Below are 230,686 nucleotides of genomic sequence, written 5' to 3'. Positions count from 1 at the left end.
GCCTACTGTTATGGAGATTCTCCCTCCATACATCAAACGTGTTAAAATATCACGTCCGCTACTGTCAGTACCCAACAAATGCCCAGGTCCCGGTTTAAGCTTTGCCATAATTATGTCTGTTTTCAGTAAAGGATATTTAGAAAATACCGGCCCGTAAAAACATATGATAATTAGAAAAGATATAAGAAACAATCCAACTATTGCCAGTTTATTTCTTTTAAATTGCTTAATAGCCATAGTCCAAGGTGTCTGAATATTATCACCTTTGTTTCTTTCTCGAGTATCCATTATTTTAAGTACAGCCACAAAAATCAACGAAACAAAAGAAACAATAACCAGAAGCTTTGCACCCAGACCGGTCTGAGATGTAATATCACTTGTTTTAAATATTGTATTCCCATCACCTGTTTTTAATTCAAGTAGTATGGTACCAAAAAAATCAGTTATTGAAGTCTGACTGTTGGATAGCTGAATTCCATAAGATATTACAGCACATATAACCGCCCCCAAAGCACCTGAAAGTGCTTTACTGCTTTTACCGAAGTGATAATACACTACTAAAGCAATAGCAGTAATAAACAATAAAAATGTTACCAGCAGTGGAACAGAAGTACTTGTAAATACATAAGTCTGTATATTTTCAGTAAGCTTGTGAAGCTCTTTTCTTTTGAACAGTGACGTTATAAGATAAAACCCGTTTATTGATTTATAATCCTTAAATGTGAGAAATGGGAATATATAACACAAAACTGCTGCAATCAATGATATAATCGTAAAAATTTTTATCTTCATTTTTCTTTCCACCTCACTTTAACTTAACTCTGGGATCAACAATTGCATATAAAATATCCGAAAGCAGATTTCCCAGTAGAGTAAGTACGGCAACAAATAAAGAAAATCCCATCAAAAGAGGATAATCCCTTTTTGTCACCGCTTCCAGTGCAATTTTCCCTATACCTGGAATACCAAATATACTCTCTGTAATAATTGCACCTGAAAATAATCCAGGAAGTGAAAGACCAATGAGAGTAACAATAGGAATCAGTGCATTTCTTAGTGCATGTTTATATATAACAACCTTTTCACTGAGGCCTTTTGCTCTGGCAGTCCTTATATAATCCTGTTTTACTATTTCAAGGACAGCAGTTCTTGTGTATCTCATCATAGAGCCGGCACTTATTAATGCAAGCACTATAACCGGCAATACCATATGTTTTAGCCGGTCAACAATAAACGCAAATCCTACATAGCTGGAACCCGGAGTATTTAAACCCGCCAGCGGCAGAATATGGAGGTCTACGGCAAATATTTTTATTAATATATATCCAAGGAAAAAAGAAGGGAAAGAAATCCCTATTAATGCTAAAAATGTAAAAATCATATCTGTTTTTGAGTATTGCCTTGTGGCAGAAATAATTCCTATTGGAATGGCAATAAGCAGCTCCAAAATAAAGGCCACAAGTGCTATACTGAATGAATTCCATACGTATGTATTGATTACAGTAGAAACAGGCTTCTGGTATGTAAATGAATCACCGAAGTCAAAATGAACAGCACCCTTAATCCATTTTAAATACTTGAGATAAATGGGGTCATTAATCCCGTAAATATCTTTAAGATGTTGAATCTGTTGGGGTGTCATATGAGTAGATGAAACTTTTGAATCAATAAAATTTCCCGGAACAAGATTTATTATTAAGAACAATATTATGGAAACTCCAATTATAATCGGTATCATCTGAAGGATTCTTCTAGCTAAGTAATTCCACATGTTATAACTCTCCTGTCGTTTGTTTATTTTCGTTAAAGAGAATGTCCGTGCATTTTAATGATGACGGACATTCTCAAAAACAAAATGTGAAAATTTCTTAATTTGCAATTTCCGCTTTATATAAGTTAAAGAAAAAATCCCTGAAAGATGATAGTTCATAGTTCTTTATTCTGGAGTTTGCTACCCACATGTCACTTCTCTGATAAACAAAAAGTACAGGTAAATCATTATTCAAGATTTTATATAGTTGCTTATAAATAGGCTTTCTCTTTTCTGTACTTATTTCATTCAGACCTTCTTCGCACAGCCTATCAACTTCCTCATTTTTGTAATTGTAATAATTTTGAGTTGCATTTGATTTATATGCATTTGCTAAGGAATTATCAGGATCCGGAGTGAGTCCACTAGCCATAAAATATGCTTCCAGCTGCTTTTTAGTTGCTTTTTGCTGAAGAGTAGGCCAGTCAGCATTCTCAACTGTAACGTCTATTCCAAGCTTTGCATAATCGTCCTTCATAACCGGAACCATAATGTCTGTTACAGGATGAGGACTCATGCAAGTAAACTTGATTTTAAACTCTTTGCCATCCTTTTCACGTTTTCCGTTACTATTTAACTTCCATCCTGCTTCATCCAACAGCTGTCCTGCTTTATCCAAATTAAATTCATATGTATTGCAGCCTTCATCATCGTATGCCCAGGATACATTTGACTCAGGTATATTCACTACTCTTGCATATTCGCCATATACCTTTTCAACAACAGCAGCTCTGTTCAATGCATACATTAAAGCCTGACGTACTTTCACATCACTGAATTTAGGGTCGGCATCATTTAGTCCTACATATCCGTAGCCGTTGGTAGGGAATCTGTAAATGTCAATGAATTCTGCATCTTTTGCTGCTTTCATATTGTCAGGTGAAACATCAGCCATATCTATATCCGTCTCTCCTGCCATAACCCTCTGGAGTTCCTGTCCTGTAGGTGTTACTGAAAATATTAGATTTTTGATTTTTGGAGCTCCTTTAAAATAGTCTTCATTAGCTACAAGTTTCAGCTCCTGACCAGCTTTATATTCAACAAATTTGTATTGGCCTGTACCCATTGGTGCTCCATTTTTTTCCTTGACCTTTGCAGTATCACCCTTTTTGAAATCAGCACCATAATACTTCTTTTCAAGTAGCGGAACCTGTAATCCATAAATTGCAGGACCGCTTACTTTGTCAACGGTAATTTCCAGTGTCTTGTCATCAATTACCTTTATTCCTTCGATTTTATCAGCGTTTCCATTTTTATATGCATCAAGGCCTTTTATGAAGGTTTTTGCTATATCTGCCGGTCCGTCATATTTAGGGTCGGCTTCCAGATAGTACGCAAATTCTAAATCATAAGCTGTAGCAGGATTTCCATCCCAGAACTTGACTCCGTCTTTAATTGTAAAAGTATATGTGAGTCCATCATCGGAAACTTTATAATCCGTTGCACCCGGTATTGGCTTTCCATCGAAATCAACTTCTATATTGAAATCAAACATGGTATATATAGCATACCAATCATATGCATTATCACCGTACAGATAATTAAAAATACCTGTTGTATCCGGTAAACCAATAACTAATGTATCCTTTCTGTCAAGGGCAATCTTGGGACTTTTTCCCACGTCAGTAGCGGCAGTATATTCAACACCGTACTTCTTGTAATCAAAACCTGTTTGACTTGCTTTTGTTCCTGCTGATGAGCTGTTTAATGACGAGTTCCCGGATGTATTTCCGCTTTCAGATTTACTGGTGCATGCAGGTATTGTCAATATAATTGACAATACAATTGATAATATTGCTAATTTCTTTCTCATTGTAATCCCCCTTTTAATGATAATATCAATTTGCTTACAAAAAAACACAGATATTTCTACACCATGGAGCCCCCTTGCTTCCATTTAGAATTAATCCATGTTAATTTCAACATGCATGTTTTAAATCTAGATTGTGGTTTGTAATTATTTGTTATTCTACCATATATTTCTTATGTTAGCAATTTATAACTTCAATTTATATTATGATATTATTTTATAAATAAAGTATTCTTATATAATTAAATAAAATTATCAAAAGTTGTTGACAAGATGTAGTATTTAGTGCATAATCTTATATGTTGCTGAAAACAACATGTTGATTTTGGAGGGGTTCCCGAGTGGCCAAAGGGGGCAGACTGTAAATCTGTTGTCTCTGACTTCGATGGTTCGAATCCATCTCCCTCCACCACCAAAGCTCTGTACATTCGCGTTTACGCTGTGTGCGGAGTTTTTTCTTTGTCCCAATTTACTAGGGAACATAGTGCTTTTACTTTTTTATTTTACAAATATATTACAGCTATTGACAGGACTTACCGTGCTGTAATAACATATGTTGGTAATGTACTTTTGTATATTATAAATACGGTGAAAGGAGTGTAAAAAAATATGTACAATAAAATTAGCGGGGTATTTCATCCATAATTTAATATTAGACCTTATGTAAAGCATTTGTTATTTTGTTTTACTTTTTTAAGGTCAGCACTTAAGTAACCGTCATACAGTTGAATATGTTAACTAATATATTGAACACGATGCTGCGTTATCGTGTTTTTTTATTCCTCATTTTTCGAAATTTTCTCATATTACACCCTGTTTTTATGTGACTGTTACTTAAAAAACATTATATTAATATAAGGAGAATTTATATGCAATCCAAAAACAAAGGTCGATTTAAAATGCTCTATTCATTTATGGAAGGATTTAAATGGCTATTTGCTCTTGCTGTGTTGTTTACAATGCTGGCTATAGTATTTAATTACCTGATGCCGCAAATAACTAAGATTATTGTTGATTCTGTTATTGGAAACGAAGAGCTGAAACTGCCTAAATTTATTATGAATTATATCAATAGCCATGGAGGCAGGGATATGCTGAGGGACAATCTGCTTGCCTGCGCCCTTATGGTTCTTGTACTTGCCGCTTTGTCAGGTTTGTTTACATTACTTTTCAGAATATGTATTGCAAAGGCTTCGGAAGGTACAATCCGTAAAATGAGAAACTACCTGTTTAGTCATATTCAAAAGCTTCCCTACAGCTGGCATGTCAAAAACCAGACAGGTGACATAATACAAAGATGTACTTCTGATGTTGAGGTTATAAGAAATTTCATATCTCAACAGCTTATAGAAATGATAAGAACGGTTTTTCTAGTAGGTTTCTCCCTTACTATTATGTTTACGATGAACATAAGGCTGTCTCTTATTGCATTAGCCTTCTTCCCTATCGTTGTAGCATACTCAGCAATTTTTTATAATAAAATTGCTGCCAAATTCAAGTTTGCTGATGAAGCAGAAGGTGCATTGTCTGCCATGGTACAGGAAAACCTCACGGGAGTCCGTGTAGTGCGTGCCTTCGGAAGACAGAACTATGAAATCGAAAACTTTGACAGTAAAAATGATCACTTCGCCAACTATTGGATTAAGTTGGGCTTTCTTCTAAGTAAATATTGGGGTATCGGAGATTTTGTTTCCGGGCTTCAAGTTACGCTTATAGTAATTATGGGTTCAATTGACGCAGCAAATGGAGTTATTACCCTTGGAGAATTTCTTGTATTTGTTTTCTATAATTCCATGTTGATTTGGCCGGTAAGAAACTTCGGACGTATTCTTTCAGAACTTAGTAAAACCAGCGTTTCTCTAAACCGTATACTTGAAATAGTTGCAGAGGAAGAAGAAAAAGATTGTGAAGATGCTCTGACACCTGACATGACAGGTGATATTGAGTTTAAGAATGTCAATTTTGATTACGAAGGTGTTAAGCCGGTACTAAAAGATATTTCTTTTAGAATTAAGGCAGGAACCACTTTTGGCATACTAGGAGGTACAGGTTCAGGTAAGTCCACAATAACATACCTTCTGGATAGATTATATACTCTGCCTGAAGGCCAGGGTTCAATTGAAATTGGCGGAGTGGATATCAGAAAAATACAGCTTGAACATCTCCGCAAGAATATTGGTTTTGTTCTTCAGGAACCGTTTTTATTTTCAAAAACCATAAAGGAAAATATAGATATTTTTGGTAATACTGGGGATTTGGAGCAAATCCGTCATTGTGCGGATATTGCTGCAGTAGATGATGCCATTATGAATTTTTCAAAAGGTTATGACACTATTGTAGGTGAACGTGGAGTTACCCTTTCGGGAGGTCAAAAGCAAAGAGTCGCTATTGCAAGAATGCTCATGCAGAAACCACCTATAATGATATTTGACGACTCCCTTTCTGCTGTAGACTCTGAAACTGATGCAAAAATACGAAATGCTTTAAAAAATAGTACTGGGCAAAGTACAGTGCTCCTGATTTCCCACAGAATTACTACATTAATGCAGGCAGATGTTATCATGGTTCTGGATGACGGAAAAATTGTGGAAATCGGTTCACATTCCGAATTACTTGCCAATGAAAAAGGTATCTACAAAAAAATATACGATATACAAAGCAGTCTTGAAACTGAGCTTTCAGATTTAGCTGCTGAAACAGGAGGTGGTAATTAATGGCATATTATGAAGAAGAAGATTACAAAAAACCCTTTTCCATAAAGGTCTGGAAAAATGTTATTCCCTTTGTAAAGCTTTATAAAAAAGCCTTTGCAATAGCAATGTCATTTTTAATACTTGTTTCTTTGATTGACATTATATATCCGTTTTTTCAAAGGTATGCAATAAACAATTTTATAACACCAAAGTCAACTGACGGAATTGGAAAATTTGCATTAGTAAACTGCTCTGTATTACTTATTCAGGCCATATCCGTAATTATTTTTATACGAAATGCAATGGCTGTTGAGCTTAATGTGTCAAAGTCCATCAGGAAGTCTCTTTTTGTACACTTGCAGAAGCTTTCCTTCACTTATTACAATAAGACCCCTGTTGGCTACATGATGGCCAGGGTTATGAGTGATACCGGAAGGATAGGTCAGATGGTTTCCTGGGGTCTTATTGATTTGCTGTGGGCTGTTATTTATGTAATCGGCGTTTTCATAGCAATGCTGTTCCTTAATGTTAAACTGGCTTTGTTGATAATGACTATTATTCCGTTTATTTCTGTAATAACTATGTACTTTCAAAAAAAGATTCTAAACGTTAACAGAAAAATCAGGAAAATCAACTCAACCATGACAGGTGCATTCAATGAAGGAATAACCGGGGCGAGGACCTCAAAAACTCTGGTAATTGAGGACAACAACCTAAAGGATTTTTCAGTTGTTACAGATAAGTTTTACTCCTCCACTATGCGAGCAACTGTATTGAATGCCGTTTTTATACCAATCATTCTATGTTTCAGTGCAACGTCTCTAACAATGGTATTGACCTATGGCGGCTACATAGTAATGAAAAACCCCAGCGAATTAGGTACTCTTTCTGTATTTATTACCTATGCTGTCAGCATTTTTGAGCCAATACAGCAAATTGCCCGTGTATTTGCAGACTTTGTATCTACCCAGGCCAATATAGAACGTGTTACGGGTTTGCTGGAAACCGAGCCTGATATTACAGATACTCCGGAGGTTATTGAAAAATACGGAGATAATTTCAACCCCAAAAAAGAAAATTGGGAGCCAATAGTAGGTGATATTGAGTTTAAAAATGTTACCTTCAAATATCCTGATGGTGATGAATATATATTGACGGATTTCAATCTAAAAATACCCGCAGGAACAACTGTTGCAATTGTTGGTGAAACGGGAGCTGGTAAAAGTACTCTTGTAAATTTGGCATGTAGATTTTTTGAGCCAACATCAGGTCAAATACTCATTGACGGAAGAGATTACAGAGAGCGTTCACAATTGTGGCTGCACAGCAACATAGGTTATGTGCTTCAAAGCCCTCACCTGTTTTCGGGAACAGTCCGGGAAAATATTCGCTACGGTAAGTTTGACGCCACTGACGAGGAGATAGAAGCCGCCATAAAAATAGTGGCTGCAGACAGTGTTATAAACAGTCTGGAAAACGGTCTTGATACCAACATTGGTGAAGGCGGCGACCGACTGTCAACAGGGGAAAAACAGCTAATATCATTTGCCCGTGCGGTTATTTCAGACCCAAGGATTTTTGTCCTTGACGAAGCAACCTCCTCTATTGACACACAGACTGAGCAAATGATTCAAGAAGCAATAATGCATATTCTTGAAAACAGAACGTCGTTTCTAATTGCTCACAGGCTTTCTACTATTAAGAAAGCAGATATTATTCTAGTGGTGAAAAATGGCAAAATTATTGAGCACGGAAATCACAGTGAACTGCTTAAGCAAAAAGGGTACTATTATTCCCTGTACAAAAAGCAGTTTGAGGAAGAAACTGGTGCAGCAGTTCTGAATAATGGATAATTTAACTTACGTCTTTTTCATTTTCGTCCACAGTTACAATAGTTTTTTTGTAACTGTGGCTTTTTTATATTTATCCCCATTGATACATTTTATTAATTATTGATATAATACCCATATTAAATTACATGGAGAGAATAAATGAAGGTACTTGGAATTGTTGCTGAATACAACCCTTTTCATAACGGGCATATGTATCATATAGAAGAATCAAAAAAACTCACCGGCTGCGATACAGTTGTTTGCGTAATGAGCGGTAACTTTATACAAAGAGGAGAACCGGCTATAATTAATAAATTCGCCCGAACTGAAATTGCTCTTGGTAATGGTGTGGATTTAGTCATAGAACTGCCCGTCCCCTTTGCAGTTTCCAGTGCAGAATTTTTTGCATACGGCGCAGTAAGCATATTGAACAGTATAGGTATAGTTGATTGTATCTCTTTTGGAAGCGAATCAGGGGACATTCATTCTCTTACCAAATTAGCTGAAATCCTTGTTTCTGAGCCAGAAAGCTATAAGGATGAATTGAAAAAGCAGTTGTCGAAAGGGCTCTCCTTCCCTGTTTGCAGGCAAAGAGCTTTAGAAAAATACCTTAAGCTCCAGAATGATTCAAATGAGGCTCTCTCCTTTTTGCTTGAAACTTCTAATAATATACTGGCTTTAGAGTATTTAAAGGCCCTTATAAAACTTAATAGCGCCATACAGCCCTTTACAGTAAAAAGAATCTCTAACAGCTATAATACATCAGAGCTTACCGGCAATATTTCCAGTGCAACTGCTATCAGAAACAGTATTTACGAGAGTGAATTTGCTGCCAGTAGGCAGGCTCTGCCGCAGCTTGCGCAACAGATTTTGGAAAGGGAAATTTCTGCAGGCAGAGGCCCAAACAGCCTGTATTCCTTTGAAAATATAATACTGGCCTTTCTTCGTCACTCAACAGCACAAGAGTTGGAAAATATTCAGGACGTTTCAGAAGGCCTTGAGTATAGAATTAAAAATGCCGCAGAAAATTCCGGCTCCTTTGACCAACTGCTTGCCAATATATGCACTAAGCGATATCCTAAAACACGTATACAAAGAATACTCATTTCTCTTCTTGCCGGAATTACAAGGATAGATATGGAAAGATTCATGAGGCATGGTGGTCCCCAATACGCAAGAATTTTAGGATTTAACGAAAAAGGCCGTGAGCTGCTGTCCCTTATGAAAAAGAAATCAGCAATTCCAGTTGTAACCAAGGCATCCAACTACAAATCCTTCTCAGACAATTTGATTTCAAAAATGTTTGAGATTGAGGCACATGCAACAGATACTTATGTTCTAGCATATAAAAACCCGGCTTTTAAAAAAGCCGGGCAAGAATTTACTCAAAATATTGTTATTTGCAGGTAAATAAACTTATATTTCCATTATTATAGGCAATATCATTGGTTTACGCTTTGTACGTTCATAAATACAGTCCTTTAAAGCTTCTCTAATAGCCGACTTTCTTATGGACCAATCGCCCTGATTTTTAGAAGAACTTTTGAATATTGCCTGTTTTGCTATTTCTTTAAGCTGTTCCATTAAATCTTCAGATTCACGGACATATACAAAACCTCTTGAAATTATATCAGGACCTGCTACTACATTTCCTGTATCTCCCTCTATAGTGATTACCACTACTATTAAACCATCCTGTGAAAGATGCTTTCTGTCCCTTAAAACAACATTCCCTACATCTCCTACACCTAATCCGTCAACAAGAACCTTTCCCGCTGTAACTGAGCCGTTTACTTTAGCAGTGTCATTGGTAAGCTCAAGAACTTTTCCAATTTCCATTATGAATATTTTCTCTCTTGGCATACCCATTTTTACGGCAAGTTCAGCGTGCTGTCTAAGATGTCTATGTTCTCCATGTACCGGCATAAAGAACTTTGGTTTGACCAAGTTATGAATTAACTTTATTTCTTCCTGACAAGCATGTCCTGATACATGGACATCTGCAAGTGCTTCATATATTACCTTTGCACCTTTCTTGAAAAGTTCATTTATTACCTTAGAGATTAATTTCTCGTTACCAGGTATCGGAGATGCTGATATAATAACTAAATCATCAGGAACTATTTCAACTTTTTTATGCTCATTGAATGTAATCCTTGTAAGAGCTGACATAGGCTCTCCCTGACTGCCTGTAGTTATTATTACAAGCTTATCTCTTGGTACCTTGTCCATGTTGTCTAAATCAATGAGAACTCCATCTGGCACATTAAGATAACCCAACTCCATTGCAACATTTACAACATTAATCATGCTTCTTCCAAGAACTGTAACCTTACGTCCGAATTTAACAGCAGCATTAAATATCTGCTGAACTCTGTGGACATTTGAAGCAAAAGTTGCAACCAGAATCCTGCTTTTACAGTCCATAAATATCTCGTCAAAGGTCTCTCCTACAGTACGCTCAGAAAGTGTATACCCTTCGTTTTCTACATTTGTACTATCACACATAAGCAGAAGTACACCCTTCTTGCCTATTTCAGCAAGTCTTGCCAAATCCATTGGCTGCCCCTCAATAGGAGTATAGTCAATTTTAAAATCCCCGGTATGAACTATAGTGCCTACAGGCGTAAAAATAGCCAAAGCTACGGCATCAGCAATACTGTGAGTAGATCTTATAAATTCTACCTTGAAAGCTCCCAAATCCAGTGTTTGTCCCTGATGAACCGTTTCCATCTGAACAGTGTCAAGAAGCCCATGTTCTTCAAGCTTACACTTTATTAATCCAAGAGTAAGCTTTGTTCCATATATAGGCACATTTAATTCCCTCAACACGTACGGCAATGCACCTATATGGTCCTCATGACCGTGTGTCAGAACAATTCCTCTTACCTTTTCTTTATTTTTAACCAGATACGTAACATCAGGTATTACTAAATCTATACCAAGCATTTCATCTTCAGGAAATGAAAGGCCGCAATCAACAACCAGAATGTCCTCCCCATATTCAAAAGCCGTTATATTTTTCCCTATTTCTTGTAATCCACCAAGTGGTATTACTTTTAATTTCTTTTTACTTTTTGACACAATTAAACCTCCAATTTTAACTAAATAATAAAATCAATCCCTATTTAAGCTGTTGTATTGAGAAATAACATAGTTATATTCATGTAAAATTTGCTCCGTTATTCTATTCCAATTATAAAGCCTATGTACATTTTCCAACGCATTAGTACTAATCTGTTTCGCTAAATTATCATTACAAAGCAGTTCTAGGATACAGTCTGCCAGTGAATTAGAATTTCCGTTGTAAAATTTCATTCCGTTCACTCTGTGCTCCACTATTTCCCCTAAACCTCCAGTATCTGATACCACTACTGGAATGCCTGCAACCATTCCTTCAAGTGCTACAATTCCAAAAGGTTCATAGGTACTTGGAAAAACTGCAATATCCGAACATTTGTATAGCTTAAGTAAAACCTCCTCACCTACAAAGCCGGTAAAATAAACCCTGTTTTGAATTTTAAGATTACGGCTCTGTTCAATTAAACTATTTAAACACGGTCCTTTGCCCGCAATTACAAACTTAACATCATTATAACTTCCTATAATTTTAGGTATTGCATTTAATAATACATGAACTCCCTTTTCATTTACAAGTCTTCCCACAAAAAAAACTATTTTTTCATTAGGAGCAGCATAATTATTTCTGAAGTCACTATCATATTTTATATTATCGAACTTGTCTAGCTCTATTCCATTACTTATTACACATATTTTATCCCCAGTTACATTAAATATAGATTTAATTTCATCTTTCATATATTTGCTATTTACTATTAATTTACTTGATTCTTTTGAAAGCATTACTTCAACATCGTTAATTGCTTTTTGCATATCAGAGTAAATTCCGTTATTTCTACCAAATTCAGTTGCATGAATGGTTGAAATCAACGGAATCGAAAACGAGTTTTTTAAAACTTTTGCTGCATTAGCAACAAGCCAGTCATGTGCATGAATAATATCAAATTTGCTTTCTTGTAAAAGTCTGATTGATGTTTCCAGCATTGCAAAGTTCAATCGTAAAACCCATTCTATAAAGTTTGTTGTAGAAACCTCACTGACATGGACTCTATGTACAATTACATTACCTTCAATTTCAAAATCTAGGGTACCTTCTTCCCAGCATGTAACAACGTGAACTTGATTACCACAATGACCCAACTTATGTGCCAAATCATGCACTACTCTTGAAATACCTCCAATTATTCTTGGAGGATACTCCCACGAAAGCATTAATATTTTCATAAATATTCCTCATTTTCAATGAAGATATATAATGTATATACATAAAATTACAAATAGCCTATATCATTTTATCATAATGGTATGCCTTTTTCAAAATAAACATTTTATGCTAATTTATTCACAAAAAGTAATTGACACCATTATAGAATAAAACTATAATATTATTACCAATATACACAGTCTCTTTTGTTTTCCCCGGACGGTTAACAAAGAAGATTATTAAAAAACAGAAGTTTTATGGCTTCTGTTTTTTATTTATACAGAATAAAATTATTGGCACACATGAAAAAAGTATTTCAATTTGATTAAAACCAAACTGAAATACTTTTGGCTGCGGGTCAAGGGCTCGAACCCTGACAAACTGATCCAGAGTCAGTTGTGCTACCATTACACAAACCCGCATCGCTCATCAACAAGAGGTATTGTAGCACAGCCTGAATATTTATGTCAATACATTTTTCAGTATTTTTTTTATTTTTTTAACTACTAATTTAATACAATAATTCGGGTAAAATATTACTAAAACTTTTTTTACATTTTTACTATGTCCCCTGTTGAAAATAAATAAATGTATCTTTCTTTAACTTGCTTTGAAGTCAACATTTCTAACGCCCTTGAATAATAAGAAATCTGCAGTTTGTACTTTTCCTTCATAACCTCAATATCACCGTTAGGCACATAGTCGGTTTTATAGTCAATAAGAACGAGATTATCATCCTCTTCAAAATAGCAGTCAATAACACCCTGAAGCAGTATTTTATCTTGATAGCCGGTCACATCAGTCAGCTGAGGATAGATTTCCTTGTAATCCAATTCAATGTTAAATGGAACCTCTCTGTGCATTTTACTAGACTTTAGCATCCTTTTTCCTATGGATGAATTAATAAAAACAGATATTTTCCTTATATCTATACTTTTTGCCTGAATTTCAGTTAATAGTTCTTTCTTTACCATTATTTCAATCTGTCCGGAAATATCTTCATTGTGAAAATCCAGATGCTGCATTGCAAAATGCATGGCAGTTCCCTTTTCTGCAGGAGTTAGCCCTTTCTTTTCTTCCATAAATGCTGGCTTTTTTATGATAATGTTTCTGTATTCCGGCTGACTGTTTTCTTCATCATTATTAAGATTAAAATATCTTTTTAACTCTGTTACGGTTATTTTAGAAGGTATTTGTGCAAAATCCCTGTAAACATATTTCCAGTCTAAGCGACGGTGAATTTCACCGGCATATTCATTGTCACAAGTATCCTTTTGCTGAAGCCACTTTAATATGTCTTCACTGCCCTTGCTATCTAACTCCAGCTTCTTTGTCACAGCAATATCCTTATGATTGGCAAGAATTATCTTCCAAAACGATTCATCTGAAATAACTGGCCCGCTATAGTCTACACCAACCCCTGCCGCTTTTCTTAAAATTTCGGAATCCTTGTGTCTCATTATTGAAGGGCATATCCAATCCAAATAATTCTGGGCTTTAAGCATGTTATTGGCCGGGAATTTATCACCGTTACTCTGTGCTGTATTCAACCATTTTAACGCCGATTTTTCAATATTATTAACCGCCCCGGTTATTATCAGCTTCTCTCTGGCCCTTGTCATTGCTACATAGAGTATTCTCATTTCCTCTGACAAGGTTTCAACTCTTATTTTCTGAGCAATTGCCTGCTTTGGAATAGAAGGATACTTTATTCTCTTTCTATAATCAACAAAGTCAGGCCCAAAACCCAATTCCTGATGCAGTAAAACACTTTTATACATATCCTGCATATTGAACTTTTTCCCGCAGCCGCACAAAAATACAACAGGAAATTCCAATCCCTTACTCTTGTGAATACTCATTAGCCTGACAACGTTGTCGTTTTCTCCAAGAACCTTTGCACTGCCCATATCGCCTTTGTTTGTTTTTAGCTTGTCTATGAAACTTATAAAGTTAAAAAGCCCACTGTAACTTGTATTTTCAAACTGTAAAGCACGTTCAAAAAGTATTTTCAAGTTAGCCTGTTTTCTTTCACCGTCTTGCATTGCTCCTACTATGCTAAAATATCCTGTCTCATCATATAGCTGCCATATGAGCTTGTGAGTGGACATATAGAGTGACATTTCTCTCCACTTTGCAAGCTTTTGCAAAAAATCAGAAGACTTCTTTGATACCTCTGTGTCCTGCGCTGCCACTTCTTTAAGGGCTTCGTATATGGAAGCATTACGATTCACAAGGCGTACTTCTGCCAAATCATCCGTGCTAAAATTGAATATTGGTGATCTTAGCACTGACAGCAAAGGAATATCTTGATAAGGATTATCAATTATTTGCAGCAACGACAATACTACCTGTACTTCTGGTGTTTTAAAAAATCCGCTTCCTGTATCTGCAAAAACAGGTATCTCCGACTTGGCAAGTTCTTCTGAAAATACCTCAGTCCAGTTCCTGGTAGTTCTTAGCAGTATTACTATATCATTAAACCTAATATCCCTGTAAGCCCCAAGTTTTTTATCATATACAACAAATTTCTTTCCGTCTGCGTCTGGTTGAAACAGCTCAATTATTCTGTTTGCAACCATTCTAGCTTCCTTCTGTATATTATCAAGTATTTCTTCTTCCTCTGAATCTTGTTCATCCATGGGTTCACTACTTTCTGGTTGCACACTGTTATCTCCGGCTGAGGTTTCTATCAAATGCAACTCGATAGCTCCTCCTGCTGCTGTTTTTTCATTTTGGCATGAAGGAAAGTCAGCTCCGGGATTCAGTTCTTCTATTTCATTGTAATCAAGCTCTCCAACTTTTTGGGACATTATCTGCTTGAATATATAGTTGATTCCGTCAACAACGTCCTTTCTGCTTCGGAAATTCTTAAACAACAGTATTTTTCTGTAACTGCTGCCCTCATCAATTGAGTAATTATCATATTTTTCAAGAAAAAGCTCTGGTTTTGCCTGTCTGAACCTGTATATACTCTGTTTTACATCTCCTACCATAAATACGTTAGGGCTGCCTTTATCCTCTTTTGAAATCATATTGATTATAATTTCCTGAACCAAATTGCTATCCTGATACTCATCCACTAATATTTCAGAAAACTTATCCTTGTAATACTGGGCAATTTTTGTTGGACGTATGTTCCCGTCATTATCTGTTTCTGCCAATATATTAAGGCAAAAATGCTCAAGGTCATTGAAATCAACAGAAGCCCTCTGACTCTTTTTCTGTGAATATCGTCTGCCAAAATCCATAACCAATTTTGAAACACATATCAGTATAGGAAACATTTCTTTTAGGTCAGAAGCTATTTCATCCGACTTCATGAAAAAAACTTCATTTCTAAGGCCGGTAATTACTGACTTTAATTCATCCCTTGTTTTCTTTACACTTTCCTGTACTGATTTATCAGCATCCTTTCCGCACCTAGGCAGGGTTGGAAATTCAAAGCTATTGATGTAATTATACATTTCATCCCATTTTATACTTTTTTTACATGCTTCTATAAGCCTATTCAGATTATCCTTATCTTCAACAAAAACAGGCAGATATTTTTCTAATCCCACTGCGTATTTAATTTTTTCACATGCTTCATTCATAATATCTCTGAGACCTTCAAGCTTCATAAGACTGGTTTCTAGAAGGATTTTGCCCCAGTGTGTTTCTCCAAAGTCATTGGTACCGTCGAAATTATAACTTTCCACTTGTTGTTCAAGCCATTTTTCCGGCCATGGATAACTCTGGACAAAGCTGTAAATACTCAGAACCATGTCTTGAATCTTCTCATCATCTTTGTTACCTCCATAGGATTCCAACAAATCAAGAAAATCTTGGTTTTCCTCAACATTTTCATAAATTTCTTCAAACAGCTCACTCAAGGTTTCAGATTTTAATAGAGAAGCTTCTGTCTCGTCAAGAATCTTGAAAGCAGGGTCTATTTCAATACTCTGAAAGTTGCTTCTTATAACCTCCAGACAAAAGGAATGAATTGTAGTAATAGAAGCTTTATTAAGAAGTACAAGTTGTCTTGAAATATTTTTTGATTCTGGATTCTTTTCTATTGCATCGGATATGGCTGCCCCTATTCTTTCCCTCATTTCTGTAGCAGCAGCATTTGTAAATGTTACTACCAGCAACGTATCTATATCCACCGGATTTTCTTCATCTGTAATTTTTCTTATTATCCTTTCAACAAGCACGGCGGTTTTACCTGCACCTGCTGCTGCAGCCACAAGCAAGTTGCAGTCTTTTTGAGTTATAGCGGCATATTGTTCTTTTGTCCATTTGGTTTCAGACATCTATTGTTCCCCTTTACGTACATTCATTAATTGTCTTTTTCACTAATTTCATCCATAAGTTTCCAAATATCATCATCTTCTCTATCATGGAGCATTCTAAAACTGTTCTCTTTTTGGCTCTGATCAAACTGGCATACTGATGAATAATTACAGTAGCTACAAGAAGTTATTTTCTTTTTTTTGTATGGACTTATAGGAACATTCCCCTTCATAAGTTCACTGCACATGTCTTTCAAAATCTGCTTTACGAAACCTCTTAATACTGTAAATTGTTCTATAGTAGCAGCAGAGGATCTTCCCAAAACATCTCCTTTATTTATCCTTGCAGGAATAATGATAGAGTTCCCTTCAATTGCATTGTCCATATATTTAATAAGCTGGACATCGGCAAGGAGCAACCCCTTCATTTTTAGCTTTTTCATTATGGCTGTTTCTATTTCTTCCGGTGAACTGCTACCTGTACCTTTTATCATTGGGTCGTCAACTCTGAAATACAGAATTCCTCCCGGCAAGGCCTTTTGGCCACTCTTTTCAGAATATTCCCATAAAGCATCTAAGTAGGTAATAAGCTGCATTTGAAGACCATAATAAACATCACTGAGTTTAAAATCCTTTTCACCGGATTTATAGTCTACTATTCTCAAATATTTTCCGTTATCAGTACTTAAAGTATCGATTCTGTCAATTCTGCCAACAAGCTTAATCTTTTCACCTGAATCTAATTCAATGACTATGGGAGGATATTCTCCACCCTCTCCGAATTCAACCTCGTAGCCCATGGGTTCAAAACTACTTCGGCGTATATGCTCCGCAATAAGCCACACAGCCCTTGTAACAACTCGTTTTAGTCTTACAGCCAGGGCCTTAAACCTTTTTGAGCTTCCAAGTATGGTGTTTTTCATATTACCTAAAAGCTCATCTACTATTTTTGAAACTTCATCACTGCACCATTGTTTGTCAAATTCTCTCCATGAATAGTTGTTTTCATCCACCATTTTTGAAAATCTTTCTATGACAGCATGCATAAATGTTCCAACATCCGGTGGACTCAACCGATATATCTTTCTTTCCCTTGCTCCCAGACCATACTGTACATAAAATGCAAAGGGACAGGAAGTGTACTTTTCCAGTCTTGAAACTGTAAAGTAAGGGTTATTCCCGTACAGCTCACGTATTTTTGACTTATCCACTGGAACAGCTACATTTCTATATTTCAATGCCCTTATCATTGCATCACACTTTTGCTTCCATTCTTCTTGACTTGAAAACCATGCAAATAATTCCTTCCACATATATCCCGGTTCTATTCCCTCATTTTTCTGTCTTAGCACAGAAACCAACTGATTAAATGCTGGTATAGGTGATACTATTAATTCAATATTCTCCTTGTCCTCAGAAGGTTTTAATATATTATTTTTTTCAGTTATATTGGGAAATATCTTCCGCATTCTTGATATTATTATGGAAGGACGCATTGTTCTTCCCTCATGGTCGGCAATTGGCCAGCTTATTCTCAAGAAGTTTTTTGGTGTAGTCAATGTTCTATATATAAGGTACTGCTCATCAAAAGCTCTGGATTTTGTATCGCTGGCAAGTTCAATGCCACTTTTATTAAGTACTTCCCTATCAGCATCCGACAAAACGCCCTCTGTTATCCCTGAGGAAGGAAATACTCCGTCATTGGTTCCCAGAATGTATAGAGCTTTTATTTCGTGGCTTCTTAAGTGCTCAATACTTCCTACTAAAACCTGGTCTAGTGATGCTGGAATAGATGAAATCTTGTATTCTGCCAGTCCTATTTTGAATACATTGGCAAACTTTTCAATCCCAAAGGTTTCATCTCCCATTACTTCTACAACCTGATCAAAAACATCCATGAGTATGTTCCAGACCTGCTGATATTCCCCTGCAAGCCTTAACTGGCCACTTTTTGAAAAACTGTCTATATAGTTACGTATTCTTTCTTCTACACCGATTTCAACTAGATACTCATAAATTCCGGTACAAAAATCCCCTGCAGTTCTTCTACCCTTTGTTCTGTTTCGAAAACGCAAAAGAGGTTCCCTTATTTCGTTTCTAGTCATATTTACCTGCAGCAGCATTTCATCATTTTCAGGATTCTGTTTATCATCAGGTTTGAATTCAATACTTGTATTCCAATCCTCCTCTTGAGTCCAACGACTGCCCCTAATCCCGCAGGCCAGAACATAGTTTTCCAATAAGTCTATCTTTGTATCATCTATTCCAGTAAGTCCTGACTTAAGATATCTGAAAACCGCTTCATAGGACCAATTTTCAGTAAATATCTCCAGCATTGAAAGCACCATCCTTACCAAAGGATGATTTGATATTTCAGTTTTGGAATCTATAAAGCATGGTATGTTGTACTGTTCAAAAATTACTTCTATAAGATTTTCGTATCCTGCAAGATTTCTTGTAGCAACGGTTATGTCCTTAAACTGCATACCATTGTCACGGCATTGCCTTATTATATCCCTTGCACACTCTTCAATTTCAGCATAAATATTTACTGATTCAAAAAGCTCTATATCTGTTGTTGGCTGCTGATAAGCCCTATACGGAAAGGAAAAGTAATTTGCTTCAAGGCTTTGTAGTTCTCTGCTGTCTTTAAACCTGGGCAGAATTGCCTTGTTCAGGCCCACAGGCGGAAGTATTTTAACCCCACATGCTTCCGCTATACTTACAAATTTCTTAATAGATCTCTTTACTGATGCAAAAACATCCGTAGAATCTGACTTTACCTCGTCAAAAAGTACATCGGTACATATAGTTATATAAACATTCTCTGCTTGTTGCATTAGCTTGGATATTACATCAATCTCCTGAGGAGTAAATCCTGCAAAACCATCAATCCAAATTTCCGATTTACTGTACATTTCTGTACAGTAAAGTTTAGATGATAGTAATGTCAATTCATCATCGGTATCTCTGTAGCGATTCTCAAGCATATTGTCAAACTCACCGTAAATGAGCTTTATTTCCTTTAGCTTGTGTGCAAGATAATTGTCCTCAGTAAGTTCTTCTAAAACTCCATCGAAGCTTTCCGCCTTTACGTTATACCTTTTAAGCTCGGTTATCAGTGTAGACAAAGTATTTACAAACCCTTTACAATTGGCAGATTTGTAAAATATAGTAAATTCTTCCTTTAATCTATCCAGAATCCTATATATAATCATGTTTTTTCCGGCAGGATGTATATGCGGATATGTAATTCCGCCAACATCATTCAGAACCCTATAGGCCATTCTCCTGAAACTCAACACTTCAGTATTTAAAATTCCTCCTGTTCCGAGAACCTTTATTAAGTCACGTTCTGCCTGCAATGTATACTGCTCCGGTACAAGGAGGACAAGTTTTTTACTGCTGTCCATATTCTGTTTAATTTTTATTGAATTCAAGCAATGGAAAGATTTCCCCGAACCTGACCTTCCATAAATAAATTGAAGACTCATAACTTCATCCTTTTCCTATGTATTATTAACAAGTAATTTTGAAGTCTTCTTCGGTCTGTACTGGCTCTTTTATTAAAAATCCTGTAATAAAGTAAAACAAAAAACCTGTAATTATTACCGATATAAGACTTCCTGTCGGGTTAAAAGTGGATGTGTAAAATACTGTATTTGTTGAAAGTGCATTATCAGGATACCCCAAAAGCAAAAATGCTATAAGATTGTTTACCGCATGAGCTCCTATTGCTGCCTCTAAAGAATTTGTTTTTATTGTAACCATAGCAAAAATCATTCCAACAACAAAATAATTCAAAACCATGCAAACAGTATCTATAACACCTGTTGTGCTTGAGGCGGTTACTTCAGGGTTCATAAGATGCGGAAGCGTAAACATAAAACCCGATATAGCCGCAAGCAGTATACCGTTTTTTATTTTAAGTCCGAAGCTTTGGATTACGTATCCCCTGAAAACAAATTCTTCTGTAGCTGCCTGTAAGGGTGTCATAATAAGAATAAAAGGCAAAGCAATCCAGAATTTTGACGCATCAAAACTGATTGAATAAGTTTCAGGCGATAAGAAATAATCTATTACAGCCCCGACAGCAGAAAGCCCGCCGTAAACTAAAAAACCTATCCAGAATCTGCTCCACTGGATTTTTCTTTTCGTTGTTATAAGTGAAGTAAAGGTCCTATAATGTATAAACTTTATTGCTATAAATAAACCCGCTAACATAAAGTAAATTGTAAAATTGGTAAATATGTAGTTTGTAAAAGGGTTTACATATTCGTCCATAAATGCATAAACATCTGTTGAATAAGTTAAATCCACAATAGCATCTCTATTTTTGATTAAAGCGTATACTATTGGTATTGAGCCTATAAAACTTCCGATTAAAAAATAAAAGTATAGTATAACTGAAACAGATGCTACAAATCTCGATAGTTTAGTATTACCAGTTCTTGCCATATCCTGATATTTTATTGACATGTAAGCCCTCCAATATTTTATAATAAAGCTGCTATAGTCTTAATTATACTATTTTTTCATTTTCATTGAAATGCTTTATGTAAAAGGGAGTTGTTGTAAAACAGAAAGTTTTTTCTTACCACCTGTACTTACGTATAAAATTATATCAATGATTGCTTCCATTGATATAATTTATACTCCTTAAGTACGGTTAAGAAATATAAAACTTAATTTACAACAACTCCCTTTATTTATTTTCTATCTCAAAGCTACAAGTACACAAGCCATAACTGTATCAAGTTCAAGCTCGTTAATTCTTTTTAACAATTCATCATTATATGTTCCGGGCTGAAGCCATATGTTTTTGATACCTAATTTTGCGGCTTCTTCTATGACACTCTTCCCTATTTTAGGTGAAACAACCATATCAATTACTTCTGGTTTTTTGGGAAGGGAAGATAAGTCCTTATAACATTTGTCCCCTTCTACAGTCTCATATCCTGGGTTGACAGGATAAACCTCATATCCGCTATTTTTCAACTTCTTATATATTTTATTTCCATACTTTTCAGGATCCTGATTTGCACCTACTACAGCCCATACCTTTTTTTCAAGCATTTGTTCTTCAGTCATACAATTTATTCCTTTCTATCCTATATTGTTTAAAATCTATCTATTATTTAGTATACCACCTAATTAAATTATAAAACGGTAATTGTGATTAGCGTGTATACAGATTTGTACGTGCTATAGCGTTTGCAGCTTCCATACCGCTTTTGAGCGCCCCTTGCTGCCATCTGTGTATTGCAGATACATGTTCACCTGCAAAGTAGACTCTATCCCCATATTCTGGCAAAGTCATTGCCCATGAAAATAATTTTTTCTGCTGTGGTGTAAAATAGCAGAATGCTCCTCTAAAAAGAGGATCATTATCCCAAACCTGTGTTTTAAAGTCTGTAGCAATATCATTGAGATATCCCTTAGAAAATCCGTGGACTTCTTCAACATTTCTTTTTATTTTTTCAAATCTGTCCTCGTCAGTCATATTACCTAACCTTACAGCATCCAGGTTAAAATTATAGGAGCCAACAATTACACCGGGTACATCTTCCGTACTTTTTTGTCCTCGACCAGAAGTATACCATATACCAGTTACAGGCAGATCTGTATATGAACCGCCTCCAAATATCCCTTGCTCTTCCCAGAATCTCTTGTTGCAGTTAAGGAGAGTCTTTTGGGCGTTAGTATAGGTTACTTCCTTTATTGCCTGCATTTTTAAACTGCTGAACATTGGGGCTATTTCAAAGGTTCTTAAAACAGAGAATGGAACTGTACATACAATATAATCAAAATTCTCATACCCTGTTTCCATGAGTTTTTTGCTGTCATATGCTAGGGTTACTTTGCCGTTTTCAAGGCATTTATATATTCCTTTTACCTTTATTCCCTGCTTCCATGTAACTTTACCAAGAAGTTCAGCCGGTATATCCGGATAATACTCCCAAGGGGAATTAGTTGTAAATGATCTATGAAATGCTAAAGGTAGATTTACCATTCCTCCTGTTATTTCATACAGAAACCAGAAGTTCACAGGGAAGTATTCCTGTACTAAATCCACATAATTGTGATACAGTAACTCTCCTGCTACCGGAAATAGGTTTGAGAGAAGGTTAATGGCACCCTGACTGAGGTTTTTATATTCAAACATCTGTCTAGTACTAAGGCTGTCCCAGAAAAGCAACTGCCTGCTGTATCGTGGTTTTACCTGAATTACTTCAATTCTTGCAGCCGGAGGTGCTTCAAGTACAGGCGCTTCTATACCGTAATAACCTAATTCCTGCCACGGTGTTTTTGCTTCCCATGAGGTAAGGTCGTAAGTAGGATAAATGTACTTCATAACATTTTTTCCGTAAGGATCATTTCTTGCTCTTCTTTGATGAAGATATATGAAGGTACCCGGGTCACTTTGTATAAATGGTCTTGTATTCAACTTGAATAAATTGATATAATGCCAAACAGTCTCATGGTTGACAGGTATTCTCATAGGCCCCAGTTCGCCATAAAGTTTTTTTTCTCTATCAAAATAATATGTATAAACTCTACCACCTATCCGCTCCTCTGATGCCTCTAATACTGTAATATCAAATCCAAGCTTTCGAAGTTCAAAGGCTGCAGCCATTCCTGCAAGGCCTCCGCCTATAATGCCCACACTTTTTCCTTTGAAGTGACCAGGCTTGGCTATGGATGTAATATTCTCAGATGGTGAAAATGCATTCAAAATATTGCCATAGTCTTCCAGATGGCAAGTTCTGTATAATGCATATTTTGCCATAGTCTGACGTTCTTCAAATGATGGATTATCAGGTTGTGGAGGTCTTGGTTCTTTAGAATAAAGAAAATTTGGACAAAACATATGCACTCTCTATCTATGTAATAGTACTTCTAATTATTTATATGAAAAGTAGTATTTTTTTGTGTTTTATTTTATTTTAGTTTGGGAATTCATATAATATAACATTTATTCTTGGAGGCATAGTTATGAATGACGTTATAATAATAGGCGGAGGTCCGGCAGGTTATACAGCTGCTCTCTATAGTTCCAGGGCACAACTTGACACCCTGGTTATTGAAAAAATGTTTTCAGGCGGACAAATGGCTACAGCTGATGTAATGGAAAACTACCCCGGCTTTGAAGAACCTATAGGAGGCTCCGACCTTGCATTGAGAATGGAAAAACAGGCAAGAAAATTCGGTACGGTAGTATTAAATGATGAAGTACTTGAGCTTGATCTGGATTCACATATTAAAAAAGTAAAAACTAAAAACAATACTTTTGAAAGTAAAACAATAATTCTTTGTATGGGAGCATCGCCCAAAATGCTTGGCTTGCCAAATGAAGAGAAATTAAGAGGTTCTGGCGTCTCCTACTGTGCTGTTTGTGACGGTGCTTTTTTCCGCGGAAAAACAGTTGCAGTTGTTGGAGGCGGTGATACAGCTGCCGAGGATGCTCTTTATTTGGCAAGATTCTGTCCCAAAATTTATATAATTCACAGAAGGGATGCAATGAGAGCCACAAAGCTCCTTCAAAACGAGCTATGTTGCAACAAAAAAATTGAGTTTTTATGGGACTCTGTAGTAGAAGAAATTGAAGGTAAATTTGGTGTTGAAGGCTTGAAAATTAAGAATGTTAAAACAGGAAAACTAAATTCCATAAGTGTAGATGGCTTGTTTGTAGCAATTGGTTTAAATCCCAATACCTCACTTGTAAAGAATAAGGTAGAACTTAACAAGGATGGTTATGTTATAACAGATGATAGAATGAGAACCAATATTCCAGGTGTTTTCGCAGCCGGAGATTTGCGTGAAAAGTACCTGAGACAGATTATTACGGCTGCTGCTGACGGAGCTTCCGCAGCCTACACTGCCGAACAGTATATAAATGAAAATATGAAATATTTTAAATAAAAAAATTTCCACGACTTTAATCATTCCTTTCGGAAACAATAATTTTGAAATCATTATGAAAGGATGATTACGATGAAAGTAAAAGATATAATGACTACAAATGTAACCTATGTTGAACCAAATGCTTCTATTGTTGACACTGCAAAATTAATGCAGCAGCATAATGTAGGATCAATCCCTGTTTGTGACAAGGGAAGTGTTGTAGGTATAGTAACTGACAGAGATATCGTTGTTAGAAACATTGCTGTAGGTAAAAATCCACAGCAAACACCTGTAAGAGAAATTATGACAACCGGTATAACTTCTGTCAGCCCTGACATGGAAATGTCACAAGTTACCAAAATGATGGCTGACAGCCAGATAAGAAGAGTACCCGTTGTTGATCATAACAACCTTGTAGGTATTGTAGCACTAGGTGATGTGGCAACCGATGCTAAATATGACACTGAAGTTGCCGACACTCTCACTGAAATATCAAGGCCTTCAAAACCTCAATAAAGCATTGAGGTAGTTTAAACGGGGCTGTTGCAAAACTATTTCTTATATTCTTAACCTGTACGCAAGTACAGGTATTAAACTTTCTGTTTTGCAGCACCCCCGTTTATTTATTATTTGTCTGTTTTCCCGGTGTAGATAAGAATTGCATCTCTCAAGAATTCTGCCATACCCGGTTGTTCCTTATCGTAATATGCTCTGAATCTTTCGTCATCTACATACATTTGCGCAAGCCCAGCATGGGCTTCACCGCTGTAACTAGGCCAGGAAAAGCTAAGCCATTGACGATGCAGGTCAGCGGCTTTCTGTGCAAGCTCCCCTGCCGGATTTTCCGTTTTATAGGCTTGCTTTAATGTATCTAAGACAAGTTCTGTAAGTTTTTCAAATTCCTTATATCGTTCCTCTGACATCCCCATTAATTTATCGTATGATTGATTCACAGTGTCTTCCCCGTACTTTTCACGAATTTCCTCTCCATATTTTTTGTCATTTTCATCCAAAATCTTTTGCTTGAAGCCCTCAAACTTTTCTCTATCTGTCATTTTAATTCTCCCTTCATTAGCAGCTATTGTTTTATCAATAGTATTAATTAACTGCTCTAGCTGCTTTTTCTTTTCTAAAAGCTTTTCTCGGTGGTTTTGTAAAGCAGAAATACAGTCGTAAGCAGGATTATTCACAAATTCTCCTATTTTATCCAGTTCCACACCCAGTTCCCGATAAAACAAAATGTGCTGAAGTCTGTCTACTTCCTTCCGACCATAAATACGGTATCCTGATGAATTTATTCTCGCCGGCTTGAGAATGCCTATCTCATCATAGTACCTAAGTGTCCTTGTGCTTACACCGGCTAATTGAGCCAGTTTTTTTATTGTGTATTCCATAGCTTTAAACCTCCTGACAGGATAAATATACACCTTTACGCTACGTAAATGTCAAGATTGATTTGAAAAATTTTTCACCAAATACAAATGAAAAACATAGAATATAAACAGTATTCCCTTTTACATATTTATGGAGGTAATAATGAGTTATACATATCCATCTGGTCAGCCTCAAGGTACTGCACGTAAAGTTACCAACCGACTGAGAGAAATAATGATTGCAGAATTAATAGCAATAAACGGATACCAAAACCACATTGCTAATTCCAACATGATAAATGTAAATGAAGTCTGGTATCATATAATGCAGGATGAAAAAAGACACTATGAAACTGTTCTCAACCTTCTGAGAAAGTATGACCCTGTCCAATATAAAGCTTCTTTAGAACAACACGAAGATTATCATAAACCCAAATCCACCATGCAATTATATAATCCATCTTATGACAAGCAGATAATCCTTAATAATATTAGAGAAGATATTAAGGGAGAATTGGAAGCCGTAATCCTTTATGAGGAAGAAATTGAGGCCTATTCTTCCTACAAAGATATAAAAACAGCAATACAGTCCATAATTGATGATGAAAAAGAGCATTCCGAACACTTAACCCAAGTTCTTAAAAAATATGAAAATGAGCAATTTATCCAAGTAAGAGAAAAAGGAAAAAATGAGTCTCAAAAACGTAGAAAACCATAAATTTTCCCACGTTTAAAGTTACATAGAATAACGAATAAAACCAAATAATAATTTAATAATAATAATTTTTATTGGGAAGGTAAATGCTTTGATTAATAAACTATCTAAATTTATAAAATTTGTTAAAGATGTGAAAAGCAAGCAAAAAGATTATAACACACCTTCACCTGATAAAGTATCTTATGTGGGCGGTCAGCAAGACTTTGATTATTCTTTGGATAAAAATGCCCAGAGGTTAAAAAATATCTTAGGCAAAAGTGATGATATTATTTTTAGAGAATTTCATTTTGGTGTAAAGCATCAGACTAAAGCTCTAATCGGTTTTATTGACGGATTGGGAGATAAAAAGCTGATACTTGAGTATGTTGTTAAATCTCTTATGGTTAACATCCATATTACAGACCCCCACGGTAAACTTGTGGACAAAGAGAACCTATTTGATGATATACAAAAAAACATACTAAATATAGTGGAAGCAACAGAAGTAAAAAACATGGATGAGGCCATAGACACAATTTTATCAGGTAATACACTTCTGCTTATAGACGGATGTAAAAAAGGATTTGCCGTAAGTGCAAAAGGTGGAGAAAGCAGAAGTATTCAACAGCCAGAAACTGAGGTTGTTATACGTGGCTCACGAGAGTCTTTTGTAGAGACAATCAGGGTTAATACTTCTCTAATACGTAAAACAATTAAAAACCCTAACCTAATTTTTGAAACTCTTGTAGTAGGAAAGCAAACAAGAACTGACGTTTGTATTGCATACATTCAGGGTATTGCCAACGACAAGGTTATTCAAGAAGTACGTGACAGAATAAACCGTATAGATACCGATGTCATACTGGAATCCGGTTATATTGAGCAGTTTATTGAAGATAATCCCTTATCCCCTTTTGCAACAATAGGAAACAGTGAAAGGCCAGACAAGGTTTGTGCAAAACTCCTTGAAGGAAGAGTTGCAATTTTGTGCGGAGGAACACCTATTGTATTGACAGTACCCTATACTTTTGTTGAGTCGCTCCAGGTACCTGAAGATTATTTTTCCCGACCGTACCTGACTAACTTGGTGAGGATACTAAGGGTTCTTGCATTATTTGTAACCCTTACCCTTCCTGCTGTGTATATTTCCCTTACCACATTCCATCAGGAAATGGTCCCTACTGTCCTTCTTGTAACTTTTGCTGCTGCCAGAGAAGGAATTCCTTTTCCTGTTCTAATTGAGACACTTATAAGCGAAATTATATTTCAACTACTGCGTGAATCCGGAATAAGGATGCCTAAAGCTGTTGGTACTGCAGTAAGTATTGTTGGAACTCTTGTTATAGGACAAGCCGCTGTTGAAGCAGGAATAATCGGTGCCCCCATGGTTATTATCACAGCTTTGTCTGCTATTACAAGCTTTATACTCCCTTCAATTTATGATGCAATAATAATTCTAAAATTTGCTATGATTTTTATTAGCAGTGCTTTTGGACTTTTTGGCGTAATTGTAGGTATGTTCTGTATATTGGCACATATGTGTTCTCTTAGAACCTTCGGAACTCCATTTATGTCACCTCTAGCTCCCATAAATTGGAGCGATATGAAAGACAGCATTATCAGATTTCCTCTCTGGATTATGAGAAATCGACCTAAAGTTATTACCTGGAAAAAGTCTGGCAGGCAAGCATCAAAACAGATGCCTAATAAACCTAATGAGCCTAATAAGAAGAAAGGAGGAAAAAACTATTGAATAAAAAAACTGTTGTGGTAATATTTATCATTACTTTTTTTTCAATGCTCCTGACAGGCTGCTGGGATCGCAAAGAGCTGAATCAATTGGGTATTGCAATGGCTATAGGGTTTGATAAAGGAGCAGACGGCAGAGTTCAATTAACAAGTCAAATAGTACGTCCTGCAGCCATGGAAAAGCAAGGCGGTGGAAACGAACCTCCTTACGAGTTGGTCATTTCGTCAGGTGACTCAATATTTGAAGCAATCAGACGAACAATAAAAGAATTTGACAGAAGAAGCTTTTTCTCTCATATTAAAGTAATAGTCGTTGGTGAGGATTATGCACGAGAAGGTCTTGGAGACACTATTGATTTTATAACCCGCAGTCATGAATTAAGAAAAACAACATGGCTTGTTGTTACTTCTGACTGTAAAGCCGCCGAAGTACTTGGTGTTAAGCATGGCCTTGAAAAAATACAGGCAAACTACATGGAAGGCATACTCAAATCTCAAAAGATAGATTCAAGTTCTGCAGTCTCAAAAGTAATTGATTTTATTAAGACAATGCCCGGTGAAGGAAAAAACCCTATTACCGGTGTTTTTAAGTTAATTAATGTTAAAAGTGTTCCTATAGAAGGAACAGAGCCGGAAGAGCGCAAAGGTTTAGAACTTAACGGAGCAGCATTATTTAAGAAAGATAAACTAGTAGGCTTTCTGGATTACAAAGAAACTCTTGGTCTGAATATTTTGATTGGTAAATGCAGCAAGACATCCATCAATGTAGAAGCACTTAAGGATAATTCCAGCAGTAAAGTTACAATTGAACTGATAAAAATTAAATGTTCTATCAAACCTTCCATAAATGATAAAGGTAATATATTATTCAATATTTCAATAAAAGCAGAAGGAAATATGACCGAAGTCGATCAAGATCTAGATGTGACTAACCTACAGCTATTTGAGCAAATTAACAACAAATTTTCAAATTATATAAAACTTTTAACTGATAAAACAATAAAGAATATACAGGAAAATATGAAAACAGATGTATTAGGTTTTGGAAGAGCTTTTGAAATAAAGTACCCTAAAACCTGGAGTAAAATAAAAAATAAATGGAATGATGAAATATTCCCAAATGTATCATATACACTTAAAGTAGATACTTGTCTCAACAGAACCGGACTAACTTTAAAACCACTCAATGCTAAAAAGATTGATAAGTAAAGAAGCCTTTAGTTTTTCTTACCAAAAATCAACTTTATCAGGGATAGTACCGCATAGTACAAAGCTACCGCTACTAAAAGAAAAGCATATCCCCATGCCGAAAATGCTATTATACTTTGTCCTATCCCTGTCTCTATTGTGTCATTTATTATTTTAGTGATAAACTTTATCATATTTCTCTTCTTCTTTCCTAACTTTTATTGTTTTGAATATTTAGATTCTTATTGCAGTATTTTTTAAGATGAAATATTAATAAAAGCATAGCGGGAATTACATTGCTAACTGGTACCCATTGCTGCCAGTACTGGGGTACTAGGTATTTTACATGAAACGGATAATTTGGCTCATATACTTTTGAATACCACATAATGAAAACAGCCAATGGAATTAGCACCCATCTGTAATCTTTTATATTAAATAATTCTGAAAAGATTAAAACTGCCGAATAGTAAAAAAATATGGTTAAATAGAATCCACCCATAAATACCAGAATAACTCCTATTGCGTCAAGGTTAGTAATTATATCGCCGACACTAATAAGTTTGATTACCTCTAGAAATGGTATTGTAGCATTGGAAGTATAATTAGTACCCAATGTTGTAACCATTATTATTAAAGAAACTGTCAGATTAATCCCTGTCACTATAAGTGCCCAGTAAGTTGTTTTTTTTACTTCCTGTACCGAGCCATTATACTTCCAGAACTGAAAAAAAACATAAACCAAACCGAAAGGAAAGTTAATTCCTATTGGATAAAAAGCCTTTAATATAGGTTTGTACCCATCTTGAAATACAGGCAGCAGCTCTTTCATATCTATCTGTTTTGATGCAATTATCATAATATAAATAGATATTATTAAGAACATAACTATTGGAAATATTATTTCAGCAATACGCCCCAAAGTCTCTATTCCTAAAAAAAGAACGTAAATAATTGCTATATAAAAGATAATCTGTATTACAAAATTGGGTGTATCTTGTAAAAATGTAACATTTATTAAATCAGCAAATTCACTTGTTGTTCGGGTAGCATTAAAAGTATATATCATAAAATAAACAAATCCCAATGGCCATCCCAAGACCTTACCAAGAATAGATTGGGTTATTCCCACAATGTTTTTTTCAGGATACTTACTATATATTGATGTATACAACCAGACCAAGCCCATTCCGGCAATTGTTGAAATTATATCAACAATCCAGGCATCTCTTTTAGCTTCAATGCCTAAGGCCCATAGATTGGTGCTTCCAATTTGTCCCATCATTATCAAACAGAATAGCTGGTTCTTACTTATTTTTTCCATTATAAACCACTCATTCGTATGTTTTATTTCAATATTATGTGCATTTGTATTAATGTGTATGCAGTGGTGGTTATTACTAATATTTCAGACTCCCATTCTTACATTAAACATTTCAGCATATATTTCTTTAGAGGGAGGTTAATCATGTTTATCTTGATAAAAAGGAACAAAATATTCTATATCATTGCAATTTTTATACTATCCATTGCTCTCTTTTTTGCAGCTAATACTTGTGTTTTTAAAGGGAATTTCACAAGGCATGCAGCAAATAACCAACAGCAATTTCTGATATTGATACATATAGATGAAAAAACACTTTATTTATTTGAAAGCGATAAATGTATAAAAAAATATCCTATTTCATCAGGAAAACCAGGATGGCCCTCTCCAATAGGAGAATGGAAAATAGTTGAAAAGAGCCAATGGGGAAAGGGATTCGGTGGAAGATGGTTGGGCTTAAATGTCAGATGGGGTAATTATGGTATTCATGGTACAACAAATGAAGCATCAATTGGAAGGTCTGCAAGTCATGGATGCATACGTATGTATAATAGGGACATAAAAGAGCTATATAATCTAGTGCCATTGGGGACAGCTGTTGTTATTCGCAACGGTCCATTCGGGCCCTTTGGAATGGGATTCAGAAACTTGAAACCTGGAGACAGAGGGGCAGATGTTCTGGCAGTTCAAGAAAGGCTAAAACAATTGGGATATTTTAATGGTTATGAATCAGGTATATATGAGGACGATTTGAAAGAGGCTCTCATTCAATTTCAAAAAGACCATAATCTTAAAATAAAAGTTACCATTTCAACCCCAGACTATAATGCAATGGGTTATTCGGAATTTGAATGACCTTAGACATATCCCAAAAAGAGACCCCCTTATTCAATAAGGGGGTTATCTTTCAATATTTTAAAATATTTCCAAACATGTAACTTAATACCAAAATCAACGTAAATGTAAACGGCCTAAATCATTATTCTACTATCTGGCCATGCTTTTCATAATTTGTTTTACATGTTATACGATTATTATCATCAACAAATACTACATTAGGTTTATGATTCTGAGCCTCTTCCCTGGTCATTTGTGCATAAGCCATGATAATAACTTTATCATTTATTTGCGCGTATCTGGCAGCTGCACCATTTAGACAAATCACACCTGAACCCTTCTCTCCTGCAATCGTATATGTTTCCAGTCTTTTGCCATTATTAATATTTACTACGCAAACTTTCTCATATTCCATAATACCCGCCGCTTCCAAGAGTTCTTCATCTATGGTAATACTTCCTACATAGTTTAACTCCGCCTGTGTAACTGTAGCTCTATGGATTTTTCCACTTAATAATGTAATATTCATTCATGCACCTCTTATAATATCAATTAATATCAATGAAATTATTTATTCGGGTATAAAAGAAAAATTGTCGATTAGTCTTACATTTCCTAAATAAACCGCCATTGCTACCAAAACAGGTCTGTCTATGGTATTAACCTGCTGCATTGTCATTGCGTCTACAACTTTTAAATAATCTATCCTTGCTAATGGCTCCCGTTCTATGATATCTTTCATTTTCTTTAAAAGAACATCTACTTCCCTACAACCTTCTTCAACCATTTTTTTACCTGCAAAAATTGATTTACTTAATACTAATGCAGCTCTTCTTTCTTCACTGTTTAAGTAAGTATTTCGAGAGCTTTTTGCAAGACCGTCTTCTTCTCGGATAATGGGGCAACCAACAATTTCAACATCCATATTTAAGTCCTTTACCATTCTCCTTATTATAGCTAACTGCTGTGCATCCTTCTCTCCAAAATAAGCCTTGTCAGGATTAACAATATTGAGCAGCTTATTTACAACAGTACATACTCCCGTAAAATGCACTGGACGGCTAAGCCCGCATAATTCCTCGCTAAGAACTGACATATTCACAGAAGTACAGAAGCCCTCAGGATACATTTCTTCCGGTTCAGGGTTGAATATTAAATCTACGCCTAACTCCTCACAATATTTTGAATCCTTTTCCAAGTCTCTGGGATACTTGTCCAAATCTTCTGCAGGTCCAAACTGCATGGGATTAACAAAAATACTTACAACTACTTTTGAATTTTCACGAGCTTTTATAATAAGGCTTCCATGGCCTTCATGCAAATATCCCATAGTAGGAATAAAGCCGATTGATAAACCTTGTTTTTTCCAATCATTTACTATATTTTTTACTTCATTTATCGTCTTAACTACTTTCATACCTTATCCTCCGAAATCAACTTTTCAATAACCGCTGCATCTATGCTATAAGAATGTTCTTGTTCTGGAAAAGTTGAATCCTTTATTTCACTAATATATCTTCTAAATGCCGCTTTCATATCCGAACCTATATTAGCGTACTTTTTCACAAATTTGGGAGTAAAATCCGAATATATACCCAACATATCTTGATAAACAAGAACCTGCCCGTCGCAGTATTTTCCTGCACCTATTCCGATTGTTGGTATAGAAAGCTTATTTGTAATAATTTTTGAAAGCTCTGCTGGAACACATTCAAGCACAACAGCAGTTGCACCGGCAGCTTCAACAGCTTTGGCATCATCAATTAATTTCATGGCTGCTGCCTCATCTTTTCCCTGTACTTTAAAACCACCGAAAGAATTTATTGACTGGGGTGTCATACCTAAATGTGCTACTAAAGGTATTTTTGCATCTACAATTGCTTTTATCTGTGGACATACTTCCTTACCACCTTCCAGTTTTACTGCATGAGCATTTCCTTCTTTTATTAATCTTCCTGCATTTACAACAGCATCATAAACAGAAGTATGATAAGACATAAACGGCATATCTGCAACAATAAATGCATATTTACTTCCTCTTGCTACTGCCGCTGTATGGTGTATCATGTCCTCCATAGTAACTGATAAAGTATTTTCATATCCAAGCATAACCATTCCCAAGGAGTCCCCAACAAGAATGCAATTAACTCCTGCTTCATCCATCAATTTTGCTGTAGAATAATCATATGCTGTTAGCATACTAATTTTATCGCCTATTCTTTTCTGATTTTGAATAGACGCAGCCGTATTTTTTACTCTATTTTCTTCTATCGTCATTCCATTAACGCCCCCGTTATTTACTCAAATTCCCCTTAAAAGGTTTTCTAATTCAATATAATCTTTTTCAGGGTTCTTTATTTTAGCTATTTTTACTAATTTACTGGATAACGAAATATATATATTTTTTTCTTCTTCTGATAAAGCCTGAAGGTGCTTTCGTACAGTCATTATATCATTGCGCTCCACAGGCCCTGTTAACGCTTCTTCCAATCCCTGTTTTTTTATATTTTCAATTGCATTACCCATTAGAAAAAGAATGGACTTTATAGCTTCATCCCGGGTAAAACCACATTTCTTCAGAAGGTCTATTCCCTGCCCGGCAAGAGCAATGGCCTGATTACTGGCAAAAACAGCAGCAGCATGATATATAATTTTTTGTGATGAATCAATTATTCTGGTACTGTTGCCAAGACTTTTGAATAATTCTTCAACTTCCTGTAGTCGAGCTCGGCTTCCTTCAATTGTTATCAATGCATCATATAGCTTTTTATATGAGGAAGTTTTACTGCTGCAGGAAAAAAGAGGATGAACAGAATAACCAAATGCTCCTTTTTTGCCAATTCCCTTAAATATATCCGAAGACAAGGCTCCTGAGCAATGACAGATTATTTTGCCTTCAATAGCTAGTTCTTTTATGTCTTCCCATACATATTGTATAGCGTTATCAGTGGTTGTAATAAAAATAATATCACTTAATTTAACAAGCTCCTCTAATGATGTATATACCACCGACATTGTAAAATCCGAAGCTTCCTTTGCGGCGGATATATCAGTATCAAAATACCCCGTCAGTTCAATATTGTTTTGCTCAAAGTACTTTCCAAGAGTATTGCCGACTTTTCCTGCTCCAATAAATCCTACTTTCATTGTAAGTAACCTCGATAAGTATATTTGAATAAACACCCGACTTTACTACATGTATAAATATACTTTTTCGATGTGTGCTTGTCAACCTCTTACAAATATCATAAATACAGTTTATTTTATAAAAATTACCATATGTAAAATATTTATTACCCATAATAAGTCTTCCAACATTTGGGGATAATTTAGAGTCATAAAAAACAGGCATTGTAAAATGCCTGTTTTTTTGCACATTTCAGTTATTAAAATTCAAATTTATTTTCAAAATATGCTGGAAGATCTTCAATTTTAATTCTAACCTGCTGCATTGTATCTCTGTCTCTTATAGTAACACTCTTGTCTTCAAGTGAATCAAAGTCAAATGTGATACAATATGGTGTTCCTATTTCATCCTGTCTTCTGTATCTCTTACCTATGCTTCCTGTTTCATCATATTCACAATTATATGTCTTAGTTAACATATGGTAAATCTTCTCTGCTTCTTCGCCTAATTTCTTTGAGAGCGGAAGAACAGCTATCTTTACAGGTGCTAGAGCTGGATGGAACTTCAAAACAGTTCTTACGTCACCCTCTGCAACTTCTTCTTCGGTATAAGCATCACAAAGGAAAGCCAAAGTAACTCTATCAGCACCCAAAGATGGCTCTATACAATATGGAACATACTTCTCATTTGTAGTAGGATCAAAGTATGACAAGTCATCTTTTGCATGAATCATGTGCTGTTTTAAGTCAAAATCAGTTCTGTCCGCAATTCCCCAAAGTTCTCCCCAACCAAATGGGAAAAGGAACTCAATATCAGTAGTTGCATTACTGTAGTGTGAAAGTTCTTCCTTTTCGTGGTCACGAAGCTTTAGGTTTTCCTTTGTCATATTCAAGCTTAAAAGCCAGTTATAACAAAAATCCTTCCAGTATTTAAACCATTCAAGGTCTTTTCCAGGTTCACAGAAGAATTCAAGTTCCATCTGTTCAAATTCTCTGGTTCTGAATGTAAAATTACCAGGTGTTATTTCATTTCTAAAGGATTTACCTATCTGTCCTATACCAAAAGGTATTTTCTTTCTGGTTGTACGCTGTACATTCTTGAAATTAACAAAAATACCTTGTGCAGTTTCTGGTCTCAAATATATTTCAGCTTTTGAGTCTTCAGTAACACCTTGGAAAGTCTTAAACATAAGGTTAAACTTTCTGATTTCAGTGAAGTTTGTAGAACCACATTCAGGACATTTTACACCTTTATCCTTTATGTATTGCATTAACTCTTCATTTTTAAGACCATCAACTTTGAATTCAATATTATTTTCTGCATTCCAGTCTTCAATAAGCTTATCTGCTCTATGACGTGTTTTACAATCCTTACAGTCAATCAAAGGATCGCTGAAACCACCTACATGACCTGAAGCCACCCATACTTGAGGATTCATAAGTATCGCACAGTCAACTCCTACATTGTACGGACTTTCCTGTATAAATTTACGCCACCAAGCTTTTTTTACGTTATTTTTAAGCTCTACTCCAAGAGGACCGTAGTCCCATGCATTTGCCAGTCCTCCGTATATATCGGAACCAGGGTAAACAAAACCTCTGTTTTTAGCTAATGCAACTATTTTTTCCATTGTCTTTTCAGTTGCCACTTTACAACCCCCCCTATTTTATCCCGCTCTTTGTTCTAACATATGTTATCTTATCCTCTGCTATTTCATGTATAGCAATTGTAACTTCTTTATCGGAGTTAAACTTAGTCATTTTAGTTGCTCCGTCTACTAATTGTCTTGCTCTTTTTGCAGCTTCAACTGCTAAAGTGTACCTGCTGTCTACTTTTTTCATCAATTCATTGATTGAAGGATAAATCATACTATATAGTACCTCCCGTATTACTTGAATAAATTCTCTATCAATTCAGTATTTCTGAACGGCTTTAACCGCTCGCTATCTAGAACCTTTTCTATATTTAAAACAGCTTCATCAACACTGTCATTTAAAATTAAATAATCATATTTTGATACATATTTAATTTCACTGACAGCCTTTTGCAATCTTTTTTCTATAACATCAGTACACTCTGTAGCTCTGCACTCTATTCTCCTTCTTAATTCTTCAAAGGATGGCGGCAGAATAAATATAAGTACGGAATCAGGGTACTTTTGCTTTATTTCAAGAGCCCCTTCCACGGTTATTTCCAATATTATGTCCATACCGTTTTCCACACAAGAATCAACATATGACTTTGGTGTACCATAGTAATTGTCGCAGTACTTATCCCACTCAATGAGAGCATCATTCTTTATCATATCCAAAAATTTGCTTTCTGAAACAAAGAAATAGCTCTGACCCTCAATTTCACCTTCACGTGGCTTTCTTGTAGTAGCTGATACAGAATATCTTACATTATTCCTTTGGGACAACAACTTTTTGCATACCGTACCCTTTCCTGTTCCTGAAGGTCCGGACACTACAACTAATAGGCCTTTTTGTTGCATGATTTCCTCCTATTCAGTAACTGAATCTTCATCAGCTTCACTGTCATCGTTGTCCTTGGTATTTAATCTGTGGGCTACTGTTTCTGGCTGTACAGCTGATAAAATTATATGGTCGCTGTCAGTAATTATTACTGCTCTTGTTCTTCTTCCGTATGTTGCATCAATCAACATACCTCTGTCCCTTGCTTCCTGAATAATTCTTTTAATCGGTGCTGATTCCGGACTTACAATTGCCACGAGTCTGTTAGCGGAAACAATATTCCCAAAGCCAATATTTATAAGCTTCATACACTCCTCCTGATATCTATTCCATATTCTGAATTTGTTCTCTTATTTTTTCTGCTTCACTTTTTAGTTCCAGAACATTTTTTGTAATAATTATGTCATTTGATTTTGAGCCGATTGTATTTATTTCCCTGTTTATTTCCTGAACCAAAAAATCAAGTTTTCTTCCAATAGGCTGTTTCTTTATGTTTAATATATCTCTTAACTGTGTTAAATGACTTCCCAGTCTTACCAATTCCTCATCTATGCCGCACCTGTCAGCAAATATTGCTACTTCCATTGCAATCCTGTTTTCATCAATAGTTTGCTGATTTAATAATTCTTTTATCCTATATTCAAGCTTTTGCTTATATTCAGTGACAACCTGGGGACTTCTTTGAGAAATATCTGATATAATGGTTTCCATATAATCGGCTTTCTGAAGCAGGCTGTTTCTTAATTCATTTCCCTCTTTTTCTCTCATTTGGAGAAGCGAATCTATTGCCAAGTCCAATGCTCTTTTAAGAACAGACCACAAATGTTCTTCATCATCTTCATTTTTCTCTATTCTTAAAACATCCGGGAAACGTGAAATAAGCGATACACTCAAGTCATCCTTCAAGCTATATTTTTCTTTGAGCTTTTCAACTGCCTGTATGTAAGCACTTGCTAATGGCTCATCAAGTGTCACACTTCTGGAATTGTCGGAACGATCTTCAAATGATATAAATATATCAACTTTACCGCGAAAAAGACTTTTAGAAGCTACTTCTCTGACTCTTTCCTCAAGATAACCAATCTGTCTCGGTATTTTTATATAAAAATCTATATAGCGGTGATTTACAGTTTTTATTTCTACCGTAAATTCTTTGCCATTATCACTAAAGGTTCCTCTACCGAAACCTGTCATACTTCTAACCATATATGCCTCCGGTTACTGGGATAAAATTTAACCCAAAATATACTATTAATCCCGCTTAGTATTATAACACATATTTGCAGAATTTAAAGGATAAATTACTACTTTTCATATATTTTTATCAATTTTCTTCAATTTACTAATGTTTTTAATTTGTTGCACTATTCCCTATAAAAAATAAAATGGAGGAATTATCCCCCATTTATATAATAGACATATTATCAGAGATTTAAAACATTTTCTATTGCCTGTTGAACCCTGGTTTTATCAAAGGGTTTAACAATAAAATCTTTAGCTCCCATTTTAATTGCATCTATTACCATAGCCTGCTGTCCCATTGCAGAAACCATTATTATCTTGGTAGCTGGGCTTACTTCCAATATTCCCTTTATTGCCATAATTCCATCCATCTCTGGCATTGTAATATCAAGAGTCATTATATCAGGTTGATTACGCTTTGCTTGTTCAATAGCTTCACGGCCATTTGCTCCTTCACCTACAACGTGATAGTTTGAATTTTCTTCAATCATTCTCTTAATTAATGTTCTCATAAACACTGCATCATCAACAACAACAAATTTAAGTTCTCCCATTAGACACATCTCCTAATTCATACATCAAAAGTGATAAAGCTACCATTCCGGCAGTTTCCGTGCGTAGGATTCTTGGCCCCAGAGATATCTTCTTAACCCCTCTGTCTTCTGCCATTTGGACTTCTTTTTCTTCAAACCCTCCTTCAGGACCAATGATAATACTTCCACTGGTAATTCCTTGATACCGGGATACAATATTTTTAAGTCCAACTGCACTTTCCTTCTCATAAGGAATAACTGCCAGTTCAGCTTTAGATGCCATTTCAACGGCTTCTTTAAAAGATACAGGGTACAGAATATTGGGAATTATTCCCCTATTGCACTGTTTTGATGCCTCTCTTGCTATCTTTTGCCATCTCGCAAGCTTATTTTTTGCATCTTTATCAGTATTTATCCTCGAAACACAACGTTCTGTGATTACCGGAACTATTTCCCAAACTCCAAGTTCTACACATTTCTGTATAATTAACTCCATCTTGTCCGACTTCGGTAATCCCTGGTACAAAGTAACTTTTAAAGGTGATTCAGTAAAATTTTTATTTATATCCGTTATTACACATATAATTGAACTATCATTTATTTTTTCTATTTCAGCTGTGTAGTCAAATCCTCCACAGCATACAATTACTTCATCCTTTATCTGGGCCCTTAACACTTTTTTTAAATGCTGAAAGTCTTCACCTATTATGTTAATTCTTCCGTTAGCTATTTGTGCTTCTTCTACAAAGTATCTTGACATTTAAACACCATTGCCACCCATTCTCCCATTTCAAGAGTTTCTATTAGTGACATCCCGTTTTTTTCGCATGCGTCTATTACTTCCTGTTTCCTTTCTTTAATAATACCCGAAGTAATAATCAAAGATTCCTTTTTTAAATAATAAGGTATAAGCGAAGACAAGTCAATAATTACATTAGCTATTATATTAGCTACAATTATATCGTATTTATGTTCTTCCTGCTTTAAATCAGACAATATAGCCTTATGTGCAGATACTTTTGATATTTCCCGATTTAGCTCGATATTTTCCTTTGCAACTTTCACTGCAACTTCATCTATATCAATAGCTTCAACTTTTTTTGCACCCAGCTTCGCTGCTATTATTGAAAGAATACCTGTTCCACAACCAATATCAAGAACCTCTGTATCATCTCTCATATACTTATCAAGCAACACAGAGCACATTTGTGTGGTTTCGTGAGTACCTGTTCCAAAGGCCATTCCTGGGTCCATTTGTATTATTATTTCATCACCTTTGGGACTGTAATCCTCCCATGTTGGCTTTATTACTATTCTTTCTGTAAGCTGAAGGGGCTTATAATACTTTTTCCAAGCTGTAGACCAATCCTCATCATCTACTTCGCCGTATCCCTCTATACCTTTTCCAATACTTAAAAATTGGGATATATTTCCCAAGCCGTCATTTATTTCCTTCAATAGCTCGTCTATATTATTTCCGCTCTGGAAATATGCTTGTATAATAACATCCTCTCCTAATGATTCAAGAAAATCATCATCAGCATAGTCCAGAGTATTTGGCTTTAATATCTCTTTTTTTATGTCAAAAGGGTCTTTGATAGCTACGCCACCAGCTCCCATTGTCGTAAGCATTTCGGAAACCGCATCACTTGCTTCATCAGTAGTACTTATCCGTATTTCATACCATTTCATATATTTACTTTTGCCTCCATGAGCAGTAAAATTCTTAATTATTTAAATGCATCCTTCATTTTGTCAAAAAAGCCTTTTCTCTGCTCGTGGGATTCATCGCCGCTGATTTCAGCAAATTCCCTCAGCAATGCTTTTTGTTTGTCATTGAGTTTTTTCGGAACTTCAATATTTACCTTAACATACTGGTCTCCACGACCATTTCCTCTCAAATAAGGGATTCCTTTGCCCTTTAATCTGAAAACAGCACCGGTTTGAGTTCCTTCAGGTACAGTATATTTTACTTTTCCGTCAAGAGTAGGTACTTCTAATTCAGCACCTAATGCTGCTTGTGTAAATGTAATAGGTACATCACATATAACATTATTTCCCTGTCTGGAAAATAGCGGGTGAGGTTTTACATGGATATTTACATACAAATCTCCGTTTGGACCTCCTTTTACTCCCGGATCCCCACCACCTCTTAATGAAATGGTCTGACCGTCATCTATTCCCGCAGGAATATCTATTTTTATTTTTTTTGTACTTCTGAGTCTACCTTTTCCGTTACATGCAGGACAAGGCTCTGTAATAATCTTTCCTTCACCTTTACATGCATCACATGTTTTGGTGTTTATAAATTGTCCGAATGGGGTGCTTTGCTTTATTTGAATCTGTCCTGTTCCGTTACAGCGGCTGCAGGTTGTTACATTACTTCCTGGTTTGGCCCCTGAACCGGAACATTTGGAGCATACTTCCATTTTGCTAACATTTATTTCTCGTTCAATACCAAATGCAGCTTCTTCAAAGCTGATTTCCATAGAATATTTAATGTCTGCACCCTTCTGAGGGCCTCTTCTTGTTCTACTTCTTCCTCCAAAGCCTGAGCCTCCAAAGAAAGTTTCAAATATATCTCCTATTCCACCAAAGTCAAAATCTGAAGAGAAGCCTCCTGCACCACCAAATCCGTTAGGGTCTGTTCCCGCATGACCGAACTGGTCATACCTGCTCCTTTTCTGAGAATCACTAAGAACCTCATAGGCCTCATTTACCTCTTTGAACTTCGCTTCTGCAGCCTTATCTCCTGGATTGACGTCCGGATGGTACTTTTTCGCAAGATTTCTATATGCTTTTTTTAGTTCAGCATCACTAGCGTTCCTATCAACGCCTAATACCTCGTAATAATCTCTCTTTTCTGCCATCGAATTCAACTCCTGTCTCATTACACAGCAAACCAGCAACCTAAAATAAGCCAGAGCTGTATTATGTAAGCTTTGGCGTTTTTAATAAAAACCTTATGCTGTTAATGCTATAGGGGCTTTTAAGCCCCTATACATTATTATATATTTATTTATCCTCGTCAACTACTTTATAGTCTGCATCAACAACATTGTCATCCTGTCCAGCTGCTCCCTGTTGTCCTCCAAAGCCGGCTGCTCCAGGGTCTGCCTGTGCTCCTTGTGTCTGTTGATATATTTTTGATGATATTTCATAGAATGACTGCTGCAATTCTTCGGTAGCTTTCTTTATTGCTTCGACATCAGTACCTTTAAGGGCATCCTTTACCTTGTTTACTCCGCTTTCAATCTTTGACTTGTCATCAGCAGATACTTTATCTCCAAGATCTTTTAATGACTTCTCTGACTGATAAACCAAGGAATCTGCATTATTTCTAATATCGATTTCTTCTTTACGCTTTTTGTCTTCAGCCGCATATTTTTCTGCTTCTTTTACAGCCTTATCTATATCTTCATCAGACAGATTAGTTGACGCAGTTATTGTTATATTCTGCTCATTACCTGTTCCAAGGTCTTTTGCGGATACATGAACTATACCATTTGCATCTATATCAAAAGTAACTTCTATTTGTGGTACACCTCTTGGTGCTGATGGAATACCTGTAAGTTGGAATCTTCCAAGAGACTTGTTGTATTGAGCCATTTCTCTTTCGCCCTGCAATACATGTATCTCAACACTTGTCTGTCCGTCTGCTGCTGTGGAGAATACCTGACTCTTCTTGGTAGGAATAGTTGTATTTCTTTCAATAAGTTTTGTGAATACTCCGCCAAGTGTTTCAAGTCCCAGTGATAACGGTGTAACGTCAAGAAGAAGAAGTCCAGTTACATCACCTGTCAATACACCCGCCTGAATTGCTGCACCAACAGCAACACATTCATCTGGATTAATTCCCTTGAAAGGCTCTTTTCCTAAGTATTTTTTAACTGCTTCCTGAACTGCAGGAATTCTTGTGGAACCACCAACTAACAGAATTTTGTCTATCTTGTCTGGTGTAAGCCCTGCATCCTGCATAGCCTGTCTTGTTGGTCCCATTGTATTTTCAACTAAATCAGCTGTTATTTCATCAAATTTTGCTCTTGTAAGTGTTACATCAAGGTGTTTTGGTCCAGATGCATCAGCAGTAATAAATGGTAGGTTTATATTTGATGAAGTCACACCGGAAAGTTCTATTTTTGCCTTTTCAGCCGCTTCCTTCAATCTCTGCATTGCCATCTTGTCGTTTTTAAGATCTATTCCGCTTTCTTTTTTAAATGTATCAACAAGGAAATCAATTATTCTTTGGTCAAAGTCATCTCCGCCAAGTTTGTTGTTACCGTTTGTTGCAAGAACTTCAAATACACCGTCACCGATTTCAAGTATGGATACGTCGAATGTTCCTCCACCTAAGTCATAAACCATTATTTTCTGGTCATGCTCTTTGTCAAGGCCGTATGCCAATGCTGCTGCCGTAGGCTCGTTTATAATTCTGAGAACTTCCAATCCAGCAATTTTACCGGCATCCTTTGTTGCTTGTCTCTGAGCATCACTAAAGTAAGCAGGAACGGTAATTACCGCCTGAGTTACTGTTTCACCAAGATATGCTTCTGCATCAGACTTAAGCTTTTGAAGAATCATTGAAGATATTTCCTGTGGTGAATATTTCTTATCATCTATATTAACCTTACGGTCGGTTCCCATATCTCTCTTTATTGAAATAATTGTTCTTTCCGGATTAGTGATAGCTTGTCTTTTTGCAACCTGTCCTATCATACGTTCACCGGTTTTTGAAAATGCAACAACAGAAGGGGTAGTTCTATTTCCTTCCGGATTTGCAATAACGACAGGCTCACCGCCTTCCATAACTGCTACACATGAATTTGTGGTACCTAAATCTATACCAATTACTTTCGACATAAATAATATCCTCCTTAATATATTTGATAATCTTTTTTATTTTAAACTACTGTGTTAGTTTACTACCTTTACCATACTATGTCTGATTACTTTTCCCTTCATTGTATAACCTTTTTGAAATTCTTCTACCACAATGTTCTCACCAATTTCGTCATTGGTTTCATGCATAACGGCATTGTGTAATTCAGGGTCAAAAGGATTATTAACTGCTTCTATTGCTTCTACACCTAATTTGTCGAGACAATCCTTCAACTGTCTCATAACCATTTCAACGCCTTCCTTCAATGGATTGCTTTCAGTGTTTTCTGCGGCTTTTAAAGCTCTTTCCAAGTTATCTACTACCGGAAGGAAGGTATTTACAGTGTCTATTGCTATATCAAGGCTAAGAGCTTCCTTTTCCTTGATTGTTCTTTTTTTATAGTTGTCAAACTCTGCTGCTGTACGCTGAACCATATTTTTTAAATCTTCACATTGCTTCGCCTTTTCTTCCAACTTTGCTTTTAAATCCTGAATTTCCGCATTTACTGCTTCATCACCATTCACATCAGAAGTCTTCGATGCTTCCTGATTTTCTTCTCCTTTGTTGATTTCTTCAGAATTCATTTCCTTAGTGTTTTCATTTTCATCCTTAGGATGTTTTTCTTTTTTCATTATCTGAATACTACCTCCTTATTTATACTATCCATTATCCAAGAGTTTAAGAATCTCCTGATTGATTTTATTCCTTATATAATTCATTGATGCCACAACCTTTGAATACTCCATTCTGGTTGGTCCAATAATGCCTATGGTTCCTATTACACGATTACCTACACTATAGGATGCAGTAACCAAACTACAATCCTTTATACCTTCTACAGCATTCTCATTTCCTATGTGAATAATTATCTCATTATTTTTATTTGAATTACTTGTAAGAAGGTCAGATACAAAATTCTTTTCATCCAGTATATTCAAAAACTCCTTGGCCTTATCAACTTCCTTAAACTCGGGAAAATTCAGAATATTTGTTGCTCCTTCTAAATATACTTCCGGCTTATCAATTGTTCTAATTAAATCCTCAATTCCGTCGAGAATAGGCTTAATTAATCCATAAGGCAGCGCACTCAGTTTCTCGAACTTCTCATTTAATATGTCCGATTTTAGCATTTCCAAAGTAAAGCCTCTTAACTGGTCGTTAAGCATATTTGAAATCTGAATCAAGAAATCAGGTGTAACGCTTTCTGGTATCCTGATGAGATTATTTCTCACAATATTAGAATCTGTTACAATAATCACCAATGCTTTTCCAGGCTCTATAGGTACTACCTGAACAGCTTTTAAAACGCTCTGTTTCATATGAGGGGTTATCGCCATAGAAGTATATTTTGTAAACTTGGACATAACCGCCGATGCAGTCCTAATAAGCTGGCTAAGTTCATTTATCCGAATATTCATTTCATTCCGTATTTTCTCTATTTCACTTTCGGATAATTCATTTATCTTCATCAACTGATCTACGTAAAGCCTGTACCCTTTGTCGGAAGGAACTCTTCCTGCTGATGTATACGGCTGTTCCAAAAGTCCCATTTCTTCCAGATCAGCCATCTCATTTCTAATTGTAGCTGAACTTAAACCAAGTTCATGCTTCTTGGCAATAGTTCTAGAACCTACAGGTTCAGCAGAGTATATATAATCATCTATGATTGCTTGCAGTATTTTCAATTTTCTATCGTCAAGTAGCATTATAATCACCCCTCTTGTTAGCACTCTTTAATGTTGAGTGCTAATTATATACTAAAAATAACATTAGCATATTTGTTTGTCAAGTATTTTTCTTGTAATATACGGTAATAAATTATTAAAAACTAAAAGACCCTGCACAGAAATATAATAAATTCCGATACAAGGTCTTTCTTAGTATTTCAAATAGTAGTTATTTTAAACTCCGCCGTTCATTTCCTTGTAATATTCTACACAAGCATACTTTCCTGATTTTTCACGGTATATTTCAAATAAAAATACAATTGTAATAAATTCGGCAAGATATGATATTATGGAGGATACAGCTCCTCCAATAATAGGAATCCATCCTACTACCAATCCTACTATTGACCCGGCTATTATTCCAAATATAGATATAAGAATACTGATACCTAATATTGTCCAAAAATTGCCTGATACATAACGGAATGAATTTTTCAGCCCTGTCAATACATCAGTATCCTCCACACAAACTGATGTAAACCATAGTGAAGTATATACTGTCAACGCTATACAAGCAACTATGAAAGCCAAAGTAAACAGTACTATCAATAATATACCTGCAACATTTGAAACCGCTGCTATTACTGCCACACCGATTGCAATAAGTATTATATAAGCAATTACCAATCCTATCCAGATGGCAATTTTTAATAATCCGTAGAGCACAAATCTTCCTATATACCTTGTCATGGAAGATGTCATATCACTAAGAGTTGACGTACCTGTCTCATACTTTTTATTTATCATTCCGTATGTTGCTGGATAAACCAGAATAGATAAAATCAGAGTCAAAACCGATGATATTATCATACTAATAATCATTGTAGGCCCATACAAGCTAAGGATAATATCATAGGTTGGTATAAATGACCCGCTACTGTCCATCATCTGTTCAATTATCCGCTCAAAATTCTTAAAATTAAATAAAAATCCTAAGGAACCCACGCCCATTATCATACTCGGTATTGCCATAGCTATTAGCAGTGGAATCGTAATTATAAAGTTCTTAAATGTAAACTTAAATGCATTTTCAAGGTATCTCATAGTTAACCTCCCAAATTAGTATATATATTTGCTCATTCTCTATTTCTTATTGCTATTGCCTTCAATATATGCCGCTACAAGACTGTTATATCCTTTCATAACCTTTTGGGTTACAATATTCTCAGATGAATTTAATGTATACTGGTCTATTATTTTTATCGGCATTGCGTTAATGGATGTACCGGTTATAAAAGCAGCATCGAAATTACTTATCTGATCAACACTAATTAATGTTTCTATAACTTCGTATCCCAGTTTTACGCAAACATCAATTATATATTGTCTCGTAATACCTTTCAAAACATATTCTTCGGGAGATGTATATATTTTTTCGCCTTTTACAAAAAAAACATTAGATTTTCCACCTTCTGTTATTTTATTGTTGTCATCTACCAAAAGCACTTCAAATGCACCATTTTCTGCTGTAACTCGCTTAATTTCTGCTTTGTATGAAATATTTATCATTTTGATATTTGGATTGCTTCTACTTAGCTTGATGGTACAACACTTTACACCACTGTCATACTCCTTTTGTGATGGGTAGTAAAACTTGTTTATGTGTAGTAGCGTAATCTGCTCTTTTTCGTAAAGAAGCACCAATACTTTCACATTACAGTTAACTAAATTATTCACCTCACATATTTTTGTAATTTGATTCCTTAAATCTTTATTTGATATTTCCAATTCATTTTGAATCTTTTGCACCGAACTTTTAAGACGTGTAAAGTGATCATCATAAAACAGCGGAATTCCATCTATAATACGTATAACTTCATAGCAAGCCGTATACTTTTCATCTGAATATTTATTCAGCATTTCAGCCGGCAAGATTTCCCCATTTATAATACACTTTGTACCTATGTTATCTTCGAATGTCATTTTTTGTCCCCTTTTGATAATGAATTAAAAAATATATTAAATTAATTTTTCCAATATAACTTTAATTATATAACAGTCTCATCAAATTAATCAATCTCATCAAGGGATAAGTTAAAGCTTGGTATAAATTTTTCCATAAAATACTTTACCTCTGGCAAATCAATTTCGGTTATTGTTTGCAGAATGGTTTCCCTAGCCTTTTTAAATTCGTTATTCCCTGCCTTTAATTCTTCAATACATTTTATATAGGCCGAAATCCTGTCAGCAGCCTTTACAAGTTTCCAGCAATTCATATCATCCGGATTTTTGAAAAATAAAGAATAATATTCATCTGCCATTTCCTCAGGCAGCATAGATATGATTTTCTCCTTTGATATGTCTTCGATATCCTTGTAAATTTTACTTATCTGAGGGTTATAATATTTTATAGGAGTAGGCATATCACCTGTTATTATTTCATTACAGTCATGAAACATCGCCAGTATCGCCACTCTTTCAGGATTTACTTCACCGTTAAAATATGTGTTCCTGATTACTGCCAATCCGTGTGCAATTATGGCAACCTGCAAACTGTGCTCCTGTATATTTTCAGTATACGTGTTACGCATAAGCCCCCATCTATTTATATACTTCATCCTTGAAAGAAAAGCAAAGAAATGAAAACTTTTATCATCCATATTCCCACCTACATCCAGTATATTTCTTCAAAGCAGCTTTGTGCAAACTGGTCTGTCATGCCTGCTATAAAGTCAATTACTTTCTGTGCATCACTTTCAGACTTATCATATGCCTTGTCTGCAATAAAGTTATAAAACATTCTGTAAACTTTATTTTCACTTGTCTGAAGCTTTTCAAAATCTGACATGCTGCTGAGAAGGCTATCAAACAAACCTTCAAGAGTATTTTCAGCAATTTTTTCATAACGGGTTATCTTATCGGCCTTGTAAATCAACCTTACATTCTCATTTATAAGCTTTTCAAGTGCCTGGCCCTTTTCCTTACTAAGCTGAATACAATCTCTACCATAGCTATTCTCAATCATATCACAAACCAGAGTATTTATTATCTCACCATTTGTGTTGCCCAACTCATTTCTTATATCCATAGGTATATCATGCATATTCATAAGGTTGACACGCACAGCATCCTCAATATCCCTTCCAACATATGCTATTTTGTCCACTAATCTTACAATACAGGCTTCAAGCGTATAGGGAAGATGCCCTCTATCTTTCAAATTAAGCAATGATTGCGGAGTTTTACTTAAATCTCTTCTCAAAGAGTATTCGTTATAGTTTTCACCACAATGTGAGACTATTCCGTCCTTTACTTCAAAAGTAAGATTAAGCCCGCATTTTTCATGTATTTTTTCTTTTGAGATACGTGTAGCAAGTTTTTCTACAACCCGAAGGCTGTGAAGTTCATGCTTAAATCCGCCTTCTTTATTTACTTTCTTCATACATTTATCTAATACACGCTCTCCACTATGACCGAATGGTGCATGCCCCAAGTCATGTCCCAAAGCTATTGCATACGTAAGATCCTGATTCAGATTTAATGTCCTGGCTATAGTGACAGCAATTGATCCTACGTTTAGTACATGCTCCATTCTTGTACATATGTGGTCGTTCTTAGCATTAAAAAATACCTGAGTTTTGTGTCTTAGTCTTCGAAACTCCATAGAGTATAGAATTCTGTTCCCATCCCGTTCAAAATCTGTCCTGATAGGACATTTTTCTTCATTAATTAACCTGCCAAAAGAATTAACACTTCTTGCGGCATAAGGACTCAGCAAATTCTCTTGCTGCTCTCTTAACTGTCTCCACACCATAAAAACACACCTCCGGCCTTTAACTCTAATATACCATATTCTTGCAGGAAAGTATGCATTACAATTTATAATCTAGTTTACCATTGTCCCTTTGTTTTCTTACCACTGGCAGCTATGGCAATACCTGCTGCTATGAGTGCTACCGGAATGAAAAGACTAGGTCTTATAAATGTCAATATTGTATTAAGGAACATGCATGCAAAGAAGAATGCTGAAATTCCTGCAATTATTAAACTTGATATCAACAAACCCTTTTCTCTGTTTGAAAATAGATACATCTGAAATAGTCCAACAGCTACAGATAATATATACACAGGCCATGTATACTCAGCAAAATACCAATTTGTTGCAACCTCGAACATAAATAACATTCCGATAGTTGTAATAATTCCTCCAGGTATTAGTAATCCGGGCTTTCTTCCTGTTATGAAAAAGCTGAACTCAAAACTCAATCCGACTAAAAGTACTATAAACACCCAAAAGTCTCCTGCGTTTAAATCCAGAAAACTTATACCAAACAACATTTTTAAAACCAGCAGCAATGCACCTGCACCTATGAGTAACATGCCTACCAAAGAATAATTTTTTCTCATAATATCCCTCTCTTTTTAATTTCTATTAAGCTTATTTTTAATTACATTGATTATACATAATTTTGTTATTTTTTGTCTGACTTTTCTAGAAACGAATTTTTATTTTTTAACTGGAAATAATATGCTTAATTATTAAAAACAGGAGTTGAGAACCATAAAAAAGAGAGGCAGGTTAGTAGTACTTATTTTAAGTGTCGTTATTAGTTTATACTGCATTTTTATTTGGAAAAATGTTTTTGAAGCAAGTTATACTCCAAAGTGCCCACAAGTAGATATTTCATGTATTCTAAATAAAAATAAACTAAGCAAGGAAGATTATTCTCTTTTATTTAAGCAAACAGGCCTTTCGAAAACAGCTATTGATGAGTTTCGTCTATCCTCTGACGGTAATAAAAAAATACTTTCAATTCAAAATAACTATTTTAAAAGAAACAAGATTTTCAGAGAAAAGTTAAACCCTTTCACAGTTCAGGAATCAATCCTTGTCAACGGTTCTATAAGCAGATTTGTTCAAATGGCACCTGTTAAAAATGGTGATATTCTTTTGACGAAATCTTGTTATACCTTTTACTGGAGGCATGGCCACTGCGGTATTGTTATTGATGCTAAAAAGGGAATAACTCTGGAAGCTCTCACACCGGGTAGTCACAGCATAACACAGGATATATCAAAATGGCAGTGTTTCCCAACTCTTAAAATTTTAAGACTTAAAAATGCTGACCAAACAAAACTTGATGCTATCGCTTCCTTTGCGGCTAAAAATCTTGCAGGAATAAAATACGGCATCTTCTCCCCTAAATGCTATGATGATACCAAACCAAAGGTAGAAAACTGCTCACAAATGATATGGCAGGCATTTTACCAATTTGGCTATGATATAGACGCAAATAAAGGCTTAATAGTGACACCTTCTGATATAGCCGAGAGTGAACTTTTTGAAGTTGTTCAAACTTTTGGATTCCCCCCGGATAAGTCTTGGTGATTTCTAAAAAAAGATAATACATGTAAGTAATATCAATATTGATAACAGTATTGCAAAATAATCCAATACAACAAAACCATATGTTTTATACCCGCTGTCCTTACGTCTTAAATTAAATCCCCTTAATTCAGCAGATATTGCACTGCCCTCAATCCGTTTTACAGAGGAAATAAGAAGTGGAACACAAAGTGGAAGCAACAATTTCAACTTCTTTACAGGGTTTTTTGTGTCAAATTCAACTCCTCTTGCGGTCTGAGCTTCAATTATACCTGTCATTTCATTTTCAAAAATAGGTATAAATCTTAGGGCTGTTATAAATGCAAAGGTATACTTATAAGGTATATGAAGTTTCTGTACCATAACATTAGTAATATCGCTCATTCTGGTAACTGTCAGAATTATAACCAAAGGCATAGTAGCTCCTACAAGTCTCAAGACTAGCATTATACTGAATTTCAAGCCTATATCTGTAATATATAAATTGAATGGAAGATTTAAAAGGATATTCCCAGATCTAATGAAAAATACTTGCAATAAAAAAAGTACAATTCCTATTTTAAGTAGCGTAGCCAGCAAAGAAAATGCCCTGCCAATAATTCCAGCAAGATAGGCTATAAAAAGGTTTACAGCAATAATTCCAATTGTACAAAAAATGTTACTGCTGGCAAAGCAGCTCAAGCATAGTAAAAAAGCAATTAACATTTTTGATAAAGGGTTTAACTTGTGTATATAGGTATCACCCTGGCTGTATTCTAAAATGCCCTTCACATTATACACCCTCTTTCTTGGCTTTTTGTGATATAATTTCTGTCATTTCATCCAATGTAAATATGTCCTCAAAACCTTTTCCAAGCCGAATAGCAAGGTCAGCTATCTGTGGTGGTGTCAGAGATGCCTCTTTTAATATCTCAGTCTGTGACATTACTCTGCGGCAAGTATCGTCAGCAAGTATACGGCCTTCCCCCACCACAATTATCCTTTGTGCAAAATCAGCTACCAATTCCATATCATGGCATACCATGACAACAGTAGTTTCGTTGTGGTTTAGTTCATTAATGATTTCCATAATATGCATACATTCCTTGTAGTCTAATCCGGTAGTAGGTTCATCCAATACCAGTATTTCGGGAGACAAAGCCAGTACTGATGCAAGTGCGATTTTCTGTCTCTCTCCCCTGCTTAGAGAAAACGGGTCCTTGTCAGGAATCAAAGCAAATTTCTCTATTGTGTTTCTGCACCTTTTTTCTATATCTGCAGTGTCTGTCAAAATACATTTTAGGCCGAATTCTATCTCTTCCTTAACTGTGTTACGGCAAATCTGCCTGTCAGGGTTTTGAAATAGAAATCCTACATGCTTTGCCAGTTCACTCGTCCTTGTTACAGAGGTATTTAAACCTGCAATGGTGACTGTACCAGAAGTGGGTTTGAGTAAACCGTTTAGAAGCTTCATAAGTGTTGTCTTTCCTGCACCATTTCTGCCCACAATAGCAACAAATTCTCCTTTTGCTACCGATAGACTTATGTTGTTGAGAATATTTATTTTGTCATAGGCAAAACACACGTTATTGAAATTTATCACCCAAGTACACTCCTTACCATGGTTTCGGCCTCATTTAAATTGACGGGAACCGGTCCATTATATATTTTTCGCTGCTTAAGATTGTTTGCCAGAGAAGATACCCTTGGACAGTTAACACCAATATCAGTCAATTTTGTAGTGTCACTCAGCACCTCTTTTGGCGTCCCCTCTAAATAGATTTCACCACTGTCCAAAACTATGATTCTCTTGGAAAACTCACTGAGTAACATTATTTTTTGTTCAACAACTATAATTGTTATATTTAGGTTTTCGTTAAGCATTTTCAACATATTATATATCTGCAGGCTGCTCTGTGGGTCAAGTTCGGCAGTTGGCTCGTCAAGTACCAGTATGTCAGGCATCATTGCAACTACAGCCGATATGGCAACCTTTTGCTTTTGACCGCCGCTTAGTGTGTTGATGTTTCTATAACGTAAATCTTCTATACCTACCATTTTAAGTATATCTGTTATTCTCTTCTCAATTTCTTCTTTAGGGACTCCAAAATTCTCCAAACCAAATAGTATCTCATCTTCTACAACTGAAGATACCATCTGTCCGTCAATATCTTGAAATACACTTCCTACACTCAATGCCAGCTGAGTCGGTGATAAATCAACAGTGTCCTGCCCCTTCACCCTGACCTCACCATAAAAGTCACCTTCATAGTGATGGGGAATAACTCCGTTAACTGCATAGGTAAAGGTTGACTTGCCTGCTCCGCTATTCCCTATGATACCCACGAAATCACCTTTTTGAATAGAGAGGTTCTTTATTGTTAATGCAGGCTTTTCACCTGTTTTGTATTTAAATGAGAAATCCTTGAACTCAATCATCTTTGCCACGTCCCAATGCCAGTTTTACAGGTATATAAAGAATCTGAACTATTACTGCATTTACTACGGCAGTTAACAGTATCATTACTATAAATGCACTGAAGGGTATTGTCTCTACATTCGCACCTGCATAAAATGCAATATACAGTACCCCAAGAAAAGCAAGTCCACTTGCCAAAGTACTCAGGAAAGTACCTAATATGGGTTTTAATAGTGAATAGGGCTTAAACTTCAGAGGTAGGCTTATAAGAATAGACATTACAAGGGTACCTAATGGTTCACTTATTAAATTTATATATGGTGTACCCGGAAGAACCTGACAGATAGCTCCTGCTATAATGCCTATAATTATAGCTTCAGATAGCTTTGGTTTTATTATAAGTATTGCTAAACAATACATTGCAATAACAAAATTTGGTTTCATACCGGCATTAAACATAGAACCCACAAAAAACTTAAGTACAGCCCCTGTTGCCAGTAACACACCTACAAGAATTACATCAGAAATGGTAAGGCCAGCTTTTTTCTCTTTTATAACCACTCTTTTTTCCATAAAAAAACCTCCAACAATATTTTTTAGTAGAGGTTTGAGTTTACGTATATAGTTTTTACAACCAAACAAAATACAACCTATTAAGACAACAGGCGTACTCGTCCTTTTTTTGCTTCTCATCTCATCTAATCTAAACTCGTCTCATCTCATCTCTACTTGTAAAGAATATAACATTCGTCGGCGAGTTTTGTCAATATAGGACAATAAATATTGTATTTTATTTAATCACTTTACATTCAGTCGTAAAATGTGATACTTTTGGGGAACTTTTTGATTGTTATCCCTTATAATCCCCTTTATTTTCCTTCTATAAAATAAGTAGCTTCCATGTCTGCCGTACACAGTGCAAATGCCAGCGGAAATTGCTCAAATGCATCCCCTATGCATCTTTTATCTTCACAGCCGGAAAAACCCATGTGATACCTTATTGCAAAGGCTTCCTCTCTGGTCAGCCTCATAAATCCCGTTATTATGTATACTGATTTTTCACCATGTCCATAAGGCAGTCTATCATCATACTCGTATGTTGGAACTGTCTGCCAAACTCCACGTTCGTCCTTTACATTTCGAGTTCCCGGTTTGTAACAGTTTATTTTACAAATATCATGTAAAAGTGCAACTATTGCAATAGTTTCTGAATCGTAGTTCAGACCGTAGATATTTTTTACTCTTGTCCTTGAAAGGTAGTCAACCAAACATTCATATACATTTATACTATGTTCAACCAAACCACCTTCATATGAGCCGTGAAACCTTGTACTTGCTGGGGCCGTAAAGAAATCACTTGATTTGGACAGCATATATTCCAGAAGTTTATCGGCTCCCTCACGTTTGATATACGTATTATATAATTCAATATATCTATCTTTTAAATTCATATGTAACCCCTTTAAATGATAAATTATAATTTTATGCTGTAAACAACTATTTCATTATAATATTTTAATAAGTATTAAAACAAGAGCAACTTAAGAAAAGCTATACAGTACCTGAACATAAGGAAAAACTGTATAGCTTCTATAATGAAAATTAATAAATATCGTGTTTCTTTAAGCTACATTTATATCGAATTCCAAATCATCTGAAAAAAATGAGCCTCCTTGAAATGTAAGCTTATAGCTTCCAGGTTTCACTGCTTTGAATGTCCATTGCGTTAAATTGAGTGCATCAGCCATCCCCGGATGATCCTCAAAGACTTCTTTATTGAGTAGGTAAATTGCTGATTCATCAGTATTGGAATACTTCCAAGTACCTCCGAAGATTCCTCCGCCAACAAGTGCTATGTTAAATGACTCCCCTTGTTTTACGTCTATAGTACGTCCAACATCACTTACATATATATCATATTTGAAAGTTTGCAGCGGTTCTTCATCTGTTTCCCACGGCCGCTTGTACGTAAACTCAATTGTATACTTGCCAGATTTTACTGCTTTAAATGTCCATACCTTTTGGATAGGGGTACCATCAAGATTAGGTGTAAAACAATAGCTGTCTTCAGAAATCAAATTAGCGCCATCGAAATCAGATATGGTATATTCCCATTGATAACCTGTTGACCCGTTTTCCTTTAATGATATTTGAAATGTATCATAGGAATCTAAAAGGAAAAGAAATGTACTGCTGTTATTAGCGGTACTTGGATATTTCGATTCAACAGGGAAGGTTCTTATCTCTCCAGTGATTAATTTTTTCAGTAGTGCTAAATCTAAAGCATTAACATTCTCATCACCATTCAGATCCGCTGCTTTCATATTGACTGTACCCGGCTCAGCTACACCTAATAATATTGATTTCAGTTTTGCATAATCAATAGAATCGACGTATCCATTACTATTGAGATCACCAAAAAGCGTGTAGCTTTTTGATACTCCAATGTCAGTGCTTGGTGTTTCCGCATTTGCTTTTGCCGGAGCAATAAGGATTAAAAAGATAACTACAGCCATAAGAACAGATAGGTATTTCTTAGCTCTTTCCATTAATATTTCCTCCTTAATATTCTGCTTTTTCAAACCTTCTTGTTTCACTTAATATATCAAATGATTTTACAGAAAAGTGATATAGGTTTGATTACTTATTTTGGGAAATATGGTTTGTATATACATTGTATTGAATATAGCACTAAAAGTCAATTATCTTTTATACCTTTACAGTAAGCTTTTTTATAATATCATTTAGTTTAACAGCAACCTTTAAAGGCAAAACGGAAGTAATTATTTTTTGTGAGAAATTAATAATCCCTGCAGTAAACGGGGGTTTTATTCCATATTGATTTTTTGCCCTTTTTCGTACCATTGATATGAATTTGAATGTTCTTTTCATGTTCGTGGAAAAAAGTGAACCCGGTCTTTGTCGGTATAGTACAATTGCATCTTCTATATTAGCAAACTTTCCGTATTTAAATAACCTGAAATTCAAATCTAAACCTTCCGCTACTGTAAGGCTTTCATCAAAATAAAAATCTTCCGGAGGAATTTTTGCTCGGTTATACATACTTGTTGGGTCTGCTATGGGCTGGAACTGAAAAAACTTCTTTTTAATTTCTGTATCTGTCAAAGGATATCTGGTATTTCCAACTATTTCATCATCTTCATTAATATACATTTCCTGTCCCCCAAGTACCACACAGTCCGGATTCTGCTTCATGTATGCAAATTGCTTCTCAAGTCTGTCTTTTACCATAATGTCATCCGAGTCCATACGTGCTACTAAAGGCGCAGAGGCATGACTAATTGCATGATTTAGAGAAAAACTTACTCCCATGTTTTTTTCATTCTGAAAAACTTTCACCCTGGAATCCTTACTGCTGTATCTTTTGAGTATTTCCAATGAATTATCTGTTGAACCGTCATCTACTGCTATAATTTCAAAATCTGTAAAAGTTTGAGCCAATACGCTGTCCAGAGCTCTCGATAAATATTTTGAAGTATTATATACAGGCATTAATACACTTATCTTGGGAAAATTTGCTTTATCAGTCACTTAATCACTTCTTTCATAGTTAATTTACTTTTTTACATCCAGTGATAAAACAATTGGGTCATGATCGGATAAAGTGTCAGGAGATATAGTTTCATATGTTTTAAATCTTATGTTATCATTTGATTTTGGCAATAATGTAAAATCAATTCTCCATAGTTTAAACCCGTACAATTGATATGATAAAGGAAAAATATCATTAGAATACCTGACCCCATCAATATGATCCTTAAGGAGATCATTCATCACACCCATAGCCTTTGTAGAATTAAAATCTCCTGCAACAAAATAATCTGATTTTTCGTTCTTTAAATCCCTCTTCAAGTTCTTAAACCCAACTTCTCTGGCCAAAAATCTTCTATGCAGTGCATCATAAAAATATGGTTTCAGAGGATTGGTTGTTTCAATATGAAGAAGCATATGAACATTATAAAACCGGACATTTCTTCCATTTATGTCTACATCGGTTACGGCATATTGCTCGGAATAATCAGTATAAGACTTCTTTATTGGAAAACGTGAAATTATTACAAATTGATTATCTATAGAAAAATAATATCCTGGAAATTCTTGCCTAATCCTTTCGCTGTCATCAAAATGTATATAGTGCAAAGGAAATCCCGGAACGATGTTGCAAAGTCTATATGGTTGACCACTGTCTTCATCGGTTTTATAGTGCAGATATTCCTGTAAAAGATACACATCTGCTTCCTGTTTTTTAATAAATGAATAAAACTCATCCTTGTCCTTATCCTGATCCCATAAATTTGTATTCCAGCAAACCACCTTTATAGGTGAATAATCTTCTATCCCATTTTTATCTTCTGTTTTACTGATTAAATTTATATCAAGCTGCGTTAATGACATTATTAAGCAAATAGATACTATTACCAAGTATAATGGCCTCTTCTTTTTTTGAAATAAATAGTATAAAAGAAGTAGTAAAGAAATAATTGTAAATAAAAATGTAGGTGAACTTGCAGGAAAATTCCAGAAGAATACTCTCCCTGTCAGAATAATATGCAGAGTAATGAAAGCCAGCCATAAAAATGTCAGCACTGTTATTATTCTATGTATATTTTTTTTAAGCACAAACTTAACCTCCAAATCTAACCTAAAGTGGATTATAGTTTAAAACCGTTGTTTATATATAATACGGTGCAAAAGTTTCGTCATACGTATAGCTGCCTTATCCCCTTCTATTTTACTGATAAAATAATTAACGTTTCTTCGGTTTTCATTATTTTGCTGTATACTATTTACCGGATGAACCAGATGATAGTTCACTATAGAATAATTTCTTTTAATCTTTACTCCGGATTTATAAAGCCTGTATCCTAAATCCGTGTCCTCCATCCCCCATCCAGTAAAATTCTCGTCAAACATTCCTACATTCAGTAAGTCCTGTCTTTGAACTGAAGAATTACCTGTACTAAAGGTTACACACTCAATATACTGACCTAAAATAATCCGGGCTGTTTTTTTCAAAAAATTAAATCTTTCAGTTACGGAATCCCTTTCAATACGGCCATAATCTGATTTAGTAATACCATCACTATAGAATTTATCCAGTATTTCCTCCGAGTAATTTACATCTCTTCTTTCTCCAACTATTGCATAACGCCCTTTTTGGTGGCTCATAATGTGTTTGTAAACAAAATCCGGAGCTGGGATTCTATCGTCATCCAAAAAAATTACTACATTTCCAGATGCTTTCAAAATCCCTGAATTTCGAGCTTTTGCACGTCCTACATTCTTTTCGTGAATTACTTTTATAGGTGTATAATTTAGTCTTATCCCCTCAAAGTTTTTAAGAGTATCCTTACTGCAACCGTCAAAAACAATAATTACCTCTATAGTATCATCAACTTGTCCTTCTAAAGCCTTTAAAATCAGACGCAGCCTTGATAATTTATCCTTTGTAGGAATGACAATACTTGCTTTTTTCATGTTTTCCCCCTGAATTTTGCTTTCGACTCCTACTTAGCTGTTGAGCCTTTTTATATAATCAAATCCTACCTTCCAAAGATTGTCACTTAATACTTTTTTAAGAGAATCTATAAAATAATCTATTTGCTCTTTAGTAATAATTAAGCTTGGAGTTATTAGTAACTGGCTTGAATCATGAGGAGGAGTATTAAGCAAGATATTATAGTCCTTCAGCATTGATGTCATTACTGAACCTGTTACAAATTTCTCAACTAACTCGCTTCCAGTACTTGAAAAGAACTTCAATATTTTTTCAGCTCTACTATGAAACTTTATACAAGTAAGCAGTCCAATTCCCCTTGCATCAGCTACAATATCTGGAAATTCCCGTTTTACTTCTAAAAGCCCCTTTAATAGGTAGTCTCCCATTTCTTTTGAGTTTTCCACCAGTTTTTCATCTTTTATAATATGAAGTACCTCTATTGCAGCAGCAACCTCTTCTCCGTAGCCGTTATATGTAGTTGAATGCAGAGTTGCTTCATTTAGCTTGGAATATGCTTTGTTAAAAATTCTGGGTCTGGTAATAAACCCTGCAAATGTTGCTTTACCACCTCCAAATGCTTTGGAAAAAGAAACGATATCCGGGCATATCTCCTGATGTTCAAAAGCAAACCATTTACCAGTTCTACCGAATCCGGTATATATCTCGTCCATTATAAGAACAATATCATATTTATCACAGAGCCTTCTAACTTCTTTAAAATACTCCTTATCAGGAACTACAACCCCTTCTGTTCTTATGGCTTCCACAATAAAAGTGCCTATCTTTGTAGAATTTCTCCCTGTTTTATTCTCCTCAATGACTCGTTTAAAATCATCTATGTCTCCATATTTCACCATTATGCAATTTTCAATCTTATTAAAATAATGATTCTGATTTTTTTCAGAGCCGGATACAGTAAGTGTTGCATGAGTCTTTCCATGAAATGAAATATCTGTGAATACTATATTTTTTCTTGACGTTCCACTGTATTTCTCTGCAAGTTTCAATGCACCTTCATTTGCTTCTGCACCACTATTACAAAAGAAAACAACTTCCAAATCTTCAGGAAAAATAAGTGATAGATTGTGACATAGTACTCCTTGATAAGGTGATGGAAAAAATTTCCACGTCTCTAATCGTCTTTCTTCAGCCCATTTTTTCCTTGCTTCAATAATTCTTGGGTGGTTGTGTCCAGCAACCAATACACCCACATGTCCTGTCATATCAAGGATTTTCCTGCCATCATTCAGGGTTATGTACATTCCGCTGGCTTCTACCGGAATAGCATCTGCAAATCCTAATAGAGCAAGAGTTTTCCCTAGATTATTCCCTATATGCTTTTTAAATAGTCTCAGGTTTTCTTTCTCACTCATTTTGTGTCCATCTTCAATTGTTAATAGCTTTAGTTCTTTATCATCCTTCATATGTAACTCCCCCCAATTTTTAGTTGCCGTTTATATTAAGCTTTTGAAATCAATTAAAAAAAGTACTTTGCAAATTTCAATATTCCCTGGTTCCAAACAACATTATTGCTTGCCCCAGGTTTATTACCAATATTATTTTTGTTTTCAAGATACCAACGATAATTTCTTACCAAAGAATCCTTATTGGAATACTTGGGCTTATAACCTAGCTTTTTTTCTGCCTTTTCAATAGAAACATAGTAGTTTCTGTTGAGTTTGAGATAAAGCCTTTTGTAAAAAGGTGAAAGCTTTAACTTTTCAAGAATATTCAGAATAAAGAACATTGGTTTTGCAGGAAAACATATTATCTTTTTATTAAAACCTGCAGCATCAAGTACAGATTGGTAATCATCCTTTATAGTTGAAAACTCTTTTGCTCCGATGTTAAAAAGGTCATTAGCATTGCTAGCATCTACTGACATAGCCAAATAAATTGCCTGACACAAGTCCTCCACATCCAATAATTGGTATCTGTTTTTCCCAGGACCCAACATTGGAAAGTTTCTTCCTTCACTTGCCCATTCATAAAGTATACCGAATGTTCCAAGTCTTTCAGGTCCTAAAAATGATCTTGGACGAAGCACGCTGACACAGTGACCTTTTGATCTCCAATGGTCACAAAGTCTTTCTGTCTCTATCTTGCTCCTGTTGTATGGGTCATAGGGCTTAACTTCATCTGTTTCATATATTGGAGCCTTTTCAGGTACTCCATATACGGAGGTGGATGATATGTAAACAAACCTTTCTACATTTCCTTTAGTAAATGCACATTCCAATAAATTAGCTGTACCGTTTATAATTATGTCGTATATCTGAGATTCTTCATATGAAGGAGATGCTCCGGCACAATGAACCACAATATCAATACCACCTATAACCTTTTCTATATCTTCTTTTCTTCTTATATCACCTTTATATGCTTGGAAGTTTGAAAATTCAGAATTATTCTGATTTATGTCAAAGAGAATGAGTTCGTAATTTTCCTTTCCGTTTTTATGTAAATACTTAACCAGATTTCTGCCCAAAACCCCGTTATTTCCGGTTATAAGAACTTTCTTTTTCATTTGCTTACCTCTCATAAGAATATTTTTTACGAAATTTGCTGCTAAATATCATGCTTAAAGCACCTCTGACAAATCCCCAAAAAGCAACAGCCGTAATTATCCAATGAAATACTATAAATATCAGAGTAAAAAAGAATCCTTTTTCCTTATATACAAACCTGTATTGTCCAAAATCTGAAAATACAAAAGCCAGAACACAAGCCAAAAATAAAGCTGCAAAATACAGGCTGAATATTGTAGCTGGAATCGCCAACGTACTTAAACCTACAGCTAACATGCCAAGGCCTCTCAAAGGGGTTTCAAACCCTTTTGTAAGTTTCTTCCTGTGCAAATAGAAAGGTATCCTTTGAATAGCTCTGATATGCATTTTTCTTGCAAGAGTTTTCAGTCTCTCTTCGTCGTCATGACAACCTACCACCTTATCGGTAAGTAATAGACGGTATTTTTCATTAAGTCGGTTACCAAATTCAATCTCTTCCGTATTACTGAGATTAACGTTAAATCCTTTCAGTTCTTGGAATACTGATTTTTTTACAGCTCCCAATGAGAAGAAACCCGCCGTTACATAACCTACGGAAGTTATCCTCCAATAGTGTCCTTGAAGGGTTCGATAATCTTTCGCCCAACCTCCCTTAAACAGTGGGTCCTTTGAATAAATTCCGCATACAGAACCAAGGGACGTATCCTTTTCAAATTCTTTCAATGTGTTTTCAATTGCATCCTTATACAAAGCAACGTCACTATCTAGAAAAAACAAAATGTCTCCGGAGGCATATTCAGCCCCAAGGTTTCTTGCCGCCGCTACGCCTCCGTTTTTAGGTGTTTTGAATATTTTACATGGATATTTCTTAGCTATTTCTATGGAATTATCTGTACTGCCGTCATCTACAAATATAATTTCAAAATTCTTATATGTCTGATTCATCAGTGCTTCAAAACACTTTGGCAAAGTCTTCTCATAATTATAGTTAGGTATAATGACTGAAACTAAAGGTTTGCTATTCATCTTTTCTCCTTTCACTATTGAAGACTACTTCAATATTTAATATGAGTTTTTATATTTTTAAGGTATTTAAATTTTATGATAAATAAAAACACACCAACTAGCGTCAACTGAGTAATCAGTAATGATATTAACTCTCCGGTTATGCCCCATGCTCTTGTTAATACAATACTTATCAATATTAGCACCGGCATAGGCAAACCTAATACATTCATGCAAAGTAAAGCTCCTTTTTTACCCTCGACAGTAAATACTGAATTAAATACATAATACAGAAAATGGAAACCCAAACTTACCGAAATAAGCAGTATATATATCCAATTGATTTTATAATCCCTTCCATATAATAAAAGCATAAATATACTAAGAGCCATGTTGGCAATTATAGCAATTGGAAGCATAATAGGTATAAGAGACTTAATCCTTTTATAAATTTTCATAGTATCCATCCGAACAATAGTCGGCAAAAATACTACTGCAAATATCTCATGAAACATAAGGTTAAAAAAGTTTTTAACATTTACCTGATAAAGGGAATATATACCTACATCATAATCCGAACAGAAATGATTAACGATATATAGGTCACTGTTGAACATGATGTAAGATAAAGCACCGCTGACCATATTAATTGCTCCATATTTATATGCCCTTTTTGAAATATCCATTGAAAATCTAAACTTTTTTATATTTATAGTTTTTAAAGACCATATTATCGCAACAAACTGGTTAATAATTAACCCATAAACAAAATAAAGATAATTTTTCAAAACAAGACTTGAAATCAACGTAAATGTGAAAAATATTAGTGAACTTACCATCTTAATAATTCCCAAGGTTAAAAACTGTTTTCTTGATCTTAAAATTGCCTCGGTAATCATTGAATAGTTTATTGTCACAGCCATAATCACAGTTAATAATAACTGTATTCCAGAAAACCCTAATGCCTTGTTAATTGCTGGATGAAACAAACCATATATAATTACTGATATCACTGTTAAAACTAAACTCCAAACACCAATTGAGCCCAGAAGTATCTCAGTTTCTTCTTCATTCTTACAGTCAGGCAAAAATTTTATAACTGAAATGTTTATACCAAAACACATTGGAATATAAAGAAGATAAGCAGTATTTTGAATCAGTGTGACATTTCCTACTGAAACTGCTCCAAGATACCTTGCTGCCAAGACCAAACCAATAACACTTAAAACTGCAGATGTAAATCTGAAAATAAAAACAATACCTAAATTCTCAATAAATGCTCGTATTTCACTGTTGCGAAGTAATTTGACGGATTTTCCCTTAACGTTTTCTATTATTTCTTTTGTAAATGTCATTGTTTCGTCCTTTTCCTTAAATTATACTTATTGTACTAGGCTAAACTGTTTGTCAGTAATTTTGCCGAAATGTATATAACTCCCCACACCAATATAGCCAAAACTATCGGTCTGTCTTTTAGTAATACCATTTCAGGACTTTCGCCTAAGCCGGCTTTATCTGTAAGATACTGATACCTGAAAATTCCATATACTACTATAGGAATTGTTAGAATAGTATACTTTACCTTTACTTCATACAAAGTGTGGAAAGAATAAGATATTACAGTACAGGCTGTCAGCATCGGAATTATTTCATTAATTAATCCAATAGAATATTCGCCAAGATTTTTTCTATGTTTTTTAGAATCCACTTCCAGTGTAATTAATTCCTTTTTTCGTTTATTAATTCCAAGATATAATGAAAGAAAAGCGATACTTAATAATAACCAGAACGAATTTTTTCCATTAACTAATACTATTCCTGATAAAGTCCTAAGAACAAAACCAAAAGAAATAATTAATAAATCAATAAAAACAAAATCTTTCAGTTTCATACAATATGCTAAATTCATAAGAAAATATACGCATATAATTATTCCAAAGTATTTGTTAAGAATAAAGGAAAGTACTACAGTACCAGGACAGATTATATAAAAAATCGCCAAAGCAATCTTGACTTTTATTTTGCCTGAAGCCAGAGGTCTGAACCTTTTTACTGGATGCAGCATATCCTTTTCTAAATCAATTATGTCATTAATAATATATACTGAACTTGAAATTCCGCAAAATAAAAAGAAAGCAAGGATTAGTTTAGCTACCTGAACTAGTTCAGGTAAACCTGACGGAAACAGTACCCCTGAAAACACAAAAATATTTTTCGACCATTGCCTTACACGTATTAATTTTGCAAAGCAAATCACAATGTCTGTAAAACTCTTTTTTTCTTCAGTTACGTTCAAAGTGCTTTCTTGCCTCATATCATTTCCATCTTTCTATAAAAAATCTGATATTTTTATCTTTTGTTACAAATTATATCATAATATGCAATAAATACCACTGTATTATGCTCTAGTAACCTCCAGCTTTATTTACTGACTAGATTATAATACAGTGGTATTTCCATCTATAACTCAACATCATCCACGGATATAATTCCATATTTAAGTGCTTTCATTAAAGCTTGCACACAGCTTTCAACATTTAATTTCCTGAAAATATTTGTTTTATGATACCGTACAGTTCCAAGACTTATACCCAGTTCCATTGCAATGCATTTGTCAGTACAGCCATGGGCAAGTATTTTTAAAATCTTTATTTGACTATCAGTTAGCTTAACGTCGGTGTTATTTACTTTTATTCTTTTTTTGTATTCATCGAAGATTTTATAAGACAGGAGCCTGACTATTATAGCTATATCTTGATTAATGCAATTCTCTTGGGAAAGTATACTTATACACCCCAGATTTTCATTTTTCGTCATAATTGGCGCAGTAAACATATACCACTTCCTAAGAAAATCACAGTAGTTGTTTTCAGGAAGCATATAACAACAAGTGTTAAGTCTCATTGCCAAATCTATAGAGTTTGTACCGCTTATTAACTCATCAAAACTTGTTCCTGTTTGTATTAGTGATTTCTGTGCATGGGATAGGAGTTTTTTGTTTCCGAAAAGCTTAAGAGCGACTTTGTTAACATCTGATAATATAAAAAAAGACATTTATCAATATTTTCACTTTCTATATTATCCAATGCTTCTTCAAAAACTGATATAAAGATTTTGTTTTTATCCAACATCTTCTTTATTTCTTTTACTTCATAATTAAAAATAGGTACATTTTGCTGTGGTAGAAGATTATTTTCTATACACCTTCTCCATGATGATAATATTTCATCTTTTAGCTGATAATCTTTCATTACATAACCTCCCAAGAAATTAGTTAATTTATATTAAGTCAAAAAATAACGGCAGAAGTTTACAATCGCAACCTATTTCCAAATTATGTGAAATTTTTTAAGTGAATTCATTATGGAAATTTTAGAATTTTATTCGGTTAGGATGAGCCTTATTTCCAAGAGCTTATTATATTATCCTCTTGCAAAGTGCTAGTTTCGGACTTATGGGTTGGGTTAATATGAATTCTATCGAAATTTGCAATGGGATATAATTTTCTTTTTCATATATCTCCAGTAAATAAATCTCAATTCAAAAATTTTAATACTATTCGTATTATTACTAATTCTATACAATATTTGTAAATATATCAACTTATTGATTTGTTATAAAATTCAAGCAAAATAAAAAGGCAATAGCGAAAGTGATATAAAAATTAGCTGCTTATGCCTTTTGGTTAACTTATTAATTTTATAAAAATAGCTGGATAATAGTTATAGCATCAATACAATCAATTCTGAGCGAAGCATTCGGTTTACTCGTGTTAGTTTTTTGATAGTTACCGTTAAAATTTCGTATCATTTTCAGCGATTTTTATTATAATAAAAAAACCACCTAAATATTGAAATAGGTGATTTTCTTGGAGCTGGTAAGCGGAATCGAACCGCTGACCTGCTGATTACGAATTAGAATATTCCATTTTGATGTATTTCGGTCTGTTCAGAATTATCCAGTAATATCGCGCTTTGCGGGGTTTTCATCACGATGTAAAAAATTCTATTTCGGGCTGTTTTGGTGTTTATAAGCACCAAATAAGCACCAAGAATAAGCACCAGATCCCGGGGTGTTTCCCCTTCTTGGAGCTCATGATCTGAGGCGTCCTGTGGGTGTTCGGACGGGGTCGTGAAGCGTTGCACCATCACCCTCGCTTGAAACGATGGTGTTGGCAGCCGGATCCCCGAGCTGGCGGCCATGGGCCAAAGAAAAGGGCGGGCCCTCGGTGTATGAGGTGCCCGCTCTTGGTCTTGGTGCTCATTGTGGCTCGTTCCGCTGCCGCTCTGCCTGCCAGCGCTCGAAGTCAGCCCGGACGGCCGGATCCTCGAAGGCTCTGGCTGTGGCCTTGAGTACCGTGCGAGCCAGAAGGTCAATCTCATGCTTGGGTATCAGGTCGACCTTGATTTTCTGGCAATCGCATCGGCCTCCGAGGGTGTTGTCGATGCCACAAATGGGACAGATCACGTGCAAGGTCTTGCTCATGCGCTTCCTCCTTCCTGTGGGCCGGCAGGTCGACCGCCGGCACCCACGGCCCTGAAGGGCCTGTCTTATTTTACCACAAACTAGAGAGGAGCAGTCCACCAGTTCGAGGAGGCTGCGCCTGTCTTGCTGGCTATTTGCCCGAGATTTCTGCCCACAGCTTCGAGGCGTAGGCAAAGCCCTCGATAAAGCCCTGCGTCTTTGCGTTGCCCATAGCGCACTTCACGGCACTGTCGATGTCCCTCTCGGTCATGGTCTCTTTGCCAGATATGCCGGCCGTAAAGACGGCGACGGCTTCATCGTACGCAGCGTCAAAGATGCTCTGGTCGAAGGTCTTGGATGCCTCTGTGTTTGAATACTCGTAATAAAGCTCGATTAAGTTGTTGAACATGGTTTTTCCTCCTTTGATTTTGTCCGGCCTGTGGCCGGTATCTTTTCATACTTCTGCTTATCTTCTGTTGACGGAAATATCACCTGCCGCGGTGTTATTCATGACAATGCTCGAATTACTGACGTTGTTGGCAATGGCTACGCTGCCGCTGATACTATTAGCCACTATGCCGTTGTTAAAGAGTACGACGTGCCCACCCATTCCGACCGAGTTGGAGAGCTGGCCAGCTGCCATACTCAACATGAAGGCCGCCAGCTTCGGAACGGTGGTACCGAGCCGAGCTGCTGCTGTTTGTACGCCTGCCCACTCGTCAGGTGTTAGCTGGACGGTGAGCCGGTGAGACCGCTGGATCGTTTGAATTGCTTTACCGTCCTGCATCGAATCCCTCCTTGCTTGTTTTTGACTGGTCGCGGGCTGATGGCCTTATCGCGCGGCCATCCCTTCCCAGTACGGCCTCAGTAGGTCGCCGATCACGTCGCGGTAGCTGCTGGCGTGTGTTAGGCAGTTGTTTGATGGCCTGAACTCGAAGCCGTGCCGGACTGAGTCTTTAACCGCTTTTTCGTACTCTGCCTGTTCCTCTTGCGTGCGTGTGCTGTATTCGTGCAGCAAGCGGACGAGAGTGGCGTCTTTGACTATGTTGCCAGCATTTTGAACTAATGCGGCTCGGATGTTTTCGACATAGCCCTTGGAGAAAATGGCGAGATCGGTGATGAACTCGTCGGACATTTCCGCGGGAGTTGCCGGCTTTTGAATGGCAGCGAGCTCGGCCTTCAGGGTAGCGACTTCGTTTTCAAGCTTCTCCATAGCTTCCTTATGGGTGATGATCCCCTTGTAAATCCGCTCAATGCCTGCCATGTCGTGCGCCTTGTAGAAGTCAGCGATCTGCTGCTTGTTGCTGAAAAATTCGCTATTCATGTAAACATACTCGATGCGCTCATAGCACTCGGGGGCGGTGGTTATACCGACCAGCTTGTCAAATTCGTGTTTTTCCATGGTATTGCTCCTTTCGTTTCGGCCGGCCATGTGGTCGACGCACTTGATTTGCTGTCCTCTTGAGTATGATTATAAAGGTTTTCCTTTATAATGTCAAGGTTATTCTTAAAGGTTATCCTGTATATTATCAATGGTTGGTTTATAATATACAGAATTTCCTTGACGCATGGATAAATATAGCCTATACTGTAGACAGAGGTGATAATGATGACGAATGCACAAAAAATCAAGATGGCCATTGCATACAAAGGGAAAAGCGAGGCATGGCTGGCTAAAGAGATCGGAACGACGCCGCAGGCGTTTAACCAACGGATGAAAACAGATAAATTCTCTACTTCTGAGCTTGAAAATATCGCCAAAGCGTTGGGGGCTGTGTATTCTGCGGCGTTTGAATTTCCAGATGGTACTAAAATATAGGAAGCGCAGAAGGGCGTCGCTTCAACCGACTCCCATAGTAATCATAACAAGAGGGCGGGCACCCCACACTGGGGCCCCGCTCTTTTTTCATCTTGCTGCTGCGTACGCTGGACGTCGTGCGGACGTCCTGCCGATGTCAGACGGATGTCCAGAGAACTGAAGCATCCAGAACACAAAAGGCCCGTCCGGGGCTTCTCCTCGGGCGGGTTCTGCTTTATTTACCGTCTTGTTGGCGCCAACAGGTCGGAGCCCGGAGCCGTGAGCTCCAGCCTCCCCATCAGTATTCGCTCGGGAATAGGATCGTCGTGACGCTCCGATCCCATTCGGTGATGATCCAGATTGTGCCTCTACTGGTCGGGTATGCGGCCAGCACCCTCTCGCCGACCTTGACCGCCTGATCGTTCTGCTCACTGTCCTCGGGGCAGAGGTCGCCCCAGTCGTTCCGCTGGTATCGATCGAAGGCAGCCGAGATCTCCCGGGCGAACATCGGATCGCTCTCCATTTCATCGGCCACCCCCCTTGTGGCCACCAGCCTGCCGTACTCCATGTGCTCGTCCCCCTCTGCTTCGATGTTTGAGTCCATAGTACCGCGGCGGCCGGCCGGTAGTGAAGGCGTACCGGGTGGGTGATCTGTGCCTTCCATCCTCCGGCTGGTGAGTCGGTTCGGCCTCCGATCCGAGTGTGATGGCGTCAATATCGACGTCACTCGAGGAGAGAGGAGGTAGACCATGATCATCGCTACCCAGTACACCATCGAATACGACGAGCCCCGCGGCGCTTATCGACTCCGTGGCCAGAAGGCGCCCTTGTGCCCGGACTGCGGCCTGCTGCTCTCCGGGTATGATACGAGGCGGCGCCATGTGATTGACGGTACCGGGGTAGCCCGCTGGTTCCTGCTGCGGCGTCTCCGCTGCCCGAGCTGCGGCAAGCTCCACCTTGAGGCCCCGGACATCATGCAGCCCAAAAAGCATTATGAGGCCGCACTAATTGACGACGTGCTGGCCGGCCGATCGGAGAGCTGCCCGGCAGACGACTCGACGATCCGGCGCTGGCGTGTCGGAAAACACCCACCCGGTTCGCCTGTCCACGATGACGCCGGGGCGGTATGCTCTTTACATACCGAAGTAAACCAAAGTAAAGGAGGAGACTGATGAAGAAAAAGCATATTTTAATCGCTGCCGCGGCCTTATGCGCCGTAGCCGCCATCGCTGGGGCGGGTGCTATCGGCTTTCACCTTGGCCAGCAGACGGCCATTACAGCCCCAGCCTCTGTGGAGACGGTTCTCGCACAGGCTCAGGATGTGGGTTCTATTGCGATCCCCGGCTTTGACCGCATGACCATAAAGGCAGGCCAGACCGCTCAAGAGGTCACACTCTACAATCCAGAGAAAAATGAGTGCTATTTTGTCCTGACCATGTACCTGCCGGACGGCTCAGAGATCTATCACTCCTCGAAGCTGGCCCCAGGCGAGAAGCTGGAGTCGTTCGAGCTGGAGCGGCCGCTGGCAGCCGGAACATACGAAGGCGCGACGCTGCGTTACGCCTGTTACGACTTTGAGGATCTGGATCCTCTGAACGGAGCCGATATAAAATTTAAATTGGAGGTAGAGCCATGAAAAAAAGAGCTTTTTCCCTTGTCCTTGCTGTCGTCATGCTTTGCAGCATATTCCCATTAACGGCCTCGGCCGAAAATGCGGACTCGGCAAGCCTTGACCTGAGCTATACCGTCGAGCCGTCGGCTGAGCCTGAGCCACCGGCTGAGCCCGATCCGGCCCCTAGTGAGTCTGATCCGCTGGCCGGCCCCTATATGGTCAACATACCCTCGAGCGTTGGACTGAATTATGAGCATGACATTGTTTTCACGACGCAGAGCAATTATATTGCGGATAATGAGAGGCTGGTCGTCTCGATCGACGCCGCCCGAACATTCGAATACCCCGAGGGACTGTTTTACCTCTACTACAGCGAGGGTGATACTACATACGGCCGCATGGAGTGCGTCCTGAAGCGGGGGGCGTCCTCAGATTTCTCCACGCGCCCTTCGGAAGTGTTGACCGGGCCAGAGGATGCAGTTGTCGCCACGTTCAAAAATGACAGACCGGCAGCCGATACATACGGGTGGCTGGCCTTCGAGCCGATCGTCACAAAAGACAACGTGCCGGGGACATATACCGGCACCATATACTTCAAGATCAGCGTGGTCAGCGAATAACCACTCCGGGCTCGGGGCATCCGGGCCCTTTTCCGTGCTGGTCGCTTTTGGTCGCCGGCGCCGCCATTGTGCCGAAGCTGCCTAACGGCCGCCGGATCCGGCCTTTTTCGCCTGTCTGGAGCGAGTAGGAGAGGCCCGGACAGGGTGCAGGTCATCCAGTCCGCTGCCGTTGGCCTTACTCAGCCGTAGAACGCGACAAAGCCCTCCCCGATGACGGAGAGGGCGATGATGTGAAGCCGGTTGGCTCCCTATATCGTTATGGTGCCCCGGTCGACCGCGTCGAGGACGGCATCGAGGTGCCGAAGGGCGTTGCTGTGGATCCTGAAGGTTTTAGCGAGATATGGGCCTTTAAAGCCTGTATAATCGCCGTTTCCTCCGAATAGGGCGTAGCCAATATCTTCCCACCGTGCCAGATCTAAATATCTGAGGCGCACAACATAGCGCTCGGTTGGGTCAGAGAGCTGGTTCACGAGCTTCTCAACCTTGTCCCGCATTTCTTTTTCCTTGGCCATGCCCTCCTTCACCGTCCGCTCCAACAGGGTCGCTATCATCTGATCGGATGCCGTGGGGGTTTGGAGCGTCATCAATCGCTCCAGCCTTTTGAGTTGCACGTCGTTATCCCTGAGAAGATCCGAAAAGCTGCTGAGAATGGCCTTGGATCGGGGGTCTCGGGTGTTTTCAGTTCTCGCCATTGTTATTTCCTCCTCACTGTGGTATAATTTGGCTAAGTTGCATAGCGGAAAATTGGCGGGCGGTCGGGCCTGCCTTTTTTCTGCCCATTATACCCCAGCCCACAAGTCTGCCCATTTGCTTCTCGTCTTGGCCCGCTGCTCTGCTTCGGCGGTCTTTTTTTCTGCCATGATCAGCTTCTCCACGGTTATCTCCACCGAGCTGCTGCCGGAGTTCTTAAAGCGGGTGAGGTTTCCGTGGTATGCGTATTGGTCGATGATGTCGCGACGCTCTGCCTGAAGCCGGCTGTCCCGAGCGAGCATACGGAGAGCTTTGGTCTCGATCTGCCGGATCCGTCCACTTGAGAGCGACCGCTCAGCGGCCACGGCTTCCATCGTCATATCCTTGTAATACCTGCTGCGGATCACCTGCTCCTCGACGTCCTTCAACTCACGGAGGCATGTCTCGAGCAGCTCGTGAAGCCGCTGCCGCTCCAGATCGTCCTCGACCTCCTCATATGGAAGCAGCGAGCCCGGATCCGCGAGCATATCGGCGAGATCTATGTCCCCATCCTCTCCCCGGGGGGCGTCGATGCTCTCGGCTCTGTTGAGCGCGTCGCCGCTCTGCCATACCCTTGTCTTTGTTATTCTTATTTTTAAGGCTTTTTGCATCTGGCTTTTAATCGAGAGTCGGCAGTATGTCGAAAACGTAAAGCCTGTATCTGGATCGTAGGCTCCGATGGCGTTGAGAAGGGCAAAATAGCACTCCTGTTCCAGATCCTCGAGCGTGACGCCGGTCGAAGCAGCTCGCTCTTGGTATGTGGTGCTGCCGAAAAACATGCGGCGCAGTATAAAGAAAAGCAGGTATTTCACCTGCTCCCATAGCTCGGGCAGCAGCTCACACTCGCCGGCCTTGATCCTGATGGCCAGTTCTTCGTTGGTCATAATGTTCACCTCCTGCTGTCGTTGCATAGCAGGAAGGCAGCGCGCGCCGTGATGCTCACCCTGTCGGCACCTTGGCCGAGGTGTCTGACCGGTGCCCGTGTGAGGCGGCTGCGCTGCGGTTATGTAGTGAGGGGGCGACGGTGTCGGCGTCGCCATACTGGTGGGTGGGCATCAGGCCGTGGGCATGGTGCTCCAGACCAACTCATGGAAGTCCTGCTCCGTGATGTATCCCTTTTCGGCGAGGGCCTCGATCAGCAGGGCGGCCTCTTCCGGCGTGTTCTCTGCGCGGAGCATAAAGGCCAGCGTCTCATTTGCCGGCGCCTGCGACCAGCCGCGGGCCACGGCCTGCTCAAAGAGCTTGAGGAGTGGAGCTATTTTCTCATCGTCCAGCTCGTGCCCATTGTGGTGCTGGCGCTTGAGTCTCATAACTGTGCAGAACAGCGCCTCTTGCCAGTTCCTCGGGACTGCTTCATATGGGATATGCAGCGCCATGAGTACCCGGTGGGCGACGCTGCCTACTTTGACTTTAATCATCTTTTTCTCCTCCTATTCGTTCACCTTTTTCCTGTCGGGCTCGTACCTGTACTCGGCGAGCCTGTTCAGGGCGGCATATACTTCAGTTTGTATGACAACAGAGGCTTCAGCCGCGCTGTGGATGCCTGTGAGTTTGGGAGCGATCACGTCAGGGAGAGTCTCGGCCTCGTGCCTGATCGTTCCCATAAGGTCATCGAAGCCGGCAGCGACCACCTCACTCGGGATCAGGTTGCTCTCGAGTTGCCTGTACTCATGGGCGGCCATATCGGCCTTGCTGCGCTTCAGGTCTGCCTCGGCTTCGAGCTTCACCTCCTCCCACTTGTTGACCTTGGCGGCTTTGCCCTCTGCCTTTTCCGTGAGGTGTTTGATATACCGCTGGATCGTCGGCAGCAGGTCGTATTTATACCCGCCCTGCCGGCTGACGGCATGAATGACACCGTTTCTGGTCAAGGTCTGCACCCACTGGATGCTCACCCCGAAAAGCTGGGCAATCGTGGAGCTGCCAACGAGCTTGGATGTCGTTTTCTCTGACATGATGGCCTCCTTCCTGAGCCTCGTGGGCTCTGTGCTGTGTTTGCTGGCTTAATTCTTGGTATTGTGGCGACTGGATACCGGCCGATAAAGATCGGGGCCGGTTATGCCGCGCCTATGCCGATCGCTGATCGTCTGGTGGTTGATGCCACTGAGCCGGGCCGCCTCGGCGATCGGGACGAGCTGCCCCTCGTACTCGACGAGGGTGTTGTTCCGCTTGTTGAGGTTTTGCTCGGCTGCCGTTATCCACCGGCAGTTCCCGGGGCTATATGGGCCGTCGTTGTCCAGCCGGTCGAGTGACAGATCCTCCCGGTAGCCGTTGGCCAAAGCCCAGTCTCGAAAGGGGATGAACATCTCCCACTCAGAGCAGACCGTGATCCCACGTCCGCCGTAGTCCTTGTAGACCTTACTCCTCTGGTTATGGCAGCGCTGCCGGAGCCCTGTCCATATACGGAAAAGGCGCGTACCCGTGCCATTGTGTATCGTGTTGCGGTCAATAGCGTGCTCGCGGGCCAGATCTCGAAGGAGGCAGCCGCATGACTTTTTTACTCTTGCTCTGAGATCGCACATTTGAACGTTGACCGCCTCTCCGCAGTCGCAGCGGCAGATCACTCGCGCCCGGTGCCTTGTGTCGTAATATATAACGCTCTCGACTGTGAGGCGCCCGAAACGCTGGCCGACCAGTTCCTCGCGTTCCTGATCGAGGATTATCTGCATCCCCTCCCGGAAGCCACGGCGAATTGTCGACTCTATGAAGCGTATCGTCCTCTTTTGCGGTGTTGGTGTGTTTGTCTTAGTCTCCAAAGTTAACCTCCTTTCTGAGCCCCTGTGAGGGCCTGTATTGCTTTTTATTTTGTGGGAAGGTTTACCCCTCCACGGTTATATTTCTCGCCTACGTGGGCTGTATTTTCAGGCTGACACCTATCCGGGACAAAGCAAAGTGCCCAAAAAATTGTCCCTAAAAAATTGATGATTCTTGGGCTCGCCAGCACCACAAAGGGCAAAGGTCGTGTCACAGTACCTTCCAGCGCTTGGACGGTCGCCTGTGCCCGTGTAGGCGCTCCTGCGGCTGCTTTATCGTTTTAGTGCGGCGTTGGTGTTGGGTGTAGGCCTTGGCTTGCTGCGTGGCGTGATGGCCGCTCTGGTGGGGCCCTTCTGCTACGTTACTTGGGTTTAGTTCCGAGCTGCCGCTTCATGTTATGGTCAAACCTTTTCCCGATCTCCTCGTTTAACTTCTCGGTGAGCTTGGGCGCGACGCGCTCACTGGTGATCATCTGAGGCATGGCGATCGTCGTAAACTTCTTGAGGTCGGTGCGGCTCTCACTCATACGCTGGAAGGGGATCCAATTCACGCCGCCCTCCTTGGCGTTCCCTGTCCCCATAAGGATGTTGTGGGAACGCTTGGCGAACGGGCCGCCCGGGGTTCTGGTATTGTAGTACCGACCGATGACCTCGGTCTTGCCCTTGAGGACTTGCTGCTTCAGGGTGTACTTCTTGCCCTTGGGTGGGCTCTTGGGTGTCATGCCAAAGTGGGTGGGTGTCAGCATCCGGCCGGTATAGACGAGGCTCAGGTTCTCCATGGTCTCGCCCTCGACTTTGATGGTGCCGGCCATCTTCTTGGGCTTGCCTGACTCCGCCTTTGAGGGGACTATCTCGGTCTTTTTGATGTTGTAGACCTCGGTCACTATCTGCGCCACCCACCCGGGCCCGCGGCTCTTGGTATCGCTCACCGTGTTCTGCACGGCCTTCTCGGCGCCTACATAGATGCCCTTCAGATCGTCAAATGCCTTGAGGGCTTGCTTGGGCACCTTCCCGCGGAAATAGTTCTTTGTCTTTTCGAGAATTATATCCGGGGCGCCGCCAGTGGCGATACTCTTGAGAGTCTCTAACTTCTCGGAGATCTCCCGTGCCTGCTTTCGGATGGCGGCCTCCAGCTTGCTCTTGATTACGAGCTCGTACTTGATGCCGCCGATGTTTTGCTTTATTTTCATACTGCACCTCCTTGGATGTTCTCACTCTCTCAATGTGGCCAGAGTCTCCCGCTCGTGTTGAAGGCCCACGGGCGGTTGATCTGGTCGGCCTGCCTGCCGAGGCACGTCACCTTCTCGTCAGTAAGAGAGGAGGGATGCCCCGCTCCCGGGGCTGTGGTCTGGCCTGCCTATTAGCGGGCCGCTGCGACGGCGATGACGTCGGCCGTCTCCTTTTGTAGTATGTGATCGGCCTCGGTGGCCGCTATCGCCTCTATGGGTGTTCCTTGTGTGCTGTCCTCGATGACATCGACCAGCGTGTCGGATGCGAGGAGCAGTGTGGGACGTATGCCAGTATGGCTATAATGAGCAAGTGCCCGGTTGAGTATGGTACCATCGCTCCGTATGGCAAGGAGGTAGTCATGCGACACAGCAGTCTCCCGTGTCAGCGTCCACCACACTGTACCGATCGGCTTGATGATGTCGCGGTGCCGACGGTACTGCTCGATCGTCAGAAGGGCCACGCGGTCGACGGACTTCTCTCTGAAGGTGCCATCTGCTGCCTTTAGATCGACCTCCATGCTCAGGATCCTGTTGGCCTGATATCCGGCTGCCATTTCCAGCTCCTCGAGAAATACGATGTTCAAGAATTTGCGGGCGCTGCTGTCGCGCCAGTCAGCCCGATCCTGTCGGTCAAACGCCCTGTACTTGGCGAGGTCTTTCATGAGTACCAATGCCGCCCTGTGGCAGGTTTCAAGAATGATCCACTCGTGCCCGGCGAAGGTGAAGGTCTGGCCTCTGTTTAGATTTATGAGCTTTTCCATGGTTTGCTCGTTCCTTTCATTCCGGCGTGGTGCCGGTTATTTGGTAGCCTGCCCGCCGGCCGGGAGGGAGGTGTGCCGCTCCCGGATCCGGCGGCGGCCTGTGGGTTGTTACTGCTTGCCGGGGTTCTTTAGGCTGTTGTAGAGAGCGCCGGCTTCAATACCAGCCTTTTCCTCCTCGGTCAGCTCGTGCCCCAGCGCTATGCGCCGGAATATTTCAAAGCGGGCCTGCTCGTCGGCAGAAGCGCCGGGCCCGGGTTTCATGGCCAGAAGGGCGGCCTGCTTTTCGTCATCTGTGAGGTTCTGGAACTCTTTGTATGTCAACATTATGCTTTTCCTCCTTTCTGCTTCAGTAACGCACGACCAGCGGGGGTATTCTCGATCCCTCTGATGTTGCCCTTCATGAAGCGCAGCTTGGCATCGTCATCACTGCCGGCGTGGTGGCCGGTTACATCGATCGGGCCGTTGTGCTGCTCCTCGATGCTCACTCGCTTCCGGGCTATGGCATCGGGTACGGACTTGCGCTGCGCCCTGAGCTCAGCGGGGCCCCGGTCTTTGGTTATGAGGTCGGCTATCTCGCCCAAAATGCCGAGGTATGCCGTAGTTGCGTCGCTGTCGGTGTCGATGGCTTTCAGCAGATCCTCATAGGTATCGCTTACAGCCTGATACGCCTCATCGCTCCCGTGGTGATCGGTCAGGGTGCCATCCGTCAGAGCTGCGGCCCGGCGCTCCAGTTTGCTGATCTTCCCGTAGAGAGTGGTCAGCTCGTCGTCGAGCTTGTTGTACTCTTTCTCGTTACCTGCCAGCTTCTCGAGGGCTGTGGCCTTCTTGACAGCTTCCTCCTCGAGCAGCCGCTTCTCCTTCTGGAGCTCGGCCGCCTTGTCGGCTGCGCTGCTGGCCGCGTCCTTGCTCTCGTCCTCGTAGCGTCGGACGGCGTTTTGGTGTTTGGTGGTTGCCTGCTGAAGTGCCTCATGCGGGGCATCGCGGAGGCCGTCCCTGAGCTCCTCGAGCAGCTTCAGGATCGTGGCCTTTTTCTCCTGCGCGGTTTTGATGGTCATGGTCTGGTTTGTCATGGGGTTTACCTTCCTTTCATGTGGGCTGTGCCCGTTTTATGGTGTTCCTGCTTATGGGGTATGGTGTCAGCCAGCAGGATGCTGATACCGTGTCGGTCTGCGCTCGCTTTATGGTCTCATGTCATGGCCAGCGCCCGAACAATCGTCCATGATGGTGAGATAGCGGCCGAGCTTCTCGTTATACCCGACAGCGACCGGGGCGCCACACTCCACACACGTGGCGTCAAATGCGGGATCCGTGATGTTGGTCTGGTATTTGAAGAATTTGCCGCACTCACAGCGTACCTCGACCGCTCTGAGCTCCGGCGGCAGCGGGGTGTATTTCCCACACTCAAAACAGTGATAATGGTCGATGGGCTTGTGTGTGAAAAAGCCCCGGATCAGGCCGCACTTACGGCACTTGACGATCAGGCCGCCGGTATACTGGGGCCGCTCCTTTTTCTTGGCTGGCGTCCGGCTGGGCGCCGTGTCGTTTGTCTGCATTGTCTCATCCTCCTTCGGTTTAATGTATGGCTGCCGGGTTTATCTACCCATGAAGCGGCGTCCCGGGGCCAGCGCGACGGTGTTGCCGCGGTTCCGATCGGGTCGCACGACTGCGGTCTGGCTGGGGGAGCGGATCGTGGTGCCCATGATCGCCGTCCTCTGGCTGGCCTGCTGTTCGTTCCGGCAGTCGCACGACTCTTGAGGATCCAGCGAAGCGTTGCAGATCGGACAAGTCTTATAAAATGCCATGGTATAGCCTCCTCTCATGTGTGATGGTTCTATGTTCGGCCGGCCGTGGGGCTGGTGCAAGACGTCTATCTTCAGCCCGCAGGGCGGGCGTTCTTTTCGTTGTGCTTACTGGACTGATCCGTTCCTGAAGGCCCGCCGGCCATCCCTCTCCAGCTTTCTCCGTCCAGAATAATCACGCGGCACATCTCGTTAAGCCTGTCGATCGTAGCCTCGGCTGTAACGCTGTCCCGGGTCGCCTGCGGCGTCATCCGGGCGATCAGTGCCTTGCTATCGTAGTTGGTGGTGACGATCGTCGGCAGGTATGCCTCATACCGGCCGTTCACGATGTTATAGACCGTTGAGACGGCCCACTCGGTCGGCTGCTCTTTGCCCATGTCGTCGATGACAAGAAGAGGTACGGTCTTGTATAACCTGAGTATGCTGCCCTCGTCGACGTCTCCCTTGGCAAATGTCCGCTTTATACGTTCGAGCAGGTCGATCATGGTCATGCAGATCACGGGGGTGCCTTGCTTTATGAGCTGGTTGGCGATCGCCGCTGCGAGGTGAGTCTTGCCTGTGCCCATCGGGCCCACTATAAAGAGGCCGTTGCGTCCGGGCTCTGGTTGTCCCTGCTTTGGCAGCAGCTCAGCAAATCCCTCGGCGTACCGCTTGGCCGCCCGTGCTGCGCTCTGGTTCTTTGCGGTGATCTGGAAGGTGTCAAACGTCCGGCGAAGGAAGCGTTCACCCATCCCGGACTCGCCGATGATCTTGCGGATCCGCTCGTTGAGCTTCCGATCCTCCTCAGTCCTGCGCTCAGCTTCCTCCTTGGCCAGCCGTTCGGCCTCGGCTTTTTCGTATGCTGCGACGGCCTCCGGGCAGGTGCAGCGCTCCGGGCCTGCTGGCGACCAGTAGACTTTACTGCCGAAGCTGAAGCCCTTGGTGTACCTCATGGCCCCACAGTATTCACATGGGACGGGCTGCGGCGGGTTCATGCCTTCAGCTCGCGGATCGTTGCTCATTATGTAGTGTTCGTCCTCGTCAAGTTGGGCGGTGTCACTCCTCGTCATCCTCTGCAATGTGCCAGCCGTCAAAGTTGAAGGACTGCCGGCTGTTTTGTTCAGTATGCTGCTGATCGGCTCCAGTGCCATATTGTGTGCCTCCTTTCGGTTTATCGCTGTCGTACCGGCCCTCGAGCACTTTGGTAAAGTTGGTCGGTCTCATGATCCAGTCGAAGTCTGCGCTCCAGTTCCGGTCGTTCTGACCTTTTAAGAAGTTGCTGGCTTCGGTCTTTTGGAATAATGTCCTAAAGGTTTCGAGATCCTTGTATGTTTTCCAGCGAGCTGCCACGGCTTTGCGCCTTTGGCCCTCGATATTGATTACTGATGAATAACTCACGCAGATCTCATTGAATAGCTGCCTGATTTTCTCAAATGGAACGCTGTCACGCTTTTGAGAGAGAGACTGCTCTGCCCCAGCTTGCTGGGTATCTTCTGTCTCTATCTCTTTCTCTATCTCTTCTCTATCTCTTATCTTCTCTGTGTTACAAGTCGTTACCGACTCGTTACCATGTAACGCCTCACCGTTACCCAGTAACGCTTTTTGTAACGCTTCGCCCTGTAATTCCGCTGCCTTCCTCTCTCTGAAACGCCTTACTCTCTCAGCGCTTTCGCTCTCTGAGCCTATCAGACCGGCCACCGTTGTGATCTCGTACTTATTGGGGCCGACTTCTCTGATCAGGCCGAACCTGCTCATATATTGCAGCGTGATCCTGACATTGTCCTCGCTTTCATCCAGCTCAAGGGCCAGCTCTCCGGCGAGGTCGTCCTCAATGCCGTCGAAGTATATCAGGCCATCGGTCTTGAGGCTTAAAAGCTGGATCCGCTGGTAAATGATGACGTATGTGTCGCCGCCGGCAATTTTTCTCAGCTTCTTGATCTCCTTCTGATCGTAAAAATCCTCTTTGAGCCTCAGCCAGTAGTATCGCTTTGCCATGAGTCTGCGCCTCCTCCCTGTTTGTTTTCATTGGTGCCGCCTCCTCAAACCTTCACTCGACGGATTGCTCCGAGTGGGGCGGCTTCTTCTTGGGTGTTGCCCTTGGCCAGGTACTCAACAAGCGCGTCATAATTCAGCAAATGGCGTCGGCCGATCTTTACATAAGGGATCGCATCTCTTGTCAAAAGCGATCTGATAAAATTTAGGGTTACCTGTGTCTCTGGATCTTCTTGTTTTAGGAGCTTGAGAGCTTGCTCCGGATATCTCATGCGGGCCATACTCAACACCTCCCCGTAGCAGCTTCCACATTACTGGGGAGCTCGAACAGATCGGTGACAGGACAATCAAGAGCGTCAGCCAGTCTTTTTGCGGTGGCCGGATTTGCTGAAAATCCGCGTTCAAGTCGGCATATAGTTGAGGCGGCCACGCCTGAAACCTTTGCAAGGTCTACGCAGCTCCATCCGCGATTAACACGGGCCTGCTGGAAGTGTTCCAATTTGACTTTTAACATTGTTCATACTCCTTTCCTTGACTGTATGCCAGCTCAGCGTCTGGCTCTGTTCGTTTCGGGCTTTGGCTCCCGGGCAACAATAAAAGCCGCCGGGCTTACCAAATAGACCCATGTTATGGGTTGTATTCGGCAGCTCGACGGCTCAAAGGTTGATTCTATGGTAACCTGTGAGGTTGTCGACCGGTACGGGGGAGCGGCTTATTCAGGCCGCTGCCACTTAGGTGTGATCGCTGGTGGACTTGGTTCCCTGTGCGAGTTTTGAACTCGTCGCACAGTTTCCCGCGCCATTCCTACCCGGGCGATCCCCGGGGGCCTGCCTTCATCAGTGCCGGGAGGCCATTCCCGGCAGACGCCCGGCGTGGGCGTTTCGGCTATATGTAGAGTTGACTTGCTCTGGCCATCTGGAAGTCTATCACCTTGGCTCCGGTTCTGACAGCTGCGGGATGCATCAAGGCTTCATTCTCTTGACCGTGCAATCGGTTGGAAATCAATAACATCATGGCTATGGCCTTGGTTTGGTCGCTTGCCATGCTCCATTCCTTCAGGAGCTCCTCCTTGTTGATCATGACGATCGTGTCTCCCGTGTAATAAAATGGCTTTGATTGCTTTCTCTCTAATCCTGTCGTCAGAGCTGCCTCGCGTCTGAAGGCGGCCCAGTCATTATAATCACGATCAGAGAACTTTCCGATTTCGGCAATGAGTGCCGCAACAAACAGGTGGATGCCGTCATCTCTTAATTCATAGCTGAAGTTTGTGGGGGAGATCTTGACATCACCAACAGAGACGATCCTGTAACGCTCTGGATCTTGCTTTACGGCTCTGGCCAGCATAAATGGCTTCTCGTATTTGAGAGCCGGGAATAACTCGCAGATCTTCGATGGATCACGCCTCTCCGTCATATGTATCGTGATGTTTGGCACTGGTGTCTCGTTAATGAAAATCTGTTTCATGGTGTAGCCCCCTTCTATGAAGATGATCGCGCTGGCTTTTTGTAAATTCTATATCGTTGTTTCACAACTTATTCGTATTATATCACACCGAAATACTATCGTCAACAATCTATTGCAATTTTGTTTCATTTCGTGTAATATATCAGCAAGAGGTGATAGTATGCCAGCAAGAAAAGTTTCTGATGATTTTGCCGCTTCATTCTCCCGACGGTTGACTGCTCTGCGTGAGCGGAACCGATATACACAAGCGGCGGTGGCTGCCGGGGTTGGTGTTGCAGCTTCCTCGATCGGCTATTATGAAAAAGGGGAGAAGATCCCGAACGCTGAAATATTAGCGAAGTTATGCCAATTTTATCACGTTCCAGCTGACTATCTGCTTGGTTTTACAGATGACGCCGGTGTTGCAGATCTGCCGGAAGGGCCCACAAAAGACGACGCCAGCAGGCTATTGGATGAAGTCGCCATGCTGATCGCTCGTGAGAGTCGGGTTGATTATGACCGGAATATCCTCGGGCCAGTTGCTGACATCATCGAACGGATAGGCGGGCTCATAGCTGATGCGGACGAGTCTTTTGCAGAGCTCCGTGAGAAATATCCAGCCTTTTCCCGTAGTGATCCCTATGGTTCCATGGGAGCAGATATTAAGTCGCTTACGGAGGCCATGCTCGGCCTTTCAAAAATGCCGGAGGGTCTGGGGCAGTTCCTTACTGAGTACCGCGAGCGCAGCCTTGACGTTACAAGGGTTGCAAGAGACGACATTCACTTTATTCGGCAACGTGTCGAGGTGGCGATCTGCAAAGCCCTGACCGGTGGATTTACTGAGCATGTTGAAAATGTTAGAGGAGGTGGAGGTAATGGCAACAGTAACAAAGAGGGGAAATAGTTACAAAATAACAGTCTCATGCGGTTACGATCTTAATGGTAAGCAAATCAGGCAGCACATGACATGGACGCCAGCTCCCGGCATGACAGCCCGCCAGATTGAGAAGGAGCTCGAGCGTCAAAAAGTTCTATTTGAGGAGCAGGTCAAGTGCACCACAACGCACGACGGAAACATAAGGCTCAAGGAGTTCACAGACAAATTTCTGAAGGACTACGCATACCAGAACTTGAAGGCTAAGACAGCTTTCGGATATGAGAAGCGGATGGAGGTGATCAATCAGGCCATCGGACACATTAAGCTCAAGGATCTGAAGCCCGGACACATCGCCTCGTTTTACAGTAACCTGCAAGAGGAGGGGATGCGGGCCAGAGAGCTCGCCACTATAAAAATTGATTTTTCCAAATGGCTGAAGGAGCACAACATGACCATGGCCGCCATGGCTGAAAAGACGGGCGTTTCTTTGTGGGTATTTAAGAAGCTGAAAAACGGAGAGAGTATTGCCAGAGACTGCACGAAGCCCATCGCCGAGGTCATGGGTATGGAAGTAAACCAGCTTTTCACTCCCAAAAAGGACATGACACCACTGGCCGCCGGCACTATTCACACATTTCACCGTGTTTTGTCGGCCGTACTGTTCCGTGCGGTAAAGTGGGGATATATTCAATCCAATCCAGCCGCGCGTGCAGATCTTCCTTCGATCGCTAACCGGCGGGCTGCATATCTTGACGAGCCGGATGCGCGTCGCTTGCTGGAGCTGCTGAAGGACGAGCCGATCAAGTGGAGGACGATCGTGACCTTTGACCTACTCTCTGGGCTCCGTAGGGGCGAGCTGGCCGGGCTGCGGTGGCAAGACGTGAACTCTGAGGAGCAGACCATTATCATCCGTCAGACTTCAAACTATCTACCGGGCAAAGGGGTGTATGTGGACACGCCAAAGACCACGACCTCCAATCGACCACTCAAACTATCGCGCAGCGCCTTCCTCCTCTTGATGGAGTACAAGAGATGGCAGGATGATCAGAGGGATGCATTAGGGGACGCATGGAAGGATAAGGATGGACGTATATTTACTACTGATGATGGCGCTCCAATGTTCCCGGACAGTATAACCCAGTGGTTTTCTAAGTTCGTGAAGCGGACAGGATTGCCGAAGGTGACAGTGCACTCCCTTCGACACACATATGCCAGCCTTATGATATCGGATGGCGTACCGCTTGTCGTAGTCTCTCACCAGCTCGGCCACGCGCAGACCAGCACCACGGCCAATATTTACGCCCATGTTATCGTCTCGGCCGAGGCAAGGGCAGCACAGACCTTCGATAAGTTCAACGATATCATCGTTCAAGAGGAGGCTCCCAAAAAGCCAACTGAGAGCCGAAGAAAAATACGGAAAATAGGATAAAAAAAGGCCCGGACGACAATGTCCGGGCTCGTTGTTTTCTGGAGCTGGTGGTGAGAATCGAACTCACAACCTGCGGTTTACGATACCGCTGCTCTGCCTTTGAGCCACACCAGCATATTTAATTATTAAAGCAAAGCCTACCCAGTAAGCACCAAACAAGCACCAGACGCCCCAATGTCCTACTCAGCGCTTATCATTGAGCCCAGTATTTACAAGGGCTCGCAGCTTTCTCGCATTGTTTTGACCTGTTAATTACGAATCAGCTGCACTACCGACTGTGCTATACCAGCGTTCTTGCATTTTTCTTCTTGCACTCTATATATTAGCACTAATTTCCTGACAGTTCAATTATTTTCTAGATTTGCTTATTAGCTAGAGAAGGTATTATATTATAAATAATTTCCTGCAATGCATTTTCGTCATTACTTACTGTCACTATATCAGCAGCATCTTTAACACATTCTCTGGCATTACCGACAGCAATTCCTACATCGGCTAATCTAATCATTTCAATATCATTGTCATAATCACCAACTGCAATAATTATTTTATCACCGTACTGATGTGAGTTTTTTAATATTTCCAAAGCCGAGCCTTTTGAAATGCCTTTCTTAATAAGCTCAAGATAAAATACTTGTGAAAAAACACTATCCACCTTATCAAGCAAATTAAAATCTTTCAACTTAATCTGTGCTTTTTGAAGTGTTTCGGGGCTGTCATACAGAAGTACTTTAATCCAATCCATTTTCATGACTTCTTCAAGGGTAGTTCTGCTGAACACCTGTTTTTCGCTCTCAACATAGGGGTCAAGTATATGGTCAGGTGTTATTATGTACATCATTTCAGGTGTGAATATTTCAACTGCCATATTTTTATAGTTATCCATGCAAAAAATGATATATTCCTCAACTGCACTTCTGTCCAAAATTTCAGTAGCCAAAAATCTCTCCTCTTGGAAACTAAAAATTCCTCCTCCGTTATACAGAATACAGGGCCCATTTAAAACCAGATTTTTAATGTAGGGACGTATATTATCCTTTGTGCGTCCTGTTGCAACTGCAAAGCTGCCGCCGTTTTTTGTAAAATGGCTAATTGCATCTAAATTCTCTTTGGATATAAAATGCTTGGAATTAATTAAAGTACCGTCTAAATCGCTTATTATAAGATATTTATTATAGTTAAACATATGACCTCTCACAATTTAAAATTTAGCCTGACTAAAAATATAATATGGTTTTATCTGTAAAAAATCAACACTAATTTAAGATATCCTATTAACATACAGCTTCCCACATGATGGATTCACGTGGGAAGCTGGTCTTTAAGGAAGTTGATTTTTGTACTGTTGGTTTGAAATTTTATCTATTTCTTCTACGTATCCCTGATTATCAATTTCATTTGTATAAAATTCTTCATAGTCAGCATATCCTGACATATCCTGAGGAGTATCGGCACTTCCGTACTTTAACAAATCATCAAATTGATCCAGACCTTCAAACTCATCATCTTCTTGCTTATTCAAGTACTTTCTGCCAAAGGGACTATCAAAAATTTCATTATACTGCTGATCCGGAGTATTAATCTCTTCTTCCTCTTTATCCTCCTGACATTTCATACAAAACCTGGCAGTTGGCATAATTTCCAATCTCTCAGGAGAAATATCCTTTTTACAGTTTTCACAAACACCATAGGTTCCGTTATCTATTTTTTTCAGTGCAAGCTTTATATCGTTAAGTTTTGTCTGTTCATGAACTTTTAGAGCAAGATTCATTTCAACTGTATAAAGCTCACTTCCCAACTCCGCTGGATGATTATCATAATTTGACAACTCCGAAGGAGTATAATTGCTCATTTCTCCCTCGTCCAAATTTCTCATTTGCTCCAATGCTTTATCTGCCCTTTTTTCTTCTGTTATAAGCTTATCTTTAAAATGCAACAGCTGATTTTTGTCCATATGATTCCTCCTATGTCATTTGTCATCTAACATTTCTACTGCTGCTTTGCACAATCTTCACAATATCACTTATAAATTGTCCGATATACGGAAGATTTATTTTTACTATAATATTCAAAAAATATATTGCGATTGCTCCAAGAATAGTAAATCCTATTGCTATCCCAAAGCCCCTTGCCAAACCACTTACAAAATTGGCCCATAACATTTTTCTCGGATGTTCAAGAAAATAAACGTAATCTACGAATTTCATCTTCTCCATTTTAAGAGACATATTATCAACTTTTTTGCACAGTTCACTAATTAAATGATTGTCTTTGGCCATATTTTATAAGTACTCCCTCCACATGAAAACATTTTAAAACTTTTCATTATAATTATGGTTGTTCTGTTTAGCTTTAATTATTCGTAAGAAATTTTTCTAAAACAGCAAAAAAGCATATTAACCGCATTATCAAAATTCTAAAACGGTTAATATGCTTAATTCTAAATTTAAATACTATTTCGCCAAATCTGAAAGAACTTTTTTAACTAGTTGGCTATCTTCTATGGTGCATTGGAAAACCTCGCCAATTTTACGTGGTAAAACAAATTTTAACTTATTATCTTTTACCTTTTTATCATAAAATATCTGGTTGTATACTCTTTCAACATCTAGTCCTGGCAAGGAAACAGGAAGTCCAAGTTTTACAAGAATGGATTTTACCCGGTCAACAGTCTGCTCACCCAAAATTTCCATGTAATTAGCCATTTTGTATGCTCCCACTATTCCAATAGAAACGCATTCTCCATGCAACAGTCTGAAATTTTCAATTGTTTCAATTGCATGTCCTATTGTATGGCCCAAATTAAGAACAGCCCTTAAATCGTCCTCTTTTTCGTCCTGTTCAACAACATAGCCTTTTATTGAACAGTTCTTTTTAGCAAGATACTGTAATACATTTTCATCAAATTTAAAAATCATATCAGCGTTATAGTTAATATACTCACAGTATTCTTCATCCATAATCAAACCGTGTTTGATTACTTCGGCAAGGCCAGCAGAAATCTCTCTTTTAGGCAGTGTCTTTATAGTATTTACATTAATAAACACAGCTTTAGGCTGATAAAATGCACCTACAATGTTCTTATGCCCATTGAAATCAACTCCGGTTTTACCTCCAACGCTGCTGTCTGCCTGAGCCAGCAGTGTTGTAGGTATTTGTACAAAGTTGATACCTCTCATATAGGTAGCAGCAGCAAAGCCGACAATATCGCCGACCACACCGCCTCCAAGTGCTAGCGCAATACTACTTCTGTCCAGCTTGCACTCTACCATTTTATTATATATACCATAAACTGCCTCAAGTGTCTTATTACTTTCACCAGGCTTCAGAACATACTTGTTAACATCTATTCCGCTGTCTTGAAGTACTTTCATGCACTCATCTGAATAATGTTTATCAACATTCTCGTCGGTAACCAACAAAGCTTTATTACCCTGTCTGAATGATAGGACAATTTTACCAAGTTCCTGAAAGTCTGTTGCAATACAAATAGGATAACTTCTTTCCTTTAGATTTATAGTATGTCTAATCATAATACGTCTCCCAAATCTGATATGCTTTTTAACCCACTACATCAGCACATCTCTTACAAAGTGTCGGATGTTTTTCGTCCTTGCCCACATATTCACTGAACATCCAGCATCTTTCACACTTTTCTCCAGGTGCCTGTTCAACCGCAACTTTTATTCCGGGCATTTCCTCTCCCTTTTGGGCAGCATCCGGAGCATCAGCAAGATTTTTAATTTCAACAGCTGAAACAATAAATATAGTAACAAGGTCTTTTTCAATACTCTTAATAAACTCAAGATTTTCTCCATCTGCATACAACGTTACTTTCGCGTTAAGAGAATGACCGATTGTCTTGTTTGTCCTTGCTATTTCCAGTGCCTTTGAAACATCTGCTCTGAGTTCGAATATCTTTTCCCATTTTTCTGCAAGTTCTGTATTTACATACTTTTCATTTACCTGTGGCCAACTGTTTAACTGAACACTCTCAGTATCGTCCTCTGCTCTGTGAGGCATATACTGCCAGATTTCCTCAGTAGTAAATGCAAGAACAGGAGTCAACATTCTTACAAGGTTATGAAGTATCTCATACATTACAGTCTGAGCTGCTCTTCTTTCCTTTGAATCAGGCTTTGAAGTGTAAAGTCTGTCCTTTATAATATCCAAGTAGAAGTTACTCATGTCAACAACGCAGAAATTGTGTATAGCATGGAACATCAAATGGAATTCATATGTTTCATATGCCTCATTTACTTTCTTTATGAGGTTATTCATTCTGTTTAATGCCCATTTGTCAAGTTCATTAAGTTCATTGTACTCAACACTGTCTGTATCTGGTTTAAAATCATTAATATTACCAAGAATATATCTTGCAGTATTCCTTATCTTTCTATAAACCTCTGACAACTGCTTCAACAAATCCTTTGAAATCCTTATATCAGTTGTATAATCTGATGAAGCAACCCAAAGTCTAAGTATATCTGCTCCATACTCCTTAATAACATCTGCAGGGTCGATACCGTTTCCAAGTGACTTGGACATCTTACGTCCTTCACCATCAACAACATAACCGTGTGTCAATACCTTTTTGTAAGGTGCATTTCCCTTTGTAGCTACAGCTGTAAGAAGTGATGATTGGAACCACCCTCTATGTTGGTCATTACCTTCAAGGTACAGGTCTGCCGGCCAGGATAATCCTTCTCGGTTTTCCAGAACAGCTACATGGCTGGAACCTGAATCAAACCAAACATCCATAATGTCTGTTTCTTTTGAAAATTCATGGTGTCCGCATTCACATTTAGTTCCCTTTGGAAGAATTTCTGAAGCGTCCATAGCATACCATGCATTTGAGCCCTTTTCTCTGAATAGATCAGCCACAGCCTTTATGGATTCATCAGTTATTAATTCCTTACCACAGTCTTTACAATAGAATATCGGAATCGGCACACCCCAGATACGCTGTCTGGAAATACACCAATCTCCTCTATCCCTTACCATGTTAGTAATTCTTTCTTCTCCCCATTCAGGTATCCATTTTACATCTTTGATTGCTTTCAATGCTTCTTGTCTGAACCCATCAATAGATGCAAACCATTGTTCGGTAGCACGGAATATGATTGGGTCTTTACATCTCCAACAATGTGGATATTGGTGAGTAATCTTTTCTGAAGCTAAGAGTCTGCCGTCCTGTGTCAATTTTTCAATTATTGCAGGATTGGATTTCTTGTAGAACATTCCCGCGAAAGGTCCAGCTTCTTTAGTCAAGAAACCCTTGCTATCAACAGGAACCAATACGGGAATCTTATATTTCTGACATACAAGAAAGTCTTCCGCACCATGTCCCGGAGCAGTATGAACACAACCGGTACCAGCTTCAAGAGTAACGTGGTCTCCAAGAATAACTATTGAATCTCTGTCAAGGAATGGGTGCTTACAAAGAATTCCCTCAAGCTCGCTTCCTTTAAACTTTGCAACAGTTTCATATTCTGTTACAGCAGCAGCTTTCATGGTATTTTCCACAAGTTCTGCAGCAAGTACATAGTATTCGTCATTTACCTTAACAATAGAGTATTCAAATGACTCATTTAAACAAATTGCAAGGTTTGCAGGCAAAGTCCATGTAGTTGTTGTCCATATTACAAAGTTAATCTTTTCTTTTGGTGCAACACCTTCAAAAACACCTTTATCGTCTCTTACCTGGAACTTTACATATATTGAAACGGTAGTATCGTCCGCATACTCGATTTCAGCTTCAGCAAGAGCTGTTTCACACTCTGGGCACCAGTAAACAGGCTTTAATCCCTTGTAAATATGACCATTCTTAGCCATTTCACCAAATACTTCAATCTGTTTTGCTTCAAATTCAGGTTTCAGAGTTATATAAGGATGTTCCCAGTCAGCTCTTACACCCAATCTTTTGAAGGATTCTCTCTGTATATCCAGATACTTCATAGCAAAGCCTTCACATGCTTCTCTAAAAACAACAGGGCCAATCTCATGTCTCTTTAGCCCCAATTCCTTGATGGCTCTTTGTTCAATGGGAAGTCCGTGAGTATCCCAGCCCGGAACATATGGAGTATAGTATCCTGCCATACTTTTATACTTAACAACAATATCCTTTAAAACCTTATTCAAAGTGGTTCCAAGGTGAATACCTCCATTTGCATAAGGCGGGCCGTCATGAAGTATAAAGGAAGGTTTTCCTTCTGCTTTTTTTAATTGCTTATTATAAATATCCATGTCTTCCCATTTTTTCAGGAATTCCGGCTCCCTTTGAGGAAGATTCGCCCTCATTGGGAAGTCAGTTTGTGGTAGATTTAAAGATTTTCCATAATCTTCTGCCATTTCTATTACCTCCGGTTAAATATTGTAAATTAATTATTCTAAAATATAATTAAAGCCCCGTTCCATCAAAGGGACGAGGCTATTTTCGCGGTACCACCCAAATTATTTTGTAGCATGAAAAATAATAACATGACAATAATCACTTCGTTTTATAACGGCTCATCACCGGCACACCCTACTTCAACATATGTATATACATTTTATTGAATTTCAGGCTGCAACTCATGGATGATTTTCAAAAGCTTGAACTTGCGGAAATCCCACCACGCTTCCGCTCTCTGTGAAGCCAACTGCTTTCTACTCTTTCCAATCATCATATTTAGAATATTAATATTATATTAAATTAATAATACATCAACTACCTGACCGCCGTCAAGGCTACTATTTTAATTTTTACCATTAAGCTAATCTCTTATAAATAAAATCACATAATTAAAATATTGGAATACAATATAATGGATTTTAATAATTAGGAGTACCCAATGGATTTTGACTTTGATGAAATCATTAATAATCTAAAAAAGAATAACTATAAACTTATCGGTTCAGGTTCGTGTCGAAATGTTTATGACTTAGGCAACGGTTATGTAGTTAAAGTAGCAAAAGATATCAGAGGCATTTTACAGAACGAAACCGAACATTCTATTTATCAGACATGTAAGTCTGATTTCTTTGCCGAAATTGCTGCTGCCTCTGAAAATCACAAATATCTTATAATGGTTAAAGCTAAAAAAATTACTGATATAAGAACCGTTTTAAGGTACTACAAAGTACATAGCATAAGCGACCTAATTAAAAGACCATTATTTGCAGAAGATATAGAAAGCAAAAAAATAGGAAGCAGTGACTTAAAGAGAGCATCAAGCTGGGGAATGGTTAATGATGTCCCTCTATTGATTGATTATGGGTTAAACCAAAGTACCTATAATAAATATTATAGGTTCAAATTTTTCAAAAAGTTCAAAGGGCTTAACTATACATCTTGATTCATGTTTTGAAAGCATTTTTCCAAAATGGCCATACCTTCCCTTATTTGGTCGATTCCTGCTGATGCAAAACTAAGTCTTATATAATCGTCACTGTTTTTGTGCATATTGTCATAAAATATACCCGATGGGATAAATACAAGACCATTTGATTTACATTTCTGATAAAAGAGTTTTGCGGAAAGATAACGGGGAAGTTTTACCCAGAAGTACAAGCCTCCGCCAGGTTTTTGAAATTTAAACCCATATTTTGATATATTTTCTAAGGAGTTAAGCATAAACTCAAACCTACCTCTGTAAATCTCTTTCATATACTGTAAATGTTCATCCCACTTTTCACTTCTAAAATATAAGTCAAGGGATCTTTGTATTAATCCAGAAGAAGAAATATCGCTTGTATGTTTTATATTTGTAAAGTCACTTAAAAGCTGATATGGCATAACCATGCATCCTACTCTCAGACCCGGCATAAGAATTTTAGAAAAGCTTTTAAGATAAATTACATATTCATTGCCCGTATCCAAAGTTTTAAGGGGCGTAGATTTTTCCTTTTCAAAACACAACTCCGACATAGAATCATCTTCAACAATATACAGATTATTCTCTTTTGCTAGAAGCAGCAACTCTTTTAGTTTTTCCTGACTGTAGCATACAGTAGTCGGATTCTGATATCTGGACATTATATATATAAGTTTGGGCTTACATATACGAACCTTTTTTTCAAGTTCTTCCATATCCATTCCATCTTTATCCATATTAACACTGACAACCCTTGCACCCCTTGATTTAAATGCTGCAACAGCGCCATCATATGTAGGAGTTTCTGTTACAACATAATCTCCGGGGTTTAAAAGAACTTTTCCTATAATATCTATTCCCTGCTGTGCCCCTGAAACAATTTGAAGAAAACTTTCATCTTCAACAGAAATAGAATACTCCCTGTTAAAATATTTAAGAATTGACTGTCTCAAAGGCCTGTATCCATTACTCTCATCGTACCCAAAAGCAAAACCTTTGTCTCTTTCCAGCACATCATTAATGCATGCTTTAAATGACTCGATTGGGAAAATTGACGGGTGTGGGGTTGCACTTGCAAAATTGATAACAGAGGTATCCTTGAACAATCCCAAGTCACTGGAAAAATGTGTATCCTGTTTTCCTGATTTGGTATTTGAAACAAAATACCCGCTTCCTTTTTTGGCTGTTATATAGCTGTTGCTCTCAAGCTGTTTATATGCATTAACTACTGTACTGGTATTCACTCCTAATTGGGAAGCAAGACTCCTTATTGCAGGAAGGCGCTCTCCTGGCTTCATTTCACCTTGTGAAATCTTTTCTTTGATGCTGTTAAAGAGCTGTAAATACTTAGGTTGTTGATCATTTGCAAATTGTATCGATACATTTTTCATATAGCCCTCCCAATAATTATTTTTTTAAATTAATATTGACATTTAGTTTTCTTTGTGTAAAAATGTACGAAATTTAGCCTTAAATACCAATGATTGTATCGGTACAATTAGTATATTTTATTTTTAAATAAAAGTAAAGGAGTATGTATAATGAATGAGAGATATGAATTAAACAAAAATCTTGCACAAATGCTCAAAGGCGGAGTAATAATGGATGTAGTAAATGCAAAGGAAGCTGAAATTGCACAAAAAGCCGGTGCAGTTGCAGTAATGGCCCTAGAAAGAGTTCCTTCGGACATAAGAAAAGCCGGAGGAGTTGCAAGAATGTCCGACCCCAAAATGATAAAAGAGATACAAAGTGCCGTATCAATTCCCGTTATGGCCAAGGTCAGAATAGGACATTTTGTTGAAGCACAGATACTTGAAGCACTATCAATCGACTATATTGATGAAAGTGAAGTTTTAACCCCCGCCGATGAAGAATTTCATATAGATAAGCACACATTTAAGGTTCCTTTTGTATGCGGCGCAAAAAATCTTGGAGAAGCTCTCAGGAGAATTGGCGAAGGTGCCTCCATGATAAGAACAAAAGGCGAAGCCGGCACAGGAAATGTTGTTGAAGCTGTACGACATATGAGAACTGTAACAAACGAAATCAGAAAGGTTCAGAGTGCATCCAAGCAGGAACTTATGACCATAGCAAAAGAATTCTCCGCTCCATATGACCTTGTACTCTATGTTCACGAAAACGGTAAACTTCCTGTAATAAACTTTGCAGCAGGCGGAATCGCAACTCCCGCAGATGCGGCATTAATGATGCAGCTTGGATGCGATGGTGTATTCGTTGGTTCAGGGATATTCAAATCTTCAGACCCTGTAAAAAGAGCTCAGGCTATTGTAAAGGCAACTACTTATTATAATGACCCCAAAATCATTGCAGAGGTTTCAGAAGAGTTAGGTACTGCAATGGATTCTATAGATGTAAGAGAATTGTCAGGTAACAGCCTGTATGCCTCAAGAGGGTGGTAAGCTTACAGAAAGGATTTAAAAATGAAAAAGATAGGTGTATTGAGCTTGCAGGGTGCCATATCGGAGCATTTGGAAAAATTATCTAAAATACCAAATGTAGAGCCCTCCATTGTAAAATATAAAGAAGATATTGATAAAATAGACGGACTTATTATCCCAGGCGGTGAAAGCACTGCAATAGGAAAACTTATTTGTGATTTTAACCTTACGGAGCCATTAAAAACAAGGATAAACTCAGGGATGCCTGTATGGGGAACCTGTGCGGGTATGATTATTCTTGCAAAAGAAATTACAAATGACCACCGGCGTCATCTTGAAGTTATGGACATAAATGTTGTAAGAAACGGATATGGGAGGCAGTTAGACAGCTTTACTACAGAAGTCTCCCTTCCGGCTCTTTCTTCTGAAAAAATTCCTCTGGTATTTATCAGGGCACCTTATGTGGTTAATGTAGCACCACAGGTTGAAGTTCTTTTGCGAGTAGACGGAAATATAGTTGCATGCAGACAGAACAATATGCTAGCCACATCCTTTCATCCAGAGCTAACAAATGACCTTAGTTTTCACAGGTACTTTTCAGAAATGATATGAAATACATAACAAGGGGTTTAGGCAAAACAAAGCGTTTTTCTGCTTAACGCTAGCACTCCCGCCTAAACCCCTTCTTACTCTACTTAATTATTTAATTTCTTCAATATTTGAAAGCATTTCATTAATATTGTCAGTATTTGCTGAGCCTGCTTTTTTGGCTTCCTCAAGTTCTTCCTTGGCTTTATCAAAATCTCTTGTATTGTAATATATGACTCCAAGGAGATAATGTCCGTCAGCCGGACTTATTTCAGTTAAAACCTTTGAGCTCTGAATCCCCTCATCAAATTTCCCCTGGCTTACTTTAGCCCTAATTAATGACCAAAACACCCTAATCTTAATATCTTTGTCAGCAGGGTTCAATCCAAGTATTTCTTTTGCCTTTTCTTCTGACTCTATCCAGTTATTCTGAATATCAAACTGCTCCAGTGCAGCAAGCTTAGGAGAAAGAACATTAATATCATTATTAAAGCCGTAAAAAAGCGTTCCAACTGTAATTGCTACAACAAGTAAAATAGATGTTACCTTTTTTAGAAGGCTTTTTTTATTTTTTTCCTGAGCTAAATACACTGCCCCGGCAGTCAGGAATCCTCCAATCAAACCTCCAATGTGTGCATGATTGTCAATTCGCTTGTTCATAAAACCATAAGCAATATTTATTATAGTCATAGTAACAAGATTTACACCATAACTGCTTTTTAATAGTGCAGGACGCCCCAGTGAAAAATACAGCATAGCACCCACTAAACCAAATATTGCACCAGATGCCCCTACAGAAGAGTTCAGGGAAAATGCAAAACTTGCTGCTGAGCCAATTAAGCCCGACACAAAGTAGATAGCCAGAAATCTTCCTCGTCCGAATATTTTCTCCACCTGAGTGCCTATTATATAAATTGAATAGCAGTTTACAGCCAGGTGAACAATATCAGCATGAAGAAACATAGGGGTTATAAATCTCCAGTACTGTCCATCCATGATAAGATTATTTACCTTGGCTCCAAAGGGTTCCAGCTGTTGCTCATAAACAGTTCCGGTTTTCATAGCCACAAGCTGCAACAAACCATACATAAAAATATTCAATGCAATAATTATATATGTCAGCCATGGTTTTTGGGCTTTAAATTGTATTTCAAAGTCCTTTTTTCTTCTCTCAATAACACCTTCTATATCCTTATAGCTGGTTTCTCGTTTATCAATATCCTTTGAAAAAAATCTTTTAAAAGACTTTACCAGTCCGGCATCAAAAGCCGGAACACTGAAATATTTCTCAACCTTCTTTTCAGAAATGTTCAAAGAAATACACTTCATAAAGCGTTTCTCCAAGGTAATGTCCACCTGATGTTGCTTAATAATTTCAACTTTATCCATATCTGTTGTGCTTTCAAACAGAAAAACCTTGAAAATATAAGCGTTACTACCCTGAATATTATTCAGCATTGCTGCGCCATTTAACATAATGTTACTGATTTGCTCTATTGTGTATCTGTCTGCATCAATAATTTCAACAAATACAGAAGTTCCTTGAATATCTCTAATCATACTTGCAATACCATTAGATAAGTCAGGCACCTGATTATCAGCTGATATTAGGTGATAATAATCTTTTTCCACAAGATATCTTACAAGAGAATTAAAATAATTATTTTTCATTCAGAATAAATCCTCCAACGTTAACTGCCCCATATTTATTTAGTATTTCATCCACACAGTCAGAAGCCTTAGTAATTACTCCAGCCCTTCCTTTATATACTCTCAAAGCAGCTTCCAGAGACTTAGGATTGTCAGATTTTAATATAAATGGCTGTTTTAAATAAGTCTGAGCTTCCTTTACTACATTAGCTAACAGCAGTTCGTCTGCTTCTGGTACATCTACATCAATAGCTATTAACTCGTAATCCTCTTCCATTAAATCCATAGCGGTGTCTGTAATAGCAGACATATCTCCCGCTAAAAGATCTTTCTTCAGAGTCTCTTCTATTTTAATATCTATCCATCCTATATCTGTTTGTTTTATATCTTCAAAGGAAATTGCTTTTGAAGACGATGTAATAAAATCAACATTCAGAGGATAACTTACCGCATCAGATTCTCTAACTATCTTTGAAATTTCAGCAATAAATTCAGGTCGTGTTCCGCAACATCCTCCAACAAGTCTTGCTCCATTTTTTATAAATTCACGTGTATATTTTGCAAATTTTTCAGAGGTTTCATCATAAACCAATTTTCCGTCTACTGTCTTAGGAATCCCTGCATTTGGCTTAATACTAAAACTTAAACCGGTTTTTCCATAGATTTCAGCAACTTTTAGCATGTATTCCGGCCCAAAAGAGCAATTTGTACCAATCATATCAGCTCCCAGTGAGTGCAGAATATAAGCACAAACAGCAGGGTCTGAGCCCATTAGCGTTCTTCCGTTCTGCTCATATGAGATTGAGCAAATAACAGGTAAGTTACAATTTTCTTTAGCAGCCAAAAGGGCAATTCTCATTTCACTTACATCTGTAAATGTTTCGAAGCTAATAATATCAGCACCTCCGGCAGTTACAGCAACAACCTGTTCCTTAAATGTATTGTAGGCCTGCTCAAAAGTCAATTCTCCGAAGGGCTCCAAAAGTTTTCCCAAAGGACCTATTGAAGCAGCTACATATCCATTATTCCCCATTACTTCTTTTGCAAGACTAACACCTGCAAAATTAATATCATAATGCTTGTCCTGCAACCCATATTCAGAAAGTTTCATTAAATTGGACTGAAAGGTATTTGACTGAATTACATTTGCTCCTGCATCACGGTATGCAGTATAAATTTCCTTTACCTTTTCAGGGTGAGTAATATTCCACTCTTCCGGACAAGTTCCCACTTCGAGTCCCTTACTTTGAAGCATAATACCCATAGACCCATCAAACACCAAAACTTTTTTTTCTATATCGCTTAAGAAAGACATATAAACCTCCATATACAAAAATTGCCAGTATTTAAACTGGCAATTAATTACTTCTATATTATTATAATATTCATTAAGTCAATTGGCAACACATTATGCAGTCTCTATAGCCGCTTCATCCTCAAGTCCTAGCTTAACAATGGCATTTTCCCTTAATTTATATTTCTGAATCTTTCCGCTTGCAGTCATTGGGAAACTATCCATAAAGTCAACATATTTTGGAGTTTTGTGTCTTGCCATATTAGATTTTACTGCTTCTTTAACCTGTTCCTCTGTCAAAGTACAGCCCTCTTTAAGTATAATACAGGCCATTATTTCTTCTCCATATACTTTAGAAGGAACACCAATTACCTGTACATCCTTAATTTCCGGCAGAGTATATAAAAATTCCTCTATTTCCTTTGGATATATATTTTCTCCACCTCTGATAATCATATCCTTTATTCTTCCTGTAATCTTATAGTATCCGTGTTCATCTCTTGTAGCCAAATCACCTGTATGTAGCCATCCGTCAGCATCTATAGCCTGTGCGGTAGCTTCTGGCATCTTATAATACCCTTTCATTACATTATATCCTCTGGCAACAAATTCTCCGGGAACACCATCCGGAAGGTCCTGCTTTGTTTCAGGATCAACAATCTTACATTCAATAAAAGGAAGTGCACGCCCCACAGTGGATACCCTACGTTCAAGACTGTCACCTATTCTTGTCTGGGTACATACCGGAGAAGCTTCTGTCTGACCGTAAGCAATAGTTATATCCTTCATGTTCATTTTTTCTACAACTGCTTCCATAACTTTTACAGGACAAGGTGAACCGGCCATAATACCTGTTCTTAATGAAGAAAAATCATATTTATTAAAATCTGGGTGCTCAAGCATTGCTATGTACATTGTAGGAACCCCATGCACAGCTGTACAATGTTCAGTTTGAATGGCATTCATTACTTTTACCGGCGAATAATAATCAACAGGAACCATAGTTGTTCCATGAGTTACGCATGCCATTATTGCCAGAACCAACCCAAAGCAATGAAAAAATGGAACAGGAATGCAGAGTTTATCTTCGTGAGTAAAATGCATACAGTCACCTATACACATACCATTATTTACAATGTTATAATGTGTAAGCATTACTCCCTTTGGAAAACCTGTAGTACCTGAAGTATACTGCATATTTATAACATCGTGACAGTCAAGACTTTTGCTGATGTTGTAAAGTTCTTCATCTGAAATATCTCTGCCAAGTTCAGCAATATCATCCCAACTGTACATTCCCGGATGTTTCACATCACTGACACTTATTATATTTTTAAGAAACGGCAGTTTTTCACTATGAAAACTACCCGGCTCGGAGTTCTTTAATTCAGGACAAAGTTCATTAATAATATGTATGTAATCCGAATCCTTGAGACCATCCATAAGAATCAATGTATTTGCATCCGATTGTTTTAATAAATATTCAAGCTCGAATATTTTGTAGTTAGTGTTTACAGTAACAAGAACAGCTCCTATTTTTGCAGATGCAAACAATGTAATAAGCCATTCCGGTACATTTGTTGCCCAAATTGCAATATGATCGCCCTTTTTAATCCCCATTTTGAGAAACCCCTTTGCAACTTGATTGCAAAGCTCGTTAAATTCAGAATATGTTTTTCTGAATGGGCGGTCTGTATATAATGCACAGTCATGATCAGGATATTTCTTTGCCATATCATCCAGTAAACTACCAACAGTAATCTCCATCAGTTTCTCCACAACCAACACCTCCAAGTTAAATTGTAACCATATTCATAAAATGTTTAAAAATAAAAAGCCTTTCGTCTCGTTTTTTTGAGACGAAAAGCTATGTTTCCGCGGTACCACTCAAGTTAATCTCTTTTTTAAGAAATTCTCTCTAAATCATATAACGGTGAAAACCGTTTCAGCTTACTTATTTCAGCCGAAAATGCTCCTGGGCGAGCTTCAACCTTCAAAGCCTCTGTCTTTCACCAACCGACAGCTCTCTACGGACTTTTTTCAGTTTACTATTCCCATTCATTACACTGTTCTTATTGGAAATTATTTATATAATACTATGTCGGCAAACTGAGTGTCAATACTTTTTATACTTTTATGTTGTGTTTAAATGCATAGATAGCTGCCTGGGTTCTATCATTTACGTCAAGTTTTTTAAATATATTAGATATATGATTTTTAACAGTCTTTTCGCTTATATAAAGGGTTTTAGCAATTTCTTTATTAATCATTCCCTCTGCTATAAGTTTTAAAACTTCCACTTCACGATTAGTCAGATTGTTTACAATAGACTTATCCTGTTCATACAATGTTACCCTGTTAAACTCCTTTACAAGCTCACCAGTCATATTAGGCTGTATGTAGGTTTGGTCACGATAGACACTTCTTATTGCATCTATCAATACTGATGATTCTGCATCCTTTAAAACATACCCTTCACATCCAAGCTGTAATGTCTTAAAGAGATATTCTCTGTCCTGATGCAGAGTCAATACAATTATTTTATAATTTTCAGGCTCTTCTTTTAACATTTTAATGGCCTGAATTCCATTTATAACAGGCATATTTATATCCATCAGGATAATATCAGGCTTTATTTTTTTAGACATGGCTACAGCTTCCTCACCATTAGAAGCCTGCGAAACCACACAAATATCTTCCTCCAATTCGAGGATAGTTTTTAATCCTTGTCGAACCATCGCATGGTCATCCGCAATCATTACCCTAATCTTATTCATTTCTGAGAGTCCTCCCCTTCATCCAGTAATGGTATATGAATCGTAATTTTTGTTCCCACTCCTACCTGTGATACTATATCCACTTTTCCTTCAAGCAGGGCTACCCTCTCCTTCATACTTAAAAGGCCAAATCCGCCAGTACTTTCAGGCTCTATCATTTTAACTTCTTCAGTGTTAAATCCAACACCATTATCTGTAATAATAATAATTAATTTTTTGTTAACATGTTCCAATAGAATTGAAACTTTTTTTGCTTTTGCGTGTTTTAGCACATTATTCAAAGATTCCTGTACAATTCTGAATACAGCAAGAGATATTACAGGCTTGATTTCTTCATTAATTGCTTTGGCTCTGAGCTGAACATCTATTCCTGTTTCTTCTTTGAATGAAATTACATAACGCTCTAAAGTCGGCAATAAGCCCAAATCATCAAGAGCCATTGGTCTCAGATTATAAATAATCTTTCTGACTTCTTGAAGACTGTCCCTCATAACTTTTTTAAGGTTCTGCAGTTCTTTTCTAGCTTCGTTAATATCTTTATCCAGCAGACGTTCACAGATTTCAGCTTTAATAACTATATTTGACATTGATTGTGCAGGGCCATCATGAATTTCTCTGGCTACCCTTTTGCGTTCTTCTTCCTGAGCCTCTATGATTTTTATGCCCAGCAACTGCCTCTGCTGCAAATTATCCAACTGCTCCCCTGCATTTTGCAAATCTCCGCTAAGATAGTCCAGTGCTATGCCAACATGTCCTATGAGGTTATCTGCCCTTTCCAGAGTTTTTATACAATCCTTTATCCTTAATTCAAGATCGTTTCTTCGTCTAATGAGAAAAGTCTCCTGCTCACGCCTTACCGCAAGTTCAACTCTTATATTATCCGCTGTCTGGTAAGCCTTAGCAAGCTCATTTTGGCTATGTCTACTAAAATCTCTATTAACATCGTATAGTTTCTTTTTACTTAGTTTAAGTTCATGTTCCAGATTTTCGATTACACTGACAATTTCAAAGACTTGATGTTTTAATGTTACCAATTCATCTTCAAGTCTTTTGCATTCCTTTCTGGAATTCTCGGCGATTTCAACAATCTCATTCTTTCCAGATTCAAGAGATTTAATTGTTTTCGTAATTATTTCATTCATCTGTACAGAATTATGTTTATAGCTTCTCATATTTCTTGTCCAATCATAAATAATCCTGCAAATAGCAGGTGAATATTATTACATTAAATTTACACTATATTTATTTTACCTAATATCTTTTTTTCCTACAATAAGTAATAAAAAAGTATTACAAAAAATATTATAATGCATAAATATTAGTGAGTAAAATATGTATTAAAATATGCATAATTATATTTTTCATAATATTTTTCAAAATTAAGTGTTGACAATAATAATAACTGCTCTTATAATGTAAAAGTGTTCGGACGGCAAGTCCTTAATTTAATATGCGCCATTAGCTCAGTTGGTAGAGCACCTGACTCTTAATCAGGGTGTCCCGGGTTCGAATCCCTGATGGCGCACCACAATTTGACTGAAAAGCCTGATTTTATCAGGCTTTTCAGCGTTTTATAAACAAAAAAAGGACACTATTTTGAAGTGAAAATTCAAAATTAATGTCCTTTGTGTATTTTATTATTCTCAGAACTACCTTCTTTTTGATATAATCTTTACGATCAATGGTGTGATTAAATGGATTGAGATGTATGTCGGCTGTAATCTTCTATACATTCGGGAATAATTGAGATTGGTTTTCACTGGTTTTCAGACGGTTTTTCTTTTCTCCAAATTTTTAAAGCATAAAATAAAAGAGAGCCTATTCGGCTCCCTATTTCTTTTCTGATTATTTGTTACGGCATAAACGAAAACCTTGGTCGGCTCCCTTACCATTTGCATCGAAATTACCTCTGTATGAAAATTTACAAGCACTGTCATCGCTAAGCCAGCATCCGCCTCTCCAAACCCTGACAGCACCACTTTTACTATCCAATGCTTCTCCATACCAGTTCCAACACCATTCCCTGACATTACCTGACATGTCGTAAAGTCCTAGCTCGTTTGGTTTCTTTGAACCAACAGGTTTGGTTTGGCCCTTATTACTTTGAACCTTTTCCCAACGCCATTCTCCATCTAGTTTTTTATCACCTGAGTTTATCCAGTACCATGCTACATCATCTACATTATCGCTTCCGCTGTATGTATAGTTTTTACTCTTTTGACCTCCGCTTGCAGCATATTCCCACTCAACTTCTGTAGGCAATCTGTAACCGTTAGCATCTGAATTGATAGTCACTGTCCATTTCATATCATCTATTTCGCTAGAATTATTGGGGTCTTTTTTTTCTTTGTCTATGTTGTAATATGGTTCTAACCCTTCTTTAATGCTTCTTTTATTGCAATATTCAACGCATTCATACCAGCTCACCATTTCTACCGGTAAATTATCACCTTTGTACTGAGACGGATTGCTGTCCATTATCTCATTCCATTCTTTCTGAGTTACTTCGTATTTACCAATGTAAAAATCAGAAATCCTTAATTTTTTGTCATAGAGGTTTGACTTCTTATTCTTTGAATATCCTCCTTTGACTAGTACAAAATTATCAGACCCTTCTTTCTTATCTCCTTGCGCGCTGGAATTATCCTGAGAACATGCACTAACAGTAACCATCATTGTAATTAAAAGAAAGATTAAAAGTTTTTTCATTTCTCTTGTCTCCTTTAACTGATAAAAATTATAGATCATAAAATCCTATAAATTCAGTCCTTTTTTTTAGGAACCATAGATCCTGTTATATTTTACTATTTTGAAAGATAATATTCAATTAGTATGTAGGTAAGTACTTATTATGATACATAAGGCAGTAGACTGTATAATCTGCAAACCCTATCTACCCAATGATAAAATTCTTTAGTGGTCAAATGAACTTTTGCCAAACTGTTACGTTAGCGTTTTCGCTGCTTTGATATTCTTCTACGTATAATGCTTGATAGACCAACTGCTTCTAAAATCCATTTATTTGCTCCGCCAGCATTAACAAAATTGACAAAGTTAATATGAGGTATCTTTGACTGTCTAACGCTAAAAAAACTAAGTAAAATTCTGAGTACTGTTATGGAAGGTGCATTTCATCTTTTCGGTTGTATATTATATCGTATATACCACGTCTCTTGTTACATAACCTTGTATAACCTTGTATGTATATGTAGCTCTATATGTACCCCATGAATCAGCAGCATAATATTCTACAATTGAACTTCTAATCCATCTGCATAAGCATAAATAACCATTACCTGAAGTTGAGAATGCACCTGCATTGTAGTTACATACAATATTTGCAGTTATATAGTTCCATCATTAATAACAACGAAGTTTCCGCAATTATACCAATTAGTGCTATAGTTTCTGCCAAATCCATTAGCTATATTTACTGTTCCGACACCATAGTCCCAGTTTTGCAATAATCAGTTCTGTATACATATTTCTTGCAAATATGCTTGTAACACTCGTTGAAAATTCAAAAGTAATCCCAAAACTTTCTTAATTATACATACCTACATACTAGTTGAATACCATCTTTCGGCCTTGCTTTGTGAAGTTTTAAATCAAAAATTTGAAGAAAAATAAGCCATCACGAAATCACTAAAAAAGAAGTTTATTAAAAACTCCAAAATTAATAACAATAAAATAAGATGTAAGATATAGAATGTAGTTTAGCGTATTTGAGAACAAATAAATATGTTTAATAGAATATTGTAATAATTGTTGAAAATAAATATAGCAATTAGTGAATACGTAACAACTTCTAGATAAAATAAACTGTAGAGTATATGAGAACCTAAAAAGCTACTCACCCCCTAATTAACGTAATAACTCTACAAAATCATATTATCATATTTGTACAATTTTGTAAATATTTTAGTTGTATTTTTTTGCTATTTTGTTAAACAAATTGTCATATATAGTAAATTCATAAAAACAATTATTGAGTAACAAAATCTCTCCAACCTATATTAAGTAAAAATAATGTGAACACTTTTCTTTAAAATCATAATATCATTTTTATCCCTTTTTGTAAATATTTATTGTAAAATATTGTGGTATATGTGTAAAATATTGTTATTATAATTGAAATATTGGAATTCTACGCTTTTCAGATAAATAAGTATTTTGTTGTTGACATTATGAATTATTGCTCTTATAATATAAAAGTGTTCGGCAGGGCAAGCCCTCAAGTATTAAATATGCGCCATTAGCTCAGTTGGTAGAGCACCTGACTCTTAATCAGGGTGTCCCGGGTTCGAATCCCTGATGGCGCACCACAATTTGTCTGAAAAGCCTGATTTCATCAGGCTTTTCAGCGTTATATAAACAAAAAAAGGACACTATTTTGAAGTGAAAATTCAAAATTAATGTCCTTTTTGTATTTTAAAGAGAAAAGGTACGAAATACCTTACTATATTGCTGCAATTAACTTCTTAACTCCTACCATATTTATCGCTCTCCTTATGTTATAGGCAAGGAAACTAAGCCCCAGCTCTGCTGATGCTTTCTCTTTACCTTTACATAACAGATAGTATGCTCCGTGATACCATTTAACAGTTCCAAAAGGATGTTCTGACAGGCACATTCGCTCTATTATCATTTAATGTAAAACAACTTAAGGCAGATTGTTCTTGTAGTTCTACTTCTATTGCTGTATTTTCATAACAGGATGGCAGCACTTCTGCAGCTATACATTTTGTATGTCCTCCGGTTTGCTTGAATTCCTTATTTCTTCTGTTATTTCCGCTTCTTCATAGTCAATTGTATAAAGTCTTTCATGCTTATCATATTTTAAAGCAACGTTTGGAACTATTCCGTTCATTACACAGTTTAAAATATCCTCACGGCTTTCATAGCCTTTATCGGCTACTACCTCAACTGTTTCGATTTCAAGACTTTCCTTTGCATTTTGGGCTTATTCTTTAAGTAATCCTTGATTATTATTGCGGTTGGTAACTTCATATTCAGCGATTAGATGGCTACCTTTATCAACTGCTGTCTGAAAAATTTTTGTTTAATCCATTTGGGCTGAAATTAATACTTCTTTTTGCTTTCTGGTCATTTTTTTAATGCCGTATTCCCTGGATAAAGCCATTGATTTGGTTTCAGCCTCTTCGTAATACACAAGTGTTACCGGGAGTCTTGCCCTGGTATACTTTGCCCCCTTCCCCTGGTTATGAATTTTAATTCTCTTTTGCAAATCATCTGTATAACCTGTGTAAAGTGTATTGTCAGCACATTGCAAAATATAAACGTAATACATTAAAAACACCTCGGATATGTAAATATTCAATTATTATGCAAGTATTTTTGCAACAGCCCTAACCATACAGGAATCAGCCCTTATTTTTAAAGGAAATGCCATTAATTCAAAATCAGAATCTCCGGGAATTTTGTCTAGGTTAGTTAAATTTTCTAATATCAAAATACCGTTACTCAGCAAGTATTTGTGTATTTCAAAAGGAAATCTGTCAGGTGAAGGAGCATCCATTCCCACTAATTTTATTCCATGCTTCACCAGCATTTCGCAAAATGACAGGCCTAGTACTGGGTGATTATTATAATAGGTTTCCTCTCCATAGAATTTATCCATTCCGGTATTTATCAGCAATATCCTCTTATCTCTTAAAATATCCAAATGGCTGTTTTCTGCTTCTAAAACACTTTTACCACATGTATGTATTACACATGCAGGGCCATAAAAATTTTCCAAAGAATAGTCACATATATATTCACAAACATCAGTCATGTGCATAACCCCATCAACATGAGTTCCAACGTGCATTCCTGTTTCAAGCCAATGATTATTATAATGATCTTCGGAAAATTTCTGACTATGGCATAATCTTACAGAATTATCACCAGGATAAACAGGCATATTGTTAATTATTTCACGAGATAAATCTATCAGTTTCATATTCTAATTCCTAATATTTTTATAGTCTATATTATTATACAGTTTTTTTGAACTTATGAAAAACTTAATTATAAAAGGCTTCATAGCCGATTTAAAACAGCTAAATGAAGCCTTCTTTCTTGACTTACTGAACACTGTAATTCGTTACAAGCCTGCTTGCGCCGCAGTAAATCTGGATTCTATATGTCCCGGTATCCGTTTTTTCGTCCACCTTCCATGTACATAAAAGATTTCCGTCCTTACCTGCAACTAAATTTCTCACAGAAGAATAATCTCTTCCGTTTATTTTATAGGATGCAACAATTTTACAATTTGAGCCAGGTGCAACCTTGATTGCAAGTAATCCTATTTCTCCGCGTCTGACATACGGCCTTCTTGCAACAATTTCTATTCCTCCGCCAGTCTGGGCTTGTAAGTCGTCTTGCCTATTTGCTACATCTATGCTTCGGCTCTCTAAAGCCTTGTTATTAATATAGCCCGGCATTAATAATGTAATGGCAATTAAATAAGCTAAAATACGTTTCAAATGAAATCACCCCAATGTATTTATTACTTATTTTTCGCCATTATTATTTTAATATTAATTGCTCAAGGTAGTAATTAATGCTAATTAATAATTCTTTGCAAGCATTTGGAAATATGCTTTAGGATGGTCACATACAGGACATACTTCAGGAGCTTTTTCTCCCACATGAATGTGTCCGCAGTTTGCACACTGCCAAACTACTTTTTCACCCTTTATAAATACTGCATTACCTTCAACGTTCTTCAGAAGAGCTAAATATCTCTCTTCATGTTCTTTTTCAATTTTTCCTACAGCTTCAAAAAGATATGCTATCTTGTCAAAACCTTCTTCTTTAGCCTCTTTTGCAAATTGTGCATACATATCAGTCCATTCATAGTGCTCACCGTTTGCAGCATCCTTAAGATTAGAAGCAGTATCTCCTATTCCATCGTGCAAAAGCTTAAACCATATTTTAGCGTGTTCTTTTTCATTATTTGCTGTTTCAGTAAATAATGCAGCTATTTGCTCGTATCCTTCTTTTTTTGCTTTTGATGCATAGTATGTATACTTATTTCTTGCTTGTGATTCACCTGCAAATGCAGCCATAAGATTTGCTTCTGTCTTAGTTCCTTTTAAATTACTCAATTGAATTTACCTCCTGTTTAAATTAGAAATTATAAATAATAATAGATTTAATAATGTTATACCACATTTTTCATAAATATAAACAAATATTTTTGCAAAAAAACTCATGATAAATTATATCACACAGAGGTAATTTTAATGAATTATGCCAATACTATGTTTGCGTGTATAAGATATAATGTTAATCAAAAGACATTGTTTAATATTAAGTAATAGATATAGTATAAATAAATTTAGCATAGGAGGTTGATTACCATGGAAAAATCAATTAGAAAAAAAGTATCTGATTCTAGAACTGAGCAAATTCAAATATTAATGCCTGAACATATAAATGGTTTTAACCGTCTCTTCGGCGGCAAGCTTATGGAATGGATTGATGTTGTTGCAGCCGTCGTTGCCAGGAGACATTCCGGCTGTAACGTTACTACAGCATCTATAGACAATTTACAGTTTAAAGCACCTGCCTACGTAAATAGTACTATCTTCCTTCTTGGACAGATTACTTATATAGGAAACACATCAATGGAAGTACGAGTAGATACCTTTGTTGAAGAACTCAACGGAATTCGTCGTATGATAAACAGAGCATATCTTGTTCTTGTTGCATTGGATAAAAATGACCGCCCTGTTCCAGTCCCTGGAATAATACTAGAAACAGAAGAAGAAAAAGTAGAATGGGAAGCCGCTAAAAAACGCTGTGAATTGAGAAAGAAAAGACGCCGTGAAGAGTTTTGAGAAAATATATATTAATCTGAATCAAATAAATACCTAATCATTTTTTGAGGATTATTTAGAAATTGTCTGGTTACAATATAATGCTCCATTTCCTCATATTTAGTCAGCTTTATCCCATCTTCATTTAATGTGAAAATGTCTGCGTCGGGATAAGCTAACAGAAGAGGTGAATGTGTAGCTATAATAAACTGACAGTTTTGCTTAACAAGCTCATTTATACGAACCAGCAATGTCATCTGCCTTGTTGGGGACAATGCAGCCTCAGGTTCATCAAGTACAAACAGGCTGTCTCCTCTAAACCTATTCAATACCAGTGACATGAAACTTTCTCCATGTGACTGACTGTGTAGGGATTTCCCTCCATATGTGTGTATGAATGGGTTTAGTGCAGCCTTATCAAGTCTGTCAACCTCACTTGCAACATTATAAAAGCTCTCCGCTCTTAGGAAAAACCCATCCTTTGGCCTCTTTACACCCTTTGCAACTATAAGATTTTTATATAAAGTAGAATGAGTTTCTACTGAAGAAAAATTAAAGTTCCTTGAACCACCCTCAGGATTAAATCCTAAGTTTACAGCAATAGCCTCAAGCAAAGTTGATTTTCCGGTACCGTTTTCACCCACAAAAAAAGTTACCTTCTTATTTATAGCTAAAGTTCCAAGTTTTCTGATAACCGGGAGAGAGAAAACATAACTTTCATCTAATGAAACGCCTTTCCTTAGCTTAATTTCCCTAATATATAAATCATTAAACAGGTTTGACATCTTTCATCCTCCATAAAATATGTCCAAGGCCTCATCAATTTCCATTATATACATTTTTCTTTATTAAATCAAGAACATTTGTTCTTTTTTTTACTTATTAGCCTTTGATTATCTTGGAAAATATGTAATAATAATTATATATTTAAAGACGGAGATGTTTTTTATGAATATTGAACTAATGACTGATATCTTAAAAAATGCTGACAAAATTGTATTTTTCGGAGGAGCAGGAATGAGTACGGAATCCGGCATACCTGATTTCCGTTCTGAAAATGGTCTTTACAGGACGGCTGACGGCTCACAATACTCACCCGAAACAATGCTTTCACACAGTTTCTTTGTTTCACATACCGATGAGTTTTACAAATATTATAAATCAAAAATGATATGCCAAGATGCTAAACCAAATGCAGGACATATAGCTCTCGCAAAACTCGAGGAATCCCAGAAACTTAAGGCTGTTGTAACACAGAATATAGATGGTCTTCACCAACTGGCAGGCAGTAAAAAGGTTTATGAATTGCATGGCTCGGTACATAGAAATTATTGTACCAAATGCAGAACCTTCTATGATTTAGATTATATAGTAAATGCAATAGGAACTCCACATTGCATGAAATGCAACAGCATTGTAAAGCCTGATGTTGTTTTGTATGAAGAACCTCTAAACGATGAGGTTGTAAACGGGGCCGTAAATGCAATAAGAAATGCTGACGTTCTTATAATTGGAGGTACATCACTGGTTGTATATCCTGCTGCAGGACTTATTAATTACTTTAGAGGCGAAAAACTCATTCTTATTAATAAAAGCCCCACTCCCTATGATTCCAGAGCAGACCTTGTAATAAATGATTCCGTGGGAAAAGTACTTGAAACTGCTGTAAAATCAATTTTATAACAAAAATTATATACTCACAATTGCTTTAGCAAGCATTTTGCCTAATACAACTCCCGTAAGGCAAAATGCTATGCTAAATATAATGTTTGCAACACCAAAGACTACTTTTCCCTCCTGAAAAATGTTAACTGTTTCTAGACTAAAGGTTGAGAATGTTGTAAATCCACCTAAAATGCCAGTAGTTAAAAACAACTGAAGTTTTTTATTTTCAGGGCACAAGCCCATTAGCAACTGTGTTAATAATCCAATCAAAAACGAACCGATTACGTTAATAATTAGTGTAGCAACAGGGAAACTACTTATGTTAACCTTGTTTACTAAAGTTGATATATAATATCTTGACGCCGCCCCAATGAATCCGCCAAGTCCAACAGCTAATATGTTCATTAAAAAATCCCCTTCTTAAGATGTTACAATATGATTTTTTATTATTATATAACATGTTATGTTTATACTCAAATTCTATATCAATTGATTGTTTAAAGTCTCCACATAATTTTTGCAATTACATAATTGCACTATTTTCAAAGATATGATAAATTATTTATGCGTATTTATACATAAATTCGACTTTTTATGCATAAACAGCTCTCTGGAGAGTCCCATGTATGGGCGCCGAAGGTGCAAGGCAGTGGTTTTCCATTGCTGGTCTCTCAGGCAAAAGGACAGAGCTTTATAGCTTAACGTCTTTCTCTTGGAGAGCCAAAACATTCGTTTTGGCTTTTTTGTTTTTCAAAAATTTCAAGAAGGGATAGGTTAAAAATGTTAGAAAAAATCAGTAGTTTCATTTCTTGGTTTGATGGTATTGTTTGGGGATTGCCATTAATCATCTTAGTACTTCTAGTTGGAATTTTACTCACAGTAAGAACCGGTTTGCTGCAAGTTAGGCATCTTCCCCGTGCACTAAAGTATATGGTAAAAAATGAAGAAGGCGGAAAAGGTGAGGTATCCAGTTTTGGCGCACTTTGTACAGCTCTTTCTGCCACAATCGGTACAGGAAATATCGTAGGTGTTGCAACTGCAATCGTTGCAGGCGGACCCGGTGCTTTATTCTGGATGTGGATTGCAGCGTTTTTCGGTATGGCTACAAAATATACCGAAGGACTTCTGGCTATAAAGTACCGTACAATTGACGAAAACGGACACGTTTTAGGAGGTCCATTCTACTACATACGAAACGGTATGGGTAAGAAATGGGGCTGGCTTGCAAAGGCTTTCTCATTTTTCGGTGTTGCTGCCGGGCTCATGGGTATAGGAACTTTTGTGCAAATTAATGGTATTTCAGATGCAGTACATAATTATTTTGATCCGGAAAATCTACATACAATATCTATTCTGGGAAAAAGTTATTCTTGGACAATAGTATTAACTGCTGTTATTGTTACTTTGTGTGTAGGATTGGTTATTATCGGTGGCATTAAAAGGATAGCAAAGGTATCGGAATTTATAGTTCCTTTTATGGCAATTTTTTATGTTATTGCTACACTCATAGTTGTTTTTGTCAACATAAAGGCCATTCCCGATGCCTTTGTTCAAGTTTTCCAAGGCGCATTCGGGCTCAAAGCTGCAGGTGGCGGAGCAATAGGTGTTGGTGTAAGTTCAATGCTCAACTCCATGAGAATGGGTATTGCCCGTGGTATTTTTTCCAACGAATCTGGTTTAGGAAGCGCCCCAATTGCTGCGGCTGCTGCTAAAACACATGAACCCGTACGTCAGGGTCTTGTATCAATGACTGGTACTTTTATTGATACAATTATTGTCTGTACAATGACAGGTCTCTGTATTATAGCCACAGGTTCATGGAACATAGGTCTTAAAGGTGCCTCTGTAACACAAAACGCATTTAAAAATGGTTTCTATTTTGCACCGTCTCTGGGTTCCTTTATTTTGATGATAAGCCTGGTGTTCTTTGCATTTACAACAATTATCGGCTGGAACTATTACAGTGAACGTTGTATGGAATATTTGACAAACGGCAATATGAAGGCAGTTAAAGTTTTCCGCTGGCTGTATATTCTGGCTGTTTTTGCAGGCCCATTTATGGCAATAGAGGTTGTTTGGAATATATCAGATATTTTCAACGGTTTGATGGCCTTTCCAAATCTGATTGCACTGATTGCATTAAATGGTGTCGTTGCAGCGGAAACTAAAAAATATTTTGCAAAGATAAAGGAAAGAAAGCTTAGTTAAATTTTTGCTTGCTTATACTAAGAGTTTTCTTGACATAACAAGAATTTTTAATAAAAAAGTACGACGCTGTAAATAATTTTGTGTATGAAACATAGGAAATACTCTTTTCTGGTTAAGAATTTAAGTATTAACCAGAAAGGAGTATTTTTTATGAGCGTATTATCAAAAGAGTTAGTACAGGAAATAATTGCGGAGAATGATTTTAAAAATCCCGGAGAAATAATCTCCTTTTTAAAGGAGGCATTTAAAGATGTTCTTCAGGAAATGCTTGAAGCCGAAATGGATGTTTCTCTTGGGTATTCCCGAGATGAGTCAAGACATAAAATTACCGACAACAGTAGAAACGGTTACTCAACAAAAAAACTAAAGAGTGAATTCGGCCCTGTACAGATTGATATTCCAAGGGACAGAAAAGGTGAGTTTGAGCCTAAAATAGTTCCCAAGTACAAAAGGGATGTATCAGGAATTGAGGATAAGGTGATTTCTCTTTATGCCCGAGGCATGTCTACCAGAGATATTCACGATCAGGTTAAAGAGCTTTATGGAATAGATATTTCTGCTGAAATGGTTAGTAAAATAACTGAAAGAATCCTTCCTGAAATAAAAGAATGGCAAGGTAGGCCCCTTGAGGCTATCTATCCTTTTGTATTTATGGATGCTATCCATTACAAGGTAAGAACTGATGGACAAATAGTAAATAGAGCTGCTTATGTTGTTATGGGTGTAGATATTTCAGGTAAGAAAGATATCCTTGGAATATGGATTGGAGAGAACGAATCCTCCAAGTTCTGGTTAGGTGTGTTAAATGACCTTAAAAACAGAGGTATAGAAGATGTACTCATATTCTGTGTGGACGGACTTACAGGGCTCAAAGAAGCTATTGCAGCTGCTTTTCCAAAGTCAGAAATTCAAAGGTGTATAATTCATCAACTAAGAAACTCATTTAAATATGTTTCATATAAGGATTTGAAGGCTTTTTCAAAGGATTTTAAAACTGTCTACACAAGCCCCAGTGAAGAAATAGCATTAAACCGGTTTGAAGACCTGAAAAACAAATGGGGCAAGGATTATCCATATGCATTTAAAAGTTGGGAAAACAATTGGGAAGTTTTATCACCATATTACAAGTTCCCAGAGCAGATAAGAAAAATAATATATACAACCAATATAATTGAAGGATTGCATCGGCAGTTCAGAAAAGTTACTAAGACAAAATCCGTTTTTCCTTCTGATACTTCTCTTGAAAAGATGCTTTATTTGGCATCAATGAATGTAATAAAAAAATGGACTCAACGATACCGGAATTGGGATCAGGTCATGAGTCAATTAATGATTATGTACGATGGGAGACTGGATAACTATATTTAAAACATAGAGCAAAGCCCCCACCGCCCTGAAGGGCTCGTCCTCATTGCCGGACGGGCTAGACCTTCAAAATACAGGTATAAGCATAGAAATACCATTATTAAATAATTATTGCCAGATTTAATCTAAATAATGCATAAAAATAGAATAATCTGGCAATAATTTGAAATATAGTATTAAATTTTTGAGAGTTAATACTTTGGAAATACTTAGCCATCATTGAGTTTGAAAGGCTTCATACACAAAATTATTTACAGTCCCATTTTTAATAAAAAAGTACTCCTTAGTGGTTAATACTTAATTTCGTAGCCATTAAGGAGTATTTTCTATGTTTTTTACGCAAAATTATTTACAGTGTCTCTATGCAAGAACAATAGGCTCAAAATCCAAATCTTTGCCTAAGTTGCTATTTTTAATTAATTGATAGAGCTTCTTGGAAATAATAATCTTTCTTGCACAAATATGTCCATCTCCAAAAGATTCATGTGTCCGAACAATATCTGAATTAATATTGCTAAAAATTTCTTTTCGAAATGTTAACCCTTTTCCTGAGTATATATATTTTGCTTTTCCACAAATGCTGCAATTTCGCACTTCTTTAACTGATTGCTTCAACTCCAACAGACCAGGTTCTAATTCATTTTCAATGTAAATTTGATATATATCATCAAAAGGAATATTTTTTTTATGGTTTATGACATCTAAAAACCTTAAACCAGAGATGCTGTTACGCACAAGAAGATCTTTAGCAAAAGAACTAATGAAAAGCTCATCCTCGACCCAGTTAAGCATCAAAAAGTGACGTTTTCCCCATTTAGGAGCTTTCACAATTCTAAAACTATCTTTCTGAACTAATCCACAGCCACAACTACTGCAAAACTTAGAATTGTTATAGGTTATCCCTTTATAAGCAGAATCATCTTCAGGCTGAGGATACTCAAATCTAAATTTAGATAGAATACTATACCATTGAGCTTTCTCATACTCTTCTTTTGTGTATATAGCATCAATTATCGGCGTAATTTTTTCCTTTTGATAATAACTATACAGCTCATCTATCCATTCATCATCTTCGAATATATAAGCTACCCCAATAAAACTATTTGTATCTTCAAATTTTGAATTTTTAGCACGTAAAAAATTAATAAATTCTTCACTAATCGTGTCTTTGTCATATGCAATCCTATGCCTTATCTTCATATTCTATTATCTCCTTACTTAAAAATAGTCTTTTTTGCTGCTTCAAGTAACGCTGGAAAGTTTTTATACACCTTTTGAGCTGCTTGCCATATCTGATCTTTAGATAATTTGCTGTAATCAGTTCCATATGGAATTATTGCTCTCCAAGCATTAGTAAAGACTTGATGTTCAGTCTTATTAACAGCAACGCTAAGCATTGAATTCGTACTTGAAATTCCTAATGCTTTAGCTAGTCTTTTTTCAATTATGTGATGTGCTTCTAACCCAGTACCCTTAAGCTTTTTATGCAATGCACTATAAGAATCCAGTCCATACTCCGCTGCTTTACTAAGATTACCAAATACATCTAGTCCGCCCTTAATAGCATTATTTGTTCCCTTAGTAATAGCTTTCTTTACATTTGAAAAAACCTCATCTGCTTTTCTGCAAACTGTTTCAACGCCGCTTTGAATTTTCTTAGCAAATGCAAGAATACTTTTAACTATCTTTTTGCCAGCCAACCACTTTACAGCCCTTGAATTTGCGACTTTTTCCATTAAATTAGGAAGCTTGCGAAGCAGTCCTTTCAGATTGTCCAGATATCTGTTAAGTTTAGACGTAACATTTTTTGCCCCGCCTAATAATTTTACCAATTGCTTTATTGCATTTTTAACTGTTTTTGAAATATCTCCAATTTTGCTCCCGACCTTACTTATAGTTTTCATTGGTACTGCCATTGCAGAACCAACAACAGGTATCAGAGCAATTCCCGATAATACTGCACCCAACCAATCTTTACGTACTATACTTATTCCTACATTAACTCCGTCTGCTATATCACCAACGCCAGGCACAAAGCCTATAACATCTATAACAGTTTGAATTCCGTCTAATATGTCATCTGTTTGATTGTTTTCTTTTTTACTATTTCTCTGTATAACTTTATTTTCCTGCTTAACATTAAAGGATTCTTTAAACTGCACAGTGCCGTTCATCGAACTACTTTCTTTAGCAGCTTTGCTTCCCATAACATCTGCTTCTTTTTCTAATCTTCCTTCATCATTTATCTTATCACCGGACTTCAACTGTAAAGTTGGTTTCACTCTACCCTGCTTCTGTTGTACTACATGCCATCCTTCGTGGGGTAGATACTTTTCCTGTCCTGTTGCAATATGAATATCGTTTCCCTGTGTATAGGCTAGAGCTCCAACCCGCTGTGGCTTATCAGAGTTTCGATGCACTTTTACATCTGATAAATCAATACCTGATAGTTTTTCAAGTCCTGCTCTCAAATTTTTTGGTATACCTAAGCTCGAATCAGTAGCATCTCCGTCATTCTTCTTCATTTGCAATGGTTTTTTTACATCATTACGGATTATTTCTTTAGTTTCTTTTTTGCCATCCGAATTCTTCTTAATTTCAGAGTCTGATTTATTTAACGGAGTTAGATTCATGGCAACATTGCTTTGATCTAGCTTACTCTGCTTTTTGCGTAGTTTTGCCTCCTCTCTTATTGCTACTGTTTGACGGTATCCTATTGCAGATTGTATAATCATGAATTCATTTCTTGTTATGCTATCAGGATCATTAATCATTATCTGCAACAATTTCTTATAATCCGTAGTTCTTACATTCTTTTTAATTGGAGTAGACTTGCTATTTTGGGTATTACTCACAGTATTTTTTGCTCTGCTTATAGTTGTCTCCGGCTTTTTTAGTAACATTTTGGTCTGCATTTGCTTTCCCCCTAAGATTCATCCTTTATAAATAAGTAAATTTTAGAGGCTGTTTTACATCTAATCCCAATTTTTTTTATAGATAGATTAATTTCAAACCAATAAATAAATACTTCTGGAATTACCCAAAAAGCTGGAGAAAAGAAGGGGTTAAATGAAAAAGTAAATTCCAGTGTGACTTAAACCAAGAGTTGTGTAGGACTAAATTCAATTTTTCCGGGTTAACAATTGTAAAATTTATGTATATAACAGTCTTATTTGCAGTAAGAAATCTATTTATAAGCATGCTAAATAAGCACTTGGTATTTTTTGTGCAAGACTAAATTCCACCTCCAAAGAACACTGGAATTTAATCTTGCAAACTGGACGTTACTCTTGCACAGCCGGAATTTACTTTTTCATTTTAGTTTACATTAATAACTGAACATGTACTTAAAAATAGTTATAATACAATTAAGTAATTATTGTAATATATGGATATATATGGTATCTTATTATCAAAAATAAAAAAAGTGAGGTATCAGTATGAAAAAAATTGTATCATTAATGCTAGTATGTACTTTGTTTGTAAGTATGTGTTTTTTCAGCTTTGCGGATTCAGGTGCTAAAGAAACCAATGTATCGGTACTTTATGAAAAGTATTCAGATTATGACTTAAGTACTCTTGAAACAGCATCAAAAATATTTTTTAACGATGTAAGCATGCAGGAGTTGGCTAAAGAATATACTCCAGAAAAAATAAACAATATCCTTGATAAAGCTCTTGAAATTTCAAAGGATAAAGATAATAAAAGGAGTCAAGAAATCAAACAATATTTAGAAAACCTAAAGGAGTTACATGCAATAGATAAAAATTATAAAATAATAACAACAACTAAAGCTGAAAATCAAAAACTCTCAGGAGGTTATGTAACTCAAGCTGTTTCAAGTTTTGATTTGAGAGGAACTTGTATCAAGAATGCAAAGTTAATGTCTTCTACGTATAGTACTAATTATAAATTAGGTTTAATTATGTATAATAATAACATTATAAGTGCAAGTGCATATGCTTATATGTCAACAGGAATATTTTTTACATCGAAAGTTAAATCAGGCGGAGAGTGGGACTTTAAAGCTACTTTAGGTTATTCAACTTTATATAAAGTTACATATGAAGGATATACATTTTATTATTCAGGTGAAATAATTGGTAATTTCCATTACGGTTATACTGGTGCTACAGTATTTCCAGATACTGTTTTACTATCTGCTGCAGGACTTGTACAAATAATTTCTGGAACATCGGATATAAGTTTTTGGGATTCATATTTTGATGACCCTATGGATCAAACCTGGATAGAGGAAGGTATTCGTGTATACAAAGCAGGCGACATTTAAGCTATAAATAGAATTAAAAGGAGCCTGTGAAGAAAAGTCTGTAAAATCAGCTTTCTATGATAAAATCATATTATCATAGGAGGCTATTTTTTATGGCAAGAAGAAAGAATTCGATGAGCGAAGGAAAAAAGAACATTATTGCATCCCTACTTCAAGAGTATGACATCAAGACTGCAGAAGACATCCAGGAAGCACTTAAAGACTTGTTAGGGGGTACCATTCAGAGCATGTTGGAAGCCGAGATGGATCAGCATTTAGGCTATGAGCCATACGAACGTTCCAATAACACCAATTACAGGAACGGAAAAAAATCCAAATCAATACAAAGTACATATGGTAAGATGGAAATTGACGTTCCACAAGATCGAGAATGTTCCTTTGAGCCACAAATCGTGAAGAAGCGTCAAAAGGATATCTCAAGCATTGACCAAAAGATCATTGCTATGTATGCAAGAGGTTTGACAACTCGCCAGATCTCTGACCAGATCGAAGAAATCTACGGATTTGAAGTTAGTGAAGGCATGGTATCCGATATCACAAACAAACTGCTTCCAGAAATTGAGGAATGGCAACAACGTCCACTATCCAGCGTTTACCCAATTGTATTCATAGATGCTGTGCACTTTTCTGTTAGGGACAACAATGTCATCAAGAAGCTGGCTGCATACATCATTCTTGGAATCAATGAAGAAGGCCAAAAGGAAGTGTTAAGCATTCAGATAGGCCAAAATGAAAGCAGTAAATATTGGCTTAGTGTCCTAAATGAACTGAAGAACCGTGGAGTCAAGGATATTCTTATACTTTGTGCAGATGGCCTGAGTGGCATCAAGGAATCCATTGCTGTAGCTTTTCCGGAAACAGAGTATCAACGCTGCATAGTCCATCAGGTAAGAAACACACTAAAATATGTTGCAGACAAAGATAAGAAGGAGTTTGCTAATGACCTGAAGACAATCTACCATGCCCCTACAGAGGAGACCGGATATGAGCGTATGATGCAAATTACGGACAAGTGGCAGGACCGTTATCCTAACGCCATGAAGAGTTGGTCTACGAACTGGGATATCCTAAGCCCGATTTTCAAGTTTTCTACGGATGTTCGCAAGGTAATCTACACAACCAATGCTATAGAAAGCCTGAACAGCACATATCGTCGTCTGAATCGTCAAAGAAGCGTATTTCCAAGTGACACAGCCCTCTTAAAGGCCCTATATCTAGCAACCTTTGAGGCAACCAAGAAGTGGACTATGACTCTCCGTAACTGGGGTAAAGTCTACGGTGAGTTGTCCATCATGTATGAGGGCAGGCTTCAGCAATAAAATCAGGACAATCAAAAACACCCTTTTGGAAGGGTGCTATTGACATGCCATTAATTTACTATTATATTGTAGACAAGTTATGAAAGCCAGCATCTGGCCTTCACAACTCTAATAAAATTATCATAGAAAGCTATTTACAGAGATTATTTCACACACTCATTAAAAGAGATATCATGTATTTAAGTGGTATCTCTTTTTATTTCCACAATAATCATTTGAACTACTTATTTCTCCAATCATAAGTATCATGAAGTATATTTAGCTTATGACCATTTATTATAACAGTAACATTATCAATCCATTTAATATCAGCGGTTTCTTTCTTATAATCCCAGTAAATATTCTTTGGTTTCTTTTTTATTTTTTTATAATTCAATTCACCTAAAACAGCTGGTGCAGAAAGGGATGATTCTGATATGTATACCTTTATACTGTACTCCCCAGAAGGTGACTCTACTTCGGATATTAGTCTATCCTTGGGCAATCTACCCATATCAAAAAATGACCAATAGATTAAATACGATAACAACGCAATAATTACAATAACTAAAAACTTCTTTTTCAATATTTTCTTCCCCCAAGCTTTTAACATATTTCGAAACTAATAAAGTTCATTTGTATTAATTATATAAGCAGTTATTAGTAATTACAACTATTTACATATTTGTGAATTATAGTTTTTTTGTTTATCTTGTTGGTTTTATTTTTCAGCTTTTGATTTTGGGGTTTTAAGATATTTAAAAATAATAAAATCGTTAAGTGAAAAAGTAAATTCCAAAAAAATCTAGATGTAAATGCACAAGAAAACTCCATTTTTAGAGGCTTGTGCATTTTGTTTTGTTCAATAATGTTATATAATTATTCTATGTTAGGGAGAATAATACTGTTAAGTAAGTAAAAAATCGCAGGCTAATTAGACAACTGGATCATGTGTTGAAAGACTAAATTCCACTTGTCATTGAGACTAAATGTTATGTTTTGCTTGCCTGCATTTTACATTAGAATTTTAATTATTTCTTTAACAGATAAGGTTTGAGTATGACTTCGTTTGCTTTGATTTCTTGAAGCCCTAATACCTCAAACACACATTTATCAAGCAGCAGAGAGGCTAGCTCAAATGGGGTTCGGCCATTTAAGCTAGCTCTAGCTGTACTGTTGATATGATTAATCATGAAAGTTATATCATCTTGAGTAAAGTTATCAAAAGTGTGTCCTTTCGGAACAATATACCGTATAAATTCATGGTTCTTTTCAAGTGCCCCTTTCTGATAAGAGGCATTTGGGTCACAGTAGAAAATTCTTGTCCTAGTAAAGAATTTTAAACCTGTTTCAAGAAGGATAGGATTAGTAAATTCAGGACCATTATCGGTCATAAAAACTGGAAAGGTCTTTTGAAATCCCTTAGTACTTATGGCTTCCTCTAAACGGTTAAGGATATCAAGAACAGCTTCCTGTGTTTTAGAGGGGAGTAAAAAAGCAAGCATGATGACCTTGCCTCAATAAAATAGACAGCAAGAATCACTATTTATCTCATTAATTCTTACAATATCTATGATATTTCCTTCAGCACGAATGGGGGAATATATCCATTTGCTGAATGAGTCCTTTTACGGTTATAAAACAGTTCTATGTATTCAAAAACAGCCTTTTTAGCCTCAGCTCTGGTCTCAAAATTATAATCATTTAGCCATTCCATTTTAAGTTTGCCCCAAAAAGATTCCATAGGGGCATTATCATAACAATTGCCCTTTCTGCTCATACTGCATACAAATCCATATCTTTTTAGCAGATTTTGATAGTCATTACTGGCGTATTGAATTCCCCGGTCAGAATGAATTATTAATCCTTCTTTAGCACCGGTTCTTCCAATTGCTTGATTCAGAGCAGCAGATACCAACTCCGTTCTCATATGGTTCGCCATAGCCCATCCTACAAGCCTACGTCCATAGAGGTCCATTACACCAGCAAGATAAAGCCAACCTTCTTTTGTAGGAATATACGTAATATCTGATACCCACTTCTGGTTAGGTCTACTGGCAGTAAATTCTCTATTAAGAATGTTATCTGCCACAGGAAGACTATGATTTGAGTACGTAGTCGCTTTATATTTCTTTGACACTTTGGAACGTATACCGTTTGCCTTCATTAACCTTGCAACACGGCCTTTACTGGCTTTCTGATTTTCCGGAAGATTCTTTGTTATCTGAGGAGCACCATAAATTCCATGACTCTTTTTATGGATTTCTTTAATAGTTTCAAGGAGCTCTCTATTTGACTTGCTCCGATTACTTTCGCTACGTGAAAAATATGCATAATAACCGCTTCTTGATACTTGAAGGGCCTGACACATCTTTGCAATCCGAAATATGAAGCGGTGTTTATAGATAAAATTAAACTTGTTTATTTCTGATTTTTCGCAAAATAGGCCGCGGCTTTTTTTAATATTTCATTTTCCTCTTTAAGGTTAGCTAATTCCCTGCGTAATTTTCTTATTTCATCATCGTCAGGCTTAAGGTTACCACTGCCTGGAAAGGCACTTGAACCATCCTTTTCATAAGCGATTAACCAGTCTCTTACTGTTGAGTAGTGCACTCCAATTTCTTTTGCCATTAAGCTTGCTGTTGTTTCACCTGCCAATATTTTTTCAACGGTCTGTTCCTTGAATGCTTTATCAAACTTTTTTCTCTCAGCCATTTGAATCCCTCCATGTTTTTATTATATAGGGATTCCTTGTGTCCATCAAACTGGATTAAGGTCATGAATCTTGAATTTCGGAAAAGCATGGTCAATAGAACTTTCCCGCCTTTAGTACCCTCAACAGTGTCCATTTCTACAACAGAGGTATCAGGATGTTCACCCAAGAATGAAAGAAAATCAGAGTATTTTCTACCCTCTCTCCAGCTGTGATCTTTGGTTATGTTAGTATGTCGTTTCCTCGGCTTATATTTAACTTTCCTAGGTAAATCTATATTTCTGACGGTAAGGATATTGTTATTAATGTAATTATAAAGAGTTCTTCTACCACAGGGTATAACATCCGAGTTGCTTAGAAAAATGTGTGAGATAGGTTGTCCTTGTTTAATGAGTGGAGATACTAAAGAATCAAGTTCTGAGAGAGAGTCTTCGCTTAAATTAATACCTTCCCGGGATGTGGAAAGAATTGTTCTATACTTACTATGGGCAGTAGTGGCCCTATAATAGTATTTGTCCATTCGACAAATATTCTTTTTATCACATCCATTACAAACAAAGGGTGCACGTAGAAGCTTAGAACAGTTATTAGGTACGTATTTGGGACAATATTTATTACAGTTAGAGCAGCTAGCACATCTGCTATGGAATTTGTGGGAAGTACAAGGAATACAGATATCGGTAAGAGTACATCCCTGTCTTGACATACAATTATTAGGAATATATATCGTATTTCTAGTTTTTACTACACGATGTTTTTTAACCTCCTTGGAAATTGTTGTAGGGTCTTTGGAAAGAAATAAAGCAATGTCTTTAAATGCAATAGATTTTTCCAAAGCTTTTTCAATGTAAATTCGATCATCAAGGGACAAATGTCGTTGGTTACCTTTTATTAATTTTGCGTTAATTGAAAAGTTAAATTCCACTGTAAATTTTAATTCCACAATGAAGAGTAAATTCCACTAAATCAAGTCTTTGAACTATATTCTTTGTGCCTGAAATATAGTATAATAAGCATACAGAAAATTGCTCTGAAGAAAAAATTGCATGGCAAACAGCCGACTGGAGGATTTTTTGTAAAACTAAATTCCACTCGGAATAGAGTTGATATTGAGGTTTCTATCCGCAGTTTTAACTCTTGGTTTGTGTTTCTATTTCAGCAGTTTTGGTTTTAGGATGATATCGTCGCAGGATATCTCTCTTAGTCCGAATGCATTTAATGCATGTTTTTCCAGTAGCAATTGAGCCAGTTCTAATGGGGTTCTACCATTTAGACTGGCTCTTGCTGTACTGTTAATATGATTTGCAAGTCTTGTTACATCCCATTGCGTTAGTTTATCAAAGGATGAGCCTTTGGGAAGAACAGAACGTATATATTCGTGGTTCTTTTCTATACCTGGTTTTTGCCACGAAGCCATAGGATCACAAAAAAATATGGATGTGCGTATGGTATTATCAATCCCACATTCCAGTCCTTCTGGGTTTGAAAATTCCGTACCTCTGTCTGTTAAAATAACTGGAAATGTGTTGTAGAAGCCGATAGGAGACATTTTTTCTTCCAGATGGTCAAATGTTTTTTAACAGAAGTTGCTGTCTTATCTGGCAATAGATAAATTAACATCAATTTGCAGCTGCGAAAGAATAATGTAAGTAGTACTTTTTGGCTACCCTCACAACCGACTACTGTATCCATTTCAACAACATTCGTCTCTGGATGGGCTTCCATATATTTCATGAAATCATTATAAGTTCGTCCTTCAAAAATCCCTGTATCTTTGGCTTTTGGTCTGTCTTGTTTGCAAGGCTTATACTTTACTTTTCTGGGGAGATCAATGTTTTTCACAGATAACACACCAGATGCAATATAATTATAAATTGTTTTTTCAGAACATTTTATTTCGGGATGATTTTTAAGTATTTGGTACGGAGTCTGCCCCTGCAAAATTAAAGGTGTGACAATTGCATCCATCTGATTAAGTGAATCTTCAGATATATTGATTCCATTTCTAGATTCAACAAGGATAGTCTTATATTGACGATTAGCCTGAGTTGCTTTGTAGAAATATTTATCAAGCCTGCATCCAGCTTTTTTAGAACAACCGTTACAAACAAAAGGAGCCTTTAATACTTTACTGCATATTTCATTTTTAAACTGGTCACAATGGGTATTACAAGCATTACATGTTCTGCATTGCTTCTTACAAGCAACAGTACGTTTGAAGACATTTGTAAGGCCACATTTACCACGATGAACACAATGATTATGGGATACAAAATTATTTCTAGGAGTAAGAGCACGGTGCTTCTTGACCTCCTTTGAAATAGTAGTAGGATCCTTGCATAAATATTTTGCAATTTCTTTAAATGGCATATTATTGTCCAGAGATTTTTCAATAAAAATCCTATTATCTAGGGTAAGATGTTTTTGGTTTCCTGGTATTAAATTCGTTAATTGAAAAGTTAAATTCCACTGTAAATTTTAATTCCACAATGAAGAGTAAATTCCACTAAATCAAGTCTTTGAACTATATTCTTTGTGCCTGAAATATAGTATAATAAGCATACAGAAAATTGCTCTGAAGAAAAAATTGCATGGCAAACAGCCGACTGGAGGATTTTTTGTAAAACTAAATTCCACTCGGAATAGAGTTGATATTGAGGTTTCTATCCGCAGTTTTAACTCTTGGTTTGTGTTTCTATTTCAGCAGTTTTGGTTTTAGGATGATATCGTCGCAGGATATCTCTTTTAGTCCGAATGCATTTAATGCATGTTTTTCCAGTAGCAATTGAGCCAGTTCTAATGGGGTTCTACCATTTAGACTGGCTCTTGCTGTACTGTTAATATGATTTGCAAGTCTTGTTACATCCCATTGCGTCAGTTTATCAAAGGATGAGCCTTTGGGAAGAACAGAACGTATATATTCGTGGTTCTTTTCTATACCTGGTTTTTGCCACGAAGCCATAGGATCACAAAAAAATATGGATGTGCGTATGGTATTATCAATCCCACATTCCAGTCCTTCTGGGTTTGAAAATTCCGTACCTCTGTCTGTTAAAATAACTGGAAATGTGTTGTAGAAGCCGATAGGAGACATTTTTTCTTCCAGATGGTCAAATGTTTTTTTAACAGAAGTTGCTGTCTTATCTGGCAATAGATAAATTAACATCAATTTGCAGCTGCGAAAGAATAATGTAAGTAGTACTTTTCGGCTACCCTCACAACCGACTACTGTATCCATTTCAACAACATTCGTCTCTGGATGGGCTTCCATATATTTCATGAAATCATTATAAGTTCGTCCTTCAAAAATCCCTGTATCTTTGGCTTTTGGTCTGTCTTGTTTGCGAGGTTTATACTTTACTTTTCTGGGGAGATCAATGTTTTTCACAGATAACACACCAGATGCAATATAATTATAAATTGTTTTTTCAGAACATTTTATTTCGGGATGATTTTTAAGTATTTGGTACGGAGTCTGCCCCTGCAAAATTAAAGGTGTGACAATTGCATCCATCTGATTAAGTGAATCTTCAGATATATTGATTCCATTTCTAGATTCAACAAGGATAGTCTTATATTGACGATTAGCCTGAGTTGCTTTGTAGAAATATTTATCAAGCCTGCATCCAGCTTTTTTAGAACAACCGTTACAAACAAAAGGAGCCTTTAATACTTTACTGCATATTTCATTTTTAAACTGGTCACAATGGGTATTACAAGCATTACATGTTCTGCATTGCTTCTTACAAGCAACAGTACGTTTGCAGACATTTGTAAGGCCACATTTACCACGATGAACACAATGATTATGGGATACAAAATTATTTCTAGGAGTAAGAGCACGGTGCTTCTTGACCTCCTTTGAAATAGTAGTAGGGTCTTTGCATAAATATTTTGCAATTTCTTTAAATGGCATATTATTGTCCAGAGATTTTTCAATAAAAATCCTATTATCAAGGGTGAGATGTTTTTGGTTTCCTGGTATTAAATTAGACATAATTAACTCCTTTCACTGCGGATTGGGAAACCAAAATTAATTATACATGAAGTAGTGGAATTTACGTAAGACTAAATTCTACTCTAACTTTTTAAAAGTGGAATTTACTTTTTCATTTAACAAGTAATCCTGAAATGTATTGTTTAGTCTTTACATTCTAATTTTAGTGTGCTATAATTAGTTTCGCGTTATCGGGATGTAGCTCAGTTTGGCTAGAGTGCTTGCTTGGGGTGCAAGAGGTCGCGTGTTCAAGTCACGTCATTCCGACCATAGTAAATAAGCGGCTTTCAGAAATTGAAGGCTGCTTATTTTTTTAAATAAAACTTATAAATAACTTATAAATGTTTATTTTCATAAAAAAATAAGCCTTTCGGCTTACTTTTTCATACATTGAATTAAATTGTCAATGTAAATCAGCTCCTGCCGATTTACCATTTCATTAAACTTATTAAATAAAATCAAAAATTCATTATCTAATTGTTTTTTAATTTCCGTTTCTGCTCTGACAATCTGTTTTTCTAACACCTTATATTCAGAACACATATTGATTCTTAATTCGCATTTTTCTAATATACATTGTATATCAGGACCATCCATAATTTTACCTCCTGCAGACATTATAATTTAATATCACTCCTTCTTACAAAATATATATGGCTCAATCATACTTGAATTACAAATTGCCTTTATCGTCTAATTTGTTTAGCTATTACCACGGCATTGAAAATACTGATTTGAACAATGAAAATCTCTTTTTTACTTTTTCAATAGTATAAGTATGTAAATTGGCATATAATTGTCATTATATTCAGGCATTATGTGATATAATTCAACCATATTAAAAATACTACTATATTAAGTGCCTCCCAGAACTTAATATAACGAAAAATCTAATTAAAGTATTAATCCTCCTTTCATGGTATTATTTGTATATATTATATACCATGTTATTTTCATTTCCATAAAAAAACAACAAAATACCATTTTCAAGCAACGAAAATATGTTTATTATAGATATTTTGAGCAATATAGTAATAATTTGTAATAATCGGTCAGGATTGCTAGGAATCGTATTTGTTAATCAAATACGGCTAATATAATATATAGTTAATGGGAGGTAGTTATATTATGTTATATTTAGCAATTTTAGACGATGATGCGAATATACTTGTAGAGCATGAGACAAGAATAACAAATCTGTTTAAAAAGCATAAAATCGATGGAGAAATAGTAATAGCGACAAGGGACTATAGAAAATTTGTAGAAGTAGTACAAAACAATAAAGTCAATGTTGCTATAATTGATATTAATCTCAAAGACAATATAAATGGTATGCATATAGCTAAACAGATCCGTGAAAATAACCGGGATATAGAAATTATATTTTTTTCTGGCTGTTTGAATTATAGTCAATTAGCGTACGAAGTTAAAGCTCACTGGTTTATCGAAAAACCAAATTGGACTTTCTTAGAAATTACCTTAGTAAATCTAAACAAAGAAATGCTTAAATATAAAAGGTCTGTAATATGTATAGAATGTAACACTGGTGATAGAGAAGATTATGGCAAAAGCTTTATAGCACTAAATGATATTGATTTCATTGACCGTATAGGTAATAAAACCTGTATACATATAGATAAGGATGCTACGTCAGTAAAAGATACATATTTTACATCCGAAGGTCTTGCTGAACTCAAAGATCGTATCGGGGATGAAAGATTTCAGCAATGTCATAAGTCAATTATTATAAATACTGAAAAGATTGAACATATAAATTCAAAGTATACAATAATTACCCTCCGCAGTGGCGTCGAATGTGATATCGGTCCTAAATTTCGGAATTACTTCCGGGAATGGAGGCCCTTATCGTTATGTTAGAATATATCTTAATGAATACGCTCTTTTCCTTGTTAACAGCAGTTTTACTACTAGCCTTTTTGAAAGTTGTTTTTAGACATAGAGTATCAAAGCTACAAATAGTCATTTTCTTATTATCTTTCGGACTTGGAAACGGAGTAATAACAGCGATTTGGATGATATTATTTGGAACATCAAGTATGGTTCAAATAATCAAGCCTATATTAATATTTATTTTAAGCATAGCATTGATTAAATACTTACTTAAAGTAACTTGGCCAAAAACGGTAGCATCGTTTTTGAGCATAATGGTAGCGACTGGTCTAGGCAATTTAGCAACCCCAATAATATTAAATTTATTTGGCTTAACAGTAACAACTAAGACCATAGGCGAAAGCATTACCCTATATTTTTTCGCAAACATAACAACTTACATTATTTCAATGCTTATTATCTGCATCATACCTGCTTTGTTCCGGGAACTCAAAAATTTGAATCCTGTATCAATATTATTCTGTGTAACACTTATAATTATTATTGTAAGCGGGCAGATTTATGGACTAACCCCTAATGTGAAAGCCTTCCAACTTGAACTGATTGTGTTGGTTATATTATATGTACTCGTACTGTTTGGTTATGGTAAACATCAAAAAGAGCAAGCACTAAAAGAAGAAAAACGGCAGCAGGAATTTTATAACGAGTCGCTCAAAGACACATTGCAAAAATTAAGACATTTTAAGCATGATTATAATAATCATTTTTCTACCCTAAATTTTATGCTTAGCAATAACAAATATGAAGAAGCTAGAAACTATGTATCCGAATTATCTGGAAATGTAAGTAATATTAATACTGCAATTTATAATATTGAAAACGTTGCCCTTTTTGCAATTATATCTTCTAAGTTGGATAAAGCAAAAAAATCTAATATCAAATTCAATTTACAAGTTGTAGGGGTTGTAAATTCAATCCCTGAATTAAAAGTTTCTGAGCTGTGTGCAATCATTGGTATTTTCCTTGACAACGCTATTGAAGCAGCTGAAGAATCAAGGGAAAGAACAATAGATATGTCTATTATAAGTTATCAGGATTGCATAGAAATTTTGATATCAAACAGTTGTGATCAAGCACCAATGATTAAAAAAATTAACTTAGATGGTTATTCCACTAAAGGTAGTGAAAGAGGCCACGGATTAGCTATTGTTTCAAATCTGTTAAGTGACTATAAAAGGTTTATATGGAAAACCGATTTTGATGAAACTTTTATGAGATTTAATCAAAAGCTAAAGATAAAAAAGACCTCATTATGAGGCCTTTTTATTGCAGCTCTTTATTTTAATAATGAAGTTGGACATTCCTTTTGGTAAAAAGAAAACATCCAACAAGCTCCGGCCGATGCAGTAGCTGCGGTAATGCCAATTACAGATAGTGCCATGAGTACAATTAATTTAAGCTTGTTCTTCATATTATCCACCTCCCTGATTGATATTTCATATATATATATATATATATATATATTATACTATCCTAAATTATTTGTCGATTATTGTTTTTTTAAACATTATTTTGTATCATTTACAGACTTTATTAAGTTCCCCTTTGGATTATTACCAGATAAGCCTGCATTTATTTATGTATTATCGCTATAGATATAATAGTATGGCACCTATAAAGCCTATTACTGTTATAATAGACCAAACTATTAAAATGGTTTTAATAGTTTCCTGCTTAGAATTTAAACTTTTCAATTCATATAATATGTTATTAAGTGTATCTTCAATATGGTTACTTTCTGGAAACTTATATTCTGGTTCTAGATGTTGTAATCGAGCTTTTGTTTCCAGTAAGGCATCATCCTTCATGTATTTCCCTCCCCTGTTTTTATAAAATCATCACTCTTTATCTATTCTACTACTAAATCCCATATAATGGAACATGCAATCACGCTAAACATATAAACCTGAAAGGTACATTAAACATAAAGTTTATCATTGTATTATTTTGTAATATATTGTATAATTTAATTGTAAACCTAGAAAAGTTTACGTGGAGAAAAGTCATCCAAAAAGAGCGTGTCCTAAGGGCTAACGCTCTTTTTGATGTTAGTATATTATTTTTTGTAACATATCAAATTTCACATCAAAGAATTTTTTGAGACTGCCAAAAGCGGACTTCGGCTCGTTTTTGTGTTTTGCTATATCAGGCTATCGCAAACGAAAATGAATATTTCGACTATAAAAACAATAATCTTGGAAAAAATATGCTTTTATTTATTGCAACCATGTTATACCTACTATAAAATGTAATTAATGTAAGAATATTGTGCACACAATTTACTTTAAATAGGAGGAACAAAAACATGGTTAACTCTGATGAGAACATAAAGGATATTCTACAATTAACAAATATTCCTGTTGTAAGAGATAGAAATTATTGGTTAATACGTACTGAAAGCGGTTTATATTATTTAGATTTTTTGCTAAATGGTTATGTTGCAATTGGGTGGGACAATATAAATATTGCAACCATTCAGAAGGAAAATTATAGTAAAATAAAAGGTATCGTTAAGGAAAATTATCCAAAAGATAACACTCCTGGAAGAACTGCAAATAAATTAATAAGCTTTGTCAATGAAATACATGAAGGAGATGTCGTTATAATTCCTAGCCAAAATTCCGAAAAGGCGTCAATCGGCATTTTTATTGAAGAAAATGTCTATGAGGACCCCATGTATATAGAAAATCAATTAAAAGAGAATACAGATTCAGAAATTATACCTTGCCCTTATCATAAACGCAGAAGAGTAAAGTGGTTGAAATCAATTTCGAAAGAAGGAATGGATGTATATTTATCTAAGCTATTCAATGCCCATCAAGCTATTTACAGTGCCAACGATTATGCCCAATATATTAATAGAAATATTTATGATATGTATATTTCAGGTGATGAATTACACAGTGTTTTACACGCGGGACACCCAAATGGCTTTAGTTTAAAAAGCTTAACGGATTTTGTAGAATTTTTTAATACAGCTATAGATTTTATTCAAGAGACATCAGACATAGTAATTGATAAAGAAAAGATAGATATGAAAATAAACATACACTCGCCTGGACTTATTGAAATAATATCAGCTGGTGCTTTTGCTGCATTAGGTATAAGTGTTCTTATTTTATCATTAAATAATGTTTTAGCAGGTGGCAAATTCAAATTCAATTTTAAAAATCCTCTTACGGGAAATGAGTTGTCAGCGGAAACTGAGAGTACAGGTGTTTTAGGAAAATTTAATGAGAGAAGGTTAAATGATCAGCAACATCATCTAGAAGAACAAAAAATTAGAATGCAGTTTTTGCAACTGCAACAGTCTCTTCAGCTTAAGATTCCAGATACAGAAAATGCAGATGAAAAATCACCAGAAAATGATATAGATAAGGCGTAAAAACGGCTTTATCAACATTTTTGAGAATATCCCAGAAAAAAATAATGAAATAAAAATAAATGCAATACTATAAACAGTATTCGAGGTTATTGTATTAAAACTACTTATTAATAGAGTTAAAAATGCTAAGCTAAATGAAAACAAGGCAAAATAACCTACATAAATATTTATTAACTTGTAATTAGTTTTAATATAATTTTTCAAAAAATTTCACCTCATTTACTATTATAGAGAATTATATCCAAATTGTTAATATATTTTACAAAAATTGTTTTTTATGCCCCCAAGGATTTCTCCCTGAGGGCTTTTTACTAAAAGTTTCTAATCACTACTTCGCTATACCTTCTATCTCCATCTACATACCTTAAAGTAAGGCTGTGATTCCTCTCAATACCATCAATAGCAAAATCCTTGTACAGCTCCCGGACAAATCCACAGTCATTATATGATAATATGAACTTGCCTTTTAGGTTCTTCAGTACTCTGCAGAGTCGCCCATGATCCTCCTGGGCAATCTGTGCCTGATAATACTTTTCGGTACCGTAGTAAGGCGGATCTAAGTATAAAATTTTAAGTATATGTAATTTAATAAAAAATAAAGGCTCCAGGGGTTCTCCTAAGATGTATTTTTTACACAATAAAATAATCACATTTCTCATTATATTTCATAACTTATATTATGAAATTAAAATGGAGTGTAATGTGATGAATATGCCTCACTTAATTAACGCTGTTGCATTATTTATCGAAGCAATAGTGTATTTAATCTTTTCTTTATTAAACTTCTAACAAACTCTTAACTTTATTTTGGGGCTAGATTCTACGCTAGCCCCTCTCTCTTTTATTATCATTATATGATTTAATTCAAAAAAGTTACTTATTTAAAAAATAAATGTTAAACTTATTTTATGAAATAAAGTAAAGATCTTGTATCCATTGCAAATAAAGAAGGTTAGAATTATGAAGTATTAAATTACTAAAAATCACACCGTTCCTAACCAGCCTAATTACCGTTTTTAAGTTATCCGTCGACGGTTTGCAATGAGCTCTACCTAAGAGATTGTGTTGATGGCTAAGCTTGTTCCCTTGTCCAAATCGCCCGTTCAAGAGTCTTGACATCTTCAAACTGCCAATAAGGCTTTACTTATGTTAGCCCCTTTCTCTTTTTAATTTTCTCCTGCAGTTCATCCATAATTACATGAGTATAAATCATAGTTGTATTTAAGCTGCTATGGCCAGCCAGTTGCTGTACTTCTCTTATATTTGCAGTTCCCTCTCTAAGTACCTCTGTTAAAAATGTATGCCTGAGCTTATGAGGGCTGACAGGTTTTTTAACAGTGCCATCTTGTACAAAAACACCTGCCTTGTTTGAAATTCTATAGCACACTTCCCGGACATACCTCTGCATCAACTGGCCACCTTCCAGGGTGCAAAATAAATAATTGCTCTCTGGCCGTACTCCGAGCCATTCCTGAACAGACCGTTTTATATCATCATCCATAGGCACATATCGGTCTTTCTTACCTTTTGCTTGTTGTATATAAATTAGTCCCGTTTCAAAGTTAACATCCTGTGGAACCAGATTGCATACTTCCTGTACACGCAGGCCAGCTCGGTACATCATAATAATGATTGCATAGTTCCGGATTCCTGTTGGGCAATTAGTGTTGATCTGTGCCAGCATCTTTTTGACGCTTTTCTGGTCAATAATTTTTGGTAGCTTTAACATAACTATTCCCCCTTCTGGCCCTCAACTAAATCCTGTTCAGATATTTCACCACTTAACAACTTAGTTAAAGATTGTAAGGCTTCCTGCTCATTATCACATTCAACAAGGATTTTAACTATCCTGTGCTTGTTCTTTCCAACCTTTTGTATACCGTATTTATCAGGGTTCTTCCTGAGAATCTCCATAAAATCGCCTCCAAACTCAAACTAATTTTATCACACATTTAGATATTTATAACATAGCATTATCAATCTAATTTTGAATACCCATCTAAAGTCACAGAATCGTTTTAAATCGATTTTTACATATTAGTTAATGTAAACACCTATCCCAATTTTTGACTGTGTTAAAAATGCCTTTTTGACCCAACGCAAAACGCCGAAAAACACCGCACATCAGCGAACATCACCGAGGAACACCGCTCTTCACCGCATTTCAGCGAAAAACACCGCAAAACACCGTTAACCTACATATATTATATATACTATATATTAATAATAGTAGGTGAAGGAGAAGGAGAAGGTATAGGTCTCTATAATACATAATTAAAATAAATATAAAAATATAAATGAGAGTAGTACGCGCGCGCGAGGGGAATTGTCTCCGGGAATAAAATTAGTCCCGGATAAACCCTATCTCAGATTTATAGATTTATACAAATTAGTCTATAAGCGTTAAGTTCTTGCAACTAGGTAGAATTTACAATACCGAATACAACCGGCAACCTAGTGACTATCTTTTTCTTAACCATCTTTTGCAAGCGGATAAACTTCCAAAATCTTCCGTCCATGCATTACCATCTCTGTTGTCAACACCTACATATATGCCATTTTCAATACAGTAAAACAAGCCTTTTCTTTCCCTTGAATCAATTATTTTATTTGCTTCTTCAGGTGTGACTCTGATGATATCTTCTGTGTTCCCTCTGCTATTGGTGTCATTAATTCCTTGCAGTATCCTGCCAGCCTTTTCCTCGGCTTCTTCTTCGCTCATAATATCCATAAGACTATACATTTCACGGTCGAGCAATTCGCAAAGGTTCTTCTTATTACCTTTGATGTGGCCAGAACATATAAGCTTGCTTAGTGCTATTACTGCATATCCTTGAGCCTGTGCGTTTGTCATAAAAATACCTCCAATCTTTTCAACTTCTGATAAACTTCAGGGATGGATTAAACCGCCCCAGCCATTTCTTTTATCTCATACTTGTGAAGCTGTCTATCATCCATATATACCCCTACAAAATCGCTCCACTTGCTTTTAACAACCTTCTTTTGCACTTGCTTATCACTGATAAACCTATCCTTAACAGGTACACCTTTTTCGACTGCTATTTGTTGGAGCTTAACACCTGTTTCGGTTGTTTTGATAACCTGATATGCCATATATACTGGATTTTTGGTATCCATGCCGTAATGCATAGTCAATATGTCGCCTACTTGATAAGGGTTAACGATCTTTATTGCTTCTGTCTCTTTTTCTTCCAAGACCTTCACAATTGCCGCATACGGCTCTGTTAAAACTCCACCAGCGGCACCGCCTTTAAGAATCTTAAAGGTTACATTTACCGGACCAGCGCTTAATATTTCACATTTACCCCAGCGTTTCATACCTACGATATAGCCAGGCTTGATGTTATCCTTTGAAAATTTTTCCCCCCCGATTTCGTCAAGTTTGTTTTCAAGTAATGCAAGTTTGTCTATTTCATATTCCATTTTTTCAATTGTCTCCTGAATGGCTGTTTCATATCTTTCAGATGGAATAACTTTGCCGTCATAACTTTTTATTATTTCGCCCTGTTCAATCCTATAAAGCCGTTCTTCATAGGCAACAATATTCTTTTCTAACTTTGCAATTGTAGCTTTACATTCTTTTATGCGATTATGTAAGTAAACCGGATTTTTGAGCTGTGCCATGTTTGCGGTCTGTCTTGCTGTTTCAGCTCGGTCTTTGAAATATTCGCTTTTTCTGTATTCTTCAAAACCTTTTCGGTATCTGTCAAAAATGCGTTCCCTTTGCCTTGCAAATGCTTGGCTCCCTGAATGGCCAGCGATAATTGGCTGTGTAAAAAAAGCAGTGTCGCCACGATAGCGATTTAATTCAGCTTGAAGGTTTTCGGCTCGCTTTTCTGCATTGGCTGCATGTAATTCCATACGTTCGGCTCTTGCTTCGGCTCTTTCTGCTTTGCGCTCCAATTGTTCGGCATAACTCAGGCGCTCGCCTTCTTTACCACCGTTTTCAAGTCCCAGCTTTTCGGCAATTTTTAAAGCAAAATAATGATTCCTTGTGCTCCTACTAACCCATGTGCCAGCTGACTTTGACCATAAAAAATTTGATTTAATTTCCTTCTTCTGTTCGTCTGATAAACCCATATACTCAGACTTATCAAAATGAAGTTCGATTTTGTTTGTTTCAAGGTTATGAATATATTTACCCATTGATAAACCCCTTTCCGTGTCGCCTGGACTTGTCCAGGCTTGAAATTTTGCGATATGGAACAACCACCGCTATAGTTTCGTCTTTTCTGCCGTTCCCCTTCACCCCCCCCGGACAACCGGGGATTTTTAGAGTGCTAATAAACCCTTTTGCTCACAATTTATTTATTTCACTGTCTACCCATTCAATAACATCTTGAGTAAGTTCTCTAAAACACCGGTCGAACGGGTACTTGTCATTAAACTGCTGTTCATAGTCGCAATGCTCAAGCACATCACAGAAAGCATGTTTCAGATTTATAAGGGTCTGTTTTAAAGTATCTGGATTGTTTTCTTTTGCTGATAAAGGTGTATTTTTCATGACTAAACCTCCTAATTTCCTGGAACCCGCAATTAAAATTTGCTCTGATAAACCTTGTTGTTCAGGATACCAATCCATGTCAGCTATACTGGCACACTGGTCAAAAATCCTCTCGTAGGCTCTACGGCCAATTCTCACAATTTTATATTTCATCTGATAAACCCTCCATTCGATATAGGTTGAGCGGTCCGGGATTTCTCCCGGTCAGGCACTTCCCCTGATAAACCCTTGCCCTATATCATGGCAATTGCTGTATTGATTCCAATTGTAACCGCTTCTTGTTTCATTTCCTTCTTGATAAACTTTGCCAAGCTGATGAAGAACTTAATGTCTGCCTGTGTTACATCTTCAAGTTCGATACTTGCAATGATGATATTGTCATATACCACCTTTTGGAGTTCTTCTGAATACCAGCTGCCCAATCCCCTTTCGAACGCCGGAGTTATTGCTCCATACCTTTTGTAAATCCTATGTACTATCTCGTAGAGCATTTCCTGGTGTTGTTCTTTGCTTATAGCTTGGTCAACATTCATTGTGTCCGGTATGTAGACTGACAAAATGTTTATTCCCTTTTGCTGTATCTCTATAAATTCACCTCCGGGAACATTGGAGAATATCTCTCCAGTATCAACATTTTTTGTAGCTCCACCGTATTGCTTCGCCGCTTCGTCAAGGCTTGTAACCTTTACTTTGCCCGACAAAAAGAATTTGAAATTGAACTTACTTGAACTAATTTTCATTGCCATTACCTCCGTATTTGGTTTTCAATGTTCTATTGTTTTGTGTAAGTTATCTATCACTTACAATATATATTATATTTATTATAGTATATATTGTCAATACCTTTTATATTATTTTCGGTATTATTTCTATTACTTTCAATAGATATTTTGACATAAGTAATAGATTACACTATAATAGACTTACAATTCATTTTGGAGGGTTTAAAATATGATAAGCTACAAGCCATTACTTAAGCTTTTGATTGATAGGGACATGACAAGAGAGGATTTAAGGACAGCTCTGTCCTTCTCGCCTAATGTTGTTGCTAAATTTAATAAAAATGAATATGTTTCCCTGGAGGTTATTGATAAGATATGTAATTACCTTGATTGCAGTATTACAGATGTGATTGAGCATGTTAAGGATACAGGAGGCAATTAAGAAGCAAGGGTGTACTATTCCCTTGCTGAATTTGGCTTCCTGACTTTATATTTTAATCTTATTAACTCTATGTACTCCTCTACCTGCTTTACAGCTTCAAGTGGCAATCCTTGAACCGGCAGATACCCATTCTTCACAGAATAGTCATGTCCAACCATGTAATCAATCGATACGTTAAAGTAATCAGCTATGGCTATTAATACCTTTTCATCTTTCGGGAATCTGTTGTTGGCTTCATAATAGCCGATAACCCTGTCTGATATATGTATTATCTCTCCCAGTTCTTGTTGGGTTATACCTCTTTCCTTTCTAAGTTTCTTTAACCGATCACCAAATGCCATACGGGTATAGCCTCCTTACATTTTATTCGATTCGAACATATTATTCTATTTATGATTCTATCATAGTATTAGCATCTGCACCAATACTTTATGACTGTGCTAGATCTACACCTACAAACAGATCATGTTGCACAGCGCCGTCTCATCCCGGCGCGTTAAAGGTAGCTGCATCAATCTTAAGACAATCAAGTTTCAAATAGCATTGAGGGGTTTTCCTCCTCATCCATGGTTTTCGTTCCTCGTATTGCCGGAACTGTTACAACTATGGGATATTCATTACAAATCAAATTATATTTGTTCAACATAATGTTTTGGGTTAGGCTAACAATGCCATTGTAATGCAGTAATACTCAATGTTTCATGGATATTTATATCTTGTTAATTCAGTACGTCTAGCAGTATGGTTTACTATAATCAATTGCTTTAAAGGTGTCTTGTTTGGCAGTGGTGTGGAACACTTGATTTATCAGGCTTTGAGGATATACGAGTGCTATTGTTGTTGTGAGGTGGGAGTGGTTAGGAAACAGCGTGTCGGCCCTAGAATAAACCCTATTTTAAATGCAAATGATTCCCATTTATCATTCGGTTTACGCTTCTTCTCTTCCCCCAATAAATGCAAACCATTCCCATTTACTACTACAGTACCGTTTTTGCATATTTTCGGTACTATATTTACACTTTATGTATTCCGCAAGCCCTTTTATATAGCCAAACACAACATATTGTGGTATACCCTCACTAAATGATGTGTAATTGACCCCTTTTTTGATGGATTTTTTGCACCCCCTGGGGGGAGGTCTGACCTCGGGCGGGAGAGTTACCTCTCTCAAAAATGTCCCCTTCCTATAAGGCCTTTCAATCCCTACCGCCTACTGCATTTCAAGGCATTTTCATCACATTTTGAGTTTTTAGTAAAAATCATTGATTTTGACCCGTTTTTTACCCTTAAATGACCTGAAATTTATCTGAAAACTTATCGGAAAATCAAAACTTATAAAAATAATCATTTTATGAGCATATTATAAGCATTTTTCAATCACATTTTAATCACATTTCGAGCAACACAAAATCATTCACCTGTGTTATAATTTATAATAGCGGGAGCAGATGGAAGTTGAGAGGCGCTGGTGAAAAACCGGGGCCTTTTGTTATGTCCAAGAAGGTCTTTGAAGTTCTTAGATTTATTAAGATATAAAAAACAGCCTTCAACCGCTTGAAAATAGCATATTTCAGAAAAAAATAGGTAAAGCAGGCTTAACCTTTTAGGGGTAAATAGGTAAAGCACAGTTTACCTATTCTTATTTTGTGTACCTTTTGGTGGTGATAATTTTGAGTGAATCTTTAAATGATGCTCTATCAGATAAAGACAGAATACTTACAGAATATTCAAAGACTGGAACCCGACTACGAAATCAAGGGGTAGACATGTCTGGGGTTTATTTTGGAATCAACGATAAGTTAAGATCAGGAGAAGAAAAATCAAAGATACAATCAAAATTCAAAGTTATCAATTCATCATCCCAAAAGTATCAAGAAGAATCTGAGGATGAATGCGTTGAGACTACCCCGGAAGGTCATTTCCTTTGGAAACCAGAGAATGATTTTATTAAGGTTTATCCTGAAGCTTTGAACAGAATCTCGTTTCGACTTACGGGTGCTGAAACATTAACATTGATACGACTTATCCCTTTTATTGATTATCAAAGTGGAATGCTCAAGAAATATAAGAAGCCACTCATAACCAAAGATATTGTTGAACTCACGAAGTTTTCAAAGGTCACGGTTATTAATATAATGGCAAAACTGGTTGATGAAAAAATACTATCACGTAATCAGGTCGGAAGAACTTTTGAGTTTTTTGCTAATCCATATATTTTTTTCAAAGGTAAATATATCAACAACACTCTTTTAGATATGTTCAAAGATTACAAGAAGATAAAATAGGCTTTTAGGGAATCATTAACCCTTTAGCATAAATAATGATGAATGGATATAAAATGTCGGAAGCCTGTTGTGAGTACATCGGGCATAAGCAACCTTGGCCTATAGCTCGTCAGTGCTGTTGATGATGTGCCAAAGGAGACAGTCCGTACGATGATGTTGCCTGAGTACGGCAAAATGGTTGGCTTAGTCGAAGAATTACTGGCTGCAAGGTGCGGAGGGTCCACCACTTTAAAAGTGTACTTGTGGCCCTCTTTGCAATTCCCTCTGGAGGTGGTTTTATGCAATGTCAAAAATGTTGTATCTCATGTGATAGAGATAGAAAGCAATGTGAAGATTGGAAAGAACGCCGCCGTACAACGAGACGTGCTATATATCAGGCAAGCAAGGCAACTAAAGCTAAAACTGGCGGTGATGGACATGCTTAAAGTTCCAAAAACCTTCTACTCTCTTCACTCCGTTGCACGGTTAATGAAAATTCCAAAGTCTACTATTGATGGTGCTTTCACAGGAGGTATCGAGACAATTGAAGCAATAAAACCTATCGCCCATCTCTTTCATAGGTTTGAAGAAGGTGAAGAAGTTTCATACGGAATTCTAAAAAGCCACTTCGATAAATGGCAACGTACTGGGAAAGCTCCAAAAGTAAGTTCGGGCAGACCACCAAAATGGAAAGGCAATCCCAATATTGTAAATATAAATATTCCGTTTCCGAAGAACCTTTATGAAGAATTTAAAATGGTTGTAGATAAAGCTAATTCATTATCTAGAGTTCATGTGACTTATAGGGATATGATTGCTGTGGCGGTTCAAGAATTTATTGAGCGGCGACCAAATCTAAAATAAAAATCTAGAAGGATTATCCTTATTTTTGTAGAATTTCTTTAAAATAGCAGTCAACAAATTAAGGAGGAATAATAGATGGTAGAAATAATAATTGATGTAGTGTATACAAACAAGTCAGAGGAAGCTTTTAATAGGTACGAGAAATCTTTCATCGAAGTTATTGAGGCCGAAATGGTATTTGACGACAAAAAAGTAAATTGTGAATTAATTCTTACAAACAAGTTCAACGATAAGATGAGAATAAAGTCGGGATTAACGTCTGGCTATATAGGAGAAGGCCCGCATGGAACTTTAAGAGTACTGAAAAAATGTGGTTTCGATGTTGATGAAGAATTTATACATACACATGAGACATTCAAACTTAAAAAATAATTAGAGCCGCAAGGCTCTTTTTTCTTGCCCGAAAGCAGGTGATATCATGGCAACCAAACAATCCAGCGAAACTAAAAAACAGCCTACAGCAAAGTCCAAAGAGGTCCAAATGGATATACTTGATTCAAGTCCACTTGAAACTGAACTATTATCGGTTAACCCTCTGCTTCGATCTCCAATTATCACCATTGAGGAAGAAAATGAACAAAAAATAGAAATGATTGAGGAAGTTCAGAGTCTTGCAGTACTGAATAAACAAGTCTTAGAAGCAAAACGCAGACAAGTCGAGTTAGAGGTTGATAATAAAAAGCTTGATGCGGCGCAGAAATTAATTGATGGCATAAATGCAGTTGCTGATAAGGCTTTGAATGCAGAAACAATATCAAAAATTTTAGAAAAAGAAGATTTAAACCCCATGGACCTTAAATTCATGGCCGAAGCTATGGACAAAATGGCGAATACACTCAAATCTCTAATGAATCCATCTGTACAAGATGAATACGGAAGTAAAAAACGTACAAAGATTATTGCAGCATTTCAAACTGCATCTGGTGACAAAATGATGATGTCAACGGAGGTACCTGGGAATGATTGATTTTTATAGATATACAGATACAGAACTGAAGAAACTCCTTCAAAGTATCACGATTGTTATAGATACTCGAGAACAGAATAATAAAGCAATAATTGATTATTTTACATCTAAGAAAATCCCATTTGTAACTAAGAAACTAGATTACGGTGATTACACTTGCTTTCTACCGTCAAATCCCGAACTCGGCATAATTCGCGATACATACATTGACTGCTACATTGAAAGAAAAAACGGACTTTCGGAGATAAGCGGAAACCTAACATCTGACCGCAGCAGGCTTGAGGAAGAATTCCAACGCGCTAAAGGTAAGAGATTTATCTTGATGGTTGAAGAATCGGCAGGGCTAGAAAAGATAATTGAGCATAAATACAACACAGAGTACAACGAGAAGTCGTTTTTGGCTTCTTTATTTAGTTTCGGACATAGGTATAGGATTGACATACATTTCATTGATAAAAAATATGCTGGTATGTTTATCTACATGCAGATGTATTATGCAATTAGAGAATTATTGAAAGCGTGACTCTATGATAACATTAAAATTCAGTAAACATCATAATTGGAATAACTTAGAAGTCATTGAACTTAAAACATTCAAGGATTTTTTTGATTTTTACATCAAGAATTACAACAAAGGCTTGATTTATGATGTTAAGGACGACGGAGCTACAAAATAAAAATAAATTTTGGAGGCGGTTTTATGAGAGAGGTATTCTCGAATCTATATTGTGGAAGTCAAAGTGATTATGAAGAAATTGACAGAGATTGCTTAAAAAATAAAACTACTGGGAATTTCGTGATGTGGGCAATTGTTCATGCATGTAAAGAACCGCATCACAGAACATTTGTCGGCTACACTGGCCGTGGCTGCCCAAAAGATTCACCTGAATATCTGTGGGCAGAATGTGGAAACAGGTTGGCATTGAATATTGTTGATGCTCCAAAACCAGAATTCTTTGACAAAGGTATGATTGACAAATCTCTGGATTTATTGAACAGAAATTAGCTGAAGGTTTTAAAGTATTAGTCCATTGCAACCTTGGCGAAAGCCGGTCTCCGTCCATATGCCTGCTCTATCTCATTAAGCACGGCATAATCAAAGGCGAAACTCTTGAAGATTGCGAAGCCGAATTTCTGAAGCTTTATCCGGAATATAATCCAGGCGAAGGCATAAGGGGATTTGTGAATGAGCATTGGCTTGAATACCAGTATTCTGATTGTATGATAGGTATTGACTTTGCAAAAGATGAATCGAAAACAGTATATACTAAGCACTCTTAACAGGGTGCTTTTTTATTGCAAATTTTGGGAGGCGATTATGTTGAAAATAACTGAAGAAGTTATTCATTTGATTGAAAAGGCTTTAGATATTAAGCTTTTTCCATGGCAAAAGGATTATTTAGTTAATGATACTCCATTCCCTACAATATGCCCATGCTTGATAGATGTATTTGACACTGAGAATATAAGGAAATCGTGTAGTGCTTACCACTTTGATGGAAAGCGTTGCCATGCTATTGGACGCAGAACAGGAAAAACCTTTGCATATTGCATACAACTGGCATTATCAGACGGCGAACCTATTGATATGAGAAAGCCGGAAAAATATAGCGACCATGACACACTGCGCTATGCAAGAGGTTATTTTAAAAGTATGTTTTTCGATATATGGGATTCTTTGAATATAGCAGGGCTTCCAGTAAGGGAGTTGATATATTGACAAACATTCCAACAATTTCAATGCTTGATGAATTCATTAAAAAGCCAGAAGAAATGCTAACTTGGCATAATTGCCCAGACTGTGGGCATAAGCTATGTCGGGTTTGCACAGATAGCGTAGCGCATAAGATATTCCTATGGTGCAAGCATTGCAAAAGAGAAGTTGAATTGAATATATAATATATAATTTGAGCCTTTGAGCCTATTCGTGAACGCCTTATTGGTGCGTCATGGATAGGCTCTTTTTTATTGCTCCTTGGTGGTGATGCCTATGCCGAGAAAAGGCGGTTCTATCGGGCGGGTTGCTCGACAGAATGAAAAATATATAGAACATTCAACTAAATCTGAAAGAATAGGAATTTGTACCGAATGTGGAAAAGCATTTGAACAAGTTTGGCGCCCTTCAAAAGGTGCTGACGGTCAAGGTGAATATACGCATTTTAAAACTTGTAGTGCATGCAGAATGGCTAATGCCACAGGACAAAGAAAAGTTATTATTCCATATTCTCCGCATTCAGCACAGCAGATAATACTTGCAAGTAAAGCAAGATTCAAAATAATGACTTGTGGAAATAGATTTGGAAAAGATTTACATGCAATTGGTGAAGGTGTAATGAAGTTCCTTGAAATGTTAAATGAGGAACGCTCAATTGATGTAAACCCTCCTGTATTGTGGTGGATTATTGCACCCAACATGAGACTTGCTCGTCAAAACTGGCGAGACTTAAAGAAGTTACTTCCTCGAGATTTGGTTACAAATATATCACTCTCAAACTTAACAATCGAGACAATAAACGGAGGAATTATTGAAGTTCATTCAGCAGACGACCCTGAAACATTAGTCGGTGTTGGTCTTGATATTGTAACCATAACAGAAGCTGCTAGAATTAGAGAACTTGACACTGTTTGGGCAAATCTAAGACAAAGACTTGATTCTCCTGGTCGTGGTCCGAACGGAACAGGTGGAATTGCAATCATTAATAGTACGCCGAAAGGACGTACTTATTTTTATAAGCTTAGCCAAATGGGAGATAAAAACTCCCCCCTCTATTCCCCATCATATGAAACATTTCATTTCACAACATGGGATAACCCACATATGGCTGCAAAAAGATATATGGTTGTCGGTCATGATGCAATGGGTAATCCAATAACATTTGAAGATGAAATAAAAATGGGAATGACAGAAGCTAGATACCGACAGGACTATCTTGCTGAATTTATAATGGAGATCAATTCTGTATTCCCTCATTATGACAGAGTACTTGTTAGACCTCCTATTGACAAACACAAGGAAGATGAAATTGCTCAGTTCTGGAAGGAATGGGAGCAAGTTGAACCGTTTGAGGTTTACACTATTGGCTATGACCCTGCATCAAAGGGTGACGGAAAACCAGTAGTAATTAGAAATAGCAAAGGTAGAGTTGTTAAAGTTGATATGATGACCCGTCTTGGTTGGGATGCTCAATGGGACAAAATAGCTTTTTATTCTAGGTTGTATAACGGAGCAACAGTTAATTTTGGACAAACTGGTCTTGGTGAAACAATAGGTTCACAGTTGACAAAGCGTGGCGTTCCAAACAACCCAATTAATGAGCAAGGTGGCAACAAAACTAAGTTGGTTGAGGATTTTGCACTTATTGTTGAGCAACAATGGTGTGAAATTCCTTGGAGTGCTGAGATGGAAAAACAGCTACAGGATTATGTTTCTGTAGAACGTGATGGTAAGTCAACACAATACCATAACATGACAGATAGTAACCATGATGACTTAGTGAGTGCTTTATATTTCTGTTTCGCTGATTTTCAGGCTCCTGCATTAGTATTACCTGGTAAATTCCGAATGAGTGGTGTTGTAAGAGTGAGTTAACAATTTTGCATGCCGTGAATAACGGGGACTTCGTTATGGGTTCGGCCAAGACCTCCAGGCCATCCTTCCTACGTGCGGCATGCTTTTATATATTAGAATAGGAGGCGTAAATAAATGAAACTGAACCTTGATAAAAACCTCTTAGATTTAAGAGGAAACCCACAAGACAAACTTCTATGTGAAATACTGGCTGACATTTTGGCAACATCAAGCACAAATAGACCAGCACAAACTATGGCTTGGGCATATGACCTAATAAAAAACGGTGAAATTGAAATCAACAGAGATGATGCTGCCTTTATTTCTGAACTCGTAAAAAGAAACCAGAGCTTTATTGATTTGGCAAAAGCTCAGCTGCTTGACGAAATAGAAAAGCTAAAAGATTGAAGGTGATGTAAATGCCCTTTTGGAACAACATAAACATATTTGCTAAGAAATCAAGAGACGGTCCCAAGAATACTCCTACTGGCAGACGAACCCAGGTAGGAAATGGCTACTTCTCTACCCTATCACCTCACCGTTCAAGGACGACAGACGTACTTAAAACTTTAAGGCGAATTCCTGATGAAGCTTCAGCTATAGAATTTCTTAAAAGAGTCAATCCTGATGTTTCGATGGCTGTTTGGAACTTTGTGAGAATGGCTAATCAGGGCAACGAAATGCAGTTTTTCTCTCTTGATAAAAAAACTAGGATTCTAAACCTTGAATCTGAATGGCGTGATTTCGCTGCCAGAATAAATGAGATAAGCAACTCTGGCCTTGATGGATTGATTGACCAATTGCATTATAGTGCTTACCTGTTAGGCGCAATGGGTGTTGAGGTTGAGGTTACCGCCGACAGGGAAGATATTTATGATGTTTACCCTGTAAAGCCACAAACTATCGAATGGGAATTGCTCGAGATTGAAGGTCGTAAAACTTGGGTTCCGTATCAATGGAATTTAACTGAAAAAGTTTATCTTGATAAAAAGCATGCCAACTTTATTTGGGTACCTTCAGATCCTGATATCGGTGATCCTCGAGGTACATTATCTATGTCACCTGTATTGCAGGCTATAGATTTTCAAATGCAGATATTCCAAGATTTACAGGCTGTCTTACACCATCAAGGGTACCCTAAAAACGACATATCAATTGCTCTTGAACAGATGATGGCTATATGCCCAGCACATATAAAAAATGATTCTGTAAAGCTTAACGAATGGTTGGATAGTCAATATAACAATATTGTAAAAATGCTTGAGAATATGCCACCTGATGCTGATTATGTTCACTTTGACGATATAAAAGTTAATATGAATCAAGGTGCTAATGCTTCAAGAAGCCTTGACGTTAGGGCTGTTAATGAATTGGTTGATATACAAACCCTTTCAGGTACCAAGCAGATGGCCATTTTTATGAACAGGAATCAGGGTGTCACAGAAAGTTGGGGTTCTGTCCAATTCAAAATCTTCTGCTCAGGTATTACTTCCTGTCAACGTGGCAGTAAAAGAACTGTTGAAGAAATTGCGAGACTCTGGCTTAGAGTAAAAGGTAAACAAGCAATTCCTATATTCAAGCATAACATTGTTGATTATCAATCCGAGGAACAGAGATTAAATGTTAAGCTCTTAGAACAACAGTATCATGTTATTGCTGTTTTGATGGGTTGGGAAACAAACGACCAAGCAGCTCAAGAAGTCATGAAGGCTGAAAAAGCAGTTGGGAAACCGTCCGAAAATATCAAAGCAAGTTTTAGTGTTAGGGGTGATGAAGTTGGAAATGACAAACATTCGGGGCTAAAATTTCAATCAGATGTATCCAAAACCGACATTAATTATTTGCCCTAAATGTGGTGGGTGCATGATGGACTACGCCCCAGGATTTCAATGTTATTCTTGTGGTTTTAAACAACCTCCTATTTTTGCGCAAACATCAACTCAAACAACGAAAGAAGGTGAAAAGTAAATGAGTAAATTCGGAGTACCAACTGAACAACAGTTGGCAAAAATAAATAAACTTGCAAAGCGAACCTTATCTTCTGATGAAGTTTTTGTTTTTTCCGGGAAGTCTGCTGGAGATTTGATGATACCAAACAGGTATATGAAGTTGAGCCCTGAGCTTCTTACGGTAATGGCTGACGACGCAAAAAAAGGCGTTTCCTTTATGCTTAACCATAACTGGAGTAATTGGGGTGGAATTCAGGCTGTTCCTTATGGCAAGGTATTTGACGGTACTGTTGAGGAGAGCACTGAGGAAGGCGAAACTGTCGCGTTGTTTTTAACAAAGTACATCGTTCGGGACAATGAAGTTATAGACGGTGTATCTGCTGATGCACTTATAAAGAAAATTGAGACTGGGGTATTATCAGATACATCTATTGGTTGGGGTACTGATACAATGGTTTGCTCCATTTGTGGAATGAATTATTACGGAGGTAAGTGCTCTCATTGGCGAGGGCAAAAATATGAGATGGCAGATGGTTCAACAAAGATTTGTACTGTTACAGCAATGCCTCCGTCAGTGATAATTCCATACAATAATAATGCCTTATATGAGGAATCTATTGTTTGGGATGGAGCTTATCCTGGTGCTGTTGTTACACAGGCAAAGCATGGGGATATCATAGAAACTCCAGCAGGCAACTTTACTATTATCCAGGAGAAAGAAGAGTTGCCAGAAGGTACACTCTTCCAGGGCTATTATCACAATGGTGATATAGTGACAATGGTTAAGAAATCAGACCCTAAAAAAGCGTTTACGATACCTGAAATACCTAAAGAAACACAGGGACAAAAGAATGGTAAAACAATTAAAACATTACTACATACTATTGAGGAAGGCGGTGAAAAACCAATGAATGAAAAGTTAAAGAAAATGCTTAAAACCTTTGGAATAGCCTACAAGGAGAGCGAAACAACATTTGAAGAGTTGTGTAATCAACTCGCAGAAAAGTGGTCCACTATTCCAGAAGTTGAACCAAAAGAAGGCAAAACTAATTCCTACATTACACAGGACCAGGTCAAAGAAAAACTTGGAAATGAGCTCTCTGCTGATGAAGTCCTTAACCTTGCTAAAGAAGGTATTGAGTACCGTAAGCAGTTGACTGATGATGCACTTGCTATGGGTGTTCGTGCCATGGGTAATGATTTTGCAAAGGAAACTTGGGAAAATACTTTTTCGGCCATGGGAACATTAGCAATTAAAGATATCATGAAAACATGGGAAACCCAAGCAAAGAACGCTATACCAGCAGGCAGACAAACTGACCCTGCAGCTGGTCAACTATCAACACAGCATTCTGCATTACCTGATGAGGCATTCAAAGTTGGTAAGTAAATGCAATATTCAATAAAAGTAAGCTTAGACCGCTCAAAAGGCGGTTATTTTAATGTTCAAAAATAGAAAGGATGTGTTGAAATGCCAAGAGGTGGAATTTCATTTGAAGGTATAGGATACCAAGGCGCTACATTTAAGGCTGGCGCTGGAATTAAAGCTTTAGTCTCAGGGGCAAATAGAAATGCTGTTGTTGGTCTTGCAGTTGGAATTAGTACCTCGCAGACCGTTGATTTAGGAACTGACGGGGACACAGTATTTGGTTTTATAGATAGTTATGAAACTGATGGACATTGTACTGTTCAGTTCAGAGGATTCAGAACCGACGTTCCTGTTAATGCAACAGCCCCAACAGTTGGTAAGATTGCTGCATTGGACGGTACAGGAAAGATAAAAGATAGTGCTACAACTGCAAAATTACGTAATCCGATTGTAATAGACGTTGACACTACAGCCGGCACCGCAACCGTATTTTTAGGTTAATTTGAGAGGAGATGATAAAATGCCAAAAATAGCATTGGCTGCACTTAATAGTGAACTGTATAAGCAGGCTCACTCAATGGAACTTACACTTTCGATGTACTTGGAAAGATTAGATCCATCAACAGATGGTACAAAGCTGGACGCATTTGAACGTCTAATGAAAGAAGCTCAAATATTGACTAAAGATATTCCGAGCAAGAACATTTTTTCTTCAAAAGTTGAAGCATTTTACAGAACCGAAGAAAACAAGGTACTCTTCCCCGAGTACATAGCTAGAACTTTGGTTCAATCAATGACAGAATTCCCTATTTACCAGTATCTTGTTGCCAAAAGAACTCCTATAGATAGTAATGTCTATAAAGCTTCTTATCTCGATTTGAATGATGCTTCAAATAAGAAGGCTACTGAAATGAAAAGAGTAACAGAAGCTGCAGACCTACCCGTAGCAAAATTAAAACTCGGAGAAAGTGCCATAACCCTGTACAAGTATGGCCGAGCTATTGAAGCTTCTTACGAAGCATTGAGGAGAATGAGTATTGATTTATTCAATATTCATATCAACCGGATCGGTGTTGACGCTGCAGATAATAAAATTGCTGAAATTTTATCCGTTATTAAAGATGGCGACGGTAATAGTAATGCAGCTCCGATTGTTAAATCAAGTGTGCTTGATAGTTCTGCAGGTTCAGCAGTTACTAAAAGTGCATGGATAAAATTCTTGTTAAAATTTTACCCATATGGATGCGATACCGTTGTTGCAAATGAAGATGGGTTGCTTCAAGTGCTTGAAGTTTTATATCCAAAATCGCAAGTTGCTGGAAAGATGGATGAATTGCTCGCAGGCGGTTTAAATGTTAAAACAACTCTTCCGCAGAATCTCGTGTCCAACGTTACGCTATTGTATAGCCCTAAAATTGAGAAAATCAATAACAAAGAAGCTATTTATGGGTTAAATCGTGGCAACACTATTGAAGAAATTTTTGAACTTGGCTCAACCATCAGTGAAGCTGATAAGTTTATTAAGAACCAAACTCAACTGCTCACCGTTTCAGAGAACAGCGGATTCAGGAAAATCTTTAAAGATACAAGCAAAATCATGACCATTGAATAAAGGGGGTGTTTCCCCTATGTCAAACAAAATTTTGACTACAGATGGCTGGGAAAAACGCATTCAAGACAAATTAGGCGTTGACCCGGTCTACTTGCCGAATGAGGCAATTAATCAACCGGATATAATTACAGTTGCAGAGGCGAACATAATAGCACAATTGCCCGATTACAGCATTCTTGAAGATAATGCAAGAGTTTATCTTGAGGCTGCTGTGGTTAGTGAGTGCAGCAGGCTTATATGTCCGTCTCTGCCTGCCCGGTTGCCCGCTAAAGAAAACGGTCCTCATGAAAGTCATGAGCTTAGCGTGGATTGGACTAAAAAACAAAAGGATTTCGAAGTCGAACGTGATGAGTATATCGGCAAAGTTATTGAACTTGCCTTCCCCGAAAAGCTAACTTCTAGCTTGATTCACTTTACCATAACAAAACCTCGGAGGTGGTAACATGTCCTATGCAGGGAACTTTTTAAAATCCCGTGGACAAGATTGCACTATTCTCCGGGATATACCTGTTATTTCAAAGGTGTCCATTAAACGTTCCACGAAATCAAGCCGTGACCTCGGATCTAGGGAGGCTTATTGGGAAGGGTTAATCCTTGCTGATGTTGGGCTTCAAAGTGGTGAGATTCTTTCTATCGACTCTAAAAAGTATCTTGTCCAAACGGTTAATCCAGATCCTGCTTCTAGAGAAGATGCTTTTTTCTGCGCGAAGTGCAATGCTGTTATTCAGCATAAGAGATATGTTGAGGATGTGGACGACAACAACAATTTGATTCAGGACTGGCAAACTCTTAATCCAGATGTACCTTGTTATGGTGAAATAATAACATACCGGCTTCGGCAGGAAGACCCTGGGTTGCTCGATAGTACAAAGTATACTTTTCAAGTTCCAAAGTCATTAGGAACTATTTTGCTTGATAGGTTTGTGTATGAGGATAAAAAGTATCAGGTCGTGAGTATCGACGACATTGGAATGACAGGAGTCTCCCGCATTCAGTGTGCTGACGATACAAGGCCATAAACAAAATTTGGAGGCGAAATTATGGAAACAAAGGAACTGTATGCGGAATACCTTGGCAAAGGTTATCATACCAAAATCCGCAAAAAGATATCTGTTGACGATGCGCTTCTTCCCGACAGAATTATTGATGCGGATGCTAATATCGGTGCAATGAAACAGCTTGTATCCCCTGCTATTGAAACTATGCAGAGATTCGGCAAGTTTGTTAACACAGAAAAGCAATACAAACAACTGCAAGATGCAGCGATTAATCTACTTTGTGGTGTTCTTTGTCTTGCTTTAAAGAGCCGCACTTCTGCCCCACCTTACAACACAAAAGAATATCAAAGGAATTGGGATAAGAAGCATAAGAAGTTTATACAGTATGGCAATTCTCAGTTAATGGAGCTGATGAAAATGGGCGGTGATTCCTTATGTATGAAATAATTCGTGTTAATGATGTTTCAAGACCGCTTTGCAAAAGGTTTGTTGGACACATTAATGTTGATTCGACTGACAAGGAGCTCGCCAAAGCCGCTATTTTATCTGCAACACAAAAAATTAAAAATTCTAGAATATATTCCTCAGAATCTACAAAGAAACGGTTCAATTGTCCAGCTCATGTTGTAAGGCTATATGTGTATGTTGACGGCAGGCCGTTTTGTCAAAGCATGTGGGTGGATAAAACATTTGCCGATGCACCATTGCCCAAACCGTTGAATTACAATGACTGGATCGGTGACATCGGAATTGTGTGGTGATTTTATGGGATAAGGTTTGATTCTGCTGGTTGCATTAAAGCATTGCGGATTGAACTTGTATCTGCAATGAAAGATTTGCAACAAGAGCTTCTTGCTGAAGCTAAACAAGGTATGCGTACTCCTGAAGGTGCGGAAAGTCTCCATGATGAAGAAGTCACTGATATTGCCAATGTGATTATCGCTGGAATATCTGGCGGTGCATGGGCGGCTATGGATGAATTTGGTACAGGAAGTGAAATGGATTTATTTAATCCTGCATTACCGGATTATATGCGAAGTAAGATGTGGAACCCGGCGAGGGGTAATGACACAACTATAAGAAGCAGGCCTAATGCACCAGGACAAATTGATATTTTCGGCAGACCTGTAAACGGGAAAGGCAAAGGTGGAGTTGACCTTGAAGCTTTAGGCGTTGTTGATGCACAGCCTCCCTCCCATGCTATTGAAACAGCTATGCGGTGGATGAGACATGGGCGCATGCGTGAGGTTATTCAGCAGACAGTAAAATCCTTTCCGTTTGCCAAATTCATTATTACTTCAAAAAAGTGAACCCCTTACGGGGTTATTTTTATGCCCTGAAAGGTGGTGGTATCTTTGTATAATCCTTCGCAAGACCTTACGGCAGTACAGGCAATTTTGAAGTCTGATTCAACCATACTTGCCTTACTTGATCTTTTCGGTGCAACACCTGTTAATATAGCAAAACGCATTATAAAGCGTAGTAAGTGGGATGATCTCGTTGGAAGTGATAAGCGATTGTGTGTTTACTTTCTCCCTGCTCGCAGAGTAAGGAACGAAAGTTTCTTCGAGGAAGTCATGGAAATTGATTGTCATGTCCCTGCTACTGAAGATTATAAGGCATGGCAAACACAGGAACAAATATTCAAGCTGCTTCACAAAAAAAAGGTCAATAATAGATATCTATATGCAGAGCCTCCACTTGGTGAACTCCCCACCATGTCGGGCTTTTTTTGTTGCGGGAGCAGATACAGATTTTATAGAAATCTTTGAAAGGAGTTGTTTAAATGCAACCAATTTATTTCTCAAAAGCTGGAAAACTCCAGCTAAATAAGTATGTTAATGGCATACCCGTAAGGAGTGCTACGACTTCATACTTCCGAAATGGTGCTGTGCAACAGATAACACCAAACATCACAATCAACGGTTCACCTATTGCGGATGGTAATAGCTTATGGAATGCCGCAAATCCTGATACTTCTATTGAAGGTACTCTTGCTGTCCAGCTTGGTTTTATGCCTCCTGAACTTTACGCCTTTATCATGGGCGACACTTCTGAGGAATTGACCAATACTCCATTTCCTGTTGTTGATGAAGAAATCACAATCCCAACAGAAGCACCTTACACTGTTAAGCTTAAACATACACCAATTGATGGCACTCTGATTGCTGTTGATAAGGATGCTAAACCTTGGACTAAAGCTGAATCTGCAGCAGAGCCTGGCAAATACTTTATCAATGCAGCAAACAAGGACACTCTTGAATTTGATGCTGATGATGCAGGAAAAGCTTTGTTTGTTTCTTACGATTATCTGGCAGCAAAAGCTACCCGTTTTGGACTTCCTAAGACTCCTGTCAGGCCGGCGTATCAGCTAGTTATCTCCACTGAAGCTACAGGCGAAGACGACTCCCTCTGTGAAGCAGCAGTTATCGTTGATAGATGTAAGGTTTTGGGCTCGATCAATCCCCCTCAACAGGGTGGCACTCCTCAGTCTGTAACCATCACATTTACAATCCTTAAACCTCGTGGTAACAACAGAGCTGTTGACTATACAATAACGCCTATCTCTGAATAAGGAGGAATAACCAATGAGTGATATAACTGAAAAGACTCCCGTCCCCTTCTCAGTAATGAATGGAGATGGTGAGTCTTTTGCTGTTGGAGAAAAAACGTATACCGTAAAACCAATGCTTGTGGGTGACGCATTGAAGTTCGCGGCCGATGGAGTTTCATTAGGTTCCCAAATATTTAACCTTGGAGACAAAAAATCTAAAGAAAAACTTGAAAAATATCTTTCTCAATATTGTGTCGACGAATCCGGAGAACCAATGACAATTGACAAAATAATTGTTGATAACTGGAATGTTGTACATCTGAAACTCTTTATAAGAAAGTTGGTTGATATATCGGGCTAACTATGGCCCCTTCTGATGCAAAAGAAGGGGCCGACAAACCACCTTCTACTGACTGGGGCGTGACGTTTGCTCGACTCCTAGATGCTGGACTTCGATATGATGAAATTCCTAAAAGAACGCTCCCACAGATTAAAGCCATACTTGGTGAGTGGAGCGAAATTAAGGTTAACATCCCGAATATTTTTGGGAGTACTCCTCCCCCTCCCGCCACACCGTCTCCAGACGGTAAACCTCCTAAAACAAGTCAATTTGCCGCTCTTGCCAGTATGTTTGGCGGAATCAATTAAAGTGTGGTGATACATGAATGGCAACAGATGATTCAATAGTTCGAATAATGGAATCCTTAGGTTTGGACTATAGTCCTGCAATTAATTCAACAATCAAATTTGAAAAGAACATTTCTGACCTTCAAGCTCAACTAATCGCTTTAAAATCTACTGCTGGACAGACAGCTAAAGATATAAACACTTCTTTTGCCGCAGAATTGGACAAATTCAAAACGCAGGGAATCGGCATTCCGGTTAAAGATATATCTCAATCAAAAGTTATCTTAGACCAATACGGAAACACATTAGTCGACATAGGTAAAAAGGCAGATGATGCAAAAAAAAGGCAGTCAAAACTAAACAAGGAATTGGCTGACCTTATTCATCTTCGAAAAACTCAACAGATTGATGCTCAAACCTTTGTTGACAAAGTATCTCCTTTCCGTACCAATACATCAGTGTGGGAATCGCTACAAAAGCAGGAGCAGGTAAAGCTGGTTAGTGAATTGACTAAAGCTGAAAAAGAGCATACCAGTGTTTTAAGTCGAAAACAAAATACCGAAAAGGCAATCAGTAAAGAAATAGAAAAGCAAAATCAACTTATATATAAGCAACTACAAGATGAAGAAAAGGCAAAAACAAAAAGCAGAACAAATAATATCCCTTCTTCTTCTTCAGTAAGTTCTGATAAAGAATTTGGCATTATAGATTCTGAAATTAAAAGGCGTGTAAGTTGGTTTGCAACAGGCGCAGGTTTCTACGGAATAATAAATGCAGGAAAAGAAGCTGTTCAGACTATTTCTGAAGTCGAAAGCGGAGTTACTGATATCGCCCGTGTTATGGAAGACAGCACATTCATTTTTAATGATTATAGAGACGAGTTGTTACAGTTTGGTGTAGATTATGGCCAGACTTTTGACGTTGTTCAAGATATTGCCTTAAGATGGGCCCAAGCTGGATACAATGTTTCAGATAGTCTGGAGAATACGAAAACTTCTCTGCTCGCCTTGAACACAGCTGAACTTGATGCGTCAAATGCTACTGAATCAATGATTGGTATTATGTCACAGTGGCAAATGACTTCAAAAGACCTTCCTCTGATGTTGGATAAAATCAATAAAACTGCAGACGACTTTACTGTTACCTCTCAAGATCTTGTTGATGGTTTACTTCGCTCTTCTGGTGCAGCTAAAATAATGGGGTTATCTCTCGACCAGACTATTTCTCTACTAACTGTTATGAGAGAAGCTTCTGGTCGTACTGGACGTGAAGTAGGTAATGCTCTTAACTCGATACTTTCTTATGTTCAAAGACCCAGTTCAATTAAAACATTTGAAAGTATGGGTATAAAAGTTTTTGCTGACAATGCCAGAACTCAATTTAGAAATGTCATGGACATTTTTCAGGATGTTTCAAGCAAATGGGATACTGTCGGCAAAGATATTCAGGAAGGTTTCCTGAAATCCGCAGATGATGCGGGTCTTTTCAGCGAAGAAATGGCAACTGCACTTGGAATGCAAGAGCGATGGAACGATTTACAGCAAAGAGATTTATCACAAGCCGCAGCTGGTGTTTATAGACGTAATTACTTTATAGGCATGATTGAGAGAATGTCAGGAGCTCAGGAAGTATTAAACAACATGACTGATGCAGCTGGATATTCCCAATCTGAAAATGCCCGGACAATGGAAACTCTATCAAAAAAATATCAATCCCTTACTGCACAGGCTCAAGAATTAGCTGTAGCAATTGGTGATTCCGGCGTGGAAGATTTCCTTAAAGGTTTAACCGATTTTGGCACCGAGGGATTGAGAGACATATCGGCAGTTGTAAAACAAATTGGGTTACTCCCTCCTGCACTTGCAACGGCATTAGCTACATTGTCTATGTTTAGAAAAGAAATGCAGATTTTTCAAGGAAAAACATCCGGCGTTTTTGGCTTAAATATTAATCAAGATTCTGCAATAGGTGGAATGAAGTCTCTGCTTAAGACGACTAAGGATTTTTATAATGTTCAGATGTCATTGGCAAGAACTCAAGGCATCACTAATGTGTCTACTTGGCAAAAGGTTGCTACAGGTGTTGGTTCATTTACAAGAGCTTTAAACATGGCAACAATCGCTTCAAAAGCCCTTGGCTTCGCTTTAAACACTGCTATAAATGTCGGGATAGGGATTGCAATTGGGTTAGCCGTTGAAGGTATTTATAAGCTAATCAATGCAGAGAAAGAATCCAAAGAGGTTTCAAAGCAAACATCTGAACAGTTTAAAGAACAGCAACAGGCTTTAATGCAGCTACGCCAGCAGTATATTGATATCGCATCAGCCGGTAACTTAACTGCTCAATCAAAAGCTGACTTAAAGAGTATCCAAGACCAACTTATTAAAACTTATGGACTTGAAGCCCAAGGACTGGATTTGGTAAACGGAAAATACCAAGAACAAATTAAGCTAATTGATGCAGCTACTGTAAAAAAAGCCAAAGAAACCATGGCTTCCATGGGAGCAAATGCAGATGATGCAAGAAATAAATTAAATCAAACCCATACTTACAAAATAGATTCATCTTTTTCAGATGAAATAAAGAATGCTATTTCAGGAATATCGGGTGTTGAATTAGAACATGATATTTTTAACACTACTCTTACAAGAGCTTTTAGAGGAACGTCTGACACTTTAAAGTTTACCGGTACAATAGAAGATACTGCAAACGCTCTTGAACAATTAATAATAAAATTGCAGGCAGTACCCAATAAAAATACTGCACTAATAAACACAATATCTGAACTATCAAACAAATTTAATAAGGTAAAAAAAGAAGCATCCGAAGCTCGTCAAACAATTGATACATATGCTCAAGCTAAAAATATAGTTGACTTCAATGACGCTTTAAAAGTTCAGATAGATAATTTTAACCAACTTAGTTCCGAAATGGCGAAGGCAGGAGATAAATCCGAATATGAAACAAAGCTTGAAAATTTAAAGAACCAGATGACCGAATCTGCCAAAGCCCAAGGAAAACTTACTGAATTTGCTCCGTTAATTGACGATTTGTTCTCCAAAATTTCCAGTGGCTCTCAGCATGCCAATGCCGATGTTAGTAGTTTGGATAACAATATAGATGCTTTTGGTACCAATATTGAGGATGTTATAAAATACATCAATAGTCTAGTTGGAGATATTAAATCTCTCAATCAAACAATATATAACCTCTCTCAAAACCAAAGTTTAAATGCAGAGCAAACCTATGATTTAATAGATAAATACCCTGAACTTGCTGACAACATAATAGCAACTGCCAATGGCTATAAAATTGAAGAATCAGCGTTAGAAGAATTAAGACTTGCAAAAATTGATGAACAGAAAGCAGCTCTGGACGCTGAGGCTGAAAAAACTAAAGCGACTTTAATCAGTACGTCAAACCGGTTAAGCCTATATAGTTCAGAAATAGAGGCAATTAAAGATTTGCAAAGCGCGCAATCGGTGTACAGCGGCTTGCAACTATCATATTCAAGTTTATCGTATGCTGATTACTCTCAGGTAAGAGCAGCATCTGGTCTTGATAACCCGTATGGGAGTGAGCAAGACTACAACGAAGCAATTAAAGCAGGCAAAAAAATACTTCAACTTGGTGAATTATACGAATCAATAGAAAAGAAGAAACAATTAATTAGTAGTAAAAAGTTCGGTGTTTCAACCTCATCCTCCAGTAGCGGCGGCAGAAAAGAAGGTAATAAGAGCTACGAAAACAAAGCGCTAGAGCAATCTTTAAAACTCCTCGAGCACCGAAAAAACATGTCAGAAGAAACTGTCGCATCAATTCAGGCTGAAATAAAAGAATTGAATAGGATTAATTCGGCATACGTTAAAACCGGTGATGAGAGGATGGATATAGAGGAACGTATCTACTCTGCTCAAAAAAGGCTGAAAGATAAAAAATTCAAGGATTCTACTGATTGGATTAATTATCAGAAAGAGCTTGGAAAGTTGTCTATTAAGCAGGAAATTGATGCATGGGAAAAAATCCTTAAGACACAAAAAGATAATAGCGAGGCAGTTAAACAGGCGACTATTAATCTGTATAAGCTCAAAACCCAACTTGCCGAAGAATCCGCACAAAAGGAAGAAAACAGTATTGAACATTGGGCGAAGCTTGGAATCTATAGTGTTCAGCAGCAGATTGATAAGTACAGAGAACTTTATAGAATTAAAGCTAAAGACCAAGCAGAAGAATACAAGCGTACCGAAAACCTATTCGATTTATATAAAGACCTTCTGAACGAGCAACAAAAATCAATCAAAGATGCATATGATGAACGTATTCAGCAAATTGAAGATGAAGCTAAGAAAAAGAAGGAAGCACAGCAGGCTATAATAGATGGTATTGAAGCTGAAGAAAAGGCCCTTGAACGCTTGGAAGGTGAACATGATTATTCAAACGAAATGGCAAACCTCCGTGAACAACTCGCATATTGGAGTGTCCGTACATCTGAAGAAGCTCGTAAAAATGTTGCTGACCTCAACAAACAGATTGCCGAAAAAGAGCACGATCATGAGGTCGAATTACAGAAGCAAACCCTTGAGGACAAAAAACAAACTGCTCAAGATGCAATTGATGCGATCGAAAAGGCTGCCAATGATGAAAAAGAGAAGTGGGAAACCTCATATAAACTAATCGAAAAGGCATTTGAGGAACATAGTATTGATATTGTTGCAAGGGCTGGCACTATGTCACAGCAAGCATATCAAAAATGGGTAGATAATTATCTCTCTCCATTGCAGAATGCATTAAAATCTGGGAACATTAATACCTTCGAAAAAGATTCGGGTAAATTTCAAGAATCTATTAACTCCCTCCCATCACATGATTGGGGAATGTCTGATAAAGATTATCAGGATTTTATTGCAAACGGGAAACAATGGGCGGCACTTCAAGCAAAAGGTTATAAAGAAGCAAATAATAAAGAAATGCAACAGCTTCATTCAGCGAACGATGATTTACGCAAAAAATACGGACAGGATCCTGCTTCAGGTGCATATCCTAAATTTCATTCAGGTGCTGAAACTCTCTCATATGGCTGGGCTTATTTCAAACCTGGAGAACTTGTATTTCCTCCCCATCTATCAGCTGATTTGAAAACTATAATCTCATATGCTCAAGCTGGTGCATTCAGACAAACAGGCGTACAATCCTCGACAACCGATAACCGTAGGCAGGTTCAACTCAACGGGCCATTATTGCATGTTGAGAATATGAACATGGAAGATAACGCCGACGAACAAAGTCTTGCTGGTGAATTGAAACGTGCAGTGGTTCGGATATAAATAATGAAAGAAGGTGCAAATATGTATGAGTCGTTTAATAAGGTTTTTGAATCTGTCAAACCTGCTGTAGCCCTACTATGGGCTGGTATAACTTATCTCATCTTTCCAGAAAAAAGTTTTGTTGCCTGGTGTATAGCATTGTGGGTCGCAGTAGTTCTAGACCTACTAACCCGATGGTTTGCAATCTTTGTAAAAAACGGTGGCGTAACGAAAGCTTTAAAAACCAAAGCATGGAACTCTGAGACAATGTTCCATAAGACAGCCGCAAAGATTTTTGCATATTTGGTAATCCAAATTCTTGCAGGATTATCAATGCGGCTTGTATCTATTAATTACGTAAGCAATATTGTAGCAACTGTAGTATATGCTTTTTTATTTTTTCGAGAGTTTGCAAGTAATATAGAAAATCTTATAGACGCTGGAGCTGACTATTTACGGCCCCTTCTGTTTTGGGTGAAAAAGCAAGAATCTAAAGTAATTCAGGAACAGGAAGTGAATAAAGATGCCTAGTGTAAAGTTTAAATATCAGGATGAACGATTCGTATATCAAAAACTTATTGATCAAGTAAATATACTTTGTGTTGCAAAAGGTAAGGACTGCTTGTGTACATCTGGCTACAGAAGTCTTGAAAAGCAAAAGATTATCAACTCTCAATCATTAGCACAAAGAAAAAACCAAGGGGGATATCAAAAGGCAGATGGTTCAGTTTGGACAAGTGACGGCAAGTGTTGGGCTGCGGCTTACGGTAAGTCAAATCATTGTTATTGTATAGCCATGGATATAACAGATAGTTGGTTTCAGGCTCTTACCAATGCAGAAATAAAAAAGTATGGCCTTGTCAAGCCAATGAGTTATGAGCCATGGCATGTCCAACTATTGGAACATCAGGGAATCAGTCTGTCACAAAAGGAAGCTATTAGGAACAGCGTATTGAAAGGAGCAGACAAAGGTATGGACGTTAAAGAATTCCAAGCTATGTCAGGATTGAAAGCGGATGGAATTGTAGGACCTGCGACAAAGGCAAAAGCAAAAGAAATGTTGCAGTGTTGTCAGGAGATACTAGGCAACGATTTTAAAACTTCAGAGGAAGTTATCCGAGCTTGTATGAGTTCTCCTGAAGATTGGTTGGTTCTGAACAAGATGGTCAGCCACTTTAAAGACTACACCATGAACATTGTTAAAAGAATGGGAGGTAAGTTATGACGAAACAATCAAGATGGAAATCAAAAGTAATGTGGGTAGCCGCGGCTGGACAGGTAATTTCCCTTTTACAATTGACAGGTGTTTTCGCAAGAATGGGGATTGATGTAGGAATTGCAGGTAATGTTGTAGCAGGATTCATCCAGTTACTTGTTATTGTTGGATTTCTTAATGACCCAACTAATCCTAACGGGTTTTAATGATTATTATTGTTTAGAAAGGCCGTCCTACCATGAGCGGTCTTTCTATTTTTATGTATAGGAGATGATTAGCATGCATGAAAACGCACACGGTAAAGATAATGTTTCAGTCGGTGCAGGAGTTGGGTTATCAGAACACGCAAGATGGCAACCGAAATGGACAATTGAAAAATATAATGCAGAAATGAAGTTATATGATACTGAGCAAATAGAAGGAAATTTGCTTCTGAATGAAGGCATCTCTTCCCTACTTACATTATTAATAGGCGGTTCAGAAACACCATTTAATAATGCAAATGCTTACATTGGTGTTGGCGACGGGACAACCGAAGCTGCACCTAATCAAACGGGGTTAATGGGCGAAAACAAATCGTTTGCACCAATGGATGCAACTTTCCCTCAAGTATCAGGAAACACAGTAACATTCAGAGCAACTTTTGGTCCGACATCCGGCAACCATCCCTGGCGAGAATTTACTATTTCAAATGGCAATTCCGACACTGCCAAAAACCTTAACCGTAAGGTTGAAACAGCCCAAAGGATTAAGGTGGAGCCTGATACTTGGGTGATACAGCTACAAGTAACAATATCGTAGGCAGGTGATTAATGTGACAAAAACAAATTGGCAAGACCCAAGGTCTACCGAAATTAGAAGCACTCAAATATCGGGACTACAGGAGGCTATTGGAAAGATTGAAGAATCCATAGGTATTAATACCTTGACTGAATCAAATATTCCTTTACCAGAAGTATTTATCTCAAACGATGACCGTTGTAGAATTTATCAAGCACCAGAAGGTAAGAGAAATTGGCTTTCCTCCCCTCCCCCAATTATAAAGAAAAATGGAATTGTTATAACTGATGATTTTGAAATAGATTACGGCGGCGGTGCTGTTATATTTAGTACACCGATTTTAGAAGCTGACGTTTTAACTGCTGATGTTTCATATACAGTCAAAATCACAGGAAAGCAGTTATCGTCCGAAGATTATACGTTATTGGAAAAAAAAAAGCTCGCAGGAATTGCCGAAGATGCTAATAATTACACACATCCTGAGAGCCATCCAGCAAACATGATTTTGCTGGATGATGAAACAAGTGTAGAAGATGGCATTGCTGACATAATTGAAAATATTAATGAGCATCAGTCGGATTATACTTTGCAAATACCGTGGGCGGGAATATCTACAAATACCGATAATGCTTACTCTCTTGGGAATCCTGTAATAGTATCGTTAGTACCTGGTATGGCAGTAAGTTTTAAATGTAATGCTGATGCAACTGGAGAAGTAACTTTAAATTGGTCTGGTACAGGAGATAAGGGCGTATTAAAATCAAACAGCACACCAGTGACAAACTGGAAAAACGGAGGTGTGTACACGGTTAGATATGATGGCACAAATTTTATACAACAGGGTGAAGGGGGTGATTATGGTACAGCAACCGCAGCACAAGTACTTGCACCATATACAATAGGAACAGACTCGGGATTGGTTCCCGGGACAATGACAGATCATAGTTCTTCTAATATTCAATGTATTTTCACTAGTGATGTAACAATCCCCGCTGGATACTACAACGGTTCAGGTAAAGTATTAAGACCCGGATTTTCTCCCGGAACAGCAACTGCATTATTTAGCGACAATACTAATACGTATCAAACAACTTCATCTACTTATGTAAAAATGCTTGAAAAAACATTATTTATAGGCGGTACATTAAGAGTTTATTTCATATTAAGGTCTGGCACTAATATGCAAAATGCATTTGCAAGGATATATCGTAACGGTACACCTGTAGGGATTGAAAGATATGTAAGTACTACCAGCGTAGTAACTTTTACAGAAGATATATCTGGGTGGTTGCCCGGAGATAAATTTCAATTATATATGCGTGGGTCAGGCTCTAATTATTCAATAATTGACGTTGCTAATGGTGGAATTGGTATCACTATAAATGAAGTATTTGTTAGTTAATGGAGGTAATATATGATTATTATAAAATACACAACAGAAGAAGAAGGACAGCAAATAATTGCTGAAAAAACAAGTCAAGGATATACATTAATTGAAGTTCAAAATATAACGGAGGGAAATTTTCTTGGATTTTTAGAATCTAATGAAACTTTACCAGAAAACGATAAAACTGAAAATCAAAAATTACAAGATATGATCGACACATTAATAATGGATAACATCAATATGCAAGAACAAATAGATACTCTAATCACATCAAATTTATAGGGAGGTATAAGATATGTTTGAACGATTAAGTTACTTATATAACACAGGTAAAATAACTAAGGGGCAACTGGATATTGCGGTATCAAAGGGATGGATAACAGTAGAAGAAAAAACACAAATAATTGGCTAAAAAGGGAGACTAATTATTATGCTAAAACCACTATTTTTTTAAACTTCAACGATTTATTAAAGAAATCAGATATAAAAAAGAATATAGTAATATTATTAAATGCCCATATTGGAATAAATTGTCCCAGGGTGGTGGTGGCGGTGGGTCGACCGCTGATAATCCAAATTGTACTTTTGTTGATAATGTAGATAATCGTATAAGCATAACTGGAGGTGGTGGAGGTACAGTAGCAAAAAGTAAATTATCAAATGGCGAGGTTATCCTAGTAGTTGGATAATATGATAATAGGATTATATCAAGAACCAAAAGGATTACTCAGAAATGGGTAGTCCTCTTTATTTTACAACCATGAGTGAGGTGAGTTCCGTGGCTAAATATAACTCTGGAAGGATTTTTAACAGAAGAATTGCTGATAATGGAGCAACTTACAACTCTGCCCCATTTATTATTGCAATATTTGATTCTGGATATTGTTTAGATAATATTAGTAATATAGTTTCAGACATTTTTCAAACCGATGCCGCAAAAGCATTAGATTCAGTTACTTTAACTTCAAGCATCACTCTTAATGACCAATCAGATTCGACTATAGATTCTGTTTCCATATTATCAAATGTTGATGTACCCGATACAGGTTTTGGCAAAGATTCTTCACCATCAATTAAAGTCTCGGTTCCAATTCATGATTCCGGTATTGGTATTGATAAAAATAATATCGCCGGTGCTTTTTTTGTTATTGATTCAAATAATGTTTTACAACCTCTCGGAGTTCTAGTTTTGAGAGATAGTCGACTTGAGCTTCTCCCTTCTACCCGTGATAACACTGAGGAAATTCCTGGTATGCACGGCGAATTTGATTTCGGGACAGAGTTCAATGCAAGGGCATTTGATCTCCATGTCGCTACTGATGAGGGGTATGCCCCACTTGAAAAGGCTCATCTTCAGAGGCTGTTTGCTAAGTACCTTGACCCAACGAAAGGGGCTAAGACTTTGATATTCTCGGATGACATCGAAAAAACTTATGTCGTGAAATATTCCGGGAAAATTGATATTACACAGTACCCTTCTTGGTTCGAGTTTACATTGCCCTTTAAAATGTCCAACCCATTTATTACGGGTTCTTTTGAGAAGATATTAACTGGAAGTGGAACTCTGGTTAATAACGGGACTTTTGAGACTTCACTCACAATAGAAATTACAGGACCGATTACAAATCCTTCACTCACAGTTGGGGGATATTTGCTTTCGTATACTGGCACAATCCCTTCCGGCCAGACCTTAGTCATTAATTCAAACGGCGGCACTGGCACGGTAAAACTTGGTGGAGTAAATGCTATGTCTGGATACAATGGTATATTCCCTTCCCTACAACCCGGAAACACAAATGTTACTGCCGGAAGCAATGTAACAATACGTTGGAAAGACAAGTGGCTATAAAATAAGCAAGGAGTTGATAAATTTGGAAATACCAAAGTATATAGAAGTAAAAACTGTTGACGGCCAAAGGGCCGCTTTTTTATCCCCAAACGATGGAGAAAGTAGTATTAAGGATTGCTTCATTGATTGCAGACTTAATGCCGAAAGTACACTTGAGTTTTATATTCCTGCAATCTCTGAAAAGATTACAGAACTTACACCTGAATGTCAAATTTGGGCAGGTGGTAGAGTCTATACACTCCTGCAACCTGAAGCTGTTGATACAGTAAGAGATGAAAAAAATACCCTCTGGACAAAGTTTATGGCGGTAGAACGTTGGAAAAACCTTGAGACCAGTTATGTTGAACCATATCTTTCAAACGACCCTTCCATTCCCCATCCTGCCGACTTAGCAGTTATAATCGTTGGTGGTGGCACAAATTTATCCGGAGGGCTGTATCAAACTGGTACTGCTGCCCATGCTTTACACGCTGTCCTGAAAGGTTCAGGCTGGACTATGGGTACTTGCGATGTTACCGGAATACACGACCTTGAAATGGAAAAAGTAAGTCGTCTAGACCTTATCCGAGAGATACAAAACATCTGGGGTGGATATCTCGTTTGGGATTCGGTTAATAAGATTGTTCATCTCAGAGACGGAGGCAAATGGCAAAACTATACTGGTTTTCAAGTAAGATATAAGAAAAATCTGAAGCATATTACCCGAACACAAAGTAACCGAATTATAACAAAACTATACTGCTTTGGACACGATGATCTTGATATTGCCAGTGTTAACGGTGGTGTGAAGTACCTGACCAATCACAGTTATACTTCCAGAGAATATATCGGTATTTACAAAAACCAGGATATTTACAATGCACAGGAACTAAAGGAAAAAGCTACAGCTGAATTGTCTTTAATTTGCCATCCTCGATATAAGTACACCGTCAAAATGGTTGATACTAGAACACTTCCCGAATTTTCACACGAAGAATTTGCCGTAGGTGACATGGTGGATGTCGTAGACGAGACTGTTGCTCCTGAAACCCCGAGAATAAGACTGATACGGCACAAATATAATATTTTCAAGCCTTGGATTTGCGAACTTGAAATTGGAGATCCCTTTGAAAGGATTGAGGAGGATCTAAAAGCAGCTTTCGATACTACAACTTTTATTGATAACACCTTCAAGGGTAATGGTCAACTTAGTGGCTATGACATTGAGAATTTAAGTATTGCAAATTCGAAGATTCAAAACCTTGAAGCCAACAAAATAACCACAAATGAAGCAAAAATAAAAACTGCACAGATTGAAAATCTTGAAGTTGGTGGCAATGTAGCAATGGGCCCAAACGCAACCATATCGTGGAATCAGGTCACTAATCAGCCAACTATACCTGTGCTACCAAGTTATATAACTCAGACAAAGATTACGTCCACTACTGTCGAATCTCCTATAATTGTTGGTGGTGAGATAAGAGGTGGTAAGTTAACATCTGATTCAACTATCAATGTTACTACTGATGCTTATATCGGCAATAATTTGTATTTAGGGAATTACGCTTCAAGTGGTAGCCTAAAAAAAATCTATTTTAATAGTGGCGCTTGGATAGGTAACAATAATGACTTTACTGGTTATGGTATAGAAATTAACTGCAGTTCTTTAAAGATTAATGGTTGGCCAGAGGGTAGCTGGGACTTTTCTAATGCAGGAGGTGCCACAGGATCATTTGTGAGTGCTGATGGTAAAACTATCATAATTAAAGGAGGATTAGTAACAAAAATAACTTAAGCCCTCCTAGTTAATTATCCAGTATGGGCATAATACTTTTTATATAGAAATCGTACTTTATGCCAACGAATCCAAGGCTATTATTATAAATTTTGTAGGGTATGTCGGATAACATGACTTTCCCATCAATTAGCATCTGAAGGCAAACCTCTTCACTCGGCAAATCTTGAAGTGCTTTGCCATCTTCGATCCAACCTTCAACTGCTTGCTTTGTTATAGGGTCAATCCGTATAAATTTAAATTGCATATTAAAATTACTGCTATATTTTTTCCCAATATCATATATCCCGACATACCCTTCACCATAATGATCTGCATCTAACTTAACTCCATCTGGAGTAAACTTTTCGTTTTCTGTAGTGCTATCTGATGAAGTAAAACTTTTTACCTCAATCTGTTTCTTATCCTTATTATATCTAGCGTCAATTCCAGCAGATTTAAGGTCACTAAGTTTAAGGTATGTTGAGTTATTTATATTATATCCCTGTACGTTTGTCTTTGTTCCATTAACAAGTACTGGGTATGGGTTTGGAACTACCTTTAGTTGTACTGCTGCAAATGTTGTAAGTGACGTAGCAATTATAATTCCCGTCAACAGTCCGGATATATATTTTTTCATGGTATCGCCTCCTTAGTTTAAGTATAGCCAAATATGTAAAATTTATCAATTTTTATATTAAATTAGTTAATAAGAACTCGAATCATGGTATCATATTAATGAAAGGATGATTTTTATGGATACAACAAATGTTGTCGCTATTTTGCTTTTTATACTTCCTGGGATACTTGCTGAAAAAATAAGTTATAAAATCGATTTCCCATCTGGAAGAAAAAGAAATGATTTTATAGAGTTGATTAATGGGGTGGCTTTAAGTTTCCCTATTCTTTTTATTGTTGCCATTATTGTTCATTTTGCATACGATCTAAATGAGCTACCTAAATACGTTACAGCAATGAATAATATTAATTTTTTATTCGTTTTTACGGGAATAACACTAATCATTTCAGTTCTTGTAGGTATAATCGCAGGCTTACTTAAATCACCTTTAACAGAATTAATTAACTTAGTAAGGGTTAATTGCCTTCATAAAATGAAAACTGACTCAAGCTCTTGTTGGGAAAAATTCCTTTTAAGCAATAACGAATCGAAGTTTTTAGAAATCACTATTAATGGCAAACCAATCAAGGGATTTGCAAAACATTATTTGCTTCCCGATGAAGAAAAAAGCATCGTCTTGGAGACTCCAGATGTTTTGTATTATTATGATGACTATGATCCAGAGAGATTGTTTACAAAAGTTATTAATACATATGTTGATATAGAAAAGAATATCGTAATCAAAGATTACGATACGAGTGATTATGTAGCATGGTGCCAAAGTAAAGCTAAGAAGCATAAATCTATTTCTTAGGCCTTGGCGGTAACTTTGGACCCGATGGAGATCCTGAGTTTGGTATATTGGGCCTTGGTGGTGTAGGTGGATTCTTAGGACTTCCTGAACGTATTTCGTTGCCTGGCATAAACGATTCCTCCTAAAGTTTTTATTCTATATTATCACAAAATGCCTAATTTTGGAATATATGATCCCTCTTTTTAATATGCCCATACACAGGATCAATTCCATCTAAAATTAAAGGGGCTATACGCCCCTTCCATCCATTATTTGCATTACCTCTTGAAATGTGTCTATAGAAATTTGAGAAGCTGCTATCATCCTAGCTATACTGTAGTCAAATATTTTACGAATATGGCTTACGCTAATGTTTAATTCAGACGTTATGTCCTTCCATGCTACTTTAGAACCATCTTCAGGATATCTTAATCTTAGAATTGATTTTTGTATGTTTGTAAGCACTTTCATTCCAGCATATACGCTTTCAATGACATTTGCCAGTAGGTTTATATCTCTCTGAAATTGCTTTACATTATCCCGAGAAGAATATTCTAAATTTATTGCTATCCTGCCAGTTTTATCTGATATTGCTCCAGGACCGGGCAATCCACCGCCAGTTACAGGACCATTCATACATGCTGAATATATCTCGCTATCCACGTCTGCTACAAGAGTTTCAAGTCCACGTTTCATACTGTCATGTGCTGCATTTAATAATTGCAAATTTTTCAAAAGATATTTCATTTCTTCCGGTCGTATAAGCATCCTTTAACTCCTTCCTTTTTCAGGCGATTGTTTTGATTATATCTTCAAGAGCAGCCTTTATTTGTGAAAGCTTGTCCCTGTAATTTCTGTTCTCATCTACAATGGATTTTATTTTATTTATTATTTCGAGTTCAATATCAGATGTCGTTCCCGATTCTTCTTTGCGATTTTGGTCTGATGATTGAACCGTTTGTAATGGTTCATTTGTATTAAGTTCCTTATGTAGTTTGTTTTTTGATACATAAGTCTGAATACTATTTGCTGAGACTCCAAATTCAGTCGCTGCCATATTATAAGCCGTTCTTGTAAAACCATGCTCACCACATATTTCAAGTAACCTATCTTTATTGATTTTATCTTTCATAGACATATCCTTTCTGACCATCCCAGGGACGGACGCTAATTTTGACGGTTTATTTTCGAATTTAACTACACTTCCATATTTCTCAATTTCTTCAGGTGTCATTTGCCTTTTTGTACATACTCCACTTCCTCTATCCTGTCGCCCGTCAGGGTCAATCTTCCAATGTCCACCGATTCCAAATGGATTCATTTCGCATCACCGTCCCAATTCCATAACCGCTGCATGCCTTTTGCTAATATAGGGTTATCAAGCATTTTTATATCTTCGAGGATCCATGCATAGCGCCCAGGAGCATAATCTCCAAAATGATATTCAGGACCATCAACTACTTGTTGTCTATCGCCTGTGCTTAAAACCGCATAATTCTCAATTTTATTTTCTTCTATCATTGGGATGCAATTGGCAAGTTTTGCAGTAGCCACAATTTTTCCAAACGGACCTACTCCTTGCTCAATGTAATAAAGCCATGAGCCAGTATAATCTTTAATTCCTATCAACTTTGCGAATCCTGGACAGAGTTTTTTTACCCATTTCGGCATTGATACAGCCGCATGAATCGCAATTCTATGTCCTATTATATTATCAGGAGCCTTCCATGACCTCGTTTCAATTTTCTTTTTACCATGCGCAATTAATGAAGCCCAAGGCTGCCAAATAGTTATTGCTTTCAATTACTTTCATCCCCTTCCGAATTCTTTTTCCAAGAAGTATTTATAATATCTTTTTCAATTAATTTATTATGGGTTACGACTTCATAAATTGGTCTATTGGTCTTCCAAAACCAAACATGAAATCCCTCGGGGCAATCTGTCCCATATTGATATTGCCAAGGTATATATCCTTTTTCGATAAGAATTTCTTTAAGAAAATTCCATTTTTCTATATCATCAACTTTTCTCATATCAATCATCACTCCTTATTGATATATATTAACACAAAAAGAACAAATGTTCGAAGCCGTTTATTGGAATGATGATAGATATTCCATGAAACAATGCAATATTCTTATAACGTCCTGTATTCATATTCTGAACTATTCCCAACTAAATTTTTCATGCCAATGCTTTTCAGGTTCTAACAGTTGGAAACTCTTTTTACAAAGTTCGGAATCACCCTTTTCCCTGTGATTTGGTCTTGGGTCAATTCCCATTTGGCAATTACATGTTTCATCAAGGTCAGTCAAATGCATACATTTGCTACATTGGTACGCTTTCATAAAATATCTCCTTTAACTGGCTGATGATGTTTTATTTTTACACAGGGTATTAATCCATGAACAGCATGTGCAAAACAATCTCTTAATGCATGTGCTGCGACTATCCAGTTAGCTTTCAAGTGTTTCCAGTAGCTCATTAAACCCCTTCTTTCCTTCGCTAGATATTTAATCAATACTTTCACTTAAATTTCTCCATGAGCAACCTAATGTATTATCACAATCACCAGTAAGACTGCATTTATCAATATCTTTTAAAAACTTTTCATATTGGTCACTATCCTTGTTCTTGCATTTATCAGATGCCCACATGCAATCATAACAACTCCATTTTGGCTTCATAAATGTTCTCCTTGGTTCGTTATAGACTTACATCTCAACCACTAGCTTTTTATTTACGGGAAGCTTAACCCTTAATCCTGTTAAGCCCAAGTAAAAATGGTCAAACTTCTTAATGTAATCCCAGCGATCCATAAATTTATTATATTTACTGTCCTTTCCAATGCCTATTTGTGTCTGGTTGACAAAGAGACTTGGGACTATAAATATTCTTTCAGTATCATCCAGTGCAAACAGTAAATAAATGTCGCATGTAGGATTTCGCTTTTCAAGATTATAAGTATGGTATTTGTTCCCGGTATTTTCTGTACATATGGTTTAGCTGCCTTTACATCTATTTTTATGGCATCATTTAAAAGTAGGTCGTATGGATGTTTGGTGGGCATTCTTTCAACTTTATATCCCAATAACATTAATGAATTAGTAGCTTTTTCCTCATACATTTTCCCAAACCAAGTATCTGAATCGTTACCAATTGACAATCCCAACCTTTTTGCCCAACCTGAATATTTATATGTTCGACATATGGCACAGTTTAAAGAATTGGATTTTGTTACAATCTCTGTTTCTTTTCTTGTTGGCATCCTTTCAATGCATAAAGCATTAATAACATTTTTAATTTCATTTTCAATCTCTTGATCTGTCCATTTAATTCCGTGAGTATATCCCATTTTTTGTCCTCCTAAAATGGAAGTTCATCTGAATCCTCATCCATTGGATAGAAGCCATCACTAGATGATGCAGAGCTTTCTGAATAGGTTCTTGGTGCTGAGCCGCCTCCGCCTTCCGAACCTCTCTTGCTGTCGGCAAAATAAGTCTCATCAGCTACCACTTCAGTAACATAGTGACGCTTACCTTCATTATCGTCCCAGGTTCTTGTCTGAATCCTACCAACTAAAGCGACCTGCTGCCCTTTTGTGAAATACTTCTGACAAAACTCAGCTGTTTTATTCCATGCTACTATGTTTATGAAATCAGCCTGAGGCTGACCTTCCTTTGCGGTAGCACGTCTGTTTACAGCCAAGGTGAAACTTGCGACTGCTGTATTGTTTCCGCTGGTATATCTGAGTTCTGGGTCCTTAGTCAGTCGCCCCATTAAAACTACTTTATTGATAAGTCATTCCTCCCCTCATTTAGAAACATGTATAACAATCTGAATGTGTTCGTCCATATCTGTTTGCCGAGCTTTAACACTCATTCCAAGTTCTTTTGCTGTGTCTATAGCTTCCTTTATGGCTTTAATAAAATCTTTCCTGTCCTCCTGTTTCTTTGCTTTCTCAACAAGTTCCTCAGTCTTTTTGATATTTAGTTCTCTTTCACAAACCACACTTAATACCTTTAGCTGTAGCTGTTCATCATGAAGCTTAAGTAAGGTTCTTGCATGTCTCTCTGTGAGATTGTTATTAATAAGAAATTTCTTTATTGTTGGAGTTAGTTTTAATAACCTAACTTTGTTCGCAATGGTTGATTGATTCTTGCCGATTTTGACGGCCAGTTCTTCTTGCGTGAGATTATGTTTAAGCATCAAATCTCTGTACATTTCAGCTTCTTCTATGTAGTTTGAGAATTCATTTTGTAAATCTTCAAGCAACAGTTCACTCATGGCTTACTTCCCCTCTCTTAATCCCAATGTTTATACTGAAAAACTATTATCATTTCGCACATCTAAACGCTTTCAACTTTTCAACAATCTGGTTCATGTGTTCAGTTGCCTTTTGTTGAGCAAGCATTTTATCTTCTTCAGTTTCGGCCTTGTCCCCCATTATTCCAACGAACTGGGAAACCTTTAGGCCAAGGAATTCCTGAATTGTTTCGTCTGTACCTTCTTCTGCAACCAGATAATAGCTTAAGATAGAATCTTGGCTTTCATCTGCACCAATTCTGTGTATGCGGTCCTCAGCCTGGCTGTGTATTGCTGGCGACCAATCAAGTTCACCAAAAACAGAACATGTCGCACTTTGCAATCCATCAATACCGGCAGCAGCTCTGAGAGAAACACAGCATAGGTTAGCATGTCCACACTTGAAGGTTGATACTGATTCGTCTTTTTGGCTTGAAGTTTCCTTGCCTGTAATAAATACAGGATGGAATTCCTTCAGTTCTTCTTTGTAGATATCCCAGACCGCATGATGGTAAGCAAACAATAATACCCTTTCCCCTGCTTCAAGAAGCATCTTTACAAATGCTGCAACGTATGGGGCTTTTGCAATCCCGATAGCCTGCCGGGTCTCATTAACAATATCCCTGGACATTCTACCTTTTTCAAAGTGGTCTCTTATACTATCGATTATCTTCGCCTTACTGACCGCCGATTGAATTAAATTACTGTATGTGCCTGCATCAAAATCTATCGTTTGTACGACACGTCGCTTAGGTGGCAGTTCTTTGAGTACATCTGCCTTACGTCGTCTCAACATAAGGCCTTCACGCTTTAGATAATCACCCAACAAATCCGGCTTCTTAACTACATCAGAACCGTAACCATAACACCATTCTCTGGTGAAACTATCCCAATCTCCCAAACAGTGATACTCTATTATATTCATTACGTTCCAGATTTCACCGCCACGATTGTAAATTGGTGTACCCGATAGGCCAATTACATTTTCACATCTTGAGGTTAAGAGTGATGCTGCACTGTATTTCTCTGTTCGGCCGTGTCTTAATTCCTGAATCTCATCCAATATAATTGCTTTGAATCCCATTTTAGGAAGAGCATTCTTCCAACCCCTAAGTAACAAATAATGAATTATATATATACTGGCTTCAGGTAGCGAATATGGTTTCAATCCTTTTATCACATGAACAGAATTCTCTTCATTCTCTTCAAATAATGAAACTACCTTCTGAGGAAGCTTCAAGAATTTGTTTATCTCTTTTTGCCAATTACGAATTAGGTGAGGAGGTACAATCAATAATGCAGGATAACTTTGAGTTGATGCAATAAATGCTATTGCCTGAACTGTTTTTCCAAGCCCCATTTCGTCCGCCAAAAGAGTACGCCGGTTATGAAGCATGAATGCATGTCCTTCCTCCTGAAATGCCTTGAGCTCACCCTTAAAGTCCAATGATGGTCTAAGTCTCTGTGGAAGTTCATTAAGCTGCTGCCGTTTGATAACATGTTCAACTGCCTGCTGATATGATTTCTCCCATAAATCTGGCTGTTTTATCTGTAATGGGTACCGCTGCATTAGCCAGTTCAGGTCACCGTTTATTCGTTTTGTATTTTTGAACTTAGCAACTCCAGATCCTCGGCCTTCGCTACCCGGGAAAAGTCGTTTTGCCATATCTATAACAGCTGGTTCACCTTCAATGATCCACATATCAGAATTCGCTGAATACTCGAGAGTACCGTAATAATAGTCGGCAGCAGCTTCGATTCTATTCAAGTATGCTGGTATCATAATGCTATCCCCCAAAGTTTATTTAGTCCAAGAGAAACACAAGGCTTCCCATTTATCTCTTTTGGTACGTCCAGATTTTTCTCAACAACAAGGATAATCCCTTTTACCCGGTCAAACTTTGCATATCGTTGCAGTTGACTTATAACCTGTGCTTTATTGGGCTTTCCCTTCTTGACCTCAATTGCTATTCCTCTTTTGAGAGTCAAAAAGTCTACTCGATTTCTAGGTCCCAGCCAACATTCTCTTTCATGTGCTATTCCTGCAGATATAAGTAGTTTTTCAATTTCAGCTTGAAGATCGTATTCCTCATTTATGGGATTAATCCGGAGAGTTTTAAGAGCATCTATAATTTCATTCATTAACTTCCACCCCTAAAACATATACATCCAGCATTTTTACCCCAAATGCTTCGCAAGCTTTTCCGTCTGCCATATAAACATCAATGCAGTTCCGTTTGATTGCTCCACCCCTGTCCTCGACTACAAACATACCGCCATTAGGCTTGTCCTTAAAATGAGGTATGTACACTTTGGTTCCGAATGGCAACTCTGGTCCAGCTGCTACTGTGTACCACTCCTTCACTGGTTCGCCTGATGTTGTAATTCCGTATTCTGGATGACTCGGAAGCTTACCACAGGATTCCACGGATAAATCGTATGCCGTTACCCTCATTCTCCTCACATCTACGCTGCCACGGGATATTTTGTTATCAAGTTCTCTACGATTGGATTCAATTTGATTGGATAAAGAGTGTATTTCTTCCTGAATAGTCGAAATGTCGGTGTGTATGGACGGTAATACTTCAATTTTCTGCTGTAATGCATCTATTCTCTGATTCATTGATATTATGCTGTCTTGGTTCTCAATTGCTAAGTTGTTATACTTTCCTATCAAAACGAGCATTAACACAAGAACTACTACTATTAATATATCCTTTAACTTCAAATTTCTTTCACCCCACTATTAAATTCTTTTGGTGTCAACTCTGTAACTTCTTCCTTCTGCTCAACGGGATAGTATTTATCTAATAATTTTTGTGGCGGCATATGTCCGTAGCGTTCTTTATACCATTCAATGAACTCTTGTCTATTTAACAATCAGGCCCAACTCCCTTCTAAGACTATTAGTAAGGATTTTTATTATTCATCCTTGCACTCTTCAAGTAAAGTTACATCAGGGTAATACCTGCAAGAAGAATCGTCTGGTTTGTTTGTATCAATGCAATAATTACTAACAGTACAATACCCTTTATCTCTATTCCAGAAGTGGCATTTTCTCTCTTCGCAATTATTTATAGCTTTTCGGGTATTTCACTTTCGTAGTGGTTTGTTCATTAATTTCAATCATTCGCTAAATTATTAGCCTGCTTTGTTTCACCTTGTGCTCTAAAATTTAAGTTTTTGAGAATTTCTATCGCTCTTGCTGGTGTAATCTCACTCACTCTAACCCCTCCGTTTCTTCTCCAAAGAAATCAAACAATGTCGGAACTTTTATATCTTCATCAACGGATTTTAGGTACCCAAGACTATCCCGGAAGTAATCAGGGTTTAGCTCACATATCCAACCTTTTCGTCCCATTTTTAATGCCTGATAGCCTACTGTGCCAAGTCCTCCGAATGGATCTCCAACCAATTCACCTGGGTTACTGTAACGATTAATGATTCTTTCTACTATATCTAGTTGCAAAGGGCAAACATGGTTTTGCAACCGTTTCTGTGTCTGCTTAGCATTTAGAGTTTTCATTCTGAGAATATCGTCCCAGACTTGGTCAGACCATGAACCCGGGGCAACAACCATGAATGACGCTGGAAGCTTTCCATTCTCGTCTAGCTTCTTTGCCAGTTCAACATGTTCCTGATAGTTGTAAACTGTGTTTCTTGAGAATTTCAGGTACGCTGCTTGAAGTTTGTTAACGGGAATATTTTCAAGTTCCTTTTTGGCTAACAATCTATCGCCTGAACTTCTCCAAAAGCCATGAGCATCAATCTGCCACTGTGCCCGGGTATATTCTTCTTTTGACTTGGAAACTGGAACATCTGCATATGCATTACTTGTGTCGCTGGGTAACTTACGGAATAAGAGAATGTATTCAGGACACCCAACACCCATTTTAGTTCCATCTTTACACTGCTCAGACCATCCAAGCCGGTAAGTCTGGTTGTTTTCTCTGACAACATCAGTTACGACCGTTATCATTCCGAAGTACTGAAAGCCATGTTTCATGTAGTGCTGTATGCATAAGGCGTGGAACGGCTCCATTGTCGGCATTCCTGTGCCGGTTGTATTTCCAAATAACACTCTGTCTTTAACATGGCAGGCAAATACACGGCCGGGTTTTAAAGTTCTAAGAAGATTCGGTGTCAGGAAGTCCATCTGTTCCATGAAAACTTCAGTATCTGGATTGAACCCGAAATCATTGTAACTTGCTGAATATTCATAGTGATTGCCGAAAGGTATTGATGTATGCAATAAATCGAAATAATTATCAGGAAGGTTTTGAAACTCTAACACACAATCATTATTTACTGCTGTGAAATTCTTGCCTTTAACTTCCACTCTCTTAACCCCCATTGTACGGGTCATTTTATCCATCATTGATGTGCTTGATAACCCATATTTTTTGATTATATCTGTCATTTTCTTGGTTAAATACTTGTGCTGCTCCCACTTTTTAAGAAGTACCTGCAAGATCCGTTTCTCTCGGCTGGTATAGATTATGTCGATAATGACCTTCTCGGTTTGTAAGAAGCGATAAATTCTGTGAACAGCTTGAATGAAGTCGTTAAATTCATAATCGATTCCTAAGAATATGGCTCTGTGACAATGGCGCTGGAAGTTACAACCTGAACCTGACAGTTCCTTTTTTGTTGCAAAATATTTTATTCTACCTTCAGAAAAGTCAATTACCCGTTGTTCCCGGAGTTCAAGGTCTTGGTTGCCGTATATATCAACAACTTCTGGTAGTGCCTTTTTAATGGCTTTTCTTTCATCTTCCAAGTCATGCCATAAAACAAAATGGTCATCTGGACTTTCATTGATTATTTCAACCATCTTAGTAACTCTTTCATTGATACTACGGCGTTTTTCCTTCATCGCATCTAGCAGTGAAACAACCTCGTCATCTTGCATTCTTATCTGGCCGTCTCGGTCTGTTACGAACAATTCTCTCTCAACCGGTATCTCGTGATATCTGACTTCCAACGGTGGCAAATCGTATCCTTCGTCAGAATATTCGGGGCCAAGGTCGCTCGGTGTTGTTATCCATAAAGCCCAACTTGAACACCAAAACCAAAATTCGTCTTCACGATGAGGATATAGTGTAAGGTTGTTTGCCTTGGTTGAGTCTCTTTGAAAGAATCTTGTAAGGGCCTGTCCAGAATCCATAATTTCAAGGAAAGCAGCATAATGAATCAACTCTTTAAATTTATTAGGTGATGGGGTGGCAGTAAAAACGAACTTGTACTTTACGCCTTTGAACTTGACCATGAAGGTTTGATAAGTGTCACTTCCATAGCTTCGAAGCACTGCTGCTTCATCAAGAGTGCAAACAGTGAAGTATGTCGGGTCTATATCACCATCCCTGACACGTTCATAATTGGTAAGGAGAATATCTGCGGTTGCTGTATGTATTTCCTCCATGTTTCTTACATATTGCGGAGGTGCCATACCAAGAATATGAACTGCATCTCTAATGAATTCTTGCTTTACTCCCAGCGGCAAAACAATGAGTGCCTTGCCGCCCTTGTGTTTAAGAATAATCCTGCATATTTCCAGATTGACTATTGTCTTACCAAGTCCAAAGGCTTTGAATACTGCTCGTCTACCGCCTTTAATGGCCCAAATAACTGCAGTTTTTTGATGTGGCTTTAACGCTGGATTTATCTCAGAAATATCAATATCAAACCCAGTCTCAGGAGCAATGTCCATTTTTCTCTTAAGAAATTCCATATATGACATGATAACTCTCCTATTTTGTTCTGACTGGCAGAATCATATATCTGTAGTTTTCACCTTCAACCGGCATTATGAACGCAGGAGCGATTTCACCGGAAAAACCTAGGATAATTTCTTTATCAGTGACATGTTTCAGGCAAGTTATAAGCTTTCTCGGGTCAAGACCAATCTTTACATCTTCTCCGAATACATTACAGAAAATCTCTTCATCAAATGAACCTTTTTCGCTTTTCATTTCTAATCTTATCGAATCAGCTTTGGAAGTTATCTTGAGTGGTTCACTTATTACACCCTTTGCTCCAGATTCAAAAACCAACATTGCTCTTTCTAGAGATTGTGTTAGCTCCTTTGTATTAATTCGAACCTCTGTTTTGAACTTAGAAGGTGCATATCTCTTATAATTCATATATGTACCTTCAACTACTCGTACAGATACTTTGATGTTGTCTGTGGTTATCAGTGCAAAGTTATCTGATAAATCAATATTTACCATACCCTCACCAGTTATAGATTTTGAAACATTCTCAAGGGATTTGCCGCATAGAAGAGTATCTGCCTCTGGTGCATCAATCTTAAATGATTGCCATGCAACCATATATCCATCAATGGCAACAAATTCAGCTTTTCCATCTTCAATATTGATTTTTATGCCGGTAAGAGTAGGTTTTTCTTCTCCCTCATACACAGCAAAAGCTACACCATTAATCGCATCAACAAATAGTTTTTTAGCAACTTCAAAACTGATTTTACTTGTAATGTCAGGTATTCCCGGATAATCAGAATCTATAACTGCCATCTTCATAACAGCTTTGCCAGCTTCTAAGTTCATTTTCTTGTCTTCAACAATTATGTCCAACTCTTCGTCAGGCATCTTTCGTGCGATATCACATACCATTTTCGCATTCACTATCGCACTGCCTGGACTTATTACCTCACATTCTATTGGATATTCGATTGTCGATTCTAAATTATTTTTAACAAGTTTTAGCGTTCCATCTTTAGCTTCAAACAGTATGCATTCCAACATTGGTTGAATAACCTTTCCGGCTGTCGGAACTGCTTTTGTTACTGTATCTAAAGCTTGAACAAGTGTGCTTTTATCAATTGCAATCTTCATTTAAGTACCTCCTGACCTCATCAAATTTACCTTTTACCCAAATCTTAAAGTTTGAAAATCCATAGTGCACATCACCAATAAGGTTAGGCATCAAAGTTTCCAGAAGCACATTTCCTATGGCTGTAGCCGTCTGAACTGGTACCATGTTACCGATATATTCCCTTGCCTTTCCATCACTACAGTCAATTAGTTCGAACGGTGTGCCATCCCTCATTGTTCGTGGAGCTCCTTGCAGCATGGCCATTTCATAAGTAGTGATAGGTCTATGCCATGTGCCATCTGCTGCAATAATTATGTAGATACCTCTGTCATCTGGTCCTGGGATTCTCGGGTCTGCCACCGCAGCTGCTCCTGCGTGTATATCCCCGCTGGCTGTGATAGTTTTTGCTGGTTCATTCCAATCCATTACGCCGTAGTTACCTGCTCCTGACCATTTACGAGGGTCTGCTACAGCTGAAACTCCTGTGCTCTGTCCTACACCTTTAGTAGATGATGTCACAGCGTTTGCTGCTTCGTCCCAAGGAACTATACGCCATGCACCTTTCCATTGCTCTCTACCAAAATTCTCAAGAGCTCTCCAATCCTTCCCGGCCGGAATGAGTGACAACCGTTCCCATGTTCTCCATGCTAGATTGGGGATTCTATGCATCTTGCCACCTTTTTCAATATCCCCCGGCATTGGTAATGGTCCAAGAATATCTCCTATTGATTTCATTAAAAGCTTCGGAGGCTGGAATACAAAATCAGGAACCTTACTTGGCAGACGTGCAATTAAAAGATATCTTACTCTGTGTTGCCCCAGGCCACCCCATTCGCCACAATCGTATAAGTCTTCATGGAATACATAACCCCGTAGTGCCAGCTTAGTTTTTATCTTCTTAAGAACATCTCGTCCTCGGTCTTTATCTCTGATTCCCGGAACATTCTCCATAAGGAGTATAGCTGGCAAATCATCGAACCATGCTTCTAGCACCAAGTCAAAGACTCTTTCTGGCAACTGATTTAATGCCTGATATTTTGGTAGCTGGGCTGTCTTTTTTGGGAGTAGCCTGCTGAATCCTTTGCACGGTGGGCTCATCACCACAACATCCGGAGTTTTTCCGCATTGTTCCCGTACCTTTGAAGCTTTTAATTCCTCCCATCCAGGTGGTGGCTCCTTACCGTGAAATAATATGAATTGCTCCCGAGTGAATAGGTCTTCACATACCGCCTTACTTCCAGTAACCCGTTCATAGTTTTTACAAGCCACGGCATCGTTGTCATATCCGGCTAGCATTTTAAAATTGCCCTTAATTCCTTTGTATTCATTTTCTGATTGTTGAAGTCCAAGTGTCTGACCTCCCACCCCGCAACAAAACGCAACTGCATATAATTCCATTTGATTATTTGTTAAATTCATTTCACACCTCGTATTTATATAGCATCATCCAACAATTCTCTTTTCCATCTAAAACCTGCAGCTGTCTTTTGATTTCCTCTGATTACTTCACATATAGACTCTGCTGAAATATAGTTGTTTCTGGCAGCTTCACGAATGCTTTTATAAAAATCTATAATCTCACCGGATTTTCGGTCAATTTTTAAAACAGGAATGCAGTTATTATTTTTACCGCCGGTTCTTCTCCCGAGCTCTTGTCTTGTAATCCATTCAAGATTTCCAGCGTAATCATCAAATCTAAGCCCGTTTTTATGCCACAAAACCAGTTCTGGTTCAGGCTTTTCCAAGAAAGCAACTGCGACGATTGCATGCACAACATACTCGCCGTATTTACCTTGAAAATCTACTTTGACAGCATTCCATTTATCATGCTTCCGGTATGTTTTAATATGTTTCGTTTTACCACTTTTAAGAATTCTACGAAAATTACCATAGTTACTAACTTGATATTTGACTGACCCCGGAACCATTACCCAATATTCAGGAATCTTACCAGATTTACATCTCACATTACCCCTCCTCGTCTATATCAGGGTCAAAGTCTGTTTCTTCCTCAACCCATGTTGTATCCTTAAGAACTAGCTTGTCTATCCTGTCAAAGATGCACGGTCTGGTATCCAGTAGCTCTTCTGTTGTCTCAAACACGTCAAATAGGCTCAACAACCCATTTCTTTTTGCGACCTGAAGCTTTCGGATTTCATCGGCCATACCTTTTCTCATGAAAACCTGCCATTGCTTGTTATGTGTTCTTCGGAGCATTGCCATGTGATTGTTTGGATAGAGCAGGTCTGTACCGCAACCCATGCAGCCATTACGTTTAATTTTATGAAACTTACCCTCCGAATCCGTCCACCCCATATCATATAAACTTGAATATGGGAGATTGTAACGGCGAATATATACCCATATATCATCATCAGTCCAAATACTGATGGGGTTACAGTGCCAGAATGGATGGCCATATTTATCTGTGTGTGGCCTATGAGATTCAAATAAGTATCCTCGGGATATAAAGTTTGTTTGCCGAGACCGAGATTCCGACGCCATAAGTCCTTTGAAAATTACATCAACATCAAGTTCAGCCTGAAGTCTTTCGCTTGGTTCCTTCTTCAATGTGTCACAACAGGCTTGTGATATTTTAACCTGTCGAAGGATTTCATAGTAAGCAAGTAGTTTTGGATCTTCAGATTCACTTTTAGAAAATCTTAGGAAGCAATCAATATTGATTCGGTGAGCTTTGAGTTTAGAAAACGATTTTCCTAACAATGGCCAACCGTATTGGTCAACGCACCACCAATATGATTTTCTTGTTCCTTCAGGCCAGATAAGATTTTCTTGCTCAAATTTTACTCTTAGATGTTCTGGGCAGGCAGTTTCTAATGCCGCTGTGCTTTTTAACTTACCATCTTCTTTCAGAACCTGTTCGACAAGTTGGTTGTCTATAAGATACTGGAGAATTTGCTGCTGTGCCTTGTATTTATAACTCGGACAATCAGTTTTCAATGGACAAGCTTCATAAAAACAACCTTTGCCCCATTCTTTTCCTAATTGTCTTGCAAATTTTAAACATTCAGGATATTCAACTCCAGTATTACCGTAGATAATAACTGTCTTTTCTGCATATTCAGGGAAATATGTTCTTATGATGTGCCATAAAACAAGAGAATCTTTCCCACCGCTAAATGCTATTGCTGCCCTGTGTTTGCATACAGAATATGCTTTTTGTATAGCTTTTTTAGCTTCATTAATCTTGTAATCTAAATCCCGTTTTTGCTCTTTTTCAAGGTCTTTATAACTTATATACATCATGTTATAACCTCACTCATTTAAAATTGTTGTAGTCAAATCTAGCCAATATGCTGGGGGTTCAAGTCGAACAAATACTCTTTGACTTTTTTTGAAATATTTCATTTTGACGGGATATAAGAATTGTTTAGAATATTTTTGAATTTCAGCTACCAAATCATCTGTAGATTTAGCCATGTCAAGTTCGATATTCAGACTCAATTGCTCCCATATCTCAGCCATTCTGTGAAGCACCTGTTGAAGTGTCCTTTCGGCCCTCGCCTTATTTTCTGGCGTGTCTGTCATATATTGGGTACGCTCGTACTCTTTAGCGTTGCGGAGCCGCCCTTTAAGTTTTTCAAATTCCATAATTAATTTCGTGTCCATGATGCACCCCTACTAGAAAGGAAGTTCTCGACCATTTTCATCGTAGTATTTCTCAGACGTTCTAGGTTCCCAAGCATCGCCCATCTGTGCGCCTGTTTCAGTTTTACCTAAAAGTCTGTATAAAACATCTTTGGGAATACATCTGTCTAGGATTTCTTTGTATCTTTCATAATAATCTTGCTCAATCATTGGCATTTGACTCGCCACCTTCTGCTAGCATTTTTTTACTAAGGTCAGAAATCAGTTTTTTTGTAGATTCCGGCAACATTGAGTATTCTTTTATTTGCTGCGCTTTTATTCTGTAACTCTTTATAAAATTCGACTGTACAACAGTACTAAGGACATCAATGTCTATATTTGCCCACTCTCGGAGCTGATTAGGACTGCCAACGAGTTGTTGACATATTTCAGGGAGGTTTTCAAACATCTCTTGCGCTTTTGACTTTTCATTTGGACCAGTACGATAATTTGCACACTTAATTGATTTTAATACCAATTCCCACGCTTCCATTTCAGAAAGAGTCTGTGGTTGAGTTAACTGAGCAATTTTCTTCTTGATATCAGCTAATGTTGGAGGAAATTCAAGAGTGCAAATAACTGATTTTACAGCTTCTGTTACGATTTTTGCATTATCATCAGCAAATAATGTCGCCCAGAGATTCAGTGCTTCCTGTTTTTCTTTTGCGGTCTTATTTGCATAAAATCTGGGGTATGCGGTCTCAAGAATCGTCATAATAGCTGCTGTTTCCTGCATTGTCATTCTCTTGCATCTCCTTTGCTAAATCTGCAAAACTGACTGTCTTAGTTTGTTTTGGCGCATCTCTGCTTTTCTTAGCTTCATCCTTAATTGTTTTCTGATAATTGTACTGTGTAAGTGTCTTAACTCCGTCACGAGAACAGTTACCCAAAACACGATTAATCCAACTCCACTTTTCCCGCTTGCCCATGCTGTCTTTGAGAACTTCAAGAATTAATTCTGGTTCTAGGCCATCAATATCTATAGCTTGAGATAATATCTCAACCTGAAACGGTGTTATAGGGTTAATGTTTTGATTGAAGAACTTAAAGACTTCACCCACTTTTGACCGTCCTTCCTCCTCTTCTTCTATTGGGTTAGGTGTATATGTAGGTATAGGAGAAGGTGAAGGATTACGGTGTTCTTCGGTACTTTTCTGTGATTGTCGGTGATGGTCGGTGTTTTTCGCTGATGTACGGCGTTTCTTTTCCGGGATGTATGTCTGGTACTTATAGAAGGATTCTGGTGGAAAGCTTAGCATCTTACCGTTATCTGATAATTGGACAAGGCCAAGTTTTATCATCCCATCAACAGCATGCTGAATATCTTCTTCCGTTTTGTCTCTTCTTGCCGGAATTACCTTGTTAAAAATCTCATATGGATCTGCAGTTATAAAGCATGTATCCTCAGCATGTGGAATCATCCAAGTGTATAGCAGTGCTGCAAAATCTCCATATTCTATCGCCAATTTATTGACGGCTTTATCAATTGAAATTTCTGTTGAGATGTATCTGCGTCTTGCCATTTACATACCGCCTTTATATTGACGGTCAGGGGCCTCGACCTGGCCCCACCGTCTGTCTATGTGAACTGTTAGGGTTTACTTATTCACCTTGAAGGAATTCAGGCTTGTCACCAGAAGACTCAACTTCTGTTGTGTATTCCACTTCAATTGCATCAGAGTTATCAGGATACTCAACTGAATCTGGATTTGTAACGTCCTCATTCTTGATAACTCCACCATCAGCAACTTGAGCCTTTTGCATCTCAACTGAGAGAATTCCCCACTTAGAAAGAAGTGTCTTTATTACAGTTTTTAAAGCCATTGAATCGAAATCTTCAACCCACCTGCCATAGCCTCTTTTATAAGTCTGACTATATTTCTTTGCATGTTTTTCTACTCTTTCCTTTGTCCAGTACAATGCCTTTTCAAATCCATTTAAAAGAGCAAATTTTGCGACATACCCTATAGGCTTTTCGTCTGGTTTGACATCGTCTCTAGGTTCGTATTCAAATATGCCGAGCAGTTCATCATAGTATTTCACTTCACCAGCGTATACCGGTACCGCTCCAATCCCTTTATACTGTCCGGTCCTTAATGCCAATTGTACATATCCCTTGTAACCCATTTGGAACTGAGCTACTGACACACCCTTTTCTTTAAACGGAACAATCCATGCATAACCAAGGTTTTTATCAATGGGCAAATCTAATGTTGCAGCCACAGCGGCGGCCATAATAATAGATTTAGGTTCTGCATCCATCCCCCTTGAGACATTTATAATGCTTGATATAAATTGAGGTGCCTTATCCTTTAAGATATCTGTAAACCTGTTCTTATATTCAGGCAATGCCAACAGTGATTTTACTGTTGGTGCCTTTTGAATTGCATTTTGATTATGCATTAGTTGATTTTTCAATTCTTCATTTCCTTTACCTGCTAATGCCATTATTTATTCGACCTCCTTTTTATATTGCGAGCAAAAAAAACATTGCTCCATCTTCACCCTTGCAGTCATTTCTGCAATAAGACTCTGTGTTACCGCACATTACTGTGCATACTGATAAATAAGCACAAGTTGAACAAAAACATTTTTCACATTCTGTTCCCAAGTTTAACAAGTTTATTTTCCTCCTATCCTATCCTCAGCACTCTTTGCGGCTTTCTGGTAACCGTGTATGTACTTCCAGCCTGCATTTTCCAAGATATCTTTTTGTCTCCAACGAAAGCCAATTCTGCATCACCCATTGCAGACATAAATTCCTGTTTTATGGCCTCTTGTTCTTTCTGCAACCCCTTGATTTCCTCCGAAAGTTCTTTGTAACGGATTCTTTTGTCAGCCATATGGTCAAGATTCAAAGCTTTATCTTTAAGTTCCTGAGGATACATGGATTTCAATATACCAGTATCCACTTCACTTCCTATTGGAGCGGGGGGATTCTTTTTTAGAATGTTCTCTGTCCAGAACTCATGTACTCGGTTCTTAATTATTGCAATTATTTCTTCATTTCGAGGAATGTATCTCCATAAAAGATGCTTGTCTATCAAAGCTACAACAAAGAAGTACGGTAATCCAGTAACAGCCATGTAGTGTTGAGTTTGAAGGAAATAGTTATCAGGCAACGTGTTCTCCCTCCAGTTTTTAGCAGTAAAGCCGGAACCTGTTTTAATTTCAAGTCCACCTAATTGTCCAGCTGGTATGAAGCATTCTTCCCATTCGCCTTCTGCCACCTGAACATTAAATTTATAATCATTTATTGGTGCTAAGAGTCCGTCGATATTTGCAAGCATGTAAGGGTTTTCTTTTGATTGCATCATGTATGAAAACTCTTCAACATCAATTTGATAACCGGTTGTGCTCCAGAATTTTTTAGGGAACTTCTCACGAATGATTGGTTCCAGTGTCTTCCCCCATTCAATAAACTCGTTCTCAATTTCGTTAATTTGATTTGACATCTTGTCCATGTAAACAGAAAGCGGACTTGCGTAATTGCTTTTTCCAAACAGCGCAGCTATCTCACTGCCACCAACACCTGTTTTACGGATTTTAAGCCAATCTTCATTTGTGAGAGTGTTGACATCAGCAAGAATGTTGACATTTTTCATTATTGTTTCAGTGTTCATGCTCCCACCTGACCTTTCGTTTCAACCTTCATTTCACCTCTAGTTACCAGGGTCACGAAATACTGATATTCGTCATCAGCTTCAATCTGTCGGAAGAATTCATCTCTGGCATCTTCGTCCAGTGATTCTATTCGGTCTACACATATAAGTTTGAGTGGCGTATCTTTGGCATAGGCCTTAGCAATATCAATACAGATAGTGATCTGTTTTGCTGTATTGTGTTGCTTAAGCGTCAGTCCTTCGAAAAGAACAATGTTTTCTTCTTTATCACCATTCTTAATGGTTCCGATTGATAACCCATCAACTGGCAACTTAATAGATTTCAGCAGTTCAGCAGGCTTCTTGCGGCACAAATCAACAAACCGGTCATACTTTTCAGCAATAGCCGTTTCTTTTTCAAGCCGAGCCTGAACATTCTGGAGGTTGTGTGCCATCTCAACAAAACCTTTCATTATCTCCGCTTCTTTGTATTGTGCTTCCAGAGGCTCAATATCAACTTCCAGATTCTCCAAAAGGTAAGTCTTAGCATCTGACACCTTTTTTTCTGCTACTTCAATTTCTTTCTGCCGGTTCTCTTCAATGGCCTTAATAGCAATGTTCATTTCGTTGGTGAAAGATTCAATCTTCGTAGTAAGGATTGAGTTATCAAAGTTGTCCAGGTCTTTTTGATTGAGCTGAATCTTTGTTTCACAATCCTGAATTGCGGCTTCTTCATCTCGAATTAGTGCTTTCAGCTTTTCAATCTCTGCTTTATGGTTCTCAATACTGACTTTTACAACCTCAATTTCATCCCGAATGACCTGTTTCTGCTCTTCAACAGATTTCTTTGCCCTTTCAACTTTGAAGTCCCTCAGATCTTCTTGCTCCTTAACCTGTAAATCGTATTTATTGTTGATAGCCTGTTTCTTGGATTCCAGCCCATCAATCAATTCCTGAGCTTGTTTTCGATAATTATTGACCTGTTCGCCTTTTCGGATTTCATCCGACATTTCCATAAGTGAGTAATTCTCCCATTCAGCTACATCATAGTTATCTGGTAGCTGCTTCTTTAAGGCTTCAACTTCTGCTGCTGTTGCCCTTACTGCTCCATTTGCTTCATGCCGTGCATCATACCAGTATTTTTCTAGTTCCTTTAATACAAGCAGCCCATGCATGTTTGGGTTTACTGGCGGTACCTTACCTTCAAACCATTCTTTCATGTCAGACTGAGAAACCGATATTGGCATCATTGAAAGAAGAATTTTACTCTGCTCTTTTGGAGATTTGGTCATAAAGTCAACCGGATTGAAGGCAAAAACATCTTTGCGCTCCTTGGTTACACCGAATAACTGGTCAAGGAATGTCTGGGGTGCTCTTACAGGAATTCCGTCTCTTGTAACCTTTACTCCGCTTGTCCCGTCCTCATTTACAGTTCTTTCAACCTTCATTCCATCGTCGGTTTCAATTTCTATGTATGCCTTTTCTGCTCCGGTCCTTACGAATTTATCTCGACGGTCAGTATTGTACAAAGCCTTTTCAATAATCTCCAGGATGCTGGTCTTTCCTCTTGCATTTCCTCCCGAGATAACATTTACATTTCCAAAATTATATGTTGACTCTTCAATTCCCAGAGCCTGCCGAGTCACAAGTCTTTTTATCTTACTCATATTTACCTCCTAACTTTTCTAGTACCCAGAAGCATGCTCTTCTGTCTGGCCTTAAGCTTATTGAAACCCTCCACAGTAATTACAACAAAGCTGGTTTCGGTTTCATTGACCAGGTATTCAACATCTTTACCATATCTTTCTTTTAGGTCCGCTATTGCCTCGTCTATGTATTTCTGGAATTTACCCAACTGTAACCCCTCCATTTAGCCCAGCCCGTAAAGCACATTCTGTGCAAGCAGCCTTGACATCAAAATTATTTTTAAGTAACTCTCGGTGCTTATCGGATTCCCAGCAGCTCTCACCGCAGATTGGACATTTCACCAGTTTCCAATCTGCGGTGGTTCATTTATATTCTTGTACTTAGGCATACAAAGAACCCCTGAGTCACCTGATTTCCATGGCCACACTTTAGTTTTCATGCGAATCACCGTCCAAACTGATACTGTCAAGCTTACTCTGAAAAGCCTGCATAATGTCAATTGCCTGTTCCAGATCCCTGGCATACCAGAGTTCATTTGATAGCTGCTGTTTCAAGGCCCAGACCTCGTCTTTCTTTTTGCTGATGTCAGCAATTCCAGCATTTATAAATTCCTGAATTGGACTACCTTCTCTGATAGAATCATAACTGTTATAGCGATTCTCCTTGTTCTTACCCTGAGTATAGTCACGAATTGTTTCTTCAAATTCTCTTTTTTGCTTTTTGAGTTTTTCGATTTGCTCATCAATTTCTTTAATTGATTTCATAGCAGCGGTTAAGCCGAAATGTTCAAATGCTTCTATTTTGCGTTTTTCTTCAAGTTCTTTCTGCCTATTGTTTAGCTGCCTAGACTTGCTTTGACATTTATCTTGAAACATCTTCAAAAATTGCTCAATCCTTCTAAAATCCAAACCTCTGTCATTACGGATTATTTTTACTTCACTCACCAGTTGATCGACCTCCCTCCATCATATTCAATCTCTAGAACTATAACTTCTTCAACTCTGAACACTTCTCCATCCCAAACAACAATGTGTGTATTTGGTTCCTGACGGTTCTCATAGCCATTTTCCGTATACTCTCTCTGTGGCTTGAAATCTGATTCCTTTAAAATTCCATCAAACGGCTCTAGCTTCAAAATCAGTACATCATTTAATGACCCTGACTCGAATTCAGAATCTTCTGTATAGTAGTTTAGGAATTCTTCAACCTCGTCCGTATTGTCGCAAAGCTTGTTTTCATCCTGATAATTATCAAATATGAGATATTTCATAGATTCTTCACGGGCAATTCGAGCTTCCAACTTTCTATCGCATTCAGCACAGGTGCAGTATGCTGGGTCTGTTTTATTTTGAGACATCCATTTATATGGATCGTGATATGTAGATAGTTTTTCTGTTCCTCCGCATGTTTTGCAAACTAATTCACAATCAACTTCTTTCATCACGGCGTTATATTTACTTAAGTAACTATCTGAATAATTATTCTCAAGACACTTGCAATCAACACCATCCGGATATACCTTTTTGCATTTCGAACAATATTTCACATCCTCGCCCCCTTTTACGACCACTCAGGCCCGATATGGAACTTCTTACAGGCTTTATCAAATCGATATTCTTCGCCAGTTATCCTCTTATAAATCCATCTGTTTGTGAGATATACTTCGGGGAGTAAGCTTAATTCCTTATCCTTGGAAGTGTCCCAAGCAACAAGATTTCTTGCTATGGTTCTGGCCAGCTCATCATATAGATTTATTTGCTTTATGATTTGCTCTGCATCCGCTTTGTTAGCATACAACTCGCCAACAGTTTTGAAGTTGCCTTCCTCGGTCTTGATCTCCAGACCGAAACCTTTATTATCAAATATCATCTTGCAGTCAGTTCCTACTATGGATTCAAGTTCCTCCGTGGTTCTTATATATGGCTTTGCTTCTATCTTCAAAGCACCACCTCCTTAGAAGGATAAAGAACCATGTTTATCCTATCAATTTCACTTATTCCGTTGATGTTCTCTGCCATATTCCTGACTTTCTTTAAAAGTTCCATCAAATCAGTATGTTTAAATTCACCTTCTTGCCCCATTAGTGCCAGTCTGACTTTTCTAATCTCGCAGGCCAATTCAGGAAATTCAGAGCAGCTTTCTGTTTCGGCTTCTGCTAAATGACCAATTGCAAGCCAGATGTGCATTGGATAACCCTGACAGCATTCTGTTGTAAGCACAATAGCTTGTGCTATGTGTTTTGAAACACAGAATAAACACGTTTCTCTTATGACAATCCCCTCCTAATCCACACTTTCATATTTTTAATCATACTTATTTGTGCTTGGTCTATATCATATTCTTTTGATATAATCCTTTGACTTCTTTGATCCTTTCTGATACTCTCTATCTGTTTCCAAGTCAATTTCCCTCTGCGCTCTTTTACATCATCACTTAATTTAACCCCATGCTTGGTTTGTGAGATTTTTCTTTTTGTTTCATCACTTACACCGTGTCCGATTAAGGCATTTGAAATTTGTATCATTTTCCGATGGGAAGCTGAATATAAACTTCCCCATCAAGCTGTATAGCTCTTACTTTGCAAGGAGTTTGGTCGCATTCAGTTATAAAGTCTTTAAAATCAGATAAGTATAATTCTCCAAGGTTTACACTGTTGACACAGTAGCAACGGTCTTTTTCAAACATAACTTAAATCCCTCTTTTCCAGCATTGGCATATTTACATCGAACTCATTTCGCTGTATAATTCAATTGTCAATTTTGTTTAGCGCCTTAGAGGTGCTTTTTCTTTATAAGTCTTTAAATGTATCAATAAAAGCTACTATCAAAAGTGGAACTAATGCTATTAAGAACTCTCCGCCTGCCCCATCATAACCCCTTACTTTATCTGCGTAACTTGAAGCCCAAGGTATCAGACCACAACCGCCAATTAAAGCAAGTACATATGCAACAATTCTTCTTTTTTTGCTACACGTGGGACAGGAATATGAAAACCCTCTTTTGTGCAATTGAATTTTCTTGATGCCACCGCATCCTCTACATGTCGCTGGCAACTGCATCTCCCCCTTGTTTAAACTGTAACCTTAAATGATCTGCTATAAGTGCAATAAATTCAGAGTTGGTTGCTTTGTATTTTTTAGTACTAACTGTATAGCCAAAAAGCGAATTAATTACATCATGATTTCCCCTGTCCCATGTAACTTCTATGGCATGTCGGATAGCTCTCTCAGCCCTACTGGGAGTAGTACCATTATTTTTAGCTATAAGTGGATATAATTCTTTAGTAATACCATCAATGATGCGTGGATTCTGTATTGTTGAAATAATTGCTTGCCTAATAAAGTTAAAACCTTTTATATTACGTGGCATACCGATTTGACCTAAAAATTCGGTTACTTCAACTTCAATATCCCCACTGCAAACTTGATGCTTCTGATTGATTTTGATTGGCTCATTTGCAGTTGTAGAAGTGAAATGCCTGTAGAAATCTTCAAGAGCCATAGTGACGGTCTTGTCACTCTCATTAATAGATACTTGCATATAAATTACCTCCAGATTTAATTTTGAATTGAATTTAGATTTGGTTTCGGGTGGCAACAGCTGCAGCCTGAGCCACCCACAGCTAAATAAATAATTAGAATACCCGTGTAGTTTACTTTGCTTTTGGGTTTTGGCAGGAAGGTCGATTGAAGCTCATGCTGACGGCATTCGAATTCTTAAGTTTCCCATGGGAGCCGGTTAGCCTATTGTTTTACGCCTTCACAGGCCATCCACACGTCTGTAGACCGTTCACTCCAGCACCTTTCCAGGTCGCTTTACACCTGAACTTCAATCTTTCTTCCTTGGGCCCCGATATGTCGGGGCGGGCATTGTTGTTTTTTGTGGAGAAGAATGGATTGGCTACCACTATCACCTTTGCTTTATCAAGGTTTTATGCTTTTCACCAGCATTATTTATGCTACTTCTCCATGAAGGCGGCACATCCAACCGCCTTTAGTCCCAATGAATAAATGTAATAATTTTTTGAGTGCTAAAAATTAAATATTTTTGACAGCCGGCTTTATATTCCCGGCACATTTACCATCACCTCCTTGGGGGGTGGTATCGGGCTTTAGGATTAACCCGCAAGAACCTTTAGCTCTGCTGCCAATAACTTCCGCTCTTTACTGTAAATCCTGCTTATTTGGGCTTGTGATAATCCGACAGATTCAGCAACATCTTTTTGTTTTTCACCAGTGACAAGTCTTTTAAGAATCGGATAATTATTGAGTTTTGTTATTATAGATTTTGTGTTTAATTCGCCATCGAAATCATGTTCACAACCCAGAGAATCCATTAGGGTGACTGTCTCGTCTACACCTTCAATAGATGAATCCAACGAGACTATATTTAGATGTTTCTTTTGCTTTCTCATAAAACATCCGATTTCGTTTGAAATTACCCTAGTTGCGTATGTTGCAAAGGCAAATCCTCGTGACTTATCAAACGTCTTACAGGCCTTCCAAAGACCTATACGAGCTTCTGCCAATATTTCTTCATAGTACATTTGTGGAGTGTTTGAGAGCCATTTCTTTGCGACGTATGTAGTAAGTTTGATGTTGTTTTGGTAGAGTTCAAGAGCTTCATTCAAAGGATATCACCACCTTTAAACTAAATATTTAATTCTCATTTTCTGAATAATATTGGTAAAAATCTCTTTTAGGTACTTGTCCTCTTCTATTGCATCAAGTTTGCAGAAACTATCAATAACAGATTTAGTGGCCCCCGCATCGGATAAACGGCGTCTTTTGTTACGTACTCTGGTTCCTAAATCAGCTCTTGTTTTTTCCTCAAGAAGTTTATAACTTTCATTCCAAACGCCTTCATAATTATGTTTACTTTTTCCTGATTTAACGATATCGGATATACTGGCATTTACATATTTGCGCCACTGGTCTTTCGGTAGTTCAGCGAGAGACTCTTTAATTTCTTTGATGGTTTCTTTTGCAGCAGTAGCCTCCGACTGAGCAGAAATGGCAATTTGCTTTGTAACTGCAAGTTCCTTTTCCTGTTCGGCTAATACTGCAATAGCCTGCTGTAAGATCTGAATTTGTGTTTGAGGGACAGCGTCCTTTGTCCTGAAATATGTATCAACAAGTTCCTGATATACTTCCCATGCTTTATCTGTGTTGAGTGACTTAGCGTGAAGCAATGCACCTTTTTCTGTCCAGAGGTAATAATAATTAACCGTTGGAGCGATTCCGCAATTTGCGGATTCCTTAAAACTCCTTAATTCTTCTCCTTCCAACTTAAAGAAATGGGTTCCTTCCTGATAGCGTTCTCTGTTTCTTTGAAAATTTTCACTGATTCGCTTGATTGCTACTCCATAACCATCAGCTAGTTGCTGTGTAGTTAGAACTCTTTGATTTTTAAATTCAACCGGTATAATATCTGACACTGCTTGTCCCTCCCTTTTGTATTGAAGCCCGAAGCTAATATCAATTGCACCTTCAACCTTTTTCATCAGTTCATCATCCAGACGCCCTACATATTCACGAAGTCTACATTTATCAATTGTCCTTATCTGTTCTAGGCATATAGTAGAATCTTTGTTTAACCCGTAACCTTTAATTTTGACGTGAGTCGGTAGCTTTGTTTTTGTCTGTGAAGTTATAACTGCTGCTATAATAGTCGAACTGTACTTATTACCTATATCGTTTTGAACTATTAGAATCGGCCGGACGCCACCTTGTTCTGACCCAATATATGGATTGAGGTCAGCGTAAAATATGTCTCCGCGCTTTATTTTGTTATGCATGACCCCACTTCCTTTCATGAGCATAATTTGTTTAGTCTGCTTTTCGGTAACTTTAGTTACCATCTGTGCAAAAAATTTTTTCCATTGTTATATTAGGGTCAAATTTCTTAAAATATGTTGTGATGTTTACCATATCGGGACGCTTCCATTCGATTTTACCGGACATTTTACCTGTCACTGATGCAGGAGCCTTGCCAATGATTTGTGCAAGCTCAGACTTGTTTATTTCATATGTTGCCATTAGCCTTGAAAGCTCTTTAAATTTAACCATTGAATCACCTCGCTTTCAATTAAGTTGACAGGTAACTATTGTTACCACGTTTTGATATTACACCCTTGTATAAATATTGTCAATATATTTTTTTAATTTTTTTAAAAAAATAATTGCTTTTTTAAATAAACATTGCTACAATATTGGTAACAAAAGTTAACATATTTTAAATAAATGTTTATTAGAATCGAGGACATAAAGCAATGACTTTAGAAGTGTTTGGAAGTAGAGTTTTGAGTTTAAGAGGCGAAAAAGGTTTATCACAAAGAGAAATGGCAGAAATATTGGGCGTTTCACATGTAGCTGTTGGATATTACGAAAACGGTAAACGGGAACCAACATTATCTATAATGAAAGCTTACGCTTTATATTTTGATGTTACTTTAGATTATTTAGTAGGGTTATCTGATTCTAGGAGGTAATTTTATGGCTAAAAACAGAACGAGAAATCCTAATGGTATGGGAACTATAAGGAAATTGCCAAATGGTGGTTATGAATGGCGACAAATGAAAGATGGCGATTTACGAACTAGAACTGCAAAGACCTTGCCAGAACTCCAAGAAAAAATTAAAGAAGTGGCAAACTTACCAATAGTAAAATCCAAATACAAAGTAAATGATTGGTTTGACAGATGGTTGAATGTATATGTTGAGCCTTTAAAGAAAACTGCAACGTATGAACAATATAAAACTTTATGGGAAAAGCATATTAAACCACAAATCGGATCTAATTTAATTAAAAAAATAACTTCTGTTGACATACAGGAAATCATTTCTAGTATGAATAAAAAAGGCTTATCCACATGGACTATGAAACACACAAGAAAAGTATTGCATATTGCATTTAGTCAGGCTTTTAAAGAGAAAATAATTGCCGAGAATCCAGTGAAAGATATAGAAATTCCAAACAAACAAGCTAAACCACGAAAAACTTTAACTATCCAAGAACTTAAAATAATATTTGATGCATTGAAAGAAACAAGATGGTATTGGTGTTTTAGGTTTATGCTAGTTACTGGGCTAAGGCGTGGTGAAATTTTAGCTCTAAAGTATTCAGATATAGATTACAGAAATCGAAGAATTATTGTGGATGAATCAAATAGCTTAAATGGAATTGGTGATACTAAAAGTGCCAAAGTGCATTATGTTCCTTTATCTGAAGAAGCAATATACTTTCTTTCTAAGCAAAAAGAAATGCTGTTGGAAAGGGTTAATCCTGCATTGTTTAATACAGATTTAAAAAAATTAGATTTAATATTCCCTTCAGAAAATGGGCATTTAATGAAGCCTGATAGTTTGAATAGTGTTTTAGATAGAATTAATAAAAAAACAGGTCTACACGTAACTCCGCATATGTTTCGCCACACATTTGTCTATATGAGTAAAGGCCGGATGAATCTAAAAGAACTTCAGGAGGCTCTTGGTCATGACGAATCAACTACCACATTAGATATATACGGGACAATGTTAAGCGATACCAAAACGACTGCGAGCAAGATCGACGACGTATTTAAAGGTCTTGATGATGAAATGGAAAAAATAGAAGAAAAATCAAAAGAAATAGAGATAGCAAAGGTAATTGATTTCAATAAACGAAGGAAAGCAAAGTAAGCCGAAAGGCTTATTTTTTTACTTATAAATAACTTATAAACTTATAAATTACTTACAAATTTCACCGATGTATTTTCCATTTATTGGGAGGTAACTATTGTTACACGCCTATGTATATATTGATTTTTAAAGGTTTATTAAAATTTATTAAACTTGGATAAAAGAAGGTTTAATGCTTGGGGTGCAAGAGGTCGCGTGTTCAAGTCACGTCATTCCGACCATAGTAAATAAGGGAGTGTCGCAAAACTACTTAAAAAGTAGTCAGCGATGCTCCCTTCTTTTGCTCCAATATTTTTTGTTGTTAAATTGTTGATTACTCTGTAGTTAATTCCCTATTTTGTGGAATTTGAGCGCACTTTAATAGGCCTATTAGATTTCGTTGGAATTTTAGCAGGCTTTTACTTCATGAAGTTCTTTTCCACATCGGTCATTTTGAATTTTGGAGTGTAATTTGTTTATGTTATAGCCAAAACACAGCAGGATAAATTCGGTTTTAACACTGTTTTTCCCTCGTGTTAAAAAACGGCTGAAATTGTAATCACTTTTTAGAACTCCAAAGGCTCCTTCAACTTGGATGGAACGATTTACCCTTAGAAGAATGCCTTTCTCCGTCAAGATGTTTTCATAAGATTTTTGTCTCTTTTTTACAAATGTCTTAGATACCTGCATTTTGCGATTTCCTTGGGCTTTTGTACACTTAGACTTATAGGGGCAATTACTGCAATCTTCACATTCATATATGCTAATCTCGGAACGATATCCTGTTGCTGATTTTCTATGAGTTGTTCCTGACATTTTTAATTGTTTTCCATTATGGCACGTATACTCATCTTTCTCTTCATCATAATGCATATTTTCACGCTTGCTGATATCTTTCTTGAAGCTTTTCTTCTTCCATATCTCGTATGTTTGAGGTTTTATATAGCTTTTCTGATGCTTTTCTTCCAAATACAGATAGTTTTCTTCTCTCTCATAGCCAGAGTCTGCAATTACGTTTTCATAACATCTGCCTAAGTTTGATTCCATACTTTTTAGAAATGGGATTAGTGTAGCAATGTCATTCCTATCCTGAAAAATTCCAATGCCAGTAACATACTCGCTTTCAACTCCAATCTGAACATTGTAGGCAGGTTTTAGCTGAGCATTACGCATGTGGTCATCTTTCATATGCATGAATGTTGCATCAGTATCCGTTTTGGAATAACTGTTTCTCCCCTCGAACAGCTGGTTATGGGCATTGTATTTTTCCTGACGTTCTTTAAATTCCTTGAACTGCTCTGTGAATCTTTGTAATTGAGTTTTACGTTTTCCGATTCCATGAACAAATTCTATGTTATCTTCTTTTTGCTTGTCCTTTAAATATTCAAGAACTTGCTCTAAATCCGCCAATATGCTATCTTTTGATACTGAAAAGTTAGTCAAATATGACTGGTTTATATCCTCTAAGCAAGCTTTTATTTTCTCAAACATCTTTGCTTCGTTTTTATTGACTACTTTCTTCCATACAAAGGTATAGCGGTTTGCATTTACCTCAATTTTAGTACCATCCACAAAAAGGTTTTCAAATTTAACTTCCCCGATAGAATGCAGGTGCTGTACCATTTGATAGAATAGGTCTTCTATTGCCTCTGGAAGATAATCCTTACGGAATCTGGCTATAGTTGAGTGATCTGGCTTTGATTCCCCTTGGAGCAACCACATGAAATTAATATCTCTTTTACATGCAGTTTCAATTTTTCTACTTGAGTATATGTTATTTGAGTTTGCATATGTTATTACCTTAAACATGGTCTTTGGGTCAACTGCCGGTTTTCTTCCAGTAGAAGAGTAAGCCTTATACAACTTTGTGTAATTCAATCCCTCCAATATTTGGCTTAGCAGTCTGACAGAATCATCTTCAGGTATTAACATCTCCAAATTTAAAGGTAAAACTAATTGATAGTATCCGTTAAATTCGGTATAATTTTTATGTTGCATAAGTTTTTTCACAAATTAAATTATACAACACTTGCGGGCCCTACGGGACCCGCATTTTACTATTTTAGGGACAAAAAGGGGACTGCTACCCAGTGAATAAATTTATTCATTGTGCAACAGCCGCTTATTTTTACTTACTTCTAAATATTTAAATATTCATTTTAAAAAAATTATTATTTCCATACTAGAAAAACACCGGAATGCATATAGCAATCCGGTGTTTTTCTAGTCTTCTTTTGTCTGTAATTCACTTATATGATACGTTATACATTTCGAGGCCTTTGGTGTTCTAGTAATCTTTGGTGCTGTATTTTTATTTATCATAGCAGCAGCTTTTACAGCTTTAGCACTACCTGTTCTTTTGGCCTTTGCTTGTAAAAGCTTGCCTAAATTTGTACTACAATGTTTGTTACTACAACTTCCATTAATAATCATTGACCCACACTTACAAAATTCTACCATATTATTCATCCCTTCTCGTTTCCTACAAAATATTAGTATATCACAAAAAGGGTAATAATTGTAATGGAAATAAATGTAATTGATAAAACCTTACTTCTTCATAACTAATTTTAACGTGACTTTAAAATTAGCTGTTCTCTTACGCTTTGTTTTAGCATTATAAAATGTCCTGTATTTATTTCTGCGTACATTAGTAACGGGATAAACTCTCAAAACCTTATGTATCATTTTAAACCTACCTATCCATAATATCCCATATAATATATCGGCATTTTAAAGCAAAAAAATAGCCTCTTATAAAACAAGGCTACAGTTTGGGAGTATTCTGTTTAAAATACACAAGGTTAATAAAGTTTACCCTTTTTAGTAAATAATCTGTAAACTATATATCCAGCAATAACAAGGATTGCTAATGGTATTAATTTTTTAAGGATAAACCCTACTATGCTAATTACCGTTATCAGTAAAAATATGGCTACTATTATAGTTATTATTCTTTTAGTTTTGTCGTCCATATACTTCTATCCCTCCGTTTTTATTATAGGTAAATTATACACTATATGTATTCTCTTGTCTATAAAAAAAATTAATTATTTTGATTCAATTATTAATTTTTTTAATATTTGAATCAATTACATTAATTTTTGTACCCTTTAGCTATCAAATTAATTGATTGTATTGCAAAGTCAACTTCATCATTTGTATTAAAACAACCTACACTTAATCTCACAATTCCGGATTTTATTGTTTTAAAATGTGAATGTGCCAACGGAGCACAATGTAGTCCCGCCCTGCATTCTATTTTGTACTGCTTGTCAAGCTGATAGCATACTTCTGTAGAATCCACTCCATTAATGTTAAAAGCCACTATTCCACTGTTTTCTTCCATATTTTCAGGGCTAAACATCTTTATATTATTAATACGGCTTATTCCATCAAAAAGTCTGACAGTCAGTTCATCCTTTTTTTTACGAATTTTATCAATACCATTTTTTAGAATAAACTCTAATCCTGCCCCAAGTCCTGCTATACCAGGTGTATTAAGAGTTCCGCTCTCAAGTTTGTCTGGCATTATTTCAGGTTGGTACAGCAATTCAGACCTACTTCCGGTACCACCTCTCATTAGTGGCCTAAGCTTTATTTGAGGTGATACATATAATCCGCCTGTACCCTGAGGGCCAAGAAGTCCTTTATGTCCAGGAAATGCAACCATATCAGCATGAACCCGGTTTACATCAAGTTCTACACTACCCAATCCCTGCGATGCATCTATCAGATACATTATTCCGTTATTCTGTGCTATTTTCCCAATCTCTTCTACAGGCATAATAATACCATTAACATTTGAGGAAAGTGTACATACAATTAATTTCGTTCTTTTATTTATACTTTTTCTTATATCTTGAGGATCAACACGTCCAAAACTGTCAGCGCTCACAATGGAAAGTTTTACTCCATTGTATTTTTCAAGTGTCTTTAGTGGCCTTACTACTGAATTATGCTCCATACAGGTGGTAATAACATGATCTCCAGGTGAAAGGCTTCCACAGATTGCTATATTCAAAGCCTCTGTTGCATTTTTTGTAAAACTTATATTCAGGCTATCCTCTATTTTTAGCAACTTTGCAATACGTTCACGTGTTGTAGTCACAGCTACAGCACTGGCAACAGACATTGCATGACTACCTCTACCTGGATTTGCGCAGTAGGTTCTCAGACATTTATCCATTTCAATATATACAGATTCAGGTTTTGGATAGGAAGTAGCAGCGTTATCTAGATAAATCATAATATACCTCAACAATTTTGGTGGTTTACTATATGGTATGAAACTATTATTTTTTTAGTTCCTCTGTAAGAAGTTCTCCCAATATTTTAACGCCCTTAATTATTTTGTCCTCTGAAAGTCCAGAAAAGTTAAGTCTCATTGTATTTTCGTGTCCTCCTCCCGGATAAAAAGCACTCCCTTGTACGAATGCCACTCCCCTTTTCATTGATTTAATTAAAAGCTCTCTACTTGACATTCTTTGTGGTAAAGTAACCCACAAAAACATCCCACCCTGAGGGTTAGTATAGGATATTTCATCTGGAAAATATTTCTTTATTGAATCTAGCATTGTATCTTTTCGCTTTTTATAAATTAGAATATTATCTTTAATATGAGCTTTAATATCATATTTTTCTATATAACGAGCAATAAGCATTTGAGTAAAAAAATTGGTATGCAGGTCCGTCCCCTGCTTTAGAAGAATATATTTTTTTAATATTTCTTTGGATGCACTTACCCAACCAACTCTGAAACCGGGACAAACTGTTTTAGAAAAAGTGCTCAGGTATACTACTCTTCCTTCAGTATCAAAGCTTTTCAGAGGAGGATAGTTATTTCCATCAAAGCAAAGTTCACTATATGGATTGTCCTCAATTATAATTAAGTCATACATATTGGCAACATCAATAAGAGCTCTGCGACGCTCCATACTCATTCTTCTTCCTGTAGGATTTTGGTAGTCAGGTACAGTATACAAGAATTTTATATTTTTATTTTCATCTAACTTCTTCTTTAAGTCCTCAATGATTAAACCTTCTTCATCCATTTCAATTTCCACATATCTAGGATAAAAGGGGTTAAAAGCATTAATAGCAGAAAGATAAGTAGGACTCTCGCATAGAACAATATCTCCCTCATCCAGAAAAACCTTAGCTGTAAGGTCTAACCCCTGCTGTGAGCCTGATGTTATCAGAATATCATCAACTTCGACACTAATCCCTTTTTCGCCCATAAGCTCTGCAATAATTTTATGTAGTTCATTATATCCTTCGGATACCCCATATTGCATTGTTTTAGCTCCATTTTCTGATAATACCTCATGGCAAAGTATTTTCATTTCTTCAACAGGAAAGGTTTCCTCAGCAGGAAGACCGCCCCCAAAGGATATTATATCCTGGGAATCTGTCAATTTTAGAAGCTCTCTTACTTCGGATGACTTAAGAGTACGAACTCTTCTTGCAAATGTATCATTTAGCATTGTATCCCCTCCTCTATAGCAAAAATTTTATAAAAACGGATTAACTTCCGCTTCAAATTCATATTTCTTTTTAAAACTACCTGCCGAATACTGCTTAATACAATTATTTAAAATAGAAATGCCCTCTTTAATGTCCTTTTCGCTAGGATAGGAAAAGTTAAGTCTTATATAGTTACCATCAATACTATAACCCGGATAGAATATATCCCCCAGCATCACCACAACCCCTTTATCAGCCAATGCTTTGACAAGTTCATTCATGCGTATATAATCAGGAAGCCTAAGCCATATAAAATATCCTCCATCCGGGACTGTTATTGTAATACCTTCCAAATTACCTTTGTTTAGTTCATTTAACATCAAATCTCTTTTCTTCTTATATATTTTTCTCAAATAATCTAAATGAGGCCCCATATATCCACCATTTAAAAATTCATTAATAAAAAATTGGGAATGCGTACTTGTTTGAATATCTGTAATTTGTTTAAATTGTATAAATTTAGCAATAATATTCTCGCTTGCCACAACAAAACCTACTCTTAAACTAAATGAAATGTTTTTTGAAAATGAGCTGAGGTAAATTACATAACCGTTATTGTCCATGCTTTTCAAAGAAGGTAATGGATTGTCACTGTAGTATAATTCACCATAAGGATCATCCTCAAGAATGGGTAAATTATAATAATATGCTAGCTTCAGAAGTCCTTTTCTCCTTTCAAGACTCATGGATATTCCCGTTGGATTATGAAAATTAGGCTGTGTGTAAATAAATTTAGGTCTGTACTTTATAAGACAGGATTCCAGAATATCCAGTCTTATTCCCTCATCATCCATTGGTATTCCTATAATTTTTGCATCATAACTTTCAAATGCTTGTAAGGCACCTATATACGTAGGTTCCTCCACAAGAATTACGTCACCTGAATCTATAATTGTCCGCGCAAAAAACTCAATTGACTGCTGCGAGCCTGATGTAACCATTATTTGCTTTGTCCCGGCATTAATACCTTTTTCCTTTATGTATGCCTTGATTGTCGTTTTCAAATCATTGCTTCCATCAACTGGAGTAGGCATAAAAAGCTTTTCTCTGTATTTTTCTATTAACTGAATGTTCAGTTTTTTCATATGATTAATATCATAGGCGTCTTCTGAAGAAATACCCGATGCAAAGGAGATAATTCTTTCTTTCTCAAATACTGACAATATATTATTGATTGTCTGCTCTCCTGCTCTTGCAGCTCTCTTGCTTTCAAACTGTCCCCACCTCAATGGGGGTATGTACATTTTCTCCTGAACAATATCTTTTGTCAGTGGAGCAAGAACCACAGTTCCACTGCCTATTTTTGACTCGACCAACCCGTCAGCTTTAAGCTCCATATACGCTTTAACTACTGTACTTCTGTTTACACCAAGTTTCATGCTTAGTGTCCTTTCAGCTGGTAAAATAAAATTTGCAGGCAGCTTACCAACAGCAATCTGATGCTCAATCTGTTTTTTTATCTGCAAGTATATAGGAGTCTTTGATTCTCTGTTTATTTGAATATCCATTTTATACTTCCTCCTAAAACTATTAACGTATTTTATGTAAATAACTGGAAATAATCAATTCAAGAATTGTAGTTATCATTAGTAAGTTGGTAAATTGGTATCATCCAATTTCATTATAAGTCATAATTAATGGGAGAAAAACATCCAATTTGAATATTTTTCCACCATCCAATTTAAAGTAATAAATAAAAAAGCTGTATCCTTGAAGTGGTTTTTCTTCAAGATACAGCCCAATTATTTGATTTCTATTTACCTATAGTCTTACTTATTCTGGTAATTACAGGTATTGCAATGATTCCTCCTATCAATGCAGTCACAAGTTGTGGCCAACTGAACATAGCTAAAAGTTTTTGAGCAAACTTTGGAAATTGGAATATATTCAGGAACAAGTTAATTGAACCATACAAAAATCCAAACTTTAAAATAGAGCCTAAAACTATACCTGCATATTTGTTTTTGCTATACAAAAAGTAAAATACAATTACCAGTATAAGGTTTGCTACTGATATTGCCGGAGCATACAAAAGTAATGCTGTTGCTAGTGGAGCGTGGTTATTAACAAGTGATGTAAACGGAGATAATATAGCAATTGCTACCCCACCTCCAATTCCCGCTGTCATTGCAGCTACCAGAATACTCATGTTTACTAGCGGGCCGACTATAAAATTGCTGTAAGGAAGGCTTCTCCCGGCCATCTGCACCGCTACTACAACAGCAAGAAGAACCGCAGTTCTTGTAATCATTCCAATCTTATCATTTTTCATATATGTCCCCCTTTTATAATTATATAAAGATATAAAGGAATGAATAATATATTGAATTATTGTATAAATATACCATAAAATTCTGCTAATTAACAGTATTTTAGCAATGTGATTAACTAAATTCCCATTTTCTATGGACTTTTCAATTTAAAAGTAGCATAATAAATCTAGAATTTCCGCATAATTTGATTGATATTTTCTTACAAATTATCAAATTTTAAATCATAGAGAAGGGAGTAATACGAAAATGAATATTTCTATTACCAAAACTACAAATCCCAAAAAGAAACCTGATCAGAACAATTTGGGATTTGGAACATATTTTACAGATCATATGTTCATTATGGATTATACTGAAGGAAAAGGTTGGCATGACCCAAGAATAGTTCCATATGCTCCTTTGGAAATGGATCCTGCGTCAATGGTTCTTCATTATGGTCAAGCTATATTTGAAGGTTTAAAAGCATACAAAGCCAAAAACGGCCATATACTTCTTTTCAGACCCGATAAAAATATGGCAAGAGTTAACATTTCAAACGAACGTCTGGTAATACCTAGAATCGATGAGGACTTTGGTGTACAAGCTATTAAAGAACTGGTTAATGTTGATTCAGACTGGATTCCGGATGCACCAGGTACATCTTTGTACATACGTCCGTTTATAATTGCAACAGATCCATTCTTAGGTGTAAGACCTTCTGATACGTACAAATTCATAATCATTCTTTCACCTGTTGGAGCTTATTATAAGGAAGGAATGAATCCTGTAAAAATATATGTTGAAAGCAATTATGTACGTGCCGTAAAAGGTGGACTGGGTTTTGCAAAAACAGTTGCCAACTATGCATCAAGTCTCAAAGCACAGGTTGAAGCTAAACATTCCGGATATACTCAGGTTCTTTGGCTGGATGGTATTGAGAAGAAGTATATAGAAGAAGTAGGAACAATGAATGTATTCTTCAAAATAGACGGAGAAGTTATCACTCCATCCCTTGAAGGCTCAATTCTTCCAGGTATTACTAGAATGTCAACTATTGAATTGCTGAAAAAATCCGGTATAAAAGTTACTGAAAGCAGAATATCAATTCAGGAACTATATGATGCACACGCAGCAGGAAAATTAGATGAGGCATTTGGTACCGGTACTGCGGCTGTTATTTCACCTATAGGTGAATTTAACTGGAACGGAAATGTTATAACTGTAAATGATGGAAAAATAGGACCTGTAGCTCAACAGGTATATGATACAATCACTGGAATTCAAAGTGGTGAACTTGAAGATACTTTTGGCTGGACACAGATAGTAAAATAATTAATTTTGATAAAAAAGCTGTTGTTTTCCATTCATGAAAACAGCGGCTTTTTATTTTGAAGTTATAATATAAATGGTACAGGTATATATTAGAAAAGGACATTCTAAAAAGTACGGTATCAGTCAGAAATGAATTATTTTTTATTTTCATCATTTATTGCTTTTGCACTTACTTTTTATTTTTGTAATAAAAGTAAAATATTCCAATATATCAAAAAGAGTTTTTTGCCTATTTGTGCTGTATTATTTATTGTAGCTTTGATAGTTTTTCCAAAGACTTCTGTTTCTTCTGCTTCAAAAGGTATCCATCTATGGTTGGAGGTTGTTTTTCCATCTCTTTTCCCATTTTTCGTTGCTTCCCAATTACTAAACCGCTCAGGATTTATCGGATTTGCAGGTATAATAATGGAGCCTATAATGAGGCCGCTTTTCAATATACCCGGGTGCGGTTCTTTCGCACTTGCTATGGGTATTGTAAGCGGGTATCCAATAGGCGCTTCTATTACAAGTGATTTAAAACGTCAGAACCTTATATCTAAAACTGAGGCCGAGAGGCTTCTTACCTTTACAAATAATTCGGGTCCCCTATTTATTATGGGAGCTGTAGCTGTAGGAATGTTCAATATGCCAGCAGTAGGTTATCTTCTATATATTAGTCATGTTGCTGCTTGCCTTACAGTAGGGTTTATTTTCAGATACTATAAAAATTATGAAAAAAGTCCTAAAAAACCTTATTTAAAGATGTCTCAAAAAATTAGAATTGAGTTTAAAAAGCTGAAGAACTCCGATATAAATCCATACACTCTATTTGGTGAATGTGTAAAAAACTCTATATCAACTATATTAGCTATAGGTGGATTCATTATATTTTTTTCAGTTTTTATAAATGTACTGATTTCAAGCGGAATTAGCGGATGTATATGCAGTAATGCTTCGGCTTTACTTGATAAATTGGGTCTGGGGAAGCAAATAATAGAAGGGATTTTTTGTGGTTTCTTTGAAATAACCACCGGTTCAAACCTTATTAACTTAGCAAATGCAGACTTGATTGTTAAACTATGTACCGTAAGCCTGATTATAGGTTGGGCAGGTCTTTCGGTACATGCTCAGGTTTTAAGTGTAATAAACGGCTCCGATATAAGCCCAAAGCCGTATATACTAGGCAAAGCCCTTCAAGGAATAATTTCATGTATATATACCTTTATAGGCTATAATTTATTCAGCAGCTTTATTCATAAATCATCTTCTGTATTTGCTAATTCAGAAAATGTATTTACCGACAACTGGAAAAGCATATTACAGTCATCTCTTCATTCTGTCTTGACAATATCAGTAATAATGCTGTTGATTTCTGTTATTTATATATGTACAACTACTTTGGTGTCAAGGAAAAACTTATTTTAATTCTTCCCTGTTGTTTCTGATAACCTCAGCAGCTTCTGACAGTATATCTTCGACTTTATTCAAAACACTGTCGGCATACTCTCTGGCACCTAACCGCACTTCTCTTGCATTTTTCTGTGCAGCAGCAATAATTTCATTGGACTGTTCATATGCTTTTTTGGTTATTTCATGCTCGTCAACAAGAGATGCAATTTTATTTTCAGCATCCTTCATTATATTGTTTGCTTCCCTCTGTGCTTCCAGCAAAATCCTCTGGCGTTCTTCCTTAACCCATTTCGCCTGCTTTATATCGTCTGGCAGCTTGAGCCTCATCTCTTTAATTATTTCGAGTATTTCTTCCCTATCCAGAAGACATTTTCCTGAAAAAGGTACACTTGGACTTTTCTCAACAAGTTCCTCCAATGTTTCCAGTATAGTTAATATTTCCATATCGAAACCTCCCCGGGTTATTTGAGTTTAAATTTATCAATAATGTCTTTTTCTATACATTCAGGAACCAGTCCACTTATATCTCCTCCATGTCTGGCAAGCTCTTTTACCATACTTGAACTTAGAAAAGAATAGTTTATACTTGACATCATAAAGAGTGTTTCAATGTCAGGCGCCTGATTTTTGTTCAACAATGCCATCTGCAGCTCATACTCAAAATCTGATACAGCCCGCAGACCTTTAATTATAACATTAGCGTTCTTTTCCTTTACAAAGTCAACCAGTAATCCTGAAAAACATTCAATTTCAATATTAGCACTATCCTTAACTACCTTTTTTAATAAGTTAACCCGTTCTTCGATAGAAAAGAGAGGATTTTTACTATGGTTTATTAATACTGCAACAATAAGTTTATCACAAATTTTTGCTGCTCTCTCAATTATATCTAAATGACCGTTTGTAACAGGATCAAAACTTCCGGGATATATAAATGTGTTCATTATCTTATCTTCCTTGAAATTTATTTTCTTTTGTAAAAAGTTAATTTTGCTTTTCCGTAAATCTGTTGTCTTGATACCAAAAGTGTGCCTATTTCCTGAGGCAGCTGATCTTCTATATCTGTTTCTACAGATATTAAAACCTTTTCATCCAACACTCCATATTTTTCAAGATCTTGCAATATTCCAGGTACAATTTCCTTTTTATATGGAGGATCTAAAAAAATTATATCAAACTTTTTACTTAGTTGGGAGAGTTTTTTCAGTATTAATTGTGCTTCTCCTAAAAAAACCTCCGATTTATCCATTAATTTTGTATGCTGTAGATTTCTATTTATAATATCTATGCTTTGTTTGTTTTGGTCACAAAACACCGCACTGTTTGCACCTCTGCTCAATGCTTCAATTCCTAGACTTCCGGTTCCAGCAAACAAATCAAGTACATTTGAACCATATATATACGGTGCTATTATATTAAATAAATTTTCTTTTACCCTGTCTGTAGTGGGCCTTGTATTCATACCTTCCAAAGTAAGTAACTTTAGCCCTTTTGCACTTCCTGAAATTACTCTTAACACGTTAATACACCTAACCTCTATTATGATAATGTAACCTTGTCCCCAAAATACTCAGCAAGGTATTTTTTCAAATCCTTCTGTTTCATAAGTCCTGGGTCAGCCTGAATAATCTCCATTGCACTGTCCTGAGCCAGCTTTAAAATCCCCATGTCCTTATATAGATTGGCTATTTTTAATTCTGGAAGTCCGTGCTGTCTGGTACCGAAAAACTCACCTGGACCTCTTATTTCTAAATCTTTTTCTGAGATTACAAAGCCGTCATTTGAGCGCGTCATTATATTCATTCTTTCTTTTGAAACCTTTGATTTTGACTGGTTAAACAAAATACAGAAAGATTGCTCATCTCCTCTGCCGACTCTCCCCCTCAGCTGATGCAATTGTGCCAAACCAAACCTTTCAGCATTTTCAATTATCATGATTGTAGCATTAGGTACATTTACACCAACCTCTATTATAGTAGTGGACACAAGAATACTAATTTCACCTGAAACAAATCTCTTCATTATATCTTCTTTTTCAGAAGATTTCATTTTCCCATGAATAATCCCTACATTTAAGTCAGAAAATACACTTTTACTTATATCCTCAGCAGTAACTACTGCTGATTTTGCCTCAATCTCCTCAGATTCTTCTACAAGGGGGCAAACTATATATACCTGCCTGCCTTCTTTTACTTTTTCCCTTACAAACTTATTAATCCTCTCCCTCATAGCTTCATTTACTGAGTATGTTTTAATTGGTTTTCTTCCTGGAGGAAGTTCATCAATTATTGATATATCCAAATCCCCATATAAAATCAATGCCAAAGTTCTAGGAATTGGAGTTGCAGTCATAACCAAAACATCAGGATTCTGGCCTTTCTCTGTTAGTATTGTTCTTTGGCGAACTCCGAATCTATGCTGTTCGTCAGTAATGACAAGTCCCAGACGTTTAAATTCTACATAATCCTCTATAAGTGCATGAGTGCCAATGACAACGTCTGTTTTTCCTTCCTTTAAATCTTCTACTATCAACTGCTTCTGCTTTTTTGTCAAACTGCTGGACAGTAATTCAACTGTTATACCAAATCTGTCAAACAAACTCTTCATAGATTTAAAATGCTGTTCTGCCAATATTTCAGTTGGTACCATTAAAGCACCCTGATAGCCACACTTAACTGCTTTGAACAACGCTAATACTGCAATCATTGTCTTTCCGGATCCTACATCCCCCTGTACAAGTCTATTCATTACATGAGAGCTTTCCATATCCTTTTCGACTTCTGCAAAAACCTTTTTCTGTGCATTTGTAAGTTCAAATGGAAGGGATTCAATAAATCTTTCCATTTCGTCTACGTGAGTATATTTTATACCCGCTCTTGTATCAGTTGCAAGGCTCTTGTAGGATAAAAGCCCCAACTGCAGCATAAACAATTCTTCAAAAGCCAGTCTGAACCTTGCCCGTTCTATATCCTGCTGAGAAGCCGGAAAGTGTATTTGCTTTATTGAATAGGTTTTGTCGGCGAGATTGTACTTTTCTCTGACAGGTAAAGGTATCATGTCTTCTAGCTCAATGTCATCTATTACTTTTAATGCCTCATATATTACTGACCTGATAATATTCTGTCTTAAATCCTTTGTAGATGAATAAACAGGTAGTATTTTCAGGCTTTTCTTCATGTCCCTGGAGCCAGTTTTTTCAAAAACCGGATTTACTATTTGAAGTTTATTAAATTTTCTTTCTGCTTTTCCAAAAAATATATAGTTTTCTCCAAGTATCAATGATTTTTTTACATATGGCTGATTAAACCAAATTGCTGTAATCTTTCCGGTACTGTCCTCTATTGATACTCTTGATATAGTCATACCTCTTCTGGGTCTTGTTGAGCTTACATTTGATACTATGGTTCCCTCAAAGGAACACGGAACGCTATTCTGAAGATCAGCTATATTCTTTATACTACTCCTGTCTTCATAATCTCTCGGGTAATAGGTTAAGAGATCAAAAAAATTGTGAATATCCAACTTTTTAAATAGTGATTCCCTTGATTCACCAACACCCTTTATATATCTGATTGACTTTTGCTTCAAATCGTTAATTGTTATTTTCTTCATTACAACCTCTTTGGTAAATGCACTAACAATATCCCCATTAAGTCTCAAGCTATGTAAATTAAATTGTACCATATTATTCGACATATAAAAAGAGCTCATGGTCCTGTCTTACTGAGCTATAAATGCTATGACTTTTAAACTAAAAAGACTTGCAGTATATGGCTTTTGTGTGTTAAAATAGTTATTGCTTGATGCCGAAATATTGAGAAAATAAAATTCTCCAACAATTAAAGGAGGTGTAATATATGGCAAAGTGTGAAGTATGCAGTAAAGCAACTACTTTTGGTAACAACAGAAGCCATGCATTAAATGCTACTAGCCGTACATGGAAACCTAATGTAAGAAAAATAAAGATAATTGATAATGGCACACCAAAGTCAATTAACATATGCACAAGGTGTCTTCGTTCAAACAAAGTTACCAGAGCTATATAATTTGATTACGTTAAATTTCTAAAAATAAAAAAGCGTTATAAGACGCTTTTTTATTTTTTTATATTTTTAATAATTTCTCATCAGTAGGTATCAGCCTATCTTAAATACCTTCTTTAATATGTTTCCAAAGAACTTAGGCATTTTTAAGACTACTATCTTCATAGTTACACTCCCCCTGAATAGCTCTTACTATCTATCATATTCCACAAAAAGTACTTTCGTGATAAAATTACAAATTCTTAACTTAAAAAAGTTGTCTAAATCTCTATTATAGTGAATAGATATATATGGATAAGCTATTTTTTTCAAAGGAAGTGGTTCGAATGTTATCTCTTTTTCATACCAGTCAAAGGAAAAAACTTATATTGATGATAGCATTTATTTTATTCTCTATTGGTATTATTTACTGTGTCTGTATTTCATTTTATGGAAACTCTTATTATACAATAGCTGTTAACAGCCAAATCTCATTTTCTTATCCACTGGATTTCTCAATTAAAAATGTATATGCCAGTGACCCTGCTTCTGCTCCTTATATTCAGGCCAACAACAGTAAATATAAGAGTTTTATTGATTATAAGTCTCCAGAAGACAAATTCCATTTTAGCTATCCTTCGAATTTCAAGCTGTATCAACAGGCTTTTCCGGGAAGTGAAATATTATATCATGTAGATTTTCAAAACAAAAACGATAATTTCTTTACAGGATTTGTTCAGGTTTGGAATCTTCCTTATGAGCTCAGTAAGTTTCTTGAAGAATCAAAAGAAAACTCCCTTTCCGATTTTATCAATTTCAATTCTAAAGAAATTGAAGTCAATAAAATGAAAGGGTACTTTTGGGAGTACACCGTAAAAAGTTCAAATGAAAATTATAAAACACTTGAAGTATTTCTCTCAAAAGATTCCAGAATGTATAGAATTAGTTTTTATTTACCTGAAAAAAATTACACAGATGAAGACTATGATATGTTTTGGAAAATGGTAAACTCCATAAAAGTAAATTAGCCATTTTTTTGAGCAACCATAATACAGTTACGGCCATTTTCCTTTGCCTTATATAGTGCATTATCTGCATCTCTTATTAATCCTACCTGATTGGGAGATGTTTCAGGATAGCACGCTATTCCAAAACTTGCGGTAACAGAAGCTGATATAAGATTATCTTTAATTACATTACTTGCAATCTTTGTCCGTAAAAACTCAACTTTTTCATAGGCCTTCTGTATTGATGTCCGTGGTAAGATAAGTACAAACTCTTCGCCTCCGAACCTTGCAATGGTATCGGTTCCCCGCAGGTTATTTTTTACTGTTTGTGCTACTTCTTTTAGTACTACATCACCAAAAAGATGTCCGTATGTATCATTAAATATCTTGAAAAAGTCAATGTCCAGAATTACTAGAGATAAACTGTACCCCTTTTCCTCTGCCATCTTAAATTCAGTTTCAAATTTTTCATGGAAGTAGACACGGTTGTAAACCCCTGTCAGTCCGTCAACTGTGGCCATTTCTTGTAGGTTTGCATAAAGCTCGGCATTTTCAATAGCCATACTTACCTGTTTTCCCATGGTAGTAAGCAGCCTTAAGTTTTCGGTATTAAATGTGTTGTTATTTCGGTGTTCAATGAGAGTAAGACCGAACTTTCTGGATTTCAAGCTCAAAGGCACACACATAAATGAGCCTATTTGTCTTGTCTGAATAAAGTCGTATTTATTAGGGTCAACCATATTTTCTATCAAAGGTTTTTCATTTTGCAGTATATCAAGGAGAAGCTTACAATTAACATTATCGGCTAAAATCGCAAGTTCCTCTTTGTTGGTAATGTTTGTAAATTGCACCTTAAGCCTGTTTTTCTTTTGATCAAATAATAATATGGTAGAATAATTTACACCCATTACACCTATTATTACATCATTAACAAAATTAAGTAACTCATTTATGTCTAGAATAGAGCCTATGGCCTCACTCACTTGTTGAAGGGTATAAAACTCTGCAATACTAGATGTGAGCCTTTTATTTGTATCTTCAAGCTTAAAATTTGTCTCCTTTAGCTTTTCATACTGGTTTTTTATTTCATCTTTGGCTGAAGCAAGCTGCTCATACTTTTCACCCAGTTCATCAATCAGTCGATGATTTTCATATTCATTTATTAAATTTTCGCAGTAAATTTCAGCACTTATACTAAAGATACAAAGTAGTAGTATGTATATGCACACTATCTTGAAAAGACAGTATAGTAAATTTGTAGCATCAAAGGACTCTTGTACACCATATAATATAAATACATAAGCTACCTTGATTATTGCACTGAAGCTCAATAATATATAGGTTAACTTTTTACCTTTATGAATGCTTATAAAGAATAAAGGCAAGACAAGAGAAAGGTACTCTATGCCATCCGAAAACGGCAATAAGAATACAGATGCCAAAAAAACTTCAATTGACCTAAAAATGTCAAATACTTTATCTGAATATAAGTTTATATTTTTTACAAATATAAATTTAGCAATATTCAAAGCCAGAATTGACACTATTAATACTGTGAGATAAATTTCCTTACTAAAATAAACATTAGCATCAGTATAAAGTTCCTGCTTGAAAATCAATGCAGAAAACAGTAATACAATAAATACCCAATAAAGGTTAACCATAACCTTTTCATATTTTTGTATTTTGTCCATATATTCCCTTTCTAACTACAATTGCATATTCTCCCAATAAATTTCTATATTGTCCCCCGGAGAAATTGTATCGGTAAAATTTGCCTGACTTCCGTTTAATTTTAATATAATGTTTCCTTTAGGTACTGACAAGTCAAAATCAATATAGTTGAAAATATCCACAAAAATATACTGCTTGTTTTCATTTAATTCAATTCTTTCGCCATTTACATAAACAACAAAACCTTTATTAGTATCAGGAATAATATTATCTTCCGTATAATCTTGTTTAAACTGATTTACTGGTACATCAACATCATCATTCTCAAAATGCTCTTGTTCTTCAAAAATCTGTTCAGGAGCAATTACTGTATTTGATTCCTCAAGTTCTGAATCAGTTATCCTGTCGTTGCCCTTTAATATATACTCAGGACTGACAGTTTCTCCATTTACCTTCAACAAACCGCTTTCAAAACCAAGTTCAAATTTTGTTATAAAGTCCTTCAGTGTAACTATTTCCTCTATTTGAACATTATCACCGTTTTTTATATCTACATCCATGCCGCATATCTGCCCATTAATTGAGCAATACGGTGTTAGTTCTATCCTGTCTTCATTTAAATAGACAGTTAGTCCCCTTGGATGTTTTATAAAATCAGATATTATCTTTTTTGCATCCATACCATTATATGAAGGTTTTATGTATATGGAATCATTATTATTTATTTTAGTATCCAAACTTGCCGGCTCATTGTTAACAAAAATTTCAGCTGCCATTCCAAGTTCGCCCTTTATAGTCATATCTATACCATTAAGTGTGAACTTCAATGGTTTACCTGATCTACCAATAAGCTTATCAGGATCATAACCTACCAATATTAAAGCATCTGCTACACTCAGCTTTTTGGAATTGAACAGCTTTATTTTATTTTCATTTACAGTGACAGTCATAAAGTCCTGGCCTTTTTGCATATGTGCCATCATAGCTATACCAAAAGGCGTAATGGATTCCGGCCCTGTTAGCCTTTTAATCTTGGTTTTTATGTTTTGAATTACATCCCTCCCTCTTACTGCAACTCGGTTATCAGGAAGCCCCAATCCTTCAGCTATCCTTTCGGTAAGCCCTGGTATCTGACTGCCTCCTCCTATCAAAAACACCGCATTTGGAGCCTTTTGATTAAATTCCAAAATTTTATCGCATATACTTCTTGCTAAAAACTCTACAGCAGGTTTTATTATTTCAATAGCCTTTTGCTGTGTAATTTCATACTTATTCCCTAATATATCTGTATACTTGATTTTTTCTGTGCCAGATGAAATTGAGATTTTTATTTTTTCAGCAGTATTAAAATCAACCAAAAACTCCTGAGCAATTTTTTCAGTTATCTCATCTCCTGCTATTGGAACCATGCCATATGCCACAACAGAGCCATCTCTGGTTAGCGCAATATCCGATGTTCCGGCACCAATATCAACCAGTACAAGATTTAAAAGTCTTAAATCTTTTGGAATAGTTACATTTATTGCAGCTATAGGCTCAAGTGTCAGACTTATTACCTCCAGTCCAACCTTTGACATAACCGTATATAAGCTGTCTACTACAACATGCGGCAGGAATGTAGCCAGTACTTCCACACCGATTTTTTTACCTTTATGCCCTACTAGTGACGAAATAACATACCCATTGAGAAAGTAGTTTACAACACTATACCCTACACAATAAAAGGTCATTTTTTCTTCATTAGATATTTCATTATCTAGTTTAAATTGTGCATTCTGGATAGCATCAACTTCCAAGCTACCCACAATTTCCGGCGTTATTTCACGTCCCTGTTCAATGTCATATTCCAGTTTTGTCTGGCTTGTTTTTAGAACCCTTCCTGCAGCTGCTATGGCTACTTTTGTCAAAGTAAGCCCAAGTACCTTCTCCAGTCGTTCTTTTACTTGAGTTATTACTTCGGCAACTTTTTCAATATCATGTATTTGACCATCCAGCATTGCACGGCTCTTATGTTCACATATCTCAGCCGCAACAACCCTGAAACATTCCTTTTCATATACCCCTACTATACCTATAACTGTTCTTGTTCCAATATCAAGAGCAAATATCAAGTCTTCTTCATTAAATGTTTCTACTTTACTTTTTGTTATCTTCTGTTTACCAGGCATACCTTACCCCCATGTATAAAAACAGTCACGACCCTATTTCTTAGTATAATAACTGCATAAATGATTTATCTCACACTTTTCACATTTAGGTTTTCTTGCGTTACACACAGCTCTGCCATGAAAAACTAACTTATGGCAAAAGTCTGCCCATTTATCTTTGGGAATTATTTTTTGCAAATCGTATTCAATCTTTTCTGGGTCTTCGTTTTTCGTTAGGCCCGTTCTGTTTGAAAGCCTCTTAGCATGAGTGTCTACAACTACTCCCTGCTTTCCGTGTATTTCATATAAGTAAAGGTTTGCTGTCTTACGTCCCACTCCGGGCAATTCAAGCAGTTCCTCCATATTATCAGGAATCTGCCCGTTGTATTTTTCAGTAATAATTTTACAGCAAGCTATTATGTTTTTTGCTTTATTTCTATAAAACCCTGTTGATTTAATATCTTCCTCAAGTTCTCTTTGCTCTGCATTTGCAAATGCTTCTGCTGAAGGATATTTTTTATATAAGTCTTTAGCAACTATATTTACTCTGGCATCAGTACACTGAGCTGCAAGCTGAGTAGAAATCAAAAGCTGAAGCGGATTCTCATAATTCAGGGAACACTCCGCATCTGGATAAAGCTTATCAAAAACTTCTATCATCTGCAGGACCTTTTCCTTTTTAGTCATAAATTTTAATACCTTCTTTTGTATTATGTTATCTGTTTTTGTCTTCTATAGCTATTTTATATAAATCTAAGTACTTTGTACAAGGTTTCTTCCAAGAAAAATCACTTTTCAGTGCTCTAATAACTAAATTTTCCCATTCTTTACTATTTTTGCAATAAATCTGTATTGCCCTATCCAATGTATTCTCAAATTCCTTTTCATTAAATTCAGTGAAAGAGAACCCATTTCCGTTTTTTCTATCCACATCATAATCTATTACAGTTTCAGCAAGGCCTCCTGTAGCCCTTACTACTGGAATTGTACCGTATCTGAAACTAATAATCTGTCCTAAGCCACAGGGTTCAAAGCGGGAAGGCATTAAAAACATATCTGCTGAGGCATATATCTTTTTAGCAAGTTTATGATTAAATTCTAAAAAAACTGCTACATTATCGGGATACTTTTTCTCAAGTTCTTTAAATGAGTTATGATAATATTCATCCCCGATTCCAAGAACAGCCAACTGTATATCATTTTCATTTATAAATTTATCAATACACCCCAAAATAAGTTCCAGCCCCTTCTGGTGTGTCAATCTCGTAACAATTGCTAACAGCGGAGCATCACTTTTAGCTAAACCGAACTCTTTCTGGAATTTTCTTTTATTTTCCTTCTTATTCCATGGACATTTAGAATCAAAAGCAGTATATACATCTTCATTCTTACCAGGGTCAAACTCCTCATAAGATATTCCATTTACAATACCATAAAGGTCTTTTTTCCTATTTATCAGTATACCTTCCATTTTTTCGCCGTATGCAGTTGTAAGAATCTCTTTTGCATACTGCTTGCTTACGGTATTTATTTTATCTGAGTACACAAGTCCACATTTCATAAAACTGAACATTCCATAAAATTCAGCCTTCTCATATGTAAAGAAGTTTTCCTCTACGTTCATAAATGCGCATGTATCAGCACTGAAATTTCCTTGATACTCAAGATTGTGAATAGTATAAACTGTAGCAATATCTTTATAAAAATCCTGTTTTGCATATTTCTCTTTCAGCAGAAGGCATAACGGGCCTGTATGCCAGTCATTACAATGAATAATGTCAGGCTTAAAATCAATATAAGGCAGCATTTCAAGGGCGGCCTTGCACAGCATTATAAATCTTTGTGCATCATCCTGATAGCAATATATACCGTCTCTATAATAATAATGATAGTTTTCTAAAAAATAGACCTTAACTTCTTTTGATTCCGGAACATGTATACTACCTTCCTTGATTACACATGTTTCTTTTCTATCCCCCATATCAACAGGAAAATCGGTAACATAAGCTAGTTCTGTATCTATACTTTTGTATCGAGGCATAAACACTCTTACATCCTGCCCCAGCAAAGTTAACTCTTTTGGAAGAGAACCTGCAACATCAGCTAACCCCCCTGTCTTTGCAAAAGGGTCAACTTCTGCGGATACAAATAGCACCTTTAACTGTTTATTCGATAAATTCACCACATTACCTCCAAAATACTAGTTGTTAATCAACTCTTTAATCATGTTTATAAAAAGATCCGATATTCTTGGGTCAAACTGAATTCCTTTACATCTTTCAATTTCGTTAATTGCCAATTCCATTGTCATTCCTCTTCTGTATGTTCTGTCACTTGTCATTGCATCAAAAGCATCCGCTATACATAATATTCTTCCTAAAAGACTGATTTCCTCACCCTTCAGCCCATTGGGATAACCTCCACCGTTATATTTTTCGTGATGTTCCAAAATTGCTTTTAAGCCGTTTCTTAAAAACTCTACATTTTTAAGTATATTATATGAAATAAGAGGATGCTTTTTTATTTCTTCATATTCATCATCAGTTAATTTGTCTGCTTTATTAAGAATTGAAGCCGATACTCCTATCTTTCCTATATCGTGTAAAATAGCAGCGTATCTTAAATCCTGTATGGTATCTTCATCCAGATTCATACGTGCAGCAATCTCACATGAAATTTCCATTACCCGTTGGCAATGTCCGCTGGTATAAGCATCCTTTGCCTCAATAGCATTTACCAAAGACATAACCGTTTGGATATATCCTGTATTTAGGGTTTCTGAGTATTTTAGAAGTTCTTCATTTTTTTTGCGAAGTTCATCCTTGGCTTTATTGAGACTTTCAATGTTATGATTCAAATCGTCGTTTACCGCAGCCGTTTCCTCATAAAGAGCTTCTATTTCCTGCTTCTGTATATATACATCATTAATCAACTGAGACTTGTAAATGGCAACAGCTGCATAATTTGCAAGACTCTGGAGAAATGTAAGGTTTACTTTTTTAAAAGAATTTTTATTTTTTGTTTCAAGAAAAATAACACCCAACTGTTCATCTGATATGTTAAGAGGTATAACAAGTTTGTCCCCGAATATGCCTCTTTTTTTAATCTCAATTCCGCATTTCACTACAACGGAATTTGTATTAAAGCATTGTGTAACAACAGAATCCTCATCAAAATACTTTCCTACTTCTCCAAACATTATTTCTCCCAATTCATATTTACAGTATATATCTTGAGAGTTTTTATCCTTGAAGCAAATAAGACACCTGTCACAGCCTGTAAACTTTCTAAACACATCGTATACATATTTAATTATATTCTCAATTTCTATTGTAGAGTTAAATTTTTCCGAAGTAATACTTAAAGCTTCCAACTGTTTCTGTTTTTCAACAAGAAGCTTTAAAGTTTTAAAATAGCTCTTCCCCGCTATTGTATTAGTAAGATAATCATTTTGCTGGAGAATTCCATATTTTTTTATGTTTTTTCGATTTTTTCTATCTATAAATATATATTCACAAATATCATATGCTAAAAATATAATACACAAACCACAAGTTACAGCCAACAGTTTCTCATCATCCATATATATTCCGTATATAAAACTTGGTAAAGCTATAACGCATATAATTATTTTAACTAGATGTAAATGATGCTTACTTAAGTTCATATATGCCTCCAGCATTTTGTAATTCCAGAAAAATCCTTTGAGTATATTCTAATTGTAATTTTTTTTTTACTTATTATCAATACAATTTATTTATTCCCTGATTTTTTTTTATTTACAATAAAAAAGCTGCCCAATGAAACAATAATTTGCTCATAAGACAGCTTTCATTTAATAGTTATTTACTTTGTTTCGCCTAATTTCGCCTGAACGGTTTTTGTATTTCCATCTCTGTAAATTTCAATCTTAACAACATCTCCTGGTTTCTTCTTATTCTTCAAATCCTCAAGTTCATCATAGGACTTGACTGCTTTATTGTCGAATTTGGTTATTACATCACCAGGCATTATACCAGCTTTAGCAGCTGCTCCAAACAGTTCAACATCTGCAACATATACTCCGGCAGGCATATTATTTTCTCTTGCTATATCTTCCGTATATTGCAGATTAACTGAAATTCCCAGATAAGGTTTTGCAACATAGGTTTTTGTCATAAGTTCGTCTGCTATTGTTTTTGCTTCATTTACAGGGATTGCAAAGCCAAGTCCTTCAAAACCTGTTGCAACCATTTTTACTGTATTTACTCCAATGAGTTGTCCCTTAATATTTACCAATGCACCGCCGCTGTTTCCAGGGTTTATGGCTGCATCTGTCTGAATAAGTCTAATTCTCTTTCCACCATCCAACTGAACAGTTCTGTTTAATCCACTAATAACACCATATGTCAAAGAACCCATGTATTCAAGGCCTCCCGGATTTCCAATTGCTATGGCCGGTTCACCTATTTTGATGTCATCTGAATTACCGAACTCTATAACAGGCAAATTTGTCTCATTTATTTTCAAAACAGCAAGGTCTGTTTTAGAATCGTAACCTTTAACTGTTGCAGTATATGGCTTATCTATTTTGTTAGGAAGGAATACTTCAATCTTTGCATCACTTCTGATACCCCTGGTTTTGTCATTTAAAGCCCCTTCAATAACGTGATGGTTTGTAAGAATATAGCCATCTGCACTTATTATTATTCCTGAACCTTCGCCGCCTCCAGACTGAACACCAAATAATTCATTGGAATTCTGATATGATGTTTTTATACCAACTACTGAAGGCCCAACCTTTTCTGCTACACTTGTAACAGCTGACTCTCCATTTTGAACAATCTCAACGCGTTTTAATTCTCCAGTATTATTGGGTTGTGCACTTTCTGTTTTTAGCCCCGGGAAATTAGTCCCCAAGTAATCTTTTATATGAGGCTGTACAATAGGTGCAACAAAAAGCATTAACAAGGCAAGAAGGGCTGCTCCAAAAAGTGAGCTTACAGCTGATACAACTACATATTTCCATGCATTTGATTTTTTAGTATTCGTTTTTTTACAACTTTCTTTGTAATAATTGTTATAAGCCGGATTCGTTACACTTTGGGTTTCCCAATTGTTATCTTTTACAATAAAGTCAGACGTACCGGCTTCTTGAACTCCGGTTTCTGATTGTTGTGTGTTTAAATCGTAATTAGCAATAACTGTATTTTCATTTGTATTTTCTCCGGCTACATTATCAGCTGACTCATTATTCTCAATTACAGGATTCACTATTTCATCTTGGCTGCTGCTATTTGCGTTATCCTCCTGAGTTTCATTTATAAATCCTTGAGATTCTGAATTGCTGTTTACTTCATAAGTGCTATTATCATTCTGTGGCTGGTCACTAATTGAACCATTTTCATTTATCTTATCGTCTCTATCGTCGATCATTATGAAGTCTCCCTTCTTTTTTCTATAGTATTATTTTAAAGATGTATTTTTAAAAAAGTATGAACAAAGTGTTAATCTTCAATATGACTTTTGTTGTAATCAAGCGTAAACGTAAACTTTGTTCCTTTTCCCACATCACTTTCTACCCATATATCCTGATTGTGTTCAGATATAATATTTTTTACAATTGCTAAACCAAGGCCGGTACCTGTTTTATCCTTTCCTCTTGATTTATCAGATTTATAAAATCTGTCCCAGATTCTTTTTTTATCATCGCTGTCTATTCCGATACCGTTATCTTTAACAGTTATATAAACCTTATCCTTATTCTTTGCAGTTTCAACTATTATCTTACCATTTTCATTTGAAAATTTTACTGCGTTGTGTAAGAGATTAATAATAACACGTTCAATAGAGTCTTTGTCAGCTAATACCATCATACTGTCGATTTCAAAGTTGGCTTCTATTTCCAAATTTTTAGAAGTAATTAGGGTTTCTAACTTTATCACACATATTCTTATTAATTCGTTTATGTCAAAAGGCTTCATAGATAATGTTAATTCTCCTGATTCCATTTTCGCCAAATCAAGGAGGTCATTCACCAATCTGTTAAGCCTGTTAGTTTCATCCCTTACAATCATTAGGTAGTCTTTTTGCTTTTCAGGGGGTATGGTACCGTCAAGTATACCTTCAATAAAACCTCTTATGGAAGTCATAGGCGTACGCAATTCATGTGAAACATTTGCAATAAAGCCTCGTCTAAGATCTTCCAGTCTTTGCAAATCCTCAACCATATGATTGAAACTATCCGCAAGCTGACCGATTTCATCCTGTGAACTGACCACAAGCCTTTTTTGAAAGTCTCCCCCTGCAATTATTTTTGCGGCATTGTTAATCTGTTTTAAAGGACGTGTAAACCTAATTGAAAATATATAAACAAGAATAATGGCCAGAATTATGGCTACTCCACCTGAAAATAGAAATAGACTAAATACTGAGGTTCTTACTTTTTGAATAGCAGGTACCGGTGTATGGAGGTAAACCGCCGCTATAGTCTGCTGCCTACCGTTAATAGGAGTTACTTGAAAAGGCTTTTGGACAGTAAGCCACGAACTACCGTATTTCTGGAAAGCTTCATCATTAAAAAAGCCAAAGAAGTTTCCTGTCTCTGTTTGGGTTTTACCACTGCTATTCATTACTTTTATATACTGCCTTATATCAGGCAGCTTTGGATATCCCGTATCATCTATGTACTGCTTCAGAACATCAGTTATTTGCTCATCACTGGATACGGATATAAGTATATGCCCAGTATTATCTACAATCCAAATAATAGAATTACTTGAAACACTATACATTTCAAGAGTTTGACGAAAAATCCCCTGGACCAGCTGATTATTTCTATTGGGCAGATAATAGTTGTCAAAGAAATCCTTTATATTTTCTGCACTTTCACCAAGTGTTTCTGTCTGCTGTTTTGTAACAAAGCCATTCAAAAAATAGTACAAAAAGCCCCCTGTAACTACATAGCTTAAAACAAGCAGCCCTATAAAAACCACTACAAGCTTTTGAAATATTGTCTTTTTAAATTTGATCATTATTTCACCTCAAACTTATAGCCAACACCCCACACGGTTTTTAGCTGCCAAGGCTGACCTTCCAAATCTATTTTTTCGCGAACCCTCTTTACGTGCACATCAACAGTTCTGGAATCTCCATAAAAATCAAAGCCCCATACGTGTTCCAGCAGCTGCTCCCTTGTAAAAACTTTGTTTGGATTTGAGGCTAGGAAAAACAAGAGTTCTAATTCCTTTGGTGGAAGTTCTATCAGGTTGCCCTTGAGGCGGATTGTATAATTGCTTTTATTTATAATGAGATTTGGAAATGCAACTTCCAATGTATCAACTTCTTTATGCTCATATCTTCTTAATACTGCCTTTACCCTTGCAACAAGTTCTTTTGGCTCAAAGGGTTTAACCATGTAATCATCTGCTCCCAACTCCAGTCCAAGAACCTTGTCAAAGGTTTCACCTTTTGCAGTCAGCATAATAATAGGTATAGAGCTTACCTTCCTTATTTCCCGGCATACCTGCCAACCGTCAATTCCCGGAAGCATAATATCCAGAACTACCAGGCTGGGAGTCTGTGTTTTAAATGTATCAACAGCGTTAAGCCCGTTATAAGCATATAGGACTTCATATCCTTCTTTTTCAAGGTACAACCCTATTAACTCACATATATTTCTATCATCGTCAACTATTAATACTTTGCTTTTACTACTCATAAGTACTCCTTGTTTTGTAAATTATTTTTTCCAATAAAATTAATTTAATTATATCAATTCCATATGAAAAAAGTTAACAATTTTAAATTGTTAACAAAAAATTAAACAGTATTGGTGATAAAAATAAAAACCTCTTTATTTAGAGGTTTTCTCATACCAATAAATAAAAAGGTTTTTTAAATAATTTTTAATATTCTAGTACACAGCCATCTCTATGTATGCAGTGGAAACCCATCCCCATACTCCGTTAGCAGTACGAGCATATACCCATGCTCCATCTGAACTCCAACGTTCTACTTGAATTATTTCAGGGAAATAGAGCAATCCAAGTATAGTACTTGAAGTATTTGGTTGTGCTCTTAGTCTAACCCCATCACCGGTAATTCTATAGGCAGATAAAGTTCTGGATATTCCGTATTGCATATTACTAGAATTACTTATATCTGCTGCACATACTAATCCTTGTCCTAATATCAGGGATAAACTTAAAACCCCAGCAACTAAACCAAAATAAATCTTTTTGTGTAACATTTAATCAACCTCCTATATTTATTATAGGTATTTTATCACATTATTTACATTATTTGTATATTTATTTTTATTCGCCTACTTTGGTTCTTGAATCTTTTTGATAAAGACCAAATATTCTAAATGTTACTTTCTCCCATTGCATTATTAACAATTCTTTTTCATTCTCGCTAAAATGTTCAAACCGGCCAAAATAATTATCACGCTAAACGAAGTGCAAACAAAAAAACTCCTCGATTAAAATATCGAGAAGTCAATTTGATTCTTATGTATTTGTAAGTCCCCTCTTAGCTTACTTTCAATTCCAATCTCAGCTTATCGGCAATCATTGCAATAAATTCTGAATTGGTAGGTTTTCCTTTGCCGATGTTAACTGTATAACCAAACAGTGCATCTATAGCCTCAACCTGGCCTCTGGTAAGTGTTTGAAGTCATTTAAGCAAATCACTCTAAGCCAATAAATAAAATATTCTTTTATCCAATAAAAAATCCGTTTATAGGAGTAAAACGAAAATATTTATTGGCTTAAATTCTATAGAATTTTACCACTATTATTTTGAAAATGTTCATCATATATTCTATAATAGACCTCATATCTATTTTGATAACTCATAGTTTTATATCTAAAATCTCACGGTTATACCTTTTTGAAACATCAACTTTTATGTCACTCATATAGTAACCCCTCCAATTTACATTATTTATCTTTATTCTGTCTCCATTATATGGTAATTTTAAGAAAATGTAAAATTAGATTTAACTTATTCTATTTACATATTGTGTAAATAATGTTACGATTTTACATGTATTATTCCAATTGCTTTATCTGAAGGGGGATGAAGCTATAAGTTCATCAAACTATAAAAAATAATACGCTTACTTGAATATTAAAACAACAAAAAATTTAAAGAAGTAGAGGTACAAAGTATGAAAAAAGTGAAGGTACTGGAGTTAGTGAAAAGGCACCAATTTCCTCACAAATCATAACATATGGAGCAAACCCGCCTGACACCTCAAATCAAACCGTAAGCCTTGGAATATATGTAGGTGACATTACATGGGCTGGTGCTGTTTTATACTCTGACAAGTGGGTAAAAACAACCGGAACTACTATTACTGTGGCGGCAGGTTTCGGTCAATATGGCACTAAGGAAGATGCTATCAATAGAGTAAATCCACTAAGTCAACTCCATGCAGGCATATGGGTTCAATTAGTTGATAAAAGTGGCAAAAAGTCAGAAGTAAAATATTTACATTGCAATGGCCCAGTAGAATCAGTAACCTTTAATGTTACTTCAAATGCTGATTACTATGTAAGATTTAATTTTGATACCGGGTACTATCACTCAGGAGCATTTTCAGTTTATTAACTAAAACATAAAGTAGGTATTATTTATGATATTATCAAAAGAAAAAACTCAAATAATTAAAGTTATTTTTATCCTTTATGTGGCATTAATCATATATATAACTCAATTTCCTTTACATCTCAACTTTAATTTAAACTTTCAAAATATAAATTACAATCTTGTGCCATTTCATATTATATTCAAGAGATATGAGGTAATACAGCAAATGAAAGATGCCGGGTATAGGATAGACATAATCGCAAATATGAAGATTATCATTCAAAGCTTTGGATTTAACATAATACTATTTTTACCTTTTGGATTTTTATTACCGATACTTAACCATAATTATTTTTCATTTTTAAAAATTATTACTGTAAGTTTTGTTTTCTCATTATCTATTGAGATACTTCAACTGATTATTATGATAATCTTGATTTCTCCTAGTAGAGTCTTTGACGTTGACGATATCATTGCAAATATAATTGGTGGCATTTTGGGATTTTACGTATATTATTTTACTAGGAAATTTCTATTTTTAGTTCAGAAACATAAAGAAAGACATTCAGTTTGAGATAATCCAATAAATAGCAGGGTGTACTTATTAGTACATCCTGTTTTTATACTCTTTCAAACTGAATATAAGCCTAGTTATGGGCATTCTGAACGTAAGCGGTAAACCATGAGTACCTATACAAAAATACCGCCTTTCGGCGGATATAATTTTGCTAATTTTGAGTTGCTTTTCTGCATTCTTCAGGCAAATCTTCTGACCAAGGAAGCAGCTTGTCTATAAAGGATGTATCCTTATCATCCATATGTTGGGGAAGCTGCTGCAGTAAATATTTAAAGTAATGGTATGGTTTTAAGTTATTAGCCTTAGCTGTTTCTGCAATACTGTAAATTATTGCGCTTGCCTGGGCTCCTTGAACTGTGTCTATCAAATGCCAATTGTTTTTTCCTATGCAGAAGCCTCTGATAGCTCCCTCTGTAGCATTGTTATCCAGAGGTACGTAACCATTTTCAAGAAATGTTCTCAGATATTTTTCTTGATTTAGGCAATAGGTAAAGCCTTTGCCTGTTTCTGATTGTGATGGAACATCACTTCTATGCTCTTTAACCCATGCAAAGAAAGCTTCTACTTGTGGCTTTACAAGAAGCTTACGTCTAGCGACTCTTTCTTGTGGAGATAGCTCCACAAGATCATTATCTATTTTATATATCAAAGCTATTTGTTTTAATGCTGCATATGCTAATGTATCTTTAGCGGTTTCTTTGTCCATTGTCTTGACAACATCCGCAAACCTACGACGGGCATGACTCCAACATCCTGCTATCTTTATGTCTGGTTCTTCTTTCTCAAGCTTGTGGTAAACTTCATATCCATCGGTTACAATAATCCCTTTATACCCCTTGAGAAATTCTCTTGGATGATCAGCTTTACGCGTTTTCTGGTAATCATACAGGATAATGGGCGGAGCCTCGTACATTTTGCCCGTACGATATACCCACATGTAGCTTTTAGAACCGGCAGATCTACCATCCTTTGAAACAAGCACTGGTGTCTCATCAGCCTGTGATACGCTGCACTGATAGAGTTCCTGATGCATTCTATCATACAATAGTGACAGGTACCTCTCGGCACATTGTATTGTCCAGTTTGCCATTACCTGTCTGGATATATGTATGTCATTTCTCTTAAACTCCTGTTCCAACCTGTATAGAGGAAGAGCATTTATATATTTTCCATTTAGTATACCAGCTGCCAGAGTTGGCGTTACAATACTGTTGCGCAATAGATCAACAGGGCGGTTTGCCTTTACAATGGTTTGATTGTCCTTTCCTGCATATACTGCAACATGATGCTCTTCCACCTCAAATGTAGCAGGGTGAAATTGAAGGCGCTTGTACACTTCATCAGGCAGTCGTTTCCATGTGTCTCCGAAAATAGATCTTAGCTCATCGTCATTAAGAGTATGTTCAATGATACTGACAGGCAAATCCTTTAAGTCCTCATTACGTTTTCCTTTTGCTTTTTTTCGCTTATATGGCTTAGGACATACTTCATCAAATTCAGGTTCTTCAATAAGCTTTCCGGCAGCAGTTACTTCTGCTTCGTTAAAGCACAGTTCCATCTGCTCATCATATACCATCTTTTCAGATGAACGTCCAAATCTTTTCTGCTTTCCAATTTTATTTGCTTCTATCAGAAGAGTGATGTTTTTATTCATTTCTTCTAATTGAGTGCTTTGTTTTTCAAGTATGGCCTGCTGCTTCAGAAAAAGCTGAACAATATCTTTTTTACTATATTTAGTTAATTCCAGTTCTGTAAATGTTTTATCCATGAATCTACAATATCATGAAAAAAGACACAATGGAATAGAAAAGTCTCAAGTTTTAAAAGTCGTGGATAATTACGGAAAATATGTGAGGTTTTGCACAATTTCAAAAGAGTTATCCACTAGATAATACGGCTGGGAGACACTTTCTTAACAGCTTTTGCTTGCTCAATGGCAAGACCTTCTGTTAGCCATCGGAATTGTTTAGGTGTGATTTCTTTCATTTCTGCTTCACTGCGAGGCCATTGAAATCTTCCGCCTTCTAAACGCTTGTATAGTAATACAAAACCATCACCTTCCCAAAGAAGACCTTTTATCCTTGTTGTTTTTCTTCCGCAGAAAAGAAACAGGATATTTTGAAAAGGATTTAAATGAAATTGATTTTGAACCATCCCAGCAAGGCCATCAATTCCTTGGCGCAAATCGGTATAACCACATGCAATGTAAATCTGGTCAAAACCAGTAGCATTATTAAACATTTTGGAGTACCTTCAGTACTGTCTCTAGCAGCTTAGGGCTAGTATCATTATTAATTTGTAATTGGCAGCCTCCAACGTTAACAATCATCTCTGTGCTAAAAGATACTTCTTGCAAGGACTTATTACGGGAATTCGTGAGTTGAACGGGTGCGAAAGTGATTGACGAATCCTTTGCTGAATTATCTACCGATGAACAGAGTTGCTTACGTATTTTACGCTGCCAATAAAAAAATTGAGCCATATTCACATTGTTTTCCAAGCACCAATCCTTCACAGACATTCCGGTAGCACGGCATTCCTGAATAGTAGCAGCCCATTTTGAAAGAAGGTACTGTTGTTGTACTTTTTTAGTCTCCATTGATAAAACCTCCTTGAAAAACTTTATTAAAGTTTTTCAAGCTAACTTTAAAAAGTTGTACAATTTTTTAAAGTAGCTTGTGAAAACATGGAAGAATTATCTCATATTAAAGAGAGTCTATCGAGGTACTCATGGTTTACCGCTTACCATAATTTTCTTTACTTAATTCAACATCATACAATTCCCATATTCCATCTCCATTATTATCTCTGGTAACTCCAAAGTCTCCGGCATCAATTTCAAATGTTTTATTATCAACCTTAAAAATATAATTATTAATAAAAATCCAATCATCGGCGGCATATTGTATTTTCAGTCTTAACCCCGGAAGCGATTCCTTTTTTGTTCCTATGTAAATATAAAAGCAATTAACATTTGCATATTGAGGAGAACTCTTATCAAAATACCATGTAACTTCCTGAACTTCATCATACTGCTTACGCATTTTTTTAGTTGCTTCAGCCAATCGTTTTTTATCTGCATCTTTTTTTGCTTTTCAATAAGCTGTGCCTTTTCTGCATCGTTTTTTATTTTTATATTTATGGTTGATAGCAACCCTTTAGCTTTTTTAGCTTCTTCTGAGTCAGGGTGTTTTTGAAGTAAGTTTTTAATCTATTAATAAATCACAGATTGCGATTCACTTTTGTATGATTTGAAATTTTCATATGGGTTTGGGTGAATTAGTCCTTATTTTTGATGTAATATCATTGTTTTTATTATCAAAGACTTTAAATGTATCTGTACTAGGGTCTTCAGCAAGGGATGCCCATGAAGATACTGGACAATAAGAGATAAAGTAAAGTTCTTTGGGGATAGTTACTGTATACTCATCAACGCCGATTTTTGCTTTAATATAATCAATCTGTAAATCAGCATTTTTACCAGCCACAAATAAATATTTACTTTTATTAGTTTTAATAATTTCATATCTTAGCATATTAATATCCGCAGTTACAGAAATGATTTTGTATTTTGAATTAAGTCCCCTTCTAAGTTCTGCATACGCTAAATTTTTATTTATATAAAACAAAACATATTTTCTATCGTCTATATTACACTGATATTTAATTCTAATCTCTTTTGTACTATTAGCATATTTACTATTTCTCAAAAAATATATAATTTTGTTGTCAATATTAGCCCCAGAATCAGTCACGGAATATGATAATTGATAATTAATAATAAATGCTACTAAAAATATGAACACCAAGCAAAAAAATAAAATAATAATTTTCTTCATTATATTCCCGTCCCATTAAAAACTTTTATAAAATCGAATTAACCATATTAAAGATAGCAAAGTCTAGCTAATTAAATACTTTATTAAATCATTTCATTTAAGATTCAAACAAATTAAATACTTTAGATATTGGTGCTTCATCAGATGTTATACCTAGTGCAAAACTAAAGCTTAAAGAAGTAGGACTAAATGAGAATGATGTACTTGGATTAATACCAATCTGTCTATGTCCATATGACCCGTATATTTTCCCACTTTGTGTATTTGTAGTGGATCTAGTACAAATGGCGCTTATATATCCATGAGCATTTTGTGTTGTTTCAAATTGGGTTTCAATACCTAAAGGTACATTAATACCATATGCATTAGCCCCCCTACTTTTCATGTCTGGAGTTGACCAATCATAATTATAGCTTAAAGTCCTAACGTCTGTTTTTACTGTATGGGATGCTTGTATTGTTTCCGTATATATTGGTAAATTAGAATCAGCTCCTAAAACAATTGCATCTGTAAGTTGAGTCGAAGGTACTTTAGTCCAATTATATGTAAATTCAATAAACCACTTTTCGCTACTATAATACCAACCATAAATAGCTACATCAATCCATCCATAGGATTTTGAAAGACTCTGACTATAGGTAGTATACTCATTACTTTGTTCCTTTAACAGCTCAGCTTTATATTCTTCAGGACTATAAGCTGTCTTTTTAACTTGATTTTTATCATCTATTTCAACTTTATAATACATTTCATTCCTAGTTAATAATTTTGCATCATGATTATTTTTAATCATATCTTTATAAGATTGTGATTCTAAAACTATTTGGTCAAGAGTATTTGACGAATCAAGCTCTAGAGTAGTATTGGCATTTTTTGCAAAAGAAGATGTTACAGAAAGACAAGAAATCATTAAAGTTAATGCACATATAATTGCTAATTTTTATCTATTTTTTATAATATTAAAAGACCTCCTAGTAATTTTTAATAACTAAAAATGTAAAATTTGTTCTAGACTTTTGCTATCTCAAAAATTATAGTATCATATTCTTTTTGTATTTATTGTCATAATTTGTTATATGAACCATTATTTGTAAACCAATACCACCACAAATAAAAACACGAAAAATGAAAAAGTAAATTTCACTTGTGAAAGAGTAACGTACAGTTAGTAAGTTTAAATTCGAAGTGGAATTTAGTCGTGCACATTCCTTGGTTTGAGACATACTGGAATTTACTTTTTCATTTAACCTAATTATCACTATTTTCAATTAGTTTTACATCTACACAAAAACGTCTTTTAAAAGAGTGTTAAAAGCTTTGGTTAATCTCTTTTCAATTAAAACCCGCAAACTTTTTTCGAATAAAATATAGAGTTATGTTTACGTAAATATTCCAAATGTTCCGATGTAAATAAAAAGAGCCCTGTACATTGGTAAGGCTCTTTCGTTATTAAACCTATTTCCTTCTACTCTTTTTAATATGTTCCAGCGGCGAATACGGAATATAATTTTGCCTTAAATCTTCATCATCCAAATCTAAATATGCCTTCTCAGTCACTGTAATGCTACTGTGACCTAAAATTCTACTAAGGGCATATATTGACCCTCCCTGCATTAAAAATCTCTTTGCAAAGTTATTACGCAAAACGTGAGGGTGTACGTTTTTTAGACCTACCCTTGCAGTATAGTCCCTGAAATTCTTTTCAAAATTATTTACTTTTAAAGGATTACCTTTGTTTGTACAAAATAAATAATCGCTGTCTCTATAGCGGTCTTTAAATGCAATCCAACGTTTTAAAATTTTTGACATCTCAGTACTGAAGAAAACTGCTCTATCCTTTACACCTTTAGTATTATTAGCAGGTAAAAATATTGTATTTCTGGCGAAATCGACATCCTCGATTTTTATGAGAAGTGTTTCAGATATTCTCATTCTAGTGTCAAAAAGCAGTTGGCATATTATGCAATCTCAAAATTGATGAAACTTTGAGTTATCAAAACTTTTTATAAGTCTCAAAAAATCTTCATCTGAGATAAATTCCAATGGCTTTCTGCTGTTTTTTAATTGTTTAATTCTCGTTACAGGGTTTGACTTTATAAGATGATTATCATATAGGTAATTATAAAACACCTTAATATTTCGAATATAATTGTTAATAGTAGTCTTAGTAATAGATTTCCCAACATCAGTTCTATTTTGGGGATTATTAATGTATCTGGTTTTTTCATCAACCAAAACTGTATACTTACCCCTTGATTCAATATACTTAATATACTCCCTTATGTGTATCTCTTTTGTCTCTGCTGCTGATGTAATATTATGAATATCTAACATATACCTTTGAAAAATTTTTAATGCCTGCTCGTAACTGAACATAGTCTTAGGTCTTAATTGTTGTGCTATACAATAGTCCATAAAATCGTCAATGTCATAATCAAATTGAAACATAAAAACTCCTTCGCAATATAGATTTATAAACATTCTGTTTACCCTATAAAGCGAAGAAGTTCATTGGATTTTTAAAATTTATTTGTAGGTTTATCTTATAATTTTAAGCAAAATCCACATTACTTTGTTCCTACTAATAATTATTTATTGGTTTGTACTGTTTTATGAAATACAGTAATATCAAGCCTCTTAGCTTACTTTCAATTCCAATCTCAGCTTATCGGCAATCATTGCAATAAATTCTGAATTGGTAGGTTTTCCTTTGCCGATGTTAACTGTATAACCAAACAGTGCATCTATAGCCTCAACCTGGCCTCTG

General features: G+C 37.1%; 251 protein-coding genes, 6 tRNA genes, 1 other RNA gene, 2 pseudogenes, 1 riboswitch and 2 other annotated features (1 of these 263 cut by a window edge). Of the genes and pseudogenes, 75 read left to right on the top strand and 185 right to left on the bottom strand.

All coding sequences use genetic code 11. The features are described from left to right. The 3 genes from opp4C to K412_RS0117615 form a co-directional block, all read right to left on the bottom strand. Window positions 1-288 carry the 5' portion of an oligopeptide ABC transporter permease gene (gene opp4C / locus K412_RS22840; protein ID WP_242835735.1) on the bottom strand. The gene continues 615 nt to the left of window position 1, outside the view, so only the first 288 of its 903 coding nucleotides appear in the window; it begins with the start codon at window positions 286-288; its stop codon lies off the left edge, out of view. A gap of 517 nt (window positions 289-805) precedes the next feature. After that, on the bottom strand, window positions 806-1,771 hold the full coding sequence (locus K412_RS0117620; RefSeq protein WP_024834302.1) for an ABC transporter permease: 966 nt from the start codon (window positions 1,769-1,771) through the stop codon (window positions 806-808). 97 nt (window positions 1,772-1,868) lie between these two features. Continuing rightward, window positions 1,869-3,623, bottom strand: coding sequence for an ABC transporter substrate-binding protein (locus tag K412_RS0117615; protein ID WP_024834301.1), 1,755 nt, complete (start codon window positions 3,621-3,623; stop codon window positions 1,869-1,871). Window positions 3,624-3,947: 324 nt separating this feature from the next. On the opposite strand from K412_RS0117615, the gene K412_RS0117610 reads away from it, so the two are divergent. The 4 genes from K412_RS0117610 to K412_RS0117590 all read left to right on the top strand — a co-directional run bounded on the left by K412_RS0117610 (window position 3,948) and on the right by K412_RS0117590 (window position 9,555). Then, window positions 3,948-4,032 (top strand) — tRNA-Tyr (locus K412_RS0117610). A 457-nt stretch (window positions 4,033-4,489) separates the two neighbouring features. Then, complete coding sequence (locus K412_RS0117600; RefSeq protein ID WP_024834300.1) at window positions 4,490-6,334, top strand: ABC transporter ATP-binding protein; 1,845 nt, start codon at window positions 4,490-4,492, stop codon at window positions 6,332-6,334. Beyond that, the gene (locus K412_RS0117595) at window positions 6,334-8,166 is read left to right on the top strand and encodes an ABC transporter ATP-binding protein (protein ID WP_024834299.1); all 1,833 of its coding nucleotides are present in this window, start codon (window positions 6,334-6,336) and stop codon (window positions 8,164-8,166) included. The genes K412_RS0117600 and K412_RS0117595 overlap by 1 nt, the downstream gene beginning before the upstream one ends. Before the next feature lie 138 nt (window positions 8,167-8,304). Further along, window positions 8,305-9,555: a nucleotidyltransferase gene (locus K412_RS0117590; protein ID WP_024834298.1), complete on the top strand. Its 1,251-nt coding sequence runs from the start codon at window positions 8,305-8,307 to the stop codon at window positions 9,553-9,555. A gap of 6 nt (window positions 9,556-9,561) precedes the next feature. Here the strand turns inward: K412_RS0117590 and K412_RS0117585 are convergent, their stop codons facing one another. The 8 genes from K412_RS0117585 to K412_RS0117550 form a co-directional block, all read right to left on the bottom strand. Then, window positions 9,562-11,229 carry a ribonuclease J gene (locus tag K412_RS0117585; protein ID WP_024834297.1) on the bottom strand — a complete coding sequence of 556 codons (1,668 nt, stop codon included), beginning with the start codon at window positions 11,227-11,229 and terminating at the stop codon, window positions 9,562-9,564. A 33-nt stretch (window positions 11,230-11,262) separates the two neighbouring features. Beyond that, the gene (locus K412_RS0117580) at window positions 11,263-12,450 is read right to left on the bottom strand and encodes a glycosyltransferase family 4 protein (protein ID WP_024834296.1); all 1,188 of its coding nucleotides are present in this window, start codon (window positions 12,448-12,450) and stop codon (window positions 11,263-11,265) included. 328 nt (window positions 12,451-12,778) lie between these two features. Next, a tRNA-Gln gene (locus K412_RS0117575) sits at window positions 12,779-12,852 on the bottom strand. Window positions 12,853-12,981: 129 nt separating this feature from the next. Then, complete coding sequence (gene addA, locus K412_RS0117570; protein WP_024834295.1) at window positions 12,982-16,725, bottom strand: helicase-exonuclease AddAB subunit AddA; 3,744 nt, start codon at window positions 16,723-16,725, stop codon at window positions 12,982-12,984. Window positions 16,726-16,751: 26 nt separating this feature from the next. Next, on the bottom strand, window positions 16,752-20,198 hold the full coding sequence (gene addB, locus K412_RS0117565; RefSeq protein WP_024834294.1) for a helicase-exonuclease AddAB subunit AddB: 3,447 nt from the start codon (window positions 20,196-20,198) through the stop codon (window positions 16,752-16,754). Between the two features lie 25 nt (window positions 20,199-20,223). Continuing rightward, window positions 20,224-21,183, bottom strand: coding sequence for a CPBP family intramembrane glutamic endopeptidase (locus K412_RS0117560; RefSeq protein ID WP_024834293.1), 960 nt, complete (start codon window positions 21,181-21,183; stop codon window positions 20,224-20,226). Window positions 21,184-21,420: 237 nt separating this feature from the next. Then, window positions 21,421-21,795, bottom strand: coding sequence for a CoA-binding protein (locus tag K412_RS0117555; protein ID WP_024834292.1), 375 nt, complete (start codon window positions 21,793-21,795; stop codon window positions 21,421-21,423). An 88-nt stretch (window positions 21,796-21,883) separates the two neighbouring features. Continuing rightward, on the bottom strand, window positions 21,884-23,575 hold the full coding sequence (locus tag K412_RS0117550; protein ID WP_024834291.1) for a flavin monoamine oxidase family protein: 1,692 nt from the start codon (window positions 23,573-23,575) through the stop codon (window positions 21,884-21,886). 125 nt (window positions 23,576-23,700) lie between these two features. Here K412_RS0117550 and trxB point away from each other — a divergent pair, with 125 nt between their 5' ends. Both trxB and K412_RS0117540 read left to right on the top strand, forming a co-directional pair. After that, window positions 23,701-24,627, top strand: a complete 927-nt coding sequence (trxB, locus tag K412_RS0117545; protein WP_024834290.1) for a thioredoxin-disulfide reductase — start codon at window positions 23,701-23,703, stop codon at window positions 24,625-24,627. 72 nt (window positions 24,628-24,699) lie between these two features. Beyond that, entirely contained in the window at window positions 24,700-25,125 is a 426-nt protein-coding gene (locus tag K412_RS0117540) for a CBS domain-containing protein (RefSeq protein ID WP_024834289.1), read from the top strand. A 110-nt stretch (window positions 25,126-25,235) separates the two neighbouring features. Here K412_RS0117540 and K412_RS0117535 read toward each other — a convergent pair whose 3' ends face one another. Further along, window positions 25,236-26,003 (bottom strand): MerR family transcriptional regulator, encoded by a 768-nt coding sequence (locus K412_RS0117535; protein WP_024834288.1) that lies wholly within the window; start codon window positions 26,001-26,003, stop codon window positions 25,236-25,238. A 142-nt stretch (window positions 26,004-26,145) separates the two neighbouring features. Here K412_RS0117535 and K412_RS0117530 point away from each other — a divergent pair, with 142 nt between their 5' ends. The 3 genes from K412_RS0117530 (at window position 26,146) to K412_RS0117520 (ending at window position 29,637) form a co-directional block, all read left to right on the top strand. Further along, a complete protein-coding gene (locus K412_RS0117530; RefSeq protein ID WP_024834287.1) occupies window positions 26,146-26,700 on the top strand; it encodes a demethoxyubiquinone hydroxylase family protein in 555 nt (184 codons plus the stop codon). Window positions 26,701-26,788: 88 nt separating this feature from the next. Then, entirely contained in the window at window positions 26,789-28,432 is a 1,644-nt protein-coding gene (locus K412_RS0117525) for a spore germination protein (protein WP_024834286.1), read from the top strand. Next, window positions 28,429-29,637, top strand: coding sequence for a Ger(x)C family spore germination protein (locus K412_RS0117520; protein WP_024834285.1), 1,209 nt, complete (start codon window positions 28,429-28,431; stop codon window positions 29,635-29,637). The genes K412_RS0117525 and K412_RS0117520 overlap by 4 nt, the downstream gene beginning before the upstream one ends. 8 nt (window positions 29,638-29,645) lie before the next feature. Here the strand turns inward: K412_RS0117520 and K412_RS22415 are convergent, their stop codons facing one another. Beyond that, on the bottom strand, window positions 29,646-29,810 hold the full coding sequence (locus K412_RS22415) for a hypothetical protein (protein ID WP_157833851.1): 165 nt from the start codon (window positions 29,808-29,810) through the stop codon (window positions 29,646-29,648). 17 nt (window positions 29,811-29,827) lie between these two features. Beyond that, on the bottom strand, window positions 29,828-30,940 hold the full coding sequence (locus K412_RS0117510) for a GerAB/ArcD/ProY family transporter (RefSeq protein ID WP_024834284.1): 1,113 nt from the start codon (window positions 30,938-30,940) through the stop codon (window positions 29,828-29,830). Between the two features lie 144 nt (window positions 30,941-31,084). Here K412_RS0117510 and K412_RS0117505 point away from each other — a divergent pair, with 144 nt between their 5' ends. Next, window positions 31,085-31,795 carry a L,D-transpeptidase family protein gene (locus K412_RS0117505; protein WP_024834283.1) on the top strand — a complete coding sequence of 237 codons (711 nt, stop codon included), beginning with the start codon at window positions 31,085-31,087 and terminating at the stop codon, window positions 31,793-31,795. Window positions 31,796-31,919: 124 nt separating this feature from the next. Here the strand turns inward: K412_RS0117505 and panD are convergent, their stop codons facing one another. From panD to K412_RS0117400, 21 genes are all read right to left on the bottom strand, one after another. After that, a complete protein-coding gene (gene panD, locus K412_RS0117500; RefSeq protein ID WP_024834282.1) occupies window positions 31,920-32,306 on the bottom strand; it encodes an aspartate 1-decarboxylase in 387 nt (128 codons plus the stop codon). A gap of 42 nt (window positions 32,307-32,348) precedes the next feature. After that, a complete protein-coding gene (panC, locus tag K412_RS0117495) occupies window positions 32,349-33,194 on the bottom strand; it encodes a pantoate--beta-alanine ligase (protein WP_024834281.1) in 846 nt (281 codons plus the stop codon). Continuing rightward, entirely contained in the window at window positions 33,191-34,054 is an 864-nt protein-coding gene (gene panB / locus K412_RS0117490) for a 3-methyl-2-oxobutanoate hydroxymethyltransferase (RefSeq protein ID WP_024834280.1), read from the bottom strand. The genes panC and panB overlap by 4 nt, the downstream gene beginning before the upstream one ends. A gap of 24 nt (window positions 34,055-34,078) precedes the next feature. After that, window positions 34,079-34,924 carry a Rossmann-like and DUF2520 domain-containing protein gene (locus K412_RS0117485; protein ID WP_024834279.1) on the bottom strand — a complete coding sequence of 282 codons (846 nt, stop codon included), beginning with the start codon at window positions 34,922-34,924 and terminating at the stop codon, window positions 34,079-34,081. Window positions 34,925-35,163: 239 nt separating this feature from the next. Further along, window positions 35,164-36,552 (bottom strand): glycine--tRNA ligase, encoded by a 1,389-nt coding sequence (locus K412_RS0117480; protein ID WP_024834278.1) that lies wholly within the window; start codon window positions 36,550-36,552, stop codon window positions 35,164-35,166. Window positions 36,553-36,565: 13 nt separating this feature from the next. Then, a complete protein-coding gene (gene rpoZ, locus K412_RS0117475; protein WP_024834277.1) occupies window positions 36,566-36,772 on the bottom strand; it encodes a DNA-directed RNA polymerase subunit omega in 207 nt (68 codons plus the stop codon). 20 nt (window positions 36,773-36,792) lie between these two features. Further along, window positions 36,793-37,398 (bottom strand): guanylate kinase, encoded by a 606-nt coding sequence (gene gmk, locus K412_RS0117470; protein WP_024834276.1) that lies wholly within the window; start codon window positions 37,396-37,398, stop codon window positions 36,793-36,795. 9 nt (window positions 37,399-37,407) lie between these two features. Next, window positions 37,408-37,686, bottom strand: a complete 279-nt coding sequence (gene remA, locus K412_RS0117465) for an extracellular matrix/biofilm regulator RemA (RefSeq protein WP_024834275.1) — start codon at window positions 37,684-37,686, stop codon at window positions 37,408-37,410. A 16-nt stretch (window positions 37,687-37,702) separates the two neighbouring features. Further along, complete coding sequence (locus tag K412_RS0117460; RefSeq protein ID WP_024834274.1) at window positions 37,703-38,584, bottom strand: YicC/YloC family endoribonuclease; 882 nt, start codon at window positions 38,582-38,584, stop codon at window positions 37,703-37,705. 218 nt (window positions 38,585-38,802) lie between these two features. Beyond that, window positions 38,803-39,174, bottom strand: coding sequence for a response regulator (locus K412_RS0117455; RefSeq protein WP_024834273.1), 372 nt, complete (start codon window positions 39,172-39,174; stop codon window positions 38,803-38,805). After that, on the bottom strand, window positions 39,161-39,913 hold the full coding sequence (locus K412_RS0117450; protein ID WP_024834272.1) for a 16S rRNA (uracil(1498)-N(3))-methyltransferase: 753 nt from the start codon (window positions 39,911-39,913) through the stop codon (window positions 39,161-39,163). The genes K412_RS0117455 and K412_RS0117450 overlap by 14 nt, the downstream gene beginning before the upstream one ends. Then, window positions 39,895-40,845: a 50S ribosomal protein L11 methyltransferase gene (gene prmA / locus K412_RS0117445; protein WP_024834271.1), complete on the bottom strand. Its 951-nt coding sequence runs from the start codon at window positions 40,843-40,845 to the stop codon at window positions 39,895-39,897. The genes K412_RS0117450 and prmA overlap by 19 nt, the downstream gene beginning before the upstream one ends. Window positions 40,846-40,883: 38 nt before the next feature. Continuing rightward, a complete protein-coding gene (gene dnaJ / locus K412_RS0117440) occupies window positions 40,884-42,023 on the bottom strand; it encodes a molecular chaperone DnaJ (RefSeq protein ID WP_024834270.1) in 1,140 nt (379 codons plus the stop codon). A 145-nt stretch (window positions 42,024-42,168) separates the two neighbouring features. Next, entirely contained in the window at window positions 42,169-44,013 is a 1,845-nt protein-coding gene (gene dnaK, locus K412_RS0117435; protein ID WP_024834269.1) for a molecular chaperone DnaK, read from the bottom strand. A gap of 54 nt (window positions 44,014-44,067) precedes the next feature. Next, window positions 44,068-44,664 (bottom strand): nucleotide exchange factor GrpE, encoded by a 597-nt coding sequence (gene grpE / locus K412_RS0117430; RefSeq protein WP_024834268.1) that lies wholly within the window; start codon window positions 44,662-44,664, stop codon window positions 44,068-44,070. 27 nt (window positions 44,665-44,691) lie between these two features. Next, the gene (hrcA, locus tag K412_RS0117425; protein ID WP_024834267.1) at window positions 44,692-45,738 is read right to left on the bottom strand and encodes a heat-inducible transcriptional repressor HrcA; all 1,047 of its coding nucleotides are present in this window, start codon (window positions 45,736-45,738) and stop codon (window positions 44,692-44,694) included. Window positions 45,739-45,933: 195 nt separating this feature from the next. Further along, window positions 45,934-46,803 carry a DUF7847 domain-containing protein gene (locus K412_RS0117420; protein ID WP_024834266.1) on the bottom strand — a complete coding sequence of 290 codons (870 nt, stop codon included), beginning with the start codon at window positions 46,801-46,803 and terminating at the stop codon, window positions 45,934-45,936. Between the two features lie 39 nt (window positions 46,804-46,842). Then, the gene (locus K412_RS0117415) at window positions 46,843-47,682 is read right to left on the bottom strand and encodes an aminotransferase class IV (RefSeq protein WP_024834265.1); all 840 of its coding nucleotides are present in this window, start codon (window positions 47,680-47,682) and stop codon (window positions 46,843-46,845) included. A gap of 86 nt (window positions 47,683-47,768) precedes the next feature. After that, the gene (yfbR, locus tag K412_RS0117410; RefSeq protein WP_024834264.1) at window positions 47,769-48,359 is read right to left on the bottom strand and encodes a 5'-deoxynucleotidase; all 591 of its coding nucleotides are present in this window, start codon (window positions 48,357-48,359) and stop codon (window positions 47,769-47,771) included. A gap of 8 nt (window positions 48,360-48,367) precedes the next feature. Next, window positions 48,368-49,513, bottom strand: a complete 1,146-nt coding sequence (locus tag K412_RS0117405; protein ID WP_024834263.1) for an HD domain-containing protein — start codon at window positions 49,511-49,513, stop codon at window positions 48,368-48,370. A 77-nt stretch (window positions 49,514-49,590) separates the two neighbouring features. Next, on the bottom strand, window positions 49,591-50,106 hold the full coding sequence (locus tag K412_RS0117400) for a hypothetical protein (RefSeq protein ID WP_024834262.1): 516 nt from the start codon (window positions 50,104-50,106) through the stop codon (window positions 49,591-49,593). A 145-nt stretch (window positions 50,107-50,251) separates the two neighbouring features. Between K412_RS0117400 and K412_RS0117395 the strand changes: the two genes are divergently transcribed. Beyond that, window positions 50,252-51,088 (top strand): hypothetical protein, encoded by an 837-nt coding sequence (locus tag K412_RS0117395; RefSeq protein ID WP_024834261.1) that lies wholly within the window; start codon window positions 50,252-50,254, stop codon window positions 51,086-51,088. A 3-nt stretch (window positions 51,089-51,091) separates the two neighbouring features. On the opposite strand, the gene K412_RS0117390 is transcribed toward K412_RS0117395, so the two are convergent. The 20 genes from K412_RS0117390 to K412_RS0117290 form a co-directional block, all read right to left on the bottom strand. Next, on the bottom strand, window positions 51,092-51,856 hold the full coding sequence (locus K412_RS0117390; protein WP_024834260.1) for an energy-coupling factor transporter transmembrane component T family protein: 765 nt from the start codon (window positions 51,854-51,856) through the stop codon (window positions 51,092-51,094). A gap of 1 nt (window position 51,857) precedes the next feature. Next, window positions 51,858-52,667, bottom strand: coding sequence for an energy-coupling factor ABC transporter ATP-binding protein (locus K412_RS0117385; protein WP_024834259.1), 810 nt, complete (start codon window positions 52,665-52,667; stop codon window positions 51,858-51,860). Continuing rightward, window positions 52,664-53,503: an energy-coupling factor ABC transporter ATP-binding protein gene (locus tag K412_RS0117380; protein ID WP_024834258.1), complete on the bottom strand. Its 840-nt coding sequence runs from the start codon at window positions 53,501-53,503 to the stop codon at window positions 52,664-52,666. The genes K412_RS0117385 and K412_RS0117380 overlap by 4 nt, the downstream gene beginning before the upstream one ends. Then, window positions 53,496-54,056 (bottom strand): tryptophan transporter, encoded by a 561-nt coding sequence (locus K412_RS0117375; protein WP_024834257.1) that lies wholly within the window; start codon window positions 54,054-54,056, stop codon window positions 53,496-53,498. The genes K412_RS0117380 and K412_RS0117375 overlap by 8 nt, the downstream gene beginning before the upstream one ends. Before the next feature lie 296 nt (window positions 54,057-54,352). After that, the gene (locus K412_RS0117370; protein ID WP_024834256.1) at window positions 54,353-54,934 is read right to left on the bottom strand and encodes a hydrolase; all 582 of its coding nucleotides are present in this window, start codon (window positions 54,932-54,934) and stop codon (window positions 54,353-54,355) included. A gap of 171 nt (window positions 54,935-55,105) precedes the next feature. Next, a complete protein-coding gene (locus K412_RS0117365) occupies window positions 55,106-56,032 on the bottom strand; it encodes a protease inhibitor I42 family protein (RefSeq protein WP_034848289.1) in 927 nt (308 codons plus the stop codon). Between the two features lie 160 nt (window positions 56,033-56,192). After that, the gene (locus K412_RS0117360) at window positions 56,193-57,035 is read right to left on the bottom strand and encodes a glycosyltransferase family 2 protein (protein ID WP_024834254.1); all 843 of its coding nucleotides are present in this window, start codon (window positions 57,033-57,035) and stop codon (window positions 56,193-56,195) included. Window positions 57,036-57,059: 24 nt separating this feature from the next. Then, the gene (locus tag K412_RS0117355; RefSeq protein WP_024834253.1) at window positions 57,060-58,124 is read right to left on the bottom strand and encodes an endonuclease/exonuclease/phosphatase family protein; all 1,065 of its coding nucleotides are present in this window, start codon (window positions 58,122-58,124) and stop codon (window positions 57,060-57,062) included. A gap of 39 nt (window positions 58,125-58,163) precedes the next feature. After that, window positions 58,164-58,982: a glycosyltransferase gene (locus K412_RS0117350; RefSeq protein ID WP_024834252.1), complete on the bottom strand. Its 819-nt coding sequence runs from the start codon at window positions 58,980-58,982 to the stop codon at window positions 58,164-58,166. 33 nt (window positions 58,983-59,015) lie between these two features. Beyond that, a complete protein-coding gene (locus K412_RS0117345) occupies window positions 59,016-60,428 on the bottom strand; it encodes an aspartate aminotransferase family protein (protein ID WP_024834251.1) in 1,413 nt (470 codons plus the stop codon). A gap of 53 nt (window positions 60,429-60,481) precedes the next feature. Beyond that, a complete protein-coding gene (locus K412_RS0117340; RefSeq protein ID WP_024834250.1) occupies window positions 60,482-61,531 on the bottom strand; it encodes an NAD-dependent epimerase/dehydratase family protein in 1,050 nt (349 codons plus the stop codon). A 4-nt stretch (window positions 61,532-61,535) separates the two neighbouring features. Next, complete coding sequence (locus tag K412_RS0117335; RefSeq protein ID WP_024834249.1) at window positions 61,536-62,537, bottom strand: glycosyltransferase family 2 protein; 1,002 nt, start codon at window positions 62,535-62,537, stop codon at window positions 61,536-61,538. A 29-nt stretch (window positions 62,538-62,566) separates the two neighbouring features. Further along, the gene (locus tag K412_RS0117330; RefSeq protein WP_024834248.1) at window positions 62,567-63,871 is read right to left on the bottom strand and encodes an oligosaccharide flippase family protein; all 1,305 of its coding nucleotides are present in this window, start codon (window positions 63,869-63,871) and stop codon (window positions 62,567-62,569) included. 35 nt (window positions 63,872-63,906) lie between these two features. Beyond that, window positions 63,907-64,830, bottom strand: coding sequence for a decaprenyl-phosphate phosphoribosyltransferase (locus K412_RS0117325; protein ID WP_024834247.1), 924 nt, complete (start codon window positions 64,828-64,830; stop codon window positions 63,907-63,909). A gap of 146 nt (window positions 64,831-64,976) precedes the next feature. Continuing rightward, on the bottom strand, window positions 64,977-65,570 hold the full coding sequence (locus K412_RS0117320; RefSeq protein WP_024834246.1) for a response regulator transcription factor: 594 nt from the start codon (window positions 65,568-65,570) through the stop codon (window positions 64,977-64,979). After that, window positions 65,480-65,767 (bottom strand): hypothetical protein, encoded by a 288-nt coding sequence (locus tag K412_RS0117315; RefSeq protein WP_024834245.1) that lies wholly within the window; start codon window positions 65,765-65,767, stop codon window positions 65,480-65,482. Before K412_RS0117315 ends, K412_RS0117320 begins: the two co-directional genes overlap by 91 nt. A 1,009-nt stretch (window positions 65,768-66,776) precedes the next feature. Beyond that, window positions 66,777-67,001 carry a hypothetical protein gene (locus tag K412_RS22410; RefSeq protein ID WP_157833850.1) on the bottom strand — a complete coding sequence of 75 codons (225 nt, stop codon included), beginning with the start codon at window positions 66,999-67,001 and terminating at the stop codon, window positions 66,777-66,779. A 130-nt stretch (window positions 67,002-67,131) separates the two neighbouring features. Next, window positions 67,132-67,389, bottom strand: coding sequence for a hypothetical protein (locus K412_RS0117300; protein ID WP_024834242.1), 258 nt, complete (start codon window positions 67,387-67,389; stop codon window positions 67,132-67,134). A gap of 57 nt (window positions 67,390-67,446) precedes the next feature. Continuing rightward, complete coding sequence (locus K412_RS0117295) at window positions 67,447-67,767, bottom strand: hypothetical protein (RefSeq protein WP_024834241.1); 321 nt, start codon at window positions 67,765-67,767, stop codon at window positions 67,447-67,449. 45 nt (window positions 67,768-67,812) lie between these two features. After that, window positions 67,813-68,382, bottom strand: coding sequence for a hypothetical protein (locus K412_RS0117290; RefSeq protein ID WP_024834240.1), 570 nt, complete (start codon window positions 68,380-68,382; stop codon window positions 67,813-67,815). Between the two features lie 204 nt (window positions 68,383-68,586). On the opposite strand from K412_RS0117290, the gene K412_RS0117285 reads away from it, so the two are divergent. Continuing rightward, window positions 68,587-68,799, top strand: a complete 213-nt coding sequence (locus K412_RS0117285) for an XRE family transcriptional regulator (protein ID WP_242835726.1) — start codon at window positions 68,587-68,589, stop codon at window positions 68,797-68,799. 277 nt (window positions 68,800-69,076) lie between these two features. Here K412_RS0117285 and K412_RS21995 read toward each other — a convergent pair whose 3' ends face one another. After that, entirely contained in the window at window positions 69,077-69,346 is a 270-nt protein-coding gene (locus K412_RS21995; protein WP_054749762.1) for a hypothetical protein, read from the bottom strand. A 181-nt stretch (window positions 69,347-69,527) separates the two neighbouring features. On the opposite strand from K412_RS21995, the gene K412_RS23095 reads away from it, so the two are divergent. Genes K412_RS23095 through K412_RS0117260 form a run of 3 tightly spaced genes read left to right on the top strand, consistent with a single transcriptional unit; the run spans window position 69,528 to window position 71,010 of the window. After that, complete coding sequence (locus tag K412_RS23095) at window positions 69,528-69,950, top strand: DUF6431 domain-containing protein (protein ID WP_081741817.1); 423 nt, start codon at window positions 69,528-69,530, stop codon at window positions 69,948-69,950. Further along, on the top strand, window positions 69,950-70,414 hold the full coding sequence (locus K412_RS21090) for a hypothetical protein (protein ID WP_024834235.1): 465 nt from the start codon (window positions 69,950-69,952) through the stop codon (window positions 70,412-70,414). The genes K412_RS23095 and K412_RS21090 overlap by 1 nt, the downstream gene beginning before the upstream one ends. Further along, on the top strand, window positions 70,411-71,010 hold the full coding sequence (locus K412_RS0117260; RefSeq protein ID WP_024834234.1) for a hypothetical protein: 600 nt from the start codon (window positions 70,411-70,413) through the stop codon (window positions 71,008-71,010). Before K412_RS21090 ends, K412_RS0117260 begins: the two co-directional genes overlap by 4 nt. 248 nt (window positions 71,011-71,258) lie before the next feature. On the opposite strand, the gene K412_RS0117255 is transcribed toward K412_RS0117260, so the two are convergent. The 16 genes from K412_RS0117255 to K412_RS0117190 all read right to left on the bottom strand — a co-directional run bounded on the left by K412_RS0117255 (window position 71,259) and on the right by K412_RS0117190 (window position 81,713). Beyond that, window positions 71,259-71,702 carry a hypothetical protein gene (locus K412_RS0117255; protein ID WP_024834233.1) on the bottom strand — a complete coding sequence of 148 codons (444 nt, stop codon included), beginning with the start codon at window positions 71,700-71,702 and terminating at the stop codon, window positions 71,259-71,261. Window positions 71,703-71,789: 87 nt separating this feature from the next. After that, on the bottom strand, window positions 71,790-72,623 hold the full coding sequence (locus tag K412_RS0117250) for a sigma-70 family RNA polymerase sigma factor (protein WP_024834232.1): 834 nt from the start codon (window positions 72,621-72,623) through the stop codon (window positions 71,790-71,792). Window positions 72,624-72,794: 171 nt separating this feature from the next. Then, window positions 72,795-73,157: a hypothetical protein gene (locus K412_RS21085; RefSeq protein ID WP_034848284.1), complete on the bottom strand. Its 363-nt coding sequence runs from the start codon at window positions 73,155-73,157 to the stop codon at window positions 72,795-72,797. Window positions 73,158-73,169: 12 nt separating this feature from the next. Further along, window positions 73,170-73,691, bottom strand: coding sequence for a hypothetical protein (locus K412_RS21080; protein ID WP_034848458.1), 522 nt, complete (start codon window positions 73,689-73,691; stop codon window positions 73,170-73,172). Window positions 73,692-73,739: 48 nt separating this feature from the next. Continuing rightward, complete coding sequence (locus tag K412_RS22405; protein WP_024834231.1) at window positions 73,740-74,492, bottom strand: hypothetical protein; 753 nt, start codon at window positions 74,490-74,492, stop codon at window positions 73,740-73,742. Between the two features lie 359 nt (window positions 74,493-74,851). Then, a complete protein-coding gene (locus K412_RS21070) occupies window positions 74,852-75,679 on the bottom strand; it encodes a hypothetical protein (protein ID WP_024834230.1) in 828 nt (275 codons plus the stop codon). Window positions 75,680-75,849: 170 nt separating this feature from the next. Continuing rightward, a complete protein-coding gene (locus K412_RS0117230) occupies window positions 75,850-76,479 on the bottom strand; it encodes a hypothetical protein (protein WP_024834229.1) in 630 nt (209 codons plus the stop codon). Window positions 76,480-76,587: 108 nt separating this feature from the next. Beyond that, window positions 76,588-76,803, bottom strand: coding sequence for a hypothetical protein (locus K412_RS0117225; RefSeq protein ID WP_024834228.1), 216 nt, complete (start codon window positions 76,801-76,803; stop codon window positions 76,588-76,590). After that, a complete protein-coding gene (locus tag K412_RS0117220; RefSeq protein WP_024834227.1) occupies window positions 76,803-77,549 on the bottom strand; it encodes a hypothetical protein in 747 nt (248 codons plus the stop codon). Before K412_RS0117220 ends, K412_RS0117225 begins: the two co-directional genes overlap by 1 nt. 108 nt (window positions 77,550-77,657) lie before the next feature. Next, window positions 77,658-78,032 carry a hypothetical protein gene (locus K412_RS22400; protein WP_157833849.1) on the bottom strand — a complete coding sequence of 125 codons (375 nt, stop codon included), beginning with the start codon at window positions 78,030-78,032 and terminating at the stop codon, window positions 77,658-77,660. 320 nt (window positions 78,033-78,352) lie between these two features. After that, window positions 78,353-79,408, bottom strand: a complete 1,056-nt coding sequence (locus tag K412_RS0117210; protein WP_242835725.1) for an ATP-binding protein — start codon at window positions 79,406-79,408, stop codon at window positions 78,353-78,355. Further along, entirely contained in the window at window positions 79,314-80,252 is a 939-nt protein-coding gene (locus K412_RS21505; protein ID WP_024834224.1) for a phage replisome organizer N-terminal domain-containing protein, read from the bottom strand. Before K412_RS21505 ends, K412_RS0117210 begins: the two co-directional genes overlap by 95 nt. 44 nt (window positions 80,253-80,296) lie before the next feature. Next, on the bottom strand, window positions 80,297-80,530 hold the full coding sequence (locus K412_RS0117200) for a hypothetical protein (protein WP_024834223.1): 234 nt from the start codon (window positions 80,528-80,530) through the stop codon (window positions 80,297-80,299). A 2-nt stretch (window positions 80,531-80,532) separates the two neighbouring features. Continuing rightward, window positions 80,533-80,763 (bottom strand): helix-turn-helix transcriptional regulator, encoded by a 231-nt coding sequence (locus K412_RS23090; RefSeq protein WP_024834222.1) that lies wholly within the window; start codon window positions 80,761-80,763, stop codon window positions 80,533-80,535. Between the two features lie 307 nt (window positions 80,764-81,070). Then, window positions 81,071-81,136: hammerhead ribozyme type II (locus K412_RS21985), an RNA gene on the bottom strand. Then, on the bottom strand, window positions 81,135-81,713 hold the full coding sequence (locus K412_RS0117190) for a hypothetical protein (protein ID WP_024834221.1): 579 nt from the start codon (window positions 81,711-81,713) through the stop codon (window positions 81,135-81,137). Before K412_RS0117190 ends, K412_RS21985 begins: the two co-directional genes overlap by 2 nt. A gap of 16 nt (window positions 81,714-81,729) precedes the next feature. On the opposite strand from K412_RS0117190, the gene K412_RS0117185 reads away from it, so the two are divergent. Beyond that, window positions 81,730-82,596, top strand: coding sequence for a helix-turn-helix domain-containing protein (locus K412_RS0117185; RefSeq protein WP_081741815.1), 867 nt, complete (start codon window positions 81,730-81,732; stop codon window positions 82,594-82,596). After that, window positions 82,568-83,998 carry a site-specific integrase gene (locus K412_RS0117180; RefSeq protein WP_024834219.1) on the top strand — a complete coding sequence of 477 codons (1,431 nt, stop codon included), beginning with the start codon at window positions 82,568-82,570 and terminating at the stop codon, window positions 83,996-83,998. Before K412_RS0117185 ends, K412_RS0117180 begins: the two co-directional genes overlap by 29 nt. Window positions 83,999-84,037: 39 nt before the next feature. On the opposite strand, the gene K412_RS0117175 is transcribed toward K412_RS0117180, so the two are convergent. The 6 genes from K412_RS0117175 to ileS form a co-directional block, all read right to left on the bottom strand. Next, window positions 84,038-84,112 (bottom strand) — tRNA-Thr (locus K412_RS0117175). A 241-nt stretch (window positions 84,113-84,353) separates the two neighbouring features. Further along, window positions 84,354-85,184, bottom strand: coding sequence for a Cof-type HAD-IIB family hydrolase (locus K412_RS0117170; RefSeq protein WP_024834218.1), 831 nt, complete (start codon window positions 85,182-85,184; stop codon window positions 84,354-84,356). 135 nt (window positions 85,185-85,319) lie between these two features. After that, the gene (locus K412_RS0117165) at window positions 85,320-85,952 is read right to left on the bottom strand and encodes a TraR/DksA C4-type zinc finger protein (protein ID WP_024834217.1); all 633 of its coding nucleotides are present in this window, start codon (window positions 85,950-85,952) and stop codon (window positions 85,320-85,322) included. 22 nt (window positions 85,953-85,974) lie between these two features. After that, complete coding sequence (locus K412_RS0117160) at window positions 85,975-86,277, bottom strand: DUF5665 domain-containing protein (RefSeq protein WP_024834216.1); 303 nt, start codon at window positions 86,275-86,277, stop codon at window positions 85,975-85,977. Between the two features lie 174 nt (window positions 86,278-86,451). After that, entirely contained in the window at window positions 86,452-87,531 is a 1,080-nt protein-coding gene (gene aroB / locus K412_RS0117155) for a 3-dehydroquinate synthase (protein ID WP_024834215.1), read from the bottom strand. Between the two features lie 28 nt (window positions 87,532-87,559). Continuing rightward, complete coding sequence (gene ileS, locus K412_RS0117150) at window positions 87,560-90,349, bottom strand: isoleucine--tRNA ligase (RefSeq protein WP_024834214.1); 2,790 nt, start codon at window positions 90,347-90,349, stop codon at window positions 87,560-87,562. Between the two features lie 66 nt (window positions 90,350-90,415). After that, window positions 90,416-90,672, bottom strand: a binding site (T-box leader). A 159-nt stretch (window positions 90,673-90,831) separates the two neighbouring features. Here ileS and K412_RS0117145 point away from each other — a divergent pair. Further along, window positions 90,832-91,335, top strand: a complete 504-nt coding sequence (locus tag K412_RS0117145) for a hypothetical protein (RefSeq protein WP_024834213.1) — start codon at window positions 90,832-90,834, stop codon at window positions 91,333-91,335. Here the strand turns inward: K412_RS0117145 and pdxR (K412_RS0117140) are convergent. After that, complete coding sequence (gene pdxR, locus K412_RS0117140) at window positions 91,323-92,744, bottom strand: MocR-like pyridoxine biosynthesis transcription factor PdxR (protein ID WP_024834212.1); 1,422 nt, start codon at window positions 92,742-92,744, stop codon at window positions 91,323-91,325. The two genes, K412_RS0117145 and pdxR (K412_RS0117140), sit on opposite strands and share 13 nt — an antisense overlap. 150 nt (window positions 92,745-92,894) lie before the next feature. Between pdxR (K412_RS0117140) and pdxS the strand changes: the two genes are divergently transcribed. Together pdxS and pdxT are read left to right on the top strand one after the other, a co-directional pair. Continuing rightward, window positions 92,895-93,773, top strand: coding sequence for a pyridoxal 5'-phosphate synthase lyase subunit PdxS (gene pdxS, locus K412_RS0117135; RefSeq protein WP_024834211.1), 879 nt, complete (start codon window positions 92,895-92,897; stop codon window positions 93,771-93,773). Window positions 93,774-93,794: 21 nt separating this feature from the next. Continuing rightward, entirely contained in the window at window positions 93,795-94,364 is a 570-nt protein-coding gene (gene pdxT / locus K412_RS0117130; RefSeq protein ID WP_024834210.1) for a pyridoxal 5'-phosphate synthase glutaminase subunit PdxT, read from the top strand. A gap of 87 nt (window positions 94,365-94,451) precedes the next feature. Here the strand turns inward: pdxT and K412_RS0117125 are convergent, their stop codons facing one another. The 5 genes from K412_RS0117125 to K412_RS0117105 all read right to left on the bottom strand — a co-directional run bounded on the left by K412_RS0117125 (window position 94,452) and on the right by K412_RS0117105 (window position 101,233). Beyond that, window positions 94,452-96,011, bottom strand: coding sequence for a rhomboid family intramembrane serine protease (locus K412_RS0117125; RefSeq protein ID WP_024834209.1), 1,560 nt, complete (start codon window positions 96,009-96,011; stop codon window positions 94,452-94,454). Further along, window positions 96,001-97,305, bottom strand: coding sequence for a homocysteine S-methyltransferase family protein (locus K412_RS0117120; RefSeq protein WP_024834208.1), 1,305 nt, complete (start codon window positions 97,303-97,305; stop codon window positions 96,001-96,003). Before K412_RS0117120 ends, K412_RS0117125 begins: the two co-directional genes overlap by 11 nt. 93 nt (window positions 97,306-97,398) lie before the next feature. Further along, entirely contained in the window at window positions 97,399-99,063 is a 1,665-nt protein-coding gene (locus K412_RS0117115) for an AMP-binding protein (protein ID WP_024834207.1), read from the bottom strand. 73 nt (window positions 99,064-99,136) lie between these two features. Next, window positions 99,137-99,355: a binding site (T-box leader), on the bottom strand. A 55-nt stretch (window positions 99,356-99,410) separates the two neighbouring features. Continuing rightward, window positions 99,411-100,061: a response regulator gene (locus K412_RS0117110; protein ID WP_024834206.1), complete on the bottom strand. Its 651-nt coding sequence runs from the start codon at window positions 100,059-100,061 to the stop codon at window positions 99,411-99,413. After that, the gene (locus K412_RS0117105) at window positions 100,058-101,233 is read right to left on the bottom strand and encodes a sensor histidine kinase (RefSeq protein ID WP_024834205.1); all 1,176 of its coding nucleotides are present in this window, start codon (window positions 101,231-101,233) and stop codon (window positions 100,058-100,060) included. Before K412_RS0117105 ends, K412_RS0117110 begins: the two co-directional genes overlap by 4 nt. Before the next feature lie 280 nt (window positions 101,234-101,513). On the opposite strand from K412_RS0117105, the gene K412_RS0117100 reads away from it, so the two are divergent. After that, window positions 101,514-101,589: transfer RNA gene (locus tag K412_RS0117100), tRNA-Lys, on the top strand. 317 nt (window positions 101,590-101,906) lie between these two features. Here K412_RS0117100 and K412_RS0117095 read toward each other — a convergent pair. After that, window positions 101,907-102,770 (bottom strand): formylglycine-generating enzyme family protein, encoded by an 864-nt coding sequence (locus tag K412_RS0117095; protein WP_024834204.1) that lies wholly within the window; start codon window positions 102,768-102,770, stop codon window positions 101,907-101,909. A gap of 441 nt (window positions 102,771-103,211) precedes the next feature. Continuing rightward, a complete protein-coding gene (locus K412_RS22835; RefSeq protein ID WP_242835734.1) occupies window positions 103,212-103,397 on the bottom strand; it encodes a glycoside hydrolase family 11 protein in 186 nt (61 codons plus the stop codon). Window positions 103,398-104,310: 913 nt separating this feature from the next. Here K412_RS22835 and K412_RS0117090 point away from each other — a divergent pair. After that, window positions 104,311-104,386: transfer RNA gene (locus K412_RS0117090), tRNA-Lys, on the top strand. A gap of 134 nt (window positions 104,387-104,520) precedes the next feature. On the opposite strand, the gene K412_RS22395 is transcribed toward K412_RS0117090, so the two are convergent. The 6 genes from K412_RS22395 to rbr form a co-directional block, all read right to left on the bottom strand. Further along, a complete protein-coding gene (locus tag K412_RS22395) occupies window positions 104,521-104,709 on the bottom strand; it encodes a hypothetical protein (protein WP_157833848.1) in 189 nt (62 codons plus the stop codon). Window positions 104,710-104,796: 87 nt separating this feature from the next. Then, entirely contained in the window at window positions 104,797-104,931 is a 135-nt protein-coding gene (locus K412_RS22960; protein ID WP_278244556.1) for a hypothetical protein, read from the bottom strand. Window positions 104,932-105,123: 192 nt separating this feature from the next. Further along, window positions 105,124-105,372, bottom strand: coding sequence for a GIY-YIG nuclease family protein (locus K412_RS0117075; RefSeq protein WP_024834203.1), 249 nt, complete (start codon window positions 105,370-105,372; stop codon window positions 105,124-105,126). A 33-nt stretch (window positions 105,373-105,405) separates the two neighbouring features. Further along, window positions 105,406-106,026: a cyclase family protein gene (locus K412_RS0117070; protein ID WP_024834202.1), complete on the bottom strand. Its 621-nt coding sequence runs from the start codon at window positions 106,024-106,026 to the stop codon at window positions 105,406-105,408. A gap of 124 nt (window positions 106,027-106,150) precedes the next feature. Further along, window positions 106,151-106,552: a hypothetical protein gene (locus tag K412_RS0117065; RefSeq protein ID WP_024834201.1), complete on the bottom strand. Its 402-nt coding sequence runs from the start codon at window positions 106,550-106,552 to the stop codon at window positions 106,151-106,153. Window positions 106,553-106,636: 84 nt separating this feature from the next. Continuing rightward, on the bottom strand, window positions 106,637-107,176 hold the full coding sequence (rbr, locus tag K412_RS0117060; RefSeq protein ID WP_024834200.1) for a rubrerythrin: 540 nt from the start codon (window positions 107,174-107,176) through the stop codon (window positions 106,637-106,639). Between the two features lie 255 nt (window positions 107,177-107,431). Here rbr and K412_RS0117055 point away from each other — a divergent pair, with 255 nt between their 5' ends. Then, window positions 107,432-107,911: an acyl-CoA thioesterase gene (locus K412_RS0117055; RefSeq protein WP_024834199.1), complete on the top strand. Its 480-nt coding sequence runs from the start codon at window positions 107,432-107,434 to the stop codon at window positions 107,909-107,911. Window positions 107,912-107,922: 11 nt separating this feature from the next. On the opposite strand, the gene K412_RS0117050 is transcribed toward K412_RS0117055, so the two are convergent. Further along, window positions 107,923-108,675: an AAA family ATPase gene (locus K412_RS0117050; protein WP_034848274.1), complete on the bottom strand. Its 753-nt coding sequence runs from the start codon at window positions 108,673-108,675 to the stop codon at window positions 107,923-107,925. A 163-nt stretch (window positions 108,676-108,838) separates the two neighbouring features. On the opposite strand from K412_RS0117050, the gene K412_RS0117045 reads away from it, so the two are divergent. Then, the gene (locus tag K412_RS0117045) at window positions 108,839-109,573 is read left to right on the top strand and encodes an NAD-dependent protein deacylase (protein WP_024834197.1); all 735 of its coding nucleotides are present in this window, start codon (window positions 108,839-108,841) and stop codon (window positions 109,571-109,573) included. A gap of 6 nt (window positions 109,574-109,579) precedes the next feature. Here K412_RS0117045 and crcB read toward each other — a convergent pair whose 3' ends face one another. Then, complete coding sequence (crcB, locus tag K412_RS0117040) at window positions 109,580-109,960, bottom strand: fluoride efflux transporter CrcB (protein ID WP_024834196.1); 381 nt, start codon at window positions 109,958-109,960, stop codon at window positions 109,580-109,582. Window positions 109,961-110,155: 195 nt separating this feature from the next. Beyond that, window positions 110,156-110,252: riboswitch (glycine riboswitch) on the top strand. 83 nt (window positions 110,253-110,335) lie between these two features. On the opposite strand from crcB, the gene K412_RS0117030 reads away from it, so the two are divergent. Further along, window positions 110,336-111,763: an alanine/glycine:cation symporter family protein gene (locus K412_RS0117030; RefSeq protein WP_024834195.1), complete on the top strand. Its 1,428-nt coding sequence runs from the start codon at window positions 110,336-110,338 to the stop codon at window positions 111,761-111,763. A gap of 150 nt (window positions 111,764-111,913) precedes the next feature. Continuing rightward, window positions 111,914-113,131, top strand: coding sequence for an IS256 family transposase (locus tag K412_RS0117025; RefSeq protein WP_024833290.1), 1,218 nt, complete (start codon window positions 111,914-111,916; stop codon window positions 113,129-113,131). 357 nt (window positions 113,132-113,488) lie between these two features. Here the strand turns inward: K412_RS0117025 and K412_RS0117020 are convergent, their stop codons facing one another. Both K412_RS0117020 and K412_RS21500 read right to left on the bottom strand, forming a co-directional pair. Next, on the bottom strand, window positions 113,489-114,328 hold the full coding sequence (locus tag K412_RS0117020; protein ID WP_024834194.1) for a hypothetical protein: 840 nt from the start codon (window positions 114,326-114,328) through the stop codon (window positions 113,489-113,491). Window positions 114,329-114,342: 14 nt separating this feature from the next. Further along, window positions 114,343-116,043: an eCIS core domain-containing protein gene (locus K412_RS21500; protein WP_024834193.1), complete on the bottom strand. Its 1,701-nt coding sequence runs from the start codon at window positions 116,041-116,043 to the stop codon at window positions 114,343-114,345. Between the two features lie 525 nt (window positions 116,044-116,568). Between K412_RS21500 and K412_RS21495 the strand changes: the two genes are divergently transcribed. Both K412_RS21495 and K412_RS0117005 read left to right on the top strand, forming a co-directional pair. After that, window positions 116,569-117,420: a polymorphic toxin type 44 domain-containing protein gene (locus tag K412_RS21495; RefSeq protein WP_024834192.1), complete on the top strand. Its 852-nt coding sequence runs from the start codon at window positions 116,569-116,571 to the stop codon at window positions 117,418-117,420. A gap of 92 nt (window positions 117,421-117,512) precedes the next feature. Further along, window positions 117,513-118,739: an IS256 family transposase gene (locus K412_RS0117005; protein ID WP_024832113.1), complete on the top strand. Its 1,227-nt coding sequence runs from the start codon at window positions 117,513-117,515 to the stop codon at window positions 118,737-118,739. 220 nt (window positions 118,740-118,959) lie between these two features. Here K412_RS0117005 and K412_RS0117000 read toward each other — a convergent pair whose 3' ends face one another. The 7 genes from K412_RS0117000 to K412_RS0116975 form a co-directional block, all read right to left on the bottom strand. Further along, a complete protein-coding gene (locus K412_RS0117000; RefSeq protein WP_024834191.1) occupies window positions 118,960-119,304 on the bottom strand; it encodes a DUF5412 family protein in 345 nt (114 codons plus the stop codon). 445 nt (window positions 119,305-119,749) lie between these two features. Then, window positions 119,750-120,223: a hypothetical protein gene (locus K412_RS0116995; protein ID WP_024834190.1), complete on the bottom strand. Its 474-nt coding sequence runs from the start codon at window positions 120,221-120,223 to the stop codon at window positions 119,750-119,752. A 65-nt stretch (window positions 120,224-120,288) separates the two neighbouring features. Beyond that, window positions 120,289-121,433 (bottom strand): IS3 family transposase gene (locus K412_RS0116990; RefSeq protein ID WP_278244529.1). Its coding sequence is split into 2 segments (ribosomal slippage): window positions 120,289-121,169 and window positions 121,169-121,433, totalling 1,146 coding nucleotides; the frame shifts between segments, so codons are not numbered across the junction. After that, a complete protein-coding gene (locus K412_RS21975; RefSeq protein WP_422784881.1) occupies window positions 121,349-122,356 on the bottom strand; it encodes a helix-turn-helix domain-containing protein in 1,008 nt (335 codons plus the stop codon). The genes K412_RS0116990 and K412_RS21975 overlap by 85 nt, the downstream gene beginning before the upstream one ends. 225 nt (window positions 122,357-122,581) lie before the next feature. Next, entirely contained in the window at window positions 122,582-122,980 is a 399-nt protein-coding gene (locus K412_RS22830) for a hypothetical protein (protein ID WP_242835600.1), read from the bottom strand. Further along, complete coding sequence (locus K412_RS21045; protein WP_242835724.1) at window positions 122,938-123,801, bottom strand: helix-turn-helix domain-containing protein; 864 nt, start codon at window positions 123,799-123,801, stop codon at window positions 122,938-122,940. The genes K412_RS22830 and K412_RS21045 overlap by 43 nt, the downstream gene beginning before the upstream one ends. 325 nt (window positions 123,802-124,126) lie before the next feature. Next, window positions 124,127-125,428 (bottom strand): IS30 family transposase, encoded by a 1,302-nt coding sequence (locus K412_RS0116975; protein WP_024834189.1) that lies wholly within the window; start codon window positions 125,426-125,428, stop codon window positions 124,127-124,129. 192 nt (window positions 125,429-125,620) lie between these two features. Here K412_RS0116975 and K412_RS0116970 point away from each other — a divergent pair. Further along, window positions 125,621-125,698 (top strand) — tRNA-Pro (locus K412_RS0116970). A 105-nt stretch (window positions 125,699-125,803) separates the two neighbouring features. Here the strand turns inward: K412_RS0116970 and K412_RS0116965 are convergent. Then, window positions 125,804-126,025: a hypothetical protein gene (locus K412_RS0116965; protein ID WP_024834188.1), complete on the bottom strand. Its 222-nt coding sequence runs from the start codon at window positions 126,023-126,025 to the stop codon at window positions 125,804-125,806. A gap of 531 nt (window positions 126,026-126,556) precedes the next feature. On the opposite strand from K412_RS0116965, the gene K412_RS0116960 reads away from it, so the two are divergent. Together K412_RS0116960 and K412_RS0116955 are read left to right on the top strand one after the other, a co-directional pair. Continuing rightward, a complete protein-coding gene (locus tag K412_RS0116960; protein WP_024834187.1) occupies window positions 126,557-127,306 on the top strand; it encodes a LytR/AlgR family response regulator transcription factor in 750 nt (249 codons plus the stop codon). Further along, window positions 127,300-128,595: a sensor histidine kinase gene (locus tag K412_RS0116955; protein ID WP_024834186.1), complete on the top strand. Its 1,296-nt coding sequence runs from the start codon at window positions 127,300-127,302 to the stop codon at window positions 128,593-128,595. The genes K412_RS0116960 and K412_RS0116955 overlap by 7 nt, the downstream gene beginning before the upstream one ends. A 20-nt stretch (window positions 128,596-128,615) precedes the next feature. On the opposite strand, the gene K412_RS21970 is transcribed toward K412_RS0116955, so the two are convergent. Both K412_RS21970 and K412_RS0116945 read right to left on the bottom strand, forming a co-directional pair. Next, window positions 128,616-128,750 carry an AgrD family cyclic lactone autoinducer peptide gene (locus tag K412_RS21970; protein ID WP_081741811.1) on the bottom strand — a complete coding sequence of 45 codons (135 nt, stop codon included), beginning with the start codon at window positions 128,748-128,750 and terminating at the stop codon, window positions 128,616-128,618. Window positions 128,751-128,928: 178 nt separating this feature from the next. Then, on the bottom strand, window positions 128,929-129,147 hold the full coding sequence (locus tag K412_RS0116945; protein WP_024834185.1) for a hypothetical protein: 219 nt from the start codon (window positions 129,145-129,147) through the stop codon (window positions 128,929-128,931). Between the two features lie 497 nt (window positions 129,148-129,644). Here K412_RS0116945 and K412_RS0116940 point away from each other — a divergent pair, with 497 nt between their 5' ends. Continuing rightward, complete coding sequence (locus K412_RS0116940; protein ID WP_024834184.1) at window positions 129,645-130,724, top strand: hypothetical protein; 1,080 nt, start codon at window positions 129,645-129,647, stop codon at window positions 130,722-130,724. A 311-nt stretch (window positions 130,725-131,035) separates the two neighbouring features. Here the strand turns inward: K412_RS0116940 and K412_RS22235 are convergent, their stop codons facing one another. The 7 genes from K412_RS22235 to K412_RS0116905 all read right to left on the bottom strand — a co-directional run bounded on the left by K412_RS22235 (window position 131,036) and on the right by K412_RS0116905 (window position 135,989). Continuing rightward, on the bottom strand, window positions 131,036-131,362 hold the full coding sequence (locus K412_RS22235) for a DNA adenine methylase (protein WP_242835723.1): 327 nt from the start codon (window positions 131,360-131,362) through the stop codon (window positions 131,036-131,038). Between the two features lie 506 nt (window positions 131,363-131,868). Then, window positions 131,869-132,453, bottom strand: a complete 585-nt coding sequence (locus K412_RS0116930) for a tyrosine-type recombinase/integrase (protein WP_024834182.1) — start codon at window positions 132,451-132,453, stop codon at window positions 131,869-131,871. A 2-nt stretch (window positions 132,454-132,455) separates the two neighbouring features. Next, a complete protein-coding gene (locus K412_RS0116925) occupies window positions 132,456-132,638 on the bottom strand; it encodes a hypothetical protein (protein ID WP_024834181.1) in 183 nt (60 codons plus the stop codon). A gap of 547 nt (window positions 132,639-133,185) precedes the next feature. After that, window positions 133,186-133,578: a hypothetical protein gene (locus tag K412_RS0116920; protein WP_024834180.1), complete on the bottom strand. Its 393-nt coding sequence runs from the start codon at window positions 133,576-133,578 to the stop codon at window positions 133,186-133,188. A gap of 47 nt (window positions 133,579-133,625) precedes the next feature. Continuing rightward, window positions 133,626-134,891 carry a DUF3560 domain-containing protein gene (locus K412_RS0116915; protein WP_024834179.1) on the bottom strand — a complete coding sequence of 422 codons (1,266 nt, stop codon included), beginning with the start codon at window positions 134,889-134,891 and terminating at the stop codon, window positions 133,626-133,628. 151 nt (window positions 134,892-135,042) lie between these two features. Continuing rightward, window positions 135,043-135,402 (bottom strand): hypothetical protein, encoded by a 360-nt coding sequence (locus K412_RS0116910; RefSeq protein WP_024834178.1) that lies wholly within the window; start codon window positions 135,400-135,402, stop codon window positions 135,043-135,045. A gap of 80 nt (window positions 135,403-135,482) precedes the next feature. Beyond that, window positions 135,483-135,989: a hypothetical protein gene (locus K412_RS0116905; RefSeq protein ID WP_024834177.1), complete on the bottom strand. Its 507-nt coding sequence runs from the start codon at window positions 135,987-135,989 to the stop codon at window positions 135,483-135,485. Between the two features lie 211 nt (window positions 135,990-136,200). Here K412_RS0116905 and K412_RS0116900 point away from each other — a divergent pair, with 211 nt between their 5' ends. Continuing rightward, window positions 136,201-136,413: a helix-turn-helix domain-containing protein gene (locus tag K412_RS0116900; protein WP_024834176.1), complete on the top strand. Its 213-nt coding sequence runs from the start codon at window positions 136,201-136,203 to the stop codon at window positions 136,411-136,413. A gap of 14 nt (window positions 136,414-136,427) precedes the next feature. Here K412_RS0116900 and K412_RS0116895 read toward each other — a convergent pair whose 3' ends face one another. Further along, window positions 136,428-136,754 carry a helix-turn-helix domain-containing protein gene (locus K412_RS0116895; RefSeq protein ID WP_024834175.1) on the bottom strand — a complete coding sequence of 109 codons (327 nt, stop codon included), beginning with the start codon at window positions 136,752-136,754 and terminating at the stop codon, window positions 136,428-136,430. Between the two features lie 587 nt (window positions 136,755-137,341). After that, window positions 137,342-137,584 (bottom strand): hypothetical protein, encoded by a 243-nt coding sequence (locus K412_RS0116890; protein ID WP_024834174.1) that lies wholly within the window; start codon window positions 137,582-137,584, stop codon window positions 137,342-137,344. 499 nt (window positions 137,585-138,083) lie between these two features. Between K412_RS0116890 and K412_RS0116885 the strand changes: the two genes are divergently transcribed. The 33 genes from K412_RS0116885 (at window position 138,084) to K412_RS0116715 (ending at window position 165,494) form a co-directional block, all read left to right on the top strand. Beyond that, window positions 138,084-138,698, top strand: coding sequence for a hypothetical protein (locus K412_RS0116885; RefSeq protein ID WP_024834173.1), 615 nt, complete (start codon window positions 138,084-138,086; stop codon window positions 138,696-138,698). 150 nt (window positions 138,699-138,848) lie between these two features. Beyond that, entirely contained in the window at window positions 138,849-139,541 is a 693-nt protein-coding gene (locus K412_RS0116880) for a hypothetical protein (protein WP_024834172.1), read from the top strand. 75 nt (window positions 139,542-139,616) lie between these two features. Next, the gene (locus tag K412_RS0116875) at window positions 139,617-139,913 is read left to right on the top strand and encodes a hypothetical protein (protein ID WP_024834171.1); all 297 of its coding nucleotides are present in this window, start codon (window positions 139,617-139,619) and stop codon (window positions 139,911-139,913) included. 46 nt (window positions 139,914-139,959) lie between these two features. Then, window positions 139,960-140,508 carry a hypothetical protein gene (locus K412_RS0116870; RefSeq protein WP_024834170.1) on the top strand — a complete coding sequence of 183 codons (549 nt, stop codon included), beginning with the start codon at window positions 139,960-139,962 and terminating at the stop codon, window positions 140,506-140,508. Beyond that, window positions 140,501-141,031: an ERCC4 domain-containing protein gene (locus K412_RS0116865; protein WP_024834169.1), complete on the top strand. Its 531-nt coding sequence runs from the start codon at window positions 140,501-140,503 to the stop codon at window positions 141,029-141,031. Before K412_RS0116870 ends, K412_RS0116865 begins: the two co-directional genes overlap by 8 nt. A gap of 4 nt (window positions 141,032-141,035) precedes the next feature. Continuing rightward, window positions 141,036-141,185 (top strand): hypothetical protein, encoded by a 150-nt coding sequence (locus K412_RS22390; RefSeq protein WP_157833846.1) that lies wholly within the window; start codon window positions 141,036-141,038, stop codon window positions 141,183-141,185. A gap of 23 nt (window positions 141,186-141,208) precedes the next feature. Next, window positions 141,209-141,514 (top strand): hypothetical protein, encoded by a 306-nt coding sequence (locus K412_RS22600; RefSeq protein ID WP_051461060.1) that lies wholly within the window; start codon window positions 141,209-141,211, stop codon window positions 141,512-141,514. Continuing rightward, entirely contained in the window at window positions 141,487-141,789 is a 303-nt protein-coding gene (locus K412_RS23085; protein WP_198527711.1) for a dual specificity protein phosphatase family protein, read from the top strand. The genes K412_RS22600 and K412_RS23085 overlap by 28 nt, the downstream gene beginning before the upstream one ends. Window positions 141,790-141,826: 37 nt before the next feature. After that, a complete protein-coding gene (locus K412_RS21030) occupies window positions 141,827-142,228 on the top strand; it encodes a hypothetical protein (protein WP_051461059.1) in 402 nt (133 codons plus the stop codon). A gap of 270 nt (window positions 142,229-142,498) precedes the next feature. Beyond that, complete coding sequence (locus K412_RS0116845) at window positions 142,499-144,097, top strand: terminase large subunit domain-containing protein (RefSeq protein WP_024834167.1); 1,599 nt, start codon at window positions 142,499-142,501, stop codon at window positions 144,095-144,097. Window positions 144,098-144,211: 114 nt separating this feature from the next. After that, a complete protein-coding gene (locus K412_RS0116840) occupies window positions 144,212-144,484 on the top strand; it encodes a hypothetical protein (protein ID WP_024834166.1) in 273 nt (90 codons plus the stop codon). Between the two features lie 11 nt (window positions 144,485-144,495). Further along, complete coding sequence (locus tag K412_RS0116835) at window positions 144,496-145,926, top strand: hypothetical protein (RefSeq protein WP_024834165.1); 1,431 nt, start codon at window positions 144,496-144,498, stop codon at window positions 145,924-145,926. 118 nt (window positions 145,927-146,044) lie between these two features. After that, window positions 146,045-147,415 (top strand): hypothetical protein, encoded by a 1,371-nt coding sequence (locus K412_RS0116825; RefSeq protein WP_024834164.1) that lies wholly within the window; start codon window positions 146,045-146,047, stop codon window positions 147,413-147,415. Window positions 147,416-147,496: 81 nt separating this feature from the next. Then, on the top strand, window positions 147,497-147,895 hold the full coding sequence (locus K412_RS0116820; RefSeq protein WP_024834163.1) for a hypothetical protein: 399 nt from the start codon (window positions 147,497-147,499) through the stop codon (window positions 147,893-147,895). Between the two features lie 19 nt (window positions 147,896-147,914). Then, window positions 147,915-149,006 carry a phage major capsid protein gene (locus tag K412_RS0116815; RefSeq protein WP_024834162.1) on the top strand — a complete coding sequence of 364 codons (1,092 nt, stop codon included), beginning with the start codon at window positions 147,915-147,917 and terminating at the stop codon, window positions 149,004-149,006. Window positions 149,007-149,022: 16 nt separating this feature from the next. Then, entirely contained in the window at window positions 149,023-149,448 is a 426-nt protein-coding gene (locus K412_RS0116810; protein ID WP_024834161.1) for a hypothetical protein, read from the top strand. Window position 149,449: 1 nt separating this feature from the next. Next, window positions 149,450-150,025 carry a hypothetical protein gene (locus K412_RS0116805; protein ID WP_024834160.1) on the top strand — a complete coding sequence of 192 codons (576 nt, stop codon included), beginning with the start codon at window positions 149,450-149,452 and terminating at the stop codon, window positions 150,023-150,025. Between the two features lie 21 nt (window positions 150,026-150,046). After that, window positions 150,047-150,451, top strand: a complete 405-nt coding sequence (locus K412_RS0116800; RefSeq protein ID WP_024834159.1) for a hypothetical protein — start codon at window positions 150,047-150,049, stop codon at window positions 150,449-150,451. Next, window positions 150,439-150,765, top strand: coding sequence for a hypothetical protein (locus K412_RS0116795; protein ID WP_024834158.1), 327 nt, complete (start codon window positions 150,439-150,441; stop codon window positions 150,763-150,765). The genes K412_RS0116800 and K412_RS0116795 overlap by 13 nt, the downstream gene beginning before the upstream one ends. 42 nt (window positions 150,766-150,807) lie before the next feature. Further along, window positions 150,808-151,314: a hypothetical protein gene (locus tag K412_RS0116790; RefSeq protein WP_024834157.1), complete on the top strand. Its 507-nt coding sequence runs from the start codon at window positions 150,808-150,810 to the stop codon at window positions 151,312-151,314. A 45-nt stretch (window positions 151,315-151,359) separates the two neighbouring features. Further along, the gene (locus tag K412_RS0116785) at window positions 151,360-151,776 is read left to right on the top strand and encodes a hypothetical protein (RefSeq protein WP_024834156.1); all 417 of its coding nucleotides are present in this window, start codon (window positions 151,360-151,362) and stop codon (window positions 151,774-151,776) included. A gap of 14 nt (window positions 151,777-151,790) precedes the next feature. Further along, the gene (locus tag K412_RS0116780; protein ID WP_024834155.1) at window positions 151,791-152,579 is read left to right on the top strand and encodes a hypothetical protein; all 789 of its coding nucleotides are present in this window, start codon (window positions 151,791-151,793) and stop codon (window positions 152,577-152,579) included. Between the two features lie 13 nt (window positions 152,580-152,592). Continuing rightward, the gene (locus K412_RS0116775) at window positions 152,593-152,919 is read left to right on the top strand and encodes a hypothetical protein (RefSeq protein WP_024834154.1); all 327 of its coding nucleotides are present in this window, start codon (window positions 152,593-152,595) and stop codon (window positions 152,917-152,919) included. Between the two features lie 304 nt (window positions 152,920-153,223). Continuing rightward, the gene (locus K412_RS0116765) at window positions 153,224-158,509 is read left to right on the top strand and encodes a phage tail tape measure protein (protein WP_024834152.1); all 5,286 of its coding nucleotides are present in this window, start codon (window positions 153,224-153,226) and stop codon (window positions 158,507-158,509) included. Between the two features lie 21 nt (window positions 158,510-158,530). Further along, entirely contained in the window at window positions 158,531-159,019 is a 489-nt protein-coding gene (locus K412_RS0116760; protein WP_024834151.1) for a phage holin family protein, read from the top strand. Continuing rightward, window positions 159,012-159,713, top strand: coding sequence for a peptidoglycan-binding protein (locus tag K412_RS0116755; protein ID WP_024834150.1), 702 nt, complete (start codon window positions 159,012-159,014; stop codon window positions 159,711-159,713). Before K412_RS0116760 ends, K412_RS0116755 begins: the two co-directional genes overlap by 8 nt. Next, window positions 159,710-159,910, top strand: coding sequence for a phage holin (locus K412_RS0116750; protein WP_024834149.1), 201 nt, complete (start codon window positions 159,710-159,712; stop codon window positions 159,908-159,910). Before K412_RS0116755 ends, K412_RS0116750 begins: the two co-directional genes overlap by 4 nt. 73 nt (window positions 159,911-159,983) lie before the next feature. Next, window positions 159,984-160,505 carry a hypothetical protein gene (locus K412_RS0116745; protein ID WP_024834148.1) on the top strand — a complete coding sequence of 174 codons (522 nt, stop codon included), beginning with the start codon at window positions 159,984-159,986 and terminating at the stop codon, window positions 160,503-160,505. Between the two features lie 13 nt (window positions 160,506-160,518). Further along, window positions 160,519-161,886, top strand: a complete 1,368-nt coding sequence (locus tag K412_RS21485; protein ID WP_024834147.1) for a hypothetical protein — start codon at window positions 160,519-160,521, stop codon at window positions 161,884-161,886. Window positions 161,887-161,898: 12 nt separating this feature from the next. Then, window positions 161,899-162,153, top strand: a complete 255-nt coding sequence (locus K412_RS0116735; RefSeq protein WP_024834146.1) for a hypothetical protein — start codon at window positions 161,899-161,901, stop codon at window positions 162,151-162,153. 13 nt (window positions 162,154-162,166) lie between these two features. Next, complete coding sequence (locus K412_RS21960; RefSeq protein WP_081741809.1) at window positions 162,167-162,283, top strand: XkdX family protein; 117 nt, start codon at window positions 162,167-162,169, stop codon at window positions 162,281-162,283. Window positions 162,284-162,649: 366 nt separating this feature from the next. Then, window positions 162,650-163,720, top strand: coding sequence for a distal tail protein Dit (locus K412_RS0116720; RefSeq protein ID WP_024834145.1), 1,071 nt, complete (start codon window positions 162,650-162,652; stop codon window positions 163,718-163,720). A 22-nt stretch (window positions 163,721-163,742) separates the two neighbouring features. Next, window positions 163,743-165,494: a phage tail protein gene (locus K412_RS0116715; protein WP_024834144.1), complete on the top strand. Its 1,752-nt coding sequence runs from the start codon at window positions 163,743-163,745 to the stop codon at window positions 165,492-165,494. A 10-nt stretch (window positions 165,495-165,504) separates the two neighbouring features. On the opposite strand, the gene K412_RS0116710 is transcribed toward K412_RS0116715, so the two are convergent. Then, a complete protein-coding gene (locus tag K412_RS0116710; RefSeq protein ID WP_024834143.1) occupies window positions 165,505-166,113 on the bottom strand; it encodes a hypothetical protein in 609 nt (202 codons plus the stop codon). A gap of 115 nt (window positions 166,114-166,228) precedes the next feature. On the opposite strand from K412_RS0116710, the gene K412_RS0116705 reads away from it, so the two are divergent. Then, entirely contained in the window at window positions 166,229-166,906 is a 678-nt protein-coding gene (locus K412_RS0116705; protein ID WP_024834142.1) for a hypothetical protein, read from the top strand. A 228-nt stretch (window positions 166,907-167,134) separates the two neighbouring features. Here the strand turns inward: K412_RS0116705 and K412_RS0116695 are convergent, their stop codons facing one another. From K412_RS0116695 to K412_RS0116485, 39 genes and pseudogenes are all read right to left on the bottom strand, one after another. After that, a complete protein-coding gene (locus tag K412_RS0116695; RefSeq protein WP_024834141.1) occupies window positions 167,135-167,653 on the bottom strand; it encodes an RNA polymerase sigma factor sigma-70 region 4 domain-containing protein in 519 nt (172 codons plus the stop codon). A gap of 19 nt (window positions 167,654-167,672) precedes the next feature. Next, complete coding sequence (locus K412_RS0116690) at window positions 167,673-168,206, bottom strand: hypothetical protein (RefSeq protein ID WP_024834140.1); 534 nt, start codon at window positions 168,204-168,206, stop codon at window positions 167,673-167,675. Then, window positions 168,203-168,688 (bottom strand): ASCH domain-containing protein, encoded by a 486-nt coding sequence (locus K412_RS0116685; RefSeq protein WP_024834139.1) that lies wholly within the window; start codon window positions 168,686-168,688, stop codon window positions 168,203-168,205. Before K412_RS0116685 ends, K412_RS0116690 begins: the two co-directional genes overlap by 4 nt. After that, entirely contained in the window at window positions 168,685-168,918 is a 234-nt protein-coding gene (locus K412_RS21020) for a hypothetical protein (RefSeq protein WP_024834138.1), read from the bottom strand. The genes K412_RS0116685 and K412_RS21020 overlap by 4 nt, the downstream gene beginning before the upstream one ends. 132 nt (window positions 168,919-169,050) lie before the next feature. After that, the gene (locus K412_RS0116675) at window positions 169,051-169,233 is read right to left on the bottom strand and encodes a hypothetical protein (RefSeq protein ID WP_024834137.1); all 183 of its coding nucleotides are present in this window, start codon (window positions 169,231-169,233) and stop codon (window positions 169,051-169,053) included. Continuing rightward, the gene (locus K412_RS0116670; RefSeq protein ID WP_024834136.1) at window positions 169,230-169,415 is read right to left on the bottom strand and encodes a hypothetical protein; all 186 of its coding nucleotides are present in this window, start codon (window positions 169,413-169,415) and stop codon (window positions 169,230-169,232) included. The genes K412_RS0116675 and K412_RS0116670 overlap by 4 nt, the downstream gene beginning before the upstream one ends. Then, window positions 169,399-169,572: a hypothetical protein gene (locus K412_RS22385; RefSeq protein WP_157833845.1), complete on the bottom strand. Its 174-nt coding sequence runs from the start codon at window positions 169,570-169,572 to the stop codon at window positions 169,399-169,401. The genes K412_RS0116670 and K412_RS22385 overlap by 17 nt, the downstream gene beginning before the upstream one ends. Before the next feature lie 197 nt (window positions 169,573-169,769). Continuing rightward, window positions 169,770-170,240: a hypothetical protein gene (locus K412_RS0116660; RefSeq protein WP_024834135.1), complete on the bottom strand. Its 471-nt coding sequence runs from the start codon at window positions 170,238-170,240 to the stop codon at window positions 169,770-169,772. 11 nt (window positions 170,241-170,251) lie between these two features. Then, complete coding sequence (locus tag K412_RS0116655) at window positions 170,252-170,683, bottom strand: single-stranded DNA-binding protein (RefSeq protein ID WP_024834134.1); 432 nt, start codon at window positions 170,681-170,683, stop codon at window positions 170,252-170,254. A 15-nt stretch (window positions 170,684-170,698) separates the two neighbouring features. Then, window positions 170,699-171,172 carry a ParB/RepB/Spo0J family partition protein gene (locus K412_RS21015; protein ID WP_051461058.1) on the bottom strand — a complete coding sequence of 158 codons (474 nt, stop codon included), beginning with the start codon at window positions 171,170-171,172 and terminating at the stop codon, window positions 170,699-170,701. 49 nt (window positions 171,173-171,221) lie between these two features. Continuing rightward, window positions 171,222-172,973, bottom strand: coding sequence for a DEAD/DEAH box helicase (locus tag K412_RS0116645; RefSeq protein WP_024834133.1), 1,752 nt, complete (start codon window positions 172,971-172,973; stop codon window positions 171,222-171,224). Then, window positions 172,970-173,332 (bottom strand): hypothetical protein, encoded by a 363-nt coding sequence (locus K412_RS0116640; protein WP_024834132.1) that lies wholly within the window; start codon window positions 173,330-173,332, stop codon window positions 172,970-172,972. The genes K412_RS0116645 and K412_RS0116640 overlap by 4 nt, the downstream gene beginning before the upstream one ends. Next, window positions 173,325-173,918, bottom strand: a complete 594-nt coding sequence (locus K412_RS21480; RefSeq protein ID WP_024834131.1) for a 3D domain-containing protein — start codon at window positions 173,916-173,918, stop codon at window positions 173,325-173,327. The genes K412_RS0116640 and K412_RS21480 overlap by 8 nt, the downstream gene beginning before the upstream one ends. After that, on the bottom strand, window positions 173,915-174,070 hold the full coding sequence (locus K412_RS22380) for a hypothetical protein (protein ID WP_157833844.1): 156 nt from the start codon (window positions 174,068-174,070) through the stop codon (window positions 173,915-173,917). The genes K412_RS21480 and K412_RS22380 overlap by 4 nt, the downstream gene beginning before the upstream one ends. Before the next feature lie 340 nt (window positions 174,071-174,410). Further along, the gene (locus K412_RS0116620; protein WP_024834130.1) at window positions 174,411-176,930 is read right to left on the bottom strand and encodes a DNA methyltransferase; all 2,520 of its coding nucleotides are present in this window, start codon (window positions 176,928-176,930) and stop codon (window positions 174,411-174,413) included. Between the two features lie 10 nt (window positions 176,931-176,940). Continuing rightward, complete coding sequence (dnaN, locus tag K412_RS0116615; protein ID WP_024834129.1) at window positions 176,941-178,044, bottom strand: DNA polymerase III subunit beta; 1,104 nt, start codon at window positions 178,042-178,044, stop codon at window positions 176,941-176,943. Next, complete coding sequence (locus tag K412_RS0116610) at window positions 178,028-179,443, bottom strand: DNA cytosine methyltransferase (RefSeq protein WP_024834128.1); 1,416 nt, start codon at window positions 179,441-179,443, stop codon at window positions 178,028-178,030. The genes dnaN and K412_RS0116610 overlap by 17 nt, the downstream gene beginning before the upstream one ends. A 14-nt stretch (window positions 179,444-179,457) precedes the next feature. Continuing rightward, complete coding sequence (locus K412_RS0116605; RefSeq protein ID WP_024834127.1) at window positions 179,458-179,991, bottom strand: NUMOD4 domain-containing protein; 534 nt, start codon at window positions 179,989-179,991, stop codon at window positions 179,458-179,460. Window position 179,992: 1 nt separating this feature from the next. Next, entirely contained in the window at window positions 179,993-181,291 is a 1,299-nt protein-coding gene (locus tag K412_RS0116600) for a phosphoadenosine phosphosulfate reductase family protein (protein ID WP_024834126.1), read from the bottom strand. Between the two features lie 9 nt (window positions 181,292-181,300). Beyond that, the gene (locus K412_RS0116595) at window positions 181,301-181,654 is read right to left on the bottom strand and encodes a hypothetical protein (RefSeq protein WP_024834125.1); all 354 of its coding nucleotides are present in this window, start codon (window positions 181,652-181,654) and stop codon (window positions 181,301-181,303) included. Between the two features lie 12 nt (window positions 181,655-181,666). Then, a complete protein-coding gene (locus tag K412_RS0116590) occupies window positions 181,667-181,849 on the bottom strand; it encodes a hypothetical protein (protein WP_024834124.1) in 183 nt (60 codons plus the stop codon). Continuing rightward, window positions 181,836-182,414, bottom strand: coding sequence for a replicative helicase loader/inhibitor (locus K412_RS0116585; protein WP_024834123.1), 579 nt, complete (start codon window positions 182,412-182,414; stop codon window positions 181,836-181,838). Before K412_RS0116585 ends, K412_RS0116590 begins: the two co-directional genes overlap by 14 nt. Next, a complete protein-coding gene (locus K412_RS0116580) occupies window positions 182,374-183,195 on the bottom strand; it encodes a DnaD domain-containing protein (protein WP_024834122.1) in 822 nt (273 codons plus the stop codon). Before K412_RS0116580 ends, K412_RS0116585 begins: the two co-directional genes overlap by 41 nt. A gap of 79 nt (window positions 183,196-183,274) precedes the next feature. Beyond that, entirely contained in the window at window positions 183,275-184,120 is an 846-nt protein-coding gene (locus tag K412_RS0116575; protein WP_024834121.1) for a recombinase RecT, read from the bottom strand. Window positions 184,121-184,305: 185 nt separating this feature from the next. Then, a complete protein-coding gene (locus tag K412_RS0116565) occupies window positions 184,306-185,295 on the bottom strand; it encodes a YqaJ viral recombinase family nuclease (protein ID WP_024834120.1) in 990 nt (329 codons plus the stop codon). Further along, window positions 185,292-186,941, bottom strand: coding sequence for an SMC family protein (locus K412_RS0116560; RefSeq protein WP_024834119.1), 1,650 nt, complete (start codon window positions 186,939-186,941; stop codon window positions 185,292-185,294). Before K412_RS0116560 ends, K412_RS0116565 begins: the two co-directional genes overlap by 4 nt. Window positions 186,942-186,943: 2 nt before the next feature. Further along, window positions 186,944-187,129: a hypothetical protein gene (locus K412_RS0116555; RefSeq protein ID WP_024834118.1), complete on the bottom strand. Its 186-nt coding sequence runs from the start codon at window positions 187,127-187,129 to the stop codon at window positions 186,944-186,946. A 220-nt stretch (window positions 187,130-187,349) separates the two neighbouring features. After that, complete coding sequence (locus K412_RS0116545; RefSeq protein WP_024834117.1) at window positions 187,350-187,865, bottom strand: hypothetical protein; 516 nt, start codon at window positions 187,863-187,865, stop codon at window positions 187,350-187,352. Next, entirely contained in the window at window positions 187,862-188,467 is a 606-nt protein-coding gene (locus K412_RS0116540) for a hypothetical protein (protein ID WP_024834116.1), read from the bottom strand. The genes K412_RS0116545 and K412_RS0116540 overlap by 4 nt, the downstream gene beginning before the upstream one ends. A gap of 14 nt (window positions 188,468-188,481) precedes the next feature. Continuing rightward, window positions 188,482-188,862 carry a hypothetical protein gene (locus K412_RS0116535; protein WP_024834115.1) on the bottom strand — a complete coding sequence of 127 codons (381 nt, stop codon included), beginning with the start codon at window positions 188,860-188,862 and terminating at the stop codon, window positions 188,482-188,484. Beyond that, a complete protein-coding gene (locus K412_RS0116530) occupies window positions 188,859-189,107 on the bottom strand; it encodes a hypothetical protein (protein WP_024834114.1) in 249 nt (82 codons plus the stop codon). Before K412_RS0116530 ends, K412_RS0116535 begins: the two co-directional genes overlap by 4 nt. A gap of 80 nt (window positions 189,108-189,187) precedes the next feature. Continuing rightward, window positions 189,188-189,445 (bottom strand): hypothetical protein, encoded by a 258-nt coding sequence (locus K412_RS0116525; RefSeq protein ID WP_024834113.1) that lies wholly within the window; start codon window positions 189,443-189,445, stop codon window positions 189,188-189,190. After that, window positions 189,442-189,606, bottom strand: a complete 165-nt coding sequence (locus K412_RS22375) for a hypothetical protein (RefSeq protein WP_157833843.1) — start codon at window positions 189,604-189,606, stop codon at window positions 189,442-189,444. The genes K412_RS0116525 and K412_RS22375 overlap by 4 nt, the downstream gene beginning before the upstream one ends. A 103-nt stretch (window positions 189,607-189,709) precedes the next feature. Continuing rightward, on the bottom strand, window positions 189,710-189,973 hold the full coding sequence (locus K412_RS0116515; protein ID WP_024834112.1) for a hypothetical protein: 264 nt from the start codon (window positions 189,971-189,973) through the stop codon (window positions 189,710-189,712). Then, window positions 189,957-190,460 (bottom strand): sporulation initiation factor Spo0A C-terminal domain-containing protein, encoded by a 504-nt coding sequence (locus K412_RS21005; protein ID WP_024834111.1) that lies wholly within the window; start codon window positions 190,458-190,460, stop codon window positions 189,957-189,959. The genes K412_RS0116515 and K412_RS21005 overlap by 17 nt, the downstream gene beginning before the upstream one ends. Window positions 190,461-191,037: 577 nt before the next feature. After that, a complete protein-coding gene (locus K412_RS0116500) occupies window positions 191,038-191,550 on the bottom strand; it encodes a sigma-70 family RNA polymerase sigma factor (RefSeq protein WP_024834110.1) in 513 nt (170 codons plus the stop codon). Window positions 191,551-191,565: 15 nt separating this feature from the next. Beyond that, window positions 191,566-192,357, bottom strand: coding sequence for an ORF6N domain-containing protein (locus K412_RS22370; RefSeq protein WP_242835733.1), 792 nt, complete (start codon window positions 192,355-192,357; stop codon window positions 191,566-191,568). A gap of 24 nt (window positions 192,358-192,381) precedes the next feature. After that, window positions 192,382-192,717, bottom strand: a pseudogene (locus tag K412_RS22825) (type II toxin-antitoxin system PemK/MazF family toxin); the annotation flags it as partial. 52 nt (window positions 192,718-192,769) lie between these two features. Next, entirely contained in the window at window positions 192,770-192,988 is a 219-nt protein-coding gene (locus K412_RS0116485) for a hypothetical protein (protein ID WP_024834109.1), read from the bottom strand. 203 nt (window positions 192,989-193,191) lie between these two features. Here K412_RS0116485 and K412_RS0116480 point away from each other — a divergent pair, with 203 nt between their 5' ends. Next, window positions 193,192-193,410: a helix-turn-helix domain-containing protein gene (locus tag K412_RS0116480; protein ID WP_051461057.1), complete on the top strand. Its 219-nt coding sequence runs from the start codon at window positions 193,192-193,194 to the stop codon at window positions 193,408-193,410. Window positions 193,411-193,414: 4 nt separating this feature from the next. Beyond that, on the top strand, window positions 193,415-194,599 hold the full coding sequence (locus tag K412_RS0116475; RefSeq protein ID WP_024834107.1) for a tyrosine-type recombinase/integrase: 1,185 nt from the start codon (window positions 193,415-193,417) through the stop codon (window positions 194,597-194,599). Between the two features lie 387 nt (window positions 194,600-194,986). Here K412_RS0116475 and K412_RS0116470 read toward each other — a convergent pair whose 3' ends face one another. The 7 genes from K412_RS0116470 to K412_RS0116440 all read right to left on the bottom strand — a co-directional run bounded on the left by K412_RS0116470 (window position 194,987) and on the right by K412_RS0116440 (window position 202,376). Next, entirely contained in the window at window positions 194,987-196,576 is a 1,590-nt protein-coding gene (locus K412_RS0116470; RefSeq protein WP_034848255.1) for an IS1182 family transposase, read from the bottom strand. Between the two features lie 225 nt (window positions 196,577-196,801). Beyond that, window positions 196,802-197,038, bottom strand: coding sequence for a hypothetical protein (locus K412_RS0116465; protein ID WP_024834105.1), 237 nt, complete (start codon window positions 197,036-197,038; stop codon window positions 196,802-196,804). Window positions 197,039-197,382: 344 nt separating this feature from the next. Further along, entirely contained in the window at window positions 197,383-197,553 is a 171-nt protein-coding gene (locus tag K412_RS22590; protein WP_173585616.1) for a hypothetical protein, read from the bottom strand. Between the two features lie 122 nt (window positions 197,554-197,675). Continuing rightward, window positions 197,676-198,827: an aminotransferase class V-fold PLP-dependent enzyme gene (locus K412_RS0116455; protein ID WP_024834104.1), complete on the bottom strand. Its 1,152-nt coding sequence runs from the start codon at window positions 198,825-198,827 to the stop codon at window positions 197,676-197,678. A 46-nt stretch (window positions 198,828-198,873) separates the two neighbouring features. Further along, entirely contained in the window at window positions 198,874-200,064 is a 1,191-nt protein-coding gene (locus K412_RS0116450) for an aminotransferase-like domain-containing protein (RefSeq protein ID WP_024834103.1), read from the bottom strand. Window positions 200,065-200,091: 27 nt separating this feature from the next. Beyond that, window positions 200,092-201,612, bottom strand: coding sequence for a MocR-like pyridoxine biosynthesis transcription factor PdxR (pdxR, locus tag K412_RS0116445; protein ID WP_024834102.1), 1,521 nt, complete (start codon window positions 201,610-201,612; stop codon window positions 200,092-200,094). A gap of 245 nt (window positions 201,613-201,857) precedes the next feature. After that, the gene (locus K412_RS0116440; RefSeq protein ID WP_024834101.1) at window positions 201,858-202,376 is read right to left on the bottom strand and encodes an ECF transporter S component; all 519 of its coding nucleotides are present in this window, start codon (window positions 202,374-202,376) and stop codon (window positions 201,858-201,860) included. A 247-nt stretch (window positions 202,377-202,623) separates the two neighbouring features. Here K412_RS0116440 and K412_RS0116435 point away from each other — a divergent pair, with 247 nt between their 5' ends. Together K412_RS0116435 and ylbJ are read left to right on the top strand one after the other, a co-directional pair. Further along, window positions 202,624-203,688, top strand: coding sequence for a branched-chain amino acid aminotransferase (locus K412_RS0116435; RefSeq protein WP_024834100.1), 1,065 nt, complete (start codon window positions 202,624-202,626; stop codon window positions 203,686-203,688). Window positions 203,689-203,817: 129 nt separating this feature from the next. Next, the gene (gene ylbJ / locus K412_RS0116430; protein ID WP_024834099.1) at window positions 203,818-205,092 is read left to right on the top strand and encodes a sporulation integral membrane protein YlbJ; all 1,275 of its coding nucleotides are present in this window, start codon (window positions 203,818-203,820) and stop codon (window positions 205,090-205,092) included. On the opposite strand, the gene K412_RS0116425 is transcribed toward ylbJ, so the two are convergent. Genes K412_RS0116425 through recG form a run of 4 tightly spaced genes read right to left on the bottom strand, consistent with a single transcriptional unit; the run spans window position 205,084 to window position 208,689 of the window. Next, window positions 205,084-205,521: an ATPase gene (locus tag K412_RS0116425; protein ID WP_024834098.1), complete on the bottom strand. Its 438-nt coding sequence runs from the start codon at window positions 205,519-205,521 to the stop codon at window positions 205,084-205,086. The genes ylbJ and K412_RS0116425 overlap by 9 nt on opposite strands. A gap of 17 nt (window positions 205,522-205,538) precedes the next feature. Beyond that, window positions 205,539-206,021 carry a pantetheine-phosphate adenylyltransferase gene (gene coaD, locus K412_RS0116420; protein ID WP_024834097.1) on the bottom strand — a complete coding sequence of 161 codons (483 nt, stop codon included), beginning with the start codon at window positions 206,019-206,021 and terminating at the stop codon, window positions 205,539-205,541. A 20-nt stretch (window positions 206,022-206,041) separates the two neighbouring features. Continuing rightward, the gene (gene rsmD, locus K412_RS0116415) at window positions 206,042-206,596 is read right to left on the bottom strand and encodes a 16S rRNA (guanine(966)-N(2))-methyltransferase RsmD (RefSeq protein ID WP_024834096.1); all 555 of its coding nucleotides are present in this window, start codon (window positions 206,594-206,596) and stop codon (window positions 206,042-206,044) included. 20 nt (window positions 206,597-206,616) lie between these two features. After that, window positions 206,617-208,689, bottom strand: coding sequence for an ATP-dependent DNA helicase RecG (gene recG / locus K412_RS0116410; RefSeq protein ID WP_024834095.1), 2,073 nt, complete (start codon window positions 208,687-208,689; stop codon window positions 206,617-206,619). A gap of 245 nt (window positions 208,690-208,934) precedes the next feature. Here recG and rpmB point away from each other — a divergent pair, with 245 nt between their 5' ends. Together rpmB and K412_RS0116400 are read left to right on the top strand one after the other, a co-directional pair. Beyond that, a complete protein-coding gene (gene rpmB, locus K412_RS0116405; RefSeq protein WP_004617754.1) occupies window positions 208,935-209,123 on the top strand; it encodes a 50S ribosomal protein L28 in 189 nt (62 codons plus the stop codon). 368 nt (window positions 209,124-209,491) lie between these two features. Then, a complete protein-coding gene (locus K412_RS0116400; RefSeq protein ID WP_242835721.1) occupies window positions 209,492-210,127 on the top strand; it encodes a hypothetical protein in 636 nt (211 codons plus the stop codon). Here K412_RS0116400 and K412_RS0116395 read toward each other — a convergent pair. The 10 genes and pseudogenes from K412_RS0116395 to K412_RS21955 form a co-directional block, all read right to left on the bottom strand. Then, window positions 210,124-211,800 carry a sensor domain-containing diguanylate cyclase gene (locus K412_RS0116395; protein WP_024834093.1) on the bottom strand — a complete coding sequence of 559 codons (1,677 nt, stop codon included), beginning with the start codon at window positions 211,798-211,800 and terminating at the stop codon, window positions 210,124-210,126. The two genes, K412_RS0116400 and K412_RS0116395, sit on opposite strands and share 4 nt — an antisense overlap. Window positions 211,801-211,815: 15 nt before the next feature. Continuing rightward, on the bottom strand, window positions 211,816-213,948 hold the full coding sequence (locus K412_RS0116390) for a cell division protein FtsA (protein ID WP_024834092.1): 2,133 nt from the start codon (window positions 213,946-213,948) through the stop codon (window positions 211,816-211,818). 33 nt (window positions 213,949-213,981) lie between these two features. Continuing rightward, window positions 213,982-214,614 carry an endonuclease III gene (gene nth, locus K412_RS0116385; protein WP_024834091.1) on the bottom strand — a complete coding sequence of 211 codons (633 nt, stop codon included), beginning with the start codon at window positions 214,612-214,614 and terminating at the stop codon, window positions 213,982-213,984. A gap of 28 nt (window positions 214,615-214,642) precedes the next feature. Then, window positions 214,643-216,109 carry a glycogen synthase gene (locus K412_RS0116380; RefSeq protein ID WP_024834090.1) on the bottom strand — a complete coding sequence of 489 codons (1,467 nt, stop codon included), beginning with the start codon at window positions 216,107-216,109 and terminating at the stop codon, window positions 214,643-214,645. A gap of 18 nt (window positions 216,110-216,127) precedes the next feature. Beyond that, window positions 216,128-217,594 (bottom strand): HD domain-containing phosphohydrolase, encoded by a 1,467-nt coding sequence (locus K412_RS0116375; protein ID WP_024834089.1) that lies wholly within the window; start codon window positions 217,592-217,594, stop codon window positions 216,128-216,130. Between the two features lie 179 nt (window positions 217,595-217,773). Then, window positions 217,774-219,342, bottom strand: coding sequence for a S1C family serine protease (locus K412_RS0116370; RefSeq protein WP_024834088.1), 1,569 nt, complete (start codon window positions 219,340-219,342; stop codon window positions 217,774-217,776). 71 nt (window positions 219,343-219,413) lie between these two features. Continuing rightward, complete coding sequence (locus K412_RS0116365; RefSeq protein WP_024834087.1) at window positions 219,414-220,940, bottom strand: sensor histidine kinase; 1,527 nt, start codon at window positions 220,938-220,940, stop codon at window positions 219,414-219,416. Then, window positions 220,940-221,626, bottom strand: coding sequence for a response regulator transcription factor (locus K412_RS0116360; protein WP_024834086.1), 687 nt, complete (start codon window positions 221,624-221,626; stop codon window positions 220,940-220,942). The genes K412_RS0116365 and K412_RS0116360 overlap by 1 nt, the downstream gene beginning before the upstream one ends. A 195-nt stretch (window positions 221,627-221,821) precedes the next feature. After that, window positions 221,822-222,157: an SH3 domain-containing protein gene (locus tag K412_RS0116355; RefSeq protein WP_024834085.1), complete on the bottom strand. Its 336-nt coding sequence runs from the start codon at window positions 222,155-222,157 to the stop codon at window positions 221,822-221,824. Between the two features lie 284 nt (window positions 222,158-222,441). Then, window positions 222,442-222,573: pseudogene (locus K412_RS21955) on the bottom strand (sporulation initiation factor Spo0A C-terminal domain-containing protein); the annotation flags it as partial. Window positions 222,574-223,272: 699 nt separating this feature from the next. Here K412_RS21955 and K412_RS0116350 point away from each other — a divergent pair. Both K412_RS0116350 and K412_RS0116345 read left to right on the top strand, forming a co-directional pair. Next, on the top strand, window positions 223,273-223,524 hold the full coding sequence (locus K412_RS0116350) for a hypothetical protein (RefSeq protein ID WP_024834084.1): 252 nt from the start codon (window positions 223,273-223,275) through the stop codon (window positions 223,522-223,524). A 25-nt stretch (window positions 223,525-223,549) separates the two neighbouring features. After that, window positions 223,550-224,077: a VanZ family protein gene (locus K412_RS0116345; RefSeq protein ID WP_024834083.1), complete on the top strand. Its 528-nt coding sequence runs from the start codon at window positions 223,550-223,552 to the stop codon at window positions 224,075-224,077. A gap of 154 nt (window positions 224,078-224,231) precedes the next feature. Here K412_RS0116345 and tnpC read toward each other — a convergent pair whose 3' ends face one another. The 9 genes from tnpC to K412_RS20980 form a co-directional block, all read right to left on the bottom strand. Next, window positions 224,232-225,848, bottom strand: a complete 1,617-nt coding sequence (gene tnpC / locus K412_RS0116340; protein WP_024832086.1) for an IS66 family transposase — start codon at window positions 225,846-225,848, stop codon at window positions 224,232-224,234. A gap of 116 nt (window positions 225,849-225,964) precedes the next feature. Next, window positions 225,965-226,321, bottom strand: coding sequence for an IS66 family insertion sequence element accessory protein TnpB (tnpB, locus tag K412_RS0116335; RefSeq protein WP_024832085.1), 357 nt, complete (start codon window positions 226,319-226,321; stop codon window positions 225,965-225,967). Continuing rightward, window positions 226,314-226,679, bottom strand: a complete 366-nt coding sequence (tnpA, locus tag K412_RS0116330; RefSeq protein WP_024832084.1) for an IS66 family insertion sequence element accessory protein TnpA — start codon at window positions 226,677-226,679, stop codon at window positions 226,314-226,316. The genes tnpB and tnpA overlap by 8 nt, the downstream gene beginning before the upstream one ends. 136 nt (window positions 226,680-226,815) lie before the next feature. Then, window positions 226,816-227,145 (bottom strand): hypothetical protein, encoded by a 330-nt coding sequence (locus tag K412_RS0116325; RefSeq protein WP_024834082.1) that lies wholly within the window; start codon window positions 227,143-227,145, stop codon window positions 226,816-226,818. Between the two features lie 195 nt (window positions 227,146-227,340). Further along, window positions 227,341-227,919 (bottom strand): hypothetical protein, encoded by a 579-nt coding sequence (locus K412_RS0116320; RefSeq protein WP_024834081.1) that lies wholly within the window; start codon window positions 227,917-227,919, stop codon window positions 227,341-227,343. A 97-nt stretch (window positions 227,920-228,016) separates the two neighbouring features. Then, window positions 228,017-228,829 carry a hypothetical protein gene (locus K412_RS0116315; RefSeq protein WP_024834080.1) on the bottom strand — a complete coding sequence of 271 codons (813 nt, stop codon included), beginning with the start codon at window positions 228,827-228,829 and terminating at the stop codon, window positions 228,017-228,019. Between the two features lie 545 nt (window positions 228,830-229,374). Then, window positions 229,375-229,869 carry a tyrosine-type recombinase/integrase gene (locus K412_RS23010; RefSeq protein WP_340139739.1) on the bottom strand — a complete coding sequence of 165 codons (495 nt, stop codon included), beginning with the start codon at window positions 229,867-229,869 and terminating at the stop codon, window positions 229,375-229,377. A gap of 18 nt (window positions 229,870-229,887) precedes the next feature. Beyond that, entirely contained in the window at window positions 229,888-230,367 is a 480-nt protein-coding gene (locus K412_RS23005) for a tyrosine-type recombinase/integrase (RefSeq protein ID WP_340139737.1), read from the bottom strand. Window positions 230,368-230,556: 189 nt separating this feature from the next. Continuing rightward, a partial coding sequence (locus K412_RS20980; protein ID WP_034848247.1) for a sporulation initiation factor Spo0A C-terminal domain-containing protein occupies window positions 230,557-230,686 on the bottom strand: 130 nt, incomplete at its 5' end.

This window comes from Ruminiclostridium josui JCM 17888, assembly GCF_000526495.1.
GTDB classification, from domain to species: Bacteria; Bacillota; Clostridia; order Acetivibrionales; family DSM-1351; genus Ruminiclostridium; species Ruminiclostridium josui.
The sequence above is the reverse complement of the archived record's forward strand: the minus strand, read 5'-3'. Positions and strand labels throughout refer to the sequence as shown.

Excerpts from the sequence above, each read along its gene's own strand:
- nth (WP_024834091.1), bottom strand. The coding sequence starts at position 214,614 with ATGACTAAAAAGGAAAAGGTCCTGCAGATGATAGAAGTTTTTGATAAG.
- K412_RS0116375 (WP_024834089.1), bottom strand. The coding sequence starts at position 217,594 with ATGAACTTAAGTAAGCATCATTTACATCTAGTTAAAATAATTATATGC.
- K412_RS21495 (WP_024834192.1), top strand. The coding sequence starts at position 116,569 with ATGAAAAAAATTGTATCATTAATGCTAGTATGTACTTTGTTTGTAAGT.
- K412_RS0116835 (WP_024834165.1), top strand. The coding sequence starts at position 144,496 with ATGCCCTTTTGGAACAACATAAACATATTTGCTAAGAAATCAAGAGAC.
- K412_RS0116750 (WP_024834149.1), top strand. The coding sequence starts at position 159,710 with ATGACGAAACAATCAAGATGGAAATCAAAAGTAATGTGGGTAGCCGCG.
- K412_RS0117485 (WP_024834279.1), bottom strand. The coding sequence starts at position 34,924 with ATGAAAGTAGGATTTATTGGAGCAGGAAAAGTCGGCAATACTCTTGGA.
- K412_RS0117595 (WP_024834299.1), top strand. The coding sequence starts at position 6,334 with ATGGCATATTATGAAGAAGAAGATTACAAAAAACCCTTTTCCATAAAG.
- K412_RS0117460 (WP_024834274.1), bottom strand. The coding sequence starts at position 38,584 with ATGGTTAGAAGTATGACAGGTTTCGGTAGAGGAACCTTTAGTGATAAT.
- K412_RS0117225 (WP_024834228.1), bottom strand. The coding sequence starts at position 76,803 with ATGTTGACATACAAAGAGTTCCAGAACCTCACAGATGACGAAAAGCAG.
- K412_RS0116695 (WP_024834141.1), bottom strand. The coding sequence starts at position 167,653 with ATGCTTATACGACCGGAAGAAATGAAATATCTTTTGAAAAATTTGCAA.
- K412_RS0117345 (WP_024834251.1), bottom strand. The coding sequence starts at position 60,428 with ATGAAGGATGATAAAGAACTAAAGCTATTAACAATTGAAGATGGACAC.
- K412_RS0117050 (WP_034848274.1), bottom strand. The coding sequence starts at position 108,675 with ATGTCAAACCTGTTTAATGATTTATATATTAGGGAAATTAAGCTAAGG.
- K412_RS21500 (WP_024834193.1), bottom strand. The coding sequence starts at position 116,043 with ATGCAGACCAAAATGTTACTAAAAAAGCCGGAGACAACTATAAGCAGA.
- K412_RS0117045 (WP_024834197.1), top strand. The coding sequence starts at position 108,839 with ATGAATATTGAACTAATGACTGATATCTTAAAAAATGCTGACAAAATT.
- K412_RS0116825 (WP_024834164.1), top strand. The coding sequence starts at position 146,045 with ATGAGTAAATTCGGAGTACCAACTGAACAACAGTTGGCAAAAATAAAT.
- K412_RS0117145 (WP_024834213.1), top strand. The coding sequence starts at position 90,832 with ATGGATTTTGACTTTGATGAAATCATTAATAATCTAAAAAAGAATAAC.
- K412_RS21080 (WP_034848458.1), bottom strand. The coding sequence starts at position 73,691 with ATGTCAGAGAAAACGACATCCAAGCTCGTTGGCAGCTCCACGATTGCC.
- K412_RS0116640 (WP_024834132.1), bottom strand. The coding sequence starts at position 173,332 with ATGAATGAAATTATAGATGCTCTTAAAACTCTCCGGATTAATCCCATA.
- K412_RS0116915 (WP_024834179.1), bottom strand. The coding sequence starts at position 134,891 with ATGGGTAAATATATTCATAACCTTGAAACAAACAAAATCGAACTTCAT.
- K412_RS0116775 (WP_024834154.1), top strand. The coding sequence starts at position 152,593 with ATGAGTGATATAACTGAAAAGACTCCCGTCCCCTTCTCAGTAATGAAT.
- K412_RS0116365 (WP_024834087.1), bottom strand. The coding sequence starts at position 220,940 with ATGATCAAATTTAAAAAGACAATATTTCAAAAGCTTGTAGTGGTTTTT.
- aroB (WP_024834215.1), bottom strand. The coding sequence starts at position 87,531 with ATGATTAGACATACTATAAATCTAAAGGAAAGAAGTTATCCTATTTGT.
- K412_RS0116925 (WP_024834181.1), bottom strand. The coding sequence starts at position 132,638 with ATGGAGATTCTCAGGAAGAACCCTGATAAATACGGTATACAAAAGGTT.
- K412_RS21045 (WP_242835724.1), bottom strand. The coding sequence starts at position 123,801 with ATGCCATTTAAAGAAATTGCAAAATATTTATGCAAGGATCCTACTACT.
- K412_RS0117600 (WP_024834300.1), top strand. The coding sequence starts at position 4,490 with ATGCAATCCAAAAACAAAGGTCGATTTAAAATGCTCTATTCATTTATG.
- K412_RS0117615 (WP_024834301.1), bottom strand. The coding sequence starts at position 3,623 with ATGAGAAAGAAATTAGCAATATTATCAATTGTATTGTCAATTATATTG.
- grpE (WP_024834268.1), bottom strand. The coding sequence starts at position 44,664 with ATGAAAAAAGAAAAACATCCTAAGGATGAAAATGAAAACACTAAGGAA.
- K412_RS21085 (WP_034848284.1), bottom strand. The coding sequence starts at position 73,157 with ATGATTAAAGTCAAAGTAGGCAGCGTCGCCCACCGGGTACTCATGGCG.
- K412_RS0116450 (WP_024834103.1), bottom strand. The coding sequence starts at position 200,064 with ATGCTAAATGATACATTTGCAAGAAGAGTTCGTACTCTTAAGTCATCC.
- K412_RS0117550 (WP_024834291.1), bottom strand. The coding sequence starts at position 23,575 with ATGTTTTGTCCAAATTTTCTTTATTCTAAAGAACCAAGACCTCCACAA.
- rpoZ (WP_024834277.1), bottom strand. The coding sequence starts at position 36,772 with ATGATTTATCCTTCAATCAATGAATTGATGAAAAAAGTAGACAGCAGG.
- K412_RS0117200 (WP_024834223.1), bottom strand. The coding sequence starts at position 80,530 with ATGGCCCGCATGAGATATCCGGAGCAAGCTCTCAAGCTCCTAAAACAA.
- K412_RS0116470 (WP_034848255.1), bottom strand. The coding sequence starts at position 196,576 with ATGCAACATAAAAATTATACCGAATTTAACGGATACTATCAATTAGTT.
- K412_RS0116910 (WP_024834178.1), bottom strand. The coding sequence starts at position 135,402 with ATGAAATATAAAATTGTGAGAATTGGCCGTAGAGCCTACGAGAGGATT.
- K412_RS0116945 (WP_024834185.1), bottom strand. The coding sequence starts at position 129,147 with ATGAAGGATGATGCCTTACTGGAAACAAAAGCTCGATTACAACATCTA.
- hrcA (WP_024834267.1), bottom strand. The coding sequence starts at position 45,738 with ATGCTACTTGACGATAGAAAATTGAAAATACTGCAAGCAATCATAGAT.
- K412_RS0116560 (WP_024834119.1), bottom strand. The coding sequence starts at position 186,941 with ATGAGTAAGATAAAAAGACTTGTGACTCGGCAGGCTCTGGGAATTGAA.
- K412_RS0117120 (WP_024834208.1), bottom strand. The coding sequence starts at position 97,305 with ATGTCTTTCTTAAGCGATATAGAAAAAAAAGTTTTGGTGTTTGATGGG.
- K412_RS0116465 (WP_024834105.1), bottom strand. The coding sequence starts at position 197,038 with ATGGTAGAATTTTGTAAGTGTGGGTCAATGATTATTAATGGAAGTTGT.
- K412_RS0116675 (WP_024834137.1), bottom strand. The coding sequence starts at position 169,233 with ATGAAAGCGTACCAATGTAGCAAATGTATGCATTTGACTGACCTTGAT.
- K412_RS0116595 (WP_024834125.1), bottom strand. The coding sequence starts at position 181,654 with ATGGACACGAAATTAATTATGGAATTTGAAAAACTTAAAGGGCGGCTC.
- tnpB (WP_024832085.1), bottom strand. The coding sequence starts at position 226,321 with ATGTTTAATAATGCTACTGGTTTTGACCAGATTTACATTGCATGTGGT.
- K412_RS0116735 (WP_024834146.1), top strand. The coding sequence starts at position 161,899 with ATGATTATTATAAAATACACAACAGAAGAAGAAGGACAGCAAATAATT.
- K412_RS22960 (WP_278244556.1), bottom strand. The coding sequence starts at position 104,931 with ATGAACGGAATAGTTCCAAACGTTGCTTTAAAATATGATAAGCATGAA.
- K412_RS21070 (WP_024834230.1), bottom strand. The coding sequence starts at position 75,679 with ATGAAAATAAAGCAAAACATCGGCGGCATCAAGTACGAGCTCGTAATC.
- K412_RS0117530 (WP_024834287.1), top strand. The coding sequence starts at position 26,146 with ATGAGTTATACATATCCATCTGGTCAGCCTCAAGGTACTGCACGTAAA.
- rpmB (WP_004617754.1), top strand. The coding sequence starts at position 208,935 with ATGGCAAAGTGTGAAGTATGCAGTAAAGCAACTACTTTTGGTAACAAC.
- K412_RS0116805 (WP_024834160.1), top strand. The coding sequence starts at position 149,450 with ATGTCCTATGCAGGGAACTTTTTAAAATCCCGTGGACAAGATTGCACT.
- panD (WP_024834282.1), bottom strand. The coding sequence starts at position 32,306 with ATGAATATTACATTATTAAGTGGAAAAATCCATAGAGCTACAGTTACA.
- K412_RS0116525 (WP_024834113.1), bottom strand. The coding sequence starts at position 189,445 with ATGATACAAATTTCAAATGCCTTAATCGGACACGGTGTAAGTGATGAA.
- K412_RS0117420 (WP_024834266.1), bottom strand. The coding sequence starts at position 46,803 with ATGAGATACCTTGAAAATGCATTTAAGTTTACATTTAAGAACTTTATA.
- K412_RS0116620 (WP_024834130.1), bottom strand. The coding sequence starts at position 176,930 with ATGTCATATATGGAATTTCTTAAGAGAAAAATGGACATTGCTCCTGAG.
- K412_RS0116475 (WP_024834107.1), top strand. The coding sequence starts at position 193,415 with ATGGCTAAAAACAGAACGAGAAATCCTAATGGTATGGGAACTATAAGG.
- gmk (WP_024834276.1), bottom strand. The coding sequence starts at position 37,398 with ATGCAACAAAAAGGCCTATTAGTTGTAGTGTCCGGACCTTCAGGAACA.
- coaD (WP_024834097.1), bottom strand. The coding sequence starts at position 206,021 with ATGAACACATTTATATATCCCGGAAGTTTTGATCCTGTTACAAACGGT.
- K412_RS21505 (WP_024834224.1), bottom strand. The coding sequence starts at position 80,252 with ATGGCAAAGCGATACTACTGGCTGAGGCTCAAAGAGGATTTTTACGAT.
- dnaN (WP_024834129.1), bottom strand. The coding sequence starts at position 178,044 with ATGAAGATTGCAATTGATAAAAGCACACTTGTTCAAGCTTTAGATACA.
- K412_RS0117260 (WP_024834234.1), top strand. The coding sequence starts at position 70,411 with ATGAAAAAAAGAGCTTTTTCCCTTGTCCTTGCTGTCGTCATGCTTTGC.
- K412_RS0116690 (WP_024834140.1), bottom strand. The coding sequence starts at position 168,206 with ATGAATCCATTTGGAATCGGTGGACATTGGAAGATTGACCCTGACGGG.
- K412_RS0117505 (WP_024834283.1), top strand. The coding sequence starts at position 31,085 with ATGTTTATCTTGATAAAAAGGAACAAAATATTCTATATCATTGCAATT.
- K412_RS0116940 (WP_024834184.1), top strand. The coding sequence starts at position 129,645 with ATGGTTAACTCTGATGAGAACATAAAGGATATTCTACAATTAACAAAT.
- K412_RS0117255 (WP_024834233.1), bottom strand. The coding sequence starts at position 71,702 with ATGGCGAGAACTGAAAACACCCGAGACCCCCGATCCAAGGCCATTCTC.
- K412_RS0116900 (WP_024834176.1), top strand. The coding sequence starts at position 136,201 with ATGATAAGCTACAAGCCATTACTTAAGCTTTTGATTGATAGGGACATG.
- K412_RS0116795 (WP_024834158.1), top strand. The coding sequence starts at position 150,439 with ATGTATGAAATAATTCGTGTTAATGATGTTTCAAGACCGCTTTGCAAA.
- K412_RS0117285 (WP_242835726.1), top strand. The coding sequence starts at position 68,587 with ATGATGACGAATGCACAAAAAATCAAGATGGCCATTGCATACAAAGGG.
- K412_RS21995 (WP_054749762.1), bottom strand. The coding sequence starts at position 69,346 with ATGGAGTACGGCAGGCTGGTGGCCACAAGGGGGGTGGCCGATGAAATG.
- K412_RS0116575 (WP_024834121.1), bottom strand. The coding sequence starts at position 184,120 with ATGGCATTAGCAGGTAAAGGAAATGAAGAATTGAAAAATCAACTAATG.
- K412_RS0116320 (WP_024834081.1), bottom strand. The coding sequence starts at position 227,919 with ATGAAGAAAATTATTATTTTATTTTTTTGCTTGGTGTTCATATTTTTA.
- K412_RS21090 (WP_024834235.1), top strand. The coding sequence starts at position 69,950 with ATGAAGAAAAAGCATATTTTAATCGCTGCCGCGGCCTTATGCGCCGTA.
- K412_RS0117315 (WP_024834245.1), bottom strand. The coding sequence starts at position 65,767 with ATGAAAGATTATCAGCTAAAAGATGAAATATTATCATCATGGAGAAGG.
- K412_RS0116580 (WP_024834122.1), bottom strand. The coding sequence starts at position 183,195 with ATGGCAAGACGCAGATACATCTCAACAGAAATTTCAATTGATAAAGCC.
- K412_RS0116395 (WP_024834093.1), bottom strand. The coding sequence starts at position 211,800 with ATGGACAAAATACAAAAATATGAAAAGGTTATGGTTAACCTTTATTGG.
- K412_RS22415 (WP_157833851.1), bottom strand. The coding sequence starts at position 29,810 with ATGATAAAGTTTATCACTAAAATAATAAATGACACAATAGAGACAGGG.
- K412_RS0117400 (WP_024834262.1), bottom strand. The coding sequence starts at position 50,106 with ATGAGAAAAAATTATTCTTTGGTAGGCATGTTACTCATAGGTGCAGGT.
- pdxR (WP_024834102.1), bottom strand. The coding sequence starts at position 201,612 with ATGGATATTCAAATAAACAGAGAATCAAAGACTCCTATATACTTGCAG.
- K412_RS0116955 (WP_024834186.1), top strand. The coding sequence starts at position 127,300 with ATGTTAGAATATATCTTAATGAATACGCTCTTTTCCTTGTTAACAGCA.
- K412_RS0116345 (WP_024834083.1), top strand. The coding sequence starts at position 223,550 with ATGATATTATCAAAAGAAAAAACTCAAATAATTAAAGTTATTTTTATC.
- K412_RS0117055 (WP_024834199.1), top strand. The coding sequence starts at position 107,432 with ATGGAAAAATCAATTAGAAAAAAAGTATCTGATTCTAGAACTGAGCAA.
- K412_RS0117190 (WP_024834221.1), bottom strand. The coding sequence starts at position 81,713 with ATGAAACAGATTTTCATTAACGAGACACCAGTGCCAAACATCACGATA.
- K412_RS21970 (WP_081741811.1), bottom strand. The coding sequence starts at position 128,750 with ATGAAGAACAAGCTTAAATTAATTGTACTCATGGCACTATCTGTAATT.
- K412_RS0116455 (WP_024834104.1), bottom strand. The coding sequence starts at position 198,827 with ATGATTTATCTAGATAACGCTGCTACTTCCTATCCAAAACCTGAATCT.
- K412_RS0116530 (WP_024834114.1), bottom strand. The coding sequence starts at position 189,107 with ATGCACATCTGGCTTGCAATTGGTCATTTAGCAGAAGCCGAAACAGAA.
- K412_RS0117365 (WP_034848289.1), bottom strand. The coding sequence starts at position 56,032 with ATGGAAAGAGCTAAGAAATACCTATCTGTTCTTATGGCTGTAGTTATC.
- K412_RS21015 (WP_051461058.1), bottom strand. The coding sequence starts at position 171,172 with ATGAGTGAACTGTTGCTTGAAGATTTACAAAATGAATTCTCAAACTAC.
- K412_RS0117005 (WP_024832113.1), top strand. The coding sequence starts at position 117,513 with ATGGCAAGAAGAAAGAATTCGATGAGCGAAGGAAAAAAGAACATTATT.
- K412_RS0116920 (WP_024834180.1), bottom strand. The coding sequence starts at position 133,578 with ATGACAAACGCACAGGCTCAAGGATATGCAGTAATAGCACTAAGCAAG.
- K412_RS0116865 (WP_024834169.1), top strand. The coding sequence starts at position 140,501 with ATGATTGATTTTTATAGATATACAGATACAGAACTGAAGAAACTCCTT.
- K412_RS21030 (WP_051461059.1), top strand. The coding sequence starts at position 141,827 with ATGTTGAAAATAACTGAAGAAGTTATTCATTTGATTGAAAAGGCTTTA.
- K412_RS0117075 (WP_024834203.1), bottom strand. The coding sequence starts at position 105,372 with ATGTATTACGTTTATATTTTGCAATGTGCTGACAATACACTTTACACA.
- ileS (WP_024834214.1), bottom strand. The coding sequence starts at position 90,349 with ATGGCAGAAGATTATGGAAAATCTTTAAATCTACCACAAACTGACTTC.
- K412_RS0116905 (WP_024834177.1), bottom strand. The coding sequence starts at position 135,989 with ATGAAAATTAGTTCAAGTAAGTTCAATTTCAAATTCTTTTTGTCGGGC.
- K412_RS22385 (WP_157833845.1), bottom strand. The coding sequence starts at position 169,572 with ATGAAGCCAAAATGGAGTTGTTATGATTGCATGTGGGCATCTGATAAA.
- dnaK (WP_024834269.1), bottom strand. The coding sequence starts at position 44,013 with ATGTCGAAAGTAATTGGTATAGATTTAGGTACCACAAATTCATGTGTA.
- K412_RS0117405 (WP_024834263.1), bottom strand. The coding sequence starts at position 49,513 with ATGGTGTGGAGACAGTTAAGAGAGCAGCAAGAGAATTTGCTGAGTCCT.
- K412_RS0117250 (WP_024834232.1), bottom strand. The coding sequence starts at position 72,623 with ATGACCAACGAAGAACTGGCCATCAGGATCAAGGCCGGCGAGTGTGAG.
- K412_RS0117170 (WP_024834218.1), bottom strand. The coding sequence starts at position 85,184 with ATGTTTAACTATAATAAATATCTTATAATAAGCGATTTAGACGGTACT.
- K412_RS0117125 (WP_024834209.1), bottom strand. The coding sequence starts at position 96,011 with ATGAAAAATAATTATTTTAATTCTCTTGTAAGATATCTTGTGGAAAAA.
- K412_RS0117165 (WP_024834217.1), bottom strand. The coding sequence starts at position 85,952 with ATGGACAAAAATCAGCTGTTGCATTTTAAAGATAAGCTTATAACAGAA.
- K412_RS22830 (WP_242835600.1), bottom strand. The coding sequence starts at position 122,980 with ATGTCTCCTATCGGCTTCTACAACACATTTCCAGTTATTTTAACAGAC.
- K412_RS0116660 (WP_024834135.1), bottom strand. The coding sequence starts at position 170,240 with ATGGGATATACTCACGGAATTAAATGGACAGATCAAGAGATTGAAAAT.
- K412_RS0116705 (WP_024834142.1), top strand. The coding sequence starts at position 166,229 with ATGGATACAACAAATGTTGTCGCTATTTTGCTTTTTATACTTCCTGGG.
- K412_RS22375 (WP_157833843.1), bottom strand. The coding sequence starts at position 189,606 with ATGTTTGAAAAAGACCGTTGCTACTGTGTCAACAGTGTAAACCTTGGA.
- K412_RS0116610 (WP_024834128.1), bottom strand. The coding sequence starts at position 179,443 with ATGAATTTAACAAATAATCAAATGGAATTATATGCAGTTGCGTTTTGT.
- pdxR (WP_024834212.1), bottom strand. The coding sequence starts at position 92,744 with ATGAAAAATGTATCGATACAATTTGCAAATGATCAACAACCTAAGTAT.
- dnaJ (WP_024834270.1), bottom strand. The coding sequence starts at position 42,023 with ATGGCAGAAAAGAGAGATTATTACGAGGTATTAGGCGTTGATAGGAAC.
- K412_RS0116400 (WP_242835721.1), top strand. The coding sequence starts at position 209,492 with ATGATAGCATTTATTTTATTCTCTATTGGTATTATTTACTGTGTCTGT.
- K412_RS0116880 (WP_024834172.1), top strand. The coding sequence starts at position 138,849 with ATGATGTTGCCTGAGTACGGCAAAATGGTTGGCTTAGTCGAAGAATTA.
- K412_RS22395 (WP_157833848.1), bottom strand. The coding sequence starts at position 104,709 with ATGATAATAGAGCGAATGTGCCTGTCAGAACATCCTTTTGGAACTGTT.
- K412_RS0116745 (WP_024834148.1), top strand. The coding sequence starts at position 159,984 with ATGCATGAAAACGCACACGGTAAAGATAATGTTTCAGTCGGTGCAGGA.
- K412_RS0117105 (WP_024834205.1), bottom strand. The coding sequence starts at position 101,233 with ATGAGAAGCTATAAACATAATTCTGTACAGATGAATGAAATAATTACG.
- K412_RS21005 (WP_024834111.1), bottom strand. The coding sequence starts at position 190,460 with ATGCAAGTATCTATTAATGAGAGTGACAAGACCGTCACTATGGCTCTT.
- K412_RS0116845 (WP_024834167.1), top strand. The coding sequence starts at position 142,499 with ATGCCGAGAAAAGGCGGTTCTATCGGGCGGGTTGCTCGACAGAATGAA.
- K412_RS0117220 (WP_024834227.1), bottom strand. The coding sequence starts at position 77,549 with ATGACAAACCAGACCATGACCATCAAAACCGCGCAGGAGAAAAAGGCC.
- K412_RS0117450 (WP_024834272.1), bottom strand. The coding sequence starts at position 39,913 with ATGTCAAGATACTTTGTAGAAGAAGCACAAATAGCTAACGGAAGAATT.
- K412_RS0117535 (WP_024834288.1), bottom strand. The coding sequence starts at position 26,003 with ATGGAATACACAATAAAAAAACTGGCTCAATTAGCCGGTGTAAGCACA.
- K412_RS22390 (WP_157833846.1), top strand. The coding sequence starts at position 141,036 with ATGATAACATTAAAATTCAGTAAACATCATAATTGGAATAACTTAGAA.
- prmA (WP_024834271.1), bottom strand. The coding sequence starts at position 40,845 with ATGAAATGGTATGAAATACGGATAAGTACTACTGATGAAGCAAGTGAT.
- K412_RS0116810 (WP_024834161.1), top strand. The coding sequence starts at position 149,023 with ATGTCAAACAAAATTTTGACTACAGATGGCTGGGAAAAACGCATTCAA.
- K412_RS0116565 (WP_024834120.1), bottom strand. The coding sequence starts at position 185,295 with ATGAACACTGAAACAATAATGAAAAATGTCAACATTCTTGCTGATGTC.
- crcB (WP_024834196.1), bottom strand. The coding sequence starts at position 109,960 with ATGAACATATTAGCTGTTGGACTTGGCGGATTCATTGGGGCGGCGTCA.
- K412_RS0117330 (WP_024834248.1), bottom strand. The coding sequence starts at position 63,871 with ATGACATTTACAAAAGAAATAATAGAAAACGTTAAGGGAAAATCCGTC.
- K412_RS0117025 (WP_024833290.1), top strand. The coding sequence starts at position 111,914 with ATGAGCGTATTATCAAAAGAGTTAGTACAGGAAATAATTGCGGAGAAT.
- K412_RS0116435 (WP_024834100.1), top strand. The coding sequence starts at position 202,624 with ATGAATATTTCTATTACCAAAACTACAAATCCCAAAAAGAAACCTGAT.
- K412_RS0117020 (WP_024834194.1), bottom strand. The coding sequence starts at position 114,328 with ATGAAGATAAGGCATAGGATTGCATATGACAAAGACACGATTAGTGAA.
- K412_RS0116765 (WP_024834152.1), top strand. The coding sequence starts at position 153,224 with ATGGCAACAGATGATTCAATAGTTCGAATAATGGAATCCTTAGGTTTG.
- K412_RS0117580 (WP_024834296.1), bottom strand. The coding sequence starts at position 12,450 with ATGAAAATATTAATGCTTTCGTGGGAGTATCCTCCAAGAATAATTGGA.
- K412_RS0116960 (WP_024834187.1), top strand. The coding sequence starts at position 126,557 with ATGTTATATTTAGCAATTTTAGACGATGATGCGAATATACTTGTAGAG.
- K412_RS0117095 (WP_024834204.1), bottom strand. The coding sequence starts at position 102,770 with ATGAAAAAACTTTTAATCTTTCTTTTAATTACAATGATGGTTACTGTT.
- remA (WP_024834275.1), bottom strand. The coding sequence starts at position 37,686 with ATGAAGCTTATAAATATTGGCTTTGGGAATATTGTTTCCGCTAACAGA.
- K412_RS0116895 (WP_024834175.1), bottom strand. The coding sequence starts at position 136,754 with ATGGCATTTGGTGATCGGTTAAAGAAACTTAGAAAGGAAAGAGGTATA.
- K412_RS0117455 (WP_024834273.1), bottom strand. The coding sequence starts at position 39,174 with ATGGGAGAACTTAAATTTGTTGTTGTTGATGATGCAGTGTTTATGAGA.
- K412_RS0116870 (WP_024834170.1), top strand. The coding sequence starts at position 139,960 with ATGGCAACCAAACAATCCAGCGAAACTAAAAAACAGCCTACAGCAAAG.
- K412_RS0116360 (WP_024834086.1), bottom strand. The coding sequence starts at position 221,626 with ATGAGTAGTAAAAGCAAAGTATTAATAGTTGACGATGATAGAAATATA.
- yfbR (WP_024834264.1), bottom strand. The coding sequence starts at position 48,359 with ATGGATGATAAAAGTTTTCATTTCTTTGCTTTTCTTTCAAGGATGAAG.
- K412_RS23005 (WP_340139737.1), bottom strand. The coding sequence starts at position 230,367 with ATGTTTCAATTTGATTATGACATTGACGATTTTATGGACTATTGTATA.
- K412_RS0117590 (WP_024834298.1), top strand. The coding sequence starts at position 8,305 with ATGAAGGTACTTGGAATTGTTGCTGAATACAACCCTTTTCATAACGGG.
- K412_RS0117300 (WP_024834242.1), bottom strand. The coding sequence starts at position 67,389 with ATGTTCAACAACTTAATCGAGCTTTATTACGAGTATTCAAACACAGAG.
- K412_RS0116315 (WP_024834080.1), bottom strand. The coding sequence starts at position 228,829 with ATGATTTCTTGTCTTTCTGTAACATCTTCTTTTGCAAAAAATGCCAAT.
- K412_RS0117340 (WP_024834250.1), bottom strand. The coding sequence starts at position 61,531 with ATGAAAAAGAAAGTTCTTATAACCGGAAATAACGGGGTTTTGGGCAGA.
- K412_RS0117070 (WP_024834202.1), bottom strand. The coding sequence starts at position 106,026 with ATGAAACTGATAGATTTATCTCGTGAAATAATTAACAATATGCCTGTT.
- K412_RS23095 (WP_081741817.1), top strand. The coding sequence starts at position 69,528 with ATGATCATCGCTACCCAGTACACCATCGAATACGACGAGCCCCGCGGC.
- K412_RS0116995 (WP_024834190.1), bottom strand. The coding sequence starts at position 120,223 with ATGCTTGCTTTTTTACTCCCCTCTAAAACACAGGAAGCTGTTCTTGAT.
- K412_RS0117325 (WP_024834247.1), bottom strand. The coding sequence starts at position 64,830 with ATGAGGCAAGAAAGCACTTTGAACGTAACTGAAGAAAAAAAGAGTTTT.
- K412_RS0117620 (WP_024834302.1), bottom strand. The coding sequence starts at position 1,771 with ATGTGGAATTACTTAGCTAGAAGAATCCTTCAGATGATACCGATTATA.
- K412_RS0116760 (WP_024834151.1), top strand. The coding sequence starts at position 158,531 with ATGTATGAGTCGTTTAATAAGGTTTTTGAATCTGTCAAACCTGCTGTA.
- trxB (WP_024834290.1), top strand. The coding sequence starts at position 23,701 with ATGAATGACGTTATAATAATAGGCGGAGGTCCGGCAGGTTATACAGCT.
- K412_RS0116755 (WP_024834150.1), top strand. The coding sequence starts at position 159,012 with ATGCCTAGTGTAAAGTTTAAATATCAGGATGAACGATTCGTATATCAA.
- K412_RS0116780 (WP_024834155.1), top strand. The coding sequence starts at position 151,791 with ATGCAACCAATTTATTTCTCAAAAGCTGGAAAACTCCAGCTAAATAAG.
- K412_RS0117335 (WP_024834249.1), bottom strand. The coding sequence starts at position 62,537 with ATGAATAGCAAACCTTTAGTTTCAGTCATTATACCTAACTATAATTAT.
- K412_RS0116590 (WP_024834124.1), bottom strand. The coding sequence starts at position 181,849 with ATGCCAATGATTGAGCAAGATTATTATGAAAGATACAAAGAAATCCTA.
- K412_RS0117290 (WP_024834240.1), bottom strand. The coding sequence starts at position 68,382 with ATGGAAAAACACGAATTTGACAAGCTGGTCGGTATAACCACCGCCCCC.
- K412_RS22410 (WP_157833850.1), bottom strand. The coding sequence starts at position 67,001 with ATGAGCAAGACCTTGCACGTGATCTGTCCCATTTGTGGCATCGACAAC.
- K412_RS0116355 (WP_024834085.1), bottom strand. The coding sequence starts at position 222,157 with ATGTTACACAAAAAGATTTATTTTGGTTTAGTTGCTGGGGTTTTAAGT.
- pdxS (WP_024834211.1), top strand. The coding sequence starts at position 92,895 with ATGAATGAGAGATATGAATTAAACAAAAATCTTGCACAAATGCTCAAA.
- K412_RS0117415 (WP_024834265.1), bottom strand. The coding sequence starts at position 47,682 with ATGACATTCGAAGATAACATAGGTACAAAGTGTATTATAAATGGGGAA.
- K412_RS0117160 (WP_024834216.1), bottom strand. The coding sequence starts at position 86,277 with ATGGCCAAAGACAATCATTTAATTAGTGAACTGTGCAAAAAAGTTGAT.
- K412_RS0116840 (WP_024834166.1), top strand. The coding sequence starts at position 144,212 with ATGAAACTGAACCTTGATAAAAACCTCTTAGATTTAAGAGGAAACCCA.
- K412_RS0117555 (WP_024834292.1), bottom strand. The coding sequence starts at position 21,795 with ATGACTGAAGAACAAATGCTTGAAAAAAAGGTATGGGCTGTAGTAGGT.
- K412_RS0117510 (WP_024834284.1), bottom strand. The coding sequence starts at position 30,940 with ATGGAAAAAATAAGTAAGAACCAGCTATTCTGTTTGATAATGATGGGA.
- K412_RS0116930 (WP_024834182.1), bottom strand. The coding sequence starts at position 132,453 with ATGTTAAAGCTACCAAAAATTATTGACCAGAAAAGCGTCAAAAAGATG.
- K412_RS0117185 (WP_081741815.1), top strand. The coding sequence starts at position 81,730 with ATGAAGATGATCGCGCTGGCTTTTTGTAAATTCTATATCGTTGTTTCA.
- K412_RS0117295 (WP_024834241.1), bottom strand. The coding sequence starts at position 67,767 with ATGCAGGACGGTAAAGCAATTCAAACGATCCAGCGGTCTCACCGGCTC.
- K412_RS0117110 (WP_024834206.1), bottom strand. The coding sequence starts at position 100,061 with ATGAATAAGATTAGGGTAATGATTGCGGATGACCATGCGATGGTTCGA.
- K412_RS22400 (WP_157833849.1), bottom strand. The coding sequence starts at position 78,032 with ATGCAGACAAACGACACGGCGCCCAGCCGGACGCCAGCCAAGAAAAAG.
- K412_RS0117350 (WP_024834252.1), bottom strand. The coding sequence starts at position 58,982 with ATGAAAAAAGCAAGTATTGTCATTCCTACAAAGGATAAATTATCAAGG.
- K412_RS0116975 (WP_024834189.1), bottom strand. The coding sequence starts at position 125,428 with ATGTCTAATTTAATACCAGGAAACCAAAAACATCTCACCCTTGATAAT.
- tnpC (WP_024832086.1), bottom strand. The coding sequence starts at position 225,848 with ATGGATAAAACATTTACAGAACTGGAATTAACTAAATATAGTAAAAAA.
- tnpA (WP_024832084.1), bottom strand. The coding sequence starts at position 226,679 with ATGGAGACTAAAAAAGTACAACAACAGTACCTTCTTTCAAAATGGGCT.
- recG (WP_024834095.1), bottom strand. The coding sequence starts at position 208,689 with ATGAAGAAAATAACAATTAACGATTTGAAGCAAAAGTCAATCAGATAT.
- panC (WP_024834281.1), bottom strand. The coding sequence starts at position 33,194 with ATGAAAGTAGTTAAGACGATAAATGAAGTAAAAAATATAGTAAATGAT.
- K412_RS0117540 (WP_024834289.1), top strand. The coding sequence starts at position 24,700 with ATGAAAGTAAAAGATATAATGACTACAAATGTAACCTATGTTGAACCA.
- K412_RS22600 (WP_051461060.1), top strand. The coding sequence starts at position 141,209 with ATGAGAGAGGTATTCTCGAATCTATATTGTGGAAGTCAAAGTGATTAT.
- K412_RS21020 (WP_024834138.1), bottom strand. The coding sequence starts at position 168,918 with ATGAGAAAAGTTGATGATATAGAAAAATGGAATTTTCTTAAAGAAATT.
- K412_RS0116485 (WP_024834109.1), bottom strand. The coding sequence starts at position 192,988 with ATGGTTAAATTTAAAGAGCTTTCAAGGCTAATGGCAACATATGAAATA.
- K412_RS0116390 (WP_024834092.1), bottom strand. The coding sequence starts at position 213,948 with ATGCCTGGTAAACAGAAGATAACAAAAAGTAAAGTAGAAACATTTAAT.
- K412_RS0116820 (WP_024834163.1), top strand. The coding sequence starts at position 147,497 with ATGCCAAGAGGTGGAATTTCATTTGAAGGTATAGGATACCAAGGCGCT.
- K412_RS0117375 (WP_024834257.1), bottom strand. The coding sequence starts at position 54,056 with ATGGAAAAAAGAGTGGTTATAAAAGAGAAAAAAGCTGGCCTTACCATT.
- K412_RS0117180 (WP_024834219.1), top strand. The coding sequence starts at position 82,568 with ATGGCAACAGTAACAAAGAGGGGAAATAGTTACAAAATAACAGTCTCA.
- K412_RS0117320 (WP_024834246.1), bottom strand. The coding sequence starts at position 65,570 with ATGTCTTTTTTTATATTATCAGATGTTAACAAAGTCGCTCTTAAGCTT.
- K412_RS0116875 (WP_024834171.1), top strand. The coding sequence starts at position 139,617 with ATGGTAGAAATAATAATTGATGTAGTGTATACAAACAAGTCAGAGGAA.
- K412_RS0116965 (WP_024834188.1), bottom strand. The coding sequence starts at position 126,025 with ATGGATGGTCCTGATATACAATGTATATTAGAAAAATGCGAATTAAGA.
- K412_RS23090 (WP_024834222.1), bottom strand. The coding sequence starts at position 80,763 with ATGTTAAAAGTCAAATTGGAACACTTCCAGCAGGCCCGTGTTAATCGC.
- K412_RS0116585 (WP_024834123.1), bottom strand. The coding sequence starts at position 182,414 with ATGACAATGCAGGAAACAGCAGCTATTATGACGATTCTTGAGACCGCA.
- K412_RS0116440 (WP_024834101.1), bottom strand. The coding sequence starts at position 202,376 with ATGAAAAATGATAAGATTGGAATGATTACAAGAACTGCGGTTCTTCTT.
- K412_RS0117370 (WP_024834256.1), bottom strand. The coding sequence starts at position 54,934 with ATGAATTTAAAAGATAGATATATTGAATTATATAATACGTATATCAAA.
- K412_RS0116645 (WP_024834133.1), bottom strand. The coding sequence starts at position 172,973 with ATGATACCAGCATACTTGAATAGAATCGAAGCTGCTGCCGACTATTAT.
- pdxT (WP_024834210.1), top strand. The coding sequence starts at position 93,795 with ATGAAAAAGATAGGTGTATTGAGCTTGCAGGGTGCCATATCGGAGCAT.
- panB (WP_024834280.1), bottom strand. The coding sequence starts at position 34,054 with ATGACGATAGAAGAAAATAGAGTAAAAAATACGGCTGCGTCTATTCAA.
- K412_RS0117560 (WP_024834293.1), bottom strand. The coding sequence starts at position 21,183 with ATGTCAATAAAATATCAGGATATGGCAAGAACTGGTAATACTAAACTA.
- ylbJ (WP_024834099.1), top strand. The coding sequence starts at position 203,818 with ATGAATTATTTTTTATTTTCATCATTTATTGCTTTTGCACTTACTTTT.
- K412_RS22590 (WP_173585616.1), bottom strand. The coding sequence starts at position 197,553 with ATGGACGACAAAACTAAAAGAATAATAACTATAATAGTAGCCATATTT.
- K412_RS0116710 (WP_024834143.1), bottom strand. The coding sequence starts at position 166,113 with ATGAAAAAATATATATCCGGACTGTTGACGGGAATTATAATTGCTACG.
- K412_RS0116815 (WP_024834162.1), top strand. The coding sequence starts at position 147,915 with ATGCCAAAAATAGCATTGGCTGCACTTAATAGTGAACTGTATAAGCAG.
- K412_RS0117030 (WP_024834195.1), top strand. The coding sequence starts at position 110,336 with ATGTTAGAAAAAATCAGTAGTTTCATTTCTTGGTTTGATGGTATTGTT.
- K412_RS0116480 (WP_051461057.1), top strand. The coding sequence starts at position 193,192 with ATGACTTTAGAAGTGTTTGGAAGTAGAGTTTTGAGTTTAAGAGGCGAA.
- K412_RS0117210 (WP_242835725.1), bottom strand. The coding sequence starts at position 79,408 with ATGGCACTGGAGCCGATCAGCAGCATACTGAACAAAACAGCCGGCAGT.
- addB (WP_024834294.1), bottom strand. The coding sequence starts at position 20,198 with ATGAGTCTTCAATTTATTTATGGAAGGTCAGGTTCGGGGAAATCTTTC.
- K412_RS0116600 (WP_024834126.1), bottom strand. The coding sequence starts at position 181,291 with ATGATGTATATAAGTTATAAAGACCTTGAAAAAGAGCAAAAACGGGAT.
- K412_RS0117230 (WP_024834229.1), bottom strand. The coding sequence starts at position 76,479 with ATGGAAAAGCTCATAAATCTAAACAGAGGCCAGACCTTCACCTTCGCC.
- K412_RS0116370 (WP_024834088.1), bottom strand. The coding sequence starts at position 219,342 with ATGATCGACGATAGAGACGATAAGATAAATGAAAATGGTTCAATTAGT.
- K412_RS21960 (WP_081741809.1), top strand. The coding sequence starts at position 162,167 with ATGTTTGAACGATTAAGTTACTTATATAACACAGGTAAAATAACTAAG.
- K412_RS0116425 (WP_024834098.1), bottom strand. The coding sequence starts at position 205,521 with ATGGAAATATTAACTATACTGGAAACATTGGAGGAACTTGTTGAGAAA.
- addA (WP_024834295.1), bottom strand. The coding sequence starts at position 16,725 with ATGTCTGAAACCAAATGGACAAAAGAACAATATGCCGCTATAACTCAA.
- K412_RS0117380 (WP_024834258.1), bottom strand. The coding sequence starts at position 53,503 with ATGATTGAGTTCAAGGATTTCTCATTTAAATACAAAACAGGTGAAAAG.
- K412_RS0116800 (WP_024834159.1), top strand. The coding sequence starts at position 150,047 with ATGGAAACAAAGGAACTGTATGCGGAATACCTTGGCAAAGGTTATCAT.